Here is a 219,927-nt window from a genome sequence, read left to right as displayed (position 1 = left end):
ATGGTAGTGGCATCCTTTTTTTGCTTCCATATAAGGCAAAAAAAGATATAACGAACAGCCTGTTAAAACGCCCAAATCTTTACAATAAAAAAAGCCTCACTAATTAATTAGCAAGGCTTTGGGTTATCGTAATTTAAAACCTTTTGCTGCCCACCATGGATGAATTTCGACCTGAAGTCTACCTGCTTTAACCATAGGGTCTGAATTAGCTAAACTGTCTGCTAACTGTTGGTTAGGTACATTGTAAATTGTGATGCCTCTAATATCTCCATCATCACCAAATGGGCCAGATATGTCTGCAAAACCCATTTCGTACATTTTTCCTAAATGAGCTAAATGCTGGTCTTGGAGTTGTTTAGCTTCTTCTTCGTTTTGACTTCTTATAGGTCCTGCTTTTAAAAAAGCTATGTAATATTCTTGCATTAAAAAGGTGTCTTTAGTTTTTTCTTCTACATAATAGAAAGTTTTAAATCCTTTGTTTTTTAATAAAGAATCTTGCTCTTTAATAGATAGTTTATTGGACTCTTTAACTACCTGCTTGTCTTGTATATCTACATTCTTGTTTTCTGTTTTACATGCTAAAACTGATAAAGAAGCTAAAATTAAAAGTCGTTTCATTATTTCCATGTTTTAAAAGGTTGATTACTTAACTGAGAGTTATAATATTTAATATCTCCTGTTACTTCTTCTCCTAACCAATTAGGTTTTTCAAATATTTCGTTTTCATTATTAAGCTCTACTTCTGCTAAAACTAAACCCTTATTATCTCCAAAAAATTCATCAATTTCAAAAATATGATTTCCTAGTTTTACTTCGTAACGCATCTTATCAATAATTCCTTTTTTACATAGCTTAAAAAGCTGTTCTGCATCTTCTTTTTTAATTTCTTTTTCCCACTCAAACCTTGATAACCCATCATTTGAAGAAGCTCCTTTTATTGTTAAAAAACCCTTATCTCCTTTAAGTCTAACTCTAACGGTTCTTTCTTTATCTGTACTTAAAAACCCTTGTTTGATATGTGTTTTATTAAAAGCTTCCTCTTTAAAAACCTGAGATTTAACCAAAAATTTTCTTTCTATTTCTATTGTAGATGACATATTATTTATTGATTGGTATATATAATGCGGACAGTGCTATAAAACATATTGCAGCCCAATAAGTAGATAATATAATTAAATCTGAAAAAGAAAACTTAATAACGAACATATTATAAGCTAAAACAGCATCAGAAATTAAAAATAAAATAGCTCCTAAAGCTACTATTCTATAAACTTTATTATCGTTTAAAAAATATAAATTTAATGCTTGCCAAGCCATAATAACAATACAAATTATATACAAAATAACTGGTATTAATAATTGCCCTAAATTATCTTTTAATACAAAAAACATTGCTATTGCAAAGAGTATTAAAAACACTAATGGTTTAAAATTATATAAAAATCCATTTACAGTTGTAAAGGCATAAGTAAACAATATATGGCCTAATAAAAATGAAGCTAAACCGTATATAAATAAATGCTCAAACATTAATAAAACATCGCCTATTAAACAGAAACACAAACCAAGAATTATTATTAAAGCGTATTTACTTAATTTAAGTTTAATGAAAATTATAGGTAAAAGTAAAATCAAAACCGTTGTCAAAGGTTTTAAAATATAAAACCAATTAATAAACTTAAAAAATGAGGTGAAAATAGCGGTTAATGCAACAATAAAAGTTATTAAAAGGTAGGTGGATTTTTTCATAATTATACATTGTAATTTATAAATTTACATCATGTCAAGTAATTTACCAATAAGAAAAATTATTCATGTAGATATGGATGCATTTTACGCATCTGTAGCACAAATGGATAATCCAGATCTAAAAGGTAAACCCATTGCTGTTGGTGGCAGCGGTACGCGCGGTGTTATAAGTGCTGCCAGTTATGAAGCTAGAAAATTTGGTGTTAAAAGTGCTATGTCTGGTCAATTAGCAAAAAAACTATGTCCTGAACTAATTTTTGTAAAGTCAGATTTTGGACGTTATAAAGAAATCTCTAATAAAATTAGAGCTATTTTTTTTGATTATACCGACTTAGTTGAACCTTTATCTCTAGATGAAGCCTACTTAGATGTAACACAAAACAAAAAAGGAAATCCTAGCGCATCTTTAATTGCTGAAGAAATTAGAAATCGAATTTACAATGAGGTTGGCTTAACAGCATCTGCAGGAATTAGTATTAATAAATTTGTTGCTAAAGTTGCTAGCGATTATAATAAGCCAAATGGACAAAAAACAGTTAATCCTGAAGAAGTTTTAAATTTCTTAGAAGCTTTAGATATAAGGAAGTTTTATGGTATCGGTAAAGTTACTGCCGAAAAAATGTACCAAAAAGGTATCTTTACTGGTAAAGATTTAAAGTCAAAAACTTTAGAATATTTAGAGCAAAATTTTGGTAAATCTGGCGCCTATTATTATCATATTGTAAGAGGTGTACATAACAGTCAAGTTAAACCAAATAGAATTAGAAAAAGCCTTGCTGCAGAGCGTACATTTAGTAAAAATTTATCTTCCGAAATATTTATGCTTGAAAAATTAGAGCATATTGCCGAAGAAGTATCTAAAAGGTTAGGAAAAAACAGTGTTGCAGGAAAAACAGTAACATTAAAAATTAAATACAGCGATTTTACTTTGCAAACTAGAAGTAAGACTCTACCCTATTTTTTTGCAGATAAGTCTGTAATTTTAGAAACTGCTAAAGATTTATTATATCAAGAAAAATTAAATAATTCTGTACGTTTATTGGGTATTTCTTTATCAAACTTAAACACAGAAGAAAACACTAAAAAGACAGAAGAAAAGAAAAGCGTTAGCGTACAATTAAAATTTAAATTTTAATAAAAAACCAGCTTCTTAGTAAGAAACTGGTTTTTAATATTTATACTATTGTTAGCTGCTCTTTAATAGCAACTACAAAAAGCGTGATTTGATAGGGTAATGCCCTAAAACTTAAAAATTACAACTTTCTATTTCTGTTACTCTTAATGTATTTACCATTCCTTTATCTTGTATTGGCATGGCAGCAAGACTTATTAACATGTCTCCTTCTTCTAAAAAGCCTTTTTTACAAGCTATTGCATTAACATCTTCAATAGTCTCATCTGTACTTACATATTTATCATAATAAAATGCTGTTACGCCCCAAAGTAAACTTAATTGAGTTAAGATACGACGGTTAGATGTAAATACTAAAATATGTGCGCTTGGTCGCCAAGCTGAAATTTGAAACGCTGTGTAACCACTATTTGTTAATGTTGAAATTGCTTTTGCATCGATCTCATTAGCCATATTTGCAGCATGATAACATATAGATTTTGTTATGTATCGTTTAGTACGGATATGTGGTGGCGATTGTGGTACTTTAATTAAGTCTGAATCTTCAACACTTTTAATAATGTTAGACATTTGACGAATTACTTGTACAGGATATTGTCCTACACTAGTTTCTCCTGATAACATTACTGCATCTGCACCATCCATTACCGAGTTACCTACATCATTAACTTCTGCACGAGTTGGTGTTAAACTATTAATCATAGTTTCCATCATTTGTGTAGCTATGATTACTGGTATTCTAGCTTTTTTAGCACGTAATACTAATTGCTTTTGTACTAATGGTACTTCTTCTGCAGGAATTTCTACACCTAAATCTCCACGTGCTACCATTAAACCATCACAGTAAGCCACAATTTTATCTATGTTTGCTACACCTTCTGGTTTTTCAATTTTAGCAATAATTGGTATTTTATGGTCACTATTTTTCTTAATCAACTCTTCTAGCTCCATTAAATCTTCTGCATGTCTCACAAAAGAAAGTGCAATCCAATCTACACCTAGCTTGCATGCAAAAATTGCGTCTTCTACATCTTTTTCTGTTAAAGCTGGTTGAGATATATTAGTATTAGGTAAGTTAACTCCTTTTTTAGATTTTAATGGTCCGCCTTGTATTACTTTAGCAATAACTTCTTTTTTCTTATCTGTAGAAACAACTTCAAAAATTAATTTTCCATCATCTAATAGAATACGCTCTCCTGGTTTAGCGTCTTGAGGAAAATTATCATAAGTCATGTAGACACGCTCTTTTGTACCTTCAAATCTTTCTCCTGTTGCAAAAATAATTTCGTCACCTGGATTTACAATAACTTCTTCTTTCATTACACCAACGCGTAATTTTGGTCCTTGTAAATCTGCTAAAATAGAAGCATTGTAACCATACTCTTCATTTAGTTCTCTAATCATTTTAACTCGCTCTTCTACATCTTTATAATCTGCATGAGAGAAGTTAATTCTAAATACGTTAGCGCCTTCGTCTAACATTCCTTTTAATACCTCTTTACTACTTGTTGCTGGTCCTAAAGTTGCAACTATTTTGGTTTTTTTTCTTTTTGGCATTAGTCGAATATTAAGTTGTTTTTAGTTTTTAAAGTATCTACATCTATACTATAAGCTGTAACTACTTGTGGTATTTCTAACAGTTTGTTTAGTATCTGTTTTTCTTTGTTAATCGTAAGGTCTGTTTCTATCTTAAGCAGATAATTAACCTTTTTATATTCTGGAAGCAAGTAATGTGTGGTCGAACCAAAATTTTCGTTTCCAAAAAGTGAGTTAAGTGACTGGTTTTGTTCTTGTTTTACTTTACAAATATTAGAGACTAGATGATAGGTTACATGTTGCTGTTTTTCATCAAAATCAAATAGTGCAAATCTTGATTTGTCTTTTGTAAAACAAACGTCATCTTTATTTCTTTTTAGTTGTAAATCTAAAACTTGATTAATTAAATAGGCTAATCTAAAATCTTCTATGGTACAATGTATACCTATCAGGCTAAACTGTTCTTCTTCAAAAAAATCGTCTAACAATAATTTTTTTACAGCCATTTTATTTACTTAACTAAATGTAAATATAATGTTTAAACGCTTATTTTAAGCATGTTTTACGTATTCTTAACATGAAAAAATACGAAAACGTTGTAGTGTTGTGTTCCTTTTTTAAGATGAAATATTTACAGAATAGCAGCTTTTGTTATCTGTTTTTGAAAAGCAAAAAAGGCTCTTTTGGATGCTTTTTCTTCTGCCTTTTTTTTGGAAGTTGCTCTAGCTTTTGATACGATTTTATGATCAATAGATAATTTTACAGCAAAATGTTTTACACTACTATTACCTGTGTCTTCATAAACATTATAATCAAAATGTTTTTTTTCTTTTTGACACCATTCTATCAACAAACTTTTATAGCTAATCACCTTACCTTCAAGTTTTTCTATATCTACGTAAGGTTCGATAATTCTATCTTCTATAAATTTTTCGCAGGCTTTATAACCTTTATCTAAATAAATGGCTCCTACTAATGCTTCAAAAAGATTACCATGAATGTTATCTCCAAATTGTCCTTTAGGTATTTTACTTTCAACAAGATTAATTAAACCTAAGTCTTTTCCTAACTCATTTAAATGCTCTCTACTTACAACTTTAGATCGCATTTTTGTTAGATAGCCTTCATCACCACTAGGTACTTCTGTATATAAGTAGTGAGCTATTACTGCACTTAGCATAGCATCTCCTAAAAACTCTAAACGCTCATAATTTACTATGTGCCCTTTACTATCTCTAATATTCATAGAGCGATGCGTAAAGGCTGTTTTATAGTATTTAAGATTTTTAGGTTTAAAGTTTACAATCTTAGATATAGACATAAAAAATTCCCCTTTGTCCTTAGACTGGGAATTAAATATGTTTTTAATACGTTTCATGTAAATTTTTGAACTAATCTATTTTCTTAAACAATACGCAAGCGTTATGTCCTCCAAAGCCAAAAGTATTGCTCATAGCTACTCTAATATCTCTTTTTTGAGGTTTGTTTAATGTTAAGTTTAGTTCTGGATCAATATTTTCGTCTACAGTTGTATGATTAATTGTAGGAGGAACAGTACCGTTTTCCATAGCCAAAATAGATGCAATCGCTTCTATAGCTCCTGCTGCACCTAACAAATGACCAGTCATAGATTTTGTTGAGTTGATATTAATGTTTTTAGCATGATCACCAAAAACTGCTTTAATAGCTTTTAATTCAGCAACATCACCTAATGGTGTAGATGTTCCATGTGTATTAATATGATCTACTTCTTCAGGTTTTAAACCTGCATTTTCTAGACAGTTTTTCATAACAGCTATTACTCCTATTCCATCTGGATGTGGTGCTGTCATGTGATATGCATCTGAAGATAATCCTCCACCAACAACTTCGGCGTAAATTTTTGCACCTCTAGCTTTAGCGTGTTCATATTCTTCTAATATTAATGCGCCTGCTCCTTCACCTAAAACAAATCCATCTCGTGTAGCATCAAACGGTCTTGATGCAGTTTCTGGACTTTCGTTTCTTGTAGATAAAGCATGCATAGAATTAAATCCGCCCATTCCTGCTATAGTTACTGCAGCTTCGCTACCACCAGTAACGATAACATCACAGTGTCCTAAACGTATATAGTTTAAGGCATCAATTAATGCATTTGCTGAAGATGCACATGCAGATACAGTTGTATAGTTAGGACCCATAAATCCATTTTTAATAGATATATTTCCTGGTGCGATATCTGCAATCATTTTTGGGATAAAGAAAGGATTAAATCTTGGTGTACCGTCTCCTGCTGCGTAGTTTAAAACTTCATTCTGAAACGTTTCTAGTCCACCAATTCCTGCTCCCCAAACAACGCCAACTCTAAGTTTGTTGACCTTGTCTAAATCAAGGTTTGAGTCCGCAATAGCCTCGTCTGACGCGACCATTGCGTACTGTGTAAACCTATCCATTTTTCGGGCTTCTTTTCTATCAAGAAAATCTGTTGCCACGAAGTTTTTTAACTCGCAAGCAAAGTTAGTTTTGAATTTTTCGGTATCAAAATATGTTATAGGCGCTGCACCACTTTTTCCATTAACAAGCCCATTCCAGTACTCGTCTTTAGTGTTTCCTATTGGTGTTAGCGCACCTAAACCTGTAACTACTACTCGCTTAAGTTCCATAAATATTGTGCTTATTTTGCAGCTTCAATATAAGATACAGCTTGACCTACTGTTGCAATATTTTCTGCTTGGTCATCTGGAATTTGAATATCAAATTCTTTTTCGAATTCCATAATTAATTCTACAGTGTCTAAAGAATCTGCTCCTAAATCGTTTGTGAAGCTTGCTTCGTTTACTACTTCGTTCTCATCAACACCTAATTTGTCTACGATAATCGCTTTTACTCTTGATGCAATGTCTGACATAATTTTAATTTTTTAGTTTTAATTAAGTGGCAAAAATAAAAAACTTTAATTTAAAACACACTTTTAGTTGAAAAATGTGCTACTAAATTAAATAATTAAATCGGTTTTGCCCGTAATTGTTAATAATTATTACTTTTTTTGTTTGAAGAATTTAACACTGAAACTATATAAATGAAACGTGTAGTAATTTTTGCGTCCGGTAGCGGAAGTAATGCTGAAAATTTAATAAAGTTTTTTCACAATAGTGACAATGCTTCTGTTGTTCAGGTATTGACTAACAATCCTCATGCCAAAGTCTTAGATAGATGTAAAAGATTAAAAGTTAGCGCTTTATCATTTAACAGAATTGCTTTTACACAAACAGAAGATGTACTTAATATTTTAAAATCTTCTAATCCAGATTTAATTGTATTAGCTGGTTTTTTATGGAAGTTTCCAGAAAATATCTTAAAAAATTTCCCAAATAAAGTGATAAATATTCATCCTGCGTTATTACCAAAATTTGGCGGTAAAGGCATGTACGGAATGAATGTACACAAAGCTGTAGTTGAAAATAAAGAAACAGAAACTGGTATTACAATACATTATGTAAACGAAAATTACGATGAAGGCGCTATCATATTTCAAGCAAAATGTAAGGTTGAAGCTTCAGACAGCGCTGAAGATGTTGCAACAAAAATTCATAAATTAGAAATGGAACATTTTCCTAAAGTGATAGATCGACTTTTAAATGAGTAAAAAGAAAAAAAAATATTATACCGTTTGGAAAGGTCATAAAACTGGAGTTTTTGAAAAGTGGGACGACTGCAAAGCCCAAATCAAAGATTTTAAAGGTGCTCAGTATAAATCTTTCGCCACTTTTGAATCTGCAAAAAAAGCTCTTAAAGATGGGCCAAAAGATTACATTGGTAAATCCAAGAGTTTTAAAAGCGAACTCTCTACCGAACAACTAAAAAAAATAGGTCAACCTAATTACAATTCCATTTCGGTTGATGCTGCATCTTCTGGTAATCCAGGTAAAATGGAATATCGTGGAGTAGACACCAAAACCAAAAAACAATTATTTATTCAAGGTCCTTTTGAAGAAGGCACAAACAATATTGGTGAATTTTTAGCTATTGTCCACGGATTAGCATTTTTAAAACAACATAATAGTAACCGTATTATTTATACCGACTCTAAAACCGCAATAAGTTGGGTTAAAAAGAAAAACTGCAACAGTAAATTAAAACGTAACGATAAAAACAAACCAGTTTTTGATTTGGTAGACCGTGCTGTAAAATGGCTTAAAGAAAATACTTACACTACTACAATCGTTAAATGGGAAACCAAAGCTTGGGGAGAAATTCCTGCAGATTTTGGCAGAAAATAAGTTAAATCTTCTTTCATTTAAATACTCAGTAAAAATCGTATATTTGCGCCTTAATTTAAATCGCCCTTATGAGCAAATTAGTAATAGTAGGTACTGTAGCTTTTGATGCTATTGAAACACCTTTTGGAAAAACAGACAAAATACTTGGCGGAGCAGCAACTTACATAGGTTTATCTGCTTCAAATTTTCAGTTAGATGCAGCTGCAGTTTCTGTAGTTGGTGGAGATTTTCCTCAAGAATATCTAGACCTTTTAAAAGATAGAAATATTAATATTGAAGGCATAGAAATAGTCCAAGAAGGTAAAACCTTTTTCTGGAGCGGTAAATACCATAACGACATGAACTCTCGTGATACTTTAGCAACAGAGCTAAACGTATTAGCAGATTTTAATCCTATCGTACCAGATAATTACAAAGATTCTGATGTTGTAATGCTAGGTAACTTACATCCTATCGTACAAATTGGTGTTTTAGACCAAATGACAAAAAAACCAAAACTAGTAGTTTTAGATACTATGAATTTTTGGATGGATACAGCTTTAGACCAATTACATGAAGTTATTAAACGTGTAGACGTCATTACAATTAATGATGAAGAGGCAAGACAACTAACCGGAGAATACAGCTTGGTTGTTGCAGCAAGAAAAATACATGAAATGGGTCCAAAATACGTAGTGATTAAAAAAGGAGAACATGGTGCGTTACTATTTCATGATGACAATGTATTTTATGCACCAGCATTACCACTAGAAGAAGTCTTTGACCCAACAGGAGCAGGAGATACTTTTGCTGGCGGATTTGCAGGTTACTTAGCAAGCACAAATGATGTTTCTTTTGAAAACATGAAAAACGCAGTCATTTACGGTTCTACTTTAGCCTCATTTTGTGTAGAAAAATTTGGAACCGAGCGTATGCTTACACTAACACAAGACGAAGTAAACAAACGACTGCAACAGTTTAAAAACTTAACACAATTTGAAATCGAATTATAAAACCTATGCGCTCTAATTTTTTTGAGCGCATTTTTTATTAACTTGTTTTAAATTAAGGACATAAAAATTTATCATTCTTAAAAAACAACACACAACACAACTAAGATGAGTGATGCTTTAAAACACGAATGCGGAATAGCGCATATTAGATTATTAAAACCATTAGAATACTACAAAGAAAAATACGGTAGTGCCTTTTATGGTGTTAATAAAATGTATTTAATGATGGAAAAACAGCACAATCGCGGTCAAGATGGTGCTGGATTTGCGAGTATAAAATTAAATACAAATCCAGGAGAACGATACATAAGTCGTGTAAGATCAATACAACAACAACCTATTCAAGATATTTTTGGTCAAATTAATAGTCGTATTAATCAAGTACTAACAGAACATCCAGAATATCAAGATGATGTTGCTCTACAAAAAAAACACGTTCCTTACATTGGCGAAGTACTTTTAGGACATGTACGTTACGGTACATTTGGTAAAAACAGTGTAGAAAGTGTACATCCATTTTTGAGACAAAATAATTGGATGCACCGTAACCTGATTCTTGCAGGAAACTTTAACATGACCAATGTTAAAGAGTTATTTCAAAACCTAGTAGATTTAGGACAACATCCAAAAGAATATACAGACACCATTACTATAATGGAAAAAATAGGTCATTTTTTAGATGATGCAGTAAGTAAAGTCTATAAAGACCTAAAAAAAGAAGGATACAGCAAACATGAGTGCTCACCTTTAATTGCAGAACGATTAAAAGTACACAAAATATTAAAACGCGCTGCTAAAAATTGGGATGGAGGATATGCTATGGCTGGACTTTTAGGTCATGGAGACTCTTTTGTCTTACGCGACCCAGCAGGAATTAGACCTGCTTTTTATTATAAGGATGACGAAGTCGTTGTTGTAGCATCAGAGCGACCTGTAATACAAACCGTTTTTAACGTAGAATTTGATGATGTAAAAGAACTAGAGCCAGGTCATGCTATAATTACAAAAACTTCTGGAGATGTATCTATAAAACAAATTTTACAACCTTTAGAGCGTAAATCTTGTAGTTTTGAACGCATCTATTTTTCTAGAGGAAGTGATGCCGAAATCTACCAAGAACGTAAAACATTAGGTAAACTTTTAATGCCTCAGGTACTAAAAGCAATAGATAACGACACAAAAAACACTGTTTTTTCTTACATACCTAATACAGCAGAAACATCTTTTTACGGATTAATTGATACTGTAGAAGAACATCTAAACGAAAGAAAAACACAAGATATTTTAAAAGGTAATGGTAATTTATCTAAAGAGCAGGTTATATCTATCTTAGAAGAAACACCTCGTATTGAAAAAATAGCCATTAAAGACGTAAAACTAAGAACGTTTATTACCGAAGACAGTAGTCGTGACGATTTAGTAGCACACGTTTACGATGTAACTTACGGCGTTATAAAACCAACCGATAACTTAGTAATCATTGACGATAGTATTGTACGTGGTACAACTTTAAAGAAAAGTATTATTAAAATGATGGATAGATTACATCCTAAAAAAATAATAGTTGTTTCTTCTGCACCACAAATACGCTATCCTGATTGCTATGGTATAGACATGGCTAACTTAGAATCTTTAGTTGCTTTTAATGCTGCTTTAGAGCTATTAAAAGAAAATAACAATTATAATTTAGTTGAAGAGGTTTACAAAAAATGTAAAGCACAAGTAGATCTTGCAGATAAAGACGTACAAAATTTTGTAAAAGAAATTTATGATCAATTTACTCCAGAACAAATTTCTGCTAAAATATCAGAGTTATTAACAGACAGTTCTGTTAATGCTGATGTAGAAATTATTTTTCAATCTGTAGACAATTTACACCAAGCTTGTCCTGAACATTTAGGCGACTGGTATTTTACAGGTAATTATCCAACAGCTGGAGGTAACCGTGTGGTTAACAGAGCTTTTATTAATTTTTATGAAGGCAATAAAGAAAGAGCTTATTAACTAATTTGAAGGGTTTTCTTACCTAAAAGTCCGTTAAGCGATTTTTTTTACGTTTTGACTATTAATTACAATTATTGAAATTAATCTTCGTTATATTTGAGCTTACCATAACATAAGTAGGTTAAGTTCATGGTAGATTTGGGGCAAAAAAGCTGGACTCTCGTCCGGCTTTTTTATTACAGTAAACAAATGATTATCAATGTTTTACAAAATAAAAAGGCAGACTAATTAGTCTGCCTTTTTATTTATATTTCAGTAGATAACTACTTAGCTTCAGCGTATCTTCTTTCTACTTCATTCCAGTTAATTACATTAAAAAATGCTTCAATATAATCTGGACGTCTATTTTGATAGTTTAAATAATAAGCGTGCTCCCAAACATCTAATCCTAAGATTGGAGTACCTTCACAAGAAACACCTGGCATTAAAGGATTATCTTGGTTTGGTGTAGAACAAACTTCTACTTTACCACCTTTATGCACACAAAGCCAAGCCCAACCAGATCCAAACTGTGTTGCTGCTGCTTTACTAAATGCATCTTTAAAATCTTCAAAAGAACCAAATTCTGCTTCGATAGCATCTTTTAATTCTCCAGACAAGCGTCCTTTTCCTTCAGGATTCATTACCGTCCAAAATAAAGAGTGATTATAAAATCCACCTCCATTATTTCTAACAGCGCTATTAGACATATCTAGATTAGTTAAAATGTCTTCAATGGATTTTCCTTCTAAGTCAGTACCTTCAATAGCACCATTTAATTTTGTTGTGTATCCGTTGTGATGTTTACTATGGTGTATTTCCATAGTTCTTGCATCTATATGTGGTTCTAATGCATCATATGCATAACCTAATTCTGGTAATTCAAAAGCCATAATATATTTTTTTGTGGTTATTAATTTTTGTTTGTATCAAACTTAAAAATAATTTAGCTTTTTTCTCCAATAATGCTAATAATTTATAACTATTTTAAGATTGATTGTCCTTATCTTGTAACAAATTAGTTTTTTGATGAATAATATTGCTCCTTTTAAAGTATTTAACGCTTCTGCTGGAAGCGGAAAAACCTTTAACCTTGTAAAATCTTACTTAAAATTACTTTTTAAAACCGAAAATATTTTTGGGTTTAGAAACATTTTGGCAATGACATTTACCAACAAAGCTGTTGGAGAAATGAAAGAGCGTATTCTTAAAAAATTAAAAGATTTTTCTGAAGAAACCGTTTTAGATGGTAACGACGCTATGTTTAATGCTCTTTGTTTAGAACTAAGTTTACAACCAGAATACGTTAACAAAAAAGCCAAAACATTATTAAGTACCATAATGCATAATTATGCTGCTTTTGATATTAGTACGATAGATGGTTTTAATCATAGATTAATCAGAACGTTTGCTTACGATTTAAAATTACCCATCAATTTTGAAGTCGAGTTAGACACCGAAGCCCTATTAAATGAAGCTGTAGATAGCCTTATAGCAAAAGCAGGAACCGACAAAAAACTTACTAAAATTTTAATTGATTTTGCTATTGAAAAAGCTGATGACGATAAAAGCTGGGACATCTCCAACGACTTAAATAAAATTGCAAAAAAACTTACCAACGAAAACGACATACCACATTTAAAAGAAGCTTTAAAGGACAAAACTTTGGACGACTTTGAAAGCTTAAAAACCAGCTTAATCAAACAAATTAAATCTACAGAAAACCAAATTATAGATAATGCTAAAAGCATTTTAACAACATTTGAAAATAACGGATTAACTAAAGCAGACTTTTCTAGAGGAACGCTTTTTAATCATTTTGAAAAAGCTTCATTATTACAAACAAACGGATTATATAATAATCAATTAGAAAGTAATATAGAAGAAAACAAAGTATACACTACAAAGCTAGATGCTAATAAAAAAGATATTATAGATAGTTTACTTCCAGAGATTGGTTTAACCTATAAAACCATAAAAGCAGCTGTCTATAATCTAACTTTTCTCAAAGCCATATATAAAAACGTTACACCACTTTCTGTATTAAATGCTATTAATACCGAGCTTCAACTTATAAAAGACAATGAGAATAAACTATTAATTTCAGAATTTAATACACTAATTTCAAATCAATTAAAAGACCAACCAACACCATTTATTTACGAGCGTATTGGCGAAAAATTTAGACACTATTTTATTGATGAATTCCAAGACACTTCCGAAATGCAATGGAATAACTTAATCCCATTAATAGAAAACTCGCTTACCGCCGAAAATTTAAAAGGCGAAAAAGGAAGTACTATGATTGTTGGTGATGCTAAACAAGCTATTTACCGTTGGCGTGGCGGAAAGGCAGAACAATTTATTGACTTAACCGAAGATAAAAATCCTTTTCCTGTAGATAAAAAGCTCATTGAGCTTGAAGAAAATTACCGTAGTCACAAAAATATTGTCAACTTTAATAATTCGTTTTTTAAATACATTTCAAACACAAGTTTTAGAAATGAGCATTATGCTAATTTGTATAAAAAAGCTAATCAAAATCCTACTATAAAAGAAGAAGGTTATGTAAGCTTTCAATTTTTAGATTTAAAGGAAAGCGAAGACGATAAAGAAACCCTTTATGCTAAAGAAACATACAATACCTTAAAAAAATGCTTAGATAATGGTTATGATTTAAAAGATATCTGTGTTTTAGTACGCAAGAAAAAAGAAGGAATTGCTATAGCAAATTATTTAAGTGAAAACGACATTAAGATCATGTCTTCTGAAACAATGCTGATCGATAATTCCGAATCCGTTCAGCTAATCAATAACATCTTAAGATTATTAGTCAATCCAAATAATTTTGAAGTTAGAATTAATGTACTTCATTATTTAGCAAGTACTTTCAACGTTGAAGATAAACACACATTTTTTAATCAAAATCTAAAATTAAATATTGATACTTTTTTTGGAAGCTTTAAACAATTTGGCATCGATTTTAATACTACAGAAATTGCACAACTTTCGCTATACGATAGTGTAGAAGATATTGCAAGACAGTTTAATTTACTACAAACTTCAGATGCATTTGTACAGTTTTATTTAGACTTAGTTTTAGAGTTTTCTCAAAAACATATAACTGGTATTTCTGGTTTTTTAGATTACTACGACAATAAAAAAGACAGTTTAAGTATTGTGTCTCCTAACAACCAAAATGCAGTACAAATAATGACCATACATAAATCAAAAGGTTTAGAGTTTCCTGTGGTTATTTTTCCTTTTGCCGATTTAGATATTTATCGAGAGATAGACCCTCAAGAATGGTTTCCAATAGATAAAACCCTTTTTAACGGTTTTTCAAAAACACTAATAAACTTTAACAGTGATGTCGAAAATTTTGGGGAAATTGGTCAAGACATTTACACCAAACATAAAGCAGAACAAGAACTAGACAATATAAATTTACTTTATGTTGCTTTAACAAGACCTGTAGAGCAATTACATGTTATTAGTAAAATAGATAATAATTTAAATGAATTAAATAGCTACTCTAAACTATTCCAATCTTATTTACAAACAGAACAACTATGGAGTGACAATCAAACCTTTTACGAATTTGGCAATTCAAAAAGAGAAATTATTCCAGTAGAAAAATCTTTAGACACTTCATCTAACAAAAACATTATAAGTGTTAACAAAAAGGAACACAACATTAAAATAATTACCAAGTCTGGATATTTATGGGACACTAATCAACAGCATGCAATAGAAAAAGGAAACATTATACACGATATAATGTCAAAAATCTATACAAAAGACGATATCGATTTTGCAATAAATTTAGCTTTAGACAATGGATTTATCAATGATGACCAAGTAGAATTCATCACAAAAAACATAAATGATATTGTAAACCAAAAAGACCTTAAAGAGTTTTTTACAGATCAATATACAATTTATAACGAGCGTGATATTTTAACCAGCACAGGACAAATGATTAGACCAGACCGTTTAGTTATAAGGGACAATCAAGCTACAATTATTGATTACAAAACAGGATTACCAAATCCAAAATACGAACAGCAATTAGAAATATATGCTACACATTTAAAAGAAATAGGATATCAAATTTCAAATAAAATTTTGGTTTTTATCAACGATAACATTCAAACAAAAAATTACAATTAGGGCGTTACCCTTTTTCGCATAAACTACAAAGGGTCGTGCTATCCACTATATCTTTTTTGTTTTTAAAACAAAAAAGGATGTCGTTTCTATCACTAACGCAAAAACATTGCTAAATTTGTAAAAAAACAACCCTTAAATTATGTACACAAAAATTAAAGATCATTTAAATAAAGAATTACAAGACATAAAAGACAGTGGACTTTTTAAAGAAGAGCGTATAATAACTTCTGCTCAAGGTGCAGAGATTACATTAAATACAGGAGAAAAGGTTTTAAACTTTTGTGCAAATAATTACCTAGGTTTATCATCTCACCCAGAAGTTATCCAAGCGGCAAAAGACACAATGGATACTCATGGTTTTGGAATGTCTTCTGTTAGATTTATTTGTGGCACACAAGACATACACAAAACCTTAGAACAAAAAATAGCAGATTTTTATGGAACAGAAGACACAATATTATATGCAGCAGCTTTTGATGCAAACGGTGGTGTTTTTGAGCCATTATTAGGTCCAGAAGACGCAATTATATCAGACTCATTAAATCATGCATCAATTATAGATGGTGTTAGATTATGTAAAGCAGCAAGATATAGATACCAAAATAATAACATGGAAGATTTAGAAAAACAACTTATAGCAGCTAACGAAGCTGGAAGTCGTTTTAAAATTATTGTTACAGATGGTGTCTTTTCTATGGATGGTTTAGTAGCTCCATTAGATGAAATATGTGACTTAGCAGATAAATATGACGCTTTAGTTATGATAGATGAGTGTCATGCTACTGGCTTTATTGGCGAAACCGGTCGTGGTACTTTAGAAGAAAAAGGCGTAATGGACAGAATAGATATCATTACAGGAACCTTAGGAAAAGCATTAGGCGGAGCAATGGGTGGATACACCACAGGAAAAAAAGAAATTATAGAAATGCTACGTCAAAGATCAAGACCTTATTTGTTTTCCAACTCTCTAGCACCAGCAATTGTAGGAGCATCAATAAAAGTCTTTGATATGCTAGCTAATGATCACTCTTTAAGAGATCAACTAGAAGAAAACACAAAGTATTTCAAAAAAGAAATGAAGGCAGCAGGATTTGATATAGTAGATGGTGATTCTGCAATAGTTCCGGTTATGCTATATGATGCTAAACTATCACAAATAATGGCAAATAGATTGTTAGAAGAAGGTATATATGTAATAGGATTTTTCTATCCGGTTGTTCCAAAAGAAAAAGCAAGAATAAGAGTTCAGCTTTCAGCTGCGCATACAAAAGAGCATTTAGACAAAGCTATTAACGCCTTTAAAAAGGTTGGCAAAACTTTAGAAATCATTTAATAAACAATTGTTTAAACCTTAATAAAAACCTTAAATAATCAATATTTTTATATATTTGTCTTTGTTAATAATATTTAACAGCTTATTTTTGCTTCTAATTAACACTTAAAAATTAAATTTTTGAATATGAAAAATCTTAGCAGATTAATGTTCACAATGTTACTTGTAACTACTATGGGTAATGTTATGGCACAAGACCAAAACAATCCTTGGGCTATCAACTTCGGTGTTAACGCAGTTGATGTGTTTCCAGTAGGTGAAGACGCTCCACAAGGAGGTTATTTTGACGAATTTTTTAATGTTGGTGACCACTGGAGTATTTTACCATCATTATCTACAATCTCTGTATCTAAATATGTAGGAGATAACTTCTCTGTTCAAGTTGGAGGTTCTGTAAACCAAATCAAAAAATGGGGACAAGATGCTACTTCTCCTAGTTTAGAAGTAGACGATTTAGCATACTATGCAGTAGATGGTAACGTAAGATATCACTTTGCTAATTTAATTAATTCAAAGAAAATTGACCCAGCAATTGGTATTGGTGGTGGTTACACTTGGATTGAAGAAGGTCCATACAACACTTTCTCTACAGCTGCTGGTACTAACAATACAGTAGGTGCTGGTACAGTTAATGCTTCTTTAGGTTTAACTTACTGGTTCTCAGAAAACATTGGTTTATTCGTAGAGTCTAAATACAAGCACTCTTTTGAAGACTATTTAACTAAGCACTTCCAACACTCTGCAGGTGTTGCTGTAAGATTTGGTGGAACTGATACTGACGGTGACGGTGTATATGACAAAGATGATGCTTGTCCAGAAGTATTTGGATTAGAAGCATTCAATGGTTGTCCAGATGCTGATGGTGACGGAATCGAAGATTCTAAAGACGCTTGTCCTAACGAAGCTGGTTTAGCTGAGTTTAACGGATGTCCTGACACTGACGGTGATGGTATTGCTGACAATAAAGATAACTGTCCAGAAGTTGCAGGTTTAAAATCTTTAGGTGGTTGTCCAGATGCTGATGGTGACGGTGTAACAGATGCTGATGATAAATGTCCTAATGAAGCTGGTCCTAAAGCTAACAACGGATGTCCTTGGCCTGATACTGACGGTGACGGTGTAACAGATAACGTAGACAAATGTCCTAACGAAGCTGGTACTGTTGCTAACGATGGTTGTCCAGAAATAGTTGAGCCAACTCAAGAAGTTATGGAGCAATTAAACAGCTACGCTAAAACTATCTTATTTGATACTGGTAAAGCTAGTTTCAAAAAACAATCTTACTCTGTATTACAGTCTATTACTGCAATCTTAAAAGAATATCCAGAGTCTAACTTTACAATTGAAGGTCATACTGATAGTGTTGGTAGCAAAACTTTAAACCAAAAGTTATCTGATGCTAGAGCTAACGCTGTAATGGCTTACTTAATTGAAAACGGAATTGACACTGAAAGATTAAGAGCTTTTGGATTTGGTGAAGATTACCCAATCGACACTAACGCAACTGCTGCTGGTAGAAGAAACAACAGACGTGTTGAAGTAAAACTTAAAAAAGACTAAGTTTTAATCAACAAATAATATAATTTATTAGAAAACGCTTCGGATAACCGAAGCGTTTTTTATTTTTATGTTATGATAAGTTTTATAACCAAAGTACTACTTGATTTACAAAAACAAAACGTAAATTTTAGTGATATAACATTTGTCCTTCCTAGTAGAAGAGCAGGTGTTTTTTTGAGGAAAGAATTAAGTAATATTATTAATAAAACATCTTTCTCTCCAACCATAATTAGTATAGAGTCTTTTGTTGAAGAGCTATCTCAACTTAAAACCTTAACAAATACAGAACTTCTATTTCAGCTTTATAATAGCTATATAGAATTAACACCAAAAGAAGAGCAAGAACCTTTTGATATCTTTTCAAAATGGGGTCAAATCTTACTTCAAGATTTTAATGAAATTGATAGACATCTAATACCTCAAAAAAATATATTTGAGTATTTATCTGCTATAAAAGATTTAGATCATTGGTCTTTAAATCCAAATCCAACTGATGTAGTAAACAATTATATAAAATTTTGGAATAAACTCTATCCGTTTTACAAACACTTTAGTAAAAGCTTAATAAATCTGAAAAAAGGATATCAAGGTTTGATTTATAGAGAAGCAGTAGAAAACCTTGAAACTTATATTCAAAGCTGTTCTAAAAGACATGTTTTTGCTGGTTTTAATGCACTAAATACAGCAGAGGAAACCATTATCCAAGAATTATTACAAAATGATCTAGCTGCTATATATTGGGATATAGATAAAATATTTATAGATAGCTCATATCATGATGCAGGTTTATTTACAAGAAAACATAAAGAAAATTGGAAGTATTTTCAGAAAAACCCATTTAATTGGAAAGAGAGTAATTATTCAACTTTAAAAAATATAAACATATTTGGCGTACCTAAAGCAATAGGACAAGCTAAAACTATAGGAAATATACTAAATAGTTTATCAGAAAAAGACATAAAAAATACAGCTGTTGTTTTAGGTGACGAAAACTTATTATTACCAACGTTAAATTCTATACCAAAACATATTAATGCAATAAATGTAACTATGGGATTTCCTTTAAACTCAATCCCATTAGCAGCATTATTTGAGAAAATTTTTAGCGTACAAATAAATAATACAAATAACTATTACCATAAAGATGTTATTGACATACTAAAAGATCAATACTTAAGCACTGTTTTTAATAACAATTACACTCAAAAGATAGTTGATATTATAAACACAAATAATATAATATATCTAAGCAAAGAAAAACTGCTATCCTTATCACTTAATAGTGAACAGAGTGACATTATTAATATCATTTTTAGTAATTGGAATAATAATCCAACACTAGCTATTCAAAATAGTTTTAAGTTAATCCAGCTAATAAAAAATAAACTTATTGAAGACAGAAAATCTAACCAACTTAGTTTAGAGTATTTATATAGATTTAATGTGCTTTTTAATGAGATTGATAGACTAAATAAAAAGTATAACACATTAACAAACATTAGAAGCCTGTATAATATTTACAAAGAACTTTTAAGTAGCGAGACTTTAGATTTTCAAGGAGAACCATTACAAGGGTTACAAATAATGGGAATGTTAGAATCTAGGGTTTTAGATTTTGAAACCGTAATAATAACAAACGTTAATGAAGGCGTTTTACCATCTGGCAAAACAAATAACTCTTTTATCCCTTTTGATGTAAAAGTTGAAAAAAACCTACCGACATACAAAGAAAAAGACGCAGTATATACCTATCATTTTTACCATTTACTACAACGTGCAAAAAATGTATATATACTTTATAATACAGAAATAGACACACTTTTAGGTGGCGAAAAAAGTAGATTTATTAGTCAATTAGAGCTAGAAGGTATTCATCAAATTAATCATCAAATTATTTCACCAGAAGTACCAAATTATCAACCTCAACTATTAGAAGTTAAAAAATCCGAAGCATTGGTAAATCAGATAAAAAGGTTAGCAAATAGCGGATTTTCACCTTCATCTTTAACCAGCTACATTCGTAATCCGATAGATTTTTATAACCAAAAAATACTAGGCGTAAAAGATGTTGAAGAAGCCGAAGAAAATGTTGCAGCAAACACATTAGGTACAGTTGTTCACAATACATTAGAAGCTTTGTATTTACCATTAATGGGAAGAATATTAACAGTAGATGATATTAAAAATCTTATCCCAAAAATTGAAAAATACATCACTAAATTTTTTAAAGACGAATACAAAGAAGGCGATATAACCAAAGGAAAAAACCTAATTGTTTTTGAAATTGCTAAACGATACGTTTTAAACTTTTTAAACTATGAAATTGATGCTATAAAATCTGGTAACGAGATAAAAATCATAGCTTTAGAAGAAAAAATTGAAGGCATAAAAATCAACATAGAAGGTTTAAATTTTGACATAGACTTAAAAGGTACAGTTGATAGAATTGACACCTGCAATGGTATGACAAGAATCATAGACTATAAGACGGGAAAAGTAGAGCAAACCAACGTAACAGTTGTAAATTGGGAAGATTTGCCAACAGACTACACAAAATACAGCAAGTCATTTCAAGTATTGATGTATGCATATATGCTGTCTAAAAAAACAGCTCTTAAATTTCCTGTGGAAGCTGGAATTATTTCATTTAAAAATTTAAGTGAAGGATTTATAAAATTTGCAAAAAAAGAAAAACCAGGTAACAGTAAAAAGGACACCAATATTACCGAAGACACTTTATCTGATTTTGAGTTAGAGCTAAAAAAATTAATTACAGAAATCTGTAATCCAAACATACCGTTTACCGAAAAAGAAGTCTAAAAATGATCAATAAAAATCTAGTTCTAAAAAGAGAAAATAACAAACCAATTGTTTGGGATGCCTTTTTTAACAATAATAACAACAAAAAACCACTAGTTATTTTTTGTCATGGATACAAGGGTTTTAAAGATTGGGGCGCATGGGATTTAGTTGCAGAAGCCTTTATGAAAGCTAATGTATTTTTTGTAAAATTTAATTTTTCACATAACGGAGGAACGGTTGATCAACCTATAGATTTTCCGGATTTAGAAGCATTTGCAGAAAATAACTACTCTAAAGAACTTGACGATTTGGATGATATAATTACGTTTTTAACTTCTGAAGAAAATGAATTTTTAGATCAAATTGATATTAATAATATTTCTGTTATTGGACATTCTCGTGGTGGCGGAATTTCGATTTTAAAAACAAATGAAGACCAACGTATTAAAAAGTTAATTACTTGGGCTAGTGTAAGTAGCTTTGGCAAACGCACATCTACTACAGGTAATTTAGAACAATGGAAAAAGGATGGAGTTAAATACGTTTTAAACGGAAGAACAAACCAAAAAATGCCTCATAATTTTCAATTTTATCTGGATTTTAAAGCTAATGAGCAACGCTTAAATATTGAAAATGCAGAAAAAAATATTACTGTGCCTCACTTAATTATTCATGCAAAAGATGATCCTTCAGTTTTATACCAAGAAGCAATAAACTTAAACAATTGGAATCCAAAAAGTGAACTGCTTACAATAGATAACAGTAATCATGTTTTTGATGCAAAACATCCTTGGAAAGAAAAGGATATGCCCGATAATTTAGAAAAAGTAGTTAATAAAACAATAGCTTTTATTAAGCGCTAAGCTATCTTAAGTTTTGGCTTTATACTAAAGTGGTTTATTTTATCAAACAGTTCGTTTTTATCAATTGGTTTAGTCATATAATCATCCATCCCAATTTCTAACACACGGTCTTTAGTTTTTGGCATAGCATCTGCAGTTACTGCAATTATTGCAATATCTTTATTTAATATACTTGTTTTTCCTTCTCTAATGGCTTTAGTGGCTTCGTAGCCATCCATAATTGGCATTTGTAAATCCATTAAAACTAAATCATATGTATTATTATTTAATTCGTCTAAAGCTTCTTTACCGTTTTCAACAATAGTATAATTAAATCTTAGGTTAGCGCTTAATAGCTTTTTCATTACCATTTGGTTTAAACGGTTATCTTCTACAACTAAGATTTGTATGCTTTTTTCTTGATTAGGCTGTTGTTCTTTTTGTACTTGTGCTTCTGCTTCAACTACTTGTAACGGTATATCTATATAAACATTTGTACCCTTATTTAACTTACTTTCTATAGAAATAGTACCTTCAAACAAGGTTACTAAATTTTCTACTATATTTAAACCTAAACCAATACCTCCAAATTGACGTTTGTGATTATTGCGCATTTGGTTAAAGCTGTTAAACACATTGTTTTTAACTTCTTCTGTCATACCAATTCCTGTGTCAGAAATCTGTATAGAAAACCGGTTAAAACCATTGGGTTGGCTTGAACATTTTAATTTAAAAACTATGGTGCCTTCTAAAGTAAATTTTACTGCATTACTTAATACATTATTTATGATTTGAATAAATCGCTCTGCATCGCCTTCTACAGTTTCTGGTATTTCAGAATCTATTTCAAATATATAGTTTAGTCCTTTTTTATTTGCTTCTACTTTCCAGTTATCACTTATATCTGTAATTAACTGTTTTGGGTTAAACTTATTGATATTTAACCTAAGTTGGTTAGACTCTATCTTCTCAAAATCTAAAATATCGTTTACATTACTTAAAAGACTCAAGGATGCATTTTTAATAGTTTGATATTGTTCTTTTACTTCTGGATCATTAGTATCCAAATTTGATTGTACAATCCCTAGAATGGCGTTAATTGGTGTCCTAAGCTCATGACTCATGTTAGACATAAAATAGGATTTTAACTCACTTATTTCTTTTGTTCTTATAAGGGCTAATTCTTGAGAAGATTCGTTTTCTAATCTTAATTTTTTAATCAAATTTGTCATAGAAAGCGATAAGAAAATAACCTCTAATCCTGATCCAAACTTTGCACTATTTAAAGTATAAAAATTATTAGGCAGCAAGCTTAAGTTATTCATTACAAAGCCTAAAAGACCTATTACTAAAAAGAATATTCCTACTGAAAAGAAAGGATCAATTTTTACCTTTTTAACTTTTAAAATAAATAATGACGTTAATATTAACAATAAGCTTATTAGACCGTTTAAATTACTTAAAGGGTAAACAGCTTCCATAGTTATAGGCGAAATTACTGTCATTATAAAAAGTATAGCAATAGCAATATAAATACCATTAAAAATCTTTTTTAGAACTTTTAAACGTTTATCAATTTTTAAAAAATGTTCGCAATACTTTAAAAGAAAAAAGTTAGATAGTAAAGCTGAAACTAAAACTGCTTTGCTGTTAAAAAAACCTGCGTTAGTAAAGATAAATTGATAAATAAATCCATCTAAAGCTCCTTGCATAAGTGCAATAGATAATACATAGCAACTATAATATAAAAAGGTTTTGTTAGATAAACTGCTATAAAAAAACAAATAAACAATACCTGCTAAAAACAAAATACCGTAAAACAAACCTAAAAACAATTGCTGTTTGTAATTGGCTATTAAAAATTCGCTTTCAGAATAAAGGTTTAAAGGTACATTTATAGTTTCGCCATCACTACTTAATTCTAAATAAAAATCTTTTACAGTATTTGGCTCTAATTGGAGTTTAAAAACTGTTGATCTATGTGCTACTTGTCGTTTATTAAAAGGTATTTGATCTCCGCTTTGATACTTTGTAACACTACCATTATTTAGTGTGTACAAATTAGCTAAATCTGTTACTGGTCTTGCTGTTTCTAAATAATAGGTGCTTTTACTGGATATTGTGTTTTCTAAACTAAATGAAACCCAATAATTTGAAGACGTAAAACCTAAACTTAGATTGTCTGATGGTATAGGTTTAAAACCAAGATTTTTAGAAGCAACAACATCTTCAATTGACAACGTGTTATCTTCTACATTTACAAAACTAGCGTATTGGTAAAGTTTTCCTTTAGAGGTTTTTGGGTTGAATACAATTTTATCTTGGGCAAAATTTACCGCACAAAACAAAGCTAATAACAGCCAGGTTAGTTTTTTCATATTAGGTTAAGTTTAGGTTACTTACGAAAATGGGGTTTTGTAAGTTTTATAAATAAACCTATAAAACGTTTAACTGCTTAAAAAAATAGTTTAAGACTAAATATATTCGTTAAAAAGCAAAAGTCGAGCAACTTAGCTCGACCTTTTAAATAAAAATTTTATATAAAATTTTAAATTATTTTATTCCGCTTAAAACTAAAACAGGTAATGTTGAAGAGTGAAAATCTTTCTTTAAAATCGAATTTTTCTCCCATAGTTTAGTAAAAAAACCACGCTTACGTCTAACCACACATAACAAATCAGGATCATTATCTTTATAATGCTCTAACACACCTTGAAAAGTTGTGGCGTTTTCAGATTTTGTAGTTTTAGTAATCATACTGCTCAACTCTTCATTAACATCAAAATCGCCTTGATTATAAAATGGTGTTTTTACTAAAAGTAAATTAACAATTGACTTATAATGTTCTTTTATGTCTTGTAATGGTTTTAAAACGCCTTCTTTTTTTATTGTTGCAGATTTTAGAGCCATTAGTATGTAAATAATTGGTTTATACTTATAACCTTCTGGAACAATTAGAGCTGGTATATTGGTTTGTTTAATAATTTTCCCAGATGTTTTACCTAGATAAACCTCGTCTTTAATAGAGTTTGTTCTAGGCTCTAATAGGATTAAATCAACATCTAAAGACTTACAAACTAACTCTAATGTGTCAATTAGTTTTCCTTTAAACGTCTTAATAACAACTTCAACATTTTTAGTATCTACTTTAGCAATATGACCTTTTAAAAAGTCCATGCTTTCTCTTTCTAAAATATGATCTACTTTAATCATTGTACCTGATTTTGTGTAGACATTATAAATTTGTACTACATATAATTTTGCACCAAAAGCTTGTGCAAAATCTACCGCATATTGTAAATGACTTTGTGCATTTTTTGAAGAACCAACAGGTACTAAAATAGATTTCATAAATAAATGGTTTAGGTTACAAAAGTACAGATTTTTTATTCACTTAAATTTAAATAAAGTTTTACGACCTTTGGCATTAACTTTTATCAAAGTGAAAACTAAAATTAGCTTAAAGCATATCAACAAATTAGCAATTCCTGCATTAATTGCTGGCATATCAGAGCCTATATTATCACTTACAGACGCAGCTGTAGTTGGTAATGTAGACCTAAATGCTACCGAATCTTTAGCTGCTATTGGTATTGTTACAACGTTTATCTCTATGCTTATTTGGGTTTTAGGTCAAACACGTAGTGCTATATCTTCAATAATTTCTCAACATCTTGGTGCAAATGCTTTAGATCAAGTAAGACAATTACCTGCACAAGCAATTTTTTTGATTACATCTTTAAGTATATTAATTATTGCCATAACCTATCCTCTAGCTACACCAATTTTTAAATTATATAATGCCGAAAACTTAATTTTAGATTACAGTGTAGAGTATTATAGAATACGCGTATTAGGATTTCCGTTTACACTTTTTGTTATTGCTGTTTTTGGAACATTTAGAGGATTACAAAATACGTATTACCCAATGGTTATAGCTATTTCTGGAGCTGCATTAAACGTAATTTTAGATTTCATTTTAGTATATGGAATAGATGGTGTAATTACTGGTCAACACATTAAAGGTGCTGCTTATGCAAGTTTAATTGCTCAAGTTTTTATGGCTTTATTTTCGGCATATTTACTGCTTACAAAAACAAGTATTCCTTTGCGATTTAGCTTTCCTTTAAATCCGCAGATTAAAAATTTTGCACTTATGATTTTAAATCTGTTTATACGCACATTAGCACTAAACATTACGCTTTACCTTGCTACAAAATATGCTACAGGATATGGCAAAAATTATATTGCCGCTTATACTATAGCAATTAATTTATGGTTTTTAGGTGCTTTTATTATTGACGGTTATGCTAGTGCTGGTAATATTTTATCAGGAAAATTATTTGGTCAAAAAAATTACAATCAACTAATCAAACTAAGTAACAAATTAATTAAGTATGGTATTTATCTTGGAATAACTGTTGCCATAATTGGTAGTATTTTATACTATCCTATTGGAAGAATTTTTACAGACGAAAGTAATGTTTTAAACCAGTTTTACAGCGTATTTTGGATTATTCTAGCAATGCAACCTTTATGTGCTTTAGCCTTTATTTTTGATGGAATATTTAAAGGTTTAGGTAAGATGAAGGCTTTACGTAATGTATTACTTCTGTCAACGTTTTTAGTCTTTATTCCTATACTTTTTATTGTAGATTATTTTGACTTAAAATTGCACGGTATCTTTATTGCGTTTACCTTTTGGATTATTGCTCGTGGTTTACCATTAATAATAATTTTTAGAAAACAATTTTTACCGCTAACACAAAACAACTAACTTTACAACACAATTAGTTTTAGATTATGCTTATAGGTTTATTACAACAAGTTGATATTGAAGAAAAAATTAAAAATGCTCCAGATAACAGTTATGAAATTGGTGTCTTTATTGGTTCTTTCTTACCTCTAATTGTTTTAGTATTATTAGCATACTTTCTTTACAGATACAACAAAAACAGAAACAACAATTAGTTATGAATAGAATATTTTTACTACTAGCTATCGTACTTATAATCGTTTATTTTTACAATAAACGCAGACGCTACTAACGGGTCTTAAGCCAACCTGTAATACTTAAACGTTTTGTATTTACAGGTTTAACCTCGTGCTCTATAATCTGGCTTTCAAAAATAACAACTCGTCCTGGTAAAGGATAAATTATTTTATCATTTTCAGGATTGTTTTCATCTAGATATAACACCAATTCGCCACCATTTTCTGGTTGCCAATCTTCGTGATTAAGGTAACAAACAAAAGATAATTTACGCCTATCATCATTTTTAAATGTATCTAAATGACGCTTATAAAAGGTACCTTTTGGATAAATAGCATAATGAAATTCTTTATGCAAAATACCCATAAAACAAGTCTTATTTAAATAATTAACTAAGTGATTAATCTTATTAAAAAATAAGCTTTCAGAAGGATTAGCTCTTGCTTCATCCATCCATAAAATTACATCACCTCTTATGGATTTAGCAATTACCTCATCAAACTTATTACCAATAGCAGCTTTTTTAAACGCATCTTCTTCATATTTTTCTAGTAAAGATGTTCTTAAAATATTTACTTCAGTGTCATCAAAAAAATTGTCAATTACACAATATTTTTGATGTGCAATATCGTCTATAATCCTTTCATATAAAGGAACTTCGACAAAATCAATAGCTTCAAAAAGCTGACTCATTAGCCTATTATTTTAAAAAAAGTGCGCAAATGTAAACTAAAAACTATTTGGTTTTACAAAATCAATATCTTTGTAGCATAAAATTTATGTATGTCAAACATCAGAATAACAAAACAATTCTCTTTTGAAACTGGTCATGCGCTTTATGGCTACGACGGTAAATGTAAAAATGTTCATGGTCACAGCTACAAACTAGACGTAACCGTGATAGGACAACCTATTACAGATACTAAAAATGTAAAGTTTGGTATGGTCATAGATTTTGGTGACCTTAAAAAAATTGTGAAAGAAGAAATTGTAGACGTTTTTGACCATGCGACTGTATTTAATAAAAATACGCCTCATGTAGAATTAGCAAAAGAACTTCAAGATCGAGGTCATGATGTTTTACTGGTAGATTATCAACCAACAAGCGAAATGATGGTTATAGATTTTGCAAAAAAAATTAAAGACAGACTACCAAATACTATCAAATTACATTCTTTAAAACTTTCTGAAACTGCAACCAGTTACGCACAATGGTATGCAAGTGATAATGAATAAGCCTATTAACATACAAGTACCTAACGGAAAGAAAATATACTTTGCATCAGACAATCATCTTGGTGCGCCAACCAAAGCAGCATCTTTACCTAGAGAGAAAAAATTTGTGGCTTGGTTAGATGAAGTAAAACAAGATGCAGCTGCTATTTTTTTATTAGGCGATTTGTTTGATTTTTGGATGGAATACCGCAATGTTGTCCCAAAAGGATTTACAAGAACATTAGGTAAATTAGCCGAAATTACAGATTCTGGAATACCAATTTACTTCTTTGTTGGTAATCACGATTTATGGATGAATGGTTATTTTGAAGAAGAATTAAATATACCTGTTTATCATAAACCACAAGAATTTACCTTTAATAACACATCTTTTTTTATAGGTCATGGCGACGGATTAGGACCTGGTGATAAAGGGTATAAACGCATGAAGAAGCTGTTTACCAATCCTATTTCTAAATGGATGTTTCAACGATTGTTACATCCGGATTTTGCAATGCGTTTAGGTAATTATTTATCGGTAAAAAACAAGCTTATTTCTGGTGATGATGACGCTAAGTTTTTAGGCGAAGACAATGAATGGCTGGTACAATACTGCAAAAGAAAACTGGAAGACAAACACCGCGATTATTTTGTGTTTGGTCACAGACATTTACCTTTAAATATTGACCTGACCCAAAACTCTAAATACATCAATCTTGGCGATTGGATACAATATTATACTTATGGCGTTTTTGATGGTGAAAAAATGGAGTTAAAAGAATTTAAAAATTAATCCAATAACGCATCTAAGGTCAGCACATCTAAATTACCATCAGGAAAAAGATTATGCTTAGTTTCAAATTCCATTATAGCATTTCTGGTAATTGTATGATAAACACCATCTAACTCTAAATCAAATCCTTTTTTAACTAACAGCTTTTGTATTTCGTAAATAAAAGCACTTTTTTCGCCTAATCTAACTTTAGGATTTGCTGCATACATGCTTTTTATTTTAGATTTAAAAATAGCGTTACTATCAGGTTTTGTACTATTTCCTTCAAGTTTTAACTTAATTACATCGTTGGTTAATCCTTCATCTTTTAACTGTTTAGAGGCTTCTAACTTAGCTTCGTAATACTTAACTTTTGCTAACTTTTTTCGATATTCGTTAACTACAAATGTTGTAGATTCATCGTCATCTTCTGGAGACTTCACATTAATTTCATTTACACTCCATTGCATGTTAGCAAAACCATTTAAAGCTTGTACTGCTTCAAAATAACTATAAACTACATCTTGATTATAATACTCTAAATCAATATTTTCACTTGATTTATAATTAAAGTTATCTGGATGAAAACGTTGATATTCTTTATACTGGTTGTAAGCAAAAATTAATACGATAATGACAATTAAAGCGATGATTAGTTTTTTCATAAATCAAAAAGATTAGCTTGCGAAGTTCAAATATAAAAGAAATTTAAATTGAATTACTCGTTGTGATCTTCAATATCTTCTGTAAGATCTAATTCTCTTAGCGTTTTATTTTTGGCTCCAATAGCAACAACAGTAACTAAAGTCATTATTCCGCCAAAAATAACAGCGACAGAAGGACCTAAAATTTTTGCAGCCAAACCGCTTTCAAAAGCACCAAGCTCGTTAGACGATCCAACAAACATACTATTTACAGACGCAACACGACCACGCATATGATCTGGTGTTTTTAACTGCAAAATGGTTTGTCTAATTACCATAGAAACGCCATCTGTAACTCCAGAAAAGAATAGCGCTAACACGCTTAACCAAAATAGTTTTGAAGCTCCAAATACGATAATACAAATACCAAAACCAAAAATTGAAATTAGTAATTTTTTACCTGCATTTTTATTAACTGGTAAATAGGTAGTAATAAACATAGTTAAAATACTTCCTACAGAAATAGATGCGTTAAGCACGCCAAATCCTTTAGAACCAACTTCTAAAATATCTTGCGCAAACACCGATAAAAGTGCTACTGTACCACCAAATAAAACGGCAATCATGTCTAATGTTAGTGCGCCTAAAATGGCTTTATTACTAAACACAAACTGTAAACCAACCTTTAAACTTTTTCCAACAGACTCGCCAATATTTGGGTTTAAAATAGGTTTCTTTTTAATCTTGAAAGTAATTAGTAATGCAAAGGTAACTAGAGCAAAAACAATACAAAGTGTTTTATCAACACCAATCCAATCTATTGAAAATCCTGCAAATAATGCGCCGGTTACTGTAGCTGCTTTCCATGTACTACTACTCCAAGTTGCTGCATTTGGGTAGATTTTTTTGGGAACAATAAGCGCAATTAATGAAAAGATGGTTGGTCCAAAAAACGAGCGTAGAAATCCGCCAAAAAATACCAAAGCATAAATACAGTATAAAATGTTTTGGGTTTTCCAATCGCCAACCACTTTATCCCAAGTCAATAAAAACAAGCCTAAGCTAATCAATGAAAATGCTGCAATACAAAGTGCTAAAAGATTTCGTTTTTCTTTTTGGTCTACAATATGTCCTGCAAAAAGCGCCATAGTAAAGGCTGGAATAATCTCCATAAGCCCTATTAAACCTAAGTATAACGGGTCTTTTGTTAAAGAATACACTTCCCATTCTATCACAATAAACTGCATAGACCAACCAAAAACTAAGGCAAATCTTAACAATAAAAAGGTGTTGAATTCTTTAATACGAAGTGCCGCGTAAGGATCGTTTTTTTGCATGTTATCCTTTTATATCTCTAATTTTAAGTTGAAGCGATACGTTACCTTGCCAATGGTTTTCGTCTACAGAATATACAGCACTAAATGGTTGCTTGTCTTTGATAAGATTAAGTTTTTCACCTAAATTAAAACCGATGCATACAAATTGTTTACCTGATTGCGTTGCTGTAAACCTTAAGTGCGTTTTATCTTCGCCAACACATTTACCATAACCTGTATCTTTTAGGTTATCGGTCATAAAAATTGGTGTCATATTTCCTGGTCCAAATGGTGCAAACTGCTTGATTATTCGCCAAAATTTGTCATCAATTTCAGCTAAATCAATTTGCATATCTACTTTTATTTCTGGCGTTAGTAGATTTTTATCTATGGTTTTAGAAACCTCATCTTCAAAAGCTTGTTTAAACGCTTCGTAATTTTCTTCTTTAAGGGTTAATCCTGCTGCGTATTTATGTCCGCCAAATTGCTCGATATGTTCGGCGCAACCTTGTAACGCATTATACACATCAAATCCAGAAACCGATCTAGCAGAAGCAGCTAACTTATCGCCACTTTTTGTAAATACTAAAGTTGGTCTGTAATAGGTTTCGATTAACCGAGATGCCACAATACCAATCACACCTTTGTGCCAATGATCTTGATACACTACGGTTGTTAAACGGTTTTCTTCATTTTCAGACTTTATTAACTCTAATGCTTCTTGGGTTATACTTTGGTCGGCTTCTCTCCTATCGGTATTAAATGCTTCTATTTCTTCAGCATATTGTATGGCTGTTTGTAAATTGTTTTCGGTTAAAAGATCTACAGCGTATTGCCCATGTTTCATTCTACCAGCAGCATTAATACGTGGTGCGATGATAAAAACAACGTCGGTAATGGTTAATGAATCCTTTTTTATCTGATTAATTATGGCTTTAAAACCTGCACGAGGTTGCGCATTTATAACCTGTAAACCAAAATAAGCTAACACTCTGTTTTCGCCTGTAATCGGGACAATATCTGCGCCAATTGCTGTGGCAACAAGGTCTAAATATGGGATTAAATCATTTAACGTTTCACTAAACTTTTCAGCTACAGCTTGTATTAATTTAAAACCTACGCCACAACCACAAAGTTCTTTGTATGGATAATTACAATCTTCTTGTTTTGGGTCTAAAACCGCTACAGCATTTGGTACTTGATTACCTGGTCTATGGTGATCGCAAATAATAAAATCGATACCTTTTTCTTTAGCATAGTCTATTTTATCGATTGCTTTTATACCGCAGTCTAATGCAACGATTAAACTGAAATCATTATCGTCTGCAAAATCAATTCCTTTGTAAGAGACGCCATAACCTTCATCATATCTATCCGGAATATAAGTTGCGACATTTGCTGTTTTGGTCTTTAAATAGGAAGACATTAACGCTACTGATGTTGTTCCGTCTACATCATAATCGCCATATACCAATATATTTTCGCCGTCTTTAATTGCTTGCAAAATTCTAGTCACTGCTTTGTCCATATCTTTCATTAAATATGGATTGTGAAGATGCTCTAAACTAGGTCTAAAAAAGTGTTTCGCGTCTTCAAAAGTTTCTATACCACGTTGTACTAAAAGCGTTGCAATTGCTTCATCTACATTTAAAGATTGTTGCAGTTGTTTGACAATTTCTAGGTTTGGATTTGGCTTTAATGTCCAGCGCATATTTCAGTTAAAAAGTTGAAAGTTTTAAAGCGAAAAGTTTATTTGCTGTGAAATTTAATATCTGTTTTTACATCGGCAAATTGTCTAAACATTTCCATAACGCCGCAATATTTTTCGACAGATAGTTGTACTGCTCTGTTAATTCTTTCTTCGTTTAAATCTGTACCTGTAAAGTGGTAAGTAAGCCAAACGGTTTTATAGTATTTTGGATGTTCTTCGGTAAGCTCGCCCTCAACTTCCATTTTAAAATCGTCAACCTCAACTTTCATTTTTTCTAAAATTGAAACAACATCTAAGCCTGAACAACCTGCTAAAGAAGAAAGCATCATTGCTTTTGGTGATAGACCTTGACGCTTCTGTCCTTCTACATCGGTATCCATTAAAACATGATGATTACTTGGGTTATCAGAATCGAATAGCATTCCGCCTTTCCAACTAGTTGTGATTTTATGTGTCATTTTTAAGAATTTTTTCGTTTATTGAATGTATCAAAAATACATCATAAAATTTAGAAAACCCATGCCTTTAGTAAACCCTTTACACGCAGATCACGATTTAGAAACCAAAGCACTTGCAGACTTTTTTAATGAGACACTTGGCTTTTGCCCAAACTCGGTTTTAACCATGCAACACAGACCTGCAATAAGTAAGGCTTTTATAAATTTAAATAAAGCAGTAATGGCTAATGAAGGTAAAGTGACTTCTGCTTTAAAACGAATGATTGCTTGGGTTAGCAGTAACGCAACAGGTTGTAGATATTGTCAAGCTCATGCCATTAGAGCTGCAGAACGTTATGGTGCAGAACAAGAACAATTAGATAATATTTGGGATTATAAAACGCATCCTGCTTTTAGTGATGCCGAACGTGCTGCATTAGATTTTAGTTTAGCCGCAAGTCAAGTACCAAATGCAGTTGATGAAACTATTAAAACTGAACTATATAAATATTGGAATGAAGGTGAAATTGTAGAAATGCTTGGCGTAATTAGCCTATTTGGTTATTTAAACCGTTGGAATGATAGTATGGCAACAACCTTAGAGCATGATGCTATTGATAGCGGAAAACAACATTTAGGTAAACATGGTTTTGAGGTTGGGAAGCATGATGGATCAAAGTACTAATTTTTAAGGATAGTTTTTACTATTTCCTGTAACTCTGGTACAATAGATTTTTCAAACCAAGGGTTTTTACTTCTCCAAAAACGATTGGTTGGTGACGGATGTGGTATTGGAAAATACTTAGGTAAATAGGTTTTGTATTCTCCGACTGTTTCGGTTAATGTTCTTTTACCTTTTTCTTTTAAATAATATTTTTGAGCGTATGCACCTACTAAAATGACTAATTGTATGTTCGGCATTTTAGATAGTAGTGCATTATGCCATTCTGGAGCGCATTCGGATCTTGGTGGTAAATCTCCTGTTTTTCCTTTACCTGGATAACAAAAACCCATTGGTATTATGGCAAATTTTTTTGTGTCGTAAAAGTCACTATCACTAACATTTAACCACTGTCTTAATTTTTTACCACTTTTATCATTCCATGGGATTCCTGATTGGTGAACTTTTGTTCCTGGAGCTTGTCCAATTATAACAATTCTAGATTCTGGATGTGCTGTTACAATTGGTCTTGGTCCTAATGGTAAATAATTTGCACAAACACTACAATTACTTATATTTTTAAGTAATTGTTTCATTTATTTTTACCTCCAACACAAATTACAATTTCTCCTTTTGGTGGTTTATTGGTGTAGTATTCTAAAACTTCTTTGGCTGTACCGCGTATGGTTTCTTCATACAATTTAGTAAGTTCTCTAGAAACTGAAACTGGTCTGTCTTCTCCAAAATACTCGCAAAAATTGGTTAATGTTTTTATTAATTTATGCGGACTTTCATAAAATATGATGGTTCTAGTTTCTTCAGCTAAAAATAAAAGTCGGGTTTGTCTTCCTTTTTTTACTGGTAAAAACCCTTCAAAAACAAACTTGTCGTTTGGCAAACCACTATTAACTAATGCCGGGACAAATGCTGTTGCGCCTGGTAAACATTCTACTTCAATATTATTTTCAATACACGCTCTAGTTAGTAAAAACCCTGGATCTGAAATTGCTGGTGTACCTGCATCACTAATCAATGCAATGGTTGTTCCTGCTTTTAATTTTTGCACCAAACTTTCAACCGTTTTATGCTCGTTATGCATATGGTGACTTTGCATTGGTGTACTAATTTCAAAATGCTTTAATAATTTACCTGATGTACGTGTATCTTCAGCTAAAATTATATCAACTTCTTTTAAAACTTCAATTGCTCTAAAAGTGATGTCTTTTAAATTTCCTATTGGTGTTGGTACAATGTAGAGTTTACCCATTTTATTTTGAAATATTATTCAAATTTACAATCTTTTAATATATAATGAAGCAACCTTTTGCTATTTTAGTCATCTATTAATAAACCAACCTTTAATGAAAAAATCGCTATTTATCTTCTTATTTTCTGTTGTGTCTTACATTTTAAATGCTCAAACAACAGACTTATCTATTGTTGTTGAAGCTCAAGATTTATCAGGAAATCCTATTTCTCAAATAGGAATTAATCAAGAATTTAAATACATAGTTACCATTTTAAATGGAGGAAATGCTGTAAATAATGCTTCGTTTTCTCAAACTTTAAATACTAATTTAATCATTTTAAGCGCTCAAAGTCAAAACCAAACTGGTGGCGCTAGCAGTATAGACCCAATAAATATAACCGGTAGTATTATAACTGGTACTATTGCTAATATGCCATCAAATGCAAGTGTAGCGTTAGAGGTATTAGTAAAAGCGCCTTTAAACCTTGGTGGTATTGCTAGTAGTGCAACTGTATCTGCACCGGATACGGTCACAGATACTAATACATCCAATAATCAATCTGTAATATCAATTGATGTTTTTGATACACCAATAGACTTTACCGTAGATTATACCCAAACAAACCCTAGTTTAGGGACAGGTATAAGTGCTTGGAATGAGATCGTGACTTATCAAGTTACAATAACTAATAATAGTACTATCGAGTTTCCGCTTGAAAGCTTTTCTCAAAAATTTGATCTTGAGTCTGGTATATTAAATGGTAGACCAAGAATTGAGTTAGAATCTATAAATTGTATTGGTGGTACAAACGGTATAAATTGTCCTAGCTCTTTAAATGTACAAGATAATAGTATTCAAACTATATCCTCTATATCTACAATTTTAACCGTTGATCAAACTATTAATTTTCCTGCTGGCGCTTCTTTAACTTTTGAAATTAATATAAGATTTTTGGATCCATTATGTGGTATAGACATACAGCAAATGTCTGTGTCTAGCTTCGCACAAATCCTTATTGAACATACAAATGAATCTTCTGATAACTCTAATAATGTTATTACGCCATTATTACTTGCAGAAGCATGTCCAGAAGCAGATTTATGCGTACAAACCACTCAAATAAATCCTGATGCTTCCCAAGATGTTGCATGGGGAGAACAAGTTACATTTCAAACCACCGTTTGTAATAGTGGTCCTGATGCTACTTTAATGCGTTTCTTTTTACAGAATTTAACAGTAGGTGTAGACTGGGATATTATTTCTATAACTTGCGATTTTACAACAGGTCCAGTAGATTGTAGCGACTTTACACTTACAGATTTAGATCAATATTGGCAAAGTAATAATTTTGTACTACAACCTAATACAACTATCCAAGTAACTACTGTTGTTGTCTTTTTAGAATCTGACGATTGTGCTGCCGAACAAGAAGATAACACGCTTGGACATGTAAGAAGTGGTGTAAACAACTTAGACTCTTTTATTTTAGATCCTAACATTAATAATAATGCAGAAAGTGATTTTGTTTTATTACCACCTTTACCTGTTTGTGAGCCAGAAGACTATGTAGACGTAAGTGTTACAAAAACACAAATTGATCCAGTATTACCAACAGGAAACTCTCCTACTAACACTACAACTTGGGGAGCAGTAACCTATGAAATTGTTATATCTAATAATAGTGATCAAGATGCTACTGTAGCTGTACAAGACTATATGCCTTTAGGAGAAAACACTAATACAGATGCAAGCTTAATATCTGTAAACTGTGTTGGTACAACAGGAACAGCAACGTGCTTTGATGTTACAAATCAAAATGTAGGCATTGTCTACGATGGTTTACCACAAGATGGACAACCAGATGTTTTATGGGAAATTTTACCAGAAGACAACTTAATACTTCCAGCTCAAAGCTCTATAACTTATGAGGTTATTGTAGATTGGTTTCCTGGTTGTGATGCTAATTTTGTTAGAGCTACAAATAATGTCTCTATCGAAAATTTAGATGGTGTTTTAGATAATAACGAAAGTAACAATACAGCATCTTCTATTATTTATTTTGCTCCTTGTGTAGATTTAGTTGTACAAACTTATCCAGAATTTACCTCTGTAGGTGTAAATAATAACTTCAATTGGATTGTAGATATTACCAATAGTAATACTAGCTCAAATGCTATAAATATTGATTTTACAGACACGTTAGGTGCTCAGTTTACAATAAACGGGACACCAACTTGTAATGTTGTTTCAGGAAATGCCACTTGTATTTCAAGTTTCAATGTAAACGGTAATACTATTACAGGAAATATATCAAATATGGATCCTGCTGCAAATATTCAAATTATAATACCCGTTACAGCACCTAGCTATGGCGGTGCATTTACAAATACAGCAGAAGCCATACCTAACGGAGAGGACAATGAAGAGTTAACTCCTGAAACAAATATTTCAATTAGCAACGCTCAAGTTATTGCTCCTTTGGTAGAAAAAGTTTTTTCTCCAGATCAAATTATGCAAGGTCAAACTAGTACGTTACTATTTACACTTCAAAATTTATCAGGAAATCCTGCTCAAAACAACATATCATTTACAGACAATTTACCAACGGGTTTAACAATAGCTGGTCCAATTGTTTGGGAAGATGCTAATAACTGTACAGCCACATTTTCTGGTGAAATAGGAGATACAGCAATTTCGGTTACTGATTTAACCTTTCCTGAAGGTGTAGGTACTTGTAGCTTTTCTGTAATAGTAACTTCAAATACACCAGGCGAATATGTTAACAACAGCTCTAATTTTAGCAATTTAAATAATATAGATAGTTCTCAGGCAAGTGCAACATTATTAGTTACAGAAGACACAACTAATGTCGACATTGAAGTTTTAAAAACAGTAAACCCTGAAGAAACAGCAATTGGTACCGAAGTTGTTTTTACAATAACCGCAACTAATATTGGAACAACTGAAGCAACTAATATCAAAATTATAGAAAATTTACCAGAAGGATATTTATTTATAAATGCCTTAACTAGTTTTGGAACTTATGATGAAAGTTCTTCAACCTGGAATATACCTAACCTTACTCCTAACCAATCAGAGAATCTGTTATTAACTGTTCAGGTAATTTCAGCACAAAACTTATTAAATGTTGCTGCCTTAAGTAACGTAAACGAAGTTGATAGAGATTTGACTAATAACGAAGATTTTGCTGAAGTATTAGTAAATAACTGTTTACAAATACCTGAAGGCTTTTCGCCAAATGAAGACACCTTAAATGATACTTTCGTAATTCCTTGCGTAGAAGATTATCCAATTAACAGTTTAGATATTTATAACCGTTATGGTACCTTAATTTATCATAAAGACAATTACATAAATCAATGGGACGGAAAACCTAACACAGGACCACTTAACCAAAATAAAGTGTTACCTGTTGGCACGTATTTTTACACTTTTAAGATAGAAGGAATATCTAAAATTTTTACTGGTTACGTATATTTAAATTATTAATTAAATCTAGCTTCAATAATTTGCATAAATCTAGTTTCATAGTCTTCTTTCCCTTCCCAATTATTGTAGTCTGGTTTTACAACATTGCGTATTAGATGTGTAGCTTCTGTAAGGTCTGAAGTAGTATTTAATTGAGAAAGCACACGGTTATAATCTTCTGCACTACCATCAAAAAGATGTTTTATAAAAGCAAGCTTGTCGTTTAAACCAATGTTTAAACTAGATTTAAATCTATCGTTAAGGCTTTTCTTTTCTGGGTTAATTTGGTTAGTTACAGGTTCAAAAACGGGCATTTCTTCAAAACCAGCAGTAATATCTTCAAAATCATTTTTATGGTAGTTCTTTTTTGGGATAACCTCTTCTAATAACTCATCAACTTTTTGAGTTTCTTCAGGCATTTGCGCTACCATGTCTTTAATTTTTTCCATTAAAGGCTCTGTGATTTCTTCATTTTCTGTATCATCTAAATTGATATATGTTTTATTATCAACTTCAATATTATCACTTATTCTATTGTTAAATGCGGTATCTAGCATCCCAAAAAAAGAAGAATCATCACCTATAGTAGGTTTATCGTCCTCAAAATTTTCATTAGCAAATTTTAAAACTGTTAACTTCTCATAAAGCGCAGCAACTTCTGCATGCATTTTATTAACATCTTCTTTACCACCTAACTTTAGAATCCTGTGCGCAATGCTTATTAATTCTGACTCTAATTTCTTCTTCATGATTTGTCTTTTTTATAATTTTTAAAATTTAATACAAGATAGCCTTTTGTTTTTTAATAAATTTGGGCCACCTTTATAGAAAACAAGTACCATTCTTATTCTAGTGTTAAAATTACAAAATGTTTCTTGAAAATACAGTAAATCAAAAAGAACAATTTGGATGGATTGAAGTCATCTGTGGATCAATGTTTTCCGGTAAAACCGAAGAGCTAATAAGAAGACTAAAACGCGCCCAATTTGCAAAACAAAAAGTCGAAATTTTTAAACCGGCTATAGATGTAAGATATGACGAAGAAGAAGTTGTATCTCACGACTCAAACTCTATTCGATCAACTCCTGTACCGGCTGCTGCAAATATTCCTATTTTAGCAGATAATTGTGATGTTGTAGGTATTGACGAAGCTCAATTTTTTGATGACGAAATTGTAAAAGTATGTAATGACCTAGCAAATAAAGGTATTAGAGTTATTGTTGCTGGTTTAGATATGGACTTTAAAGGTAATCCTTTTGGACCAATGCCTTTTTTAATGGCAACTGCAGAGTATGTTACTAAAGTACACGCTGTATGTACAAGAACAGGTAACCTAGCACAATACAGCTATCGTAAATCTCAAAACGACAACTTAGTACTTTTAGGAGAAACAGAAGAGTATGAACCTTTAAGTCGCGCAGCATATTACAAGGCAACCATGCGCGAAAAAATTAAAAACATAAAAGTAACCGACGCTAAACCATTAGATACTAATCCAGAAGCAAAAAATGGATAAGGCACAAGAAACTATTCTTGAAATTGATTTAAAAACACTAAAACAAAATTTTACGTTTTTAAAATCAAAAACCACTGCAAACACCAAATTTTTAGCAGTAGTAAAAGCATTTGCATATGGTAGTGATGCTGTAGAAATTGCTAAATATTTACAAGACTTAGACGTAGATTATTTTGCTGTTGCCTATAGCTACGAAGGTGTTGCATTACGCGATGCTGGCGTTACAAAACCCATATTGGTACTGCATCCACAACCGGTAAATTTTGATACTATAATCAAACGTTGTTTAGAACCCAGCATATACTCTAAACGTATTCTAGAAACATTTATCGCTTGCGCGGAAAAACATAAACAAACCAATTATCCTGTTCATATAAAATTTAATACAGGATTAAACCGAATTGGCTTTTCAGAACATGATATCCAAACTGTTTTAAGTAGCTTAAAAACAACTAAAAGTATCAAAGTGCGATCTCTATTTTCACACTTAGCAGCAAGCGAAGATTTAAATGAAAGAGAATTTACTTTAAATCAAATTGAAAGTTTTAAAAACATTGCAAAAACTTTTAATTCTGGTTTAGGTTACAATACTTTCTTACATATGTGTAACACATCAGGAATATTAAATTATCCCGAAGCACATTTTGATATGGTAAGAAGTGGTATAGGATTATATGGCTTTGGTAACGATGCTAAACACAAAAAAGATTTAAAGCCAATAGCTAATTTAAAAAGTATTATCTCTCAAATTCACCATCTTAAAAAAGGAGACAGTTTAGGCTACAACAGAGGTTATATTGCTAAACAAGATACAACAACTGCAACAATACCTATTGGACATGCAGATGGTATAAAAAGACAGTATGGTAAAGGTAAAGGTTATATAGTAATACATAACCAAAAAGCACCTATTTTAGGTAATGTTTGTATGGATATGATTATGGTAGACGTTACTAATATAAACTGTAAAGAAGGAGACGAAGTCATAATTTTTGATGCGCATAACACTGCAGAAGATTTAGCAGAAACTGTGCAATCTATTTCTTACGAATTAATCACAGCTATCTCTCAACGTATAAAACGTGTCTTTAATCGATAAAAACTCTTTTTTTATGCTACTTAAAATCGGTTTGTGTTAAAATTTTAAGTAATTTGAATCTCATATTAAAAATTAACTAACGTAAAATTTTAAGATTATGCTTAAAGAATTTAAGAATTTTATCATGACAGGAAATGTCATAGATTTAGCAGTAGCTGTAATTCTTGCTGGTGCAGTAGGAATGGTTGTAAATGGATTTGTATCTGACATTATGATGCCAATTGTTGGTCATTTTGCTGGTGGAATGAACTTTGAAGACCTTAAAGTAGTATTATCTCCAGCTGTAGTAGATGCAGAAGGAACCGTAACAACACCAGAAAATGCAATTTTATATGGTAAATGGATTAATGCTATCATTAATTTAATTACTGTAGGATTTGTATTGTTTATGATTGTAAAAGCATACAACAAAACTAAAAAGCCAAAAGAAGAAGCTCCAGCAGCTCCTGCAGGACCATCAGAGATTGACTTATTAAAAGAAATTAGAGACGCTTTAAAAAAGTAATCTAGATAACACATTTTATACTAAATCAGGAATTATTAATAGTTCCTGATTTTTTTTGGTCTTTTTTTAAGAAATTATTAGCGTTCTAATACTATAAATACTCTAATTTTACGTGCAAATTTTTTAAATCAAAAAAGATGAAAGTAGCAATTGTTGGTGCCACAGGAATGGTTGGCGAAGTCATGTTAAAAGTATTAGCAGAACGTAATTTTCCAATAACAGAATTAATACCTGTAGCTTCAGAAAGATCTGTTGGAAAAACAATAACCTACAAAAACAAAGATTATAAAGTTGTTGGTTTAGAAACAGCAGTTTCTATGCGTCCTGACATTGCTTTATTTTCTGCTGGAGGATCTACTTCTTTAGAATGGGCTCCAAAATTTGCAGATGCTGGCACAACAGTAGTAGATAACTCTTCTGCTTGGCGTATGGATGAGACTAAAAAGTTAGTAGTGCCAGAAATTAATGCAAGTCAATTGACTAAAGAAGATAAAATTATTGCTAATCCTAACTGCTCTACAATACAATTGGTAATGTGCTTGGCACCACTTCATCAAAAATATAAAATGAAACGTGTTGTTGTTTCAACTTATCAATCTGTTTCTGGTACTGGTGTTAAAGCAGTTAGACAATTAGAAAATGAAATTGCAGGTATTGAAGGCGAAATGGCTTACCCATATCCAATAGGCAAAAACGCATTACCGCATTGTGACGTTTTTGAAGCTAACGGTTACACTAAAGAAGAAATGAAATTAGCACGCGAACCTCAAAAAATTCTTGACGATCGTACATTCTCTGTTTCTGCAACAGCGGTAAGAATACCAACTGCAGGTGGACATAGCGAGTCTGTAAATGTAGAGTTTGAAAACGACTTTAACCTTGACGAGGTTAGGTCTTTATTAAGTCAAACACCTGGTGTTACTGTGCAAGACAATACAAATACAAACACTTATCCAATGCCAATTTATGCGCATGATAAAGACGATGTTTTTGTTGGACGCATAAGACGTGACGAAACTCAACCAAACACATTAAATATGTGGATTGTTGCAGACAATTTACGTAAAGGAGCAGCAACAAATACTGTTCAAATTGCAGAATATCTAATAGAAAACAAACTTATATAAGTTTGTTTTCTATTTAAAAAAATCTTAAAAAAGCGTTTGTAACAAGTTTACAAACGCTTTTTTGCGTATTTTTAAAGCTATTAAATACAAATTCACTTAAAAATGAAAAAATTAGCTATTGGTCTATTTTCCCTAATTACCATAATGTCTTGTAAAGAAGAAATGAAGCAAAAAGAAACAATCAAACTTACCTACCCAGAAACTAAACAAGTAGATACTGTAGATACTTATTTTGGTGAAACAGTAAAAGACCCATACAGATGGTTAGAAGATGATAGAAGTGAAGAAACTGAAGCTTGGGTTAAAGCAGAAAATAAAGTAACTCAAGGTTACTTAGCAAACATACCTTACAGAGAGCAATTAAAAGAACGTCTATCTAAATTATGGAATTACGAAAAAATAGGATCTCCTTTTAAAGAAGGTGACTATACTTATTTCTATAAAAATGATGGTCTACAAAACCAATACGTTATTTATCGTTACAAAACAGGTGAAGATCCAAAAACAGCCGAAGTTTTCTTAGACCCAAATACATTTAAAGAAGACGGAACAATCTCTCTTGGAGGAACTAGTTTTTCTAAAAACGGAAAGATTTTAGCCTATGCCATTTCTGAAGGAGGAAGCGATTGGCGTAAAATTTTAATTATGGATGTAGAAACTAAAGAAATTATAGAAGATACTTTAGTAGATATTAAGTTTAGTGGTATGTCTTGGTACAAAAACGAAGGTTTCTATTACTCAAGCTATGATAAACCTAAAGGAAGCGAGTTATCTGCAAAAACAGACCAACACAAAGTCTATTATCATAAATTAGGAACACCACAAAGCGAAGACCAGTTAATTTATGGTGGTACAGAAGCCGAAAAACACCGTTATATCTATGGAAATGTTACTAGAGACGATAGATTTCTAATTCTTTCTCCTCGTGTATCAACCTCAGGAAACAAATTATTAATTAAAGATTTAACAAAACCAAATAGTGATTTTGTAACCATTTTAGATCACACAGATAGTGACACATACATTATAGAAAACGAAGGCGATCAGCTATTTATAGTAACAAATCTTAATGCGCCTAACCAAAGATTAGTAACTGTTAATGCCTCAAATCCAGCTCCAGAGAACTGGAAGGATATCATTCCTGAAACTAAAAATGTATTAAGCGCATCAAAAGCTGGTGGATACTTTTTTGCAGAATATATGGTAGATGCTGTATCAAAAGTATTACAATATGATTATTCTGGTAAACTAGTGCGCGAAGTAGAATTACCTGGTGTTGGAAGTGCTGGCGGATTTGGTGCTAAAAAAGAAGAAAAAGAGCTTTACTACTCGTTTACAAACTATGTAACACCAGGAAGCATCTATAAGTACGATATCGAAAACGGAACATCAGAATTGTACCGTAAACCAGATATCGATTTTAATCCCGAAAATTACGAAAGTAAACAAGTATTTTATACCTCAAAAGACGGTACAAAAGTACCTATGATAATTACACATAAAAAAGGTATCGAACTTAACGGAAAAAACCCAACAATACTTTACGGATATGGTGGCTTCAATATTAGCTTAACACCAAGTTTTAGTATAGCAAATGCGGTTTGGATGGAGCAAGGAGGTATTTATGCTGTACCAAATTTACGTGGTGGTGGAGAATACGGAAAAGCTTGGCATGATGCCGGAACACAACTAAAAAAACAAAATGTTTTTGACGATTTTATTGCTGCTGCAGAATATCTTATAGAGAACAAATATACCTCGTCAGATTACTTAGCAATTAGAGGTGGATCAAACGGAGGATTACTAGTTGGCGCAACTATGACGCAACGACCAGATTTAATGAAGGTTGCTTTACCTGCTGTTGGTGTTTTAGATATGTTACGCTACCATACATTTACCGCTGGTGCTGGTTGGGCATACGATTACGGTACGGCTGAAGATAACAAGGAAATGTTTGAATACTTAAAAGGATACTCGCCTGTACACAATGTAAAAGAAGGTACACAATATCCTGCAACAATGGTTACCACTGGAGATCATGATGATAGAGTTGTACCTGCACATAGCTTTAAATTTGCGGCAGAACTACAAGCAAAACAAAAAGGAGATAACCCTGTTTTAATTAGAATTGAAACCGATGCAGGTCATGGTGCTGGTACACCGGTAAGTAAAACCATAGAACAATATGCAGATATTTACGGGTTTACACTATTCAATATGGGATTTGATGTACTGCCTGAAAAAATTGAAGATTTTAAAAATTAAGAATAAAGATAAAAATACATCAAACCGCTTAAAAGTTAATTTAAGCGGTTTTTTTTATACTATTTTTGCAACTATGCTAAACGTACAAAACCTAACATTTTCATATAAAAATACACCTATTTTAAAAGATATTTCTTTTAAAGTTCAAACTGGTGAAAACCTCGCTATTATTGGCGAAAGTGGCTCAGGAAAAAGTACGTTATTAAATCTTATTTATGGCGAATTTGATTTAAATCAAGGACACATTTTTTGGAAAGACACCGAAATTTTAGGTCCAAAATATAACTTAGTGGTTGGTTATGAGTTTATGAAATATGTACATCAAGAATTCGATTTAATGCCATACATAACCGTTGCTGAAAATATTGCCAAACATCTGTCAAGATTTTATCCTGAAGAACGAGAAGAGCGTACCGGAGAACTACTAAACGTTGTAGAGTTAGAAGCATTTGCCAATGTAAAAGTAAAAACACTATCTGGCGGACAAAAACAACGTGTGGCACTAGCAAGAGCTTTAGCAAAGCAACCAGAAATTATCTTGTTGGATGAACCTTTTAGTCACATTGATAATTTTAAAAAACAGAGCTTAAGACGTAATGTATATAAGTATTTAAAAGATAAAAACATAGCTTGTATTGTAGCAACACATGACAAAGAAGATGTATTAGGATTTGCCGATAATATGATTGTTTTGGAGGATAAAAAAATCTTAGAACAAGGTAAACCAGAACAATTATATAACAATCCTAAAACACCATTAATTGCTTCTTTTTTTGACGAATTTAATGTGATTGATGACAGAATTGTTTACGCAAATCAATTAAAAGTCGTTGAAAAATCTAATCTAAAAGCAACTATAATTACTAGTTATTTTAAAGGCAATCACTACTTAATTGAAGCTAATTTAAATGGCGACAAAGTGTTTTTTGAGCATCATAATTCAATAGAAAAAGGACAAGAAATTTACTTATCAATTTCGGAATAATTTTTAACCGATTGTTTTAATTTTCCTAAAATTCGGTCTCTTAATTTTTTAGGTTTTAAAACTTCAATACTATCACCAAAACCTAAAATGAGTCGTTCTAACTCAAAATTATGTTGAACGAAAATATTAAAAATAGTACCATCTTCTCTGGTTTTTATTGTACGTTGGGACGGATGAAAAGGTTTAGTAACCACATAAGGTGCATTTTTTTTATCAACCCAAAATTGTATGCGTTGCGCTCTAGAGTTGGATACCGTAACACCAACAACGTCTTTGTAAAAGTTGTCACCTTCAATTTGCAAATCAATATAATCTACGTTGTCTTCAATATTAATGTTTATTATTCTATCTAAAGCCAAAGTGATCATTTTTTGTTTGTGAGACGCTAGCAAAAACCAACGGTTATTAAATTCTTTTAATAACTGCGGATGCACTTGCATAACGCTAGAAGTTCTTGCAGAAAACGATTGATATGACACTTTAATCACTTTTTTAGATTGTATCGCGTTATAAATAACATCAATAAACTCTAAACCTTTTAGTTGTTCGTTTTTATCTAAATGAATAATAGCGCGATTGTCCTTTTGCGACGCATACACCGAATCTTCCAAACGCTGTAAAACGCCATCCATTTCTTTAAATAATGAGAAGTCTTTAAATTGCCTTAGCACTTGTATAGCTTCGTTCATTACCTTAATATCTTTATCGGTTACAGGTATGTTTACAATGCTGTATTCTGGATTGTCGTATTTATAAAATTTACGATTGTAAACCACTATTGGCGCATTATAGCCTAATTTATCACTACGCATCATTTGTATATCTAATTGCACAGTACGTTTACTTACATCTACATCTTTACCTTCATACTCGTAAAGCGCATCAGAACAAGCAGTAATTAAGTCGTCAAGTGTCCATTCTCGATAGTTATTTTGAAGACATTTATCAATGGTTTTATATCTAATTAATGCATTTTTATTTACAGCCATTTAAGTGGAATTTTAACCTAAAATATTCACATTTAATTTAATGCGCAAAAAGATTGCGTATTAAAATGAAACCTTTGCTTCAAATATTAAAAAATGGAAACTTTAAAACGAAAAATATTTGATGTGTTAACTGGAAAAATCACAGTTTCAGAATTTGAAAATTGGTTATACAATTGCGAAGAAATCTTAGAAAATTTGGACTCTAATTCTTTTTATTTTGATGTAATTGAAGTCAATTATAAATCAAATAAGTGGAAACAATTATTAACAAATATTTTCAAAGAATATATAAGCGAAGAACAAATTGAAGTATTTAGGATTGAAAACATTTGTGAAAAGATAATAAGCAGCAAAACTTTTGATGAAACACATCTAATTTTAAAAGAAGAATTTAACGGTTTTAATTTTGATACAAATTTTTCAATACTATGGAAATTGTACTGTTTGTATGACATCTTTGATCTTGTAAAGGAAGAATTTGAACAAGAAGGAGAACTTGAAGCTGAAGCTAAGTTTTACGCCGAAGAAACGCTTAATATTTTTGAAAAATCTGACGATTTTGAGATATTAAAAATAATGTTAGAACAAGAATTACCTTCTTTTAAACCTATCAAAATTGAGTCTAAAAAAGTTATAAAACCAATAATCAAACCTAAAAAAATAACGCTAAAACAAAAAATTCTTGCTTTTTTCAAAAAAAGTTAATACTACGTATTAAGGGTTGTAATTTCCTGAAATACAAAAAATAAATTTTGAAAATTGAAAAATAAATCTAAATCTTTGCATCGCAATTGACTAACAAACAGCAGTCAAAATATTTAAAATTAAAAATTAGAACAATGCGTTTATTTATAACATATCAACCAGAACCAAAAGGACTTTTACCTTTTGTGCTGCTTCGTGATTATTGTAGATAAACTTTTGTAAATTCATACAAAATGAAAAATCCGAAGCAAATTTTTAACTGTTTCGGATTTTTTGTTTTTCAGCCATTAGCAAGTCTGCTAAAACATTTCCCCGAAACATTAAAATAAAAACAGAATGTCATGCTGAGCTTGTCGAAGCATCTCATTTTAATTGATTAAAAAAATAACACTGAATTTAATTCAGAAAAACATAAAACAATGGACACGAATTTGTTAAACAACTACGTGCTTAAGGCTATAGATGCTTATCCATACGAATTAGAAGAAACTGTAGAAAACCTAAACTACGCTTTGTCTTACGAAAGTAACAACGCTTACGCTTTGTATTTAATGGGACAATTACAAGCAGAACAGTTAGGCGACTATGAAACAGCCAAGCACTATTTTGCAGAAGCTTTAGCTAATAAAATGGATTTTCATAAGGTTTATGATAAATACATTTTAGTATTAATCTGGAACGACGATTATCAAGAAGCTCAAAATTTAATAGACTTTGCGCTAACCGTTAAAGGCATAGATAAAGGCTTAATCTGGTATTATCAAGGTATGCTTTTAGAGTATCAAACAGTATACAAAAAAGCCATAAAAGCATTAAAAACAGCAAAAGCATTTGGTTACAATAGAGATTTTATAAGTCATATAGATAATGAAATATCTAGGATTAAAGACAAAATAAAACCTAAAAAGAAAAAAGCCTCTAAGAAGAAAAAGAGCAAAAAAGACAAGAAAAAGAAGAAGAAAAAATAAATTTTAAACTACGCAAAAATATTGCGCAATAGCGTAAAATATTTGCAGAGTAGATAACAAAAAGTCTTTTGGAATCAGACTTTTAAAGCAGCGCTTCACCAGTCGAAGGAACTGGTGAAGCTTAATAAAAGTTCTTAAACATAACTGAGAGGATAACGATGGTTGGTTTACTCGCTTTGGAAGCGAGAGGTTGTAGGTTCGAATCCTATCTCTCAGACAATTAAAATATCAAGTAAGTCTTGTTAAGTGTTTCTGTATAGCACTATTGTATAAATCCTTGCAGTTTCGCATTAGGTATTTATGTTCAACTTGGCTTGAAGGTTTTTAGGTTATTTGACCAAATAAATAATCCCATCTATGTACACAGGTTCGAATCCTGTCTTCTCTAACGGGAAGTAGCTTAGCGGTTAAGCAATAGATTCAAATTGTAGGTTCGAATCCTACCAAGATCTAACGGTCTTGTGGCGAAATTGGTAAACGCGCTGTATTTAGGTTACAGTTTTGAAAATGGACTTTAATCCATCTTTTTTGATCAAGAAGGTCACTTGTAAAAATAGACCACCAGTGTTGCCATCACGTAAAAAATGGCTCTAAAAACAAAAGCAAAGTATAAGTTGGCTAGCTTATGTAATTTTTACAAAAAGCAGTCTAGACAACACCTTGAAATACTAATGTATTTAAAGTCACTTTGGGTAATCTTTTAAAGATTCATTTTTAAATCAAATCATTGAAATTTTTTCGGTGTAAACATTTAAAAATCATCTACTAAACATTATGTAAAGCGCTATAAAACCGTAGTATTTCCGTAGTAAGAAAGATGGTTAACTTTTATTTTGCTTTAACTAAGAATAGATCATTTTCAGCATAAGCTTGAAAATCCTATTATAAATGTATAACCGTTCTGATATTTAAAAAATAATGCAATCAGAACATAATAATTAGAAATCATGAAGAGAGTAAGAATTCATGCAGGAAACGTAGGTTTAGTATTTAAAAACGGTGATTACAAACGCGTAATTACTAGTGGTACACATTGGTTAGGCTTTAACGAAAGCGTTATAACATACAGCTTAACTACAGCTTTTAATGCGCCTAAAGCATTGGAAATCTTACTAGAAGACCAAGCTTTAGCCAACATGTTACACGTTGTAAATGTAGAAGACAATCAAATTGTTTTAGTTTACACGTACAACAACTTTAAGCAAGTGCTAACCGCTGGTCAATACACCTTTTGGAACACGTTGGTAGACTATAAATTTGTTACTGTAGATTTAAGTAAAATCGAAATCACAGAAAACATCAGCAAGTCATTATACACCAATATGCAATTAAGACAATACATACGCGCTTTCGAAGTAGCAGCATACGAAAAAGCCATTATGATTGTAGACGATAAGTTCGATAAAATCTTAGATCACGGTACATACCACTTCTGGAGAAACAATCAAACTATAAAAATCGCAAAAGCAGATTTACGTCAGTTACAATTAGAAGTGTCAGGTCAAGAGTTGTTAACCAAAGACAAAGCAGCGGTACGTATTAACTTTTACGCACAGTACAAAGTAATCGATATCGAAACGGCATTAATGCAAAATAAAGATTACGAAAAACAATTGTACACAAGCTTGCAATTAGCCTTAAGAGCATACGTTGGCGCTTACACCTTAGACGAATTGTTAGAGCAAAAAGACCAAATAGCAAAAGCAGTTCTAGAAGACGTAAAAGCGCAAGCCAGCAAGTTAGGCGTAAACGTATTACATGCCGGTATGCGCGATGTAATTTTACCAGGCGACATGAAAGACATCATGAACCAAGTATTAATTGCACAGAAAAAAGCGCAAGCCAACGTAATTACAAGACGCGAAGAAACCGCATCGACACGTAGCTTGTTAAATACCGCAAAATTAATGGAAGACAACAGCATGTTGTTCAAATTAAAAGAAATGGAATACGTAGAAAAAATAGCCGATAAAATTGGCGAAATCACTGTAGCCGGAAACGGAAACGTGATCGAGCAATTAAAAGATATTTTTTCGGTAAACAAGTAATTTTTTGGGCGTAACCACGCTTTTAGTGGCGTGGTCGCGCTTTACGTTATATCTTTTGCAAGCAAAAGGATGCCACTTCAATCGCTTACGCGGGCTAAACCAATAAGCATTTTGTTAAATAAAAAAATACAAAAACGCAAAAACATTGCGTAATACACTATAATATTTGTAATGTCATTCAGAGCGACAGCGAAGAATCTCGTTAAATTGAAAGATAAAAGAAAAAAACATTATCACCAACGTGGGAAATAAAACAATGGAAACAAACACAAAAATAACCGGAAAAGACTTAATCAATTTAGGTTACAGACAAGGCAAATGGATGCAAGAAGCATTGATTTACATCAACGAAAACCAATTACAAGGCAATGCTTTACAAAGTTATTTAGAGCAATACAAGTTACCAGATCCATTACCACTACATAGTAAACCTTTAGACTTTTCAATTAACATAAAAGCAGAAAACGAGTTAGAAGAAGATAACGTTTCTAAAGTCATTAACTCGATGCAAACCTTAATGAAAACACCAACATTAGTCAATGGTGCTATTATGCCAGATGCTTGCCCAACGGGACCAGACGGAACCATTCCTGTTGGCGGCGTTGCAGTAGCTAAAAATGCTATTCATCCAGGTATGCATAGTGCAGATATTTGTTGTTCGGTCATGCTAACAGACTTTGGAAAAGTCAACCCAAAAGACGTGCTAAACGCAGCACATGCTAATACACATTTTGGTCCTGGCGGACGCGATAGAAATACGCAATTTAGATTTCCGAAAGAACTATTAGAAGCTTTTGAAAACAATTATTTCTTAAAAGACCAACAAATGATCCAAGCCGCAAGAGCTCATTTAGGAACTCAAGGCGATGGTAACCATTTCTTGTTTGTTGGTACCTCTAAAAAAACAGGAAACACTATGTTGGTAACGCATCACGGATCACGTGGTCCTGGTGCTAGATTGTATACAAAAGGTATGAAAATAGCCGAACGTTTTAGAAAAATATTATCACCAGAAACGTTAAAACAAAACGCATGGATTCCTTTTGATACAAAAGAAGGTCAAGGCTATTGGCAAGCTTTACAGACCATAAGACAATGGACAAAAACCAATCATGAGGTGATTCATAATTCGGTTGCAGAAAGTTTAGAAATTGCTATTGAAAACCGTTACTGGAACGAGCATAACTTTGTATTTAAAGATGGCGATTTATTTTACCATGCGAAAGGCGCAACACCTTTAGATGCTAAGTTTATGCCAGATATTACAGGTCCAAGATTAATACCTTTAAATATGTCTGAGCCTGTATTAATTGTTGATGGTGCCACTACCAAAACCAATTTAGGTTTTGCGCCACATGGTGCTGGTAGAAACGTAAGCCGTACACAACATAGAAAGAGCAAAACGGGAAGCATTATGCAAATTTTTAAGGAAGAAACACGCGGATTAGATGTTAGGTTTTTCTCTAAAGAAATTGATATTACCGAATTACCAAGCGCTTATAAAAATGCTCAAACCGTTAGAAACCAAATGGAGGAATTCGGTTTAGGAAATGTCATTGATGAGGTACTACCTTACGGTTGTATTATGGCAGGCGATTGGCAAAAAAATGCACCTTGGCGTGTAAAAAGAGAGAAAAGAAGAAGAAATAAATCTTAGAAAGGAAAAAAGTGGACTAACATATGGTGGTCTGCTTTTTTAATTATAAAATCTCTGTAATTTCAAAAGACATATTTCTGAAAGTTACTTTATCACCAACCGATTTTCCGAGAAGTAATTGACCAATTGGTGTATTTGCCGAAATAGCGTAAAAAACTTCACTTTCAACTTTAATTTCACCAGCACTAATGCTAATAAAGTAATTAGATGTTGTAGTGAAAACAACACTACCTAAACCAATGTTTTTAGAGGTTAATTCGGTGTTAATTTTAGACAGAATTTGTTTCGTTTTTTCAATTTCAGCTAATTGGTGTCCTGCTTTTTCCCGTTCTAATTGCAACATGGCGCGTCCTGTTTCGTGCTTATCTCCTGCACTACTCTTTGTTTCACTTTGCAGACTTTGTTTTATATCTTCAATAACCGCCAAAACACTCTGTAAACGCGTCTCTAAACTTTGATTACAAAGCTGTAATAATTGGGTTTTAATGTTTTGGGTTTTCATCGTTTTTCTTAGGAAATTTTAATGGTCCGTAAAAACCCATTTGTTTGATAATCCATTGTTTTCTTGCCGAAATATAACTGGTTGCAGGTTGTGCTTTATAGCGTCTTGGGTTTGGCAAAATTGCAGCTATTGCAGCCGATTGATTGATATTTAATCTTTTTGCCGAAGTCCCAAACCAATGTTGTGACGCTGCTTGTGCGCCGTAAACGCCATTACCCATTTCTATACTGTTAAGATACACTTCCAAAATACGCTCTTTAGACCATAATTTTTCTATTAAAAACGTAAAATAAGTTTCTAGACCTTTACGTAACCAATTTCTGTTTGGCCATAAAAATACATTTTTTGCGGTTTGTTGGCTTATGGTACTTGCACCTTTTATGCGTTTTGATTTTTTATTATTTTGGTAAGCCTTTTCAATCGCTTCCATATCAAAACCATTATGGTTTACAAATTTTTGATCTTCACTACAAATTACAGCTTTTTGTAGGTGAATTGAAATATCTTCAATATCTACCCAATTATGTTTAAATGTTGAAGATTTCTCTGTATTTTCAAAAGAACGAATAACCATTAACGGTGTATAATATATTGGTATATAACGATAAATCACAACCCATAATACAGTTAAAATTACAAACCAAACACAACATTTTAGTAAAAACCGAAAGACTCTTTTCATTGCTTAATTTAGGGTTAAATCTGCTAATTCTTTACCTATTAAACTTCCAATTGCTATGCCCATTCCACCAAGTCTAACACCACAAAACACATTATTAGAAACCTGTTTTACTATAGTGTTTTTTTGTTTACCAACACCCATAATACCAGACCAACGGTGATCAATTTCAAAGTTAGTTTCGGGTAAAATCGTGGTTTTTAAAAGTGCTTCTAATTTATTTTGAATGAGTTTTGTTTGCGCAAATACGGTAGTTTCTTCTGTTTTAAAATCAAGATTTCTCCCACCTCCAAAAAGGATGCGATTATCAATATTTCTAAAATAATAATAGCCTTGATCTAAATGAAATGTGCCTTTTATGTATAAATCTTTTATCGGTTTTGTAATTAATACTTGCGCTCGTGCTGGTTTTACATTTTGAATGTTTAATTGTGAAGCAAAACCGTTGGTAGCTATCAATAATTTTGAGGTTAAAAACTCGAATTGATTTGTCTTTACTTTAACTGATTCTTGATTTTCTGAAAAGCTTTGAACTGTTATATTATTTAAAATTTTTATGCCTTTAGATTGTACTTTTTGAAGAAGTGCTTCCATCATTTTCCCGGTGTCTATTTGACCTTCAAAAGCATTAAATATGTATTGCTTTTTTATGTTCTTAAAATTGAATATATTGTCTTTTATGCTAAACACTTCTGCATTAAATATTGGCTTTAGCAGCTTATTGATATAATCTTTTTTTGATAGGCAATTTTCAAATAGATTGTCATTTTCTGTAAACAGCTCGTAACCACCAAAAGCTTGATAATTAATGGTTTGATCTCCTAAGGTTTGTCGTAATAATTTTAAGCCTTTTATACGTTTGTTTATTAATTGTAGAACTTCTGCTTCAGTATGTGTATTTAAATCGTCTAAAATTTCGCTTAAGCTACCAAAGCATGCAAATCCTGCATTTTTAGTACTAGCACCATTTGGTAATACTCCTTTTTCAAGGATTAAAATATTTGCTTTAGGATATGTTTTTTTTAATTGTAATGCACAATTTAAACCTACAATACCACTGCCAATAATAGTAAAGTCTATGTTGGTTAACCATGATTTTATTTCCCAATAGCTAAAGTTCACAAAAAAATAAGTAAAAGATTAAGTGATGTAAATGTACTTAATTTTTAGTACTGTTGTTGGCTTTGTGTTAAGGATAGTAGTGGCATCCTTTTTTGAAGTATGAAAAAAAGATATAACGAATAGCCTGACCGTTTGTTGACTTAACAACAAAGGGTAACACCATAAAAAAACTCCGAAATTACTTTCGGAGTTTTATTTTTTTAATCTTCTTTTGGTTTTTCCATTTTGAAATCTTCCATAAATTTAGTGGTATAGTTACCTGATAGGTAATCTGGATGGTCCATTAATTGTCTATGGAATGGAATTGTGGTTTTGATACCTTCTATTACAAACTCGTCTAATGCACGTTTCATTTTATTAATTGCCTCTTCACGTGTTTGTGCAGTGGTAATTAATTTTGCAATCATAGAATCGTAGTTTGGCGGTATACTATAACCTGCATAAACGTGTGTATCTAAACGTACACCATGTCCTCCTGGCGCATGAAGTGTTGTGATTTTTCCTGGTGAAGGTCTAAAATCATTATAAGGGTCTTCTGCGTTTATACGGCACTCTATTGAGTGTAAATTAGGCGTATAGTTTTTACCTGAAATTGGTACTCCTGCAGCAACTAATATTTGCTCTCGGATTAAATCAAAATCTATTACTTGTTCTGTTATTGGATGTTCTACTTGTATACGCGTATTCATCTCCATAAAGTAGAAGTTTCTGTGCTTGTCTACAAGAAACTCTACAGTTCCTGCACCTTCGTAGCTAATGTATTCTGCAGCTTTTACAGCAGCTTTACCCATTTTATCTCTTAACTCGTCGGTCATGAATGGCGAAGGTACTTCTTCTGTTAACTTTTGGTGACGACGTTGTACAGAACAGTCTCTTTCTGATAAGTGACATGCTTTACCTGTACTATCTCCTACTACTTGGATTTCGATATGTCTTGGTTCTTCGATAAGTTTTTCCATATACATATCGTCGTTTCCAAATGCAGCTTTAGATTCTTGTCTAGCCGAATCCCAAGCGTCTTTTAGGTCTTCTTCTTTCCAAACGGCACGCATACCTTTTCCTCCTCCACCTGCAGAAGCTTTAAGCATAACAGGATAACCTGTTTCTTTTGCTATTTTTTTACAGTCTTCAAAAGTTTCGATAACACCATCACTACCTGGTACACAAGGTACTCCTGCTGCTTTCATTGTTGCTTTTGCAGAAGCTTTGTCTCCCATTTTATTAATCATCTCTTCTGAAGCACCGATAAATTTAATATCGTGTTCTTCACAGATTTTAGAAAATTTTGCGTTTTCTGAAAGGAAACCGTATCCTGGATGTATAGCGTCTGCATTTGTTATTTCTGCAGCTGCAATAATGTTTGACATTTTTAGATAAGACTCGCTACTTGGTGCTGGACCAATACAAACAGCCTCATCAGCAAATTTTACATGTAAACTGTCTTCGTCTGCTTTAGAGTATACAGCTACTGTTTTTATGCCCATTTCTTTACAGGTTCTAATAACACGCAGTGCTATTTCACCTCTATTGGCAACTAATATTTTTTTAAACATCTTTATTGAATTAGATAATTAGACAATAGGATTATTGATAGTTCAAATTTTTAAGATGAAACTTGAACAGATCTAATAATCTAAATTAAGATGGGTCTACTAAGAAAAGTGGTTGATCAAACTCTACAGGAGAAGCATCATCTACTAATATTTTAACGATTTTACCTGACACTTCAGATTCTATTTCGTTAAATAACTTCATAGCTTCGATAATACATAATACGTCTCCTTCTGCTATAGATTGACCTACTTCTACAAATAATGGTTTATCCGGAGATGGTTTTCTATAGAATGTACCTATTATTGGAGATTTTATAGTTATATATTTAGAGTCTTCTGCTGGTGCAGCTGGTGCTTCTGTAGCAACTGGTGCAGGTGCTGCAGCTGGTGCTGGTTGCATTGGCTGTACAGGCATTTGTGCTTGCATTGGCACTTGTTGTACAATTGTAGTTTCTGTATCTGATCCAGTTTTGATTGTTATTTTAACATCATCTGTTTCTAATTTAACCTCACTTGCGCCAGATTTTGCTACAAATTTAATTAAGTTTTGAATGTCTTTTAAATCCATAATTATTAAGTTATTAATTTAAGTTTTAGTTAGTTTAAGAGTTATAAGCCCATTTTAAATAAATTGAGCCCCATGTAAATCCGCCTCCAAAAGCGGCAAAAATTAAGTTATCTCCTTTTTTTAACTTTTTTTCAAAGTCGTATAGTAATAATGGTAATGTTGCTGATGTAGTGTTACCGTATCTGTAGATATTTTTTAGCACTTTGCTTTCATCAAGATTCATTCTATTTGCTGTTGCATCAATAATACGTAAGTTAGCTTGATGTGGTACTAACCATGAAACATCTTCATGGGATAGGTTATTACGCTGCATAATTTTTTCGCAAACGTCTGCCATATTTGCTACAGCAAATTTAAATACTGTACGTCCTTCTTGGTGTACAAAATGTTGTTTATTATCTAGTGTTTCTTGAGAGGTAGGTAATATAGATCCTCCTGCTTCAATTTTTAAGAATTCTCTTCCGGTACCATCACTTCTTAGGTATTCATCTTGAAACCCTAGACCTTCTTCGTTTGGTTCTAATAGAACAGCTCCTGCTCCATCTCCAAAAATGATACATGTAGCACGATCTGTATAATCTATTATAGAAGACATTTTATCTGCTCCTATTAATAATACTTTTTTGTATCGTCCTGACTCTATGTAACTTGTTGCTGTAGATAAACCATAAAGAAAACTAGAGCATGCTGCTTGTAAATCGTATGCAAAAGCATTTGTTGCGCCTATCTGTGTGGCAGTATATACTGCTGTAGATGCAACTGGCATATCTGGCGTAGCTGTTGCTACGATAACTAAGTCTATTTCTTTTGGGTCTAGGTTTCTTTTTTCTAGTAAGTCTTGTGCAGCTTTTATTGCAAGGTAAGAGGTACCTTCGCCTTCTTTTTTAAGAATTCTACGTTCTTTAATTCCTGTTCTTGTGGTAATCCATTCGTCGTTTGTATCTACCATAGTCTCTAAGACTTTGTTTGATAATACAAACTCTGGTACATAAGCACCAACAGCAGTTATTGCAGCAGTAATCTTGCTCATATTTTTATATAATTTGGTCATTAAAAGACCCAAAACGGGGCAAAAATGACATAAATTAAGCTAAATTAGTCATTTTTGAACTAATTTGACGCAAAGTAAAACGTTTTTAACGTAAAGAAAAGCGTTTCATAAAAAAAACGCTCACAAGTGAGCGTTTCTTATATGCGTGCATAATAAATTATGCTACGTTTTCTTCTACTGAGTTGTCTATTAATACTTGACCTCTGTAATATAATTTTCCTTCACTCCAGTGAGCTCTGTGATATAAGTGAGCTTCACCTGTTGTTGGGCAAGTTGCAATTTGTGGCGCAGTTGCTTTGTAATGCGTTCTTCTATTATCTCTTCTAGTTTTCGAGATTTTTCTCTTAGGATGTGCCATTTTATATTATTATTTATCCGTTAATAGTTTTTTTAATGTATTCCAACGAGGATCAATCTCGTCTTCTTTTTCTTTTTTATCTTTTAATTTTGGACTTAATTCTTCTAACTTTTTGAGTATTTCTGAGTCTAATGTTCCATCTTCTACTCCTGGATGTACTAGTTTACTTGGTATTGCTAGCACAATAGTTTCATAAATGTATTGTTGTATGTTTACTTCATACTCACCATGTGGCACTATTAATATATCAATGTTTTCATCGTTATATTCTTCTCCAAATTTTACAACTAAATCAAATGTGTTTGATATTTGTTGGTCATAAGGTTCGTTAGTTACATCACAGTTAACGTTTACATCTCCTGAAACTTCAAAATGAAATTCTAATAAAGTAGATTTTTTATTTAAAGTAACATCTACATTTATATTACTAGAGTTAAACTCTTCATAGTCAAAATGATCAAAGAACGTTTGGTCTATTTTATAATCAAAATGATGTTTTCCTTCTTTTAAACCTACAAACTGTATTGTAAATTCTTTTAATTGCTTCATTCTCACATCTATTTTGAGCCTGCAAATATACAAAAATCTTCTTATTTATAAAGACTTATAAACATTTTTTTGTTTATATCTTTTTTTTAGAGAAAGGTAGAGGATTTTTACTTATTTCTGCGTACTCATTTCTGTTATTAAAAATTTTTATTGCCGTAAAAATAGCTTCTTTAAAAGACCCAATATCTGCTTGTCCTTTTCCTGCTATTTCAAAAGCAGTTCCATGATCTGGAGATGTCCTTACCTTGTTTAATCCTGCTGTATAATTAACACCTTGACCAAACGAAAGCGTTTTAAATGGTATCAAACCTTGATCATGATATGATGCTATTATTGCATCAAAATTTTGGTAATTGTTGGAACCAAAAAAACTATCTGCAGCGTATGGTCCAAAGACTAACTTACCTTTTTCTTTAATTTTCTTTAATGCTGGTCGTAAAATTTTATCATCTTCATTACCTATAACTCCATTATCTCCTGTATGTGGATTAATACCTAATACAGCAATTTTTGGTTTATTAATTTTAAAATCCTTAATTAAAGAATCGTGTACTGTATTTATTTTATCTTCAATTAGTTTTGTTGTTATATGTTTAGATACATCTTTAACAGGTACATGATCTGTTAACAATCCTACTCTTAATCCTCCATTGACCATAAACATAAGACTGTTACCTTCTAGCTCTTGATTAAGATAGTCTGTATGTCCAGGAAATTTAAAAGTATCTGATTGTATACTACTTTTATTTATTGGTGCTGTTACAAGCACATCTATTTCGTCACTTTTTAAAGCTTTAGTAGCTTTTTGTAAAGATTTTATAGCATATTCTCCTATGGTTTTATCTTCTTTTCCAAAGGATATGTTAACATTTTCTTTCCAACAATTAAGCACATTAACTTTACCTATCACTGCTTGATTAATATGATTAATGCCATTAAGGTTTATATCAATTTTGTAATGTTTTTTTACAAAACTCATTGTTTTAATTGAAGCAAAAATTATTGGAGTACAAAAATCTAACATTCTTGAATCTTCAAATATCTTAAGAACGATTTCTGAACCAATCCCGTTTAAATCTCCAATTGAAATTCCTACTTTAATATTTTCTTCTTTCTTCATTAATAAAACTAACTATTGTTTGTAATTTTACCTGCAACAAATTTAACCAAATAATAACGATTACGTTTATGTTTACAGGAATTATTGAAACACTTGGTAAAGTAACCAATCTTGTTACTGAAAAAGATAATTTACATATTACTATTGAAAGCGAAATTACTCATGAGCTAAAAATAGATCAAAGTGTTGCCCATAATGGCGTTTGCTTGACTGTTGTTGCTATTGACAATAACCAGTATACTGTAACAGCCATAAAAGAAACACTTGATAAAACAAATATCGGTAATTTAATTGTTGATAGTACCGTAAACCTTGAGCGCGCAATGAAATTAGGTGAAAGACTTGATGGACATATCGTGCAAGGTCATGTAGATCAAACAGCAACTTGTATTGATGTAAAGGAAACTGAAGGCAGTTGGTTATTTACTTTTGAATATGACCCAAAATTAAATAATGTAACTATTGAAAAAGGATCTATAACTGTAAACGGTGTAAGTCTAACAGTTGTAAACTCTCAAAAAAACAGATTTAGTGTAGCAATTATACCTTACACTTTTGCACATACAAATTTTAAAACTTTTAAAGTTGGAACTGTAGTAAACTTAGAATTTGATGTAATAGGAAAATATGTAAAACGCTTAACCGAACTAAGCGCTTAAGCTTTGTTTGTGTTTTATAACCTTATACACACCATAAATAAGAGCAGCAACAATTAAAAACACAATACCATTATCTACTGGTAAACCAGGTGGCGGTGGTAATGGTGGTGGCGGTGGTGGCGGTGTTTGCGCCTGAGCCAAAATTAGGTTAAAAAACATAAATAACATTAGGGCTATTATTTTTTTATTGAACTTGAGAGAAATTCGGTTGTAAATGTATGAAAAAAAGACTGCTAACAAAATTTTTTAAACAGTTTTTACTTAAAATTTATCTTTCAAGTGCAAATTTTATCGTTAAAATACATATTTAACGATATGATAACGTCCTTTTTATTTAAATACTTTTATCAAAAATATTTAAAACGAAAATAAAAAAAGCTTCACAAAACTGTGAAGCTTTTCAATTTCTAGAAGTGGTCCCACCTGGGCTCGAACCAGGGACTTTCTGATTATGAGTCAGATACTCTAACCAACTGAGTTATAGGACCCGAAATTGGAGTGCAATATTACTACTATTTTTAAAATACTGCAAACCTTTTTTAAATTACTTGATATCTTGACAAAGTTCTATTAAAACTCCGTTAGTTGTTTTTGGGTGTAAAAATGCTACTAACTTATTGTCTGCGCCTTTTTTAGGTGTTTCATTTAAAACTGTAAAACCTTCTTCTTTTAAACGCTTAATTTCTTTTTCAATATCATTAACCGCAAAAGCAATATGATGTATTCCTTCACCTTTTTTTTCTATAAACTTTGCAATTGGGCTATCTGGTTTTGTTGCTTCTAAAAGTTCTATTTTGTTTGGTCCAACTTCAAAAAAAGATGTGCTAACGCCTTCACTTTCTACAGCTTCAACTTTATAATGTGGTTTACCAAATAGTTTTGCAAAAAGTTTGCTAGAATCCTCTAAACTCTTAACTGCTATACCAATATGTTCAATTTTTTCCATTTTTTAACGTATTTTAGATCTAATATTTGCTTAAATATGTCTTAAAAGTAATATATTCTTGTAATAACAACTATTTTTGTAGCATGGAAGAAAGTCAAAGACAAAAAAAAATAGCTTCGGTACTTCAACGAGATTTGGTAGATGTACTACAAGGTGCTGCTACTAAAGGCGGATTAAGAGGTGTAATTATATCGGTATCTAAAGTAAAAGTAACTGCAGATTTAACAGATGCTAAAGTATATTTAAGTATTTTTCCTAACGATAAAGGAAAAGAGTTGCTTGAAGGTATTAAAGCAAACACGCCTTTTATAAGACACGAAATTGCGCAACGTACTAAAAATCAATTACGTCGTATGCCACAACTAATGTTTTATATAGACGACTCTTTAGAATATATTGACAAAATTGAAAAGTCTTTAAAAGGAGAGGATAATCCTATTGAAAACCCAGATTTATTAGGCAAACGAAAAAAATCTTAGTTGAATTTTCCGCTGTACATAGTTAAACGTTATTTACGTTCTAAAAGCAGTAATAATGCTATAAACTTTATAACCATTATTGCAATGGTTGGTATCGTATTAGGATCTGCTTCTTTATTTATTGTACTTTCTGGTTTTGCTGGTTTACGTGAGTTTACTTTAGAATTTACCTCTATAATCGATCCTGATTTAAAAGCAGAAACTACCGTAGGAAAATCGTTTACACTGTCTCAACAACAAGCTAAAGATTTAAAGAATATTAAAGGTATTGCTAGTTTTTCAAAAATTATTGAAGAACGTGTTATCGCTACTTTTGATGGCAATAATCATCCTGCTTACATAAAAGGTGTTGATCAAAATTTTAGTGAAGTTACTAAAATAGAATCTGTTATTCCTATTGGTGGTTGGATTTATCCAGAAACACCACAATCTGTTGTTGGCTGGACCATTTCTACACATTTAAATGTTGGCGCTAACGACTACGGAAAAAGTATGACGCTTTCTGTACCAAAACCAGGAAAAGGTCAAATTACATCTCAAAATCAAGCTATAAACCAAGTAAAAGTAGTTAATGTTGGTATTTATGATATTAATGAAGAAATAAATAATAAATACATTTTTACATCTTTAGAAACAGCAAAGCAGTTATTAAACTACAACGATAACCAAATTACATGCATTGAGTTTAAACTGAATGAAAATGCAGATGAAGACACTATAAAAAATAAAATAGCTTCTGTTTTAGGACCTAATATTTTGGTGAAAAACAAAGACCAATTAAATGATGCTATTTATAAGATGTTAAATACTGAAAATCTGGCGGTTTATCTTATTTTCACTTTAGTTTTAATCATTGCGCTTTTCAATATTATTGGCACCATTATAATGGCTATTTTAGATAAGAAAAAGACACTAAACACTTTATATAACTTAGGTGCAAGCGTAAAAGATATTAGAAAAATATTTTTATATCAAGGTATATTAATGACATTAATTGGCGGTATCATTGGACTAATTATTGGTTACACATTAGTGCAATTACAATTATCTTTTAAACTAATTATGATAACGCCAGTTTTACCTTACCCTGTTGCTTTACAATTTAAAAACTTTGTTATTGTAATGCTAACCCTAACAGTTTTAGGCGTCATAGCTTCTAAGATTGCTGCATCTAGAATAAATAGAAATTTAGTAAAAACAGGTTAGATTACTCAGTAAACACATAATCACTAAACTGTTCTTCTACTTCATCAAAAGCTGCAAAAACATCAACAGAATGATCACTAGTTACCATTTTTGTTCTGTATTCTTTAAAGTGAGGAATACCTTTAAAGTAATTGGTGTAATGACGTCTGGTTTCTAAAACACCTAAAGTTTCGCCTTTCCAATCTATAGCCATTTGCAAGTGTCTTCTTGCCGCATCAACACGCTCTTGCATAGTTATTGGTCGGTAATGTTCTCCTGTTTCAAAAAAGTGTTTTACTTGTTTAAAAAACCACGGATTACCAATTGTAGCACGACCAATCATACAACCGTCTAAACCGTATTGGTCACGCATTTCCATTGCGCGTTCTGGTGTATTTACATCTCCGTTTCCAAATACAGGAATATGCATACGTGGATTATTTTTTACCTCAGCAATTGGCTTCCAATCTGCGTTACCTTTATACATTTGCGCACGTGTACGACCATGAATCGCTATTGCTTTACAACCAACGTCTTGTAAGCGTTCTGCAACTTCAACAATTCTAATAGAATCATGATCCCAACCTAGTCTTGTCTTTACGGTAATAGGTATATTGGTACGCTTAACCATTTCGGCAGTTAATTGTTCCATTAAACAAATATCTTTTAAGATACCTGCGCCAGCACCTTTACTAACTACTTTTTTTACTGGACAACCAAAGTTAATATCGATGATATCTGGTTTAGACTCAGAAACAATATCTATGGTTTGTAACATACTATCCATATTAGCTCCAAAAATTTGAATACCAACAGGACGTTCTTTTTCGTAAATATCTAACTTAATAACGCTTTTAGCTGCGTTACGTATTAAACCTTCGCTAGACACAAACTCTGTATACACCACATCTGCACCTTGCTCTTTACATAATTTTCTAAAAGGCGGATCGCTTACGTCTTCCATTGGAGCTAACAACAACGGAAATTCTGGAAGTTCTATATTACCTATTTTTACCACGTTACAATTTTTTGGCAAAATTACATCTTTTTAAATAATTGTAAGACAAAGAAGATTAAACTATATTTATAGAAATTAGTTTCTAAATGAAAAAACTCATCATTATTTTTTGCGTTATCTTTTTTAGCTGTGGTACACAGAATAGCCAGATAAAATTAAAAACTATAAGACACAGTCATTTTAAGATACAATATCCTAATACATGGGTTAGGTTTGGAGGTGTTGGTCACATTAATTTGACTCCAAAAAAATTAAAAGATCTAAACCCCGAAGATGAATTGAATAACATCTCTGTAAATAAAAACCCTTTCTATATTGAAAAATTTAATGGCGTAGAAAATACTTTAAACGAACATGGTAGAACCCTAAGACCAAGAGAAATTAATAAAGAATATGTACTAACTAAATTACCAGAAGGTTCTAAATATATCTATAAAATTGAATCTACTATTGAGCGACAATCTTTTAAAGAAAAATTTAAACGATTAGAGTTTTTTTATGTTAGAGACTCTAAATTAGATTATATAGCGTTTCAAATGGAAGAAAAATTATTTGATAAATATTTTGATGATGCCATGTTAATTATAAACTCTTTTGAGCCTAAATAAAAAAGACCATATAACTATATGTTACACGGTCTTTTTATATTAAAAACGTTTTAATTAGTTAAGATTGTTTTCTTACTCTAATCGGTCTCTTTCTTTCTTATCTTTGGTACGTTCGTTAGTCTGTAAACTTGTATTACCAAATTTATAACTAAAACCTAACTTAACATATCTGTTATCTTGGTTATGGAAGTTATAATTGTCTTGTCTACCATATTTAGTGCGTACAGTAAAATCTTGCTTATTAAATAAATCTGCAAAAGCTAAAGACAATGTTGCTTTATCCTTAAATAACTTTTTACTAATAGACAAATCTGATATTAAACGACCATCTACTGTTTGAAACCCTTGTAAATTTTTACTTGTGTAAATAACTGTAAAATTAGCAGATAGGCTTTTGTCTTTTAAAAATGAAAAATCATTACTAAGCACAGAGTAGTTGCTCCATTGATCTTGTTTAACTATTTGATTGTCTAAAAAAGCTTCTTCTTGTATGTTATAAAAAGATGTTACAAAATAAACAGACCAGCTATTTGAAACATCAAAATATGTTATAAAATCTAAACCAAAATCTGTTGCATTACCAATATTGGTTGGTTGATAGATTAAAATGTTGTTAGTATTGTCTTGAATTGGAATTTCATGTATTTGATCTGATATGTCTTTGTAGTAAAATTCAAAAGTATATCTGCTTTTTATAGATGTTCCTAAAACAAATTTGTTGGTAAATGTTGGTTGTAAAAAAGGGTTACCTGTTGCTATTGTGTTATCGTTTAAAAAGAAATTAAACGGATTTAAATCTTGATAATCTGGTCTGTTAATACTACGTTTATAATTAGTGTATAGATTTATATTTTCTGAAGTTTGCCAACTTAAATTAAGTGTAGGAAACCATTCTAAATAATCTTGGTTGTTTAATCCGTTTGTGCTTATAGATTGACCTTCAATATCTGTTTGCTCTACTCTTAATCCTCCTGAAAAACTCCATTTTTCCCAATCTATTTGATAGTCTAAATATGCAGCAAAAATAGACTCGTCGTAATGATAGGTATCAGAATTTTGATTGTTAAATGTTGTATTTCCTGTATTTGGATCTATATCAAACTGACTAATATCACTGTCTGTATTAATTACAGACGTTTTTATTCCTGTAGACAAAGAAGAGTTATCACTTAATGCCGTATTGTAATCTATTTGTGATGTTATAATATCTGTAGTTTGATTATTATCTGTTGTAAAAGCAGTGTCAAAATTAGAGTTACTATTAACAAAATAATACTGAGATTCTACTTGCTGGTGTCTCTCATAATCATATTTAGTCATATGTACATTAATAGCTAAAGAACTTTCATTTTTAAATTTTTGAACAAAATCTAAATCTACTCCAAGATTATATTTATCATCACTAGAATTATTATTTACATTAAAATTATAATTATTTGTTCCTTGTAAATCATTTACTGTTGTATTTCCTCTTGTCAAATAATCAAAATAAGGTAAATACAAAAAGTTAGATGTTAGACTAAGCGTACTTCTTTCACTTAAAAAATAGTCAAAATTTAAATTTGCATTGTGTGTTTTTGAAGTTGTATTTCTATTTAAAGTAGAATACCAATTTTCTGAAATAGCGTTGTTATTATCTAAATAGTTTATTTCGTTAATATTATCTCTGTTAATCTTACTTTGGTTATAGTTGTAGTTAAGGTTAATGTTAACTTTATTGGTTTTGTAAAACTGATTGATTCCTGCATTATACCTAGGAAAAACACCTTGCGTGTAATTAGAAAACACATTACCTCTGTAACCTGTTATTAAGTTTTTAGTCATTACTATATCTAAAACAACTCCGCTTTCTGCATCATACTTAGCAGAAGGATTGGTAATAACCTCTACTTTTTGAATGCTATTTGCAGAAGAGTTTTCTAACAACTGTGTTACTTCTGATGCAGATAGTTGCACTTTTCTGCCATTAATAAATACTGTAGGAGTACTGTTTTTAACAGAAATATTTCCGCCTAAAACCAAAACACCTGGTGTGCTTCGTAAGACGTCTAACATTGTACCTTCTACTAAAGAAGTATTTGCAACATTAAAAATTAATCTATCTGCTTCCTTTTTAAGGGTTGGTTTATTAGCTGTAACAACAACTTCTTCTAAATTTTCTGTGCTATCTTTTAAAATAATATTTTTAACAGATGTCGTGTTAGCTATAGTTAAATTTTCAGTATAACTTGCAAAACCTAAAAAAGAAGCTTGCAAAATATAAGTTTTAAAGTCTAATCCTGTAATAATAAACTTTCCAGACTCATCTGTACTTGCTCCTTTTACTATAGAATTATCTGATGCATCTGTAACTAAAACGTTAACAAAAGATAGTGGTTGGTTATTTTGATCTACTACTTGACCAGTAATGGTCGCTTCTTGCCCAATAGCATAAAAAGACAGTAAATAGAATAAAATATTGGCTAAGTATTTCATTTAAAAATTAATAGGTCGTGCAAGATAATAATTGTTAATTACTTTTCCTTGTGGGAAAAACCGCAATTTTCAATCATTTACCTTATTAATAAATATATTTAAATCCTTAATAATTACATTATATTTGCAACATCTTTTTTAATGAAGATATTTGGACTATGAAGAACATTAGAAACTTTTGCATTATTGCACATATTGACCACGGTAAAAGTACACTTGCAGATAGGTTACTTGATTACACTGGTTCTGTTACCGAACGCGAAAAACAAGATCAGCTTTTGGATAGTATGGATTTAGAACGTGAACGTGGTATTACAATAAAATCTCACGCCATTCAAATGGATTTTATTCATGAAGGTGAACATTATGTACTTAACCTTATTGATACTCCTGGTCACGTAGATTTTTCTTATGAAGTTTCTCGTTCTATCGCTGCTTGCGAAGGTGCTTTACTAATCGTAGACGCAGCACAAAGTATACAAGCTCAAACTATTTCTAACCTATACTTAGCGTTAGAAAATGACTTAGAAATTATACCTGTTTTAAATAAAGTAGATCTACCAAGTGCTAATCCAGAAGAGGTTACCGATGATATTGTAGATTTATTAGGTTGTGACCCAGAAGAAGTAATTCACGCTAGCGGAAAAACAGGTTTTGGTGTAGACAATATTTTAAAAGCAATTATAGAGCGTATTCCTGCACCAAAAGGTAACGAAGATGAGCCTTTACAAGCCTTAATTTTTGACTCGGTTTACAACCCTTTTAGAGGTGTAGAAACTTACTTTAGAGTTATTAATGGTTCTATTAAAAAGAACCAACAAATTAAGTTTATCGCTACAGGAAAAACTTACGGTGCTGATGAGGTTGGTACATTAAAACTAAAACAGTTACCAAAAAAAGAAATAAAAGCTGGAGATGTTGGTTACGTCATTACCGGTATTAAAGAAGCTAAAGAAGTAAAAGTAGGAGATACCATTACCGATGCTGCTAACCCAACTAAAAATGCAATTGGCGGTTTTGAGGACGTAAAACCAATGGTATTTGCAGGTATTTATCCTGTAGATACTGAAGATTATGAAGAGCTTCGTGCCTCTATGGAAAAACTGCAGCTTAACGATGCATCATTAGTATTTCAACCAGAAAGCTCGGCTGCATTAGGGTTTGGTTTCCGTTGTGGATTTTTAGGAATGTTACACATGGAAATTATCCAAGAACGTCTGGAACGTGAGTTTAACATGACTGTTATTACAACCGTACCAAACGTTAGTTATCATGCGTTTACAAATAAAAATCCAGATGAAATTATTATTGTTAATAACCCATCAGATTTACCAGAACCTTCAACTTTAAATCGTGTTGAAGAACCATACATTAAAGCTACAATTATTACAAAAGCAGACTTTGTTGGTAATGTAATGAGTTTATGTATTGAAAAACGTGGACAAATTACCAATCAAACTTACTTAACTACCGAGCGTGTTGAGCTTAGTTTTGATATGCCATTAGCCGAAATTGTTTTTGACTTCTACGATCGTTTAAAAACCGTTTCTAAAGGTTATGCCTCATTTGATTACCATCCAATTGGTATGCGTGCTTCAAAATTAGTACGTGTAGATATATTACTTAACGCACAAAATGTAGATGCGCTTTCGGCTTTAATACATGCAGATAATGCTTATCATATTGGTAAAAAGATGTGTGAAAAGCTAAAAGAATTAATACCACGTCAACAGTTTGATATTCCAATTCAGGCTGCTATTGGAGCAAAAATTATTGCTAGAGAAACTATTAAAGCGTTACGTAAAGATGTAACAGCGAAATGTTACGGTGGAGATATTTCGCGTAAGCGAAAACTTTTAGAAAAGCAGAAAAAAGGTAAAAAACGTATGCGTCAAGTCGGTAATGTAGAAATACCTCAACAGGCATTTATGGCGGTTTTAAAACTAAATGATTAAAACTTAAACCTTATACATATAAAAAAAACCTTCAATATTAACTGAAGGTTTTTTGTTTTTAAGAGCTTTGTACTGTTTCTACTTTTTCGACATCTAAAGGTTTTCCTAGATAGACTAAATGATAGCCTTTTTCTACATCTGTAATTTCGGTATTGTAAGATGAAATGATATGTAGCTCGCCTTCATTATCTTTAATAAATAAAGGAATAATGTCCTTATCATTATTAGTTGTCTTAATTAAGTCGTCTAAATGTTCTTTATCTATTATTTCAATTTCTTGAATGCTAGGGTATTTTCTGGTCACTTCAGATAAAGAATTAAAATCATCAGTATGAGAAAATAAACCTTCTTTTGGGTTATTATTTTTATCTGCCATTTCAGAAGAAGACACTAATCTAAAAGCGCCGTTTTCTCCAAATTGTTTTCCAAATTTGTTAATAGCGTATTTATTAATGTCACTGTTGCCTGTTAATGCCATTAAATAACCAACGTCATTTAATTCGATATTATCAATTAAAGTTTGAGAATAAATATCGGTATTGATGGCTTCTAAGCCTAACTCTTTAGCTTTATTTATGTTGTTTTGATTACTATCAATAAGTACAACATGTCTTCCGTTAGATTCTAAATAATGTCCGATTAATCTAGATACTTTTGAGGCGCCAACGATTAAAATTCCACCAGATTTTGTTAAAAACACTCCAACCAACTTAGCAAATAAACGCGCTGTTGTGGCATTTAAAAGTACTGTTCCTAATACAATTACAAAGACTAATGGTGTAATATATTCTGCTCCTGCAACACCATTTCGGGCTAATTTTAAACCAAAAAGAGACGCAATACCAGCAGCTACAATACCACGTGGACCAACCCAACTAATAAATAGTTTTTCATTCAGTTTTAATTTAGAACCTTGTGTACTTAAAAATACACCTATAGGTCTTACTGCAAACACAACAATTGCAAATAATATTACGGTTTTCCAGTTATAGATTAAAAGTAAATCACTGTAATTAATATTAGCTGCTAAAAGAATAAATAATATCGAAATCAATAAAACACTTAACGATTCTTTAAAATATAATAAGTCTTTTAAATATGGTGATTTAGAGTTACCTAAAACCATACCCATAACCACAACAGCTAATAATCCAGACTCGTGTGCAAATGCATCTGATAGCACAAAAACACCTAAAACTGCTGCTAAAGCAAATACGTTAAGTAAATAATGTGGCACCCATTTTTTATTAATAATAAAGTTTAAAGCATGTGCAAAAGTAAACCCGAATGTAGCACCAAAAAGCACAATTTTACCAAACTCTATTAAGGCTGTTTTGGTAAACTCGCCTCCAGCATCTACACTAATAAATTCAAACACTAATACGGCAACTAAAGCGCCAATTGGGTCTATTAAAATACCTTCCCATTTTAAGACAGCAGATACGTCTTTTTTTAGAGGAATATTCCTTAAAATAGGTGTAATTACAGTTGGACCAGTAACTATGATTAATCCAGAAAATAGAAAAGAAATTTCCCAACTTAATTCAAAAATATAATGTGCTGCAATACCTGCGCCAAAAAATGTTACAATAGACCCTATAGAAATTAATTTAGTAATTACAGGACCTACATTTTTTATTTCGGCCATCTTTAAGGTTAGTCCACCTTCAAATAAAATAATACTAATAGCTAAGGACACAAAATAGAATAAACTTTCTCCAGGAAATAAGCCTTCTCTTTCGTTCCAAATTGGTTCTATCCACTTAGAACCATCGTCTGTTATAAATTCTGCAGCAATTGGACCAACCAGTAATCCTATTAAAATTAAGGGTAAAATTGCCGGAATTTTAAACTTCCATGCTACCCATTGTGCTAATATTCCTAAAATGATTATTCCTGCTAATTCTAACATTTAAACTTGTTTTGCGTGAAAATAGTAATTCTTAAATTTATGCTATAAATTTTAACCCAAATTTAGTCAATTACATAAAAAATTACGTTATCTAATTCAAAGTCAATTTAACAAATTATTTAATTATTCTATTTTTCTTAATAATTCCCTAATAAGACTTAAGTTTTCTTCTTTAATTAGTAATTTGCAGCGACTTTTTAAATCATCTTTCTTTTATGAAATTATATCCCATTAATGCTGGAAACTTTAAATTAGATGGCGGTGCTATGTTTGGTGTAGTTCCAAAATCTTTATGGACCAGAACCAATCCTGCAGATAGTAATAATATGATAGATATTGCTGCGCGTTGTTTATTAATTGAAGACGGTAATCGATTAATTTTAATCGACACAGGAATGGGTAACAAACAAAGTGAAAAGTTTTATGGCTATTACCATCTTTGGGGCGATGATAGTTTAGAAAAATCTTTAAAAACAGCAGGTTTTTCTACAGATGATGTCACAGATGTATTTATGACACATCTTCATTTTGACCATTGTGGCGGAAGCATAAATTACAATAAAGACCGTACAAAATTAGAACCAGCTTTTAAAAATGCACACTTTTGGAGCAATAAAGACCATTGGAAATGGGCAACACAACCTAACCGTCGTGAAGTTGCTTCATTTTTAAAAGAAAATATTTTACCAATGGAAGAAAGCGGTCACTTAAAATTTACAAGTATTCCGCAAGATGATATTTTAAAAAATTCAGAACTTGGCTTTGACATCTTTTTTGCAGATGGACACACAGACAAGCAAATGATACCAATGATCAATTACAAAGGAAAAACCATTTGCTTTATGGCAGACTTACTTCCTACCGTAGGACATCTACCCTTACCTTTTGTAATGGGTTATGATACAAGACCATTACTGACGTTAGACGAGAAAGAAAAATTCTTAAACCTAGCGGCAGATAATAATTATTACTTATTTTTGGAACACGATGCACACAACGAAATTATAACCGTACAACATACCGAAAAAGGCGTACGATTAAAAGACACTTACACGTGCAACGATATATTTAATTAACAAAACAAACACAAAGAAAAAGCAATGACAATTAATTACAAGCCATTAATGCTGTCTGCATTTGCAGCAGTTGTGCTTTCAAGCTGTGGTGGTAATGCACCAATCCTTTCAACTCCAATTGAAAATATTGACAATACGCCAATTAAAGAAACGCCTTTAACAGAAGCAGAAGCACATAATTGGGGACATTTAGATTTAGTTAAAGACACCATTCCTGGAATGAGTGTTGATAAGGCTTACGCCGAAATTATTAAAGGAAAAAAAGGACAACAAATTATTGTTGCTGTAATCGATTCTGGAATTGACATCGAACACGAAGATTTAGATGACGTAGTTTGGACAAACACAGACGAAATACCAGGAAACGGCATTGACGATGATAAAAACGGCTATGTAGACGATATCCATGGATGGAACTTTTTAGGTGATGCATACAACGAAAGATTAGAAATGACGCGTATTGCAGCTAGTGGTAATGCTAGCATACCAAGATATGCTGAAGCTGTTGAAGAACTAGACAAAAAATATCAAGAAGCACTTTCTGGTAAACAACGCTACGACCAAATTTACGCTCAAGTTTCTGGAGCACACGATGTGTTAACAAAGCATTTTGGTAAAGAAGATTACACTGCAGAAGAAGTTAAAGCAATCAATACAGAAGACCAAGCACTAAAAGATGCTGTTGGTGTTGCTAATTTTATCTACGGAAATGGTTTAACGTCTATGAAAGAAGCTAAAGAGCAAATAAAAGGTGGTGTAGAGTATTTTACAGACCAAGTAAACTACAACTTAAATAAAGACTTTAACGGTCGTACAACAGGAGATAATCCAGATGATTTTGATGACAAACCAGGTTACGGAAACAACAACGTAATGCCTTCTGTTAAGTCTGAAAGTCATGGTACACACGTTGCTGGTATTATCGCTGCAGAACGTAATAATGGGTTAGGTGCTAACGGTGTTGCAAACAATGTAAAAATCATGTCTTTACGTGCAGTACCAAATGGTGACGAGTATGATAAAGATATTGCAAAAGCTATTAGATATGCTGTAGACAACGGTGCAAAAATTATTAACGGTAGCTTTGGTAAAAGCTATTCTACTCATTCTGATTGGGTAAGAGATGCTATTAAATACGCTAGTGATAAAAACGTAATTTTTGTTCATGCAGCAGGTAACGATAGTAAAGATGTAGATGTAGAACCAAACTTCCCTGATGATAATGTAGATTTTGTAGAGATTTCAGATACTTACATTCGCGTTGGTGCTTTAGCGCCTAGTTATGGTACAAAAATGATTGCTAGTTTTTCTAACTACGGTCTTAAAAATGTAGATGTATTTGCTCCTGGAGCAAAAGTATACTCTACAACTCCAGAGAATGAATATGATACTAAAGGAGGAACAAGTATGGCTGCTCCAGCAGTTGCTGGTGTTGCTGCTTTAATCTGGTCTCAATATCCTGACTTAAAAGCTTCTCAAGTAAAACAAATTATCATGAATTCTGGTTTACCAGTAAAATCTCAGGTAATTGTTGGTGGTGATGCTAATAACGTTAAAACGCTATCAGATATTAGTAAATCTGCAAAAATAGTTAACGCTTACAATGCTTTAATTATGGCATCTCAAGTTGCTAATTAATACATAAAAAGATACAAAAAGCCTCAACCCAAAACTGTTGAGGCTTTTTTATTTCAACTAAATTTTTAAAGAATGAAAAAATTACTACTTCTTACCATTGCTTTCGGTTTTTTAACTGCTTGTAGTTCTACAAAACAAGCGGTTTCAACTTCAGAAAGTTCAACTGAAAAAAACTCTACATATTGGCAACAACATGTAGATTATAAAATGGATATTGATATGGATGTTAACAACTATCAATACCAAGGAAAACAAACGTTAGTGTATACAAATAATTCACCTGACGTTTTAGATAAAGTGTTTTATCATTTATACTTTAATGCGTTTCAACCAGGTAGCGAAATGGATGTACGTTCTCGTACTATTGAAGATCCAGATTCTAGAGTTGGCGATCGTATAAGTAAATTAAAACCTAACGAGATTGGTTATATCAACGTAAATAGCCTAAAACAAGACGGTAAAAAAATTAATTATGAAACGGTTGGTACTGTATTAGAAGTAGAGTTAGCTCAACCTATTCAACCAGGACAAAGTGTAACATTTACAATGGATTTTGATGCGCAAGTACCAGTTCAAATTCGTCGTTCTGGTCGTAATAATGCCGAAGGTGTTGCACTTTCTATGACACAATGGTATCCTAAGTTAGCCGAATATGATTTTGAAGGATGGCATGCAGATCCATACATAGGACGCGAGTTTCATGGTGTTTGGGGAGATTTTGAAGTTAACTTAACTATAGATAAAGATTACGTTGTTGGCGGTACTGGTTACTTACAAGGCGAACCTGAAATTAAAGGCGACAAAAAAACTATGCAATTTTTAGCGCCTAATGTTCATGACTTTACTTGGGCTGCAGATCCGGATTATATTCACGATACTATGCAAGTTCCAAACGGTCCAATGCTTCATTTTTATTACAAAAAAGATTTACCGGCAGATAACTTAAAATATTGGAAAGACTTACAACCTAAAACTGTTGAGTTAATGCAGTATTTTTCTGAAAACGTAGGAAAATATCCTTATGATCAATATTCTGTTATTCAAGGTGGTGATGGCGGTATGGAATACGCTATGTGTACTTTAATTACAGGTAAACGTAGCTTTGGTAGTTTGGTTGGTGTAACAGCACATGAGTTAGCACATACTTGGTTTCAATTTTTATTAGCGACAAATGAAGCTAGACACGAGTGGATGGACGAAGGTTTTACAAGTTACATTAGTGATCATGCGATGAATAAAGTAATGAACGAAGGGAAAGAAATTCCTAACGCAAATGCTTATAGAGGTTACATTTATTTAGCAAAATCTGGTAAAGAAAAACCACAAACTACACATGCAGATCGTTACGAAACTAACATGGCTTATGGTATAACAGCTTATAACAAAGGTTCTGTATTTTTATCTCAATTAGGTTACATAATAGGTGAAGACAATCTTAAAAAAACACTTAAAAAGTACTTTGACGATTTTGCTTTTAAACATCCAAGACCTATTGATATTATTAGAACTGCCGAAAAAGTATCAGGTTTAGAATTAGATTGGTACTTAATAGATTGGACACAAACTACTAATACTATTGATTATGCGGTAACTTCTACAGAAGAAAATAATAGCATAACAACAGTAAATTTAGAGCGTAAAGGTTTAATGCCAATGCCTTTAGATATTGAAGTAGAATATACTGACGGAACGTCTGAATGGTATAATATTCCTTTAAGAATAATGAGAGGCGAAAAACCGTTAGCTTCAAACGTAAAAATATTAAACGATTGGGCTTGGGCATATCCAACCTATAGTTTTAGTATAAACAAGCCAAAAAGCGCCATAAAAAGCATTACAATAGATCCAAAACAACTAATGGCAGATATTGATAAAACAAACAATACATTAGAGTAATACTATCTATTAAAATGAAATTAAAAGCTTCAACAATTGTTGAAGCTTTTTTTATTCTTAAAACTCTATGTTTGAAAAGCTATTCAATAAAAATAAAAAATGAAACATTTAGCCTACGTATTAATTCTAGTATTAGCTTTTAGTTGTAAAGACAACCAAAAAGAAAAAGTAGATACTAAAGTAGAAAGCACAACACAAAACACTGAAAAAGATACTGAAACTACCACAGATTTATCTTTTCTAAAAGATATTAAAAGCTTAGAAAAAGATACGTCTGCTAATCCAATTAAAGCCTTTAAAACAAAAGCAACTAACCTTGCAACCGAAGTAGTCAAACTAAACAAAGACAATATTAAAGATGCTTTAACTAAAGCTAAAGACTTTAAAAATGTGGTCATCACTGTTGATAACCATACCATTGTAAAATTAGATGTTAACGACTGTAAACCTTCTGGTGCTTGGAGCGCTTGTATGCCAAAAGCTGAAGGTTATATTAAAAAAGGAGACTTAGCATATCAAAACGATTATGCTAACAATATTATTGGTTTACCAGACAATCAAGAACGTTTGATGTTTTTGTTTGATTAGATAAATTTCAATATCATTACAAATGTTTGAATTTTCATATCTTAGCTTAAAATATAAGTCTTCAAGACCTTTCTTTTAAGAAACATGCAGCAAATAGATCAAAAAATAACCGCTATAATCAATCATTTTCAGCTTAATAATTATGCATTTTCAAAACGTATAGGTGTTACCGGAACAACCATAGATAGCATTGTTAATGGTAGACCTCAACCAGATGGAACTCGTAAAAAAACCAAACCTGGTTATGATGTGTTAAGTGCGATTATAGATCAGTTTAACATCAATCCAGACTATCTTTTTGGTAAAAGTGATGTAATGTTAAAGCAAGATGTGGCTAAAATTCAAACATATTCTGGAATACCAAAAGTAGTTGCTGTTAATCAAAATGATGAAGAAAACGTAGTCTACGTTCCTGTAAAAGCTAGAGCTGGTTATTTAAATGGTTACGAAGATAGCGAGTATATCGAGACTTTACCTACGTTTCATATGCCACAACTTACTAATGGAACCTATAGATGTTTTGAAGTACAAGGCAACTCTATGTTTAGCACATTTGCAGATGGCGATTTAGTTTTTGGTCAATATGTAGAAGATTTAAAAGATATTAAAAATGGTCGTGTTTACGTTATTGTCAGTAAAAATGATGGTATTGTTTTAAAACGAATTATCAATAATATTGAAGAAAAAGGACAACTTATTTTAAAAAGTGATAACACAAACGGAAATTATCCAACATACACCATAAATGCAGAAGACATTATGGAAGTTTGGCACGTCACAATGTTTGCATCAAAACAAATACCAGAACCAATGGATGTTTATGACCGTTTACACGAGCTTGAAAGTAAATTGCTACAACTTCAAGAAGCATTAAAAAACTAAATTAATGCGCTACACTTACAATAAAGACGAAAAACTTAAAAGCCAAAAAGCAATTGAGCAATTATTTGCTGAAGGAAAATCTGTTTCGGCATATCCTTTGCGTATGGTCTATCTAGATAACCAAACCCAATTAAAAGTTGGGGTATCTGTAAGCAAACGAAATTTTAAATTAGCGGTACATCGTAACCGAGTAAAACGCTTGCTACGTGAAGGCTACAGACTTAATAAAAATCTGTTAATAGACAATAAGTTAGACCATTACACGCTAATGATTTTATATATTAGTAAAGAAATGCCGGATTTTAAGATTATTGACAAAAAAATGAAGGCATTACTAACTAAATTTAATGACCAAATTTCTAATATAGAGAAGAATGAAAAAGATACTTAAAAAACGCCTATTAATTCCTGTTTTTGCGTTAACTATTTTTATAACCGGAAGCGCCTTTAAAAGTGATTTTTTCGAAATAGCTAAACAAATCGAAATTTTTACCACACTTTTTAAAGAGCTTAATATGAATTATGTAGACGAGACTAATCCTGCAGATTTAATGGATAATGCCATTAAAAATATGCTTAACGATTTAGATCCGTATACCAAATTTTATAACGAACAAGATGTAGAAGCAGAGCGTATACGTCGTACAGGAGATTATACTGGCGTTGGTGCAAGAATTAAAACTTTAAAAGATAAATTAGTAGTTGTAGAGCCTTATAAAGATTATCCAGCAGATAAAGCAGGTCTTAAAGCAGGTGACGAAATTATAGAAGTAGACGGTATCAAAGTAGATGGTTATGAAGATGATGCCTCTAACTTATTAAAAGGTGCACCAAATTCAACATTAAAAGTAACTTATAAACGTCAAGGAAAAACCAATACAACGACCTTAACACGTTCTGAAATTGAAATTAATGCTGTACCTCATTTTTCTATGATTAATGAAACTACAGGCTACATTGTACTTCAAAAATTTAATGCAAAAGCGTCTATGCAAACCGAGTATGCCTTAAAAGATTTAAAGGCACAAGGCGCAAAAAGCATCATTTTAGATTTACGTAATAATCCTGGTGGATTACTTCGCGAAGCCATAAATATTGTTAACCTTTTTGTACCAAAAGGACAATTGGTAGTAACGACAAAATCTAAGGTTAAAAAATACAATAAAACCTATTATACAAAAAACGAACCTGTAGATACAGAAATACCTGTTGTAGTATTAATTAACGGTCGTAGTGCTTCTGCTTCCGAGATTGTTTCTGGTGCATTACAAGACTTAGATAGAGCTGTAATTGTTGGTGCACGTAGTTTTGGTAAAGGCTTAGTACAGCGACCAAAAAAGCTAACTTATGGTACACAACTTAAAGTTACAATTTCTAGATACTACACGCCTTCAGGACGTTGTATACAGTCTTTAGATTATTGGAATCGTGACGAAAATGGTAACGCAGTACGTATAAAACAAGAAAATTATCATGAGTTTAAAACCAAAAACGGACGTAAAGTCTATGATGGTGGCGGTGTTTTTCCTGATGAAGCTTTAGAAACAACAAAAAATTCTGCAATTACAGATGCTATATTAAACAGTCAAGCCATTTTTGATTTTGCTACACAATATTATTACAATCATCAAATTGAAGATATCAATAGTTTTAAATTATCTGATACAGATTTTAATGCATTTAAAACGCATTTAAAAAACTCTAGTTTTGAGTTTGAAACCGAAACAGAAAAAGCACTTAAAAAAGCTTTTGAAGTCTCTAAAACAGAAAATTTAAATGATGATATTCAAAAAGAATACAATGCTTTATTACAACATTTAGACAAAACTAAAACACAAACTGTAGACCAAAATAAAACACAATTAGTTAATCTACTAACTGACGAGATTGTAAAACGTTATGTATATAGAGAAGGACTGTACGACTACTATAAAGTAAATAATCAAGAGATTAAAACAGCAACACAAATATTAGCTAACCCAAGTAAATACAATAGATATTTAAATTAAAATCTAGTAAAAATTTATTATATTTAGTGGTTAAGCAATTTAAAATGAAGTACTTTTTAATCATCTTTTTGTTAATAAACACGTCTATTTTTTCGCAAAGCGAATTAAAACATGATGTGTATTTTAATACTGACGAATATGATGTTCCTTTAACAGAAGAAAACAGGCTTCTGCTTTTTATTTCTACACTAGACACCATTACAATTGATAAAATTTCAATTTATGGATTTTGTGACGATCGTGGTACCAATGATTATAACTTAGAGCTTTCTCAAAACCGAGCAGATGCTATAAAAATGATGTTTGCTGATTATGGTATTGATCAAAATTTAATAACCAATGTTAATGGTAAAGGCGAAATTTTATTAAAAGTTTTAAAAGAAGACGAAGTAAACAAAGTTAGAGGTTTAAACCGTAAAGTAGAAATTATAGTTAAACCTAAAAAGTTAGCTACAAAAGAGCAAAAGATAGAAGAAACAGTTGTTGATAAAACTTCTAATAAAGACAAAAAAATAACACCTGAAGATATAGCTAATGGCAACATTAAAACAGGTGATAAAATACGATTAGATAAAATTTATTTTAAAACTAATTACAGTTATGTTACTTCAGATTCTAAAAAAACTTTAGAAAAATTAGCTAAAATTTTAGTTGCAAAGAAAAACGTCTATTTTACTATACAAGGTCATGTATGTTGTACACAAAATAGTCGTGATGCTGTAGATAAAAGAACACAAAAACGTAATTTATCTGTAGCTAGAGCAAAATATATTTATGATTATTTAGCACGTAAAGGTGTAGATAAAAAACGCATGAAATATGTCGGTTTACGTCGTAAATTTCCTCTTGGTGGTGATCCTAAATACGATAGACGTGTAGAAATCTTGATTACCTATATTGCAGATAAAAAATAATTATTATTTATCTTCATAAATCATAGCAATATGTGGTATACCATCTTCTAAATATTGCTCTCCTACTTCAAAAAACTGCAAATTATTATAAAAACGTTTTAAATAACACTGTGCAGAAATTTTAATATCTGTCGTGTTAAATACATCTTTAATAGTTTTTATAGATGCATCCATTATATCATAACCATACTTGTGCTTACGTTCATTTTCTTTAACTACAACTCTACCAATACTAGCTAATTCAAAATAATCTCCAGGTTTAAAAATTCTTGTATAACCAACTAAAACTTCATCTTTAAAACCTAAAACATGTAGTGCTTTTTGATCTTTTCCATCTATATCTTGATATACACAATCTTGCTCTACTACAAAGACTTCACTACGTAATTGTAGTAAATCATACAGTTCTTTTGTAGTTAATTGACTAAATGTTTTTACTTTAATGTTTAGCATAAATTTAATCTTGTACAATTATATCTTTAGGATCTTCTTTTTTGTATTCTGGTTGGATATTAACGTGATTAATATCAAATTCGTCATGTAATAACTGCTCTATTTGCTGTAAAATAGTATCAAATTGCGTGATTGTAATATCTTTATCTAAATCTAAATGTGCTTCTAGATGAAGCTCGTCATCATTTAAATTCCATATATGTACATGATGTAGTTTTTTAATATGATCTAAGCTATTAACACGTTTTACAACATCTTCTACATTTATATGCGAAGGTGTAAATAACATTAGCATTTTTGTTGAGGTTTTTAACAAAGCGTAACCAACCCAAATTAGGTATAAACCTATTAAAAATGTTAATACGCTATCTATCCAAAATATTTGGTAGTACTTCATTAATAAACCACCAATTAACACGGCAACACTTGCTAACATATCTGTTAATAAGTGTAAGTATGCAGATTTTATATTGATATTGGTTTGAGAATCTTTTCTTAATAATAAAACACTTAATCCATTAAAAATGATAGCTAAAAGAGATAACCAAATAACAAGATTAGACTCTATAGTTTCAGGATTCTGAAAGCGTTTTACAGCTTCAATAATTAATAATATAGCAATTACTATTAATGTTGAAGCGTTTATAAATGCCGCTAAAATTTCGGCACGTTTATAACCAAAAGTTTTATTATTAGACGCTTTTTTCTTTGATAATTTTGCAGCAAAATAGCTTACAATTAAAGAAATAACATCTGTAAAATTGTGTAAAGCATCACTAAGTAATGATAAACTACCAGAAACAAAACCACCAATAATCTGTGCTACGGTAATACCAATATTTAAAAGGATAGATATTAATAGTTTTTTTCCTCTTAAATCATGTGCGTGATTATGATTATGTGTGTGATGGTGACCCATCTTATTAACACATAGGTATTTTTTCTACTCTATTTTGGTGTCTTCCACCTTCAAATTTAGTTTCTAAAAATGTATCTACCATAGCTATAGCTTGTTGTAAAGCGGTGTAACGTGCAGGTATACAAATAATATTTGCATTATTATGCAAACGGGTAAGTTCTGTAATTTCTTTAGTCCAACATACGCCAGCTCTTACTTTTTGGTGTTTATTAGCTGTCATAGCTACACCGTTAGCACTTCCACAAATTAGAATACCAAAATCTGCAGCTTCATCTGTAACATCTTTAGCTACAGGATGTACAAAATCTGGATAATCTACACTATCTGATGCATCTGTACCATAATTAATAACTGTAATACCTTTGTCCTCTAAATGCTTTTTTATAGCAAATTTATATTCTGTACCAGCGTGATCGTTACCTATTGAAATTTTCATAATAATTGATGTTGTGTTGTTTATAGTGCCTCAAAGTTACTAATTGCTTAGCATTATTAATAATCTTTATATGGTTACTTATCTTTAAATAACTAAAAAAGTTAATAACTTTATTAATTGTTAATTTCTTTACTTTAAGTATTGATTAGTTGTTAATATCTTCTTATTCTTTTTTAAAACTTTTATTTGGATTATTAAGTAAAATTTACAATCCATAACGTTTAGTTAACAACCAAAATAGTTAACCTTAATTTTTTGTAAACTTATTAGCACTAAAATGTCAATTTTCAACGTCAATTTTAAAAGTATTTATTAAAAGTTAATTGTCAATTTACGTTATAAACAGTTGTTAATAACATATTAATTAGACTTTAAAATCAGATAGTTAATACTCTAATAAGTTGTTAATAGAACAAGTTTAACTTAATTTCAAATAAAAACTTCAAAAAGTTATACCGCTATTAACAAGCAATAATCATTACAATTATTTTTTAAAAATTTTAAAAGAAAAGAAATGATATATAATATAAATGTGAATAACGTTTGAAGTCTTTAATTTAACGCTTCCTTAATTCTATTTTAAATTTAAAAATGTAGCTTTGTAAAAACTTAATGACTTTCTCTTCCCACTAATTAAGTTAATTATAAACCGAATTTCACTTAACTTTAGAAATTCAATACATTAAAAAATATAAATGTCAAAGAAGAAAAAGAAAAGGAAACCTAGTCATAATAAGATTTCCAATCTAACAGAGACTATTCTAAACATACTTAGAAAAGAACGTAATAAAACCTTTAACTACAAGCAAATTGCTGCCAAATTAGGCGTTAATGATGCTAGTAGTCGTAACCAAATTATAAAAAAACTTGCGCAGCTTAAAGCTAAGCAAGAGATTGAAGAAGTAGAACGTGGTAAGTTTAAAGCAGTTGTAAATACCGAGTATCATACTGGTATTTTTGATGCGTCTTCACGTGGATCTGGCTATGTAATTTGTGATGCTTTTGAAGAAGATATCTTTATTGCCTCTAACAATGTTAACAAAGCGTTAGATGGTGACGAAGTAGAACTTTATGTCTTTAAACGTCGTAAACGCGGTAAATTAGAAGGCGAAATCACACAAATTATTAAGCGTGCAAAAACGCAATACGTTGGTGTTATACAAATACACGAAAAGAACAATTTTGCATTTGTAGTCCCAGATTCTAACAAAATGACTACAGATATTTTTGTGCCTATTAACAAAATTAATAAAGCTGAAGATGGTGATAAAGTTTTAGTTGAGTTAGTAGATTGGCCAGAAAAAGCAGATTCACCAAACGGACGTGTTAAAGAAGTCCTTGGTAAACCAGGAGAACACAATACTGAAATCCATGCTATTTTAGCCGAATATGGGTTACCGTACGAATTTCCAAAAGAAGTCGAAGATTTTGCAAATCAAATAGATACCTCTATTAAACCAGAAGAAATTAAAAAACGTCGCGATATGCGTAAAGATTTAACCTTTACCATAGATCCTAAAGACGCTAAAGATTTTGATGATGCATTATCCTTTAAAGTTTTAGAAAATGGCTTATTCGAGATAGGAATACACATTGCAGACGTTTCTCACTATTTAGAAGAAGGTACCATTTTAGATGATGAAGCTTACGAGCGTGCAACATCTGTTTATTTAGTAGATAGAGTAGTGCCAATGCTTCCTGAAATATTAAGTAATGGCGCATGTTCTTTACGTCCACATGAAGAAAAATATACCTTTTCAGCAGTTTTTAAACTAAATGAAAAAGCCGAAATTAAAGACCAATGGTTTGGTAGAACAGTAACGTATAGTGATGCAAGATTTGCTTACGAAGAAGCGCAAGCTGTTATAGAAAATAACACAGATTTTGTTATTTCTAATAATACAGAAATCTCATCCATAAAAACAGAAATTCCAGAAGACGTTTCACTTACCGGTAAAACATACAATACACAACCAGAAATAGCCCAAGCAATTTTAGTTTTAGACCGATTAGCAAAAAAAATGCGTAGCAAACGTATGCGTTCTGGAGCAATTAGTTTTGATAAAGTTGAAGTAAGATTTACTTTAGATGAACAAGCAAATCCAACTGGTGTTCATTTTAAAACCAGTAAAGATGCTAACAAGTTAATAGAAGAATTTATGCTATTAGCCAATCGTAAAGTATCAGAGTTTGTTTCTAAAATGAAACCATCAAAAACCTTTGTATATCGTGTTCATGACGAGCCAGACGAAAGTAAACTAGCTGCTTTACAAGGTGTTGTGGCTAGATTTGGTCATAAATTAAACTTTAAAAGTCGCGATAGTATTTCATCTTCATTAAATAAATTATTAGAAGATGTTCAAGGTCAAAAAGAGCAAAATTTAGTAGATACTTTAGCAATTCGTACTATGGCTAAAGCCGAATATACCACGCATAATATAGGTCATTACGGATTAGCTTTTGATTATTATAGCCATTTTACATCGCCAATTAGACGTTATCCAGACGTTATGGCGCATCGTTTATTACAACGTTATTTAGATGGAGAAAAAAGTGCAAACGAAGAGATTTATGAAGAAAAATGTATGCACTCAAGTAACATGGAATATTTAGCCACAAAAGCCGAACGTGATAGCATAAAATACATGCAAATTAAGTTTATGCAAGATCATCAAGATGAAGAATTTGTAGGCGTAATTTCTGGTGTAACCGATTGGGGAATTTATGTAGAGATTATTGCTAATAAATGCGAAGGAATGGTCCGTATTAGAGATATAAAAGATGATTATTACGAGTTTGATCAAGACCAATTTGCACTTATTGGACGCGACTCAAAAAACATGTACCAATTAGGAGACGAAGTTGTTGTAAAAGTAAAACAAGCAGATTTGGTAAAACGTCATTTAGATTTTGATTTAATTGGTAAACACGAAGAGTAAATAGTTATAATTGTCAAACTGAGTTTATCGAAGTGAATTTTATTGTCATTCAGAGCGTAGCGAAGAATCTATTTTATTTGTAACATTTTATAAATTTAAAGGACTAATTAATAAAATATAAACCATGATTTTAACCACAACAAATACTATAGAAGGCTTTAAAATAATAGAATATAAAGGCATTGTAACTGGTACTTCTTTTGAAATGAAAACAAAGTTTTCTTTTAAAGTAGAAAAAAGTAAAGACATCACAAAAGCGGTAATTAACGAAGCTAAGGAACATGCGTTTCAAGAGTTACAAGACAATGCTAAAAATTTAAATGCTAATGCTGTAGTAGGTATTAGTTTTGATATAGAAACTGTAAATGGCTCTTATTTTTTTGTTTCAGTAGTTGGTACAGCAGTAAATGTTGCATAATTAATCATCGGTTCGAGTGATTTATTAAATATTTAAAAATCATATCAAGAACAAAAAATTTGTAAAAACTGTAACATTCAACAAAAAATAGACTCTTAATACAAACAAAACCTTCAATATTATGAAACATTTACTGTCTATTTTAGCGCTAGTTTTTAGCTTAAATACCTTTGCACAAAACCCAAAAAGTCAGCATTTAGGTGACTTTACAACGGTTAAAGTTTTCGATTTAATAAAAGTAAGTCTAGTAAAATCTGATGAAAATAAAGTGATTATTACTGGTGAAGATGTAGACGATGTAGAAGTAGTAATTAAAAACGATATGTTAAAAATACGCATGGATATAGACCGTATTTTTGATGGTACAAAAACCTTTGTTGCAGTACATTATAAAGACATAAAAGTTATTGATGCTAATGAAGGATCTAAAATTATAGGTAACGAGCTTATCACACAAGACACAATCGAATTACGTGCCCAAGAAGGTGCTATAATTATTGCTGGATTAGATGTAAACACTGTAAATGTAAGAGCTGTAACTGGCGGAATTATTGAAACTAGAGGTAAAGCTAACACTCAAAATATTACATTAAATACAGGTGGAATTTACGAAGGAAGAGATTTTCAAACTAAAAATACAAACATAAAAGTACGTGCTGCAGGAGAAGCAGAAGTGACTGCAAGTGATAGTGTAGATGCAAGAATAACTGCTGGTGGAGATATTGATATCTATGGTAATCCTAGAACCGTTACTAAAAAGAATACCTTTGGCGGATCAATTACAGTTAAAGAATAAATAACTTAATTATAGAACAGTTAGGTTTAGCGTAGTCGAAACCTAAATTAAAAAACAAAAGCTTCAGTTTTAAATTGAAGCTTTTTTTATTTCTGTTAATAAGCATTCTATAATCAATAAATAATTTCTTTACTTTGTAAGACAATCCAGCTATACAACATGTTTGACGATATTCTTACTGCAATTCCTTTTGGTATCATTCTATCTTTTACTATTGGACCAGTATTTTTTGTTTTGTTAGAAACTGCTGCAACCAAAGGGTTTAAAAGTGCTTTAATATTTGATGCAGGAGTAATTCTAGCAGATATTTTATTTATTATAGTTGCATTTTTTAGTACCGAAAAATTGGTAGGTAAAATAGAAAAAGATCCTAATTTTTTAATTTTTGGTGGTGTTTTATTAGCAATTTATGGCTTTATTTCATTTATAAAAACCTCTAAATCTTTTAGAGAAATAGTAAGAGAATATCATAAAGTAGAAATTAAAAAAGGCTACGGTAAATTATTCTTAAAAGGCTTTTTGCTTAACTTTATTAACATTGGTGTACTGTTAGGTTGGGTAGCATTTATTGTAATTGCTAATTCTATAACCACGTCTAAAAATGGTGTAATTGTCTTTATTAGTACCATGTTAATAACTTATTTTTTAGCAGATTTAGTAAAAATTACAGCTGCAAAAGCTTTAAAAAATAAGCTTACACCAAGACTTATTTATAAGACTAAAAAGATTGTAGCTTTAGTAATATTGGGCTTTGGCGTGCTATTACTAGTCCAAGGTTTCTTTCCAAAAGAAAAAGAATTACTTAAAGAAAAAATAGAACAGATTAATCCTTTGGATTAGAATTTTAAAAAAAAAGCAACGTCACCTCGAGTGATTTGAGAGGTACGAACAAATTGTATAGAGAAGAAGTTGCATTTAAAGTTATCAATACAACAATCCTTTGTCGTGTCACTCGAACTGACGTAATTAATTGTAAACAAAAAAAGCTTCCAGATTTTCTGAAAGCTTTTAGAGGCGTCTAGCGGATTCGAACCGCTGTACAAGGTTTTGCAGACCTCTGCCTAGCCACTCGGCCAAGACGCCAATTATAATTGGACAGCAAATGTAAAAAAAATAAACTTTTTACACTATTTCTTGAAGTTTTTTCTTTTGTCACTCATAACAATTGTTACTTGTTGTACATCGCCACCAATTGGCGGATTTATTTTACTAACACTTACCGTTGCTTTTTTAATCATTTGATCTTCAGTAAAAATTCGGTTTAAAATACGTCGTGCAACATGTTCTAAAAGTGCGCTTGGTACCTTCATTTCTTCAAAAATAATTCTATTTAAAAACACGTAATCTACCGTATCTTTCAGTTGATCTGTCTTTGCACTATGCTGTAAATTGGCTGTAATTTCTAAATCTACACGATAATCACTACCAATAGCAGTTTCTTCTTTTAAACAACCGTGATGCGCAAATACTCTAATATTTTCAACTTTAATTTTTCCCATTTCAATAAAATTTCAGCAAAAATACCTAAAAATTTTACGTGCTTCATTTTTAAAGTAAAGAACAATTCATTTCAACTAAAAAATAACTAATTTTACACTTTATTATTAAAGTAGATTAATAGCAGTAATCACTTAAAAATAAACCTAATTACATGTCTGAAGAAACAAAATCACTCAATTTTATTGAGCATATTATAGAAGAAGATTTAGCTAATGGATTAGCTAAGGATAAATTACGTTTTCGTTTTCCGCCAGAACCTAATGGCTATTTGCACATTGGTCATACCAAAGCTATTGGTATTAGTTTTGGTTTAGGATTAAAGTACAATGCGCCTGTTAATCTTAGATTTGACGATACTAACCCAGCAAAAGAAGAGCAAGAATATGTAGATGCGATTAAAAAAGATGTGGCTTGGTTAGGTTACCAATGGGAAAATGAGCTGTATTCTTCAGATTATTTTCAACAGTTATACGATTGGGCTGTACAATTGATTAAAGACGGAAAGGCTTATGTAGATAGCCAATCTTCTGAAGCGATGGCAGAACAAAAAGGAACACCAACACAACCTGGTGTAGATGGTCCTTATCGCAACCGATCTGTAGAAGAAAATTTAGACCTTTTTGAACGCATGAAAAATGGCGAATTCAACGAAGGTGAACATATTTTACGTGCAAAAATAGACATGCAACATCCTAATATGTTAATGCGTGATCCTATTATGTATCGTATTTTAAAGAAACATCATCATCGTACTGGTAACGATTGGTGCATCTACCCAATGTACGATTGGACGCATGGCGAAAGTGATTATATCGAACAAATTTCACACAGTTTATGTTCTTTAGAATTTAAACCGCATAGAGAGCTTTACGATTGGTTTAAAGAGCAAGTTTATGACTATGCTAAAGAAACCTATCCAATGCAGCCAAAACAGCGTGAATTTGCACGTTTGAATCTGTCTTACACTATTATGAGTAAACGTAAGTTGCTTAAATTGGTAGAAGAGAAGGTAGTTTCGGGTTGGGACGATCCGCGTATGCCAACAATTTCAGGTTTACGACGTAGAGGTTATACACCAAATTCAATTAGACAATTTATTGAAAAAGTTGGTGTTGCAAAGCGTGAAAACGTGATTGATGTTGCGCTTTTAGAATTTTGCGTACGTGAGGATTTAAATAAAACTGCACCACGCGTTATGGCGGTTTTAGATCCTTTAAAAGTGGTCATTACTAATTATCCAGACGATAAAGAAGAATGGTTAGAAGCAGAAAATAATCCAGAAGACGATAGTGCAGGCTCTAGAAAAGTACCTTTTTCAAAAGAAATTTATATTGAAAAAGAAGACTTTAAAGAAGAAGCTGGAAGTAAGTTTTTTAGATTGAAATTAGGCGGCGAAGTGCGTTTAAAAAATGCGTATATCATCAAAGCTGAAAGCGTTGTAAAAGATGCTGAAGGTAATATTACGGAAGTACATTGTACTTACGATACAGATACCTCTAAAAAAGTAAAAGGAACACTACATTGGGTTTCTATAAAACATGCTGTAAAAGCTGAAGTTAGAGAATATGATAGACTTTTTATGGACGAAGCGCCAGACAGTCATGATGGTAAAGATTTTATGGAATTTTTAAATCCAAATTCTTTAAATATCATTGAAGCTTTTGTTGAGCCAAGTTTAACAGAAGCTAAAGTAGGAGAGCAGTTTCAGTTTCAACGTTTAGGGTATTTTAATGTAGATGACGATTCTAAATCTGACGCTTTAGTATTTAATAAAACGGTTGGTTTACGAGATAGTTGGGCAAAACAAGCACCAAAACAAAACCAGAATCAGCCTCAAAAGCAAACCAATAATCGTCCTGCAATAGAGCAAATAAAGTCTTTTGGTAAAAAGTATGATAGACTACCAGATGATGCTAGAGCAAAAGCAAAAGCAGAAATCTTAGAATTAGCCAAAGACGTATCTTATGAAGATGTTGAGCCACTTTTTAATACTTCTAAAAAGAAAAGTGGTACGCGTATTATTACAATGATCACACTTGGTGTTTTACTTAAAAATGGCTTAGAAAAAAACGAAGCTATTAATGAGTTTATAAATACAGCGTTAGAAGACAAAAACAAGTTGTTGGTAGAAGAAGCACAACAGTTAGCTTAATATAAAACACAAACTAAAACCCGCTAAGAAAAACTTAGCGGGTTTTTATATATATATAAATTTTAACAACCATTTAGTATATAATCTTTTGATTTATAAGTGATTTGAATTATTTTGAATGGATAACTTAAATCAAAAATAAAATGGACGCAATACAAGAATTATTAAGTAAAATTACAGCTAAGACAAGAGAAATAGAAGAAGATTATCCAGAGCTACAAAAGTACTTAGACGAGCAACGTATTACATTACCAAAGGATAATAACGAAACACATATTGATAAACAATCTTTAGAAGATTATCTAAATTCTTTACAGAGTTTGATAGATAATTATGAAAAAGAAAATAAATAAAAAAAGCCTCTATTAAGAGGCTTTTTTTGTGTTTACTATTTTAGATTTTACTCTTCTTCTTTTTTGCGTTTAGCTTCTTTCATAGCTTCACCAATTTGGTTACTTGCGGTAAAACTTGCAACCATTTCGTTTAGCATATTACTTCCAGCTTGTGGCGCATTTGGTAATAAGATTAAGTTACTATTAGTTTCTTCACCTAAAGATTGAAGCGTATCGTAATGCTGCGTTACAACTATTAATGCAGATGCTTCTTGACTATTAATACCAACACGGTTTAAAACTTCTACAGACTCTTCTAATCCACGTGCAATCTCGCGTCTTTGATCTGCAATACCTTGACCTTGTAAACGTTTACTTTCAGCTTCAGCTTTAGCTTTTTCAACAATTAAAATACGTTGTGCGTCACCTTCATATTGTGCAGCAGTTTTTTCACGTTCTGCAGCATTAATACGGTTCATTGCAGCTTTTACTTGTGCATCAGGATCTATATCTGTTACAAGCGTTTTAATAATGTCAAATCCATAGTCTAACATCGCGTCGTTAAGCTCAGCTTTCACCGCTAATGCAATATCATCTTTTTTAACAAAAACGTCATCTAATTTCATCTTAGGTACTTCTGCACGTACCACATCAAATACATAACTTGTAATTTGCTCATGCGGATAATCTAACTTATAAAATGCATCGTATACTTTTTGACTTAACACACGGTATTGTACAGAAACTTTAAGTCTAACAAATACATCGTCTAATGTTTTAGTTTCTACAATGACATCTAATTGCTGAATTTTTAAGCTTAATCGACCAGCAATTTTATCTATTAAAGGAATTTTTAAGTGAAGACCAGATTGTCTTATACTATGAAATTTACCAAAGCGTTCTATAATTACTGCAGTTTGTTGTTTAACAACAAAAAATGCTGAAATTAAAATGATTAGTCCTAAGACTACAATAGGAATTAAAAAAGGCATAATTAATGGTTTTTGGTTTTACTTTATTGATTACTAATTTAAGTTATATTTGTTCACTAATCTATATTATTAGTAATGAAAAAATTTAAACTTTATCTATTAGTAGTAATTTGTAGTCTATTTGTTACATTTTCTTTTGCACAAAGAAGTTCTTACAATATAAAAAACGGATTTGCTCTTGGTGGTGGATTGACTCAGTTTGATATTATTACTGATAATTTTGAAACTAAAAGTAATACAGGTTGGTTAGCACATATGTCTGCAACGGTAGATATTCCACATAAATGGTACAACGTAAGTTACGGTATGCAATTATCTGAAAATAGGATGAGTGTAAACGGATTTGCATCTACTTTAAGCAGTAATTTTGAGCCTATAGATTACAAGATTTTAACCGCTCAAGTTGCTTTTTTAATGCATGTAAAATTAGCTGGACCATATTTAACTTTAGATTTTGGACCAGTTTTACAGTACAATAGTGATTTAGAATTTGATGACGAAGGTCAAGAAGAATGGTTTGTTGCAGAGTTTGATAGCTTACTAGCTAAAGATTTTGTAGACATTACTAATTTTAATGTGAATGGTGCTGTTGGATTAACCGCAGGTTTTGAAAACTTTAAAATAAGAGGACAATATATCTATGGTTTTACTAATATACTTGGTGATTTAAATGATTCTAATGCTGCTAATTTTACTAATAAAAAATTTAAAGGAAATCAAAGCATGTTAACCATAGCTTTATTGATAACGTTTTAAAATTTATACCAAATAAATTAATAAAAAAAGCCTCTAAATATTAGAGGCTTTTTTGTTTATAGTTGATTAATATTTTAACCTATTTTTTCAATTAAATTATCTATACGTTTAACAGTTTCGTTTTTACCAATCATGTACATGATGTCAAAAACATCTGGTCCTTGTAACGCACCAACTAAGGCTAAACGTAGTGGCATCATCACTTTACCAAAACCAATGTCGTTAGACGTAATCCAACCTTTTACATCGTTTTGAAGTGTTTCTACTTCAAAATTTTCAATGTTATTTATGATAGATTTTACGTCTGTCATTATAGATTTTGTATCGTCTTTAATAGCTTTTTTAAAAGCTTTTTCGTCATATTCTGTTGGAGCTACAAAGAAGAAATTACTTAAATCCCAAAAGTCGTTTACAAATGTTGCACGTTCTTTAATTAATCCAACAACCATTGATATGTAATTAACATCTATGTCCTTTAATGCTTCATGGTTTTGTTTAAACGCTTCAGCTAAATCATCATTATTTTGTTCTTGCATGTAATGGTGATTAAACCATTTAATTTTATCTGGATCAAAACGTGCTCCGGCTTTATTCACCTTAGATAAATCAAACGCTTCTATAAGTTCTTCTAAACTAAATATTTCTTGTTCTGTTCCAGGATTCCATCCTAAAAAGGCTAAAAAGTTAACAACAGCTTCAGCAAAATATCCATCTTCTTTATAACCTTTTGAAACATCACCTTCTGGAGATATATATTCTAAAGGAAATACAGGAAATCCTAATTTATCGCCATCACGTTTACTTAATTTTCCTTTTCCTGTTGGTTTTAGGATTAACGGTAAATGAGCAAATTCTGGTGCTTCCCAACCAAAAGCATCGTATAATTGGTAATGTAAAGCAAGACTTGGTAGCCATTCTTCACCTCTAATTACGTGCGTAATTTCCATTAAATGGTCATCAACAATATTAGCTAGGTGATAAGTTGGCATTCCGTCTGCTTTAAACAAAACTTTATCATCTAAAATGTTGGTATCAATTTTTATATCACCACGAATAATATCTTTAAGATGAAGCGTTTGATCCTGCGGACTTTTAAATCTAATTACATAATCTTCACCAGCATCTAATTTAGCTTGCACGTCTTCAGCGCTAAGCGATAAAGAGTTGCTTAACTTTTCTCTGTTATGCCAATTGTAGATAAAGGTTTTTCCTTTAGCTTCATGGTCTTTTCTATGTGCATCAAGTGCTTCTGCAGTATCAAATGCGTAATAGGCATGACCACTTTTTATTAATTGATCGGCATACTGTTTGTATAAGTCTTTACGTTCACTTTGTCTGTATGGACCAAATTTTTCATTTTTATTTGGACCTTCGTCAAAAGGAATATTACACCAATTTAAACTATCTATAATGTACTGTTCTGCGCCTTCTACATAACGGTTTTGGTCTGTATCTTCTATACGTAATACAAAAGTACCGTTGTGTTTTTTTGCAAATAAATAATTAAATAATGCGGTACGTACGCCGCCAATATGTAGAGGTCCTGTAGGACTTGGTGCAAAACGCACTCTAACTTGTTTTGACATTTCTTTTGGTTTGAAAGTGCAAAGATAGAATAGAGTAGAAGAAACACAAAGAACTATTTAAAAACAAGTTTTAAGCGCCTTTAACAGACATAAAAAAATAAAAACTGTATTTTAGTAAGTTAAATAAAAAAATGGCTTTGAATAACTTCAATATCATACAAACCAAATTAGAACAATTTATTAGAAAATATTACACTAATGAGTTGATAAAAGGCGCTATCCTGTTTTTTAGTATTGGCTTGTTATATCTTATTATCACACTACTTATTGAATATTTTCTGTGGTTAAATTCTGGTTTACGTACAGTTTTATTTTGGTTGTTTATTGCTGTTGAGGTTGGCTTGTTTATCAAATTTATTGCATTGCCTTTAGCTAAGTTATTTAAACTTCAAAAAGGTATTAACCATAAACAAGCATCTGCGATTATTGGTAATCATTTTCCTGAAGTTAATGATAAGTTGTTGAATGTACTTCAACTAAAAGAGACTAACGATAATAGTGAATTACTTCTAGCCAGCATCGATCAAAAAGCTGAAGAATTAAGCCCAATTCCTTTCAATTTTGCGATTAATTTTAAACAAAACACTAAATATTTAAAATACGCCGTTATTCCTATTGCTATTTTATTAATAAGCTTTGTTTTAGGGAAAACAAACTGGTTTACAGATAGTTATAAAAGAGTAGTTAACTATCAAACTGCTTATGAGCCGCCAGCGCCTTTCAGTTTTTTTGTTATAAATGAAAGCCTGCAAACCGAAGAAAATAAAACCTTCAGGTTATTTGTACAAACCGAAGGAGATGTTGTTCCGGAAGATGCACAAATCAATTTTAACGATCAGTCTTATTTTTTACAGCAACGTCAACCAGGTACTTTTGAGTATGTTTTTGAGCAACCAAAACAAGACATTACTTTTAATTTATCTGCTAATGGTGTTAACTCAAAACCATATACATTACATGTTGTAGAAGTACCAACATTGTTAAATTTTCAGATGGTTTTAAATTATCCAAACTATACCAACAAACGTAACGAAGTTTTAAAAGGTATTGGTAATGCAGTTGTACCACAAGGCACACAAATTACTTGGCAACTTAACACCAAAGCAACCGATCAAGTAGATTTAATTAGTAAAGACACTTTAGCGTTTACTACAGAAGAAAATGGTGTTTTTAAAGCCTCTAAAGGCGTTTATAATAATTTAGATTACAACATTAGCACAAGTAATAAAAACCTTAAAAATTACGAGAATTTAGCGTATAGTATTTCGGTTATTAAAGATCAATATCCAGAACTTAAAATTGAATCTAAAACAGATAGCTTAGACCAACAAACCTTGTATTTTAAAGGTCAAGTTAGTGACGATTATGGTTTATCTAAATTACAATTAGTCTATTACCCTACAGAAAATGAAACTAATAAAACTGTAAAAAATATACCAATTTCATCTTCTAATTTTGATGAATTTTTAACTGTTTTCCCAAATAATTTAGATATAGAAGCCGGTATACCTTACGAGTTGTATTTTGAAGTTTTTGATAACGATGCGGTAAATAAAAACAAAAGCACAAAAAGTTCAGTGTTTACATACAGAAAGCGTACTAAAGACGAAGAAGAACAAAAGCAGCTTAACGAACAAAACGAAACTATAAAAGATCTTAATAAATCTCTTGAAAATTTTGAAAAACAAGAACAACAACTTAAAGAGATTTCAAAAACGCAAAAAGAGAAAGCTCAACTTAATTATAACGATAAGAAGAAACTTCAAAATTTCTTGAAGCGTCAGAAGCAACAAGAAGACATGATGAAGCAATTCAACAAAAAGCTTCAAAATAATTTAGAAGAATTTCAGAAAGATAATCCAAAAGAAGATCCATTTAAAGAAAAGTTACAAGAGCGTTTAAAAGAGAATGAAGAGCAATTAAAAAAAGATGAAAAGCTACTTGAAGAATTAGAGAAACTTAAAGAAAAGTTTCAAAAAGAAGAGTTTACTGAGAAATTAGATAATCTTGCTAAACAAGCTAAAAACCAAAAGCGTAGTATGGAGCAATTATTAGAATTGACCAAACGCTACTACGTGTCCAAAAAAATGGAAAAAATTAGTGACGAGCTTGATAAATTAGCCAAAGAACAAGATAAATTAGCTAACCAAGATCCAGAAAAAAACACCAAAGAGAAGCAAGACGAACTAAATAAAAAGTTTGAAGACATCCAGAAACAACTTGAAGATTTAGAAAAAGACAATGAGGATTTAAAATCCCCAATGGATATACCTCGTAATAAAAATACAGAGGAAAACATTAAAGAAGATCAACAAAAAGCAAGTGAAGATTTAGAAAAAAAAGAACAATCTACAGACCAAAAACAAAAGCAGGATAAACAAAATTCTGCAAAACAGAATCAAAAAAATGCAGCTCAAAAAATGAAACAAATGAGTATGAGTATGCAAATGCAAATGTCCTCAGGTAGTAAAAAACAGTTGCAAGAAGATATAGAAATGCTTAGACAAATCATTGATAATTTAGTCGTATTTTCTTTTGGTGAAGAAGACTTAATGAACAAGTTTAAAAGTATAGAAGTCAACCATAATGAATATGCTAAGTACTTAAAAAAGCAATACGATTTACGTACACATTTTGAGCACGTAGACGATAGTTTATTTGCAATCTCTTTAAGACAACCACAATTCTCAGAACAAATTAATAAAGAAATTAATGATGTGTATTTTAATATTGATAAAGCATTAGATCAATTATCAGAAAATCAATTATATCAAGGTGTATCATCACAACAATATGCATTAACGTCTGCTAATAATCTAGCAAATTTTTTAAGTGCTGCTTTAGATAATATGCAAAACCAAATGGGTATGCCATCTCCAGGCCAAGGAGAAGGCGATATGCCACTTCCAGATATTATAATAAGTCAAGAAGAATTGGCAAAAAAAATGGAAGAAGCAATGAAAAAAGGCGAAAAAGGGAAAGACGGACAACAAGGTCAGCAAGGCGAACAAAAGTCTGGCAAAGATGGAAAAAATGAAGGTGATCAGAAAGGCGATAATGAAGGTAAACAAGGTAAAGAAGGAGATAAAGGAAACAAAGGAGAAAAAGGTAAAAACGTTAAAGAAGGCGGTAAAGATGGTGATGGACAAGGACAAGGTGGAAGTCAACAAGGAGAAGGCGACTTTAATGAACAGATGAATGCCGAACTATTTAAAATCTATCAAGAACAACAATTATTACGTCAACAACTAGAACAGCGTCTAGAAAAAGATGGTTTAAAAGGAAATGGTGATGCTAAAAAACTTTTAAACGATATGGAAGATGTAGAATTAAAATTAATCAACGAAGGTTTTACTAATGAAACTTTAACTAAAATGATGGAACTTAAACATCAATTACTAAAGTTAGAAAACGCCACTTTTCAACAAGGACAAGATTCAAAACGCGAATCTCAAACCAATACCAAAACATTTTCTAATACAACTAACAATCAGATAGACAAAGCAAAACAATATTTTAATACTACCGAAATATTGAATAAACAAAGCTTACCTTTGCATCAAATTTTTAAGCAAAAAGTACAAGAATATTTCAAACAAAAAAATGATTAGTTTTAATTACGAAACCGATTTTCAGCTTTCAAATGAAGCTAAAATTTCAAGTTGGATATCAAAAATTATAGAGCATCATAATTGCAAACAAGAAGAGATTAGTTATGTATTCTGTGATGATGAATATCTACACCGATTAAATGTTCAGTATTTAAATCACGATACCCTAACAGATATTATTAGTTTTGATTATTCAATAGGAAAAACTATATCTGGAGATATTTTTATTTCTGTTGAAAGGGTAGAAGATAACGCTAAAGATTTTGATGTAGATTTTAATACAGAATTACATCGTGTAATCATACACGGTATTTTACACTATTGTGGTTTCAAAGATAAGACCGAAGATGATGCCAAACTGATGCGAGCTAAAGAAGACGAAGCTCTTTTGTTATTAAAAGAAATGTAATAGTTTGTTGTATATTTGCACGCCAAATTTAAGTCGAATTTTAAAAACGTTCCACGTGGAACAATCAAAATAATATGTTTAACGAAGTTTACGATGTAATAGTTGTTGGAGCAGGACATGCTGGTAGCGAAGCTGCAGCTGCAGCTGCTAATATGGGTAGTAAAACCTTATTAGTAACTATGAATTTACAAAACATTGCTCAAATGTCTTGTAATCCAGCTATGGGAGGAATTGCAAAAGGACAAATTGTAAGAGAGATAGATGCGCTTGGTGGCTATTCTGGTATTGTTAGTGATACGTCTGCAATTCAATTTAAAATGTTGAACAAATCTAAAGGACCTGCAATGTGGAGCCCAAGGGTACAAAGCGATCGTATGCGCTTTGCAGAAGACTGGAGATTGATGTTAGAAAATACACCTAACTTAGATTTTTATCAAGAAATGGTTAGAGGTCTTTTAGTAAATAATGGAAAGGTTGAAGGTGTAGTTACGTCTCTTGGAATTGAAATAAAAGCAAAGTCTGTTGTGCTAACTAACGGAACATTTTTAAATGGCTTAATTCATATTGGGGATAAGAATTTTGGTGGAGGAAGAGCAGGAGAAAAAGCAGCAACGGGTATTACAGAACAACTAGTTGATTTAGGTTTTGAATCCGGTAGAATGAAAACCGGAACGCCTCCAAGAGTTGATGGAAGATCTTTAGATTTTTCTAAAATGATTGAACAACCTGGTGATGAAAATCCTGATAAATTTTCATATTTAGATATCACAAAACCACTAACGCAACAACGTAGTTGTCATCTTGCTTATACAAGTGAAAAAGTGCATGATTTATTAAGAGATGGTTTTGATCGCTCACCAATGTTTAATGGTCGAATAAAAAGCTTAGGTCCTAGATATTGTCCTTCAATAGAAGATAAAATTAACCGTTTTGCAGATAAAGATAGACATCAATTATTTGTAGAACCTGAAGGTTGGAATACAGTTGAGTATTATATAAACGGGTTTTCAACTTCATTACCAGAAGACGTACAATTTAAAGCTCTACGCTCTGTAGAAGGGTTTGAAAATGTCAAATTTTTTAGACCTGGTTATGCTATAGAGTATGATTATTTTCCACCTACACAATTAAAACATACTTTAGAAACTAAGTTTGTAAGCGGACTGTTTTTTGCTGGTCAAATTAACGGAACAACTGGTTATGAAGAAGCAGCATCTCAAGGATTAATGGCAGGTATCAATGCAGCGTTAAAAGTTCAAGAAAGAGATGAATTTATCTTAAAAAGAGACGAAGCTTACATAGGAGTTTTAATTGACGATTTAATTACTAAAGGAACAAAAGAACCGTATCGTATGTTTACATCTCGCGCAGAATACAGGACGTTATTACGTCAAGACAATGCCGATTTAAGATTAACACCAAAAGGATATGAGCTTGGTTTAGCATCTGAAAAACGTTTGAAACGTATGGAAGAAAAACACGAACAAGCACAAAAGTTTGTAGAGTTTTTTCAAAATACTAGTGTTACTACAGGAGAAATAAATCCGATTTTAGAGTCTAAAAATTCATCATTAATGAAACAGCAAGATAAGATGTTTAAGATTTTTGCTAGACCAAATATTGATATTGAAGACATGAAAAAAATCGAGTCTGTTTCAAATTACATCGAAGAACATAATCTAGATAATGAGATTATAGAACAGACCGAAATACAAGTAAAATATTCAGGATATATAGCTAAAGAAAAAAATAACGCAGATAAACTAACGCGTCTAGAAAATATCAGAATACCTGATAATTTTGATTACTCAAAACTTAAGTCGATGAGTATGGAGGCAAGGGAAAAATTAAATAAAATTCAACCTGTAACCATATCACAAGCATCAAGAGTAAGTGGTGTTTCTCCAGCAGATATTTCTGTTTTATTGGTGTATTTAGGGCGATAAATTTTAAACGTTCCACGTGGAACGTTTTTTTTTAGTTTCAATTCTTCCCTTTTTTTTGATTAGATTTTAATTTATGAGTAAAGAAAAAACACAATTATATATAAAAGACCATTCCGTTTCTGGTGAAAAGTTTCAATTAAAAAAGAATGAAAAATATGGTTTTTTAGAGACTTTTCCTCAACCAAAAACTAATCAACTTTCAGAATATTATAAAACGGAAGATTACATTTCTCACACAGATGCAAAACGAAATTGGTTTGAAAAAGCATATCATTTAGTTAGACGTTTTTCTTTAAAGCAAAAACTAAAACTAATCAATGGTTTTAAAACTGATAAAAAACATCTTTTGGATGTAGGTTGTGGTACAGGCGATTTTTTAAAAACAGCTAAAGAAAATAATTGGATAGTTTCTGGAATCGAACCAAATGCAGAAGCAAGAACAATAGCAAATCAAAAAACAGAAAACGCAGTTTTTGATATCGAACAGTTAAATAATTTTGAATCTAATAGTTTTGATGTAATTACACTTTGGCATGTTTTAGAACATCTTCCAGATTTAGAATATCAAATTTCAATATTAAAAAAACTTTTAAAACCTAAAGGTAGGTTAGTGGTAGCTGTACCAAATTATAAAAGTTTTGATGCAAACTATTATAATCAGTTTTGGGCAGCTTATGATGTGCCAAGACATTTATGGCATTTTGATCAAAATTCAATATCAAAATTATTCGCTTCTATTGATATGGAAATAGAACAACTTAAACCAATGCTTTTTGATGCATTTTATGTTAGCTTACTTTCTGAACAATATAAATCTGGAAGTAAAAATATTTTTAAAGGTTTTTATAACGGATTACGATCTAATTTAAATGCAAGTCGTACTAGAGAGTATTCTTCGCTAATTTATGTGCTTAAAAACAGTTAAAACTTATTTTAAAAAAGCATAAGGTTAATTTTTAGTCTTAAACAACAGATAACCTTACCTTTTTTAGAAAGTGTCTTAAATCGCTTTATTTGAAGTTGTTTTTCATAGCTAATAATTATTTTAAAATTAAATTAAAATAGATTTTGCTTATTAGTACAATATTTACATAAAATGTGTTTATCACTTTTTAATTTTTATACATTTGCGAAAATTCATTAAAACAAAAATTAAGATGAAAAAAATATTAGCGGTTTTATCTATTGCAATTTTTATTACTTCTTGTCAAAAACAGAAAATAGGATATGTTGACAACGGAAAAGTAATTAACGAAATGCAAGAGAAAGTTGATTTAGAAAAAAAATACGAAACAAAGCTTAATGCTTTTAATGCTAAAAAGGATAGTATCGGGAGAGCTTTTCAAATGGAAGCTCAAAAATTTCAGATGGAAGCTCAAAAAATGAGTCAATCTAAAGCTCAAGCTAAATATGAAGAGCTTGGTCAAAAACAGCAAATGTTGCAACAACAATTTCAAATGGAGCAACAACAAATATCTAAACCCTATCAAGAAGAAATGGATTCTTTAATTACTAAGGTTAAGGATTATGTTAAAGAATACGGTAAAACAAATGGTTTTGATGTTATTTTAGGTACTGTAGAGTCTTCTCCAAGCGTTATGTATGCAAAAGATGAATATGACCTTACAGAAACAATTATAAAAGACTTAGATAATAATTACAAAAAGTAATTAGATATTTACTTATAAAAAAAGCGTTAGACTTCGGTTTAACGCTTTTTTTTATTTATAAACTGTTATTTATCAGTTGTTTTCATAGTTTTAATTATATTTATCGTGCTATTAATCATTTATAAAAGACTATGAGAAAATTGCTAACGCATTTAATCATTTTCTTTACTTTTTTTTATCAACTTAACGCTCAAGTTACAACTTCATTTAAAACGGAAAAATCGTTTTATGTATATGGAGATGCAATGGTTATTGGTAATAATAGTTTAAGTAAAGAAAAAAACACACCATTTAATGAATCATCAATTGCTAACGATGATATACCAATGACATTTGTAGATGTTGATAATGATGATTCTACATTTAATTCTAGTTCTTCTTATATCCAACTACCTGAAAATCAAAACAATATAGTTTATGCGGCACTTTATTGGACAGCAACGTATAGTTATATTAAAGGAGAAAGACGCTCTCAAAACGGGCAACATTTCTTCTCAGGAAAAAGACAGAAAAACCGTTCTTTAATAAGAAATATTAAATTAAAACTGCCAAACCAATCTTATCAAACCATAACAGGAACAGTTATATTTGATGGCTATAAAAAAAGCGGTTTTCATCTTAATTCTCCTTACGCTTGTTATGCAGATGTAACTAGTTTATTACAAAATGCTGAAGAAAAAAACGGTGAAATTACAGTTGCAAACATTCACGCTACTGAGGGTTTTGTCGCTGGTGGAAGCTCAGCAGGTTGGATGCTTTATATTGTTTATGAAGCACCAACCGAACAACCAAAATACATCACAACATTTAATGGTTTTGCTCATGTTGGTACAGAGCCTGTTGTTATAAATTTGAAAGATTTTAAATCGCCAGAACAAGGAGAAATAAAAACAAATCTAACTTTAGCAACGTTAGAAGGTGATGCAGATATTACTGAAGACGAGTGTATAATAGCAAATCCTAATCTTAAAACAGCAATACGATTAAGTACAATAAACAGACAAGAAAAAAACTTTTTTAATAGCAGTATAGATAGTAATATTAAGCGTTTTCCGGATAGTAAAAACACCTTAGGCTTTGATATTGCACGTATAGAAGTGCCAAAAAATAAAGAAATAGTAATAGATAATAATACGGATAAAGTAGAATTACTTTTTAACACAAAAGAAGACCGGTTTTACTTGTTTTTTACTGCATTTGAAACTGAAATCAGCAAATCTTTTTTTAATGAAATTGAAGCAAATTTACCCGAAAAAGCTACGGTTATAAAATCTACTACAAAAGAAGAAGTAAAGCCAAAAGTTGTTGAGGAAAAAATAGAAATTAAAGCAGAAACAAAGATTAAATCAACAGTCGTAAATAATGAAATTAAAGCAGAAAATGTTGTGCTTAAAAAACCAGAAGTTATTCAAGGACAAGAAGATAAAAATTCTTTAAGCCCAAAAGTAGCTACATCTGGTTACCAGCAACAACAAATAAAGCAAGGGAATGTTATTATTAGCTCTTCTACTTATGTTGAAGCTTTAAAGATTAAAGAAAAACCTTTAGAAACTCAACAATTTAAACTTGTCTTAGAAAAAAATGCTGCCGAGATTGAAGGTGCTAAAAAAGGATATTACGTTATTACAAAGTTTTTTTCTTCACCTCAAAATGCTTTTAATTGGCAAAAAGACTTAAAAGAAAAAGGGTATAATAGCGATTTTTTAATAGATGAAAAAAATAAACTTTACTATGTTTATATCTTTCATACAGAAAACTTTTATGATGCTTATATGCAACATAAATCGTATTTAGAACAAAATCTTTTTAAAGACAACTGGGTATTTAAAGTAAATATGACAGATTTTTAATCTATTGCATTAAGTATAAAGCAAAAAGAGTAGGAATTAAATAGATAACAATAGTTCTTGCACCATCATAATCTTTAGCTACACGTTGCCCAAACAATAATAAAAGTAATGTAATAGCGCTTAAAATAGCAGCATAAAACCCTAAAGTAGAGTTATCATTAACTACAAGTTGGTATATACCTAAAACAGCCAAAATCCCTGCAATAACCTCTATTATTAGGATAATAGCAACATTTATTTCTACTATCTTCCCCATAAAAGTTTTAGAAAAATGTTCTTTTAACCAACCAATATTTCCTTTCCAATCTAAAATTTTATCTAATCCAGATTGTAAAAAAGTGATGGCTAAAAAAAGTAATAAAATTATTTCGGTAATGTGGTCTAAAATAGAAATCATAGTTAATTAGTTTATAGTCAAAGATATTAAAATTATAAAGGAAATTTTAGCTTAAAACTACTCTTGCTTAGCGTGTAAAAGTCTAGTTAGTTTTATAGATAAATCGGTTAGTATGATTTTAGAATTTCCGTTACGTTCTATATGATAAATTGCATCTTGTAACTCATTAGAAATATCTAAAATATTGTTATTATGTACAAAAGGAGCAAATTTTGACAAGTCAAATTTTTCAGCTTTAGCTTCAAAAAACACCAAATCCTCAGCACCGTAATTAAGCAGTAAGGCTTGTCTAAAAAAGTCTAAACAGAAGTTTAAAAATTGCTTTTGTGTCTCTCTACCTGTTTTTGCAATTTCTTCGCTCCAACCAATTAAATCGTGTATTGCAGCTTTGTTTCCTTTAGCTTTAAAAGCAGATCTAATCCAAAATATAAACCATTTTTCAAACTGAGTGTCTTCGCTATCATGATAGACTAAATCACATGCTTTATTATAATTACCTTCGGCTTGGTGTGCAATTTTAGTAGCATCAGCTTCATTAATATCAAACTGTTTTATCAATCCGTTTTTTATATCTTCTTCTGCTAATGGCGGAAAATGTATAATTTGGCAACGTGATCTAATGGTATTTATAATTTGCTCTTCGTCTTCGGCAATTAATAAAAAAATAGTCTTATTTGGCGGTTCTTCAATTAACTTAAGAAGCTTATTAGCGGCTTGCGTGTTAAGCTTTTCTGCCATCCAAATTAGCATAATTTTATAGCCACCTTCATAAGCTTTAAGACTAAGAGATTTAACTATATCTTGGGCTTCATCTACACCAATTTGTCCTTGTTTATTATCTACACCTAAAAGTCTGTACCAGTCAAATAAATTTCCGTAAGGTTGTTGGGTTAGTAATTGCCTCCATTCTTCTAAAAAAGCACTGCTAACAGGATGTTTTTTTACCTTATCTGTTGTGGTTACTGGGAAGGCAAAATGTAAATCTGGATGCGAATAATTATTAAACTTTAAGTTGCAAGCTTGGTTATTACCATCGTTTTCTGCATTGGTGTTACCACACAAAATGTATTGTGCATAGGCAATAGCCATAGGTAATGTACCAGACCCTTCTGGTCCTACAAATAACTGTGCATGTGGTATACGACCATGGTCTGCACTAGTTGTAAGGTGTTTTTTTATATGTTGAAGTCCTAAAATATCACTAAAAAGCATAAAGCAAATATAGTTTTCTTCTAAAATAAAAGCGAATATCTTACCGCTTGATTTTAATAATTACACTGTTTTGTATCACTCTAAATGTCTATATTTGAAAATTACTTAATCATTAAAATTAAATGAAATATCTATCTGTATTTTTTATTGCTTTTTTAAGTATAAATATATCAGTAGCTCAAGAATTAAAAGTAGCTATAGATAGTACGCTTTCTGATGGTGTTTCTTTTAAGCCGGTTAACGAGTTTTATATCTTTGGAGATGCTGCTGTTATTGGTAATAATCTTTTAAGTGAAGACAGTAAAAAACCATACAACAATAGACAAGAAGACAATGACAATATTAAAATGAAATATGTTGATATTGATGATAATCCAGAAACGTTTTCTTCTAGTCAAGCAAAATTAACATTACCTGATGATTTTAAAAAAATTGTTTATGCAGGTTTATATTGGACAGCAACTTACGCGTACGAAAAAGGCACAAGAAAAGCTAAAAAGGATAATTATATCTTTAGGGGTAATGGAGAGCGATCACCAGTAATAAATCAAATAAAAATTAAGCTTCCAAATCAAGATTATCAAGACATTACAGGAGATATTATTTATGACGGATCAACTAATGTAACGCATGCAATAAACTCGCCATATGTTTGTTATGCAGATGTTACAAAATTACTTCAAAACACAGAAGATAAAGCAGGTAACTACACTGTTGCAAATGTTAAAGCAACGGAAGGTTATTTGTCTGGTGGTAGTGCAGCAGGTTGGATGTTGTATGTTATTTATCAATCACCAACAGATAATCCAAAGTACATTTCAACTTACAATGGTTTTGCATTAGTAAATAGTAGACCGGTAGATATAAACTTTAAAAATTTTAAATCTATTAATCAAGGTAAAGTAAACACTTCTTTAGTTGTATCTGCTTTAGAAGGCGATAATAATTTAGATTTAGACGAGTGTGCCATTTTAAAAGCAAATAGCAATCAATTTCAATCCTTAAGTAATGGTGCAAGATACCAGCAAAACTTTTTTAATAGTACAATAACCAATAACTCTATGGTCAATAGAGATCGTTACCCTAATAGCGAAAATACTTTAGGTTTTGACATTGCTCAATTAAAAATCCCTAATTATAATAACACAATAATTAGTAATGATATAAGTGAAACAACGATGAGATTAAAAACAAAATCAGATCGTTTTTACTTATATTTTACCGCATTTCAAACCGAGATTGCGCAAACATTTTTTGAAGATGTTGTACAAGAAACAACACCAGTAAGCAAAAAAGCCGAAGTAGAACCAGAAATAGTAAGATCTAACGCTTCTACTATTGCAAGTAAAGATCCTAAAGACACAAAAAGAGCACCTTACGTATATTACAAAAAAGGGTTAAACTCTAATGCTTTTAGATATTTAAAACGAAAAAAATCTACATCTGTTATAGGTATAGAAGGAGGTTATTATGTAATTACTAATGTGTTTTCAGAAGCACAAAGAGCAGGAAAATGGACAGCATCATTAATAAAAAAAGGATTTGATGCAGACGTATTTGTAAACCCAAAAAATAATTGGAACTACGTTTACGTACTTAGAAGCGATACTGCAGAAGAAGCTTTTAAGCTTATGGAAGAATTAAGAACAAATTATAGATATAGAGATGCTTGGATTTTTAAAGCCAATCTCGATTAACAACAAAATTAAAAACTAATGAAAACGCTTAACGATTTCAATTTTAAAAACAAAAAAGCTTTAATCAGAGTAGATTTTAATGTGCCTTTAGATGCTAATTTTAAGGTTACAGATGCAACTCGTATACAAGCAGCTAAACCAACAATAATCAAAATACTTGAAGATGGTGGTAGTTGTGTTTTAATGTCTCATTTAGGTCGTCCTAAAGGTGTGCAAGAAGAATTTTCTCTTAAGCATATTGTATCTAAAGTAGAAGATATTATTGGTGTAGAAACTCAGTTTGTAAACAATTGTGTTGGAGAAGACGTAGAGCAAGCAGTAGCAAATCTAGAACCGGGAAAAATCTTAATTTTAGAAAATTTACGTTTTCATGAAGAAGAAACTAAAGGTGACAAATATTTTGCAGAACAATTATCAAAATTAGGTGACATTTATGTAAATGATGCTTTTGGTACTGCGCATCGTGCACACGCATCTACAACTGTAGTTGCACAATTTTTTACAGAAAACAAATGCTTCGGATACCTTTTAGAACAAGAAATTAAAAGTATAGAAAGAGTCATGAAAACTGGCGAAAAACCAGTTTTAGCAGTACTTGGAGGCGCAAAAGTCTCTTCTAAAATTACAATTATAGAAAACATTTTAGATAAAGTAGATCATTTAATTATTGGTGGCGGTATGTCTTTTACATTCGCCAAAGCTAATGGTGGTAAAGTAGGAGATTCTATTTGCGAAGATGACAAAATACCATTAGCATTAGATATATTAAAACAAGCAAAAGAGAAAAATGTACAAATACATTTACCTGTAGATGTTAAAGCAGCAGATAAGTTTGATAATAATGCAAATACTCAAATCTGTGATATAAATAATATACCAGATGGCTGGCAAGGTTTGGACGCTGGACCAAAATCTTTAGAGCAATTTAAGGATGTTGTTTTAGAATCTAAAACCATTTTATGGAACGGTCCTTTAGGTGTTTTTGAAATGGAAAACTTTGCTAATGGTACTGTAGAATTAGGTAATTTTATTGCAGAAGCAACTAAAAACGGTGCATTTTCACTTGTTGGTGGTGGCGATTCTGTTGCTGCAGTAAAACAGTTTGGTTTTGAAGATAAAGTAAGTTATGTAAGTACCGGCGGAGGCGCAATGTTAGAAAGTTTAGAAGGAAAAACTTTACCAGGTATCGCTGCTATCTTAGAATAAAATATAAATAATTAACGTTAAGCAATAAAACGCTTTATATGTCTTTAAAAAAATCATTTTTAATAGTTTTAATTTTATCACTTTGTTGTAGCTGGTTATTGGCGCAAGATTCCTTGCAAACCAATTCAACTAGGCTAAAACAAGACCAATTAATTTCTGGAGAAAGTTATGAGATAGATACAATTATTGATGGTCAGACGTATTATAAAAAGTCAATTAAAGCAATTTCTGCAGAAATTCCGGAAGCACTTTTAGATGATGAATACGCTGCAGAAATTGATAAAAAATGGTTAGAAGAGTTATATAGTACAACACTTTTTGATACCATTTACAGAGATGTTAAAGGGCTTAACTATAAAGCAGTTTACTATCCAGAATTAACCACAGACACACTAAAAGCAAGGCTTAAAAGATTAAATGCAAAAACACCTTTTAATGTAGAATATAATCCTGCGTTAGAAAGTGTGATAAAAATGTTCTTAAAGAACAGACATCAATCTTTTGAGCGTTTAATGGGATTAAGTAATTACTACTTCCCAATGTTTGAACGCGAATTTGACAACTACGATATTCCTTTAGAGATGAAATATCTAGCAATTGTAGAGTCTGCTTTAAAACCACGAGCTAGATCTCGTGTTGGTGCCACAGGGTTATGGCAGTTTATGTTTGCAACAGGTAAACAATACGGTTTGGACGTAAGCAGTTATGTAGATGAGCGTAGTGACCCAATAAAATCTACAGAATCTGCTGCAAAATACTTAGCAAAACTTTATGAGCTTTTTGGAGATTGGGACTTAGCACTAGCAGCGTATAATTCTGGACCAGGTAATGTAAGTAAAGCCATTAGACGTTCTGGCGGTTATCAAAACTATTGGAATATCCGTCCACATCTTCCACGTGAAACAGCAGGATATGTACCTGCATTTCTAGCCACTATGTATATTTTTGAATATGCAGAAGAGCATGGTTTCATTCAACATAAACCAGAATTTAATTACATAGATACTGACACGATTCGCGTTAAGCAAATGATTACTTTGGATCAAGTATCAGAGTTTACAGGTGTTAAGATAGAAACGCTTCAGTTTTTAAATCCATCGTACAAACTAGATATTATTCCTCACATCGAAGGAAAAAATTATACTTTAAGATTACCAAGAAATATTATTGGCGCTTTTGTAAATAACGAAGACCAAATGTATGCTTATGCTAAAGCAGAATTTGATAAACGCGAAAAACCGTTACCTCAATTTTTTAATACAGATACAAAAACTAGATATCGTGTTAAGCAAGGTGATTATTTAGGTAAAATTGCACGAAAATTTGGAGTAAGAGTTAGTCAAATAAAACGTTGGAATGGTTTAAGAAGTAATAATTTAAGAATTGGTCAACGCTTAACTATTTACCCACGTAATGGTGCAGCAATAAGGCAAGCAACAGCTTCAAATTCAAATAGTTCAAATCTAAAAAACTATAAAGGAAAAACCTATACCGTTCAAAAAGGAGATAGCTTGTGGAGTATTTCTCAAAAATTTTCAGGAATTTCTGTTGAAAATATTAAAGAATGGAATGGTATTAGTGGTACTAATTTAAAGCCTGGTATGACATTAAAACTGTCTAAAGGCTAAACTTCAAATTAAAACATCGTTATAAAATGAAAAAAATAATTTTATTGGTCTTAGCAGCTACACTTACTATTGCGTGTAATGATAAGAATAAAAAAGAACAAAGATACGTACAAGACTCATCAGGAGTTTTAAATAACCTTTCTGTCGTTATTGATAGTGATTTATGGAAAGGTAGTGTAGGAGATGCTGTAAGAGATGTAGTAACTACAAATGTACCTGGATTACCACAAAACGAGCCTATGTTTGATGTAAATCAAATTCCACCTCAAGTTTTTAAAGATTTTGCTACAAAAAACAGAACAGTTTTAAGGGTTAGCAAAGGAAAAGAAGCGGGTTTAAAAATAGCAAATAATGTCTATGCTAAACCACAGAAAGTAGTATTTGTAACAGGACAAAACAACGATCAAATTATCGAAATTTTAAAAGTTAATAAGGATAAAATAATTAGTGCTTTTAAAGCGCAAGAAGTAAAATGGCGCCAAGATCAAATAAAAAAATCTGTATTAAATACAGATGATGTTGAGAAAGAACTAGGCGTTACAATTAGTTTTCCTTCTATTTATAGATTTGCTAAAAAGGACGATAACTTTTTCTGGATAAGAAAAAACCTAAGCACAGGAACAAACAACGTTATGCTATATACCATTCCTTATGATTCTATCAATAAAGAAGGAGACATCATAGAGCAAGTTATAAAACACAGAGATAGTTTGGGTAAAAAATATATACCAGGACCTTTAGACGGTAGTTATATGAAGACAGAAGAAGCTTACTCGCCATTCTTATTCAATACAACAATTGACAATAAACCAACTTACGAGGTAAGAAGTACTTGGGATATAGAAGGGACTTTTAATGCTGGTCCTTTTGTAAATTATATGATAGAGGATAAACCAAATAATAGATACATAGTTGCAGAAGGGTTTACTTTTGCACCATCCGTAAATAAAAGAGACTTTGTTTTAGAGCTTGAAGCAATTATAAAGTCGCTTAAAGTTAAATAACAGTTAGGCATAAAGCATAAAAAAACCCAACGCATTTGCATTGGGTTTTTTTTATAAGAATGAGAAAAATTATTTGTTTTCCTCTTTATTATCTTCTTTACTTGCGTCTTTAAACTCTTTAATTCCACTTCCTAGACCACGCATTAATTCTGGTATTTTTTTACCTCCAAATAAAAGTAAAACCAAAATAACAATTACGGCAATTTGCCAAGGTCCTACTACACCTAAAAATATACTATTAGAAATCATAACTTTTTAATTTAGGCTACAAAGTTAATAATTAAACTTAAATAATAACGTTTAAACACTAACTTTAGCATTTGCTTAAAGTGCTTAACATAATATTTTAATTACTTTTGTTTTTTACTATGGCAAAAAGCGAAAAGAAATCAAAAAAAATAAAGAAGAAACTACTACACAAGTACCGTTTAGTTATTTTAAATGAAGATACTTTTGAAGAGCGTTTATCTTTAAACTTAAACCGATTAAATGTATTTGTAATAGGTACATTATCGGCTATATTTTTAATTGCATTTACAACACTATTAATTGCATTTACGCCTTTAAAAGAATACATACCTGGTTATTCGTCAACATCTTTAAAAAAGAAAGCTATAGCGCTAAGTTTTAAAACAGATTCCTTACAACGCGTTATAGATTTTAACGAAAAATATTTTGCGTCAATAAAGCAAGTTTTACAAGGAGAAGTTAGTGTAGCCGACTTTGATAGAGATTCAATAATCCAAGCAGTAAAGCAAGAGGTTAGTGAGGTAGATTTATCACCAATAAAAGAAGACTCTTTGTTAAGAGAAAAAGTAGATAAAGAAGATAAATATAGCTTATTCGAAACTGCTACAGCAAAAACAAACTTTGTACTTTTCCCACCGGTAAATGGTACCATTAGTGAGCCTTATGATGTAAAAAGTAAACATTATGCTGTAGATATTGTTGTAGAAGAAAACACGCCCATAAAAGCAACCGCAGACGGAACGGTTATTTTTGCAGAATGGACAGCGCAAACAGGTTATGTAATTTTAATAGAACATAGCTCAGGATTAATTTCTGTATACAAACACAATGCGTCATTGACCAAATCTCAAGGAGATTTAGTTAAAGCAGGAGAAGTAATTGCAACAGCTGGTAATACAGGAGAATTAACCACTGGACCACATCTTCATTTTGAACTTTGGAGCGACGGTTACCCTGTAAACCCAACTAATTTTATAGATTTTAAGTAATGCCTTCATTTAAATCCATATTAGCAAAACCATTTGCAAAACGCATCTACAAGAAAGTTCAAAAATGGGCAAATAATCCCATTGAAACTCAAGAAAAAGTTTTTAAAAACCTTATTTCAGAAGCTACAGAAACAGCATTTGGTAAAGACCACGATTTTATAAGTGTCAATACTTACGAAGACTTTGTAAAACGTGTACCAATAAGAGACTACGAAGATTTAAAACCATATGTAGACCGTGTTGTTGATGGTGAAGAAAATGTACTTTGGAAAGGTAAGCCTCTATACTTTGCAAAAACTTCTGGTACAACATCTGGCGCAAAATACATTCCGCTTACCAAAGATAGTATGCCAACACATGTAAATGCAGCTAGAAACGCTATTTTAATGTACATACACGAAACTGGTAATGCAGATTTTGTTAACGGAAAAATGATTTTCTTACAAGGTAGTCCAGTACTTCAAGAAAAAAACGGAGTACAATTAGGTAGATTATCGGGTATTGTAGCACATTATGTTCCAAAATACCTTCAAAAAAACCGTATGCCATCTTGGGAAACTAACTGTATTGAAGACTGGGAAACCAAAGTAGACGCTATTGTAGAAGAAACATTGCCAGAAAACATGACAGTAATATCAGGTATTCCGTCATGGGTACAAATGTATTTTGAAAAACTGCAGCAAAAAACAGGAAAAAAGGTAGGAGATATCTTTAAAAACTTCAACTTATTCATTTTTGGTGGTGTTAATTACGAACCGTATCGCGCTAAATTTGAAAACCTAATAGGAAGAAAAGTAGATAGTATAGAATTGTATCCTGCAAGCGAAGGTTTTTTTGCTTTTCAAGACAAGCAAGATGAAAAAGGAATGCTTTTACAACTAGACTCAGGTATGTTTTATGAGTTTGTAAAAGCAGAAGATTTTTTCAACGAAAACCCTAAACGAATCACTTTAAAAGATGTTGAGGTTGGCGTAAATTATGTTATGATTATATCAACAACAGCAGGACTTTGGGCTTATAACATTGGTGATACCATTCAGTTTACAAATACAAAGCCTTACAGAGTTATTGTTTCTGGAAGGATTAAACATTTTATATCTGCATTTGGAGAACATGTAATTGGCAAAGAAGTAGAGCAAGCAATGAAAGATGCAACAACAAATACTTCAATTAGAATAAATGAATTTACTGTAGCTCCGCAAATAAATCCAGATTCAGGATTACCGTATCACGAATGGTTTATAGAATTTGAAAATGAACCAGACAATCTTTCCGCTTTAGCGCAAAAATTAGATACTTCCTTGCAAAAACAAAACAGTTATTATTTTGATTTAATTGAAGGAAAAGTACTTCAACCATTAAAAATTACAAAAATTGAAAAAAATGGATTTCAAAACTACATGAAATCTATAGGTAAATTAGGTGGACAAAATAAAATGCCAAGACTGTCTAATGATAGAAAGATAGCTGAAGCCTTAAAAGCATTCTTATTGGTTAAATAATATTATATTTGCCTCAACAAAACTAGATAATGAGTATAAAAAAACCACATGAAAGAACTAGAGCTCAAGAAAGCTCAAATGCAATTGAACGCATGTATATTACCATGCGACACTTGTTTAATCGTGGGTTTTATAAGCCAATGGGTGTTTCTGGAGAAACATTAAGAGAAGCATTATTGGTTTTACGACCAGAAATTTATGGTTCTATATCAGAAGAAAAAGCAGAATTAGAAGGACTGCTTTATGTTATAGATCGTTTACCATACGGGATAGAACAATGCCGATTTATCAATTTAACAAGTGACGAAGGTTATAAAGATTCACATTTTGAGGTTATAATACCTCCTAAAAGACGTCGTAACTGTTATCGTATTGATGATGAGCAGATGAATATTGAAATAACAAGAGGTAGATCAGAAATATACGATATCTTAACCCATCTAACTTTTTTGTTTGTAGAGTCTCATAAAATAAGTAAACGTGTTCTTATTGATGAAAACGGAGCAACAACAAGAGATTGGCAAAAGTTAGAACAAGCAGTCTTAAAGACAAAAAAGCTTACTCAAAAAGAACGAGAAATAGCAATAACACACACTGCTAATATACTAGGAAGAACGTTTAAAGAACTTACTAAGGTTTACAACGCTTTTGCTTTACCAAATAAGCCAGAACGTCTATTAGAAATAGTCTATTGGCTAGGTAATCTTGCAATAGACGAAGTTGTTCATAACAATAAAAGAACAGTTACTTTTAGTCCTGTATTAAGAGAACGATTAGGGCACCATTTACATGGAGAAATTTGGGCAAATAGAATTAAAGAAACACTTCAAAAGCATAAGCTTTTAGAAAGACCAATCCATATAATTAGTGCAAATTTACACAGTGTTATGAATACACTTTTTGCACCAATCGCATTAAAATCAGAAACTTCTAAAAACGATATATTTAAAGTTTACGAAAGTTTAAGTCAAAGTAACAATACATCGCTTCGCAATAAAGTAAAGCAAAAGGCGTTACAGCAAGGAATGATTTTTATAGAAGATGAATCGGGAACAAACATAGACGTTCAGATTTTTGATACATCTAAAATAGATCTTTCTAAAACAGATTTAAATTTGCCTAAACCTTCTAAAGACAAAGAAGCACCAGTTTTATTTGTAATGGATTATGCGTTTGGTGAACAAGCATATGAAACCATTGACGAGTTTTTAAAACCATATACTAACGAAGGAGATAAAGTATTTTTAAATATTGAATCTGTATCAATAATGGGTAAAGCAGGAATATTAGAAGGAGGAAAAGGAGATATTATGATACCTTCTGCTCATATTTTTGAGGGTACAGCAGATAACTATCCTTTTACAAATGAATTATCTAAAGCAGATTTAGAAGGACAAGGTGTAGATGTTTATGAAGGCTCTATGATAACTGTTTTAGGGACGTCACTTCAAAATAAAGACATACTTAAATTCTTTTTTAATTCAACATGGAATGTTATTGGATTAGAAATGGAAGGTGCGCATTATCAAAAAGCTATACAAGCAGCATCTAAAGTAAGACGAAGTATTAATCCAGATGTAAAAGTAAGATACGCTTATTACGCAAGTGATAATCCGTTAGAAACAGGAAGTACATTAGCTTCAGGAGGTTTAGGTACTTCTGGAGTAAAACCAACATATTTAATAACACGTAAAATATTACAACAAATATTTGCTTAAAAAGCTATGAGTAAAGAATTACCAAACAATCAAAAACAAAACGAAGAAGTAGACTTAATTGTTTTTTTTAATCTAATTGGAAATGCAATAAACAAAGTTATAGATTTCTTTAAAGGCATTCTTAAAACTATTTTCTCTTCAATTATTTATGCCTTAAAAACACTTTTTAAAAGCTGGAAAATAGTTTTAGGAGTTTTGCTTATAGCAGCTATAGTAGGTTATGCTTTAGAAAAATCAAGACCAACAATTTATACTACAGAAATGTTGGTAGAGCCATATTTTAATTCAAAATATCAACTAGTTACAAATATCAACTATTTTAATGCGTTAATTTCTAATAACGAGAAAGAAACTTTAAAAGAAATATTTAAAGTTGGAGATGATGTTATCAATGAAGTTAGAAGTTTTGAAATAGAACCAGGACCAGAAACTGAAAATGATAAATTATTGCAGTATGAGGAGTTTATTAGTAAACTAGATTCTGTTAGAGCTCAAGATTATTCTTATGAAGAGTTTTTAGAAAACAGGAGTGTGTATGCTGGTAGATATTTTTTAATTAAGGCTAATGCTTATAAGTCTGATATCTTTAAAGATTTAGAAGGAGGTATTTTAAACTCTTTTACCAACGACTATACTAATAAGGAGATGAAAAGAAGGGATACTTTAATTGAAATACAGAAACAAAATCTTTACGATCAATTAAAGCAAGTAGATTCTTTAAAACAATTTTATATAGATGTTGTTAGAGCCGAAGCAGATAACAAAAAACAGAATGTTAGACTAGGCGAGTTTTCAATTACTTCAAATGAAAGCTCTAAAACTAGAGAATTTGACTTATTAAAAGAAGAACAAAAGATAAGAAACGAAATAAAAAAATTAGAAGAAGAAAAAATAGAGCAAGATGTTATCTTTGAAGTTATATCTAGTTTTCAAAGAGTAGGAAATGCTTCTTCTAGTTGGTTAGAAAAATACTCTATTATATTCCCGGTTTTAGCATTTATACTGCTAATCATTTTCTTTATAGCTAAAAAAGTTATAATATTTACTTTAAATTATGAAGATTAAAACAATACTTGTTACAGGAGGCGCAGGATTTATAGGGTCTAATTTTATTCTACATTATCTTAGCAACAATCCAGGTACAAATGTTGTTAATTTAGATAAGCTCACCTATGCAGGAGAGCTTTCTAATTTAAAGGAAGTAGAGAGTAATCCAAATTATACTTTTATTAAAGGAGATATTTGTGACCGAAACTTAATAGAATCTTTATTTGATAAATATCAATTTGATGGTGTTATTCATTTTGCAGCAGAGTCTCATGTAGACAATTCTATTAACAGTCCTAGCGCTTTTATAGACACAAATATTACTGGGACATTCAATTTAATAGATGTAGCAAAATCCAATTGGATGGAAGCACCATTTAAACACAAAGACGGTTGCGAAAACAACAGGTTTCATCATATATCTACAGATGAGGTTTATGGTACCTTAGGAGAAACAGGATTGTTTACAGAAAATACGCCTTATGCACCAAATAGTCCGTATAGTGCATCAAAAGCATCTTCAGATTTTATAATTAGAAGCTATTTTCATACGTATGGAATGAATGTTGTTACCACAAATTGTTCTAATAATTATGGGCCAAAACAGCATGATGAGAAGCTTATACCAACAATTATCAGAAAAGCTATTTCAGGAGAAAACATTCCTATTTATGGCGATGGAACAAACGTTAGAGATTGGTTATATGTATTAGATCACTGTAAAGGTATAGACCTAGTTTTTAAAACAGGAAAAGCAGGAGAAACTTACAATATTGGAGGTAGAAATGAAAGAAATAATCTGTACATTGTAAACACTATCTGTTCAATTTTAGATGAAATTAAGCCTGCAGACAAATCATATAAAGATCAAATTACTTTTGTAACAGATAGACCAGGACATGATTTTAGATACGCAATAGATGCTTCTAAAGTTGAAAATGAATTAGGCTGGAATGCAGACGAAAATTTTGAAACAGGTATTAAAAAAACTATTGATTGGTACCTAAAAAAATATACTGATTAATGAAAGGAATAATTTTAGCAGGCGGATCAGGAACCAGACTTCACCCATTGACAAAAGTATTAAGTAAGCAGTTAATGCCTATTTATGATAAGCCAATGATATATTATCCGCTTTCTACTTTAATGCAAGCTGGTATCAATGAAATTCTAATAATTTCTACACCAGAACATATCCCTTTTTTTAAACAACTCTTAGGAGATGGATCAAACTTAGGCTGTACTTTTCAATATGCTGTACAAGACTCACCAAACGGTCTGGCAGAAGCATTTATTATAGGAGAAGAATTTATAGGAGAAGATAAAGTAGCACTAATTTTAGGAGATAATATTTTTTACGGAACTGGACTTGCAGACCTGTTAAAAGCAAATAATAATCCAGATGGAGGTATTGTTTACGCTTATCACGTTACAGATCCAGAACGTTATGGCGTAGTTAATTTTGATAAAGAAGGCAAAGCACTTTCTATCGAAGAAAAGCCAGAAAAACCTAAATCAAATTATGCAGTTCCTGGTATATACTTCTATGATAATGAGGTAGTAAAAATTGCAAAAAATATTAAACCAAGTCAAAGAGGCGAATTAGAAATCACAGACGTTAATAAAGCTTATCTAGAACAAGGAAAGCTACAAGTAAGTATTTTAGATAAAGGTACTGCATGGTTAGATACAGGCACATTTAAATCTTTAATGCAAGCCTCTCAATTTGTTCAAGTTATAGAAGAACGTCAGGGATTAAAAATAGGCGCAATAGAAGAAGCGGCATACACAAGCGGATTTATAACTAAACAACAGTTAATAGACCTTGCTACGCCACTTCTAAAAAGTGGTTATGGAAAACATTTAATAAGCTTAGTAAAAGAAGACTAATGATTGCTAAAGAAACAAAGCTTAAAGGTTGTTACATTCTAGAACCAACAGTTTTTGATGATTCAAGAGGTTATTTTCTTGAAAGCTATAACAAGCAAACGTTTGATAAACTGATAGGTCAAAATATAAATTTTGTACAAGACAATGAGTCCTTTTCCTCTCGTGGAGTTTTAAGAGGATTACATGGTCAAAAAGATGAGTTTGCTCAAGCTAAATTAGTTAGAGTAACACAAGGCGAAGTACTAGACGTAGCTGTAGATTTTAGAAAAGATTCACCAACATATATGCAACACGTATCAGTAAAATTATCTTCAGAAAATAAGAAGCAGTTATTTGTTCCTAGAGGATTTTTACACGGTTTTGTAGTGTTGAGTCAAACAGCAGTATTTAATTACAAATGTGATAATTGGTATAACAAAGATGCAGAAATTGGAATTATGTATAATGATTCCGATTTAAGCATAGATTGGTTGCTAAATGAAGATGAGTTGTTAATATCTGAAAAAGATAAAAACTTACCAACCTTAAAGCAGTTTTCTAAATGATAAGAGTATTAATAACAGGAGGAAAAGGGCAATTAGGACAATGTTTGCAATCTATATCTAACGACTTTAAAACGTTAGATTTTGTGTTTTTAGGAAGTAGTGATTTAGACATTTCTAAAAAAAAAGAAGTTGAAAATTATTTTAGTAAAAACCATTTTGATTATTGTATTAACTGTGCTGCTTACACAGCTGTAGATAAAGCTGAAGAAGAACTAGAATTAGCAAAAAAAGTTAATGTTACAGGTGCTAAAAACTTAGCAATAGCCTGTAAAAAGAACAACAGTATACTAATACATATTTCTACAGATTTTATTTTTGATGGAACAGCAAAATTACCTTATACCGAAGAAGATACTACAAATCCAATATCTGTATACGGAAAAACAAAACGAGATGGAGAATTAGCAATAATATCTAACCTACCACAACACTTTATTATTCGTACATCTTGGTTATATTCAGAATTTGGGAGTAATTTTGTGAAAACTATGTTGAGGTTATCTGAAGAAAAAAAAGAATTAAGTGTTGTAGATGATCAAACAGGTTGCCCTACCTATGCAAAAGATTTAGCTGAAGTCATTTTAAAAATCATAAACAGTCAATCTAAAAAGTTTGGAATATATCATTATTCAAACCAAGGAGAAATCACTTGGTATGATTTAGCAAAAGAAATCTTTAAGCAATCAAATGCAGATATTAATCTTTACAAAACTGACTCAAATACATTTAAAACACTTGCAACACGACCAAAGTATAGTGTATTAAATACTAGTAAAATACATTCTCTTCTAAAATTAGAACCAATACAATGGAAGAAAAGTTTAGAGAAGTGTTTGAAAGAAATAAAATAATGAAGACTATGTATAACACTAATTTTCATAATAAAGAATTAAACAACCTAACCGTTTTAGTCACAGGTGGCGCAGGTTTTATTGGATCGAATTTAGTAGAATATCTACTTAAAAATAATGCTAAAAAAGTCGTTATTTTAGATAATCTTGCAACAGGAAAACTTTCCAACATTAGCGATTTTATCAAACAACCTAATTGCGATTTTATAGAAGGCGATATTAGAGATTTAGACACTTGTAAAAAGGCAATGCAAAATGTAGATTACGTCTTACATCAAGCAGCTTTAGGTTCTGTACCACGATCAATTAATGATCCAATAACTTCTAACGAAGTCAACATTTCTGGTTTTTTAAACATGTTAGTTGCTGCTAAAGACTCTTCAACAGTAAAACGAATGGTGTATGCCGCTTCGTCTAGCACTTACGGCGATAGTAAGCAACTTCCAAAGGTAGAAGACAACATAGGTAAACCATTATCACCATATGCAGTCACTAAATATGTTAATGAACTGTATGCAGATGTTTTCTACAAAACTTATGGTTTAGAAACAATTGGCTTAAGATATTTTAATGTTTTTGGTCAAAGACAAGACCCTAATGGCGCTTACGCAGCAGTAATACCAAAATTTATCGGTCGTTTTTTAAATAATGAAGAGGTTATTATCAACGGGGACGGAAAACACTCAAGAGATTTTACATACATAGAAAATGTAGTTCAAGCCAATATAAAAGCAGCTTTAACAGATAACCCAAACGCAGTTAATCAAGTATATAACGTTGCTTTTGGAGATAACACTAATTTAAATGAATTAGTTGAAGCCATTAAAAACGGACTTTCAGCCTTAAATATTTCAACATCCTCCAAAGTAACTAACGGACCAGAAAGACAAGGCGATGTAAAGCACTCTTTAGCAGACATATCAAAAGCTAAAACAAATTTTGATTACAATCCGGAGTTCTCCTTTTCAGAAGGTATAAAACACACGATAAAATATTATATAGATAATAATGAAAGCATTTAGCATTTCAAAAAACTTAGAAACAGCAATAAAAGCTTCATTACATGCCGGAAAGGAAATAATGAAGGTTTATAATTCTGAAATTGAAGTAGAATACAAAGACGATAAATCGCCTTTAACGGAAGCAGATAAAAGAGCGAATGACATTATCAATTCGTTTTTAATTCCCACAGAAATTCCAATTATTTCAGAAGAAAATAAACAAACAGATTATAACGATAGAAAACACTGGAATCAATGCTGGATTGTAGATCCTGTAGATGGTACCAAAGAGTTTATAAAACGTAATGGAGAGTTTACTGTAAACATAGCATTAACCGAAGATGGTATTCCAAAATTAGGAGTCATTTATGTACCTGCAATTAAAATCATTTATTTTGCAGATGTAGAAAGCAAACAAGCTTTTAAAGCAGAATTAAATACTCATGATGTTTCAATAGATGAAGTTTTAAGTTCAGCAACTCAACTGACACCAAAACAAGAAGATTCAATATTAGTGGAAGTTGTTGGAAGTCGTTCTCATATGAGTCAAGAAACACTTGATTATGTAGAAGATTTAAAACAACAAGGTAAAGAGGTACACATAGTATCAAAAGGAAGTTCTTTAAAATTCTGTTTAGTCGCAGAAGGTAAAGCAGACGTATATCCACGATTTGCACCAACTATGGAATGGGATACCGCAGCAGGACAAGCTATCTGCAATGCTGTTGGTATTTCTGTAATTTCTAAAGAAACCAATAAACCACTACTTTATAACAAAGAAAATTTGTTAAATCCTTGGTTTTTAGTGTCTAAATAAAATGAAAGATAGCTCATATAAAAGGCACCTGGCCAAAACCATTACTTGGCGTATTGTTGGTACAATAGATACAATTGTACTATCATGTATCATATCTGGTAATCCTTTTACTGGGTTAAAGATTGGTTTTTCAGAAGTGATTACAAAAATGATTTTGTATTATCTTCATGAAAGAACATGGTTTAAAATTAACCTATCAAAAGATGGTAAAGTTTTAGAAAGTAAAAAAAGACACATAGCAAAAACATTAACATGGCGCTTTATAGGTACATTAGACACAATAATTTTAGCTTGGATTATATCAGGTGACCCATTAACAGGACTTAAAATAGGTTTTGCAGAAGTAATTACAAAAATGCTATTATACTATTTACATGAAAGAACGTGGTATAAAATAAATTATGGATTAGATGAAAGAAGGAAATAAATTAGATATAAGTAAAAACATTATACAACACGATTATCAAGTAAGTCGTGAAGACAGAAAGTTTAAAAATAATCACAATTCATTTTTAATTTGGTTTACGGGTCTATCAGGATCTGGTAAATCGACAATAGCAAACCTTGTAGAACAGCAACTTTTTGAAAAAGGAATAAAAACCTACACACTTGATGGTGATAATATTAGAAAAGGAATCAATAATGATTTAACATTTTCACCTGAAGATAGAACTGAAAACATAAGAAGAATAGCCGAGATCTCTAACTTAATGATTGATGCAGGTTTAGTTGTCTTAGCTGCATTTGTTTCACCTTACAAAAAAGATAGAGAAAACGTCAAGAATATCGTTAAAAACAGTAATTTTGTCGAGGTTTTTATCAATACTAGTGTTGAAGAATGTGAACGTAGAGACGTTAAAGGACTTTATAAAAAAGCACGTGCAGGAGAGATAAAAAACATGACAGGTATATCGGCGCCTTACGAAGCACCTGAACAACCTGATATAGAAATAAAAACAGAAGAAGTGTCTGTAAAAGAAGCGGTTAATAAAATTATTAACCACATAACACCAAAATTAAAACTGGACAATGAGTAAGTATTACTTAAACTATTTAGATGAATTAGAAAGTGAAGCAATATTTGTATTGCGAGAAGTTTGGGCACAGTTTGAAAATCCAGTCATTCTTTTCTCTGGTGGTAAAGACTCGATAGTCGTTACACATTTAGCTAGAAAAGCGTTTTACCCAAGCAAAATACCATTTTCTTTAATGCATGTAGATACAGGACATAATTTCCCTGAAACTATTCAATTTAGAGATAATTTAATTAAAGAATTAGGCGCTAATTTAATTGTTGGATCTGTTCAAGAGTCTATTGACCAAGGTAGAGTTGCTGAAGAAAAAGGAAAAAATGCCACACGTAATGCACTTCAAATTACAACACTTTTAGATGCTATTGAAGCTAATAAAATAGATTGTGCGATTGGTGGAGGAAGACGAGATGAAGAAAAAGCAAGAGCAAAAGAACGTTTTTTCTCACATCGAGACGATTTTGGACAATGGGATCCAAAAAATCAACGACCAGAATTATGGAACATCTTTAACGGAAAGCATTTTGAGGGCGAGCACTTTAGAGCATTCCCAATAAGTAACTGGACAGAAATGGATGTGTGGAATTATATTAAAAGAGAAAACATCTCAATTCCATCATTATACTTTGCTCACGAAAGAGAAGTGGTTTGGAGAAGTAACTCTTGGATACCAAAATCTGAATTTTTAATTTTAGATGAAGGTGAAGAAGTAGTAACTAAAAAAATACGATTTAGAACCTTAGGAGACATAACCATAACAGGAGGAATAGAATCTGACGCAGATACTGTAGAGAAGATAGCTACAGAAGTAGCAGCTATGAGACAAACCGAAAGAGGAAACAGAAGTGACGATAAGCGTTCAGAATCTGCAATGGAAGATAGAAAAAGAGAAGGTTACTTTTAAAAAGAAAGCAAAGCATGTTAGACAATAATCAATTATTAAGATTTACAACAGCAGGAAGTGTAGATGACGGAAAAAGCACACTAATTGGTCGATTACTATACGATTCTAAATCTATTTTTGAAGATCAATTAGAAGCTATAGAAAGCACAAGTAAGAAAAAAGGACATGAAGGTGTTGACTTAGCTTTGTTTACAGATGGATTAAGAGACGAAAGAGAGCAAGGGATTACCATAGATGTTGCTTACAGGTATTTTACAACCCCAAAACGAAAGTTTATTATAGCAGATACACCAGGACATATTCAATATACACGTAATATGGTTACAGGCGCATCAACAGCAAATGTCGCTATAATTTTAGTAGACGCAAGACATGGTGTAATTGAACAGACTAAAAGACACGCTTTTATTGCTTCGTTACTACAAATTCCACATATTATTGTATGTATTAATAAGATGGATTTAGTAGATTTTTCAGAAGAAGCTTATAATAACATAGTTTCTCAGTTTGAGAGTATTTCATCTAAAATGCTAGTTAAGGATGTAAGATTTATACCAATTTCAGCATTATTAGGAGATAATGTGGTTAACCGTTCAGAACATATGTCTTGGTATCAAGGTGCACCATTATTACATACTTTAGAGACGATGCATATTAGTAGCGATGTAAATAAAGTAGATGCACGTTTTCCTGTGCAAACCGTTTTAAGACCACAAAGTGAAGATTTTAGAGATTATCGTGGTTATGCAGGTCGTGTTGCTAGTGGTATTTTTAGAAAAGGTGATGAGGTAACTGTAATGCCTTCTGGCTTTACTTCAAAAATAAAAAGTATAGACACCTTTGAAGGAGAAGTTAACGAAGCCTACGCGCCAATGTCTGTATCCATCACTTTAGAAGATGATATTGATATTAGCCGAGGTGATATGATTGTACGTTCTAACAACAAACCAGAAGCCTCTCAGGATATCGAGGTGATGCTATGTTGGTTAAATAATAATCCAGCAAAGCCTAGAGCAAAATATACTATAAAACATACTTCTAATGATCAAAAAGCAATGATAAAAGAAGTGGTTTATAAAATAGATATTAATACTTTAGAGCGTAACAGCGAGGATAAAGACTTAAAGATGAACGATATCTCTAAAGTAAAAATACGAACAACAAAACCATTAATGATAGACTCATACAGAGAAAACAGGACAACAGGAAGTATTATCTTGGTAGATGATACTACTAATGAGACTGTAGCTGCTGGTATGGTTGTATAATTTAAAACGAATAAAATGATTAAAAACAAAAACTATTCAATTGCAATAATAGGTTTAGGCTATGTTGGTTTACCTCTAGCAGTAGAGTTTGCAAAAAAATATAAAGTAACAGGCTTTGATATTAACACTTCTCGTGTAGCTAAGTTAAACAGCGGTCATGATGATACTTTAGAAGTTAGTGACGAAAATTTAAAAGCTGTTTTAAATCAAAATGAAAATAAAGGTTTAAAACTAACAGATAAAGCTCAAGATATTTCTTTATGTAACGTTTACATAGTTACAGTTCCAACACCGGTAGATAAAAATAATAGACCTATTTTAACACCGCTTATTAAAGCTTCAGAAACTATAGGTAAAGTACTTAAACAAGGAGATATTGTTATTTACGAATCAACAGTTTACCCTGGAGTAACAGAAGACGAATGTGTTCCTGTTTTAGAGAAAACAAGTGGTTTAACTTTTAATCAAGATTTTTATTGTGGTTATTCTCCAGAACGTATTAATCCTGGTGATAAACAACATACAGTAGCTAATATTTTAAAAGTTACTTCAGGATCTACACCAGAAATAGGAGAAGAGATAAATAATTTATACGCATCTATTATTACAGCAGGAACACATTTAGCACCAACTATTAAAGTTGCAGAAGCTGCCAAAGTAATAGAAAATGCCCAACGTGATATAAATATTGCTTTTGTAAATGAATTAGCTAAAATCTTCAATAAATTAGACATTGATACACATGCGGTTTTAGAGGCTGCTGCAACAAAATGGAATTTTTTACCATTTAAACCAGGTTTAGTAGGCGGACATTGTATAGGCGTAGATCCGTTTTATTTGGCACAAAAAGCACAAGAAGTAGGCTATCATCCCGAAATAATTTTAGCAGGAAGACGTTTAAATGATTCTATGGGAGAATATGTAGCAACTGAAGTCTTAAAATTAATGGTAAAAAACGACATTACTATTAAGGATGCTAAAGTGTTAATGTTAGGTATTACCTTTAAAGAAAACTGTCCAGATATTAGAAATACAAAAGCTATAGATGTTTATGAAGCATTAAAAGGCTTTAATATGGATGTGGATGTTTATGATCCTTGGGCAGATCAAGAAGAGGTTAAGGATGAGTATAACATATCTACAATTCAAAAACTGGGAACAAACTATGATGCAATTGTACACGTTGTATCTCATAAAGAATTTTTAGATTTAGATTTAAATAATTTAAAATCTAATAAAGGAATTGTTTATGATGTTAAAGGAACTTTAGAATTTAAAACCGTAAATAAACGTCTTTAATAAAATTTAAAACAAAAAATCATGAATAAAATAGTATTTATTTTTATTATCCTTCTTTCGATTTCTTGTAAAGATTCAAATGAGAAAGATAATTTTAAGAAAAAGCCAGAAAAAAAAATTGAAACAATAGAAGACTATATTCAATTAGACAATAAAGAAAATGTAGTAGAAGTAAATGATGTCCTTGGAGAGTCTGTTAAAATTGAGAATATCTCCGTATTCAAAGATAAAATTCAAAAGAAAACTTTTCTTGTTTTCAAATTAAGCGAACGAATAGAAAATGATATCAAAGAAAACTATAGAATTATTGTAAGAACGTTTCCGACTTATTTAGACGATTTAAGAGAAGATACTGAAAAGCGCAATTTAAAGTATGATTCATGGTATTCGAAAATTAATGAAATAGAAAATAATGGTGATATTTTTTTTGTAGTTAACTTGTCAGAAAGCGGAGGTGAATTCGATAAAATAATTTTGCAATTAATAAATGATAATACAAACGAAATAAGTAAAAAGAGAATATATGTTCGAAACGTTACATATAAAATCACTAAATAATAAATAATATGTTTAAAGATAAAGTATTATTGATAACAGGCGGAACAGGTTCTTTTGGTAACGCAGTTTTAGAAAAATTTTTAGGATCTGATCTTAGAGAAATTAGAATTTTTAGTAGAGATGAGAAAAAGCAAGAAGATATGCGAATTAACTACAAGAATGATAAATTAAACTTTATTGTTGGGGATATTCGTGATTTTAATAGTATAAACAAGGCCATGAAAGGAGTCGATTACCTATTTCATGCAGCTGCTTTAAAACAAGTTCCATCTTGTGAATTTTATCCAATGCAGGCTATTCAAACAAATATCTTAGGCGCAGAAAATGTTTTAGAAGCAGCAGCTCAAAATAATGTAAAAAAAGCAGTAGTATTAAGTACAGATAAAGCGGTTTATCCAATAAATACAATGGGTATGACCAAGGCATTAATGGAAAAATTAGCAATATCAAAAGCTAGAGATACTAGAGTTCAAGAAAATAATGGAATTATCTGTTCTACTAGATATGGCAATGTGATGGCTTCTAGAGGATCTATAATTCCTTTATTTATAAAACAGATAAAAGAAGGAAAAAACTTAACAATTACTAATCCAAATATGACACGATTTATGATGTCATTAACAGATTCTGTAGATCTTGTAATGTTTGCTTTCAAAAATGCAAACCCTGGAGATATTTTTGTCCAAAAATCCCCAGCTGCTACTGTTTTAACATTAGCTAAAGCATTGAAAGAATTATTTCATGCTAACAACGAAATTAGCATTATTGGAGCAAGACATGGTGAGAAAATGTTTGAAACATTATGCAGTAAGGAAGAAATTTCGAAATCAGAGAATATGGAAAAATATTATCGTGTTCCTGCAGATATGAGAGATTTAAATTATACTAAATATGTACAATCAGATGGCACTAAATTACAAGGTGATGAGTATAATTCTGACAACACAAAACAGTTAAATGTTAAAGAACTGAAAGAGTTGTTGTTAACAATTGATTATGTGAAAAGAGAATTAGAAGAGTATGAAGCATAAAAAAAAAGTTTTACTTTTAGGCATGGCTGGTATGGCTGGGCATGTTATATATAAAACCCTTACTGAATTAAATAAATTTGAAGTTATAGGCACATCTCATAGAGAATTAAAAAATCAAAAGGAGCATATTCTTTTGAACGTTACTAATTTTAATGAGGTTGAGAAAACAATAAAAGAACTAAAACCAGATTATGTTATTAATGCTGTTGGAGTTTTAATAAAAGGATCACAATCAGCATCAGATAATGCGATTCTTATTAATAGTTACCTACCTCATTTTCTCGAAAGAATTTGTTTTAATCAAGGTTCTAAATTTATTCATATAAGTACGGATTGTGTATTTTCTGGTAATGGTCATGGAGGGTATAAGGAAGATAGCTTTAGAGATGCCGATGATGTTTATGGAAGGTCAAAAGCACTTGGTGAAATAAATACCAAAAATAGTGTTACAATAAGAACGTCAATAATTGGACCAGAATTAAAAGATAATGGAGAAGGTTTATTTCATTGGTTTATGTCTCAAGATGGTGAAATTAATGGTTTTACAAAGGTCTATTGGAGTGGTGTTACTACATTAGAATTAGCTCATGGTATAGTAACAGTTTTAAAAAATAATATAACAGGGATATATCATTTAACGAATAATAATAAAATTTCCAAATACGATCTTCTATGCCTATTTAAAGATATTTGGAAAAAAGAAAAAATTCAAGTAACTAAAAAAGATAACTTCTTTAAAGATAAAAGTTTCATTAATACCTTACATCCTGATTTTATTGTTTCAAAATCATATAAACAAATGTTAATTGAACAATATGAGTTTATGAACAAGTATAAATTAGATTTTAATTATAACGTAAGGTATAAGATTTAAAATGAGTTTAGTTAATAAGAACATTTTAGCAAACATTCTGGGAAGAATCTGGAGTGTTTTGTCTGTTTTTATTTTTATTCCTTTATACATTACAATTCTTGGAGTTAAGATATATGGTGTAGTAAGTTTCTATGCTATTTTACAAGGTATTTTGATTTTTGCAGACGCAGGTTTAACAGCAACCTTAAAAAGAGAACTAGCCAAAGGAAATAATTCTGAAGAAAGTAGAGAATATAAATTTAAGATTCTTAGGTCTATAGAATTAATATACCTATTAATAGTATTTGTTATTACAAGCTTAATATTTTTTGGATCTAACTACATAGTAGATAGTTGGTTAAATATTGAAGATTTAGATAAAGAAGTAACAGTTAATGGTATTAAAATAATGGGTTTCGCTTTAGGTCTCAATTTTTTATCAAAACCATATCAAGGCGCTTTGATAGGAATGGAAAAACAAGTGCTTTCAAATTTACTTCAATTCTTATGGGGGTTATTAAAAAATGGAGGTGTAGTATTTGCTATTTATTATCTAAACAATACGCTTGAGATATTTTTTGGGTGGCAACTAGTTGTTAATTTAGCATATGTTTTAGCTTTAAGATTCTTATTATTGAAACTATTATACAAAAAAAATAAGTTTCACTGGAAATTTAAAAGAGACTTTAAAGTTTTAAATAAAGTTTGGAAATATGCTTTAGGCATGCTAATAATATCTATTATCGCTGCATTAAATTCTCAATTTGATAAAATATTAATAAGCAAATATTTTTCTGTTTCTGAATTAGGAATCTATACATTAGCTTATTCATTAGCAATGATTCCTGTAATATTGTCTGGTCCTATAGCTACTGCAATTTTCCCTAAACTAGTAAATTATCATGATAATGATGATGTGCCAAATTTAGAAAAGCTATTTAAAAATTCATTTAAAATGGTTTTACTTTTGACTGGTTCAGCAGGATTTGTATTAGCTTTTTATTCTAGTTTTTTTCTCGCCTTATGGACTCAGAATGAAACATTAGCACTTCAAGCAAGTATACCTGCGTTTTATTTACTATTGGGTCAAATGATGTTATCTTTTCAAGTAATACCATTTAATTTACTTTTGGCAAAAGGAAACACGAAAGTCAATATTAAAATGGGTGTTTTTGGTTTATTCTTACTCTTTCCATTGGTTATTTTGTTATCAAAATATTATGGACTTAAAGGAGCTGCAATGGGATGGTTTTTATACAGTTGTTTTATAACTCCAATTTTTATTATAATCGTATTAAAAAAATATATTAGTATGAAAACTAAGGATTGGATAATAATAAATTTTTTAAAACCTCTTTTACTAATATTTTTAGGAAACTTCTTTTTTTATTTAATTCAACAGAAATTAATCAATAATCAATTGTTAATTCTTATATATATTATTATTTCATCTGTTTTAATATTTATAGTCTCAACCTGTTTTTCTTTTAAAATAAAACCAAAAAATATATTAAAATTTATAAAATATGAACTATTTGCTTAGTATAATAATTCCAACCAAGAATAGATATTCTACACTTTTACCATTGTTGGATTTTTTGGTAACAATAGACTCTCAAGAAGTAGAATTTGTCGTTCATGATAATAGTGATAAGAATGAAAAAATACTAAAACATCTAAAAGAAGTTAACGATAAGCGAATTTCATATTATCATACACTCGAAAAGCTATCACAAACAGGAAACTCAGACCAAGCAGTATTAAAGTCAACGGGCGAATATGTTTGTTTTATTGGTGATGACGATGGTGTAATGCCTTACATAATTGATGTTGTTAAATGGATGAAGAATAATACAGTAGATGTTATTAAATCATACAAGCCAATGTATACTTGGCCAGGCTTACAGTCTAATATTTTAGAAAACAATAAGAGTGGTGTTTTAAAGTTTAAAGAAAGGAATTTTAAAATTATAGATGTAAACTTACCTAAAGTTCTAAATAATGCCTTGAAAAAAGGTGGTACCAATATTAATGAATTACCGTGCTTATACCATGGAATTGCTGAAAGATCTGTTTTAAATAAAATATACAAAAAAACTGGTTCTTTTTTTCCTGGACCTAGTCCAGATATGGCTAACGCTATAGCATTATGTTTTTATACAAACAATTTTAAATACTTAGATTTTCCTGTTGTAATAAGTGGAAAATCATCTAGTAGTATTGGAGGTAGAGGTGTTTTACATCAACATGTTGCTAGGATAGAAGATGTAGGTCATTTGCCAAATAAAACTAAAGAAAATTGGGATACAAGAATCCCTAGATATTGGACAGGACCAACTATTTGGGCTCAATCTGTATTAGATGCATTGAGAGCATGCAATCAGGAAAATAAAATAGAGGATTTTAATTTTAAATACTTGTACGCTAAATTATTTGTTTTTGATTATAATAAGCGAAATCAAATTTTTAAAGATTTTCGTTTTAGTCTATTTAATTTTAAATTTATTTTTAGTTGTGTTAAAATATTTATAAATAGAGTCTATATTTTTTTATATAACAGAAGTAGTTTCAATAGAATTATTCAAGAAAGCAATATAAAGACTATAGGTGATGCTATTAAGATTTTAAACTCTAAGTTTGATAAAGAAAAATTACCTTTTTAATTGTTATTAAAAATAATTTTTTAATAACTAAATTTTGCTTTCATTTATAACAATCACTAATAACGTAAAAATATAATGCCCACAATACTTCATATTTGTTCTGCATTTTTTAATACCAATTTATATGTTAATTTAGTTAGATCTCTAGATAAATTAGGTGTAAATCAAATCATATATGTTCCACTTAAATTTGGAGAAAATTATGATAAATTACAAGAGATTGAAAAACAATTTAAAGCATTTGAAAATACTACTTTAGTATATTCTGTAATTTTAAAAAAGTCCATGAGAGTATTATATCATTTAAAAATAAAAACGATTTTAAATGATATAGAATCTAAAATAGATTTATCCATGATAGACATAGTTCATTCTCATTTTTTGTATTCAAATGGAGGTGTCGCTTTTGAAATAAAAAAGAAGTATAATATCCCATATATTTCGGCAATTAGAAATACCGATGTAAATATTTTCTATAAATATTTCATTAATCTTAGATTATATGCAAAAGAAATATTAAAAGCTTCAGAAAGCATTATTTTCATATCTCCTTCTTATCAAAATTTTTTAAAAAAAAATACGTTTCGTGGCTATGAAAATGAATTTACAAAAAAAACTAAAGTAATCCCCAACGGTATAGATACTTTCTGGCTTAACACAACTGTAAAACCTAGAGATTTAAATAAAGAAGAAATTAGATTTTTATTTATTGGAGTTTTAGATAGTAATAAAAATATAGAAGGCGCTATTAGCTTTTTAAAGAATATAGAGAAAACATATAAATTAAAGGTAAAGTTTACTATAATTGGTCCAGAAACAAAAAAGTCTTCAAATATTTTAAAATTAATTAAGACCAATAATTGGATTGATTATTTAGGTCCTGTTTATGAAAAGGAAACTCTTAAAAAAGAGTTCAATAAATCAGATTTTTTTATAATGTTATCTAAAAAAGAAACTTTTGGTTTAGTATATATAGAAGCAATGTCTCAAGGTTTACCAATTATATATACTAAAAACCAAGGCGTAGATGGTTATTTTAAAGAAGGTCATGTTGGAGTACCAATAAACATATTAGACTTAAAATTAGAGACAAGTAAAATAAGGGCATTACTTAATAATTATTCTAAAATATCTAATACAGCTATTGTTGAAAGCAAAACTTTTAATTGGGAAGCAATTGCTAATAAATATTGTAAAATATATAAAGGTATTTTAAATATTCTATAAACTATCTTTGTTTTTCTCGCTTTTTATAAAAAAGCAAACGTAAGATGTTTTTTTCAATCATACAATATAGCTTAAATTTGCTGTAAAGTATTGTATTTATTTTTAACATAGAAAAGGGATAGAAAAAGCATAAAAAATAGCACGCCTCTCTGTAAAAAAATAAAATCTTCTATTAATCCTCCTAAAATTAATAATAAAACTATATTTAGATATAAATAATCATTACTTTTTAATGACTGTTTTATTAAATAAAAGGAAATAGCCACAAGAATCAAAAAGCCTAAAATACCATTTTCAGCGAAAGATCTTAAATATATATTGTGAGGTATTAGTATGTCGTTATCACATAGTAATGAAGAAGCCTTTGATAAATTTCCTGCTCCAACTCCCGAAATAAAATTATTCTTTATAATAATAATACAGCATTTATAATACTCAATTCTTGAATAAAAACTACTATTTAATCCTACTCCTAGAATCCACATTTTAATTAAATATAAACCAGATAAAGAAGAGGCTATAAATATAAAATTTACTATCCATTTTTTAAGTGTCAGTAAATAACTGAATATGAAAAAAATTAGCATAATGATTGAAAACTTACTTCCAATGAAAAACAGACTAACAAATAAAATAAGTAATAATAAAGACTTTATAATAATTCTTTTTTTTAAAGTAATAATGTCATGTAATATCAGAGAAATTGAAAAAACAATATATATTCCTATATAAGTATGATGAATGGCACCTGGAAGATAATTGTAAAGCATATAACGAATATAACCATCGGTTAAAGAAAAAAGTCTATATCCGCGATTAGTAATGTAGTAAAAATCATAAACAAAACACCATGAGTATATTACATAAACTAAAACACCAAAAACAAAAGAATAGCAAATTGGTTTAAAATTTTCAATAATAGTTTTAGAGTATGCTATGAAAATTATAGGAAAGATTAAGAAAGATAATTTTATTTCTCTAAAAAAATGAGAATTGAAATCTAACCTTAATAGATTACTTAGAGTGTCAGATAAAAAAAACAGTAAAAACAAAACTAAAAAACTATCTTTGACTTTTCTTTTTACAGAAGGTTTTTCGTTTATAATTGCACCTAAACAAAACAAACCTAAAGCTATAGAAGATATGTTTAGTGGTATTAGTGGTAATGAAAGTGTAAAAGGGAAAATTAAAAGAAGTAATTTTCTAAATATTGTTTTCATAAATTTTAATTGTAAAAGTAAGTAAAAAGAACTTTTTAAAACACTAAATAAGTGCAGAAATTATATTACAGTTTTCAAAATATATTGTGGTCATTAATAATCCTTTCAGGAGTATTAAATAATTTTATAAATGTATATTTATATGAGTTTAGTTTTTCCTTTGTAGTTGTTTTTGTAGTTACAATAGATATCATTTATAATTTATTATCTTTAAAAAAAATTAAAATACCTAAAAATTATTTTAAATTTTTTTTAATAGTGTTAGGTTTTTATGCTGTAATATTATTATCGTTAATTTACTCTCCTTCTCCAAAGTATAAATATATTAAATCAGCAAATTTTATAGTTAGTATAATTTACCTAATTTATCCTTTTTTTATAAGAAAAATAGATATAAAAAAGGCCTTATTCTTGATAAAGTTTGTAGGTCTTTTTTTAAGCTTATTTTATATTTACCAGCGATATAACTACTTTTTACCATCAAATGTTGGTCGTGATACTTTTTATGCAAAGCATCGTCAGTTAAGTGTTGCATATTTAGGATTAGGTGTCTTAATTTCAATAACTTTACTACACGAAAGTTTTAAAAAAAATTGGATTCAAGTTTTATTACTATTATTTCTAATAATAGCTTTGGGTAGTAGAGGGTCGTTTGTTTTTTCAATCATTGTCTTATTATTATTTCATTTTAAAAAAAAATATTCAATAAAAAAATGGTTTTCAAATGGTTTAAGTTTTATAATAATCGGTTTAGTGATACCTATATTTCTTTTTTATTTTGATATTAAAAAATATAATATAGCATCTGCTGGTATATCTAGGTTTAATTCTTTTTTAAATATTTTAAATGATGCTTCAGTTCTTGGTCGAATAGATTATTATACTTATACGATAAAAATGATTTTTTCTTCTTTAAATTCAATCCTTTTTGGATATGGTATAGGTAGTTATGGTGTTTTATATGTTAATATCGATGCACGAAAGTATCCTCATAACATATTTTTAGAATCATGGTTTGAGTTAGGTATTATTGGTTTTGTTTTAATGATATTAATTATTCTGATACCTTTCTTTATAAATAGTAAATCACTTTTATTAAAAGCTATCTATTTTTTTTTAGTTTTGAGTGCAATGAAAACAGGAAATATTACAGATTTATGGACATTATTTTTAACAATTGGGTTGATGTACATGAACCAAGAAAATACAGATTATTTTAATTTTAAAAATATTTTGTTTGTCAAGAATAAATAGATTATTTAAGTTATTTAAAACAACAAATTAATATTAATTATCTTAAAGCAATATCTTACTTTTTAATTTTTTGTCTCATAAAATTCAATATAAATAACTAGATATAAAAAATATAAAAGAATAGTAATAGTATATATATATGCTAATTATGATTAAGTAAATGGAAAACTTTTATAATAACTTTCAAAACAGGCTACTTTCTTTTATTATAGTATCAGGAGTTTTAAATAACTTATTAAACGCTTACATTATTGAATTTAGTTTAACCTTCCTTGTATTAATTATAGTGATTATAGATATTATATTTAATTTATCAAGACGGAAAATTAAAATACCATCTAATTATGCTATAATTATTGGTTTAATGTTTTGTTTTTATCTATTAATTATTACAACTCTGTTTTACTCTCCATCACCTAAATATAAATATATAAAGAGCATGAATTTTATTGTGAATTGTGTTACTTTATGTTATCCTCTTTTTATCAATAAAATAAACATAAAAAAAGTAATGCCTATAGTAAAATATACCGCAATCGTATTAAGTGTTTTTTTTATATATCAAAGATATAGTTATTGGTTACCCTCAAATGCTGAATATAGGGGTCCTGATAGTAGTTACATTAAATTAAGCGTTGTATATTTAGCACTAGGTGTTTTAGTTTCAATTAGCTTAATTTATGAAAGTTTTAAAAAAAATTGGTTACAAGTTTTTATACTACTTTTCATGATTTTGGCATTAGGAAGCAGAGGGTCTTTACTTTTTTCGATTATAACTTTGATTTGTTTTCATTATCAAGAAATATTTAAAATAAAAATAAGGAAGTTAAAAGGTAGCCAAAAAGTATCATTATTATTGCTCATGATAATTTTTATAGGTGTATTTATTAACTTTAGAAATAAGATTTTAAATATTATATCAACTGGAATAGCTAGATTTAAATCTTTAATAAATTTTACTGAAGATCAATCAAGTTTAGGAAGGCTTCATCATTATGATTATTCTTTTGAAACTATTCTGTCTTCACCTATTAATTTTATTTTTGGAAATGGTATAGGTAGTTATGGTATTTTATCTCAAGGTATAGATGCTCGAAAATATCCTCATAACATATTTTTAGAATCATGGTTTGAATTGGGTATATTAGGGGCAATTCTACTTATCTTTATTACTACATCTGTTCTGTTTATTAAAAACACTTCAAATACATTAAAGGGTATTTATTTTTTTCTTTTCCTAAGCGCAATGAAAACAGGAAATATTACAGATTTGTGGCTGTTATTTTTATTTTTAGGCTTAATTTTAAAAACCCATAAGGGTAATACATTTAACAAATTTTATATAAAGAAGAATGCAAAATAAAAATCTTTGGTTTTTTAATCACTACGCTCAAGGGTCTAACCTTCCTGGAGGTACTAGACATTTTGATTTAGGTTTAGAATTAGTGGAAAAAGGCTATAATGTAACCATTTTTTGTTCTGGATATCATCATACTTTACTTAAACATGTAGTAGAATATAATGACAAAGGTTTTTATGAAGAAATAAATAATGGAGTTAAGTTTATTTGGGTTAAAACTTTTCCCTATAAGGCTAATAACTGGAAGCGTATGTTAAATACAGTTTCTTACGCACTTAAATTAAATAAAATTATACCCAAGCTTGGTTTAGAAAAACCTGATTATATTATTGGATCAACAGTTCATCCTTTTGCTCCATTAATAGCATCCAAAATGGCTAGGAGGTTTAAAGCCAAATATATTATGGAAATAAGAGATTTGTGGCCTCAAACTTTTATTGACATGAATTTATGGAAAGAATCAAGTATAACGGCTAAATTTTTTAGATATATTGAAAAAATTAGTGTTATAAAAAGTTCTAAAATTATTGTATTATCACCATTAACAATAGGATATTTAAAAGATAATTATAATTACAATAAAGATAATATATTATTATTACCAAATGGTGTAAATAAAAATTACATTAATAAAGATGTATTAAATAACGAGGTGTCAAGAAAAATAAATATAACTTATTTAGGAGGTATCGAAAAAGTTCATGGATTAGAGTTCATGGTTGACTTAGCTTCAAAAATCAACGACGTTAATGTTACCTTTAATATTTATGGAGATGGTAAGGAAAAACAGTATTTAAGGAACAAGTCTATTCAATCAGGTAATAACAATATTGTTTGGCACGATCCTGTTTCTAAAAGTATAGTTCCTAACATTTTGGCTCAAGCGACTTTGTTATTTGTTTCAACATCAAATGTTCTTTATGGTAGTGAAAACAAATTATATGATTACATGGCTAGTGGTAAACCAATTGTTTTAGCAATAAGAGGTAGTCATAATGATCCAATTAAGGAAATTGGATGTGGTGTATCTTTAAGTAGAGATAACTTGGCTGAGTCTGCTACTAAATTAATGACATTTATTGATGAAGAATTTAAAAATTTTAATGATTTAGGACTTAAAGGACAATCGTATGTTATTAAAAACAGAACAATAGATTTATTAAGTGATAAATTAATCGAATTCCTAAAATAATGTATAAATCCTTTTTTAAAAGAATATTAGACTTTACAGTATCATTTATAGCCATTATTGTTTTTAGTCCAATATTTATGTTGGTCGCATTATTACTACTATTAAATAATAAAGGCTCGGTGTTTTTCTTTCAAAAAAGACCAGGTAAAAACGAACAAATCTTTAAAGTAGTCAAGTTTAAAACAATGACTGATAAAAAAGATAAAAATGGTAATTTGCTTCCAGATGCAGATAGATTAACAAATCTTGGTAAATTTGTTAGAAAAACCTCTTTAGATGAGTTGCCTCAACTTATAAATGTATTAAAAGGCGATATGAGTTTAATTGGTCCAAGACCATTATTGCCAGAATATTTACCTTTGTATAATAATACTCAAAAAAGGAGGCATTCAGTAAAACCAGGTATTACCGGTTGGGCGCAAGTAAATGGTCGTAATGCGATAAGTTGGAGTAAAAAGTTTGAATATGATGTCTGGTATGTAGACAATATGAGTTTTTTTTTAGATTTAAAAATTATAGCATTAACAATTTCAAAGGTTATAAAATCTGAAGATATAAATGCAAAAAATATGGCAACAACAGAAAAATTTAACGGTTTAAATTGAATATGGAAAAAATAGCAATTATAGGAGCAGGAGGTTTTGGTAGAGAAGTTAAATGTTTAATAGATGACCTTAACAAAGCCGATAACACCTACGAAATTATAGGTTTCTTTGATGATAATATCGAAAAAGGAAAACTAATTAATGATTATAAAGTTGTTGGAAATATTGAAGATTTAAATAAGATAGATTATAAACTTAATGTTGTTTTTGGTTTAGGTGAACCAAATCTTAAAAAAAAGATTTATAATAAACTAGGTAATAATAACTTGAAGTTTCCTAGCCTTATACATCCTTCTGTTATTAAATCAGATGATAGTGTAGAAATAGGAAATGGATGTGTAATATGTGCAAATGTTATAATAACATGCAATATTAAAATTAAAGATTTTGTAACATTAAATTTGTGTTGTACCGTTGGTCATGATACAATAGTAGAAAGCTATAGTTCATTTATGCCATCTGTAAATATATCTGGTGAGGTTGTTATAGAAGAGTCTGTCTATGTTGGTACAGGAGCAAAAATAATTAATCAATTAACTATAGGAAACAATACAATAGTAGGAGCAGGAGCAGTAGTATCAAAGTCTTTACCTGAAAAGTGTACAGCAGTAGGTATACCAGCTAAACCTATAAAATTTCATTAAGTATGAAACCAAAAATATGGCTATCCTCACCGCATATGGGAGGAACAGAACAAAACTATGTACAAGAAGCATTTGATACCAATTGGATAGCTCCATTAGGACCTAATGTAACTGGCTTTGAAAATGATTTAGAAAATTACTTGAATAATGATAAGTATGTAGCTTGTCTATCATCTGGTACAGCAGCTATACATTTAGCTTTATTGCAATTAGGAGTTAAAAGAGATGATGAAGTAATTTGTCAAACATTTACCTTTTGTGGATCAGCAAACCCGATAACTTACTTGGGAGCAAAACCAATTTTTGTAGATAGTGAAGAACAGACCTGGAATATGAGTCCAGACTATTTAGAAGAAGCCATAAAAGATAGAATAGCTAAAGGAAAAACACCAAAAGCAATTATAATAGTTCACCTTTACGGTATGCCATCACAAATAGATCAATTATTAGAAGTTGCAAATAAATATAAAATCCCAATAATTGAAGATGCTGCAGAAGCTTTAGGTTCAACTTATAAAGGAAAAAAATGCGGTACATTTGGAGCATATTCAATATTATCTTTTAACGGAAATAAAATTATTACTACTTCTGGTGGTGGCGCATTAGTTTGTAATACAGAACAAGAAAAGAAGCAAACTATCTTTTTTGCAACACAAGCTAGAGACAATGCACCTCATTACGAGCACACAAAAATAGGTTACAACTACAGAATGAGTAATATAAGTGCAGGAATAGGAAGAGGTCAAATGGAAGTCTTAGATAAACACATTAACTTAAGAAGAGCTAATAATCAGTTTTATAATGACTTATTCAAAGACGTTAAGGGTATAGAGGTGCAACAGCAACCAACCCAAGACTACTATTCTAATTTTTGGTTAAGTTGTATATTAATTCATGATGATGCGCCATTTACAAAAGCTCAATTTCAAGCAGCTATGGATGCAGAAAATATTGAAACAAGACCACTTTGGAAGCCAATGCACCTTCAACCTATATTTAACGGTTTACCATTTTATGGAAAAAATATAAGTGAAAAATTATTTAAAAAAGGAGTTTGTTTACCAAGTGGTTCAAACTTAACAGAGAATGAGCTTAACTGTATAAAAAATGTGGTAAATAGTTTATTAGCATAAGGTTAATATCTTATCATAAAAGCGTTTTAAACTCAATAATTTCTATATTGTAGATATATTTAAGATATTTGTAAACTGTTTTTAAACAACCCAGATGCTTAATCAATTAAAACAAGCCTTCCGTCAAGTTATCGAATCTAGTCGTAAGAAGATAGATTTTAAAAATATTGGTTACCTACCAAGATGGGCTATACTTTGTTTTGATACAATAACACTACTTATCTCTTTGTTTATAACAAGGTTAGTTGTGAGCAAAATACAAAAGACGATAATTGTAGATTTTGGTTTTTCTTCGCAAGAGGTTGTCTTATTGTTAATTAATATACTGTTCTTTATCCTATTTAGGACGTATGCAGGATTAATTAGACACTCTACATTTATAGATGCTGCTAAATTTTTAATAGCAACAGCAGCTACTTTACTTTCAGTATTGTTAATCCATTATGGATATTATTTGTTTACATCAGAAGAGGTTTTCTTTATTCCGCAATTATTTATTTATGCAGTTATTTCGTTTTGTGGTTTATTTTTGTTTAGAGTTTTAGTAAAACAAATTTTTGAAATTTATCAAAGCTACAGTGATATTGATACAAAATTAAATGTATTAGTATATGGTACAGACGAAAATGCAATAGCAATTGCAAGTGCTTTAAAATCTGAAAAACCAGCAAGATATAATGTGTTAGGATTTATAGATAAAGAAGGTAAAAATAAAAGCAAAGAGATATTAGGCTTACCAATTATACATATAAATCGCAAGACAGCTGTAATTTTAAGAATTTATAATGCACAAGCTTTAATACTTGCAGATAACAGCCTTACAAAAGAAGAAAGTATTAAAATTGTTGATAGCTGTTTAGAGCATAATTATAAAGTGTTTAGAGCACCATTAATTTCTGATATAGAAAACAAAACAAACTTATCCTCTCAAATACAAAAAATACAAATTGAAGATATTTTAGAGCGTGATCCGATTAAGCTAGACAACAAACTAGTTGCTAAAGAAATTTTTAATAAAACAATTTTAGTCACAGGTGGAGCAGGTTCAATTGGTAGTGAAATAGTAAGGCAAGTAGCTAATTATAAGCCCAAAAAACTATTAATTTTAGATCAAGCAGAATCGCCTTTATATAATATTCAATTAGAAATTAAAAATAATTTTCCTGAACTACAATACGAGGCTGTTATTGCAGATGTAAGAAAAGCAGATGTATTAGAAACAGTTTTTGAAAAATATAAACCTGATGTTGTATATCATGCAGCAGCCTATAAGCATGTCCCATTAATGGAATGTCATCCTTCAGAAGCTGTATTTGCTAATATCATTGGATCAAAAAATGTTGCTGATTTAGCCTGTAAGTATAAAGCAGAAAAGTTTGTAATGGTCTCAACAGATAAAGCGGTAAACCCAAGTAACGTTATGGGTGCATCTAAAAGAATTGCCGAGATCTATGTTCAAGCTCTTCAACAAAAGGTTAATAAAAAAAACAAAGCAACAACAAATTTTGTGACAACACGTTTTGGTAATGTTTTAGGTAGTAATGGGTCTGTAGTTCCTTTATTTAAAAGACAAATTGAAGAAGGTGGACCACTAACAATAACGCATCCAGACATCATAAGATACTTTATGACTATTCCAGAAGCTTGTCAGTTAGTTTTGGAAGCAGGAGCAATGGGAAATGGAGGCGAAATTTTTATATTTGATATGGGTAAGGCTGTAAAGATTATAGACCTAGCTAAAAAAATAATTAGACTAGCAGGATTTACACCTTATAAAGACATAGATATTAAGGTAGTAGGTTTAAGACCAGGAGAAAAACTATATGAAGAGTTGTTAAGCGACAAGTCTACAACACTGCCTACATATAATGAAAAAATAATGATTGCTAAAGTAGAGACATATTCTCATTTAGAAATCAACGATCACATCCAAGAACTAATAACGATTGCAAAAGAGGAAGATAAAAATGCAATCGTTAAAAAAATGAAAGATATAGTTCCAGAGTTTATTAGTATGAATTCTGACTATGAAATTTTTGATAAAAAAATAGTGTAATTCCCAATGAAAATAGCCGTAATTGGTACAGGTTATGTAGGTTTAGTTACCGGAACATGCCTAGCAGAGACAGGAAATGAAGTTTTATGTATTGATATTGACCAAGAAAAGGTTAATAAAATGCAAAATGGAGAAGTTCCAATTTACGAACCACATTTAGATGTACTTTTCGAAAGAAACATTAAAGCAAATAGACTAAGGTTTTCAACTAGTCTAGAAGAAGGATTAGAGCATGGAGATATTATTTTTCTTGCTTTACCAACACCAGAAGATGAAGATGGATCTGCAGATCTAAAATATATTTTAGGCGTCGCAGACAATATTGGTAAACTAATCAAAGATTATAAAGTAATCGTAGATAAAAGTACAGTACCTGTTGGTACTTCAGATAAAGTAAAAGCTGCTGTAGCAAAACATGCAAAAGTAGAATTTGATGTAGTCTCAAACCCAGAGTTTTTAAGAGAAGGATTTGCTGTAGACGATTTTTTAAAACCAGAACGTATAGTCGTTGGATCTAGTAGTGAGCGTGCAACAAAACTTATGGAAAAACTATACAAACCATACGTTAGATCTGGTAATCCAATTATTATAATGGACGAAAAATCTGCCGAGCTAACTAAATATGCTTCAAATTCCTTTTTAGCAGCAAAAATCACGTTTATGAACGAGATTGCTAACTTCTGTGAAAAAGTTGGAGCAGATGTAGATAAGGTGCGTATTGGTATGGGTACAGACTCTCGTATTGGTAAACGTTTCTTATTTCCGGGTATAGGTTATGGTGGATCTTGTTTTCCAAAAGATGTAAAAGCATTACATAAATCAGGACAAGAAAATAACTATAATTTTAAAATATTAGATGCAGTAATTAACGTCAATGCTAGACAAAAATTAGTGTTAATTCCTAAAATAGAAAATCATTTTAATAACGATTTAAAAGGTAAAAACATTGCTGTTTGGGGATTAGCTTTTAAACCAGAAACAGATGATATTCGTGAGGCGCCTTCATTATATATGATTGAAGAATTATTGTCTCAAGGCGCTAACATTACAGCGTTTGATCCAGAAGCTATGTCTAATGTAAAACGTAAGCTAGGCACTAAAATTAATTTTGCTAATTCTATGTATGAAGCGTTAAAAGACGCAGATGCTTTAGTAATCTCTACAGAATGGAGTATATTTAGAACTCCAGATTTTTCTAAAATGAAAGATCTAATGGTAGGTCATACCATTTTTGATGGACGTAATTTGTACGAAGTTAAAGATGTTGTAAACGAAGGTTTTAAATACATATCAATAGGCAGATAAATGAGTCAAAAAAGAGTTTTAATTACAGGTGCTGCAGGCTTTTTGGGTTCACATTTATGTGATAAGTTTGTAAGTGAAGGTTATTTTGTTATCGGCATGGATAACTTTATTACTGGAGACTCTAAAAATATTGCACACCTTACAGGAAACTCTAATTTTAGATTTATAGAACATGATGTAACCAATTACATTAATATAGAAGGAGATTTAGATTATATACTTCATTTTGCATCACCAGCAAGTCCAATAGATTACTTAAAAATTCCTATTCAAACCTTAAAAGTTGGTAGTTTAGGCACGCATAACTGTTTAGGATTAGCACGTTCAAAAGGAGCTAGAATGCTTATTGCATCTACATCAGAAGTATACGGAGATCCTTTAGTTCATCCTCAAACAGAAGATTACTATGGTAATGTAAATACCATTGGACCAAGAGGTGTTTATGACGAAGCTAAACGCTTTCAAGAAGCCATTACTATGGCATATCATAGATTTCATGGCTTAGAGACAAGAATAGTTCGTATTTTTAATACTTATGGACCACGTATGCGACTTAACGATGGTCGTGTTATACCTGCATTTATGGGACAAGCCTTACGTGGTGAAGATTTAACCGTTTTTGGTGACGGCTCTCAAACGCGTTCATTCTGTTACGTATCAGATCAAGTAGATGGTATTTATAAGTTACTATTAAGTGATTACACAAATCCTGTAAACATTGGTAATCCGCATGAAATTTCAATTAAAGATTTTGCAGAAGAAATCATCCAATTAACAGGTACAGATCAAAAAGTGATTTATCAAGACTTACCAATTGACGACCCTATGCAACGTCAACCAGATATTACAAGAGCTAAAGATATTTTAGGTTGGGAACCAAAAGTTGGCAGAGCAGAAGGCATGAAAAAAACTTTCGAATATTTTAAAAGTTTAACTGAAGAAGAGCTTTACAAAAGCGAACACAAAGACTTTACTAATTACCATAAATAAATAGTTTATGGAGTTTAAACGCGGTAGATATTCTTGGTTGTTAAGACCATTTTTGGTGCTTTTTGACATTTTTGTCATCAATCTTTTTGCGTTTTATATTTTCAATTTTAATGAAGAAAATTTATACTTTTTCTCTTCAGCGTTATTAAATAATAAACATTTATTATACATCTTTTACTCAACTATCGCTTGGTTAATGTCTACATCATTAATCAACTTTTATAGAGTATATAGATATACCTCTGTTCTTAATATAATTTCACTTTTAATCAAGCAATTTTTTGTATTTGCTATCATTGTATTTGCTTTCATAGGGATATTTAGAAGTATAGATATCCAAGCTTTTACAACATTAAAATACCTTATTTACAGTTTTGCTTGCATAGCTTTTGTTAAACTAATTAGTTTTTATGTTTTAAAGAGTTTTAGAAGCTATTTAAACGGAAACGTAAGACGTGTAATTATAATCGGTAAAAGCGAAGGCGCATTAGAACTTAAACAACTTTTTGAAATAAAAAAAGAGTTAGGATACCAGCTAAAAGGAATGTTTGCTAACACTAAAAATGAAAACGAATTTACAGGTAACATAGAAGATAGTTTTCAGTTTTTAAATGAAAATTCTGGTATTGACGAGATTTATTGTTCGATTGACGAGCTTACAGAAAATCAAGTTAATAAATACGTTAAATACGCCAATTTGCACCATTGCAATATCAAGTTTATTCCCAAAACCAATAAATTAATAACAAAGCGATTAAAAACCGATTATTACAATTACCTACCTGTCTTATCTATGCAGGAAGTCGCTTTAAATAATAGTTTTAATAAATTGGTTAAGCGTACTTTTGATGTTTTGTTTTCGTTATTTGTAATTGTTTTTATTTTATCATGGTTAACGCCGCTATTATTCATTTTAATAAAACTAGAATCTAAAGGACCTTTATTTTATAAGCACAAACGTAACGGGATTAATTATAAAGAGTTTGATTGCTATAAGTTTAGATCCTTAAGAGAAACTAAAGAAGTTAAAGGAACTTACGTCACTCAAGATGATAACAGATTAACCACAATTGGTAAGTTTTTAAGGAAAACAAGCATAGACGAGATACCTCAATTTTATAACGTTTTAAAAGGCGATATGAGCGTTGTGGGACCAAGACCACATATGCTGTCTTACACAGAAGATTACTCGAAAAAAATAGATAAATATAACTTCATTTTTAGACATAATGTAAAACCAGGAGTAACCGGTTTAGCGCAAATAAAAGGGTATAGAGGAGAAGTTAAAAATGATGAAGACATTATAAACCGTGTTAAATACGATAACTTTTATATCGAAAATTGGTCACTAGTTTTAGATTTAAAAATCATTTTTCAGACTACAATTAATATCTTTAAGGGACAAAAACAAGCTTATTAATGCAACCTTTAGTGTCCATTATTACTCCAATGTATAATTCAGAAAAATTTATTCTGAAAACTATTAATAGCGTTGTAAATCAAACCTATTCTAATTGGGAATTGTTGCTTATAGACGATGGTTCAACCGATAATACCATTCAAATCGTTGAAGGTTTTAAGCAGAAATATTCTAACATTAAACGACTTCAAAACTCAACCAATTTAGGTGCGGCTCAATCCAGAAACAAAGGAATACTAGAAGCAAAAGGTGATTACATAGCGTTTTTAGACGCAGATGATTTATGGAAACCCAATAAACTAGACCTACAAATTCAATTCATGCAAACTCATAATTGCGACGTTAGTTTTTCTAGTTACGAGCAAATAGATGAAAACGGTAAACCACTATACAAATTAGTACAAGCCTTACCAAAGCTTACGTATAATAAATACCTAAAAACAAACTACATTGGCAACTTAACTGGAATGTACAATGCCAAAACTTTAGGCAAAATAACAAGTCCAGACTTAAGAAAAAGACAAGATTGGTTATTATGGTTAGCTGCAATTAAAAAGTCTAGCAAACCAGCTTTAGGTATTCAAGAATCTTTAGCGTATTATCGTGTTAGGCAAAATTCAATTTCATCTAATAAAATAGAATTACTTAAATACAATTACCTAGTCTATAAAAAAGGCTTAGGATTTAGTACTATAAAATCGCTTTACAGAATGTTTATTTTTCTTTGGGAACATTTTATGGTGAAATCTAAGCTGATTGTTCCTACAGAGAAGAAATAAACTGCTTCAACTTACCACTGTTTTGACGTTGTAACACTTCTTTTTGCTCAAAAACTAGCTTAAGTTTTGGTTCTAAGTATTTATCAACTGCGTTTTGTACTGCTTGTTTTTGCTCATTTGTTAGAGAGTTTTTAGCAACGTAACTAATTAAAAAAGAGTCCAATTTGGTTTGTTCGATAACAAATTCTTTAACGTTGGCTTTTGTATCCATCACGGTTTTAGTGACGTAATAAAAAGTTAATCCTGCTGAAGTTTTTCCGCTAGGCAATTTAATAATATCACTAGTTCTACCCGTTAATTGTTCTAAAAAGGGTTGTTTTAATGTGCTAGCTGTAGACAAACTTCCAATGTCACCAAGTTCGTAACGTATAAATGGATGCGCACGATTAAACAAATCGGTAATCACTACTTTTCCTGTCTCTCCGTAGGGTAACGGTTGGTTGTTTTCGTCTAAAATTTCAACATATAAGTGGTTGCTATTAACCAACCATTGGTTGTCTTTATTTTGGAAAGCTATTAAACCCAATTCCGCAGCGCCATATTCGTTAACAATTGGAATATTAAATTGTCTTTCAAGTAATTGTTTGTCTGCTTCAAAAAGCATTTCAGAGGTTACAATACACACGTTTAACGTTGGACAAACTTCTTTTAAAATGATGTTTTTTCGCTCTAAAAACTTAGCAAACTGTACAATACTACTGGTATAACCGTTAATGTAATCAAATTTTGTATGCTTAAACTTTTTCAAAACAGTTTCTAAAGCAGCATCACTCAAATTAAACACTGAAAACCGAAAACGATTACCTAGCCAATCTTTTAAACGCTCTTTGTAATACCCTTTTTTATCTAGCGGAATGCCATAAAAACGCGCCTGTTTAGACGTATTTAAATCAATATCATACCAAGCATAACGTTGCATAAACGTAGCCCAAGTCATAGCATGCGCAAAATTGTCTTTAGCAAAGCTAAAAGGCGTACCCGAAGAGCCAGAAGTTTTATGTTGATGTACCGTTTTTTCGGTGTATTTGTTAGACAAACGATCTTTTAAAGGTTGCTGTAAATTAGCTTTGGTTAACACAGGTAATTCGTTCCAATTATTGGAGTTAATACCGTTGCATAACTCTTGATAAAATGGCGTGTTTTCTAAATGAAATTGCACAATACTGCGTAATTGTCTACTTAGAAAATTAGCATACGCTTTCTCGTCATAACTTTCAATTAAGCGCAAGGTTTTTTTAGCTTCCTTTATCGGGAAACCTTTAAGACGTAAAGACCATTCAAATCGTTTCAAAAGGTTGAATTTTATATTGTAAATATATTACACTTTATAATGAAATTCGTCAGTTTGAGTGAATTTTCACGATTAGAAAGAGTGAAAATTTGTATCGAAAACAAGAATTTTAACTAAAATAGACCTCGATACAATTTCTCATATTTCAAAATTACTCAAACAGACAATATTTGATAAATTTCAATTACAAATTGAAAGCGAATTTAAATATTAAAACTATCTGATTAAATCCTAACAGAATTCTTTTAAATAATTATTTTTGTGCCAAACAACACAACAAACAACTCATGAATATTTTAGTATTAGGTTCTGGCGGAAGAGAACATACAATAACTTGGAAATTAGCGCAAAGCGAAAAATGTGGTAACCTTTTTGTAGCACCAGGAAACTCTGGAACAGCAAAAATTGCTAAAAATGTACCAGTTTCGGTAACCGATTTTCCTGCAATAAAGGACGTAGTACTAAACAACAATATAGAAATGGTTATTGTTGGACCAGAAGATCCTTTAGTGCAAGGTGTTCATGACTACTTTTTAGCTGATGAAGAGCTTAAAAATGTAGCTGTAATCGGACCGCAAAAAGCAGCAGCAACATTGGAAGGTAGTAAAGAGTTTGCTAAAGAATTTTTATTTAGACACAACATTCCTACTGCAGCTTACCAAAGTTTTAATGCGCAAAATGTAGAAGAAGGTTATGCCTTTTTAGAGACTTTAAATCCGCCTTACGTATTAAAAGCAGATGGATTAGCAGCTGGTAAAGGTGTTGTGATTTTAAATGATTTAGATGAAGCTAAAGCCGAATTAAAAAGTATGCTTGTAGACGCTAAATTCGGCGATGCGAGTACCAAAGTAGTTATCGAAGAGTTTTTAGACGGAATAGAATTAAGTTGTTTTGTGTTAACCGATGGTAAAAACTATAAAATACTTCCAACAGCAAAAGATTACAAGCGTATTGGCGAAGGCGATACAGGTTTAAACACTGGCGGAATGGGAGCAGTATCTCCAGTACCTTTTGCAGATCAAGCGTTTTTAGATAAAATAGAAAACCAAATTGTAAAACCAACTATTGAAGGTTTACAAAAAGACAATTTGCCATACAAAGGGTTTGTGTTTATTGGCTTAATTAAAGTTGGTGACGATCCAAAAGTAATAGAGTATAACGTGCGTATGGGCGATCCAGAAACCGAAGTAGTTCTACCAAGACTTAAAAACGACTTTGTAGTTTTAATGGATGCTATAGCAAATCAAACATTAGATAAAGTTACTTTAGAAGTAGATCAAAGAGCAGCAACAACAATAATGTTAGTGTCTGGCGGATATCCTGAAGCTTACGAAAAAGGAAAAGAAATTTTTGGAGTAGAAAAGCCTACGGATTCTATTTTATTCCATGCTGGTGCACAAGAAAAAGACGGTAAAATAGTAACGTCTGGCGGACGTGTTATGGCGGTAACTAGTTATGGAAAAACTTACCAAGAAGCCATAAAAAAATCTTACCAAACTATAGAAAATAATCTAAAGTTTGATAAGATGTATTATAGAAAAGATATTGGTTTCGACTTATAAATAAGAATGAGACGAAATACTTTTATCTTCTTCGTTGTTGTTATTAAACTTTTTTAATTGTCCCATCCAATAAACAAATGCAACAAAACCAATGATCATAAATAACCAGTTCATTATGTTTGCTGCCCACCAGTTTTCTAACTCTAATTCTCTTAAAGCGTCTAATGGAGCAAATAAAACGTTAACAAATAAATCTTGTATTGCGTAAAAAAAATCTTTCATGATTGTATATTTATACAGCAAAAATACAAAAAGAGTTAATGATTACAACAATTTTTAGTAAATCCAAACCAATTAATTTTTTAATAGTGTTTTGTGTGCTACTTGCTTCACTTTTAATATTAGAGTTTAAGTATGCTCACAGCCTATCGGTAAATTATGGTTTAGTCACTAAAATAGGCATGTTTTTAATAGTGTTTTTTTCAGTATTATTGCTTCATTTTATTGTTGTAAAAAATGGTCTATCACAGCAAAGTAATATAGAACTTTTAGTGTTTGTTTTATTTGTTTTAGCTGTACCACAAACATTTATATCTTATAAAATTATAGTTTCTAATATGTTTATTTTGATGGCTTTACGCCGAATGATAAGCATTAGATCTAAAAAAGAAATTATTAAAAAATTATTCGATTCTGGATTTTTAATAGGACTAGCAAGTGTATTTTATTTTTGGTCTATATTATTCTTTCCGTTAATCATAATTTCACTATTGTTTTTTTCTGAATCTAAAGCGAAATATTATTTTATTCCGGTGTTAGGTTTAGCAACTTTAGTTGTCATTTTGACTGCAGTTTCAGTAATATTTTATGGTGATATTTTTTCAATTTTTCCTAAGAAAATAGCCTTCAGCTTTAATTATACAGCATACAATTCGTTTCAACTCATTGGCGCAATAACAATTTTATTGTCCTTTGGGTTATGGTCTTCTGTATTTTATTTAACAACTATTAAAAAGAAAATGAGAAGTTACAGACCATCCTATAAAATTATGTTTGTTGCTTGTATGTTTGCGACTGCAATTGCTGTAATTACTCCAAATAAAAACGGTAGTGAGATGTTATTTTTATTTGCGCCATTATCTGTAATTATCATGAATTACATTGAAACGATTACAGATAATTGGTTTAAAAACTCATTTTTAGCACTATTAATAATAGCACCAATTGTACTGTTAGTTTTGTAGTTTTTCACCAAAAGCTAAGTCGCCAGCATCTCCTAAACCAGGTACAATATAGCCTTTATCATTTAATTTATCATCTACAGTAGCAATCCATAAATGAGCATCTTTAGGTAGATGTTTTTCTAAATACTCAACGCCTTCTTTAGCGCCAATAACAGCAAAAATATGTAAGTTTTTAGCAGTCCCAAAAGGTTGTAAAGCTTTGTAGGTAGCCACTAAAGATTGTCCAGTTGCTAGCATCGGATCTGCCAAGATTAATGTTTTGTTATTTAAGTCAGGACAGGCTAAGTATTCAACAACAATTTCAAAAGTTTCAGGGTTTTCTTTGTGATGTCTGTAAGCAGAAATAAAAGCATTTTCTGCTGCATCAAAATAATTAAGTAATCCGTTATGTAAAGGTACGCCAGCACGTAAAACAGAGCATAAAACAATATTGTTGTCATGAGTTTTAACTTCCATTTCGGCTAAAGGTGTTGTTATTTTTTTTGAAGAAAACTCTAAGGTTTTGCTCATTTCATAACTTAAAATTTCACCTATACGTTCAATATTTCTTCTAAAACGCATACTGTCTTTTTGAACAGAAACGTCTCTAAGTTCAGCTATAAATTGATTTAGGATAGAGTTTTTTTCAGATAAATTATGAACAATCATGACTTAATTATTAATGTGAATTACAAATTTATTATTATTTGTAAAGCCTTTTAAGGTATGACTCATTTTTATTTTTAAAATGTGTAATTTTACAGTCTTAAATTATAAAATATGTTTACAGACAAAGCCAATAAAATTTTTCAAGACGTTATAGAAAAATACCACGTTATCAATACCGTAGACCAACCGTTTACAAATCCTTACGACAAAAAATCTAACCTTTTAGAACACTTGTTATACCGTAAATGTTGGATTGATACCGTACAATGGCATTATGAAGATATTATTAGAGATCCACAAATAGACCCAGTAGCAGCTTTAAAATTAAAAAGACAAATCGATGCCTCTAACCAAGATAGAACGGATATGGTAGAGTATATTGATAGTTATTTTTTAGAAAAATATAAAGACGTTACACCTAAAGCAGATGCAACTATTAATACAGAAAGTCCAGCTTGGGGAATAGATAGATTATCAATCTTAGCATTAAAAATCTATCACATGCACGAAGAAGCAACTCGTGAAGATGCTACGGATGCACACAAAGAAGCTTGCCAGAAAAAACTAGACGTATTATTAGAGCAACGTGTAGATTTAAGTACTGCAATAGATACACTTTTAGACGATATTTCTAAAGGTGATAAATACATGAAAGTGTATAAGCAGATGAAAATGTATAATGATGATGAGCTTAATCCTGTATTAAGAAATCAGAAATAATTTCAATTTAATTATAAGTTGAAATGCAAACAACGCAACACATTTTAGTTATACGTCTATCTGCAATGGGTGACGTTGCTATGACAGTTCCTGTGTTGAGAGCATTTACACAACAACATCCAAAGGTCAAGTTAACGGTGTTAACTAGACCTTTTTTTGCGCCTTTTTTTAAAGATCTACCAAATACTTCGGTTTTTATTTTTGACGAAAAGCAAAAGCATAAAGGTGTTTTTGGGTTGTATAAATTATACAAAGAACTAAAAGCACTAAATATTGATAAAGTTGCCGATTTACACAACGTTTTACGTACCAAAATTTTAAAGTTATTCTTTTTCGGAAAGACGTTTGTACAAATCGATAAAGGTAGAGCAGAGAAGAAGGCATTGATAAATGGTGACAGTTTTAAACCCTTAAAAACAACCCATGAAAGATACGCCGACGTGTTTAAAAAATTAGGCTATTCTTTAGACTTATCAAACCCAAGGTTTCCTGAAAGAAAAACGCTTCCTAAGTTAATTATAGAGCAAGTACAACCATCAAAAAAACAATGGATAGGTATTGCACCATTTGCTCAATATCCTTCAAAAATGTACCCTTTGTCACAAATGAAAAACGTTGTAAATGCTTTAGAAGAGCAATACAATATATTTTTATTTGGAGCTAAAGCAGAACAGCAGCAATTAAGTGAATTGTCAAGTTCAAAAAATGTTGTAAATGTTGCAGGTTTACTAAATTTTGAAGACGAATTAGATTTAATTTCTAATTTAGATTTAATGGTTGCTATGGATTCTGGTAATGCCCATTTAGCAGCTATGTTTGGCGTAAAAGTATTGACAATTTGGGGCGTAACTCATCCTTATGCTGGTTTTTCAGCGTTTAATCAACCATCAGATTATCATTTATTACCAAATAGAAATACATTTACTAAAATACCTACCTCAATTTACGGTAATAAATATCCAGAAGACTATAAGGATGTTGCAGGAAGTATTACTTCAGAAGAAGTTATAGAAAAAATTCAATCTATTTTAAAAGCATAAAAAAAAGCCTCAATTTCTTGAGGCTTTTTAGATTTTACTACTAATTCATATTAATATTATCCCTTAAACTAACACATTTGTAGCATTCTAATCTTTAGCTAATTTATAATGATTAGTTTAAGAACTTTAAAATGATATCCAACGATTTGAATTGTTCGACAAAATGCAATAAAAAACGACAAATTGCTTAAATATCATCATAATCAACTATAATCTTTGCAGATACAGGATGTGCTTGGCATGTTAAGATTAATCCTTCGGCTACTTCATTATCGGTTAAAATATTGTTTTGTCTCATTGTTGCTTTACCTTCTTTGACTCTTGCTAAACAACTGCTACAAATACCACCTTGGCAAGAATAAGGCGCGTCTAAATCCTGCTCTAAAGCAGCTTCTAAAACAGACTGTTGTTGTGACATTGTAAATGTTTTTTCTTCATCATCAACAATTACAGTTATAGATGTTGTACCGTCAGTGACTTCTTCTAAATCTTCTACAGAGACTGAAGATGTTGTTGTAAACAACTCAAAAAAGATTTTACTATCTTCTATATTATTTTCTGCTAACACATCTTTTACGGTATTAATCATACCTTCTGGTCCGCAAAGGTAAAATGCGTCAATATTTACATCTTTGTATTTATTCTTAACAATAAAGTTGACTGTGCTTTTTTCAATACGACCAAATAGCGCATCTTTTTCTTGAGATTGACTATATAAAAACTGGATAGTTAATCGGTCACTATATTTATTTTGAATATCTAAAAGGTCATTTAAAAAGATAGTATCCTTTAATGTCTTGTTACCATAAACTAATACAAATTTACTGTTTGGCTCTTCTTCTAAAACTGTTTTTAAAATACTTAAAACCGGTGTAATACCACTACCTGCAGCAAACGCAGCTATGGTTCTAGTTTTTGAAGTGTCAGGTGTAAAGGTAAAACGACCTTGTGGTTGCGCAACGTCTAAAGTATCGCCAACTTTTAAAACTTGATTAGCGTATTTAGAAAATGTTCCGTTTTCTACTTCTTTAACCGCAACGGTTAGATTTCCGCTTGACGGAGAAGTACACAAAGAGTAATCGCGTCTTACTTCTTTACCTTCAATATCTGTTTTTAAAGTAATGTATTGTCCTGCTTTAAATTTGTAATCTTCCTTTAAATGATCTGGTACGGCAAAAGTTATAGATACACATTGATCTGTTTGACGTGTAATATCTTTAATATTTAGTGTATGAAATTGAGACATAGTTTTAAATTTTAATGCAAAAATAATGAAGCCTAAACGGAAAGTCGTCTGTTTTATAAAAAATTAATACCTAAGTTTATTATGCATAAGAAAATTATGTATATTTGAATCATGGCAAATTCTAAATTATATAAAGGTAGTTTAACTACAATTATTTTAAAGCTTTTAAATGAAAGTGATAAAATGTATGGATATGAAATTACCCAAAAAGTAAAAGAAATTACTAAAGGAGAGCTTAAAATTACAGAAGGCGCATTATACCCTGCGCTTCATAAATTAGAAGCAGATGGCTTGTTGGAAGTTGAGATGAAAAAAGTTGATAATCGTTTACGTAAATATTATAAACTTACAGAAAAAGGAAACAAAGAAACGGTTAATAAACTAAACGAATTACAAGAGTATATAAAAACCATGCAGATTTTAGTTAATCCAAAATTTGGTTTAGAGTAATGAAGAAGTTAACTAAAGAAGACATACAGTTTATAGACACTTATTTAGATAACTCAGATGTGGTTTATGCAGATGTTAGGTTAGAAATGGTAGACCATATAGCCTCAGATATAGAAAACTCTATGAAAAATGGAGATGAAAGAGATTTTTATTACATATTTAAAGATTACATGGTTAATAATAAAGTCTCATTATTAAACAATTATAAATCATTTAAAAGTAAAACTCTCAACAAATTAATATTAAAGCTTTTAAGATCATTTTTAACTTTAAAATCTATTTTTTTAACCTGTGTTTTAGTGGGCTTATGTTTACTCTTTAAAGAACACATTGTTACATCTTTAAATGAAGATGTTTTTATTATGCTTTGGTTTTTTACAACGCTTTTAGTTTTTGTTTTATGGTTATATAGTAATACAAAAACTAAAACAAGATTTATAGCAATAGAGCAGTTATTTCTTGCAATGTTACTTTTAACCTATTTCGCAAAAAGTGCTTTTATTGATATTTGTATGAGGTTTGTAACAAATGATAATAAAGACTACCTGTATTTAGGATTATTAGTGTTTTTTATTGTAACGTGGTTTAATTTTATTAGTATAACTATTAAAAACTTTCAATATTACAGTAATAGACTAAATCTTATTTAATAAATGAAGCTTACAAAAGAAGAAATACAATATATAGACAATTACTTAATCAAATCTAAGGTTAAGTATTGGGATGTACGTGTTGAACTATTAGATCATATTGCATCTGCAGTAGAAGAAAAAATAGAAAAAGAAGGAATTTCATTTAACGAAGCTTTATTAGAAGTGCATCAAAGTTTTGGAAATAGTACAGAGGTTTACGGTAGGTATCATGGTAAACTATTAAAAGAAGGATTGTATGCAGATAATAATGGCTTTAAAAAATTTGAAAGACAAAAACAGAAAAGTATAGGCCGAAAACTAAGAAAAGCACATTGGCAAGAATTGAAAAATTTAATGTTTACGTCTAAGTTTTTATTAGAGTTTACAGCTTTTAGCATTATTAGTTACTATGGTTTTAATTTTTATCCTAAAGTGTCAAGTACTTTGGTTTTAGGACTACTAATGTTACCATTATTTTTTAGCGCTTTACACTCAATAAAGGATAAGGTTTCAAAACGGTCTTTAAATATTACAATGTCTTCTGGAATTATAATGTTGGCATGGAGTTTATACAATATGGTTTTTCAGTTGTTTGTAATGCTTAATAAAGACCAAGATAATAAACCATATTATATACTATTTATAACAGCAATATTACTTTACCCTATCATGAGGTCTAGTACAAACACTTACTTTAAATATTATAATAAATACAAAAATATTTTTTCTAAATTAACAAATTAGATTTTGAAAGTTACACCATCACAATTACAAGATTTATATGCGTTTACAAGAAATCATTATGTATATCATTACGATTTACAAACAGAGCTTGTAGACCATTTAGCTAATGATATAGAATCTATTTGGCAAGAAAACCCTAAGCTGTCTTTTGAAGAAGCAAGAGATCAATCTTTTAAAAAGTTTGGTGTTTTTGGTTTTATGGATGTGGTAGAGCAACGTCAAAAAGCAATGAATAAACGTTATTACAAATATTTATTATCAGAACTTAAACAATGGTTTTCTATCCCAAAAATAATAATGACCGCAACTTTATTTGTTACTTTTTTTACACTACTTCAAACAAGTTATGCTAAATATTTTTTCTTTATAATATTTGGTGTATTGGCAATTTGGACATTATTTAGAAGTATACAGCTTAATAGAGAGTTTAGAAAAAGAAAAGAGATATCTAGTAAAAAATGGTTGTTAGAAGAGCTTATTTTTAAACAAGCAGGAAGTATTGGTATAATTTTTTTATCTCAATTTTATAATATCTCAATGTGGAGTGATGTTTTTATATCTAACACCAAATTAGTTTTATTAACTGCAGCAATTTTTACACTCTTATATTTAGTTAATTATATAAGCTTTAGAGTTATACCAGATAAAGCAGAAGAGTTGTTAAAAACAACTTATCCTGAATTCAGTTTGTAACAAATCTATAAACTTAGCTACCAATACATAAACCAAACCAAAATATTAATCTATGATAAGCAAGTTTATAAGTTTAGAGTGGAAACAATTTTTTCGTTCTGCTAGTTTCGGAAAAAGCTTAGCGCTAAAAATTTTAATGGGCTTTTTTGCGCTTTATTTTATTGTTACATTTTTAGCGTTAGGTGTTGGACTATATCCTGGTTTAAAAAAAGCATTTCCAGATCAAGATCCTTTTATTATTGTAAATCAAGTTATTTTTTACTGGGTTTTAATGGAGCTTCTTATTCGTTTTTTCTTTCAGAAATTACCAGTAATGAGTGTAAAACCTTTGCTAACGCTTCCTGTTAAAAGAAACACAGTGGTTAACTATGTTTTGGGTAAATCAACTTTAGCGTTTATTAACTTTTTACCGCTTTTTGCAACAATCCCTTTTAGCATAGTCTTAATGTCAAAAGGATATTCAAAATCTATGGTGTTAACATGGTTAGTAGCAATGGTTTTGATATCGTTAATCAGTAATTTTTTAAATTTTATTATTGAAAGTATCTCGTCAGAAACCGAATTATCTTACCTACCAATTATTGTAGTTGCTGGAGGATTATTTGCTTTAAACTATTTTGAGATCTTAGATATTTCAGGATTACTATCTGCATCCATTTTAGCTATAGCTAATAACCCAATATATCTATTAATATTAGTTGCTATCTTAGGTGTTTGTTATTGGTTTAATTTTAAGATTTTAAGACAAAAACTGTATTTAGATCATTCTTTAAAAACTAAAATAAAAGAAGTTAATGCTTCTAACCTTGGTTGGACAAAAAACTTTGGGGACATTGCACCATTTATGCAATTAGATTTGCGTTTAATATGGCGTAATAAAAGACCAAAATCTTCGGTATTTATTTTAGTTATTGGCTTACTATATGGATTATTCTTTTACCCTAATCCTCAATTTCAAGATTCACCAATGATATTTGGTTTTGTAGGTATTTTCGTAACAGGTATTTTCTTAATCAATTTTGGGCAGTTTATTCCTGCTTGGGATAGCGGTTACTACAAAATGTTAATGAGCCAAAACATTAAATACGAGCAATACCTAAAATCTAAATACACGCTAATGATTTTAAGCGTAATTATCATGTTTGTACTTAGTATTCCGTATGTGTATTTTGGTTGGAAAATTTTAGCAGCACATTTTGCAGCAGCCATTTATAACATTGGTGTTAATAGTTATGTAATTATGCTTGGCGGAAGCTTTAATCGCAAAAAAATAGACTTAAACCAACGTGCAGCATTTAACTATCAAGGTACTGGTGCAGTACAATGGATTATTGGTATTCCTTTAATGATTTTACCTGCAGCAATATTTGGCTTAACTTCATTTTTTATCAGTTTTCAAGTCGGTCTATTTGCATTAGCCTTTTTGGGTTTATTAGGTATTGTGTTTCATCAAAAATTAATGAAACTAATTACACAAAAATACCTGGACTCTAAATATAAAATGATAGACGCATTTAGTCAAGACAGCTAACCTTAATTCACTTTTAATCATGATAAAGACAACAAACCTTTCAAAAAAATATAATAGTAAAGAAGTATTAAATATTTCAACTTTAGAAATCCCAAAAGGACAAAGTTTTGGATTAGTAGGAAACAACGGAGCAGGTAAAACAACCTATTTTAGTTTACTTCTTGATTTAATAAAACCAACTACAGGACAGATAGAAAACAACCATGTTGTTGTTAGCGAAAGTGAAGATTGGAAACCATTTACCTCTGCATTTATAGACGAAAGCTTCTTAATTGGTTACTTGACACCAGAAGAATATTTTTATTTTATTGGTGATTTACGTGGGCAAAACAAACAAGACGTAGACAACTTATTGGCACAGTTTGAAGATTTTTTTCATGGTGAAATCTTAAACCAGAAAAAATATTTACGCGATTTAAGCAAAGGAAACCAGAAAAAAGCCGGAATTGTTGCTGCATTAATAGGTAATCCAGAAGTCATTATTCTTGATGAACCTTTTGCAAACTTAGACCCAACAACACAAATTAGATTAAAACAAATCATTAAAGATTTAGCCGAAAAACAAGGTGTAACCGTGTTAGTATCAAGTCATGATTTATTACATGTTACCGATGTTTGCGAGCGTATTGTGGTTTTAGATAAAGGTCAAGTTGTAAAAGATATTAAAACTAGCGAGGCAACTTTAAAAGAATTAGAAGCGCATTTTTCGGGCATATCAGAAGTGTAATATTTTATAGTTTTTTCTCTGTAAATTGATATGCGTTAAGTTATTTAAAAAAAGATGCTTATTTTTACGCTCTTACATGCAAAAAATATAATAAAATTGCATGTAAACAGTTATGTATTACACAAAATACAACCGCATTGAAATTAGCATTTAAAATAAGTTTAGCCTTTACGGTTATAGTACTAACAATTACAAGTTGCTCTCGAAAAAACGATAGTTTTATAAGTCGTAATTTTCACGCAGTAACTGCAGAATATAACACATTATTTAATGGTTACAATGCGTTAGAGCAAGGACGCAACAGTCTAAACGCAACTTATTTTGATAATTATTGGGCCATACTTCCTGTAGAGCGTATGCAAATCACAGAAGAAGTTATTTTACCAGGACAATCCAAAAATTCTGATTTTACAAAAGCTGAAGAAAAAGCTGTCAAAGCCGTTCAAAAACACGGTATGAATATTCAAGGTAAAGAGCATAATCCACAAATAGACGAAGCTTATTTACTATTAGGTCAAGCACGTTATTTTGACCAACGTTTTGTTCCTGCATTAAACGCTTTTAATAAGATTTTATCAAGTTATGGCGATTCTGATAAAATCAACACAGCAAAAGTATGGCGAGAAAAAACCAATATGCGATTAGAAAATAACGAAATTGCTATTGAAAACCTTAAACGCCTATTAGAACAAGAAGATTTAGAAGACCAACAACTTGCAGATGCCACATCTACTTTGGCACAAGCTTATATTAATTTAGAGCAGTTAGATAGTGCAATTGTGCATATAAAAACAGCATCTAAAGCCACAAAAAAGAATGAAGAAAAAGGTCGTTTCAACTTTATAAAAGGTCAGCTATACAATGCTTTAGAAGATAAAGACAGCGCAAACATAGCTTTTGATGAGGTTATAGATTTAAACCGAAAAATACCACGTCAATATCTAATTGCTGCAGAAGTAGAAAAAGCTAAGAATTTCGATTATGAAAACGGTAATAAAATCGAATTTTTAGAACACTTAACCAAACTTGAAGAAAATAGAGAAAACCGTCCGTTTTTAGATAAAATTTATCACCAAATAGCCGAGTTTCACTTAGAAAATAAATTCGATTCTTTAGCAATAGCTTACTACAATAAATCACTTCGCACCAACTCTAAAGACAAAATTTTAGTTGCCAAAAACTACGAAACTTTAGGTAATTACTATTTTGATAATACAGAGTATAAACTAGCAGGCGCCTACTATGACAGTACATTAATCAATATGGTAGAAAACAGTAAACCATACCGTGTGATTAAAAAGAAAAACGAAAATTTAGAAGATGTTATCTTCTACGAAGGTGTTGCAGAAGCTAACGACAGTATCTTAAAGTTAGTAGCTATGCCAATAGCAGAAAGAGAACAGTATTTTAAAGATTATACAGATAAATTAAAAGCTAAAGCTGAAGAAGAGCAAGAGCGTTTAGAAACTCAAAAACGTATAAAAGATTTTCAGCAAAACACTACTAACAAAAAAAGTGGTTTTGGTCCACCACGTGGTGCTTCACCAGTAGGTAATGCAACAAGTTTCTATTTTTATAATCAAGAAACTGTAGCTTATGGTAAAAACCAATTTGAACAACTTTGGGGAGAAAGAAGTAATGAAGATAATTGGCGTTGGTCAAGTAATGGTCGCAGTGGATTTTCTTCTACAGACGCAATTGCTTCTGCAATCGAAAACAATTCTGAAAACGAAAAATTCTCTCCAGATTATTACTTAAAACAATTACCAAGCACAGATAAAGATATTGATAGCCTAATGAAAGACAGAAATTATGCATACTATCAATTAGGGTTAATTTATAAAGAGAAATTTAAAGAATACGAGCTTTCAAAAACAAAATTCACAACCTTATTAAAAAGTGCACCGGAGGAACGTTTAATATTACCTTCAAAATATAATTTATACAAAATATACGAGATTTTAGGACAAACAAATGAAGCTGAAATTACTAAGCAAGATATAATAAGTAATTATCCAGATTCTAGATATGCCTTTATTTTACAGAATCCAAATCAAGCAGTTGCAGATAATGAAGGAAGCCCAGAAAATCTTTACGAGCAAACCTATAAAAAACTTGAAGAGCAACAATATCAATCTGTTATAGAAGACAGTGACCAATATATAAACTACTTTGACGGCGATCCAATTGTGCCAAAATTTGAATTGCTAAAAGCAACAGCAAACGGTAGATTAAATGGTTACACAGCTTACATGGAAGCCTTAAACCAAATAGCATTAGATTATGCTAACACAGAAGAAGGTATAAAAGCACAAAATCTAATTAATAGTTTACAGTCTTTAAGTAAACAAATATTTGTGCCAAATGATGTATCTAAAAACTTTAAAGTAGTCTATCAATTTGATAAAAATCAAGAAGTTGAATTAAAAGAGTTTAAAGAAACACTAGATAAAGTTATAGAAAAAATATCTTACTACGATTTATCAACGTCTGTAGATGTTTATAATAAAGACAAAACATTTTTAGTAGTACATGGTATAAAAAGTATAGATGGTGCAAAAGGGTTTGCTAATATTGTAGAAGAAGAGGATAAAAAGAAAATAGATAGACCATTTTTTGGAATTTCGCAAGAAAATTACCAGATTATCCAAATACATAAAAACTTAGACACTTATATAGCAAATCAATAATCTCCCTTAATTATGAAGAAAAACAAAAATCAAGAACATATTTCTATCCAAAATATAATAGCAAAAGGAACTAAAATTGTAGGTGATTTTTTTAGTGAAGGCGACTTACGTGTAGATGGAATTATTGAAGGAAATATACAAACACCAGGTAAGGTTGTAGTAGGTAAAGATGGTCAAATTTCAGGAAAGTTGTCATGTAGCAATGCTTATTTTGAAGGAAAACTAAACGGTACAATAGAATTAACGGGTACATTAACATTAAAATCTACAGCACATATAGAAGGAGATGTTGTTACCGAAAAATTAGCAGTAGAGCCAGGAGCAACATTTAATGTAACTTGTGAGATGAAATCTTCTGTAAAAGATATAAATGGCAAATCAAAACAACAAAAAACAGCCTAATAAATACATAAAGTTTACTTCTATTGCTTTACAAATGGGATTAACCATTTATTTAGGAAGCAAGTTTGGCGAGTGGCTTGACCAAAAATACAACACAACCAATCAAATCTATTATAAGGTAGTAACGTTAATTGCAGTTGCTGTTGCAATGTTTTCGGTTATCTATCAAGTTATAAAAATTACAAACAAAAAATAATGCTAAAACGTATTATAATATCTGGAGCTATAATCATAGCTGCTTTTTTTATTAGTTACGGACTAAATAAATCACTAGTAGATATTCAGCTTCAGTACTCATTATTTAGTGTTTATCTTTTTCATGCACTAGCTGCAATAATAGTCTATTTAATAATAGAATTTCTTTTTACCAAACTACCAAATCAAGTAGGTTACGCCTATTTAATGCTAATGTGTTTTAAGATAGGAGCATTTGTATTAATTTTTCAAAAATCAGTCTTTGCGGTAGAATTAGAAGCGCTACAAGAAAGAATAAGTTTGGTGGTTCCTTTATTTATTTTTTTAATTATTGAAGCATTATTAGTAGGTAAACTACTAACTAATAAATAAGGCTTATATAATCAGCTATTTAGCTTAAAAAAAAAAGCTGTTTTTTAAAATAAAAAAAAGCTTTAAATTTTTAAATAAATGCTTACATTTGCACGAAATTTAAAGGCAAAACTTTAATTAGGCGAAAAAATGATGATTGCAAAAAGATCTATCAAATTAATTATAGCATTATTCTGTGTATTAATAACTTCTGTTTCATTAGCAGAAACAAACCAGTCTCATCAAGAAGACCACAACGGTAATACAATTGATACACCTTCAGAAATTAAAGAGTATATTCAACATCACTTAAAAGATTCTCACGATTTTCATTTGTTTACTAATAATAAAACAGGAAAACATTGGAGTATGCCATTACCTGTAATTGTTTGGACAAGTAATGGGTTAAAGACGTTTATGTCTTCAGAGTTTCATCATGACGATAACGGTGAAGTAATCGTAGAAAAAGGAGATACTAGATTAGTAAAATTACACAGTAAAATATACGAGTTAGACAATGGTGCGACAACTGTTGCTTTTGATGATGCACATCACCCAACAAATGCACACAAAGTTTTAGATTTTTCTATAACTAAAAGTGTGTTTGGTATGTTGCTAGCTGGATTGTTAATGATTTTAGGTTTTGGTAGTTTAGCAAAAGGCTACAAAAAAGGAAAAAACATCCCAACTGGTATAGGTCGTGTATTAGAACCATTAGTAATCTATGTAAGAGATGACATAGCTAAGCCAAACATTGGAGAGAAAAAGTACCGTAAATTTATGGGCTTCTTATTAACAGTATTTTTCTTTATTTGGATATTAAACTTATTAGGATTAACGCCATTAGGATTTAACGTAACAGGACAAATTGCTGTAACAGTATGTTTAGCAATATTTACAGCTGTAATCTATTTATTTAGTGGTAGCAAAGATTTCTGGATGCATACATTATGGATGCCAGGAGTACCAGTAATATTAAGACCAGTATTAGCAGTGATAGAATTAGTAGGATTTGTGTTAATTAAACCATTCTCTTTATTAGTTCGTTTATTTGCAAACATGACAGCAGGACACTTTGTGGTAATGAGTCTTATAGCATTAATGATAACAATGAAGGAAGCATTTGGACCAGTAGCATCTACAGGTATGTCTTTAGTGTTAGCATTATTTATATCGGTTATCGAAATATTGGTAGCCTTTTTACAAGCATTTATTTTTACGATGTTATCATCGTTATTTATAGGTATGGCGGTTGAAGAGCATGACCATCATTAATAAGAATTTGTTTAATTAATATTTAAAATCAATTAGTATGTACAATTTAATTGGAGCAGGATTAATCGTAATCGGTGGAGGAATCGGTTTAGGTCAAATCGGTGGAAAAGCAATGGAAGGTATTGCTCGTCAACCAGAAGCAGCTGGAAAAATCCAAACTGCGATGATCATCATCGGTGCCTTATTAGAAGGTTTAGCATTCGGAGCATTAATCTTAGGAAAATAATCCTAAAACAAAACAAAACAACTTCTGTAACGGTTGGTTGCAGAAGCTGTTTTAAATTAAACAAACACAAAGAAGTAATCAATATCAAATGGAAACTTTATTAAACGATTTTTCAGTAGGTTTATTTATAATGCAAGCTGTAATCTTAGTAATACTTATAGTATTAATGAGAAAATTTGCTTGGAAACCAATCTTAGATGCATTACAATCTCGTGAAGATGGTATCCAAAACGCATTAGAAGCAGCAGAGAATGCCAAAGTTGAAATGCAAAATCTTCAAGCAGATAACGATAAGTTATTAAAAGAAGCTCGTGCAGAACGTGAAGCAATGTTAAAAGAAGCACGCGAGTTAAAAACAAAAATGATTGAAGACGCTAAAACTGAAGCACAAGAGCAGGCTAATACAATTATAGAGCAAGCTCAAGCAGCAATAGAAAGCGAAAAGAAATCTGCTATGGCTGAGTTAAAAGGTCAAGTAGCAGGATTATCTTTAGAGATAGCAGAAAAAGTTGTACGTCAAGAATTATCTAACAAAGACAAACAAATAGAATTAGTTGAGTCTATGTTAGGAGACGCAAAATTAAACTAGTCAAAAAATGGCAGGAGAAAGAGCAGCAATACGTTACGCAAAAGCAGTACTAAGTTTAGCTACAGAAAGTAACACAGCAGATGCTGTAAATACAGATATGGAGCTAATAAAAAATACTGTTGCTGAGAGTAAAGATTTAAAAGATATGCTTTACAGTCCTGTAATACGTTCATCTGTAAAAAAATCAGCATTGTTAGAAATTTTTAAAAATACTAACAAAGCAACAGTTAATTTAATAGATGTACTTATTGCTAACAAGCGTATATCTCTATTACCAGAAGTGGCTTCAAGTTTTATAACCCTTTTTGAGCAACAAAAAGGCAGCCAAGTAGCACAAGTAACTACAGCAGTACCTTTAACAAAAGAGTTAGAAAATAAAGTACAAGCAAAAGTAAAAGAGCTTACAGGTAAAGAAGCAGCAATAACAAATATAGTAGATGAAAACATTTTAGGAGGTTTCATCTTAAGAGTTGGAGATACACAATACAACGCAAGTATTGCTAACCAACTAAACAAATTAAAAAGAGAATTTACAATAAATTAAATATAGTTAGATTTAAATCTAACATCTAATATCTAAATAAGATGGCAGAAGTAAAACCAGCTGAAGTATCAGCAATCTTAAAACAACAACTATCTGGTTTTGAAGCAAGTGCTTCATTAGACGAAGTTGGAACAGTATTAACAGTAGGAGATGGTATTGTACGTGCTTACGGATTATCAAATGCTCAATACGGAGAGTTAGTAGAATTTGAAGGAGGATTAGAAGGTATTGTACTAAACCTTGAAGAAGACAACGTAGGTATTGTATTATTAGGAGGATCAACTGGAGTAAAAGAAGGTTCTACAGTAAAACGTACTAACCGTATTGCTTCTGTTAAAGTAGGTGAAGGTATTGTTGGTCGTGTAGTAGATACATTAGGAAATCCAATTGATGGTAAAGGACCTATCGCTGGTGATACTTACGAAATGCCATTAGAGCGTAAAGCGCCTGGTGTTATTTACCGTCAACCAGTAAACGAGCCATTACAAACAGGTATTAAATCTGTAGATGCCATGATTCCTGTAGGACGTGGACAACGTGAGCTTGTAATTGGTGACCGTCAAACTGGTAAAACAACAGTTTGTATTGATACCATCTTAAATCAAAAAGAATTTTACGATGCAGGAGAGCCTGTATATTGTATATATGTAGCAGTAGGACAAAAAGCGTCTACAGTTGCAAACATTGCTAAGACTTTAGAAGAAAAAGGAGCTTTAGCTTATACTACTATTGTAGCTGCAAATGCATCAGACCCTGCTGCAATGCAAGTTTACGCGCCATTTACCGGTGCTGCAATAGGTGAGTATTTTAGAGATACTGGTAGACCAGCTTTAATTGTATTTGATGATTTATCAAAACAAGCAGTTGCTTACCGTGAGGTATCTTTATTATTACGTCGTCCACCAGGACGTGAGGCGTATCCAGGAGACGTTTTCTACCTTCACTCAAGGTTATTAGAGCGTGCTGCAAAAGTAATTGCAGATGATGATATTGCTAAAAACATGAACGATTTACCAGAATCGTTAAAGCCAGTAGTAAAAGGTGGTGGATCTTTAACAGCTTTACCAATTATCGAAACACAAGCTGGAGACGTTTCTGCATATATTCCAACTAACGTAATTTCTATTACCGACGGTCAGATTTTCTTAGAGTCAGATTTATTTAATTCTGGTGTACGTCCAGCAATTAACGTAGGTATCTCGGTATCTCGTGTAGGTGGATCTGCTCAAATTAAGTCAATGAAGAAAGTAGCTGGTACATTAAAGTTAGACCAAGCTCAGTTCCGTGAGCTTGAAGCATTTGCTAAGTTTGGTTCAGACCTTGATGCTGCAACGTTAAATGTAATTGAAAAAGGTAAGCGTAACGTAGAAATCTTAAAGCAAGCACAAAACGATCCTTATACAGTAGAAGACCAAGTAGCAATTATCTACGCTGGTTCTAAAAACTTATTAAGAGATGTACCTGTTGAAAAAGTAAAAGAATTTGAAAGAGATTACATAGAGTTCTTAAATGCTAAACACAGAGATGTTTTAGATACTTTAAAAGCAGGAAAATTAACTGACGAGGTTACAGATACATTATCTGCAGTTGCAAAAGACCTTTCAGCTAAATATAAAGCATAATAATAGATTTTAGTATTAGAGTAGTGAGATAGAAAGTTTTCTCACTACTGAATACTCAATACTAATTACTAAAAAATGGCAAATCTTAAAGAAATACGTAATAGGATATCTTCGGTATCTTCAACAATGCAAATAACCAGTGCTATGAAAATGGTATCTGCTGCAAAGTTAAAGAAAGCCCAAGACGCTATTACAGCAATGCGTCCTTATGCAGACAAGTTAACAGAGCTTTTACAAAGCTTAAGTGCAACTTTAGAAGCAGATGCAGGAAGTAAATTTGCAGACCAACGTGAAGTAAACAGAGTATTAATAGTTTCAATATCTTCAAATAGAGGATTATGTGGTGCTTTTAACTCTAACATTATCAAACAAACAAACAATTTGATAGATAATGTTTACGCAGGTAAAGAAGTATCTGTTTTAGCAATAGGAAAAAAGATTAATGACGCTTTTGGAAAAAAAGGAATTGTTATTGCTAACAAAAGTGATATTTATGATGATCTAACTTTTGATAACGTTGCAGAAATAGCACAAATGCTAATGGATAAGTTTGTTACAGGCGAGTTTGATAAAATTGAAATCGTTTACAACAAATTTAAGAATGCAGCAACGCAAATAGTAATGACAGAACAGTTTTTACCTATTGTTCCAATACAACAGGATGAAAACGTTAATTTAGATTACATTTTTGAGCCTTCTAAAGCCGAAATAGTAGAAGAGTTAATCCCTAAATCTTTAAAAACTCAGCTTTATAAAGGTGTAAGAGATAGCTTTGCGAGTGAGCATGGAGCACGTATGACAGCAATGCATAAAGCAACAGATAATGCTACAGAGTTAAGAGATCAATTAAAATTAACTTACAACAAAGCACGTCAAGCAGCAATTACTAATGAAATATTAGAAATTGTTGGTGGTGCAGAAGCATTAAATAATTAATTGTGCTAAACTCAAAGCAATTATAAAAAATAAAAAGCCTTATCAATTTTGATAAGGCTTTTTTTATGGAATGCAATTTGATTATTATATTTATAAAAAACTAAGCTCATGATTAACTTTTTTAAATACATCACGTTTACATTTATAGTATTTGCATTTTTTTTACAATGTTCTAGTGTCCAAAAACTTCAAGATAGTGTAAGTTTTAAAATAGAACAACCTTATTATCAAAACTGGGTTGCAGGAGTTAAAAATGGCGGATCAGGTATTAATATATTTATTCCTGTAACTAACTTAAAGACTAATATATCATTAGACAGTTTATATTTTAGAGGGCATAAAGTTTTATTAGAAACTAAACCAAATAATCCAAATCTGTTTATAGGACGTATTTTAACTGAAGCTAATCAAAATGAAGATTTCTCTCCTAATACAGAAGCAGAAATTTCTTTCGATTTAAAAGAAAATGAAGCCGTTATCATTTATACCGAAAACGATAAAAAGAAGTATTATAAAATTGATAATATAAAAGAAAAACAAACCGAGTATTTTCCGAGTGCGCCACCAAAACAAAATTAATTATTAACCTACTTACATTATGAAAGCCCTTAAATCAATAACACTAATTGTGTTATTTATTTGTATTTGTAATTGTTCACCTTCTAAATATGCATTACAAAAACAAGCACCAATTCAATTAACGCAAACGTATTTACAGCATTGGACAACCGGTGTAGCTATTGGTAGCTCTGGTGTCAACCTTTATTTTTATAACCTTTATCCAAACCATTCAAGTATTAAAATGGATAGTGTGTACTTTAGAAAAATGAAAGGAAAACTAATACCTTTAAAAGGTCAATATTTTTCTCGATTAACAAAAAGATTAACTAATGAAGAAGGAAATGCACTAACAACTAAAGGTTTTTTTCCTTTTCAATTAGAAAATAGAGAATGTGTAATTAGTTATATAGAAAATGGTACAACTAAGTATTACAAGGTTTCAAATATAGAAGAAAAAGAAGGTGTTTACTATCCAGAAGGACCACCAATTAATTAATGTTTTTATTACTGTAACAAATTCAATACATTTAGGTCAAAATAAACAACCTTTTGAGCGGATTTAAATCTCTTTTTAAGCAAACATTTATTTATGGTTTAGCAACAGTTTTACCCAGAATGTTAAGCTTTATACTTGTGCCATTATACACAGATCCTTCAGTATTATCAAGAGCTGAATATGGTGAAGTATCTTTTATTTTTGCTTATTTCGTTTTATTTAATGTGGTTTTAGCCTACGGAATGGAAACCGCGTTTTTTAGATTTTTTAATAAAGAAGAAAATCAAAAAAATGTTTTAAATACATCAGCAACATCGTTAACAGTTAGTAGTTTAGCTGTTTTAGGTATTGCTTTTCTTTTTAGAAATCAAATTTCATCTTTAATTGAAATTGACTTACAATACTTAAACTTAGTCTTTTTAATATTGCTTTTAGACGCATTAGTAATTATACCATTTGCTTGGTTAAGAGCTACAAGTCAACCTACAAAATATGCTATAATTAAGATTTTAAACGTAGCTGTAAACTTAGGATTAAATGTATTTTTATTAGTTTACTTAAAAGATTTAGCCGAAACTAACTCCATTTTCAATTCTATTTATAAACCAAAATTTGAAATCAATTATATTTTCATTTCTAACGTCATTGCTAGCGCATTAACGTTGGTTTGGTTATTACCTTTTTATAGAAAAGTGAAGTTTAAAATAGACATTAAACTTTGGAAAAAGATGATGAACTACGCTTTACCTGTACTTATTGCAGGCGTTGCGTATTCTATAAACGAAACCTTTGACCGAATTCTTTTAAAAGAATTATTGCCAGAAAATATAGCAGATGACCAAATAGGTATGTATTCTGCATGCTATAAAATAGCGTTATTTATGACGCTTTTTGCAACAGCTTTTAGATTAGGGATAGAGCCCTACTTTTTTAGCCATTCAAAAACTAAAGATCCACAAAAAAATTACGCCAAAATATTAGAGTTTTTTATTGCATTTGGAGCAATAATCTTAGTGACAGTTGTTGTTTTTGCAGATATAATAAAACCTATAATTATTAGAAGTGAAGCTTATTATGACGCAATGTGGATAGTGCCTTTTATCCTATTAGCAAACTTTTGTCTTGGTATTTATCATAACCTATCCGTTTGGTACAAAATTACAGACAGGACTAAATATGGCGCCTATATTTCGGTTTTTGGTGCAGTAATAACATTGTTAATCAATTACATCTTAATACCTAAAATAGGATTTAAAGGATCTGCAATTGCAACGCTTTGTGCTTATAGCTTAATGATGTTTTTATCTTATTTCTTCGGAAGAAAATACTATCCAATTCCTTACAATTTAAAGAAAATAGTCATTTATTTATTGGTGTCGATTAGTTTCTCTTTCATCTATTTTTATAATTTTAGAGGTAATTATTTTATTGGTTTTACTGCAATAATTGTACTTTTAGGCATAGTTTTTCAACTTGAAAAAAATGAAATTAAAAAATTACTCAAATAACATTTCATGCAAATAAAAATCATTAATAAATCCAATCACGCTTTACCACACTATGAGACCATAGCATCTGCAGGAATGGATTTAAGAGCAAATATAGATGAGGCAATAACCTTAAAACCTTTAGATCGTACTATAGTTAAAACAGGCTTGTTTATAGAGTTACCAATAGGTTTTGAAGCGCAAGTTAGACCTAGAAGTGGTTTGGCAGCAAAAAAAGGAATAACCGTCCTAAACGCGCCAGGAACAATAGATGCAGATTATAGAGGAGAAATAGGCGTTATCCTTGTTAACCTGTCTAACCAAGATTTTACGATAGAAAACGGCGAGCGTATTGCACAATTAGTAATTGCAAAACACGAACGTACCGAATGGATTGAAGTAGAAACACTTTCTGAAACGTCTCGTGGAGAAGGCGGTTTTGGAAGTACAGGGACAAAGTAAGGACAAGACTCACTATTTCTAGAAAATCAAATAAACAACTAGACAAAAAACAAATCAACTTTAAAAATGAAAATAATAGTACCTATGGCGGGAAGAGGATCTCGTCTAAGACCACATAGTTTAACAGTTCCAAAACCATTAATTCCTGTTGCAGGACAACCAATTGTACATAGATTAGTAAAAGATATCGCAAAGGTTTTAAAACAACCAATAACCGAAGTTGCATTTGTTTTAGGTGATCCAGCTTGGTTTGGAGACGATGTAGTAGATAGTTTAACAGACTTAGCGACAAGTTTAGGTGCAAAAGCCTCAATCTATCGTCAAGATCAACCTTTAGGTACAGGTCACGCTATTATGTGTGCTAAAGAAAGCTTATCAGGACCAGCAGTAATCGCTTATGCAGACACTTTAATACGTGCAGATTTTAATTTAGATCCAGAAGCAGACTCAGTAATTTGGGTAAAGCAAGTAGATCAACCAGAAGCTTACGGTGTTGTTAAATTAAACGACAAAAAGGAAATTATAGAGCTTGTAGAAAAGCCACAACAATTTGTTAGCGATTTGGCAGTTATAGGTATTTACTATTTTAAAGAAGTAAGTCAGTTAAAAGATCAGCTACAAAAGGTATTAGATAATAATATTATTAATGGTGGCGAATATCAAATTAACGACGGAATTAAAGGCATGATGGCAGACGGAAAAGTCTTTAAAACAGGCGAAGTTAGCGAATGGATGGACTGCGGAAACAAAACCATAACATTAGACACAAACCAACGTATGTTAGGCTTTTTACAAGCAGATGGAGAAGAGCAATTAGTTTCAGGTACTGTAAAAAATGAAAACTCAACAATTATAGAACCTTGTTATATTGGAGAAAACGTAGTGCTTAAAAACGCAACTGTTGGACCATATGTTTCAATTGGTAATAATTGTGTTATCGAAAATGCAACCGTTAAAAATAGTTTAATACAAAACCAAACTAGTATAAAAAATGCTAATTTAGACGAAGCTATGATTGGTAACCACGTTAAGTACGACGGTAAGTTTACCAAAATTAGCATTGGCGATTATTCTGTTTTGGAATAATTATTGACCTAATTAAAATAAAAAGTCACTTAAACCTTAGTCAAAAGGTTATTTAGATGAAAAAAACGCTTTACATCTTATATTTCCTTTTCGGAATGTTATGCATTCCGCAGACTAACTATGCCCAAGTAGATTTTAATAAAACACCAAATGACGACTTAGGAAATTTTGAAGACGAATTTCAAAATAATTTCTACGAAGCCATGAAACAACACGGTATAGAAAATTATGATCGTGCTGTAGATAACTTAAAACGATGCTTAGAATTAGACGATTCTCATGTGGTTATTTATTATCAATTAGGAAAAAACTACAACAAGCTTAAAAATTTTGGAGAAGCTGAAGATGCATTAAAAGATGCATTAAGAATAGAGCCTGATAACGAATGGGTTTTAGACGAGCTGTATCATGTTTACATTCAGCAAAAAGAATATAACAAAGCCATAAAAACCGTAAGACAATTGGTAAAATACCATCCAGATTATAAAGAGGATTTAGCCAATATTTACGTACAAACAGGTAATTTTAAAGATGCACTTAAAATCTTAGACGAGTTAGATGAAGAGTACGGTATTACAGACGATAGAGACTTACTACGTAACCGCATTTACAACGCAACAGGTAGAAAAAAAGATCAAATTGAAAATCTTGAAGAACGCGTAGATAAAAATCCAGAATCTGAAGAAACTTATTTAAGATTAATCTATCGCTACAGCGAAAATAACGATAAGAAAAAAGCATTTGAAACAGCAAAAAAGCTATTAGAAATTAATCCAAAAAACCAACTTGTTCATCTAGCATTATATAAATTTTATTTAGATGAAGGTAGCCACGATAAAGCAATTAATTCTATGAAAATTGCTTTACAAAGCTCAAAAATTAATCCCGAATCTAAAATAAAAGTACTAGCAGATTTTGTAAAATTTGTCAGTAAAAATCAACAATACGAGCAAGACTTAGTAGATGTAACTTCAATGCTAACAAAAATTGAATCTAGTGGTAAAACGTTGGTAGAGTTAGCTCAATATTATTTACTTAAAGGCGAAAAACAAAAAGCAATAAGTTTTTACGAACAAGCACTTCAAAAAGAAGAAGAAAACTTTGGGATATTAAGAAATATAATACTTCTTCACATAGATTTAAAACAATTTAAACAAGCAGCAGATCGTAGCCAAGAAGGTATAGAAATTTTCCCATCGCAACCAGTTTTATATCTTACTCATGGCGTGTCATTAAACTATTTAAACAGACCTAAAGAAGCTATAGAAAGCTTAGAAATGGGCTTAGATTACATTATTGATGACAAACCAATGGAAGCAGATTTTTATAATCAATTAGCCAAAGCTTATACTGCAACAAACAATTTAAATAAAGCCAAAACGTTTAGTGATAAAGCAAAAAAATTACAATTATCTAATTAATGACTATTAAAACTCAATTTTCTCTATATACAATACTATTCTTATTTGTATTTGTTGGTTGTAAATCAGCCAAAACTATTGTTGCCAATGGCGAACTAAACAATAGATTAACAGCAAAACAATTAATTAAACAAACCGAAAAAGTAGAGTCAGATTTTAAGACTTTAGTCGGTAAAATGAAAATTGAATACATAGAAAAAAATAAATCTGAAGGAACAACCGTTAGTCTTCGTATAGAAAAAGATAAAACCATTTGGATGAGTAAATTAGGGTTAGTAAAAGCACTAATAACACCAACAAGAGTCGCGTTTTATAACAAACTAGATAACACTTATTTTGATGGCGATTTTACGTATTTAAGTAATCTTTTAGGGACAGAATTAGATTTTCAAAAAGTACAAAATATGCTATTAGGTCAGTCTATGTTTTCACTAAATGATAAAGATTATGAGATTGATATTTTTGACAAATCTTACCAATTAAAACCAAAAAAACAACGCGATTTATTCGAGCTTTTTTTAATGTTCAACCCAAGTCATTTTAAAATGGATTCTCAGCAAATTGCACAACCTAAAGAACGTAGAATTTTACAAATAGACTATTTATCTTATCAAAAAGTAGACAACCTAACTTTACCTTCAGAAACAAAGATTTTTGCTATAGAAAATGAAGATCAACTAGTGATTAATTTAGAATTAAAATCTGTAGATTTGAATGAAGATGTACGTTTTCCGTTTAGCATTCCTTCAGGATATAAAAAAATAGAATTATAACCATGAAATTCAATCAGTTTCTAACCCTTTCATTAATGTTTTTGTTGCTTGGCATCACTTCCGCGCAAGCGCAAAACAATAAAAAAGATCAGCTTGAAGCAAGACGAATAGAGCTTAGAAACGAAATTAAGAAAATAAACAATCTTCTTTTTTCTAACCAAAATAAAAAGAAGGATCAAACCGCTTTAATAGAAGACTTAAACTATAAGTTAAGCGTGACTAATAACTTAATAAAAGTCACCAATCAACAAGCTAATTTATTAACTAGATCTATAAATAATAATCAAAAAGAAATTTCGCAATTGCGTGACGAGCTTACCATTTTAAAAGAAAACTACGCAAAAACGATTCAAAAAAGTTATAAAAATAAAAGCGAACAAAGCCGTGTAATGTTTTTATTGTCTTCAGATAATTTTAGACAAGCTTATAAGCGTTTACAGTACATGAACCAATATGCAAAGGTGCAGAAACAACAAGCCGAAGACATAAAAGTAAAAGCAAAAAAGCTTCAAGATTTAAACTTAGATTTAGTTAAGCAAAAAGAAGAAAAGGATAAGTTAATTGCAGAAAATAAGGTCATTCAAAATCAATTAGAAGCCGATAGAAAGCAACATCAATCTATAATGGCAGAGATTAAAAAAGACTTAAATAAGTATGCTGCTCAAATAAAAGAAAAGCAGCGTGAAGCTGCTAAAATAGATGAAGAAATAGACCGAATTATTAAAGCCGAAATAGCAAAATCTAATAAAAAAGCAGGCAAAACGTCTACCTACAAATCTGGTTTTGCATTAACAGCCGAAGCAAAATTAATAGCAGCAGACTTTATAAGTAACAAAGGAAAATTACCTTGGCCAGTAGAAAAGGGAATTGTAAAACTACGTTACGGAAAACAAAGATCTCCTATAAATCCTAGTGTCGAAATACAAAGTAGCGGTGTAAGAATAGCTACCGAAAAAGATGCTAAAGTTAGAGCTGTTTTTAAAGGTAAAGTCTTAGCTGTAATGGTGCAAAAAAAGAGTAATCCTGTGGTTTTAATCCAACATGGTAATTACATTACAGCTTATGGTAATTTAAAAACAGTTTATGTTAAAAAAGGTGAACAGATTTCTACAAAACAAGAGATTGGCGAAGTCTTTACAGACAGCGATGGTCAAACCTTATTAAAGTTTAGCGTTTATAAAAATAATGCATCACAAAACCCAGCAGAATGGGTTTATAAAATGTAATTACTCAAATAAAGCTTTAAGTTCTGTAGCGTCTTGAGGTTTCATTTTTCCTGCTAAAACTAAACTTAATTGCTTACGTCTTAAAGCAGCAGCATAACGTTCTTTTTCAAGATCGGTTTCTGGTACAAGTTCTGGTACTTTTACAGGTCTTCCTGTTTCGTCAACAGCAACAAAGGTATAAATAGCTTCATTAGCTTTTGTGCGTTCTCCAGACTCACGATCTTCAATCCAAACATCAATAAATATTTCCATAGAGCTTTTAAAGGCTCTAGATACTTTAGCTTCTACAGTTACAACACTACCTAAAGGCACAGCTCTGTTAAATGCAACATGATTAACAGAAGCAGTTACTACAATACGTCTACTATGGCGTCTTGCACTAATACTTGCTGCACGATCCATACGTGCTAGTAACTCGCCACCAAAAAGGTTGTTTAACGGATTAGTTTCGCTTGGTAATACTAAATCGGTTAATGTTGTTTTAGAACTTTCGGCAGTTTTAGGTGTCATGGAATTTATTTTTTTTGCAAAGGTAAGACGATTTACATTTTTAGTTTAGCTTTTTACAAATAATTATGAAAACAAAAAGCCTCACAATTATAATTGTGAGGCTTTTAATATTTGTTTTAAATATTACTTAGTCTAACTTTTTTATAAGCAACCAAGCGTCTTTATTACTTTCTTTTCTTATTGAATTTAAAGCGTTAAAAGCGTCTTCTCTAGACGTATAACTACCATAAGCAACTTGGTGTAATCCGTATTTATTTGTACCAATTTTTCTTGCTTTAAAACCTAAAGCTTTTAACTGTTCAACTTTTTTATCAGAGTTTTCTTCTAATCTAAAAGCACCAGCAATCACATGATAATTACCTATTTGTTTATTTACATTTAATGTTACAGCAGGTAAAGGATTGCTTATTACAAATGTAGCTTCTTGTATTTGACTTTCTAATTGTGCATCTGCTTCTTCTTGAGCTATTTGGTTATGGTTTTCTATATTTTTGTAATAATTAGTTACTCCAAAACCGCTTAAACCTAATACAATAATAGCAACTGCAGCGTATTTAAGATAAGACTTACTTTTACGTTTTTCTTGTGTAATTGCAATGGTTGGCACTTCTTTTTCAATTGTGTCAACCTCTTTTTTGTATTCTTCCCTTGTTACAGAAGGACTTACAAATTGAGATAAACCAAACGCATCTGTTAAATAATTAAGGTGATAAGAAGGTGTAAACTGTATTTTACCTTCATTATTTAACTTTAAATCGCCAATATTTTCAAAGGTTAAAGTTTCTCCTTCGGTTAAATAAGATTTTAACGATTTAACACGCATTGCTATATTTTGCGTAGCAACTTCAAAAGGAATCTTTTCTACATCTGCAATATAACGTGCTAAAAGACCATCGTTATTTTGTATTTGTTCATTAAAAGATAATACTTTTTTTGGCGGATAAAACGCGTTGGTAGAATCGTGTACTGTAGCCGATTTACGTTGCGTTAAAAAAGCACCAAACTCTGGCACAGTCACACAATCGTAACGGTATAACAAATCGCTTATGTAGGTTTCTAATTGCATAAAAACAAAGTTATAAATTTTTAAAAGCGAATAAAATTTAGACCCTATTATTTATTAACAGCAATAAATTTCTTTTCTTGTAGCTTAAAAATCAGATTAATATAAAATGAAAGATAGCCAATTACTGCATATTTTAGCCTTACAACACGTATCAAAAATTGGAGATACTACTGCAAAAAAGCTAATTAATCACTGCGGAAGTGCAGAAGCTGTCTTTAAAGAAAAAAGAAGTAATCTTTTAAAAATTGACGGTATTGGTGAAGTTTTATTGAGTGAATTACATAAATCAAATCATCTTGAAGCTGCAGAAAATGAACTAAAATACATAAGAGATGAAGGTATAAATTGTCATTATTTTTTAGATGATACGTATCCAGAAAAATTAAAACATTGTTTAGATGGTCCTATTTTATTGTTCTCGTCAGGAAATATCAACTTAAATAATCAACACATTATTAGCATAGTTGGTACTAGAAAAATTACAACATCTGGTATAGCTTTTTGCGAAAAATTAATTGAAGATTTAGCAGTATACAAGCCTATAATTATTTCTGGGTTTGCTTATGGTACAGATATAACCGCACATAAAGCAGCAATAAAAAACAAATTGCAAACTATTGGTTGTTTAGCGCATGGATTAAACCAAATTTATCCTAAAGTGCATAAAAAATATGTGGCTGAAGTAGAAAATAATGGCGGTTTTTATACTGATTTTTGGAGTAGTGATACCTTTGATCGTAACAACTTCTTAAAAAGAAATCGTGTTATTGCAGGTTTAAGTCAAGCAACCATTGTTATAGAATCTGCAGAAAAAGGCGGAAGCCTTGTAACTGCAGATATTGCTAATTCTTATAACCGAGATGTTTTTGCGGTACCAGGTCGCATAACAGATAGCCAAAGTGTTGGTTGTAATAACCTAATTAAGCAGCAAAAAGCACATTTGCTATCTACACCATACGATATTCCTTATATGCTTAATTGGGAATTAGAAGCGTTAAAAAAGCCACCAATACAAAAACAGCTATTTGTAGAGTTAGATGCAGATGAAAAAATAGTTTACAATTACCTAAAAGATAACGATAAAGAGCTTTTAGATGTTATTGCTATAAACTGCAAATTACCAACTTACAAAATGGCAAGTATTTTACTTAATATGGAGTTAAAAGGTGTTGTTAGACCTTTACCAGGAAAATTGTTTGAGCTTATTTAATTAATATCCAACCTTTTCTCTAACTCTAGCTAATACTTTATCTGCTACTTTTTTAGCTTTTTCTGCACCAATAGCTAACGCTTCGTCTATTTTATCTAAGTTTTGCATGTAATAGTTGTAGCGTTCTCTTTGAGCTTCAAAAGTGGTTAAGATTAACTCGTAAAGCGCTTGCTTAGCATGACCATAACCGTAATTACCATTTTCGTAATTGGCTTTCATTGTTGCAATTTGTTCTTCGTTAGCTAATAAGCTGTAAATAGCAAAACAGTTACACGTACTCCAGTCTTTAGGCTCTTCTAATGGAGTGCTATCTGTTTCAATACTCATTATTTTTTTACGAAGTTGTTTTTCTGGTAAAAAGATGTTGATGTAGTTATCTCTACTTTTGCTCATTTTTTCGCCATCTGTACCTGGGATAAGCATTGTGTTTTCTTGAAGTTTTTCTTCAGGTAAAACAAAAGCTTCACCCATTTTTGCATGAAAACGAGAGGCTACATCTCTTGTAAATTCGATATGTTGAAGTTGGTCTTTACCCACAGGAATAATCTCTGCATCATACAATAAAATATCTGCAGCCATAAGCATTGGGTACATAAATAATCCAGAGTTAACATCTTCTAAACGGTCTGCTTTATCTTTAAAACCATGGGCTAATTGCAATCTTTTAAACGGAAAAAAACAGTTTAAATACCAAGCAAGTTCTGTTACTTGAGGGATATCACTTTGTCTATAAAACACTGTTTTTTCTATGTCTAACCCAAAAGCTAACCAGGTTGCAGCAACAGAGTAGGTGTTGTGTCTTAACTCTTCTGCATTTTTAATTTGTGTTAAGGTGTGCAAATTTGCTATAAACAAATAAGACTCATTATCACTGTTCTCGGATAATTTTATAGCAGGTAAAATTGCACCTAATATATTACCTAAATGTGGTGTTCCTGTACTTTGAATTCCTGTAAGTATTCTTGCCATGATTAAATTTAATTCTGAATGGCAAAGGTAATTTTTTTAGTAGAATAGCTCAATTAATTTAATTAGTTTTGAATCCAAATGAAGATATTTAAGTACATTTTTTGGACATTTTACCGTATTTGGTTTTACGTTTTGGTAGCCTTACCAATAATTGTGTTATTTCCGTTGCTTTTAATTTCTATTTCTAAAGAATCTTGGTATCCATACTTTTTTAAATTAGCCCGCTTTTGGGCGCGTTTTATTTTAGTTGGAATGGGTATGCCAACAAAAATTAATTATCTGCAAAAAACCGAGCGCAAAAAAAGCTATATGTTTATTGCTAATCATACGTCTATGATTGACATTATGCTAATGTTGGTAACAGTAAAAAATCCTTTTGTTTTTGTTGGTAAAGCCGAGTTGGCAAAAATCCCATTATTTGGTTTTTTCTATAAGCGTACTTGTATTTTAGTTGATCGTGGTGATGCAGAAAGCAGAAAACGTGTTTTCATGAGGGCACAAAAGCGATTAAAACAAGGTTTAAGTATTTGTATTTTCCCAGAAGGCATGGTGCCTGAAGAACATATAGATTTAGCCGAGTTTAAAGATGGTGCTTTTAGACTAGCTATAAACCATAAAATACCTATTGTGCCATTAACGTTTGCAGATAATAAAAGACGATTTTCTTATACTTTTTTTAGTGGTGGACCAGGTATTTTAAGAGCAACTATGCATCAGTTTATATCTACATCAGATTTGAGCGTTAATGATACTAAGTCCTTAAATGAAAAGGCTAGATTAGTTATCTTAAAACAATTAGAAAATTTTAAATGAAAAAAACCACTCTTGGCACAGAGTGGCTTTTTTAATAGTTATTTTTCTTCTAAAAAAGAAAAATAACTAAAACTTAGAATTTATAACTTAACCCAGAATATAACCCTATGATATAAGGGTTAAACTCTCCAGATGTATTATTGTAAGCATTAATTTGATATTTAAAAGTTGGTTCTAAATTTAACTGAAGATGTCTAGAAAAATTGTAATATAATCCAACACCGAAGTTTGTAGAAAAGCTCACAGAATTTAAATTATTAGCTTCTCCTATTTTAGTTTGATCTCCTTCAAATTCAGATATTAACTCGTTATCGTCTAAAAAGAAAGAACTAACACCACCAATAATATTTAAACTAATTTTTTTATTTATTAAATTATATTCTACTTCTAAAGGAACTTCGAAATAAGATATACGTTGACTTAAAGAAACATTTCTAACAAAACCTATATTTGGTACTTGTAAAAAAGATTCGTTTCCGCTAATAACGTTTATGTCCAAGTTGTTAATTTTATTTAATCTAACGTTTCTCATAACTTTAGGGTTGTTACTTACGTTTTGATAAACAATTACATCATTGGTATCATAACTTAAATTTAGTTTATTAATACCTGTTCTAATTTTAACTTTATCGTTAATAGCGTAACCAAACTTAAGTCCGTAAGCAGCATTTATTTCGCCGGTTTTATTATTACCCATAAATTGCTCATCTATAGAAGACCCATTACCAAAACTATTGTAATAAACAGGTGCAGCATTAGCATAGATACTCCACCTGTTAAAATCTTCTTCTTTTTCATTATTTGATTCTTCGTTTTCTGCAATTGCAGTTTCAATTGCATTTTCTTTTTGGTCTTCTTTTTCTTCTTTATCTAAATTATTTTTTTCTAAGCTGTTTTCTGCTAAAGCCTTACTGCTATCAAGTTTTAAATTATTGTTTTGTATGCCTTTAAGATTATTTGATGGCACTTTGCTATTATTAGTATTGTTAGAAGATTTTGCAATACCAGTTTGATCTAATTTATCTTCTAAAACAGCCTTTTTATTATTAGAAGTACTTTGTTTTTTTGTAGACGTTGTCTTAGAGTTATTTATTGCTGTTACAGCAGATTTTACACTAGAAGTAGTTAAGTTATTTGTGTTTTGATTATTTAATGGTTCTTTTTTATTAAAAGATTCTGTTTTATGTAAGTTAGATTCTGTAACAGAGTTCTTATTTTTTACTGTAGTAGTAATATTAGTTTCTTTATTGTTTAGCTCTGATTTAGGCTTTTTAGTTGTTGTGTTACTCTCTGTTTTTTGTGGAGAATCTACAATTATAGGCTGATTTTCTATATTAGTATTAAATAAAGAGTTGCCTAAAAACAACATTAATAATATAGAAACAGCAACACCAGAAAGTTTTAACCATAGTGGAATGATTAACACTGGTTTGTCGTTTTTTTCTTCTTCAAGTTGTTTTTTAATGTTTTGCCAAACATGTTTATCTGGCTTAGCATCAAAATCTTTAAACTTTTCTTGAAATAGTCTATCTAAATTCTTTTTACTCATCTATAAACTTTGCGAATTATTACCGCTAGTATATGTTGTTATTTTTTCTTTTAATATTAGCCTAGCTCTTGCTAGGTTAGATTTGCTAGTACCTGTATTTATGTCTAGCATTTGTGATATTTCTTTATGAGAATAACCATCTAAAACGTATAAGTTAAAAACTAGCCTGTATCTATCTGGTAACTCTTGTATACAGTTTAATAAAAACTCAAGGCTTACGTTATTTTCATCTATATCTACTTCTTCTTCCTCTTCAATTGCATCCTCGTTAACAATGTCAAATACTTTTTGTTGCCTGTAACGTTGTAATGCAGTGTTGATTGTTATTCTTTTAAGCCAACCTTCAAAACTTCCTTTATTTTTATACTGTTTTATTTTATTAAATATGGTAATAAAACTGTCTTGTAAATTATCTTCTGCTTCTGCGTAATTACGAGAATACTTTAAGCAGATTGAGAATAATTTACTTGAAAAAAGTTCATATAATTCACTTTGCGCTTTTGTGTCATTTTTTTGACAATTATATATGAGCCGGTCTAAACTCAATGCATATTTTATTAATTAAAAAAAAATTATTGCTCAACAGGTACTTCAACGGTTAAGTAAATATCTTCTCCGCTATCATCAACACCTTGCCAAAACTTAAAAATATAGTTTTCTAATTGAGTTGCTTTAACTGTAAATGTTTTTTCTTCTATGCTTTGTAAGTCTACACAATTTACTACGTTATCCCATACTGTGGTCATTACTGCAACATTTCTTACATTATTATTTTTTAAGAAATATATGTCATTAAATTCGTAACAAGTGCTAGGTCTAATATAGCTAACCGTAATTTCATGATCTTCTCCATAGGTAAAAGATTCTGGCACAGTAGCAGACTCAACAGGTAGTATTTCTATATGATAATTTTCTGTTGGTGTATCATCCTCTACACTACAAGAAGTAATCATAAAGCTAAAGCTTATCAGTAATAATATTAATTTTTTCATCTATGTTTATTGCTATTAAGTACTTAATAGATGCATTAGTTGTAAAAAGGTTGCGTATAAAAATAAAAAATCCCGAATTAATCGGGATTTTATTTTATTGTTCTTCTTTTATTGCGGTTTTTATTTTGCCTTCTAGTTCTTCAAACAATTCTGGATTATCTTTTATAACTAGTTTTACGGCATCTCTACCTTGTCCTAATTTAGTGTCTTCGTAGCTAAACCAAGATCCGCTTTTCTTTACAATGCCTTTATCTACAGCTACATCTAAAATTTCTCCAACTTTACTAACACCTTCACCATACATAATATCAAATTCTGCTGTTTTAAATGGCGGTGCTACTTTGTTTTTAACCACTTTAACTCGTGTTTTGTTACCCATAACATCTCCGTTAGAGTCTTTAATTTGTGTAGACCTTCTAATATCTAATCTAACAGAAGCATAAAATTTAAGAGCGTTACCACCAGTAGTAGTTTCTGGGTTACCAAACATAACTCCAATTTTTTCACGTAATTGGTTAATAAATATTACGGTACAATTGGTTTTACTAATAGATGCGGTTAATTTTCTTAATGCTTGAGACATTAAACGTGCGTGTAATCCCATTTTAGAGTCACCCATTTCTCCTTCAATTTCACTTTTTGGAGTTAATGCAGCAACCGAATCGACTACAACAATATCTATAGCTCCAGATCGGATTAAATTATCTGCAATTTCTAAAGCTTGCTCACCATTATCTGGTTGAGAAATAATTAAATTATCGATATCTACATTTAGTTTTTCAGCATAAAAACGGTCAAAAGCATGTTCTGCATCAATAAAAGCTGCAATACCACCTGCTTTTTGTGCTTCAGCAATTGCATGTAATGTTAAAGTTGTTTTACCAGAACTTTCTGGTCCATATATTTCTATAACTCTTCCTCTTGGGTAACCACCAACACCTAAAGCGATATCTAAACCTAAAGATCCAGAAGGTATAGCATCTACATCTACAACAGCAGCATCACTCATTTTCATTACTGTTCCTTTTCCGTAGGCTTTATCTAGCTTGTCTAGTGTTAGTTGTAAAGCTTTTAATTTTGCTTCGTTTTCTTTGCTCATTTTCAGTTCTTTTTATAAAATTTCAATGCTAAAATACTACTTTTTTAACCATTTTTATTTTTCTCACGCAACCTTTTTAAACTTTTTGCATCTACTTAACAAAAGAGGGAAAAAATAGCTATGAAAAAGAAAAAATTTTTATTCCTCTTTATAGATATTAATTCTAAACTGCTAAGGAATGAAATATTTAAAAAAAATAATCTTGATTAATGCATTAGGCGTTTCAATCTCTATTTTCTTAAATAGCAGTTGTAAAGCCGATGGAGGTTAACTCGTAACATTTTTTAATAAAAAAATTAAAAAATTATTAACGAGTTAGTCTGTTAAAAGTCCTTTGTAAAACACAAAGGACTTTTTTCTTTTTAAAGTTTAAGTATTTGGTTTTCAAAAAATTAACACCGAAATACAATCTTTAATCTTGCAATACCCATTTTAAATTCTACCTTTGCACCTCATTTATTAACTCTTAAAACGAAAGTATAGCATGCAACTGTACAACAAATTAAGTGCTAATGAACGTGCCGAACTTATTGAAAAAGCAGGTAAAGAACGTCTTACTCTGTCTTTTTACAAATATGCGCGCATTAGCAATCCACAAGAATTTAGAGACCAACTATTCATAAAATGGGATAGTTTAGATGTTTTAGGTCGAATTTACGTCGCTACCGAAGGTATCAACGCACAATTATCACTTCCAGCAGATAATTTTGAAAACTTCAAAACTCATTTAGACAGTATTGACTTTTTAGAAAATGTAAGACTTAACATTGCTGTAGAGCAAGACAACATGTCTTTTTTAAAGCTGAAAGTTAAGGTACGTGATAAGATTGTTGCAGATGGATTAAACGACGAAACTTTTGATGTTACTAACAAAGGAATACACGTTAATGCCGAAATGTTTAACGATTTAATAGAAGACGAAAACACGGTATTAGTAGATATGCGTAACCACTACGAAAGCGAAATTGGTCACTTTAAAAACGCCGTAACACCAGATGTAGATACCTTTAGAGAGTCTTTAGATATTATTGAAGATGATTTAAAAGCACATAAAGAAGACAAAAAATTAGTGATGTATTGTACTGGTGGTATCCGTTGTGAAAAAGCTAGCGCCTATTTTAAACACAAAGGGTTTAAAAATGTTTATCAACTTGATGGTGGAATTATAGAATACACAAGACAAGTCAACGAAAAAGCTTTAGAAAATAAGTTTATAGGAAAGAATTTTGTGTTTGACGAAAGAAGAGCAGAAAAAATTAGTGACGATGTAATTGCACAATGCCACCAATGTGGTAAGCCTTGTGATACGCACGTAAACTGTGCAAATGATGCTTGTCATTTATTATTTATCCAGTGTGAAGATTGTAAAGCTGAAATGGACAATTGCTGTTCTTCAACGTGTAAAGATATAAACGCATTGCCTTATGAAGAGCAAAAAGCACTACGTAAAGGACAAGGTAACAGTAATGACATCTTCAAAAAAGGTAGAGCAGACCATTTACCATATAAAAAAGATTTACGCAATATTTTTGAAACTTTAAAAAAGTAAACAAGACTAGTGCGATGCAAAAGATAGAATTAATGGCACCTGCAGGAAATTTTGAATCCTTGCAAGCTGCTTTAGATAATGGCGCAGACTCGGTTTATTTTGGTGTAGAGCAACTAAATATGCGTGCTCGTGCGTCTGTTAATTTCACTTTAGACGATTTAGAAGAAATCTCTAAACGTTGTCAAGCTAAAAATGTAAGAACTTACCTAACTCTTAATACTATTATTTACGATCACGATTTATCCATCGTAAAAACCTTAGTAAAAAGAGCTAAAGAAGCTAATATTACAGCAGTAATTGCAATGGATCAAGCGGTAATTGCTGTAGCTAGAGAGTTGGGTATGGAAGTTCATATTTCAACACAAATTAATATCACAAACATAGAAACAGTTAAGTTTTACGCCATGTTTGCAGATACAATGGTGTTAAGTAGAGAGCTTAGTTTACGTCAAGTAAAACACATTACAGAGCAAATTGAAAAAGAACAAATTAAAGGACCATCAGGTCGTTTAGTAGAGATCGAAATTTTTGGTCATGGTGCATTGTGTATGGCGGTTTCAGGTAAGTGTTATATGAGTTTGCACTCACATAACTCGTCTGCAAATCGTGGTGCTTGCAAACAAAATTGTCGAAAAAAATATACCGTTATCGACCAAGAAACTGGTTTTGAAATGGAATTGGATAACGAGTATATCATGTCTCCAAAAGATCTTTGTACTATCGATTTTTTAGACCAAGTAGCAGATGCAGGTATCAAGGTTTTAAAAATTGAAGGTCGTGGTCGTGCACCAGAATATGTTGCAAGAGTGATTAAGTGTTACCGAGATGCAATTGATAGCGTAGAAAACGGCACTTACGATAAAGACAAAGTTATTGGTTGGATGCAAGAGCTAGAAAAAGTCTATAATCGTGGATTTTGGAGTGGTTATTATTTAGGTCAAAAATTAGGCGAATGGAGTAAAGGTTCAGGATCTCATGCAACGCAAAAGAAAGTGTATATTGGTAAAGGCGTTCATTTTTATCCAAAAGCTAAAATTGGCGAATTTAAAATTGAGGCTTACGATTTATCATTAGGTGATACTTTGCTAATTACCGGTCCAACAACAGGTGCTAAAGAGTTTGAGCTTAAAGAAATGTTGGTTAATGATCAAGCGTTAGAAAAAGGAACAAAAGGAGACTCAATCACTATTCCATTAGACTTTAGAGTAAGACCATCAGACAAACTTTATAAAATTGTAGAAAATAAAGTAGAGGCCTAATGGTTGTTGTTACCTTACAAAGAAACAAGTGTATTGGTTGTAATTACTGTGTAGAGTTGGCACCAAACCAGTTTAGGATGTCAAAAAAAGACGGCAAAACAGTCCTACTACATTCAACAGATAGAAAAGGGTTTTTTACTCTAAAATCTAACGATTACGAGATTTTAGAACCATGTACAGAAGCTTCAAAAGCATGTCCAGTAAATATAATTTCGGTTAAAGACGTGTAAAAACACCTAAATTTTATTATTTTAAAGTCATAAGAATAATCTTATCTTTACAAATTGAAGTGGCTCATTTTCCGCGAAAGCGAAAAGTCACAAATTATTAATCGTCATCTAAAGCTAACTCCTTTAGATTCAATATATACATAAAATAGTATGGCTTGTCAAAGTTGCGCTACAGGAAAGGATGGACAGCCTAAAGGTTGTAAAAATAACGGAACGTGTGGTACAGATAGTTGCAATAAATTAACGGTTTTTGATTGGTTAGCAAACATGTCTTTGCCTAACGGAGAAGAACCTTTTGATTGGGTAGAAGTACGTTTTAAAAACGGACGTAAACACTACTATAAAAATACCGAAAAATTAACACTTAGTATTGGAGATATTGTAGCTACTCAAGCTCAATCTGGTCACGATATTGGTATGGTTACCCTTACGGGCGAATTAGTGCGTGTACAAATAAAACGCAAGAAAGTAGATACCAAAAACGATGTCTTAAAAATATACCGTAAAGCATCACAAAAAGATATAGATATTTGGAGCGAAGCAAGAGACCGTGAAGAACCAATGAAGGTTAAAGCACGTCAATTTGCTATAGATTTAAATCTTAAGATGAAAATCTCTGATATCGAGTTTCAAGGTGATGCAAGCAAAGCAACCTTTTATTACACTGCTGAAGAACGTGTAGATTTTAGAGAGCTAATTAAAGTATACGCTAAAGAGTTTAGAATAAGAATTGAGATGAAACAAGTTGGCTTTCGTCAAGAAGCGTCAAGACTTGGTGGTATTGGTTCTTGTGGTCGTGAGCTATGCTGCTCTACCTGGTTAACAGATTTTAGATCGGTAAGCACAAGTGCAGCACGTTACCAACAATTATCACTTAATCCACTTAAATTAGCTGGTCAATGTGGTAAATTAAAATGTTGTTTAAATTACGAGCTTGATGCGTATTTAGATGCTTTAAAATCGTTTCCTAAAACAGACACTAAATTATATACCGAAAAAGGTACTGCAGTATGCCAAAAAACAGACATTTTTAAAGGACATATGTGGTACGCTTATGAAGGCGAATGGATGAATTGGCACTTAATTACCACAGAACAAGCCAACGAAATTATAGAAATTAATAAACAAAAAAAGAAAGTTGCTAGTTTAGAAGAATACGCAGCAGACTTAACTGTAGATACTAAAACCGAGTTTGAAAACGTTGTTGGTCAAGATAGTTTAACACGCTTTGATAAACCAAAACACAATAAGAAACGTAAAACTAATAAAAACCGAAAGCGTAATAGACCAAATAAAGTAGAAGCTAAAAGTAATACAAACACTAATAGCAACTCAAACAATCAAAAAAGAAGACCTAAAAAACGTCGACCAAATAAAAACAAACCAAACAACAACAATGAAAACAAATAATATAATTGTTTTATTACTATTTGTTTTAGCAATGTCTTGTGACTCTAAAGCTGTTTATGACGAATATAAAAGTGTGTCTTCAGCTTGGAATAAAGAAGATGTAGTAAGTTTTAAAATAAATCCACCAGATTCTATAAAACCTTACAACCTGTTTGTTAATTTAAGAAACACCAATGCTTATAAATTCAGTAATTTATATTTAATTGTTGAAATGAAATTTCCTCACGGAAAAGCAATAACAGACACTTTACAATACGCAATGACAAAACCAAATGGCGAGTGGCTAGGCGAAGGGTTATCTTCTGTAAAAGAAAATAAGTTGTGGTATAAAGAAGGTGTGATTTTTAAAGAAAAAGGAGAATATAAAGTAAACATACAGCACGCAATGCGCCAAAACGGAAATGTAAATGGCGTAGTAAATTTAGAAGGTATTACAGACGTAGGTTTTAGGATAGAAAAAACAGAATAAATTGGCATAGATGGCAAAAACTAAAAAACAAGAAACTACAGGTTTCGAAAAATACATCAGATGGTTTTGGATGCTTTTTTTAGGAGGCATTCTTTTAATCGTTTTAATATTCTTTTTAGCATCTGTTGGTGCTTTTGGTGAAATGCCAGACCATACACAATTAGAAAACCCAGAAACCAATTTAGCTACCGAAATTATTTCTTCAGACGGTAAAACATTAGCTAAATTTTATTTAAACGATAACCGTACACCAGTACGATATGAAGATTTACCTCAAAATTTAATAGATGCTTTAGTGGCTACAGAAGATGCTAGATATTATGATCATTCTGGTATTGATGCAAGAGGTTTATTACGTGCAGTCTTAAAACCAGGAAGTGGAGGAGCAAGTACCATTTCTCAACAGTTAGCTAAACAGTTATTTCATGGTGAAGGATCAAAAAATATCGCAGAGCGTTTAATACAAAAAATTAAAGAGTGGATTATTGCAGTTCGTTTAGAACGTCAGTATACAAAAGAAGAAATCATTGCTCAGTATTTCAACATCTACGATTTTGGTAACAATGCAGACGGTATTAGGTCTGCAGCAAGAATTTACTTTGGTAAAGAGCCAAAAGAGCTAACAGTAAAAGAATCTGCAATGCTGGTAGGTATGTTTAAAAATTCGTCGTTATACAATCCAAGACCAGATAAAAACCCAGTAGGTGTTAAAAATAGACGTAATGTTGTCCTTGCACAAATGACCAAATATGGTGTTTTAGATGAAAAAATTAAAGATTCACTTCAAAAAACAGAGTTGGATTTAAATTTTAATCCAGAATCTCATAACGATGGTACAGCTACCTATTTTAGAGAATACCTTAGAGCATTTTTAAAAGACTGGGCAAACGATAAGAAAAATTATAAAGCAGACGGTTCTAAATACAATATATATCAAGATGGATTAAAAGTGTATACAACTATAGATTCGCGTATGCAAAAATATGCAGAAGACGCAGTTGTAAAACACATGAAAAAATTGCAAGCAGAATTTTTTCATCAAAATACTCCAGACCGCAATCCAACAGCACCATTTTTAGATCTAGATAAAGATGAAATAGAAAGTCTTATGCAACGTTCTATGCGTCAATCAGAACGTTGGAGACACATGAAGTACGATTTAAAAAAATCTGAAAAAGAAATTATAGCGTCTTTTAATAAACCAACAGAAATGACCATTTTCTCTTGGGAAAGAGGAGAAATAGATACCATTATGAAACCAATGGATTCTATGCGTTACTACAAACACTTTTTACAACCAGGTTTAATGAGTATGGATCCACAAACCGGACATGTTAAAGCTTGGGTTGGTGGTATGAATTATAAGCACTTTAAATATGATCACGTAAAACAAGGTAAGCGCCAAGTAGGATCTACATTTAAGCCATTTGTTTATGCAACAGCTATTAATCAATTGCACATGTCGCCATGTGATAAATTACCTAAAGCACCATACACTATTGAGGCTGGTAAATTTGGAAATCAAAAGGCATGGGCACCAAAAAACTCAAATGGAGATTATAGTGGAGAAATGACCTTAAAGGCAGCATTAGCAAACTCGGTTAACACTATTACAGCAAGGTTAATGGATAAAGTAGGTCCAGAACCAGTATCTAAACTGGCAAGAGATTTAGGAGTAGAATCAGAAATACCAGCAGTACCATCTATAGCATTAGGAACACCAGATATAAGCTTATATGAAATGGTAGGCGCATATTCTGCATTTGCAAATCAAGGTGTTTATACAAAACCAGTAATGGTTACTACTATTGTAGATAAAAATGATACTGTTTTATACCAATTTGTACCAGAAACTAGAGATGTTTTAAGTGAAGAAGCTGCCTATGTTACAGTTAAACTTATGGAAGGAGTAACCACAGAAGGATCTGGAGCTAGACTACGTCGTACTTGGATGCCAAATAGTGGTGTTTATAAAGAAATTATCACAGGTTATCCATATGGATTTACAAACCCAATAGCAGGAAAAACAGGGACTACACAAAACCAATCAGATGGTTGGTTTATGGGTATGGTACCAAATCTAGTAACTGGCGTTTGGGTTGGTGCAGAAGATAGAGCAGCTCACTTTAAATCGATTACATACGGTCAAGGTGCATCTATGGCATTACCAATTTGGGGTATGTACATGAAAAGTTGTTATGAAGATAAAGAATTAGATGTATCAAAAGATCAATTTGAAAAACCTAAAGACCTTTCTATTATTGTAGATTGTGATAAGTATGAGGAAGGAAATAATTCAAATTCAGGCGATTTAGATATGCCAGAAGAAGATGTTCCTGATGAATTAGAATTCTAAAATATTTCAACGATAAATTTTAAAAGCCATTCTTTTCAGAATGGTTTTTTTTATTCTTAAATTTAAACCACTAAAAAACTAAATGATGATAAAAAAAACCGTTAATACAGTTCAGGAAGCTTTAGATGGTGTCGAAGATAACATGACTTTTATGTTAGGTGGTTTTGGGTTAAGCGGAATTCCTGAAAATGCAATAGCAGAATTAGTAAAACGAAACGTAAAAAACGTAACATGTATTTCTAATAATGCAGGAGTAGACGATTTTGGCTTAGGGCTATTACTTCAAAAAAAGCAAATTAAAAAAATGGTATCTTCTTACGTAGGAGAAAACGACGAATTTGAAAGACAAATGCTGTCTGGAGAATTAGACGTAGAACTTATTCCACAAGGGACATTAGCCGAAAGATGCCGAGCAGCTCAAGCTGGTTTTCCTGCTATTTATACACCAGCAGGTTATGGTACCGAAGTTGCAGAAGGTAAAGAAACCAGAGAATTTGATGGTAAAATGTATGTCTTAGAACATGCCTTTAAAGCAGACTTTGCTTTTGTAAAAGCTTGGAAAGGTGACGAAGCAGGAAACCTAATATTTAAAGGGACAGCACGTAATTTTAATCCAGTAATGTGTGGCGCAGCAAAAATTACCGTAGCTGAGGTAGAAGAATTAGTACCGGCAGGAGAATTAGATCCTAATCAAATACATATACCAGGTATTTTTGTGCAACGTATCTTTAAAGGAGAAACTTTTGAAAAGCGTATAGAGCAACGTACAGTAAGACCAAAAAATTAAATTTTTATAAGGCTTATAGTTTTATAAACCACAACCTTAAACTAAATAAAATGTTAGATAAAAACGGAATAGCAAAACGCATTGCAAAAGAAGTTAAAGATGGTTTTTACGTTAACCTTGGTATTGGTATACCAACTTTAGTGGCTAATTTTGTAAGAGACGATATAGAGGTAGAATTTCAAAGTGAAAACGGAGTGCTTGGTATGGGACCATTTCCTTTTGAAGGTGAAGAAGATGCAGACATAATCAATGCAGGAAAACAAACCATAACAACCTTACCAGGAGCTAGTTTTTTTGATAGCGCCATGAGTTTTTCTATGATTCGTGGTCAACACGTACACTTAACCATTTTAGGCGCAATGGAAGTGGCGGAAAATGGAGATATTGCAAACTGGAAAATACCAGGAAAAATGGTAAAAGGTATGGGAGGAGCAATGGATCTTGTAGCTAGTGCAGAAAATATTATTGTTGCTATGATGCATACCAATAGAGCAGGAGAGTCTAAACTTCTTAAAAAATGCTCTTTGCCATTAACAGGTGTTGGTTGCGTTAAAAAAATAGTAACTAATATGGCTGTTTTAGAAGTAACAGACCAAGGGTTTAAACTATTAGAACGTGCTCCAGGAGTTTCAGTTGAAGATATTAAAAATGCTACAGAAGGCACATTAATTATTAATGGAGATATACCAGAAATGGATATTTAGATAATATTTTTTGTAAGAAAAATAATACGAATATTTATAAAATTTCGATGAAATGTTAAAAAATAACGCATTTCATCGAAATTTTATGTTTTTAAACCGATTTAATTAAAATAAATCTCATATTAGTAATCCCAAATTATACCAAATAGATATCCCAAATCTACCATAAACTTTTGCTTATGTATTACGCTTCAAACCTACCTGAACAACCTACAAATTATATAAGCAAAGTTTATGTTGGTTTAAAAAATACATTTAGATTAACTAAAAATCTTTTAGTACTTACCAAAAAACTATTTATGCTATAATCCTTTAGGGATAGCTTCTATTAATTTTTTTGTGTAATCTTTCTTAGGAGATTCATAAATGGCATCTGCATCATCTAGTTCTTCAATTTTACCCTTATTCATAACTAATAATTGATCACTCATGTATTTAACAACTGCTAAATCATGAGAAATAAAAATATAGGTAAAGCCAAAGTTTTCTTTTAGTTCATTAAGAAGATTTAAAACTTGTGCTTGTACAGAAATATCTAATGCAGAAACAGACTCGTCACAAACAATTAGTTTTGGTTGAAGCGCAACTGTACGTGCTATACCAATACGCTGGCGTTGTCCGCCAGAAAACTCATGTGGATAACGGTTAAAAGCACTTTCATCTAAGCCTACACGGTTTAAAATGTCTATTGCTTTTTCGGTTCTTTCAGATTTTGAGTTGTAAAGCTTATGTACTTGCATAGGTTCCATAATTGCTTGCCCAACGGTTAAACGCGGATTTAAAGAAGCAAATGGATCTTGAAAAATAATTTGAATGTCTTTACGTAATACTTTTTCTTCAGCTTTATTAAGAATTGTAATATCCTTTCCTTTATAAAAAATGTGACCTGATGTTGGTCTGTTAAGCAATAAAATAGCGTTTCCTAAGGTAGATTTACCGCAACCAGATTCGCCTACCAAACCTAAAGTTTCACCTTCATATAATTTAAAACTAACGTTATTGACAGCTTTAAAACTTTCTGGTTTAGAGAAAAGACCTGATTTAGAAATGTACTCTTTTTCTAAATTAACAACTTCAAGAATCGGTGTTTTACTATAGATTTCCTTGTGTGTTTTGGCTCTCAATTCGGCAGTAATAGTTTCTTTAGAAACCGTCTTTTGCATGACATCTTTTATGGTTGGTAGACGTTTAAGCCTTTCTTTTAAAGAAGGTCTAGCTTTAATCAGTGCTTTGGTGTATTCGTTTTCTGGATGTTTAAAAATAAGATTGGTTTTGTTTTGTTCTACAATTTCACCTTGATACATCACTAACACACGTTGCGCAATTTCAGAAATTAAAGACAAATCATGAGTAATAAATAAAATGCTCATTTTTGTGTCCTGCTGAAGTTCTTTCAATAATAAAATAATATCTTTTTGTACGGTAACATCTAGTGCTGTTGTTGGCTCGTCTGCAATTAATAATTTAGGTTTACAGGCAATAGCCATAGCTATCATAACGCGTTGTTTTTGTCCGCCAGAAATTTCATGCGGATAGGCTGTGTAGGCACGATTTGGGTTTGGTAGTTTTACCTTTTCAAAAAGTGAAATCACTTCTGCTTTAACTTCCTTTTTGTTTAATGATGTGTGTTTAAATAAAATTTCCTCGACTTGTTTACCGCAACGCATAGATGGATTTAAAGAACTCATAGGTTCTTGAAAAATCATGGCAATCTCGTTACCTCTTATATTTTGAAATTGTTTGTCATTAAGAGATGTTAATTCTGTTTTATTAAAAACAATTTCTCCTGAAGTTATTTGACTTATTTTTTTAGGTAATAGTCCCATTATTGCTAAAGAAGAAACAGATTTTCCAGAACCTGATTCGCCAACAACACCAACAATTTCATTTTCAAAGATGTCGTATGAAATGTTTTTAATAATTGGTTTTAATTCTTTATCAGATTTAAAGCCAATAGAGAGGTTTTTTATTTGAAGTAAATTTTTGCTCATTTAAGGTAAAAGTAATCAAATTCTTTCAATGCAATACGGTTAAAACCGTAAGTAAAGTCTTATATAATCTTTTGGTAAGTTATTTGACTATAATTTTAGTTTATTGTTGTGTATTTAATATAATTGTTAATATATTCATAAAATATTAACTATTTTTTTAAACATTAAATATGAAAAACAAAATTACATTAACTATTTTAGGTTTGTTTTTTGTGGCTTTCTCCTTTGCACAAAAACGTCATTGTGCAACAATGGAAAATTTAGAGTACAGAAAACAACAAAACCCAAAACTTGAGCAAAGAATGGCTCAAATAGAGGCATTTACTAAAACAAAAGTACAGCAAATGCAAAACAATACCAATAGGGTAGATGGTAGTGTAATAACCATACCTGTTGTAGTACATGTTTTGTATCGAAACTCTACAGAAAACATTAGTGTAGCTCAAATACAATCTCAGTTAGATGTATTAAACGAAGATTTTAGAAGGACAAATCCAGATGCAGATAACACTTGGTCGCAAGCTGCAGATACCGAGATACAATTCTGTCTAGTAACTGTAGATCCTAACGGAAATGCTACAACTGGTATTACTAGAAAGCAAGTAACTAGACAGGATTGGGGAACAAGTGATGATATGAAACGTTCTTCTACTGGCGGAGTAGATCCTTGGGACACAAGTCAATATCTTAATATGTGGATTGTTCCAAGAATGACAAGTGGAGGAAGTACTATATTAGGATACGCACAATTTCCAGGTGGTAATGCTGCAACAGATGGTGTTGTAATGGCATATAACTATTTTGGTCGTGTAGGTAGCGTTTCTGCACCTTTTGATGGTGGTAGAACAACAACACATGAGGTTGGGCATTACTTAAACTTAAGACACATTTGGGGAGATGCTAATTGTGGTAACGATTTTGTAAGTGACACACCAACGCACCAAACCGCTAATTATGGTTGTCCAACTGGACAAACGTCTTGTGGATCTACAGATATGCCACAAAACTACATGGATTACTCAGACGATTCTTGTATGAACTTATTCACGCAAGGTCAAAAAAACCGCATGCGTGCTGTTCTAGAAGCTGGCGGAGTAAGAAGAAGTCTTGCCTTATCAGATAAATGTGGTGCTGCACCACAACCAACATGTAGTGATGGTGTACAAAATGGCGACGAAACTGGTGTAGACTGTGGCGGATCTTGCGCGCCTTGTCAAACAGGTCCACAATATTGTGCGTCGCAAGGAAATAATGTTAATGACGAATATATTTCTAGAGTACAATTAGCAAGTATTGATAATGCTTCTGGAGCTCAAACGTATTCAGATTTTACAAGTATCTCTACAGACTTATCTAAAGGTTCTGGTTATACGGTAACAGTAACTCCAACTTGGACAGGAACTACTTATGCTGAAGGTTATTCTGTTTGGATTGATTACAACCAAGATGGTGATTTTACAGATTCTGGTGAGCAAGTTTGGACCAATGCAGCAACACAAACTTCACCGGTTAGTGGAAGCTTTACAGTGCCAGCATCTGCAACTAACGGAGCAACAAGAATGAGAGTTTCTATGAAATATAACGGTATACCAACATCTTGTGAGGCATTCTCTTATGGTGAAGTTGAAGATTATACGGTTAACATTATAACAGGAACACCAGATACAACGCCACCGGTAATTACATTAACTGGAGCATCTACAATTAATTTAGAAGTTGGAGATACTTATACTGAATTAGGTGCAACTGCTACAGATAATGAAGATGGAGACATTTCTTCAAACATTGTCATAACAGGAACTGTTAATACAAACACAGCAGGAACTTACACAAGATTTTACAATGTTAGTGACTCAGCAGGAAACGCTGCTTCACAAGTGACAAGAACAGTAATTGTTACACAACCAACAACAGGATCTTGTTCTGGTGGTATTAGTGCTTTCCCTTATTCTGAAAGTTTTGAAAATACTTTAGGTGCTTGGACGCAATCAACATCAGATGATTTTAACTGGACTGTTGATGCCAACGGAACGCCTTCAAGCAACACAGGACCATCTAGCGCAAGTGCTGGAACATATTATGTGTATATGGAGTCTTCTTCACCAAATTACTCGACAAAAAGAGCAATTTTAAACTCACCTTGTTTTGATTTAAGTGCAGAGTCACAAGCAACTTTTAGTTTTGATTATCATATGTACGGCGCAACTTCTATGGGAAGTTTAGCTTTACAAGCAAGTGATAATAACGGAGCAAGTTGGACTAATGTTTGGAGCCAATCTGGTAACCAAGGTAACTCTTGGCAAACAGCTACTGTTGATTTAAGTGCTTATGTTGGTGGTACTGTTCAATTACGTTTTAATGGTGTAACTGGTACAACTTGGCAAGGTGATATGGCGGTAGATGCTGTTAACCTATCTACTTCTGGTGGCGGTAATGCAGGTTGTTCTAATGTAACATTATCAATTACTTTTGATAACTATCCAGAAGAAACCGCTTGGACATTAACTAATAACTCAGGTCAAACAGTTGCATCTGGTGGTACTTATGGATCACAAGCAGATGGTTCTACTTTAAATATTCCTATTGGATGTTTAGATGATGGTTGTTATAACTTTACAATTACAGATGCTTACGGAGATGGTATTTGCTGCTCATACGGAAATGGTTCGTATACCTTAACAAATACAGATACTGGTGCTACATTAGCTTCAGGTGGATCATTTACTAGTAGTGAAACTACAAACTTCTGTTTAACAAATAATGCTAAGTCATTTACTAGTACTGTAACATCTTCAAGCCAATCTAACAACCAATTTTTGGTATATCCAAATCCAGTTAAACAATCTTTAAATATCGAACTAATTGGTTTTGAAGCTCAGACTTACGAAATTAAAAATATGTTAGGTCAAACGGTATTAAAAGGTAAGTTTACGTCTAATATTGATGTGTCTAAGTTTGATGCTGGTGTTTATATTTTACAAGTAAATATTGGTGAGAAATCTAAAATCAAACGATTTATAAAAGAATAATCCCTTAACTAATCAACCAACCATTAAACTATAAAATCCAGAGTGAAAGCTCTGGATTTTTTTATTTTCAGTTACCTCAAATCTTGTCTAGGGTTAAATAGAATAAGGTCTCGACTGCGCTCGACCTGACAATGCGCTCGATCTGACAACTTTAATTTTGAATAAAGATTTTAAACATGAAGTATTTCATCTTCTTCTAATAAATTATCACCTCTTAAACGCAATAATATTTGTGCTACAGCAATAGTGTCTTTTTCGCAATAGGTAATGATTCTGTCTATATTATTTTCTTCATAATACACTCTAAATACTTCGCTACCATCAATATCATCTTTTGGTGAAGGTATGCCTAAAACATTAGTTAATAATTTAAGTGAAGTATAGGTTTTATAGTCGCCAAATTTCCATAATTCTAAAGTATCAAGATGCGGTACTTCCCAAGGTTTTTTACCAAAAAGGTTAAGTTTATATGGCAATTCCATATTGTTTATAATCATGCGCCTTGCAATATACGGGAAGTCAAATTCCTTACCATTGTGCGCACAAAGTAGATGTTTTGCGTGACTAAAATGCGTAGTAAGCAGGTTTTTAAAATCTTGTAAAAGTTGTTGTTCTTCACCATAAAATGAGGTTGTTCTAAACACTCTTGTATCACCATGAATTTTAAAATAACCAACCGAAATACATATAATTTTACCAAACTCTGCCCAAATACCTGCACGTTCATAAAATTCTTCTGCGGTAAAATCGTCTTTACGTTGGTATTGCGATTTGTGTTCCCAAAGCGCTTGTTTAGTAGCATCTAAATCAGAAAAATGTTGCGTTTCTGGAACGGTTTCAATATCTAAAAATAATATGTGTTCTAGATTGAGTTTGTTAATCATTCTCCAACATTTTATAAGCTTCTTCAATGTAAATTGAAATATCTGGTGTAAAAGTAGCTACAGCGTCACCAGGTCCTTTGCTATGTCCGAGTCTTACAATAATTACGTTGTCTTCTGGCTCTACAATAACGTATTGACCTAAATGACCGCGCATCATAAAAAAGGATTTGTCTCCTACCTTTTTTAACCACCAACCGTAACCGTATTCTGGACTTTCTTTAAATCTAGGTGTTACCGATTTTGCTATAAATGCCGAATCTAAAACTTGTTGTCCGTTCCATTTACCATGATCTTTATATAGTTTTCCTAAACGTGCAAAATCTTTAGCATTGCTAGCAATACAACAGTAGGCTTTTACTAAATCATGTGCTTCGCTGTCTAATTGCCAAAGGGTTTGGTTTTCGCTACCTAAAGGTTTCCAAAAGCTTTCTTCTAAATAGTCGTATAGTTTTTTACCTGTTGCTTTTTCTATAACCATAGCTAGCATTTGTGTATCACCACTTGCGTATTTAAAGGCTTGTCCTGGTTGATTAACAACCTTTAAACCATTAATTACTTTTGCTAGATCGTCATCAAAATAAGCACGCGTAGTGATGGATAAAGGCGAGTAGTAAGCTTCGTCCCAATTGGTTCCAGAACTCATTGAAGATAAATCTCCAACCGTCATTTGCGCTGCTTTACCATCGCAAAAAGCTGGTAAAAAATCACAAACTGGTTGATCTAGACTTTTTATATGACCTTCCATAATAGCTTTACCTAACATAGCAGATACATAGCTTTTTGCCATAGAGAATGAGTTTGATTTTGAGTTTTCATCATAGCCATCATAGTATTTCTCAAACCAAATGCTGTCATTTTTTATAATAACGTAAGCTATAGTTTTATTTTGTTTGTTTATTTTCTCAAGCTTTTTGGTAGGTTTAACAGTATTATAGTCTTTATGATTAGTCCATGGTTGAGGTTGGCTAATATCTATTGTTGCATTGTCAAAACGCTTATAATCATCTAAAAATGCAGTAGTATAACCACGTAGATAGATAGTACGTACAGCTTTTATTAAATAGTCTGTATCGGTAATGTAAAGGGTTGCAATTATTAGTGCAAAAAGTATGATTATTACTTTTAAAGTTTTTTTTAAGATTCTCATTTTAGAAAGTTAGTTTAGAAAAATTAAATATAAATAAATTCTAGTTAGTTTTTTTCTTTGCGTTTCTTGACGCAATTTTTTCTTTGTAAAACGTCTTTGTAGCGATGTATAAAGTTTTATCAAATTCGGCAATTGTTTCTCCTTTATTGTTCACTAATTGCATGGTCTTTATCATATCTACTTGAGGCGTTTGTTCTAGTTGAGATTTTAAATCAAGGATTTCATTTTTATCAAAAATAAATTCGCCATAAATTGTCCCTTTTGCTGGTCGTTTATATCGTGCAGTAACAGCTTTATCCCAAATAACGTAATCGTTACCAAGTATTTGAATTAGTTGTATCATATAAATTGGATCTGTTGCTGCAAGCATGCTTCCTCCAAATATAGAACCAGCATAGTTTCGGTTTTTCCAATTTAAAGACATTTTAATTTTTACGTAATGTAAATTATCACTTACAGAAATTATTTTTGCTGTAGTACGTCTATACATTGGCGACCAATTAAAACCATATTTGTAAATAGTTGAAGGTTTTAAAAAACGAGTTAAAATCTGTGTCGCTGTTTTATACATTAAAATAAAGTTTGTTGTTTGTACGGACTTTCATGCTCTAACAACCATTGCTTACGGTGCAATCCGCCAGCATAACCTGTTAAACTTCCATCACTGCCAATTACGCGATGACAAGGAATAACAATCCATAGCGGATTTTTACCATTGGCGTTTGCAACAGCTCTAATAGCTTTTACATCGCCTAATTGTTGTGATAATTTAAGGTAAGTTGTTGTTGTACCGTAAGGAATAGTTTGCAAAGCTTTCCAAACTTTTTGTTGAAAATCTGTGCCTTGCGGATTCAATTTTAAACTGAAGGTTTGTCGTTTACCCTCAAAATACTCGTTAAGTTGATAAACGCAGTCTTGTAAGACTTCTGGAATGATATCGGTTAGTTTTTCATTATTATTTAATACCGAAATTGACATTAAACCATCTACATCACCTTCGATTTTAGTGACTCCTAAAGGTGAATTGATGTAGCAGGTTTCCATTAATTTTCGTTTTCTATAATTCCTAGTTTTTTAGCACGTGCTTCCCAACTTTTTCTTGCTAAATGTTGAAGATCTGAAACGTTATCACTTTCGTCCATAATTTCAAGTCCTAAAAGCGTTTCTATAACGTCTTCCATAGTTACTAAACCACTAACACTTCCGTATTCGTCAACAACTAAAGCCATGTGGTTTCTGGTTTCTACTAATTTTTCAAAAAGTGTTGGTATTGGTAAATTTCTTTCTACAATAATAATATCTCTTCTTAAATCTGCTAGCTTTTTTGTACCATTACCTAAAGCCATTTCCTTGAAGATTTCGTCTTTTAAAACTAATCCTTTAATGTTGTCTTCTGCATCGGTATAAATAGGAATTCTTGAAAAACGAAGGTTTAGGTTTTTATTAAAAAAGTCTTCTACAGATGTGGCATCGCTTTCGGTTTTCATAACGGTTCTTGGCGTCATGACATCTTTAGCCATTACATCTTTAAAGGTTAAAAGATTTTTTATAATTTTACTTTCGTTTTCTTGAAATACACCTTCTTCGTGAGCCATATCTGTCATTGCATGAAAATCTTCACGACTTAGTACGCTTCCATGATGACCTTTACCGCCAATTAACTTTGTGGTAAGTTGTAAGATCCATAATATTCCTGTCCATTTAAGCGGAAATATTAATATATGAAGTGCTTTTGTAGTAAAGTTAGCTAGCTTTTTCCAATACGTTGCGCCTATGGTTTTTGGAATAATCTCTGAAGCTACTAATATTAAAACTGTCATAATTGATGATACTACACCAACCATAACATCTTCTGTAAATTTAATGCCTAAAAACGATTTTATTTCAGAACCATAAAGTTCTGCATAGGCTGCTTTTGCTTGAACACCAACTAATATTGCTCCAACTGTATGTGCAATAGTGTTAAGTGTTAAAATGGCTATTAATGGACGATCTACGTCTTTTTTTAATGATTCTAAATCTTCAGCATAATGTTTACCTTCTTGTTTTTTTACATTAATAAAAGTAGGAGTTATACTTAGTAAAACAGCCTCTAGAATAGAACATAAAAATGAAAAGAAGATTGATATAAAAGCGTAAAAAAGGAGTAATCCCATGGGTTTTTTAGTTTAAGTTTATGCTAAGTTACGATAATAATTTTACAACATCCTTAGCAAAATAAGAGGCAATGATGTCTGCGCCAGCACGTTTTATTGCTGTAACTTGTTCTAGCATAACAGCATCGTGATCTAGCCAACCTTTTTCGGCAGCAGCTTTAAGCATTGCATACTCACCAGAGACTTGATATACAGCTACAGGAACATCAACTTCGTTTTTAATCTCACGTACAATATCTAAGTAGCATAATCCTGGTTTTACCATAACAATATCTGCACCTTCGTCTATATCCATTTCGGTTTCTCTTATGGCTTCAAAACGGTTAGCATAATCCATTTGGTAGGTTTTTTTGTCTTTTGGTACATCAACCATGTCTACTGGAGCAGAGTCTAACGCATCACGAAATGGTCCATAAAATGCAGATGCATATTTAGCAGAATAACTCATAATACCTGTGTTGATAAAACCTTCGTCTTCCAAAGCTTCACGAATGGTTAAAATACGACCATCCATCATATCGCTTGGCGCAACAAAATCTGCTCCAGCTTCTGCATGAGAGACACTCATTTCTGCTAAAACTTCAGCAGTATCATCATTAATAATTTGTCCGTTGTCTACAATACCATCATGACCGTAAGATGAAAATGGATCTAAAGCTACATCCGTCATCACCAACATATCAGGACACACGTTTTTTACCGTTTTGATAGCGCGTTGCATTAATCCATCTGGATTTAAAGCTTCGGTTCCTTTATTATCTTTTAAGTTATCAGGTACTTTTACAAATAGTAATACCGACTTTAAGCCTAAATTCCATAATTCTTTGACTTCATTTTCTAATAAATCTAAGCTGTAACGATAGTAGTTTGGCATAGATGCAATTTCTTCTTTTACGCCTTTACCTTCTACCACAAAAAGTGGTACTAAAAAATCGTTTGGAGATATAATAGTTTCTCTAACTAAGCTTCTTATTGCCTCGTTAGTTCTTAGTCTTCTGTTTCTTCTTAAAGGATACATGTAATTGTTTTTTTTAAGTATTTACTTAAATGATTTATTTTGCAAAACCCAGATAATACCAATGGTTATTTTCTTTTACAAATTTAGAATTTTCATGGATAACATCTGGTTTTCCGTTTTCAAAAAAGAACGCATTAAATTTTACTGTATCTACAGTACTTTCTAATACTTCTAATTTTATCCATTGAACAGATTTTGCCCATTTTTCGATATTTTTCTTGTCTTTTGTAGGTCTTGTACTTTTATGATGTGTTTGCATTAAATAATCGCCATTTGCTAATACAAAAGCAGAATATCTTGAACGCATTAATTGTTCTGCAGTTTCTGTTTTACCTCCATTTTTATGAAAGATTTCGCAGCACTCTTTATAGGATTTTTGAGATCCGCAATAGCAATCCATAACTTATACCCAGTTTTTAGGGTTTTTTAATACGTCTAACAATTTAGCTTCGTCACTACCGTCTTCTGGATTATGGTCGTAAACCCATTGTACATGTGGCGGAAGACTCATTAAAATACTTTCTATACGTCCGTTAGTTTTTAAACCAAACAAAGTGCCTTTATCATGTACTAAATTGAATTCCACATAACGACCACGACGTATTTCTTGCCAATCGCGTTGTGCTTTTGTGTATGGTAATTCTTTACGCTTTTCTACTATAGGAAGATAAGCTTCAAGGAAACTATTACCAACTTCGGTTACAAAATTGTACCAGTTTTCCATGCTCATTTTTTCTGTTGCTTTACAGTAGTCAAAAAATAATCCACCAATTCCTCGTGCTTCGTTACGATGTGTATTATAAAAATACTCGTCGCAACGGGCTTTGTATTTTGGATAAAACTCTGGATTGTGTTTATCGCAAGCTGTTTTACACACTTGATGAAAATGTTTCGCATCTTCTTCAAAAAGGTAATAAGGCGTTAAATCTTGTCCGCCGCCAAACCATTGGTCTACAATATTTCCGTCTTGGTCATACATTTCAAAATAGCGCCAATTAGCGTGTACCGTTGGCACCATTGGACTTTTTGGGTGAATAACAAGACTTAAACCACATGCAAAAAAATCGGCATCTTCTACACCAAAATACTTTTGCATACTATCTGGTAATTTACCGTGTACACCAGAAATATTGACACCGCCTTTTTCAAACACATTTCCGTTTTGGATCACGCGTGTACGTCCGCCGCCACCTTCTGGTCTAACCCAAATGTCTTCTTCAAATTTGGCTTTTCCATCTATAGCCTCTAAGCCAGCAGTAATTGTGTTTTGTAAGTCTTGTATGTATTGATAAAATTTATGTTTCATTATGTAATTCGTATAATTCCATGTCTAATGGCTTTTCGCCATTTGGAGTAAATTCGTTTTTTAAAGTTTTAATCCATTTAAAATTAGTATTCTCGGCGACTTTTACGCTTCCAATATTATCTTTATGAACTATAATTTGTAAGGTGTTTAAATGCAATTGGGTAAATGCAAATTCGCTTAAACATTTAACCGCTTTAGAGGTAATGTTTTTTCCTTCAAAAGGATAACCAATGCAGTAGGCAAATTCCCCTTGTTTTATGTTCCAATTTAGCTCTTTTATATAGACTACACCTGCTAATTCTCTTGACTCAGATTGTTTTATTGTAAATAGAAATTCTTCTTTATTATTAAACTGTTTTACTTTTTTATCGACAAATAATTGAGATAACGTTGGAGTTAAATTTTGAGCTAATGTTTTAGGAAAAAAGCGTTTTAACCTATCTTGATTTGCAACCATAAAATCGCATAATTCCCAAGCGTCACCGTTATGGATTGGATTGATTTCAAAGTTGTCAAATCTTAAATTCATTTTAATGGCTTAATTTTTCGGCATTAATCACTTGTACAGTTTTTAAAGACGCAGCAGTAACAGACAAAGGTAATACTAATATGATACCAAAAATAGGGATTAAAAGTAGTAACATAAAAACAATACCATTACCTATTGCAATACCACGATAACGTCTAACAAAACTTATACTTTCTTTATACTTAAAATGTCTTTCTAAGGTGTAATCCATATTACCAAAACCAGCGTAATAGGCTTGTGTTAAAAATAGTAATATACCTGATATTATGCCAATTACAGGAATAAAACTAATTAATAATATTGGTATGGTTAGTAGTAATTCTCTAGTTAAATTTCTAAGGTTTATTTTGATACCTCTAGATAATTGCTCTGAAAACGATGTGTTACGATGTTGGTGTTGTTGAATGCCTGTTAAATGTGCTTCAATTTTTTCTGAAACTGGACTCATAAATGGTGCAGAAAGTGCCATAATGATATGTCTGTAAAGAATTAAGCCTAAAGCAACGACTACAAAACCACCAATAAAAGAAGAAATGGTTGTAAAGGTTTCTTTTCCCCAATCCCAAAACCATATTTTTGCAATAAAATTTCCAATGTTATCTGATAATCCGTAAGCTAAAACACTAATAATTATAGCTGTTACAAAGCTAATGATGATGGGAATGAAAAAATATTTCCAGAGTTTTAATTTTGAAATTAAGCCAAAAGCTCCTGCATAACCTTGTAACCCTTGTAGTATGTGTTTTATCATAACTTTAGTTTAAAAAGTTGTGCTTTGACTACGCTCTCCTTGACACGTTAGCGATTGAACGGTTTGTTTGAGCTCCTCGCAGAGAGCGAGTAGTGAAAGCGCGACCTACTTTTTTACTTCTATTAGTTGAAATTTATGACTAATTGTTACTAAAAAAGTAGGTAACACCTTAAAAATTTTAAGCTTTATAGTTTTTTACAGCATCTATAAATGCTTTTGCGTTTTCTAAAGGTATATCTGGTAAAATACCATGACCTAAATTAACGATGTATTTATCTTTACCAAATTGATTAATCATATCTGTCACCATAGTTTTAATTTTTTCTGGTGAAGAATATAATCGTGTTGGATCAAAATTACCTTGTAAAGTAATGTTATTACCAGTTAAATAACGCGCGTTTCTTGGTGAGCACGTCCAATCTACACCTAAAGCAGATGCGCCAGATTTTGCCATAACGTCTAATGCAAACCAGCAACCTTTACCAAATGCAATTACTGGAGCATCGTCTTTTAAGGCATCTATGATTTGTTGAATGTATTTCCATGAAAATTCTTGATAATCTTCAGGAGAAAGCATTCCGCCCCAAGAATCAAACACTTGTACAGCGTTACAGCCTGCTTTTACTTTTTCTTTTAAGTAAGCAATGGTTGTATCTGTTATCTTTTGAAGCATTTGATGTGCTGCAACTGGATTTGTAAAACAGAATTTTTTGGCTTTGTCAAAGTTTTTGCTGCCTTGTCCTTGTACACAGTAACATAAAATTGTCCATGGTGAACCTGCAAAACCTATTAACGGAATTTCGTCATTAAGTTTTTCTTTGGTTGCTTTTATAGCTTGGTATACGTAGTCTAATGCTTCTGTAACGTCTGGTACAATTACATTGTCTACATCTTGTTGTGTGCGTATTGGATTTGGTAAATAGGGACCAAAATTAGGTTTCATTTGTACCTCAATATTCATGGCTTGAGGAATTACTAAAATATCACTAAATAAAATAGCTGCATCCATACCGTAACGACGTATAGGTTGTACGGTAATTTCGCTTGCTAATTCTGGTGTTTGACAACGTGTAAAGAAATCGTATTTGGCTTTAATTTCCATAAATTCTGGAAGGTAACGACCTGCTTGACGCATCATCCAAACTGGTGGACGTTCTACGGTTTCTCCTTTTAATGCTCTTAAAAATAAATCGTTCTTAATCATATTTTTATGTTCCGTTAAAACGGTTTTTTTTACTTGTTGGTGTAAAAGTCATTTACTAATTCTATAACGCTTTCTACAGTTGGTACTTTGGCAACACGTACATCTTTAAAATGTTTGCTTGCTTCTTTTGCTGTAGTTTCGCCAATGCAAAATGCAATACCATTAGCAATGTTTTCTTTTTTATAACTCTGTACTGTTGAAGGACTATAAAACATAACACCTTCTACAGACTCAGGTACTTTTAAACTATCGTATTTTGTTTGATAGGCTTCAATTTCGTTTACCTTAATATTGTTGTTTTCTAAAATGCTAGGTAAGTCGTCTAAGCGTAAGTTGCTACAGAAATAAGTTACTTCTGTACCTTCCATATATTCAACTAAATAATTGGCTAGTTTTTTTGCGTTTTTTTCGCTGTGTTTAACCTTGCCAATTCTTTTTTCTATCAGTTTTTTGGTACGTCTTCCAACGCAATAGATGTTTTTAAATTGAAGCTCTATAGGAGAGAAGCTTGTTAATAAAGCTTCGACAGCATTTTTACTAGTAATAACTACGTTTTCAATTTCGTTTTTTACAAATCTTGGATGAATGCGGTTAAGGCTTATTTTGATAAAGTCACTACTTTCTGGCGTTACTTTTTCATTGAATAAGAAGCGTTGATCTTCTGTAAATGATTTTGTAGAGTAGATATTAACCTGTTTATCTTCATCTTTTAACTGGTCCATTAAACGTTTTCCGCCACGTTCAATGATGTATTCTGCAGCCCATTCGGCTAAATCATAATGCTCGCCAACAGGTTTTGTGCGCTTAACTTCAATTTTTTTAGTGCCATCTTTACTTAGTAATACACCATGGAAGTGAATTTCGTCATTTTTTATAAAAGCAGATCCACCTATTGGCGCAGTACAACCACCTTCTAATTTATTTAAAAATGTACGTTCTATAGTTGTACAGATTTCTGTTTCTTCGTGATTAATTTCAGAGATGATGTTTTTAGTTTCTTCGTCTTCATCTAAAACTGCAACCATAATGGCGCCTTGTGCTGGTGCCGGTACCATCCATTCTAAATTTACAGAGTTTTCTGGTCTTAAATTTAGACGACCAATACCTGCTGCTGCAAAAATGGCGCCGTCCCAATCGTTATCTTCAAGCTTTTGTAAACGTGTGTTTACATTTCCTCTTAAATCTACAACGTTATGAGTTGGATAACGGTTTAACCATTGTGCACGTCTGCGTAAGCTACCAGTTGCAATGGTTCCGTTTTTTGAAGCTAAAAACTCTTCATTTTTTTTAAATACCAATGTATCACGGATGTTGCCACGTTTTAAAACAGCTCCTTGCACAATGCCTTTTGGTAATATTGTAGGAACATCTTTTAAAGAATGTACAGCAATATCTATATCGTGATTAAGCATTGCAATATCTAATGTTCTGGTAAAAATTCCGGTAATACCAAGCTCGTAAAGTGGTTTGTCTAAAACAATATCTCCTGTAGATTTTACAGGTACTAATATGGTTTTATGACCTTTTTCTTCTAATAATTTTTGTACTACTTTGGCTTGATAAAGAGCTAGCTCGCTATCGCGAGTTCCTATTCTAATGGTTTTAGACATTGGTTGTGGTGTTTTCTAATTGAAACACTTTTTTTATAAGTTCTAGACTATCGTCTGTTGAGGTTAAATCGTCTTTTAAATGGTGCGCAAAATGGTTAGTAATTTTTTGAATGATATTATTACTAATTAATTCGGCTTGTTCTTCGTTAAAGTTAGCCATTTTTTTGCGTTGAGTATCTAATTCAGCAGCTTTAAAGTCTAATAGTTTATCTTTTAATGCTTTAATTGTAGGTGCAAATTTGCGTGTAGTTAACCAAGCATCAAAATCTGTTTTAATATCTTCTATAATAGACTCTGCAACAGGAATATGTTTTTTTCTACGTTCTAGAGTCTCATCGGTAATTTGTGATAAATCATCTAAATGTACCAGCTTTACATTTTTTAAGTCGGTTACATTTTCGTTGACATTTTTAGGTATAGATAAGTCTAAAATTAATAAGCCTTTTTTGGATTGGATAAGATGCTTGTCTACTGTTGGGTTTTGTGCACCAGTAGCAACAATTAAAATATCTGCTTTATTAATCTCTTCTTGCAGGTTTGCATAATCTTTTACAATAAGGTTAAATTTTCCTGCAATAGCCTCGGCTTTATCTTTTGTACGGTTTATTAATGTGATGTGCGAATTTTTAGAGTGTTTTACTAAATTCTCACATGTGTTACGACCAATTTTTCCTGTTCCGAATAGTAAAATATTTTTTTCTGAAACATTATCTACATTATTTAAAATGTAGTGTACCGATGCAAATGACACGCTTGTTGCGCCCGTAGAAATATCTGTTTCTGTTTTTATACGTTTACTGGCTTGTATAACCGAGTTAAGTAAACGTTCTAAAAAAGGGTTTAATAAATTATATTTTTTTGATTCTGAAGCACTCTTTTTAAGTTGCCCAATAATTTCAAAATCACCTAAAATTTGACTATCTAAACCAGATCCTACCTTAAATAAATGTGAGACTGCATCATTACCTTTGTAGATATAAGCGTATTTTTGAAACTCTTCTACATTGCCTTTAGAATTATCACAAAGTAATTGAATTAGTTGATATGGATGTTGTGCAAAACCATAAATTTCGGTTCTGTTACATGTTGAAGTGACTACTAAGCTCTCTATTCCGTTGGATTTAGCTTGTTGCAATAACGCAGTTTTAGAATTTTCATCTAAACTAAAATGACCTCTAATTTCTGCGTCTGCTTTTTTATAACTTAAACCTAAGGCATAGAAATAAGTGCCTAAAGACTTTTGATAATGCTCCATGTTTACCTGACTGGGACTTTATTACGATACAAATTTATGTAGTAAGCTAAATAAAAAATAACGCTAAAGGAACTTTTAATATCGATTAGCGTTTTTTATGCATGTTTTTTTCAAAACAATGACAATTATCATATTTTTGTAGTAATCACAATGGTTTTAAGCGCTTTTGTTTAGAATCATTCTAAATAAAAGATAAATATGTCACTTTCAGTAGCTAAAAAAAATAACGCTAAAGGTTCTTTTAATGAAACCCAAGTTGATGATGAGGTTTTTGTTTTAACTTATCAAAATGAAACCTCTGAAAATCAAGTTATTGAACGTTTTATAGATAGTAGTTTTATACAGTTTCATTTTTGCTTAAAAGGTGAAAGTACTTTTGTTTTTAATAATGGAACTTATCGTTTGGACATTAAGGAAGAATCTTCTTTATTGCTTTACAATCCAGAAAGAGATTTACCGATACATTTAGAAGTAAACCCAAATTGTTGGTTGGTTACGTTATTGATTTCAATAGAAAAATTTCACGGTTTATTTTCTCAAGAAGCAAATTATATCACCTTTTTAAGTGAAGATAATCGTGATAAAAAATATTATAAGGATGGAAAAATTTCGCCATCTATGGCTATTACATTAAATCAAATTGTGAATTATAATTTGAATTCGTCTATCAAAAATCTATATTTTAAGGGAAAAGCTTATGAGCTTTTAAGTCTTTATTTTAATAAAGGCGAAGATGCAGATATAGAGCAATGTCCTTTTTTAGTAGACGAAAGCAATGTTGCAAAAATAAAAAAAGCTAAAGATGTTATAATTACAAGGATGTCAGAACCACCAACTTTACAAGAGCTTTCTGACGAAATAGGTTTGCCTTTAAAAAAATTAAAAGAAGGTTTTAAACAAATTTACGGAGATTCTGTATTTAGTTTTTTATTTGATTATAAAATGGAAGTTGCTAGAAAACTATTAGAGTCTGGAGCGCATAATGTGAATGAAGTTGGGTTAAGGGTTGGTTATAGTACAGCAAGTCATTTTATAGCTGCTTTTAAGAAAAAGTATGGCATAACACCAAAAAAATATATTTTATCAAAATAAAAGAGGCGCTTTTTAGCGCCTCTTTTATTATTAATCATTAAGTCGTTTTCTGTCTTTGTATTTGACTTGATCTAGGACTTCTTCAATAAGTTTATTGTCTTCTTTATTGTCGTCAATATAATTACCACTATAACCAGATTTATAGAATACTTTTGTTTGTAGTTTTTTAGGGTCTTCTGGCTTCAAAAATGCAGCGTAGTAGAAGCGTTTATCTTCATCTTTTTCACGTTTTTTGATAAACATGTAAAAGTAAATTTCACCTTCTTTATTGTTATCTGTTGTAAATTCTCTTTTGCCTATAAATTGAATAGAATCACGTTCTTCTTGAATTGTTTTATTTTCAAAAAGGGTAGATTTTGCATACATCTCTTGAGTTATTTTTTCTTTTAAGTATGGCTTAAATAGCTTATGGCGATACATTTTATCTACTAATATAGCTTGATTTTTAAATTCTTCTATGGTTTTTTTCTTAAGCTTTTCTGGGATATCTTCTTTAGCTTTTTCTAACAGTACGTAATAGGTTGTTAGTGCTTGGTTGTTGTCGCTGTCTAAGAGTTTTTCGAAAAAGATTTTTACGTTTTGTTCGTTTCTATAAGGAAATAGTAGTTTTACATATTGCGGTAAGATACTATTATAGGATTTGTAACCATAATTGTTACCGTTGCTTAAGCTACGTTTTATCTCAATTTTACCGTCTGTTAAGATTTGTTTCTTATATTTTTTGTAAATCTTATTTTTTACTACATTACTATCTTTTAGCCTAGTTAAAAGTTTGTATACAGGTTCTTTGTATTCTTTAATTGTAGTGTATTGCATGATGTTAGGAAACAGCATCTTTTTTAATTCTAAAGAATCTTGATAGCTGTAAAACATGTAATTGATAGATTTATCTAGAGGTAAATCTTTACTTAGTAATTCTAAAAACTGACTATAAGACTTTTTTGTCTTTTTATTAATTAAAGATTTTAAAATGGTTGTTTGTATGTCTGGCTCTGAGTAGGAATCTAAGTATAATTGTCTTAGAAAAGCATCGGTACGAGGATCTTCTAAGTCATTTAATTCTGAAATTAAAAAGGTTTTTAAATCTTCTTTATTCTGTGGGAACTCGAAGTTTTTAATCAAATCTATCATTGTGCTAGCATTTGCTTTGCTAAACTTAATTTTAGATTCTGCATTTAAGACAATGCTGTCATTATTTTTTAATGCTTCAAAGAATAGAATGGTTTTATCGTTAAATACCGATTTACCTAAAAGTGTATCTAACGGTTCAAAGGTATCGTAAAATTTAGTGATAAATTCTGAAGGTTCAGAAATAGAATCTGTTAAAGTTTTAAGTTCAAAAAGTGCACCTTTTTTAAGGATATTTTTCACCAAGATTTCTTTAGCGCTTAACGAGTCTTTTATAGTGAAATCATAGTAATATTTATCATCTCTTTGATACTTTTTCTTATCTGTTATTATATATTTTTTATAACCACTATCGTAGTCTTTATAATCCTTAAAAGGATTTAATTTATTGTCAATCTCGTTCCATAAACTATCAATGTTTTTGTACATCTGCAAGTCATGAAATTTGGTTTTAGTGATGTTTATTTGCTCGTTAGCTTTAGAGAAGTAAGTAGTGCTTTTTGTTTTTTCTTCATAGTCTTTTTTCTTGCTGCTGTAACCGTAGTAATTATCAAAAGATGGTGCTTTTGTGTTTGTGATTACCGAAAAATATAGTGTTGTATCTATAGTTTTTTTAAATCCGTGATGTTTGGTGACTTTAAATTTAAACGAATCGAAAAATGCTTTTGCTTTTTGGGTATCTTCACCAACGTAACCTAACAGATAATAACTACCATCTTTTATAATGCTTTTAAGATGTATGTTTTCTGCGTTGGTCGAATCTTTTTTTGCAATACCGGTATAACTGTAATATGGTTTTTTATCGAAGCTACCAGTATGGTCGTCAATATCTAAATCTTTAAAAAAGTTAGTAACAATAAATTTAGCTTCAAACTTATCTTCTTCTATGTAAAAAGTATCATTAAAAGCGCCTTCTTTTAAGAAATAGTAGTTATTATCAACTTTACCCTGTATAAGTTTTTGTCCTGCATTTTCAAGATTTTCTGTGATCATATATTCAGGAAAGTCAACTTCATATTTATTATAGTTTGAAGTGAAATTTTTAAATTCTGAAGTTTGTGTTTTAAAAGTAATAGAGTCAAAAATATCTGCCTCTTGATTTAAAACATAATTTTTTGGACCAGCTAATTTTATAATAATTATCTCTAAAGGTGTTTTGTAGATATGGTATTTTTGATAATCGCCTTTTTTGGTTTTATTCAAAATACTTATGCCAAGATAAGGTGATGTTATTTTTTCCTTTTTAATGATGTCTCCAGGAATGTCTTCAAATAAAAAGTCATTTAAACGTTCTAAAGTAATGTCTTTTTCATGAGGTAAATAGTTAAAAGTATTAAAGCGATTAATGGTTAAATATGCACCATTAGTCATATCTGGAGAGATGTAATATTTTTGACTTCCGTAAGCAAACTCATATAGTTTGGTAAAAGTATTCAGGCTTATAAAATGATCTGGAGTACTATTTAAAGTTGTTTTTTCTGGTAAGATATAATCCTCAATTGCATCTTTTTTAGCTTTACCAATTTCGGTTTGTTTAGATAATAATGGTTTTACCGTGTATCCTTTTTTTCTAAACATTTCTAGCATGCCTTTAGAGCCAGGTAAATGTGCAGCGCCAACACCTGCAAATACGGTTTTAGATTGCATTAAACTATCCATAACATGCGCCATATTTGCATTACGCTTGTATAGCATATGTTCTCTAAAAAACTCTGTATTTGTAGCTTCTCCAATAGAGTCTAAAAGCTTTAGGTTTCTGTCTCTGTACGTGTTTTCTTGAAGCAAATACGGACTTTCTTTTTCGTAGATTTTTTGTAACCAAGGATCTATTTTTGGTTTTGTGGCATTGTGTTGAGCTTTACCAACTAAAAATCGAGACTCTTCTAAATCTTCTAAACTATAGACATCTTTTCCTTTTTTCTTACCAGCTTGGTAAATAAACATATCTAGGTAAGTTTCTTCTTCAAAGTTGTCAGAATATCCATCTTTACGATACAAATAACCGTTAATCATACGATTATCTGCTCTTATACTTCCTCTAATTTCTACTTCTTCAGGATGTTCAATTCCCATTAAATTAGAGTAAAAGTTTTTGTCATAATTTCTGTAACTATAATTTTGAGGAGAAAGTGTAAGGGTTTGGTAATTAAAAGGTAACCAAGAAGAAGGATCAGACTCTAAAGCTACAATTTCACTTTTATCTAAAGCTTCAAAAAAAACATCGTCTAGTCTAAAAGCTACTTTTTTACTAACGTGCATTGTCCCATAAATATAGGATGGTTTGGTTAGACCATTACCTGATATTTCCCATAATAAACTTTGATTTTTTTCTTGAGCAATTGATGTAAGCGAAATTGCGCAGAAAAGCGCAATGATATATTTTTTCATATGTTAATGTAATAGCAGTAAGGTAAATATATTAAACTAAATTTGATAATAAAGGTTTTATTTATGTAATCATAGACTTTAAGTATGTATAACTAAAAGAAATAAAATGGTATTATAAAATTAGAGTTGTATTTTTACACTCTTAAATTTTTGCAAATGAAAAAAGGAGTACTTCTAGTTAATTTGGGCTCTCCTGATAGCCCTAACCCGAAAGATGTAAAAAAATATTTAGGAGAATTTTTGATGGATCCGCGTGTTATTGATGTGCCAAAATGGGCAAGAACCCTTTTAGTTAAAGGGATTATTCTTAACACAAGACCAAAACAAAGCGCTAAAGCGTATCAAAAAATTTGGTGGGAAAATGGATCGCCTTTAATTGTGATTAGTGAAGAATTACAACAAAAAGTACAAGAGCAAGTAGAGTATCCTGTAGCGTTAGCAATGCGTTATGGAAGTATGACCATAAAAAAAGGATTGCAAGAGTTAGTTGATAAAGGTGTAGAAGACGTATATTTAATACCGCTTTATCCTCAATTTGCTATGGCAACTACCGAGACTATTTTGGTTTTAGCTGAAGAAATTAGGCAGCAACATTTCCCTAATTTAAAGATTGAAAGCCTGCCAGCGTTTTATAACAAACCAGAGTATATAAAGACGCTTTCAGAATCAATAAAATCTCATTTACAAGGTAAAAATTACGACCATTTATTGTTTTCTTATCATGGTGTTCCAGAACGCCATATTAGAAAAAGTGACATCACCAACGGACATTGTAAACCAAGTGATATTATAGATTGTGCATGTTGTAAAACCGAAAGTAAAGCACATGAGTTTTGTTACAAACATCAATGTAAAGAAGTAACACGATTAGTTGCAGAATATTTAAATTTAGAAGAAGGAACTTACTCAACATCCTTTCAGTCTAGGTTAGGGTTTGATCCATGGTTACAACCTTATACAGACCGTACTATAGAGCGTTTAGGTCAAAGTGGTATAGAAAATATGGCAATAGTAACGCCTGCTTTTGTTAGTGATTGTTTAGAGACTTTAGAAGAAATTGCTATGGAAGGTGAAGAGATTTTTCATGAAGTTGGCGGTAAAGATTTTACCACAGTACCATGCTTAAATACCGATCAAAATTGGGTAAATAATTTAGTGAAATGGATTGAAGAATGGGCAAAAACACCTGCAACAATCTAAATGAAAAATAGCAACTCATCTAATTTAGGGACTGAAACCATTAGTAAATTATTGGTTAAACAAGCAGTTCCGGCGTCCATAGGTATACTAGTAATGTCTTTAAACATTTTAGTAGATACTATTTTTGTGGGTAATTGGATTGGATCTGTTGCTATTGCGGCAATTAATGTAGTACTTCCTGTGTCTTTTTTTATTGCTGCTTTAGGGATGAGTATTGGTGTTGGAGGATCTTCTATTATATCTCGTGCTTTAGGTGAAAATAATTACAAAAAAGCATTACGTGTTTTTGGTAATCAAATTACGTTAACCTTATTATTCACAATAATATTTGTGGTTTTTGGGTTGTTTTTTGTAGATAATATCATTCCCGCTTTTGGCGGAAAAGGTGATATTTTTGAGCCAGCAAAAGTTTACTATACTATAGTGCTTTATGGCGTTCCGTTTTTGGCACTTTGCATGATGGGTAATACGGTAATAAGAGCTGAAGGCAACCCAAAATTTGCAATGTACGCAATGTTAATACCGTCTATTGGTAATCTTATACTTGATGTTGTTTTTATCAAGTTTTTAGATTTAGGAATGGCAGGCGCTGCTTGGGCAACAACAGGATCTTATTTATGTTGTTTTATGTATATTTTATGGTATTTTTACTCAAAATATTCAACCTTAAAAATTCAAACTAATCAATTTAGGTTAGATACTCCAATTGTAAAAGAAATAGCTAGTCTTGGATTTGTCACTTTATCTAGACAAGCTGTGGTTAGTATTACGTATTTATTTTTAAATAATATTTTATACAAATTAGGAGGAGAAACATCGGTTACAGCTTACGCTATTGTTGGTCGTATGTTAATGTTTGCTCTATTTCCTGTGTATGGTATTACACAAGGGTTTTTACCAATAGCTGGTTTTAATTACGGCGCAAAAAACTATAAACGGGTCAAAGAAACCATTTTCACAGCCATTAAATACGCTGTTATTTTAGGAACATTAGTGTTTATTTTGTTAATGGTTTTTCCAGAGTTTATCACAAAACTATTTACTTCAGATACAGAAGTTTTAAAAGAAACACCAAGCGCCATGCGTTGGGTTTTTGCAGTAACACCAATTATAGCCATACAACTTATTGGAGCAGCTTATTTCCAAGCAATTGGTAAAGCTACACCTGCATTATTACTTACTTTAACAAGACAAGGTTTTATTTTTATACCGTTGTTGTTGGTATTGCCAAATATGTTTGGAGAACTTGGTGTTTGGATTAGCTTTCCAATTGCAGATGTCCTTTCTACTTTAATTACCGCTTATTTTTTATATCGTGAAGTTAAAACTAACTTAGTACCAAAAGACTAATGGAATATTATAATTACATAAAAGCGTTACACCTTATTTTTGTTGTGACTTGGTTTGCGGGTTTATTCTACATTCCGCGACTATTTGTATACCAAATAGAAGCGTATCATAAACCATCTCCAGATAAAGAAATTTTAGGGAAACAATTAAAACTAATGGCAAAACGCTTATGGTTTATCATTACTTGGCCAAGCGCAATTTTAGCAACTATTTTTGCAATTTGGTTGCTTATTTTGCAGCCTGTTTGGTTAAAACAACCATGGATGCATGTTAAATTGACCTTTGTAGTTTTATTATATATTTATCATTATATGACCCATGTTTACTACAAACAATTACAAAAAGATGAAGTTAAAAAGACTTCAAATTTTATGCGACTTTGGAATGAGGGAGCAACATTTATACTCTTTGCAGTTGTATTTTTAGTAATTTTAAAAAGCGCCATAAACTGGGTATTTGGTGTTATAGGTATTGTAGTTTTAGGAGTGTTGTTAATGCTTGGATTTAAGATCTATAAACGCATTCGCGAAAAAAATCCTAACGCTTAAATCTTAATCTAATATTTTGGTTTGATTATTGCTATATTTAAGAAATGAAATTCGGAAAACTTTCTTTACGATTACGCATATTTATAGCAATGATTTCTTTAGTGCTATTAGCTTCTATATTAATAGCATTAGTAGCTGCGTATCAATATAGAGAAGAAACACAAGACTACCACAAACAACGTTTAGAACGTAAAGAAACTAGTATAAAACGTCACATAAATTTTGTGATAAGAGAAACGTCTTTTGAGGTTGTTCCCGATAAAATTCCTTTCATTTTTAAAGAAGAAATCTATAAAATAGCAGACGTACATGGGCTTCAAGTTAATCTGTATGATTTAGAAGGTGCTTTATTAATTTCGTCTAAAGCAGCATTACCACAAGATGTCAAAGAAAAATGCTTAAATGCAGAGGTACTTAATATTTTAAATTCGACTGTTGATCATAGATATGTGCAAAAACGTGATGTAAAAGGACAAAGTTTTAGGTCGTCTTATACCTACATTACAGATCAAAAATTTAAGCCTTTAGCAATTTTAAATTTACCATATTTAGAAAATGACGATTTTCTATCACGCGAGTTGAATGAGTTTTTTGAGCGTTTAGGATATGCTTATTTACTGATGTTAATCATAGCAGTGTTTTTAGCATTTTTAATTTCAAAATATATTACAAAATCCCTTAAAACAATTAGTGAAAAGATTAAGCAGATTAGACTTGAAAAACGTAATGAAAAAATTGTTATAAAATCGTCTTCTTCTGAAATTGATACACTTGTAAAATCTTACAATAGTATGATTGACGAGTTAGAAGAAAGTGCTGTGAAATTAGCAAAAAGTGAGCGTGAGCAAGCTTGGCGCGAAATGGCAAAACAAGTAGCGCACGAGATTAAAAATCCTTTAACGCCAATGCGTTTGACGGTACAAAGTTTTCAAAGAAAATTTGATCCACAAGATCCTGATATTATCAAAAAGTTAGACGAATACAGTAAAACACTTATCCAACAAATAGACACAATGAGCTCTATAGCAAGCGCATTTTCTAACTTTGCAAAAATGCCTGCACAGCAAAACGAAATGCTTAACGTAGTTAAAATTATAGATTTAGCATTAGATATTTTTAACGAAGATTATATAGAGTTTTTACCAGAAAAAGATGAAATTATTGCCAAGTTTGATCGTACTCAGTTAATACGTGTAGTTACTAACTTGGTTAAAAACGGAATACAAGCCATACCAGACACTAAACAACCAAAGATTGTAGTGCAGGTATTAGATTTAGATACAGAAGTAAAAATTAATATTTCTGATAACGGTGTAGGTATTTCAGAAGAAAATCTCGACAAAGTTTTTGAACCTAAATTTACTACCAAGTCAAGCGGAATGGGACTTGGGTTAGCTATGGTAAAAAATATTGTAGAAACTTATAAAGGAACCATTACCTTTGTAACTCAAGAAAACATAGGAACTACTTTTACGGTTTCATTTCCTAAATAACTAAAACATTTCTATTATGAATTTTGAAAATATTTTAAGTACATCCAATCAAGGTGTAGCAACAATTACAATTAACAGACCATCAAAGTTAAATGCTTTAAATAAAGCTACAATTGAAGAACTTCATCAAGCTTTTAAAGCGGCAGATCAAGATAAAGATATAAAAGTGATTGTTGTTACAGGTAGCGGCGAAAAAGCTTTTGTTGCTGGTGCAGACATTAGTGAGTTTGCTAATTTTGATGTAGAAAACGGTGGTAAATTAGCAGCAAAAGGACAAGAGATTTTATTTGACTTTGTACAAAATTTAAGTACACCAGTAATTGCTGCTGTCAATGGGTTTGCGCTTGGTGGCGGATTAGAATTAGCAATGTCGGCTCATTTTAGAATTGCAAGTGATAATGCAAAAATGGGCTTGCCAGAAGTTAGTTTAGGTGTAATACCTGGTTATGGTGGTACACAACGTTTACCACAACTAATTGGTAAAGGTCGTGCTATGGAAATGATTATGACTGCAGGAATGATAGATGCACAAACTGCGCTAAGTTATGGCTTAGTAAATCATGTGGTGGCGCAAGAAGAATTATTGCCATTAGCCGAAAAAATTGCTGGAAAAATCATGAAAAACTCTAGCGTAGCTATTGGTAAAGCAATAGAAGCAGTTAACTCAAATTACAAAGATGGCGTTAATGGATTTGAAGTAGAAATTGAGCAATTTGGAGCTTGTTTTGGTACCGAAGATTTTAAAGAAGGTACAACTGCGTTTTTAGAAAAAAGAAAAGCAAATTTTCCTGGTAAATAATCTATTAATACATAATTTTATATAGGTGAGCTAAATATGGCTCACCTTTTTTATATAATATGTTTTGATGAGTGCTATTATTTATTAAAAATTAAAACATAAACATGATATTGTTTTGTAATTTTACAAAAATTATAAAATATGTTAAATAGTTCGATAAAAAAAGGACGTGGCGCGCAGCAAAACATAAACAATCGTTTTTTTGAATTATCTCACGAAGTAAGAGACGATTTTTTAGAATATTGTGAAAAAGAAGGTGAGGTAGCAGACAATGACAAAACGCAATATTTAGAAGTCTATCCAAAAACTATTGTAAATAAAGTAAATTCTCCAGATGTTGGTATGTCATATTCTATGAATATGTATCAAGGTTGCGAACATGGATGCATTTATTGCTATGCAAGAAATAGTCACGAATATTGGGGCTATAGTGCAGGTTTAGATTTTGAAAGACGTATTCTGGTAAAAAAAAATGCGCCACAACTTTTAGAAGATTTTTTAAAGAAGAAATCATGGAAAGCACATCCAATTGTTATGTCTGGCAATACAGATTGCTACCAACCGGCTGAAAAGCAATTTGAAATAACCAGAAAATGTTTAGAGCTATTTTTAAAATATAAACATCCAGTCTCAATAATTACTAAAAATGCTTTGGTTTTAAGAGATTTAGATCTTTTAAAAGCATTGCAAAAAGACCAGTTAATTAGTGTAAATATTTCAATTACATCTTTATCAGAACAGACAAGGCGTATACTAGAGCCAAGAACAGCTACCATAAAAAAACGACTTGAAACCGTAAAAATTTTAAGCAAAAATAATATACCTGTTAATGTCATGTTAGCGCCAATAATACCATCCATAAACAGTCATGAAATTTTACCATTAGCAAAAGCAGTAAGTGAAGCTGGAGCATTAAGTATTGCGCATACCATAGTAAGGCTTAACGGTGCAATTGGGCAAGTATTTACAGATTGGATACAGAAAAAAATGCCAGATAGAGCAGAAAAAGTACTTAATCAAATTAAAGACTGTCACAACGGAAATTTAAACGATTCTAGATTTGCAACACGCATGAAAGGTGAAGGTAATATTGCAAAACAAGTTTCAGATTTAATGCAACTGGCTAAACTTAAATATTTTAAAGATAAAGCAATGCCAACATTAAACACAAACCAACACGAAAGTTATAAAGACGGACAATTAAAGTTATTTTAAACTACTTCTCACCATGCCATTCAGCATAAAACTGCTTTAAAAAATCAACCATGTAGTTGTGTCTTTCTTCAGCAATTTTACGACCAGTTTTAGTATTCATTTTGTCTTTTAACAATAATAATTTTTCGTAAAAATGATTTATAGTTGGTGCAGTAGATTTTTTGTATTCGTCTTTTGTAAGGTTTAAATTAGGTTTAATATCTGGATTGTAAAGTGCTCTATTTTTAAATCCACCATAATTAAATGTACGTGCAATACCAATAGCACCAAGCGCATCTAACCGATCT

205 protein-coding genes and 3 tRNA genes (1 of these 208 cut by a window edge) are annotated in these 219,927 nt (G+C 31.1%); 135 read left to right on the top strand and 73 right to left on the bottom strand.

Annotated features, from left to right (window positions below):
* Positions 1-123 precede the first annotated feature (123 nt).
* From ACEQT4_RS08470 to ACEQT4_RS08460, 3 genes are read right to left on the bottom strand one after another with little or no spacing between them, the layout of a single operon-like run.
* Positions 124-618: a YciI family protein gene (locus ACEQT4_RS08470; RefSeq protein ID WP_370226978.1), complete on the bottom strand. Its 495-nt coding sequence runs from the start codon at positions 616-618 to the stop codon at positions 124-126.
* A complete protein-coding gene (locus tag ACEQT4_RS08465; RefSeq protein WP_036227066.1) occupies positions 618-1,097 on the bottom strand; it encodes a CYTH domain-containing protein in 480 nt (159 codons plus the stop codon). The genes ACEQT4_RS08470 and ACEQT4_RS08465 overlap by 1 nt, the downstream gene beginning before the upstream one ends.
* A 1-nt stretch (position 1,098) precedes the next feature.
* Positions 1,099-1,749 (bottom strand): lysoplasmalogenase, encoded by a 651-nt coding sequence (locus ACEQT4_RS08460; RefSeq protein ID WP_370226977.1) that lies wholly within the window; start codon positions 1,747-1,749, stop codon positions 1,099-1,101.
* Positions 1,750-1,780: 31 nt separating this feature from the next.
* Between ACEQT4_RS08460 and dinB the strand changes: the two genes are divergently transcribed.
* Positions 1,781-2,884 (top strand): DNA polymerase IV, encoded by a 1,104-nt coding sequence (gene dinB, locus ACEQT4_RS08455; protein ID WP_370226975.1) that lies wholly within the window; start codon positions 1,781-1,783, stop codon positions 2,882-2,884.
* A gap of 111 nt (positions 2,885-2,995) precedes the next feature.
* On the opposite strand, the gene pyk is transcribed toward dinB, so the two are convergent.
* The 5 genes from pyk to ACEQT4_RS08430 form a co-directional block, all read right to left on the bottom strand.
* Positions 2,996-4,438, bottom strand: a complete 1,443-nt coding sequence (gene pyk / locus ACEQT4_RS08450) for a pyruvate kinase (protein WP_370226974.1) — start codon at positions 4,436-4,438, stop codon at positions 2,996-2,998.
* On the bottom strand, positions 4,438-4,923 hold the full coding sequence (locus ACEQT4_RS08445) for an IPExxxVDY family protein (RefSeq protein ID WP_027879417.1): 486 nt from the start codon (positions 4,921-4,923) through the stop codon (positions 4,438-4,440). Before ACEQT4_RS08445 ends, pyk begins: the two co-directional genes overlap by 1 nt.
* A gap of 125 nt (positions 4,924-5,048) precedes the next feature.
* Positions 5,049-5,795: a ribonuclease III gene (rnc, locus tag ACEQT4_RS08440; RefSeq protein ID WP_027879416.1), complete on the bottom strand. Its 747-nt coding sequence runs from the start codon at positions 5,793-5,795 to the stop codon at positions 5,049-5,051.
* A 13-nt stretch (positions 5,796-5,808) separates the two neighbouring features.
* Positions 5,809-7,059 (bottom strand): beta-ketoacyl-ACP synthase II, encoded by a 1,251-nt coding sequence (gene fabF, locus ACEQT4_RS08435; RefSeq protein ID WP_370226972.1) that lies wholly within the window; start codon positions 7,057-7,059, stop codon positions 5,809-5,811.
* Positions 7,060-7,070: 11 nt separating this feature from the next.
* Positions 7,071-7,304: an acyl carrier protein gene (locus tag ACEQT4_RS08430; RefSeq protein WP_027879414.1), complete on the bottom strand. Its 234-nt coding sequence runs from the start codon at positions 7,302-7,304 to the stop codon at positions 7,071-7,073.
* Between the two features lie 171 nt (positions 7,305-7,475).
* Between ACEQT4_RS08430 and ACEQT4_RS08425 the strand changes: the two genes are divergently transcribed.
* The 4 genes from ACEQT4_RS08425 (at position 7,476) to ACEQT4_RS08410 (ending at position 11,672) form a co-directional block, all read left to right on the top strand.
* A complete protein-coding gene (locus ACEQT4_RS08425) occupies positions 7,476-8,042 on the top strand; it encodes a phosphoribosylglycinamide formyltransferase (RefSeq protein ID WP_370226971.1) in 567 nt (188 codons plus the stop codon).
* Positions 8,035-8,676, top strand: a complete 642-nt coding sequence (locus tag ACEQT4_RS08420) for a viroplasmin family protein (RefSeq protein WP_223077866.1) — start codon at positions 8,035-8,037, stop codon at positions 8,674-8,676. Before ACEQT4_RS08425 ends, ACEQT4_RS08420 begins: the two co-directional genes overlap by 8 nt.
* A gap of 68 nt (positions 8,677-8,744) precedes the next feature.
* The gene (locus tag ACEQT4_RS08415) at positions 8,745-9,668 is read left to right on the top strand and encodes a PfkB family carbohydrate kinase (RefSeq protein ID WP_370226969.1); all 924 of its coding nucleotides are present in this window, start codon (positions 8,745-8,747) and stop codon (positions 9,666-9,668) included.
* A 105-nt stretch (positions 9,669-9,773) separates the two neighbouring features.
* Complete coding sequence (locus tag ACEQT4_RS08410; RefSeq protein ID WP_027879410.1) at positions 9,774-11,672, top strand: amidophosphoribosyltransferase; 1,899 nt, start codon at positions 9,774-9,776, stop codon at positions 11,670-11,672.
* 263 nt (positions 11,673-11,935) lie between these two features.
* On the opposite strand, the gene ACEQT4_RS08405 is transcribed toward ACEQT4_RS08410, so the two are convergent.
* Positions 11,936-12,544, bottom strand: coding sequence for a superoxide dismutase (locus ACEQT4_RS08405; protein ID WP_027879409.1), 609 nt, complete (start codon positions 12,542-12,544; stop codon positions 11,936-11,938).
* Positions 12,545-12,680: 136 nt separating this feature from the next.
* Here ACEQT4_RS08405 and ACEQT4_RS08400 point away from each other — a divergent pair, with 136 nt between their 5' ends.
* From ACEQT4_RS08400 to ACEQT4_RS08380, 5 genes are all read left to right on the top strand, one after another.
* On the top strand, positions 12,681-15,824 hold the full coding sequence (locus ACEQT4_RS08400) for a UvrD-helicase domain-containing protein (RefSeq protein WP_370226967.1): 3,144 nt from the start codon (positions 12,681-12,683) through the stop codon (positions 15,822-15,824).
* Between the two features lie 139 nt (positions 15,825-15,963).
* On the top strand, positions 15,964-17,157 hold the full coding sequence (gene kbl, locus ACEQT4_RS08395) for a glycine C-acetyltransferase (RefSeq protein WP_027879407.1): 1,194 nt from the start codon (positions 15,964-15,966) through the stop codon (positions 17,155-17,157).
* Between the two features lie 126 nt (positions 17,158-17,283).
* Positions 17,284-18,717, top strand: a complete 1,434-nt coding sequence (locus ACEQT4_RS08390) for an OmpA family protein (RefSeq protein WP_027879406.1) — start codon at positions 17,284-17,286, stop codon at positions 18,715-18,717.
* A gap of 72 nt (positions 18,718-18,789) precedes the next feature.
* The gene (locus ACEQT4_RS08385; protein WP_370226966.1) at positions 18,790-21,537 is read left to right on the top strand and encodes a PD-(D/E)XK nuclease family protein; all 2,748 of its coding nucleotides are present in this window, start codon (positions 18,790-18,792) and stop codon (positions 21,535-21,537) included.
* Between the two features lie 2 nt (positions 21,538-21,539).
* Entirely contained in the window at positions 21,540-22,382 is an 843-nt protein-coding gene (locus ACEQT4_RS08380; RefSeq protein WP_370226965.1) for an alpha/beta hydrolase family protein, read from the top strand.
* On the opposite strand, the gene ACEQT4_RS08375 is transcribed toward ACEQT4_RS08380, so the two are convergent.
* Both ACEQT4_RS08375 and ACEQT4_RS08370 read right to left on the bottom strand, forming a co-directional pair.
* Entirely contained in the window at positions 22,379-24,739 is a 2,361-nt protein-coding gene (locus ACEQT4_RS08375; protein WP_370226963.1) for a 7TM diverse intracellular signaling domain-containing protein, read from the bottom strand. The two genes, ACEQT4_RS08380 and ACEQT4_RS08375, sit on opposite strands and share 4 nt — an antisense overlap.
* A 175-nt stretch (positions 24,740-24,914) precedes the next feature.
* Complete coding sequence (locus ACEQT4_RS08370; protein WP_370226962.1) at positions 24,915-25,712, bottom strand: universal stress protein; 798 nt, start codon at positions 25,710-25,712, stop codon at positions 24,915-24,917.
* Between the two features lie 91 nt (positions 25,713-25,803).
* Here ACEQT4_RS08370 and ACEQT4_RS08365 point away from each other — a divergent pair, with 91 nt between their 5' ends.
* Entirely contained in the window at positions 25,804-27,138 is a 1,335-nt protein-coding gene (locus ACEQT4_RS08365; RefSeq protein WP_370226961.1) for an MATE family efflux transporter, read from the top strand.
* 26 nt (positions 27,139-27,164) lie between these two features.
* A complete protein-coding gene (locus ACEQT4_RS08360; RefSeq protein ID WP_169558269.1) occupies positions 27,165-27,332 on the top strand; it encodes a hypothetical protein in 168 nt (55 codons plus the stop codon).
* 73 nt (positions 27,333-27,405) lie between these two features.
* Here ACEQT4_RS08360 and ACEQT4_RS08355 read toward each other — a convergent pair whose 3' ends face one another.
* Positions 27,406-28,047 (bottom strand): 2OG-Fe(II) oxygenase, encoded by a 642-nt coding sequence (locus ACEQT4_RS08355; protein WP_370226959.1) that lies wholly within the window; start codon positions 28,045-28,047, stop codon positions 27,406-27,408.
* Between the two features lie 90 nt (positions 28,048-28,137).
* Between ACEQT4_RS08355 and ACEQT4_RS08350 the strand changes: the two genes are divergently transcribed.
* Together ACEQT4_RS08350 and ACEQT4_RS08345 are read left to right on the top strand one after the other, a co-directional pair.
* Complete coding sequence (locus tag ACEQT4_RS08350) at positions 28,138-28,590, top strand: 6-carboxytetrahydropterin synthase (RefSeq protein WP_106680905.1); 453 nt, start codon at positions 28,138-28,140, stop codon at positions 28,588-28,590.
* 10 nt (positions 28,591-28,600) lie between these two features.
* Positions 28,601-29,362, top strand: coding sequence for a UDP-2,3-diacylglucosamine diphosphatase (locus ACEQT4_RS08345; protein ID WP_370226987.1), 762 nt, complete (start codon positions 28,601-28,603; stop codon positions 29,360-29,362).
* On the opposite strand, the gene ACEQT4_RS08340 is transcribed toward ACEQT4_RS08345, so the two are convergent.
* The 4 genes from ACEQT4_RS08340 to ACEQT4_RS08325 are packed head-to-tail and all read right to left on the bottom strand — an operon-like array spanning position 29,359 to position 33,470.
* Positions 29,359-30,006, bottom strand: coding sequence for a peptidoglycan-binding protein (locus tag ACEQT4_RS08340; protein ID WP_370226958.1), 648 nt, complete (start codon positions 30,004-30,006; stop codon positions 29,359-29,361). The two genes, ACEQT4_RS08345 and ACEQT4_RS08340, sit on opposite strands and share 4 nt — an antisense overlap.
* Positions 30,007-30,059: 53 nt before the next feature.
* Positions 30,060-31,322: an MFS transporter gene (locus ACEQT4_RS08335; RefSeq protein WP_370226956.1), complete on the bottom strand. Its 1,263-nt coding sequence runs from the start codon at positions 31,320-31,322 to the stop codon at positions 30,060-30,062.
* Between the two features lies 1 nt (position 31,323).
* Positions 31,324-33,012 carry a single-stranded-DNA-specific exonuclease RecJ gene (recJ, locus tag ACEQT4_RS08330; protein WP_370226955.1) on the bottom strand — a complete coding sequence of 563 codons (1,689 nt, stop codon included), beginning with the start codon at positions 33,010-33,012 and terminating at the stop codon, positions 31,324-31,326.
* Between the two features lie 38 nt (positions 33,013-33,050).
* On the bottom strand, positions 33,051-33,470 hold the full coding sequence (locus ACEQT4_RS08325; protein ID WP_370226954.1) for an OsmC family protein: 420 nt from the start codon (positions 33,468-33,470) through the stop codon (positions 33,051-33,053).
* Positions 33,471-33,531: 61 nt separating this feature from the next.
* Between ACEQT4_RS08325 and ACEQT4_RS08320 the strand changes: the two genes are divergently transcribed.
* Positions 33,532-34,134: a carboxymuconolactone decarboxylase family protein gene (locus ACEQT4_RS08320; protein ID WP_370226952.1), complete on the top strand. Its 603-nt coding sequence runs from the start codon at positions 33,532-33,534 to the stop codon at positions 34,132-34,134.
* On the opposite strand, the gene ACEQT4_RS08315 is transcribed toward ACEQT4_RS08320, so the two are convergent.
* Positions 34,131-34,706 carry a uracil-DNA glycosylase family protein gene (locus tag ACEQT4_RS08315; RefSeq protein WP_370226951.1) on the bottom strand — a complete coding sequence of 192 codons (576 nt, stop codon included), beginning with the start codon at positions 34,704-34,706 and terminating at the stop codon, positions 34,131-34,133. The genes ACEQT4_RS08320 and ACEQT4_RS08315 overlap by 4 nt on opposite strands.
* Positions 34,703-35,377 carry a 16S rRNA (cytidine(1402)-2'-O)-methyltransferase gene (rsmI, locus tag ACEQT4_RS08310; protein ID WP_370226949.1) on the bottom strand — a complete coding sequence of 225 codons (675 nt, stop codon included), beginning with the start codon at positions 35,375-35,377 and terminating at the stop codon, positions 34,703-34,705. The genes ACEQT4_RS08315 and rsmI overlap by 4 nt, the downstream gene beginning before the upstream one ends.
* 94 nt (positions 35,378-35,471) lie before the next feature.
* Here rsmI and ACEQT4_RS08305 point away from each other — a divergent pair, with 94 nt between their 5' ends.
* Positions 35,472-38,870 (top strand): gliding motility-associated C-terminal domain-containing protein, encoded by a 3,399-nt coding sequence (locus ACEQT4_RS08305; RefSeq protein ID WP_370226948.1) that lies wholly within the window; start codon positions 35,472-35,474, stop codon positions 38,868-38,870.
* Here ACEQT4_RS08305 and ACEQT4_RS08300 read toward each other — a convergent pair.
* Positions 38,867-39,598 (bottom strand): hypothetical protein, encoded by a 732-nt coding sequence (locus ACEQT4_RS08300; RefSeq protein ID WP_336127454.1) that lies wholly within the window; start codon positions 39,596-39,598, stop codon positions 38,867-38,869. The genes ACEQT4_RS08305 and ACEQT4_RS08300 overlap by 4 nt on opposite strands.
* 119 nt (positions 39,599-39,717) lie before the next feature.
* Here ACEQT4_RS08300 and ACEQT4_RS08295 point away from each other — a divergent pair, with 119 nt between their 5' ends.
* The 6 genes from ACEQT4_RS08295 to ACEQT4_RS08270 all read left to right on the top strand — a co-directional run bounded on the left by ACEQT4_RS08295 (position 39,718) and on the right by ACEQT4_RS08270 (position 46,346).
* Positions 39,718-40,365: a thymidine kinase gene (locus tag ACEQT4_RS08295; RefSeq protein WP_027879390.1), complete on the top strand. Its 648-nt coding sequence runs from the start codon at positions 39,718-39,720 to the stop codon at positions 40,363-40,365.
* Positions 40,358-41,464, top strand: coding sequence for an alanine racemase (gene alr / locus ACEQT4_RS08290; RefSeq protein WP_370226946.1), 1,107 nt, complete (start codon positions 40,358-40,360; stop codon positions 41,462-41,464). The genes ACEQT4_RS08295 and alr overlap by 8 nt, the downstream gene beginning before the upstream one ends.
* 97 nt (positions 41,465-41,561) lie before the next feature.
* A complete protein-coding gene (mscL, locus tag ACEQT4_RS08285) occupies positions 41,562-41,969 on the top strand; it encodes a large conductance mechanosensitive channel protein MscL (RefSeq protein ID WP_027879388.1) in 408 nt (135 codons plus the stop codon).
* A 137-nt stretch (positions 41,970-42,106) separates the two neighbouring features.
* Positions 42,107-43,096: an aspartate-semialdehyde dehydrogenase gene (locus ACEQT4_RS08280; RefSeq protein WP_370226945.1), complete on the top strand. Its 990-nt coding sequence runs from the start codon at positions 42,107-42,109 to the stop codon at positions 43,094-43,096.
* Positions 43,097-43,198: 102 nt separating this feature from the next.
* Positions 43,199-45,361, top strand: a complete 2,163-nt coding sequence (locus ACEQT4_RS08275; RefSeq protein WP_370226944.1) for a prolyl oligopeptidase family protein — start codon at positions 43,199-43,201, stop codon at positions 45,359-45,361.
* 73 nt (positions 45,362-45,434) lie between these two features.
* A complete protein-coding gene (locus ACEQT4_RS08270) occupies positions 45,435-46,346 on the top strand; it encodes an ABC transporter ATP-binding protein (protein ID WP_370226985.1) in 912 nt (303 codons plus the stop codon).
* On the opposite strand, the gene ACEQT4_RS08265 is transcribed toward ACEQT4_RS08270, so the two are convergent.
* A complete protein-coding gene (locus ACEQT4_RS08265) occupies positions 46,325-47,335 on the bottom strand; it encodes a helix-turn-helix transcriptional regulator (RefSeq protein ID WP_370226942.1) in 1,011 nt (336 codons plus the stop codon). The genes ACEQT4_RS08270 and ACEQT4_RS08265 overlap by 22 nt on opposite strands.
* Positions 47,336-47,428: 93 nt before the next feature.
* On the opposite strand from ACEQT4_RS08265, the gene ACEQT4_RS08260 reads away from it, so the two are divergent.
* The 5 genes from ACEQT4_RS08260 (at position 47,429) to ACEQT4_RS08240 (ending at position 52,713) form a co-directional block, all read left to right on the top strand.
* A complete protein-coding gene (locus ACEQT4_RS08260) occupies positions 47,429-48,040 on the top strand; it encodes a hypothetical protein (RefSeq protein WP_370226941.1) in 612 nt (203 codons plus the stop codon).
* 419 nt (positions 48,041-48,459) lie between these two features.
* Positions 48,460-49,008: a hypothetical protein gene (locus ACEQT4_RS08255; RefSeq protein ID WP_370226940.1), complete on the top strand. Its 549-nt coding sequence runs from the start codon at positions 48,460-48,462 to the stop codon at positions 49,006-49,008.
* A 144-nt stretch (positions 49,009-49,152) separates the two neighbouring features.
* Positions 49,153-49,225, top strand: a tRNA-Pro gene (locus tag ACEQT4_RS08250).
* Between the two features lie 730 nt (positions 49,226-49,955).
* The gene (locus tag ACEQT4_RS08245) at positions 49,956-51,056 is read left to right on the top strand and encodes a slipin family protein (protein ID WP_370226938.1); all 1,101 of its coding nucleotides are present in this window, start codon (positions 49,956-49,958) and stop codon (positions 51,054-51,056) included.
* 256 nt (positions 51,057-51,312) lie between these two features.
* Positions 51,313-52,713, top strand: coding sequence for an RtcB family protein (locus ACEQT4_RS08240; RefSeq protein WP_370226937.1), 1,401 nt, complete (start codon positions 51,313-51,315; stop codon positions 52,711-52,713).
* Positions 52,714-52,756: 43 nt separating this feature from the next.
* On the opposite strand, the gene ACEQT4_RS08235 is transcribed toward ACEQT4_RS08240, so the two are convergent.
* The 9 genes from ACEQT4_RS08235 to pdxA form a co-directional block, all read right to left on the bottom strand.
* Positions 52,757-53,215 carry a GreA/GreB family elongation factor gene (locus tag ACEQT4_RS08235; RefSeq protein ID WP_370226936.1) on the bottom strand — a complete coding sequence of 153 codons (459 nt, stop codon included), beginning with the start codon at positions 53,213-53,215 and terminating at the stop codon, positions 52,757-52,759.
* Complete coding sequence (gene mtgA, locus ACEQT4_RS08230) at positions 53,196-53,897, bottom strand: monofunctional biosynthetic peptidoglycan transglycosylase (protein WP_370226935.1); 702 nt, start codon at positions 53,895-53,897, stop codon at positions 53,196-53,198. Before mtgA ends, ACEQT4_RS08235 begins: the two co-directional genes overlap by 20 nt.
* Before the next feature lie 3 nt (positions 53,898-53,900).
* Positions 53,901-55,016 (bottom strand): NAD(P)/FAD-dependent oxidoreductase, encoded by a 1,116-nt coding sequence (locus ACEQT4_RS08225; protein ID WP_370226933.1) that lies wholly within the window; start codon positions 55,014-55,016, stop codon positions 53,901-53,903.
* A gap of 200 nt (positions 55,017-55,216) precedes the next feature.
* The gene (accC, locus tag ACEQT4_RS08220; protein WP_106680863.1) at positions 55,217-56,569 is read right to left on the bottom strand and encodes an acetyl-CoA carboxylase biotin carboxylase subunit; all 1,353 of its coding nucleotides are present in this window, start codon (positions 56,567-56,569) and stop codon (positions 55,217-55,219) included.
* 85 nt (positions 56,570-56,654) lie between these two features.
* A complete protein-coding gene (gene accB / locus ACEQT4_RS08215; protein WP_027879376.1) occupies positions 56,655-57,137 on the bottom strand; it encodes an acetyl-CoA carboxylase biotin carboxyl carrier protein in 483 nt (160 codons plus the stop codon).
* A gap of 34 nt (positions 57,138-57,171) precedes the next feature.
* Complete coding sequence (locus tag ACEQT4_RS08210; protein ID WP_370226931.1) at positions 57,172-58,167, bottom strand: beta-ketoacyl-ACP synthase III; 996 nt, start codon at positions 58,165-58,167, stop codon at positions 57,172-57,174.
* 178 nt (positions 58,168-58,345) lie between these two features.
* Entirely contained in the window at positions 58,346-58,546 is a 201-nt protein-coding gene (rpmF, locus tag ACEQT4_RS08205; RefSeq protein WP_370226930.1) for a 50S ribosomal protein L32, read from the bottom strand.
* A gap of 9 nt (positions 58,547-58,555) precedes the next feature.
* A complete protein-coding gene (locus tag ACEQT4_RS08200) occupies positions 58,556-59,095 on the bottom strand; it encodes a DUF177 domain-containing protein (RefSeq protein ID WP_027879373.1) in 540 nt (179 codons plus the stop codon).
* Positions 59,096-59,168: 73 nt separating this feature from the next.
* On the bottom strand, positions 59,169-60,215 hold the full coding sequence (gene pdxA / locus ACEQT4_RS08195; RefSeq protein WP_370226928.1) for a 4-hydroxythreonine-4-phosphate dehydrogenase PdxA: 1,047 nt from the start codon (positions 60,213-60,215) through the stop codon (positions 59,169-59,171).
* A gap of 68 nt (positions 60,216-60,283) precedes the next feature.
* On the opposite strand from pdxA, the gene ACEQT4_RS08190 reads away from it, so the two are divergent.
* Complete coding sequence (locus tag ACEQT4_RS08190; protein WP_370226927.1) at positions 60,284-60,874, top strand: riboflavin synthase; 591 nt, start codon at positions 60,284-60,286, stop codon at positions 60,872-60,874.
* On the opposite strand, the gene ACEQT4_RS08185 is transcribed toward ACEQT4_RS08190, so the two are convergent.
* The 3 genes from ACEQT4_RS08185 to mce form a co-directional block, all read right to left on the bottom strand.
* Positions 60,863-61,033, bottom strand: a complete 171-nt coding sequence (locus ACEQT4_RS08185) for a PID-CTERM protein-sorting domain-containing protein (RefSeq protein ID WP_370226926.1) — start codon at positions 61,031-61,033, stop codon at positions 60,863-60,865. The two genes, ACEQT4_RS08190 and ACEQT4_RS08185, sit on opposite strands and share 12 nt — an antisense overlap.
* Positions 61,034-61,288: 255 nt before the next feature.
* A tRNA-Ile gene (locus ACEQT4_RS08180) sits at positions 61,289-61,362 on the bottom strand.
* Between the two features lie 56 nt (positions 61,363-61,418).
* Complete coding sequence (gene mce, locus ACEQT4_RS08175) at positions 61,419-61,820, bottom strand: methylmalonyl-CoA epimerase (protein WP_370226924.1); 402 nt, start codon at positions 61,818-61,820, stop codon at positions 61,419-61,421.
* Between the two features lie 83 nt (positions 61,821-61,903).
* Between mce and rbfA the strand changes: the two genes are divergently transcribed.
* Both rbfA and ACEQT4_RS08165 read left to right on the top strand, forming a co-directional pair.
* Positions 61,904-62,299 (top strand): 30S ribosome-binding factor RbfA, encoded by a 396-nt coding sequence (gene rbfA, locus ACEQT4_RS08170; protein WP_106680851.1) that lies wholly within the window; start codon positions 61,904-61,906, stop codon positions 62,297-62,299.
* Positions 62,300-63,505 carry an ABC transporter permease gene (locus ACEQT4_RS08165; RefSeq protein WP_370226923.1) on the top strand — a complete coding sequence of 402 codons (1,206 nt, stop codon included), beginning with the start codon at positions 62,300-62,302 and terminating at the stop codon, positions 63,503-63,505.
* A gap of 1 nt (position 63,506) precedes the next feature.
* On the opposite strand, the gene dusB is transcribed toward ACEQT4_RS08165, so the two are convergent.
* Entirely contained in the window at positions 63,507-64,502 is a 996-nt protein-coding gene (gene dusB, locus ACEQT4_RS08160) for a tRNA dihydrouridine synthase DusB (RefSeq protein WP_106680957.1), read from the bottom strand.
* An 86-nt stretch (positions 64,503-64,588) separates the two neighbouring features.
* Here dusB and ACEQT4_RS08155 point away from each other — a divergent pair, with 86 nt between their 5' ends.
* Entirely contained in the window at positions 64,589-65,110 is a 522-nt protein-coding gene (locus tag ACEQT4_RS08155; protein ID WP_370226921.1) for a hypothetical protein, read from the top strand.
* Between the two features lie 72 nt (positions 65,111-65,182).
* Here ACEQT4_RS08155 and ACEQT4_RS08150 read toward each other — a convergent pair whose 3' ends face one another.
* On the bottom strand, positions 65,183-67,585 hold the full coding sequence (locus ACEQT4_RS08150; protein ID WP_370226920.1) for a TonB-dependent receptor domain-containing protein: 2,403 nt from the start codon (positions 67,583-67,585) through the stop codon (positions 65,183-65,185).
* A 158-nt stretch (positions 67,586-67,743) separates the two neighbouring features.
* On the opposite strand from ACEQT4_RS08150, the gene lepA reads away from it, so the two are divergent.
* Entirely contained in the window at positions 67,744-69,540 is a 1,797-nt protein-coding gene (lepA, locus tag ACEQT4_RS08145; protein ID WP_027879363.1) for a translation elongation factor 4, read from the top strand.
* Between the two features lie 58 nt (positions 69,541-69,598).
* Here lepA and ACEQT4_RS08140 read toward each other — a convergent pair whose 3' ends face one another.
* Positions 69,599-71,452: a sodium:proton antiporter gene (locus ACEQT4_RS08140; protein WP_027879362.1), complete on the bottom strand. Its 1,854-nt coding sequence runs from the start codon at positions 71,450-71,452 to the stop codon at positions 69,599-69,601.
* A gap of 215 nt (positions 71,453-71,667) precedes the next feature.
* Here ACEQT4_RS08140 and ACEQT4_RS08135 point away from each other — a divergent pair, with 215 nt between their 5' ends.
* The 8 genes from ACEQT4_RS08135 (at position 71,668) to ACEQT4_RS08100 (ending at position 80,455) form a co-directional block, all read left to right on the top strand.
* A complete protein-coding gene (locus ACEQT4_RS08135; RefSeq protein ID WP_370226918.1) occupies positions 71,668-72,528 on the top strand; it encodes an MBL fold metallo-hydrolase in 861 nt (286 codons plus the stop codon).
* Between the two features lie 24 nt (positions 72,529-72,552).
* The gene (locus ACEQT4_RS08130) at positions 72,553-74,166 is read left to right on the top strand and encodes a S8 family peptidase (protein ID WP_370226917.1); all 1,614 of its coding nucleotides are present in this window, start codon (positions 72,553-72,555) and stop codon (positions 74,164-74,166) included.
* Between the two features lie 72 nt (positions 74,167-74,238).
* The gene (locus tag ACEQT4_RS08125; protein WP_370226915.1) at positions 74,239-76,062 is read left to right on the top strand and encodes a M1 family metallopeptidase; all 1,824 of its coding nucleotides are present in this window, start codon (positions 74,239-74,241) and stop codon (positions 76,060-76,062) included.
* Between the two features lie 99 nt (positions 76,063-76,161).
* Positions 76,162-76,650 (top strand): hypothetical protein, encoded by a 489-nt coding sequence (locus ACEQT4_RS08120; RefSeq protein ID WP_370226914.1) that lies wholly within the window; start codon positions 76,162-76,164, stop codon positions 76,648-76,650.
* Positions 76,651-76,734: 84 nt separating this feature from the next.
* On the top strand, positions 76,735-77,532 hold the full coding sequence (locus ACEQT4_RS08115) for a S24 family peptidase (RefSeq protein ID WP_370226913.1): 798 nt from the start codon (positions 76,735-76,737) through the stop codon (positions 77,530-77,532).
* 4 nt (positions 77,533-77,536) lie between these two features.
* Entirely contained in the window at positions 77,537-77,923 is a 387-nt protein-coding gene (gene rnpA / locus ACEQT4_RS08110; RefSeq protein WP_370226911.1) for a ribonuclease P protein component, read from the top strand.
* The gene (locus ACEQT4_RS08105) at positions 77,907-79,541 is read left to right on the top strand and encodes a S41 family peptidase (protein ID WP_370226910.1); all 1,635 of its coding nucleotides are present in this window, start codon (positions 77,907-77,909) and stop codon (positions 79,539-79,541) included. The genes rnpA and ACEQT4_RS08105 overlap by 17 nt, the downstream gene beginning before the upstream one ends.
* Positions 79,542-79,585: 44 nt before the next feature.
* Positions 79,586-80,455, top strand: a complete 870-nt coding sequence (locus tag ACEQT4_RS08100) for an OmpA family protein (protein ID WP_370226909.1) — start codon at positions 79,586-79,588, stop codon at positions 80,453-80,455.
* 3 nt (positions 80,456-80,458) lie between these two features.
* Here ACEQT4_RS08100 and ACEQT4_RS08095 read toward each other — a convergent pair whose 3' ends face one another.
* From ACEQT4_RS08095 to rpiB, 3 genes are read right to left on the bottom strand one after another with little or no spacing between them, the layout of a single operon-like run.
* Complete coding sequence (locus ACEQT4_RS08095) at positions 80,459-80,908, bottom strand: GNAT family N-acetyltransferase (protein ID WP_027879353.1); 450 nt, start codon at positions 80,906-80,908, stop codon at positions 80,459-80,461.
* Positions 80,909-80,912: 4 nt separating this feature from the next.
* Complete coding sequence (locus ACEQT4_RS08090) at positions 80,913-81,827, bottom strand: cation diffusion facilitator family transporter (RefSeq protein ID WP_370226908.1); 915 nt, start codon at positions 81,825-81,827, stop codon at positions 80,913-80,915.
* A gap of 4 nt (positions 81,828-81,831) precedes the next feature.
* Positions 81,832-82,263 carry a ribose 5-phosphate isomerase B gene (gene rpiB / locus ACEQT4_RS08085; protein WP_027879351.1) on the bottom strand — a complete coding sequence of 144 codons (432 nt, stop codon included), beginning with the start codon at positions 82,261-82,263 and terminating at the stop codon, positions 81,832-81,834.
* A gap of 695 nt (positions 82,264-82,958) precedes the next feature.
* On the opposite strand from rpiB, the gene ACEQT4_RS08080 reads away from it, so the two are divergent.
* From ACEQT4_RS08080 to ACEQT4_RS08065, 4 genes are all read left to right on the top strand, one after another.
* A complete protein-coding gene (locus tag ACEQT4_RS08080) occupies positions 82,959-85,202 on the top strand; it encodes a ribonuclease R family protein (RefSeq protein ID WP_370226906.1) in 2,244 nt (747 codons plus the stop codon).
* A gap of 124 nt (positions 85,203-85,326) precedes the next feature.
* Positions 85,327-85,620, top strand: coding sequence for a heavy metal-binding domain-containing protein (locus tag ACEQT4_RS08075; RefSeq protein WP_106680813.1), 294 nt, complete (start codon positions 85,327-85,329; stop codon positions 85,618-85,620).
* Positions 85,621-85,741: 121 nt separating this feature from the next.
* Complete coding sequence (locus ACEQT4_RS08070) at positions 85,742-86,416, top strand: head GIN domain-containing protein (protein ID WP_370226905.1); 675 nt, start codon at positions 85,742-85,744, stop codon at positions 86,414-86,416.
* Positions 86,417-86,575: 159 nt separating this feature from the next.
* On the top strand, positions 86,576-87,256 hold the full coding sequence (locus ACEQT4_RS08065) for a LysE family translocator (protein ID WP_370226903.1): 681 nt from the start codon (positions 86,576-86,578) through the stop codon (positions 87,254-87,256).
* Between the two features lie 172 nt (positions 87,257-87,428).
* Here the strand turns inward: ACEQT4_RS08065 and ACEQT4_RS08060 are convergent.
* Positions 87,429-87,499: transfer RNA gene (locus ACEQT4_RS08060), tRNA-Cys, on the bottom strand.
* A 44-nt stretch (positions 87,500-87,543) separates the two neighbouring features.
* Positions 87,544-87,915: a dihydroneopterin aldolase gene (gene folB, locus ACEQT4_RS08055; protein ID WP_027879346.1), complete on the bottom strand. Its 372-nt coding sequence runs from the start codon at positions 87,913-87,915 to the stop codon at positions 87,544-87,546.
* A 152-nt stretch (positions 87,916-88,067) separates the two neighbouring features.
* Between folB and ACEQT4_RS08050 the strand changes: the two genes are divergently transcribed.
* Positions 88,068-90,068: a glutamine--tRNA ligase/YqeY domain fusion protein gene (locus ACEQT4_RS08050; RefSeq protein WP_370226902.1), complete on the top strand. Its 2,001-nt coding sequence runs from the start codon at positions 88,068-88,070 to the stop codon at positions 90,066-90,068.
* Positions 90,069-90,211: 143 nt separating this feature from the next.
* Complete coding sequence (locus tag ACEQT4_RS08045) at positions 90,212-90,421, top strand: hypothetical protein (RefSeq protein WP_027879344.1); 210 nt, start codon at positions 90,212-90,214, stop codon at positions 90,419-90,421.
* Positions 90,422-90,468: 47 nt separating this feature from the next.
* On the opposite strand, the gene ACEQT4_RS08040 is transcribed toward ACEQT4_RS08045, so the two are convergent.
* Positions 90,469-91,392 (bottom strand): SPFH domain-containing protein, encoded by a 924-nt coding sequence (locus tag ACEQT4_RS08040; RefSeq protein WP_027879343.1) that lies wholly within the window; start codon positions 91,390-91,392, stop codon positions 90,469-90,471.
* A 75-nt stretch (positions 91,393-91,467) separates the two neighbouring features.
* Here ACEQT4_RS08040 and ACEQT4_RS08035 point away from each other — a divergent pair, with 75 nt between their 5' ends.
* A complete protein-coding gene (locus ACEQT4_RS08035) occupies positions 91,468-92,148 on the top strand; it encodes a hypothetical protein (RefSeq protein ID WP_370226900.1) in 681 nt (226 codons plus the stop codon).
* A gap of 74 nt (positions 92,149-92,222) precedes the next feature.
* Here ACEQT4_RS08035 and gltX read toward each other — a convergent pair whose 3' ends face one another.
* Complete coding sequence (gltX, locus tag ACEQT4_RS08030) at positions 92,223-93,734, bottom strand: glutamate--tRNA ligase (protein ID WP_027879341.1); 1,512 nt, start codon at positions 93,732-93,734, stop codon at positions 92,223-92,225.
* Positions 93,735-93,865: 131 nt separating this feature from the next.
* Between gltX and ACEQT4_RS08025 the strand changes: the two genes are divergently transcribed.
* From ACEQT4_RS08025 to ACEQT4_RS08000, 6 genes are all read left to right on the top strand, one after another.
* Positions 93,866-97,345, top strand: coding sequence for a DUF4175 family protein (locus ACEQT4_RS08025; protein WP_370226899.1), 3,480 nt, complete (start codon positions 93,866-93,868; stop codon positions 97,343-97,345).
* On the top strand, positions 97,338-97,754 hold the full coding sequence (ybeY, locus tag ACEQT4_RS08020) for an rRNA maturation RNase YbeY (RefSeq protein WP_370226898.1): 417 nt from the start codon (positions 97,338-97,340) through the stop codon (positions 97,752-97,754). The genes ACEQT4_RS08025 and ybeY overlap by 8 nt, the downstream gene beginning before the upstream one ends.
* 74 nt (positions 97,755-97,828) lie before the next feature.
* Positions 97,829-99,700 carry a tRNA uridine-5-carboxymethylaminomethyl(34) synthesis enzyme MnmG gene (gene mnmG / locus ACEQT4_RS08015; RefSeq protein WP_370226896.1) on the top strand — a complete coding sequence of 624 codons (1,872 nt, stop codon included), beginning with the start codon at positions 97,829-97,831 and terminating at the stop codon, positions 99,698-99,700.
* Positions 99,701-99,773: 73 nt separating this feature from the next.
* A complete protein-coding gene (locus ACEQT4_RS08010) occupies positions 99,774-100,625 on the top strand; it encodes a class I SAM-dependent methyltransferase (RefSeq protein WP_370226895.1) in 852 nt (283 codons plus the stop codon).
* Positions 100,626-100,857: 232 nt separating this feature from the next.
* Positions 100,858-101,370: an OmpH family outer membrane protein gene (locus ACEQT4_RS08005; RefSeq protein WP_223077806.1), complete on the top strand. Its 513-nt coding sequence runs from the start codon at positions 100,858-100,860 to the stop codon at positions 101,368-101,370.
* A 131-nt stretch (positions 101,371-101,501) separates the two neighbouring features.
* Positions 101,502-103,220, top strand: a complete 1,719-nt coding sequence (locus tag ACEQT4_RS08000) for a hypothetical protein (protein ID WP_370226894.1) — start codon at positions 101,502-101,504, stop codon at positions 103,218-103,220.
* Between the two features lies 1 nt (position 103,221).
* On the opposite strand, the gene ACEQT4_RS07995 is transcribed toward ACEQT4_RS08000, so the two are convergent.
* Together ACEQT4_RS07995 and ACEQT4_RS07990 are read right to left on the bottom strand one after the other, a co-directional pair.
* Positions 103,222-103,617, bottom strand: a complete 396-nt coding sequence (locus ACEQT4_RS07995) for a DoxX family membrane protein (protein WP_223077804.1) — start codon at positions 103,615-103,617, stop codon at positions 103,222-103,224.
* A 57-nt stretch (positions 103,618-103,674) separates the two neighbouring features.
* Entirely contained in the window at positions 103,675-104,829 is a 1,155-nt protein-coding gene (locus ACEQT4_RS07990) for an ATP-binding protein (protein WP_370226892.1), read from the bottom strand.
* Between the two features lie 122 nt (positions 104,830-104,951).
* Here ACEQT4_RS07990 and ACEQT4_RS07985 point away from each other — a divergent pair, with 122 nt between their 5' ends.
* Genes ACEQT4_RS07985 through ACEQT4_RS07970 form a run of 4 tightly spaced genes read left to right on the top strand, consistent with a single transcriptional unit; the run spans position 104,952 to position 110,364 of the window.
* Complete coding sequence (locus tag ACEQT4_RS07985; protein ID WP_370226891.1) at positions 104,952-106,526, top strand: SPOR domain-containing protein; 1,575 nt, start codon at positions 104,952-104,954, stop codon at positions 106,524-106,526.
* A gap of 18 nt (positions 106,527-106,544) precedes the next feature.
* Entirely contained in the window at positions 106,545-107,732 is a 1,188-nt protein-coding gene (gene pgk / locus ACEQT4_RS07980) for a phosphoglycerate kinase (RefSeq protein ID WP_370226890.1), read from the top strand.
* A gap of 38 nt (positions 107,733-107,770) precedes the next feature.
* Positions 107,771-109,360 (top strand): LysM peptidoglycan-binding domain-containing protein, encoded by a 1,590-nt coding sequence (locus ACEQT4_RS07975; protein ID WP_370226888.1) that lies wholly within the window; start codon positions 107,771-107,773, stop codon positions 109,358-109,360.
* A 26-nt stretch (positions 109,361-109,386) separates the two neighbouring features.
* A complete protein-coding gene (locus tag ACEQT4_RS07970) occupies positions 109,387-110,364 on the top strand; it encodes a DUF4837 family protein (protein WP_027879330.1) in 978 nt (325 codons plus the stop codon).
* 69 nt (positions 110,365-110,433) lie between these two features.
* Here ACEQT4_RS07970 and ACEQT4_RS07965 read toward each other — a convergent pair whose 3' ends face one another.
* The gene (locus tag ACEQT4_RS07965; protein ID WP_223077798.1) at positions 110,434-110,613 is read right to left on the bottom strand and encodes a twin-arginine translocase TatA/TatE family subunit; all 180 of its coding nucleotides are present in this window, start codon (positions 110,611-110,613) and stop codon (positions 110,434-110,436) included.
* Between the two features lie 119 nt (positions 110,614-110,732).
* Between ACEQT4_RS07965 and ACEQT4_RS07960 the strand changes: the two genes are divergently transcribed.
* The 21 genes from ACEQT4_RS07960 (at position 110,733) to ACEQT4_RS07860 (ending at position 131,807) form a co-directional block, all read left to right on the top strand.
* A complete protein-coding gene (locus ACEQT4_RS07960; protein ID WP_027879328.1) occupies positions 110,733-111,602 on the top strand; it encodes a M23 family metallopeptidase in 870 nt (289 codons plus the stop codon).
* On the top strand, positions 111,602-113,104 hold the full coding sequence (locus ACEQT4_RS07955) for a GH3 auxin-responsive promoter family protein (RefSeq protein WP_370226886.1): 1,503 nt from the start codon (positions 111,602-111,604) through the stop codon (positions 113,102-113,104). The genes ACEQT4_RS07960 and ACEQT4_RS07955 overlap by 1 nt, the downstream gene beginning before the upstream one ends.
* A 29-nt stretch (positions 113,105-113,133) precedes the next feature.
* Entirely contained in the window at positions 113,134-114,822 is a 1,689-nt protein-coding gene (locus ACEQT4_RS07950) for a hypothetical protein (RefSeq protein WP_370226885.1), read from the top strand.
* A 6-nt stretch (positions 114,823-114,828) separates the two neighbouring features.
* Positions 114,829-115,887, top strand: coding sequence for a hypothetical protein (locus ACEQT4_RS07945; protein WP_370226883.1), 1,059 nt, complete (start codon positions 114,829-114,831; stop codon positions 115,885-115,887).
* The gene (rfbB, locus tag ACEQT4_RS07940; protein WP_370226984.1) at positions 115,883-116,893 is read left to right on the top strand and encodes a dTDP-glucose 4,6-dehydratase; all 1,011 of its coding nucleotides are present in this window, start codon (positions 115,883-115,885) and stop codon (positions 116,891-116,893) included. Before ACEQT4_RS07945 ends, rfbB begins: the two co-directional genes overlap by 5 nt.
* Complete coding sequence (gene rfbA / locus ACEQT4_RS07935) at positions 116,893-117,759, top strand: glucose-1-phosphate thymidylyltransferase RfbA (RefSeq protein ID WP_027879323.1); 867 nt, start codon at positions 116,893-116,895, stop codon at positions 117,757-117,759. The genes rfbB and rfbA overlap by 1 nt, the downstream gene beginning before the upstream one ends.
* The gene (gene rfbC, locus ACEQT4_RS07930; RefSeq protein WP_027879322.1) at positions 117,759-118,304 is read left to right on the top strand and encodes a dTDP-4-dehydrorhamnose 3,5-epimerase; all 546 of its coding nucleotides are present in this window, start codon (positions 117,759-117,761) and stop codon (positions 118,302-118,304) included. The genes rfbA and rfbC overlap by 1 nt, the downstream gene beginning before the upstream one ends.
* Complete coding sequence (rfbD, locus tag ACEQT4_RS07925; RefSeq protein WP_370226882.1) at positions 118,301-119,155, top strand: dTDP-4-dehydrorhamnose reductase; 855 nt, start codon at positions 118,301-118,303, stop codon at positions 119,153-119,155. The genes rfbC and rfbD overlap by 4 nt, the downstream gene beginning before the upstream one ends.
* Positions 119,156-119,163: 8 nt before the next feature.
* Positions 119,164-120,177, top strand: coding sequence for an SDR family oxidoreductase (locus ACEQT4_RS07920; protein ID WP_370226982.1), 1,014 nt, complete (start codon positions 119,164-119,166; stop codon positions 120,175-120,177).
* Positions 120,164-120,973 (top strand): 3'(2'),5'-bisphosphate nucleotidase CysQ, encoded by an 810-nt coding sequence (cysQ, locus tag ACEQT4_RS07915; protein ID WP_370226880.1) that lies wholly within the window; start codon positions 120,164-120,166, stop codon positions 120,971-120,973. Before ACEQT4_RS07920 ends, cysQ begins: the two co-directional genes overlap by 14 nt.
* A gap of 1 nt (position 120,974) precedes the next feature.
* On the top strand, positions 120,975-121,400 hold the full coding sequence (locus ACEQT4_RS07910) for a DUF2061 domain-containing protein (RefSeq protein ID WP_027879318.1): 426 nt from the start codon (positions 120,975-120,977) through the stop codon (positions 121,398-121,400).
* 7 nt (positions 121,401-121,407) lie between these two features.
* Complete coding sequence (cysC, locus tag ACEQT4_RS07905) at positions 121,408-122,010, top strand: adenylyl-sulfate kinase (protein ID WP_370226981.1); 603 nt, start codon at positions 121,408-121,410, stop codon at positions 122,008-122,010.
* Complete coding sequence (gene cysD, locus ACEQT4_RS07900) at positions 122,003-122,908, top strand: sulfate adenylyltransferase subunit CysD (protein WP_027879316.1); 906 nt, start codon at positions 122,003-122,005, stop codon at positions 122,906-122,908. The genes cysC and cysD overlap by 8 nt, the downstream gene beginning before the upstream one ends.
* Positions 122,909-122,922: 14 nt before the next feature.
* Positions 122,923-124,176 carry a sulfate adenylyltransferase subunit CysN gene (gene cysN / locus ACEQT4_RS07895; RefSeq protein ID WP_370226879.1) on the top strand — a complete coding sequence of 418 codons (1,254 nt, stop codon included), beginning with the start codon at positions 122,923-122,925 and terminating at the stop codon, positions 124,174-124,176.
* Positions 124,177-124,191: 15 nt separating this feature from the next.
* The gene (locus ACEQT4_RS07890) at positions 124,192-125,475 is read left to right on the top strand and encodes a nucleotide sugar dehydrogenase (protein WP_370226877.1); all 1,284 of its coding nucleotides are present in this window, start codon (positions 124,192-124,194) and stop codon (positions 125,473-125,475) included.
* A 21-nt stretch (positions 125,476-125,496) separates the two neighbouring features.
* Positions 125,497-126,033, top strand: a complete 537-nt coding sequence (locus ACEQT4_RS07885; RefSeq protein ID WP_027879313.1) for a hypothetical protein — start codon at positions 125,497-125,499, stop codon at positions 126,031-126,033.
* A gap of 8 nt (positions 126,034-126,041) precedes the next feature.
* Positions 126,042-127,064 (top strand): polysaccharide biosynthesis protein, encoded by a 1,023-nt coding sequence (locus ACEQT4_RS07880; RefSeq protein WP_027879312.1) that lies wholly within the window; start codon positions 126,042-126,044, stop codon positions 127,062-127,064.
* Positions 127,054-127,938 carry a dTDP-4-dehydrorhamnose reductase family protein gene (locus ACEQT4_RS07875; RefSeq protein ID WP_370226876.1) on the top strand — a complete coding sequence of 295 codons (885 nt, stop codon included), beginning with the start codon at positions 127,054-127,056 and terminating at the stop codon, positions 127,936-127,938. Before ACEQT4_RS07880 ends, ACEQT4_RS07875 begins: the two co-directional genes overlap by 11 nt.
* Position 127,939: 1 nt before the next feature.
* Positions 127,940-129,460, top strand: a complete 1,521-nt coding sequence (locus ACEQT4_RS07870; RefSeq protein ID WP_027879310.1) for a lipopolysaccharide biosynthesis protein — start codon at positions 127,940-127,942, stop codon at positions 129,458-129,460.
* Positions 129,444-130,580, top strand: coding sequence for a glycosyltransferase (locus ACEQT4_RS07865; RefSeq protein WP_370226874.1), 1,137 nt, complete (start codon positions 129,444-129,446; stop codon positions 130,578-130,580). The genes ACEQT4_RS07870 and ACEQT4_RS07865 overlap by 17 nt, the downstream gene beginning before the upstream one ends.
* 75 nt (positions 130,581-130,655) lie before the next feature.
* Positions 130,656-131,807 carry a glycosyltransferase family 4 protein gene (locus tag ACEQT4_RS07860; protein WP_370226873.1) on the top strand — a complete coding sequence of 384 codons (1,152 nt, stop codon included), beginning with the start codon at positions 130,656-130,658 and terminating at the stop codon, positions 131,805-131,807.
* Positions 131,808-131,878: 71 nt separating this feature from the next.
* Here ACEQT4_RS07860 and ACEQT4_RS07855 read toward each other — a convergent pair whose 3' ends face one another.
* On the bottom strand, positions 131,879-133,027 hold the full coding sequence (locus ACEQT4_RS07855; RefSeq protein ID WP_081653170.1) for an O-antigen ligase: 1,149 nt from the start codon (positions 133,025-133,027) through the stop codon (positions 131,879-131,881).
* Between the two features lie 258 nt (positions 133,028-133,285).
* Between ACEQT4_RS07855 and ACEQT4_RS07850 the strand changes: the two genes are divergently transcribed.
* From ACEQT4_RS07850 to ACEQT4_RS07800, 11 genes are all read left to right on the top strand, one after another.
* The gene (locus ACEQT4_RS07850) at positions 133,286-134,281 is read left to right on the top strand and encodes an O-antigen ligase family protein (protein WP_370226872.1); all 996 of its coding nucleotides are present in this window, start codon (positions 133,286-133,288) and stop codon (positions 134,279-134,281) included.
* Between the two features lie 160 nt (positions 134,282-134,441).
* Complete coding sequence (locus tag ACEQT4_RS07845) at positions 134,442-135,644, top strand: O-antigen ligase family protein (protein WP_370226870.1); 1,203 nt, start codon at positions 134,442-134,444, stop codon at positions 135,642-135,644.
* The gene (locus ACEQT4_RS07840) at positions 135,634-136,833 is read left to right on the top strand and encodes a glycosyltransferase family 4 protein (protein WP_370226869.1); all 1,200 of its coding nucleotides are present in this window, start codon (positions 135,634-135,636) and stop codon (positions 136,831-136,833) included. Before ACEQT4_RS07845 ends, ACEQT4_RS07840 begins: the two co-directional genes overlap by 11 nt.
* Positions 136,833-137,438 (top strand): sugar transferase, encoded by a 606-nt coding sequence (locus tag ACEQT4_RS07835; RefSeq protein ID WP_027879303.1) that lies wholly within the window; start codon positions 136,833-136,835, stop codon positions 137,436-137,438. Before ACEQT4_RS07840 ends, ACEQT4_RS07835 begins: the two co-directional genes overlap by 1 nt.
* A gap of 2 nt (positions 137,439-137,440) precedes the next feature.
* Positions 137,441-138,082 (top strand): acetyltransferase, encoded by a 642-nt coding sequence (locus tag ACEQT4_RS07830; RefSeq protein WP_370226868.1) that lies wholly within the window; start codon positions 137,441-137,443, stop codon positions 138,080-138,082.
* Positions 138,083-138,084: 2 nt separating this feature from the next.
* Positions 138,085-139,215 (top strand): DegT/DnrJ/EryC1/StrS family aminotransferase, encoded by a 1,131-nt coding sequence (locus ACEQT4_RS07825; protein ID WP_370226866.1) that lies wholly within the window; start codon positions 138,085-138,087, stop codon positions 139,213-139,215.
* Positions 139,216-139,309: 94 nt separating this feature from the next.
* Positions 139,310-141,271, top strand: a complete 1,962-nt coding sequence (locus ACEQT4_RS07820) for an SDR family NAD(P)-dependent oxidoreductase (protein WP_370226865.1) — start codon at positions 139,310-139,312, stop codon at positions 141,269-141,271.
* A 6-nt stretch (positions 141,272-141,277) separates the two neighbouring features.
* Positions 141,278-142,576, top strand: a complete 1,299-nt coding sequence (locus ACEQT4_RS07815; RefSeq protein WP_370226864.1) for a UDP-glucose/GDP-mannose dehydrogenase family protein — start codon at positions 141,278-141,280, stop codon at positions 142,574-142,576.
* Complete coding sequence (locus ACEQT4_RS07810) at positions 142,577-143,566, top strand: UDP-glucuronic acid decarboxylase family protein (protein WP_370226863.1); 990 nt, start codon at positions 142,577-142,579, stop codon at positions 143,564-143,566.
* Positions 143,567-143,573: 7 nt separating this feature from the next.
* On the top strand, positions 143,574-144,986 hold the full coding sequence (locus ACEQT4_RS07805; RefSeq protein ID WP_370226862.1) for an exopolysaccharide biosynthesis polyprenyl glycosylphosphotransferase: 1,413 nt from the start codon (positions 143,574-143,576) through the stop codon (positions 144,984-144,986).
* Positions 144,986-145,765 (top strand): glycosyltransferase family 2 protein, encoded by a 780-nt coding sequence (locus ACEQT4_RS07800; protein WP_370226860.1) that lies wholly within the window; start codon positions 144,986-144,988, stop codon positions 145,763-145,765. Before ACEQT4_RS07805 ends, ACEQT4_RS07800 begins: the two co-directional genes overlap by 1 nt.
* Here ACEQT4_RS07800 and ACEQT4_RS07795 read toward each other — a convergent pair.
* Positions 145,749-147,056, bottom strand: coding sequence for a phenylacetate--CoA ligase family protein (locus ACEQT4_RS07795; RefSeq protein ID WP_370226859.1), 1,308 nt, complete (start codon positions 147,054-147,056; stop codon positions 145,749-145,751). The genes ACEQT4_RS07800 and ACEQT4_RS07795 overlap by 17 nt on opposite strands.
* Positions 147,057-147,343: 287 nt before the next feature.
* Between ACEQT4_RS07795 and purD the strand changes: the two genes are divergently transcribed.
* Positions 147,344-148,618, top strand: coding sequence for a phosphoribosylamine--glycine ligase (gene purD, locus ACEQT4_RS07790; RefSeq protein WP_370226858.1), 1,275 nt, complete (start codon positions 147,344-147,346; stop codon positions 148,616-148,618).
* Here the strand turns inward: purD and ACEQT4_RS07785 are convergent.
* Positions 148,613-148,840, bottom strand: a complete 228-nt coding sequence (locus ACEQT4_RS07785) for a hypothetical protein (protein ID WP_027879293.1) — start codon at positions 148,838-148,840, stop codon at positions 148,613-148,615. The genes purD and ACEQT4_RS07785 overlap by 6 nt on opposite strands.
* A gap of 38 nt (positions 148,841-148,878) precedes the next feature.
* Here ACEQT4_RS07785 and ACEQT4_RS07780 point away from each other — a divergent pair, with 38 nt between their 5' ends.
* Positions 148,879-149,802: a DUF6427 family protein gene (locus ACEQT4_RS07780; protein ID WP_370226856.1), complete on the top strand. Its 924-nt coding sequence runs from the start codon at positions 148,879-148,881 to the stop codon at positions 149,800-149,802.
* On the opposite strand, the gene upp is transcribed toward ACEQT4_RS07780, so the two are convergent.
* Positions 149,791-150,450: a uracil phosphoribosyltransferase gene (upp, locus tag ACEQT4_RS07775; protein ID WP_370226855.1), complete on the bottom strand. Its 660-nt coding sequence runs from the start codon at positions 150,448-150,450 to the stop codon at positions 149,791-149,793. The genes ACEQT4_RS07780 and upp overlap by 12 nt on opposite strands.
* A gap of 111 nt (positions 150,451-150,561) precedes the next feature.
* Here upp and ACEQT4_RS07770 point away from each other — a divergent pair, with 111 nt between their 5' ends.
* Entirely contained in the window at positions 150,562-151,170 is a 609-nt protein-coding gene (locus ACEQT4_RS07770; protein ID WP_027879290.1) for a DUF4254 domain-containing protein, read from the top strand.
* A 23-nt stretch (positions 151,171-151,193) separates the two neighbouring features.
* The gene (locus ACEQT4_RS07765; RefSeq protein WP_370226854.1) at positions 151,194-152,210 is read left to right on the top strand and encodes a glycosyltransferase family 9 protein; all 1,017 of its coding nucleotides are present in this window, start codon (positions 151,194-151,196) and stop codon (positions 152,208-152,210) included.
* A gap of 187 nt (positions 152,211-152,397) precedes the next feature.
* Here the strand turns inward: ACEQT4_RS07765 and ACEQT4_RS07760 are convergent, their stop codons facing one another.
* Positions 152,398-153,456, bottom strand: coding sequence for a 2Fe-2S iron-sulfur cluster-binding protein (locus tag ACEQT4_RS07760; protein WP_370226852.1), 1,059 nt, complete (start codon positions 153,454-153,456; stop codon positions 152,398-152,400).
* 111 nt (positions 153,457-153,567) lie between these two features.
* Between ACEQT4_RS07760 and ACEQT4_RS07755 the strand changes: the two genes are divergently transcribed.
* The 24 genes from ACEQT4_RS07755 to ACEQT4_RS07640 all read left to right on the top strand — a co-directional run bounded on the left by ACEQT4_RS07755 (position 153,568) and on the right by ACEQT4_RS07640 (position 174,575).
* Complete coding sequence (locus ACEQT4_RS07755) at positions 153,568-153,906, top strand: PadR family transcriptional regulator (protein ID WP_027879287.1); 339 nt, start codon at positions 153,568-153,570, stop codon at positions 153,904-153,906.
* Positions 153,906-154,556: a hypothetical protein gene (locus ACEQT4_RS07750; RefSeq protein WP_370226851.1), complete on the top strand. Its 651-nt coding sequence runs from the start codon at positions 153,906-153,908 to the stop codon at positions 154,554-154,556. Before ACEQT4_RS07755 ends, ACEQT4_RS07750 begins: the two co-directional genes overlap by 1 nt.
* Positions 154,557-154,559: 3 nt before the next feature.
* Positions 154,560-155,282, top strand: a complete 723-nt coding sequence (locus tag ACEQT4_RS07745) for a hypothetical protein (RefSeq protein ID WP_370226850.1) — start codon at positions 154,560-154,562, stop codon at positions 155,280-155,282.
* A gap of 3 nt (positions 155,283-155,285) precedes the next feature.
* Complete coding sequence (locus ACEQT4_RS07740; protein ID WP_027879285.1) at positions 155,286-155,975, top strand: hypothetical protein; 690 nt, start codon at positions 155,286-155,288, stop codon at positions 155,973-155,975.
* A 52-nt stretch (positions 155,976-156,027) separates the two neighbouring features.
* A complete protein-coding gene (locus ACEQT4_RS07735) occupies positions 156,028-157,506 on the top strand; it encodes a DUF5687 family protein (RefSeq protein WP_027879284.1) in 1,479 nt (492 codons plus the stop codon).
* 19 nt (positions 157,507-157,525) lie between these two features.
* A complete protein-coding gene (locus ACEQT4_RS07730) occupies positions 157,526-158,233 on the top strand; it encodes an ABC transporter ATP-binding protein (RefSeq protein WP_370226848.1) in 708 nt (235 codons plus the stop codon).
* Between the two features lie 137 nt (positions 158,234-158,370).
* Positions 158,371-160,923 (top strand): hypothetical protein, encoded by a 2,553-nt coding sequence (locus tag ACEQT4_RS07725; RefSeq protein WP_370226847.1) that lies wholly within the window; start codon positions 158,371-158,373, stop codon positions 160,921-160,923.
* Between the two features lie 12 nt (positions 160,924-160,935).
* Positions 160,936-161,325 (top strand): polymer-forming cytoskeletal protein, encoded by a 390-nt coding sequence (locus ACEQT4_RS07720; protein ID WP_106680684.1) that lies wholly within the window; start codon positions 160,936-160,938, stop codon positions 161,323-161,325.
* Complete coding sequence (locus tag ACEQT4_RS07715) at positions 161,294-161,521, top strand: AtpZ/AtpI family protein (protein WP_370226845.1); 228 nt, start codon at positions 161,294-161,296, stop codon at positions 161,519-161,521. The genes ACEQT4_RS07720 and ACEQT4_RS07715 overlap by 32 nt, the downstream gene beginning before the upstream one ends.
* Positions 161,521-161,892 carry a DUF6168 family protein gene (locus tag ACEQT4_RS07710; RefSeq protein WP_370226844.1) on the top strand — a complete coding sequence of 124 codons (372 nt, stop codon included), beginning with the start codon at positions 161,521-161,523 and terminating at the stop codon, positions 161,890-161,892. Before ACEQT4_RS07715 ends, ACEQT4_RS07710 begins: the two co-directional genes overlap by 1 nt.
* Before the next feature lie 129 nt (positions 161,893-162,021).
* On the top strand, positions 162,022-163,146 hold the full coding sequence (gene atpB, locus ACEQT4_RS07705) for a F0F1 ATP synthase subunit A (RefSeq protein ID WP_027879278.1): 1,125 nt from the start codon (positions 162,022-162,024) through the stop codon (positions 163,144-163,146).
* A gap of 37 nt (positions 163,147-163,183) precedes the next feature.
* Positions 163,184-163,372: an ATP synthase F0 subunit C gene (gene atpE / locus ACEQT4_RS07700; RefSeq protein ID WP_004569351.1), complete on the top strand. Its 189-nt coding sequence runs from the start codon at positions 163,184-163,186 to the stop codon at positions 163,370-163,372.
* Positions 163,373-163,460: 88 nt separating this feature from the next.
* Positions 163,461-163,961: a F0F1 ATP synthase subunit B gene (locus ACEQT4_RS07695; RefSeq protein WP_027879277.1), complete on the top strand. Its 501-nt coding sequence runs from the start codon at positions 163,461-163,463 to the stop codon at positions 163,959-163,961.
* 7 nt (positions 163,962-163,968) lie between these two features.
* Positions 163,969-164,505, top strand: coding sequence for an ATP synthase F1 subunit delta (gene atpH, locus ACEQT4_RS07690; protein WP_027879276.1), 537 nt, complete (start codon positions 163,969-163,971; stop codon positions 164,503-164,505).
* A gap of 41 nt (positions 164,506-164,546) precedes the next feature.
* The gene (gene atpA / locus ACEQT4_RS07685) at positions 164,547-166,127 is read left to right on the top strand and encodes a F0F1 ATP synthase subunit alpha (RefSeq protein ID WP_027879275.1); all 1,581 of its coding nucleotides are present in this window, start codon (positions 164,547-164,549) and stop codon (positions 166,125-166,127) included.
* Positions 166,128-166,202: 75 nt separating this feature from the next.
* Positions 166,203-167,063: an ATP synthase F1 subunit gamma gene (gene atpG, locus ACEQT4_RS07680; protein WP_027879274.1), complete on the top strand. Its 861-nt coding sequence runs from the start codon at positions 166,203-166,205 to the stop codon at positions 167,061-167,063.
* A gap of 108 nt (positions 167,064-167,171) precedes the next feature.
* Positions 167,172-167,642, top strand: coding sequence for a hypothetical protein (locus tag ACEQT4_RS07675; protein WP_370226842.1), 471 nt, complete (start codon positions 167,172-167,174; stop codon positions 167,640-167,642).
* Positions 167,643-167,661: 19 nt separating this feature from the next.
* Positions 167,662-168,120, top strand: a complete 459-nt coding sequence (locus tag ACEQT4_RS07670; RefSeq protein ID WP_370226841.1) for a hypothetical protein — start codon at positions 167,662-167,664, stop codon at positions 168,118-168,120.
* Between the two features lie 53 nt (positions 168,121-168,173).
* On the top strand, positions 168,174-169,628 hold the full coding sequence (locus ACEQT4_RS07665) for an oligosaccharide flippase family protein (protein ID WP_370226839.1): 1,455 nt from the start codon (positions 168,174-168,176) through the stop codon (positions 169,626-169,628).
* A gap of 6 nt (positions 169,629-169,634) precedes the next feature.
* Positions 169,635-170,069 (top strand): dUTP diphosphatase, encoded by a 435-nt coding sequence (gene dut / locus ACEQT4_RS07660; RefSeq protein ID WP_370226838.1) that lies wholly within the window; start codon positions 169,635-169,637, stop codon positions 170,067-170,069.
* 66 nt (positions 170,070-170,135) lie between these two features.
* Positions 170,136-171,155 carry a sugar phosphate nucleotidyltransferase gene (locus ACEQT4_RS07655; RefSeq protein ID WP_370226837.1) on the top strand — a complete coding sequence of 340 codons (1,020 nt, stop codon included), beginning with the start codon at positions 170,136-170,138 and terminating at the stop codon, positions 171,153-171,155.
* A 56-nt stretch (positions 171,156-171,211) separates the two neighbouring features.
* Positions 171,212-172,576, top strand: coding sequence for a lipopolysaccharide assembly protein LapB (locus tag ACEQT4_RS07650; protein ID WP_027879268.1), 1,365 nt, complete (start codon positions 171,212-171,214; stop codon positions 172,574-172,576).
* Positions 172,576-173,349 carry a DUF4292 domain-containing protein gene (locus ACEQT4_RS07645; protein ID WP_106680659.1) on the top strand — a complete coding sequence of 258 codons (774 nt, stop codon included), beginning with the start codon at positions 172,576-172,578 and terminating at the stop codon, positions 173,347-173,349. The genes ACEQT4_RS07650 and ACEQT4_RS07645 overlap by 1 nt, the downstream gene beginning before the upstream one ends.
* Positions 173,350-173,351: 2 nt before the next feature.
* Entirely contained in the window at positions 173,352-174,575 is a 1,224-nt protein-coding gene (locus ACEQT4_RS07640; RefSeq protein ID WP_370226835.1) for a murein hydrolase activator EnvC, read from the top strand.
* Here ACEQT4_RS07640 and ACEQT4_RS07635 read toward each other — a convergent pair whose 3' ends face one another.
* Complete coding sequence (locus ACEQT4_RS07635; RefSeq protein ID WP_223077739.1) at positions 174,576-175,085, bottom strand: acyl-CoA thioesterase; 510 nt, start codon at positions 175,083-175,085, stop codon at positions 174,576-174,578.
* A gap of 127 nt (positions 175,086-175,212) precedes the next feature.
* On the bottom strand, positions 175,213-176,151 hold the full coding sequence (locus ACEQT4_RS07630; protein ID WP_370226834.1) for an SPOR domain-containing protein: 939 nt from the start codon (positions 176,149-176,151) through the stop codon (positions 175,213-175,215).
* A gap of 106 nt (positions 176,152-176,257) precedes the next feature.
* On the opposite strand from ACEQT4_RS07630, the gene dprA reads away from it, so the two are divergent.
* Positions 176,258-177,361: a DNA-processing protein DprA gene (dprA, locus tag ACEQT4_RS07625; RefSeq protein ID WP_370226833.1), complete on the top strand. Its 1,104-nt coding sequence runs from the start codon at positions 176,258-176,260 to the stop codon at positions 177,359-177,361.
* Here the strand turns inward: dprA and trpS are convergent, their stop codons facing one another.
* Positions 177,362-178,330, bottom strand: coding sequence for a tryptophan--tRNA ligase (gene trpS, locus ACEQT4_RS07620; protein WP_027879231.1), 969 nt, complete (start codon positions 178,328-178,330; stop codon positions 177,362-177,364).
* Positions 178,331-178,408: 78 nt separating this feature from the next.
* Between trpS and ACEQT4_RS07615 the strand changes: the two genes are divergently transcribed.
* A complete protein-coding gene (locus ACEQT4_RS07615; RefSeq protein ID WP_370226831.1) occupies positions 178,409-179,143 on the top strand; it encodes a lysophospholipid acyltransferase family protein in 735 nt (244 codons plus the stop codon).
* Between the two features lie 73 nt (positions 179,144-179,216).
* Here ACEQT4_RS07615 and ACEQT4_RS07610 read toward each other — a convergent pair whose 3' ends face one another.
* The 4 genes from ACEQT4_RS07610 to recA form a co-directional block, all read right to left on the bottom strand.
* The gene (locus tag ACEQT4_RS07610; RefSeq protein ID WP_370226830.1) at positions 179,217-180,692 is read right to left on the bottom strand and encodes a hypothetical protein; all 1,476 of its coding nucleotides are present in this window, start codon (positions 180,690-180,692) and stop codon (positions 179,217-179,219) included.
* Entirely contained in the window at positions 180,693-181,238 is a 546-nt protein-coding gene (locus ACEQT4_RS07605) for an RNA polymerase sigma factor (RefSeq protein ID WP_027879228.1), read from the bottom strand. It lies immediately after the preceding gene.
* Between the two features lie 26 nt (positions 181,239-181,264).
* Positions 181,265-181,684, bottom strand: a complete 420-nt coding sequence (locus tag ACEQT4_RS07600; protein ID WP_106680632.1) for a hypothetical protein — start codon at positions 181,682-181,684, stop codon at positions 181,265-181,267.
* 94 nt (positions 181,685-181,778) lie between these two features.
* Positions 181,779-182,783 (bottom strand): recombinase RecA, encoded by a 1,005-nt coding sequence (gene recA, locus ACEQT4_RS07595; RefSeq protein ID WP_027879226.1) that lies wholly within the window; start codon positions 182,781-182,783, stop codon positions 181,779-181,781.
* 484 nt (positions 182,784-183,267) lie between these two features.
* Between recA and ACEQT4_RS07590 the strand changes: the two genes are divergently transcribed.
* The 8 genes from ACEQT4_RS07590 to ACEQT4_RS07555 all read left to right on the top strand — a co-directional run bounded on the left by ACEQT4_RS07590 (position 183,268) and on the right by ACEQT4_RS07555 (position 191,547).
* A complete protein-coding gene (locus tag ACEQT4_RS07590) occupies positions 183,268-184,332 on the top strand; it encodes a rhodanese-related sulfurtransferase (RefSeq protein ID WP_027879225.1) in 1,065 nt (354 codons plus the stop codon).
* A gap of 14 nt (positions 184,333-184,346) precedes the next feature.
* The gene (locus tag ACEQT4_RS07585; protein ID WP_370226828.1) at positions 184,347-185,591 is read left to right on the top strand and encodes a peptidase U32 family protein; all 1,245 of its coding nucleotides are present in this window, start codon (positions 184,347-184,349) and stop codon (positions 185,589-185,591) included.
* Complete coding sequence (locus tag ACEQT4_RS07580) at positions 185,591-185,821, top strand: ferredoxin (RefSeq protein ID WP_106680623.1); 231 nt, start codon at positions 185,591-185,593, stop codon at positions 185,819-185,821. Before ACEQT4_RS07585 ends, ACEQT4_RS07580 begins: the two co-directional genes overlap by 1 nt.
* A 150-nt stretch (positions 185,822-185,971) precedes the next feature.
* Entirely contained in the window at positions 185,972-187,231 is a 1,260-nt protein-coding gene (locus ACEQT4_RS07575) for a stage 0 sporulation family protein (RefSeq protein WP_370226827.1), read from the top strand.
* Positions 187,218-187,700: a gliding motility lipoprotein GldH gene (locus ACEQT4_RS07570; protein ID WP_370226825.1), complete on the top strand. Its 483-nt coding sequence runs from the start codon at positions 187,218-187,220 to the stop codon at positions 187,698-187,700. Before ACEQT4_RS07575 ends, ACEQT4_RS07570 begins: the two co-directional genes overlap by 14 nt.
* Positions 187,701-187,710: 10 nt before the next feature.
* Positions 187,711-190,056 carry a penicillin-binding protein 1A gene (locus tag ACEQT4_RS07565; RefSeq protein ID WP_370226824.1) on the top strand — a complete coding sequence of 782 codons (2,346 nt, stop codon included), beginning with the start codon at positions 187,711-187,713 and terminating at the stop codon, positions 190,054-190,056.
* A gap of 85 nt (positions 190,057-190,141) precedes the next feature.
* Positions 190,142-190,843 (top strand): CoA transferase subunit A, encoded by a 702-nt coding sequence (locus ACEQT4_RS07560; protein ID WP_370226823.1) that lies wholly within the window; start codon positions 190,142-190,144, stop codon positions 190,841-190,843.
* Positions 190,844-190,893: 50 nt separating this feature from the next.
* Complete coding sequence (locus ACEQT4_RS07555) at positions 190,894-191,547, top strand: 3-oxoacid CoA-transferase subunit B (RefSeq protein WP_027879219.1); 654 nt, start codon at positions 190,894-190,896, stop codon at positions 191,545-191,547.
* A 302-nt stretch (positions 191,548-191,849) separates the two neighbouring features.
* Here ACEQT4_RS07555 and ACEQT4_RS07550 read toward each other — a convergent pair whose 3' ends face one another.
* Positions 191,850-193,538, bottom strand: a complete 1,689-nt coding sequence (locus ACEQT4_RS07550) for an ABC transporter ATP-binding protein (protein ID WP_370226822.1) — start codon at positions 193,536-193,538, stop codon at positions 191,850-191,852.
* Positions 193,539-193,708: 170 nt separating this feature from the next.
* Here ACEQT4_RS07550 and ACEQT4_RS07545 point away from each other — a divergent pair, with 170 nt between their 5' ends.
* On the top strand, positions 193,709-196,567 hold the full coding sequence (locus ACEQT4_RS07545; protein WP_370226820.1) for a GEVED domain-containing protein: 2,859 nt from the start codon (positions 193,709-193,711) through the stop codon (positions 196,565-196,567).
* A 170-nt stretch (positions 196,568-196,737) separates the two neighbouring features.
* Here ACEQT4_RS07545 and ACEQT4_RS07540 read toward each other — a convergent pair whose 3' ends face one another.
* The 13 genes from ACEQT4_RS07540 to hemA form a co-directional block, all read right to left on the bottom strand.
* Positions 196,738-197,451 carry a 3'-5' exonuclease gene (locus tag ACEQT4_RS07540; RefSeq protein ID WP_370226819.1) on the bottom strand — a complete coding sequence of 238 codons (714 nt, stop codon included), beginning with the start codon at positions 197,449-197,451 and terminating at the stop codon, positions 196,738-196,740.
* Positions 197,444-198,598 carry a serine hydrolase domain-containing protein gene (locus ACEQT4_RS07535; RefSeq protein WP_370226817.1) on the bottom strand — a complete coding sequence of 385 codons (1,155 nt, stop codon included), beginning with the start codon at positions 198,596-198,598 and terminating at the stop codon, positions 197,444-197,446. Before ACEQT4_RS07535 ends, ACEQT4_RS07540 begins: the two co-directional genes overlap by 8 nt.
* Before the next feature lie 40 nt (positions 198,599-198,638).
* Entirely contained in the window at positions 198,639-199,169 is a 531-nt protein-coding gene (locus ACEQT4_RS07530) for a DUF4442 domain-containing protein (protein ID WP_370226816.1), read from the bottom strand.
* Complete coding sequence (locus tag ACEQT4_RS07525) at positions 199,169-199,642, bottom strand: methylated-DNA--[protein]-cysteine S-methyltransferase (protein WP_370226814.1); 474 nt, start codon at positions 199,640-199,642, stop codon at positions 199,169-199,171. Before ACEQT4_RS07525 ends, ACEQT4_RS07530 begins: the two co-directional genes overlap by 1 nt.
* Positions 199,642-200,754: a CNNM domain-containing protein gene (locus tag ACEQT4_RS07520; RefSeq protein ID WP_370226813.1), complete on the bottom strand. Its 1,113-nt coding sequence runs from the start codon at positions 200,752-200,754 to the stop codon at positions 199,642-199,644. The genes ACEQT4_RS07525 and ACEQT4_RS07520 overlap by 1 nt, the downstream gene beginning before the upstream one ends.
* A 28-nt stretch (positions 200,755-200,782) precedes the next feature.
* Entirely contained in the window at positions 200,783-201,772 is a 990-nt protein-coding gene (gene hemB, locus ACEQT4_RS07515) for a porphobilinogen synthase (protein WP_370226812.1), read from the bottom strand.
* Between the two features lie 34 nt (positions 201,773-201,806).
* Positions 201,807-202,172 carry a YchJ family protein gene (locus tag ACEQT4_RS07510; protein WP_106687986.1) on the bottom strand — a complete coding sequence of 122 codons (366 nt, stop codon included), beginning with the start codon at positions 202,170-202,172 and terminating at the stop codon, positions 201,807-201,809.
* Positions 202,173-202,175: 3 nt separating this feature from the next.
* Positions 202,176-203,078 carry an oxygen-dependent coproporphyrinogen oxidase gene (gene hemF / locus ACEQT4_RS07505; protein WP_370226810.1) on the bottom strand — a complete coding sequence of 301 codons (903 nt, stop codon included), beginning with the start codon at positions 203,076-203,078 and terminating at the stop codon, positions 202,176-202,178.
* Complete coding sequence (locus tag ACEQT4_RS07500; RefSeq protein WP_370226809.1) at positions 203,068-203,607, bottom strand: GNAT family N-acetyltransferase; 540 nt, start codon at positions 203,605-203,607, stop codon at positions 203,068-203,070. Before ACEQT4_RS07500 ends, hemF begins: the two co-directional genes overlap by 11 nt.
* Position 203,608: 1 nt before the next feature.
* Positions 203,609-204,358 (bottom strand): EI24 domain-containing protein, encoded by a 750-nt coding sequence (locus ACEQT4_RS07495; RefSeq protein ID WP_370226808.1) that lies wholly within the window; start codon positions 204,356-204,358, stop codon positions 203,609-203,611.
* 178 nt (positions 204,359-204,536) lie between these two features.
* Entirely contained in the window at positions 204,537-205,562 is a 1,026-nt protein-coding gene (gene hemE, locus ACEQT4_RS07490) for a uroporphyrinogen decarboxylase (protein WP_027879207.1), read from the bottom strand.
* A gap of 29 nt (positions 205,563-205,591) precedes the next feature.
* Positions 205,592-207,172: a hydroxymethylbilane synthase gene (hemC, locus tag ACEQT4_RS07485; protein WP_370226806.1), complete on the bottom strand. Its 1,581-nt coding sequence runs from the start codon at positions 207,170-207,172 to the stop codon at positions 205,592-205,594.
* Entirely contained in the window at positions 207,165-208,427 is a 1,263-nt protein-coding gene (gene hemA / locus ACEQT4_RS07480; protein ID WP_370226805.1) for a glutamyl-tRNA reductase, read from the bottom strand. Before hemA ends, hemC begins: the two co-directional genes overlap by 8 nt.
* A gap of 198 nt (positions 208,428-208,625) precedes the next feature.
* Here hemA and ACEQT4_RS07475 point away from each other — a divergent pair, with 198 nt between their 5' ends.
* The gene (locus ACEQT4_RS07475; protein ID WP_370226804.1) at positions 208,626-209,519 is read left to right on the top strand and encodes a helix-turn-helix transcriptional regulator; all 894 of its coding nucleotides are present in this window, start codon (positions 208,626-208,628) and stop codon (positions 209,517-209,519) included.
* A 30-nt stretch (positions 209,520-209,549) separates the two neighbouring features.
* Here the strand turns inward: ACEQT4_RS07475 and ACEQT4_RS07470 are convergent, their stop codons facing one another.
* Positions 209,550-213,035, bottom strand: coding sequence for a TraB/GumN family protein (locus ACEQT4_RS07470; protein WP_370226802.1), 3,486 nt, complete (start codon positions 213,033-213,035; stop codon positions 209,550-209,552).
* Positions 213,036-213,191: 156 nt separating this feature from the next.
* Between ACEQT4_RS07470 and hemH the strand changes: the two genes are divergently transcribed.
* From hemH to ACEQT4_RS07440, 6 genes are all read left to right on the top strand, one after another.
* Positions 213,192-214,235 (top strand): ferrochelatase, encoded by a 1,044-nt coding sequence (gene hemH, locus ACEQT4_RS07465; protein ID WP_027879202.1) that lies wholly within the window; start codon positions 213,192-213,194, stop codon positions 214,233-214,235.
* Positions 214,236-215,585: an MATE family efflux transporter gene (locus tag ACEQT4_RS07460; protein ID WP_370226801.1), complete on the top strand. Its 1,350-nt coding sequence runs from the start codon at positions 214,236-214,238 to the stop codon at positions 215,583-215,585.
* Positions 215,585-216,133 carry a CopD family protein gene (locus tag ACEQT4_RS07455; protein ID WP_027879200.1) on the top strand — a complete coding sequence of 183 codons (549 nt, stop codon included), beginning with the start codon at positions 215,585-215,587 and terminating at the stop codon, positions 216,131-216,133. Before ACEQT4_RS07460 ends, ACEQT4_RS07455 begins: the two co-directional genes overlap by 1 nt.
* A gap of 44 nt (positions 216,134-216,177) precedes the next feature.
* Positions 216,178-217,626 carry an ATP-binding protein gene (locus ACEQT4_RS07450; protein WP_370226799.1) on the top strand — a complete coding sequence of 483 codons (1,449 nt, stop codon included), beginning with the start codon at positions 216,178-216,180 and terminating at the stop codon, positions 217,624-217,626.
* 16 nt (positions 217,627-217,642) lie between these two features.
* Positions 217,643-218,425, top strand: a complete 783-nt coding sequence (locus ACEQT4_RS07445; protein WP_370226797.1) for an enoyl-CoA hydratase/isomerase family protein — start codon at positions 217,643-217,645, stop codon at positions 218,423-218,425.
* Between the two features lie 141 nt (positions 218,426-218,566).
* A complete protein-coding gene (locus tag ACEQT4_RS07440; RefSeq protein WP_370226795.1) occupies positions 218,567-219,640 on the top strand; it encodes a PA0069 family radical SAM protein in 1,074 nt (357 codons plus the stop codon).
* 1 nt (position 219,641) lies between these two features.
* On the opposite strand, the gene ACEQT4_RS07435 is transcribed toward ACEQT4_RS07440, so the two are convergent.
* Positions 219,642-219,927: the end of an HD domain-containing protein gene (locus ACEQT4_RS07435; RefSeq protein ID WP_370226793.1), read on the bottom strand. The gene runs 371 nt beyond the window's last position; the window shows 286 of its 657 coding nt (coding positions 372-657); its start codon lies off the right edge, out of view; it ends in the stop codon at positions 219,642-219,644.

It is taken from the genome of Mesoflavibacter sp. (assembly GCF_964226795.1).
Taxonomy (GTDB): domain Bacteria; phylum Bacteroidota; class Bacteroidia; order Flavobacteriales; family Flavobacteriaceae; genus Mesoflavibacter; species Mesoflavibacter zeaxanthinifaciens.
Note: the sequence above shows the minus strand (reverse complement) of the source record. Positions and strands in the feature narration are given on the sequence as shown.

What these genes read in the sequence shown, in the direction of transcription:
- ACEQT4_RS08470 (WP_370226978.1), bottom strand. Translation starts at nt 618, where the DNA reads ATGAAACGACTTTTAATTTTAGCTTCTTTATCAGTTTTAGCATGTAAA.
- ACEQT4_RS08465 (WP_036227066.1), bottom strand. Translation starts at nt 1,097, where the DNA reads ATGTCATCTACAATAGAAATAGAAAGAAAATTTTTGGTTAAATCTCAG.
- ACEQT4_RS08460 (WP_370226977.1), bottom strand. Translation starts at nt 1,749, where the DNA reads ATGAAAAAATCCACCTACCTTTTAATAACTTTTATTGTTGCATTAACC.
- dinB (WP_370226975.1), top strand. Translation starts at nt 1,781, where the DNA reads ATGTCAAGTAATTTACCAATAAGAAAAATTATTCATGTAGATATGGAT.
- pyk (WP_370226974.1), bottom strand. Translation starts at nt 4,438, where the DNA reads ATGCCAAAAAGAAAAAAAACCAAAATAGTTGCAACTTTAGGACCAGCA.
- ACEQT4_RS08445 (WP_027879417.1), bottom strand. Translation starts at nt 4,923, where the DNA reads ATGGCTGTAAAAAAATTATTGTTAGACGATTTTTTTGAAGAAGAACAG.
- rnc (WP_027879416.1), bottom strand. Translation starts at nt 5,795, where the DNA reads ATGAAACGTATTAAAAACATATTTAATTCCCAGTCTAAGGACAAAGGG.
- fabF (WP_370226972.1), bottom strand. Translation starts at nt 7,059, where the DNA reads ATGGAACTTAAGCGAGTAGTAGTTACAGGTTTAGGTGCGCTAACACCA.
- ACEQT4_RS08430 (WP_027879414.1), bottom strand. Translation starts at nt 7,304, where the DNA reads ATGTCAGACATTGCATCAAGAGTAAAAGCGATTATCGTAGACAAATTA.
- ACEQT4_RS08425 (WP_370226971.1), top strand. Translation starts at nt 7,476, where the DNA reads ATGAAACGTGTAGTAATTTTTGCGTCCGGTAGCGGAAGTAATGCTGAA.
- ACEQT4_RS08420 (WP_223077866.1), top strand. Translation starts at nt 8,035, where the DNA reads ATGAGTAAAAAGAAAAAAAAATATTATACCGTTTGGAAAGGTCATAAA.
- ACEQT4_RS08415 (WP_370226969.1), top strand. Translation starts at nt 8,745, where the DNA reads ATGAGCAAATTAGTAATAGTAGGTACTGTAGCTTTTGATGCTATTGAA.
- ACEQT4_RS08410 (WP_027879410.1), top strand. Translation starts at nt 9,774, where the DNA reads ATGAGTGATGCTTTAAAACACGAATGCGGAATAGCGCATATTAGATTA.
- ACEQT4_RS08405 (WP_027879409.1), bottom strand. Translation starts at nt 12,544, where the DNA reads ATGGCTTTTGAATTACCAGAATTAGGTTATGCATATGATGCATTAGAA.
- ACEQT4_RS08400 (WP_370226967.1), top strand. Translation starts at nt 12,681, where the DNA reads ATGAATAATATTGCTCCTTTTAAAGTATTTAACGCTTCTGCTGGAAGC.
- kbl (WP_027879407.1), top strand. Translation starts at nt 15,964, where the DNA reads ATGTACACAAAAATTAAAGATCATTTAAATAAAGAATTACAAGACATA.
- ACEQT4_RS08390 (WP_027879406.1), top strand. Translation starts at nt 17,284, where the DNA reads ATGAAAAATCTTAGCAGATTAATGTTCACAATGTTACTTGTAACTACT.
- ACEQT4_RS08385 (WP_370226966.1), top strand. Translation starts at nt 18,790, where the DNA reads ATGATAAGTTTTATAACCAAAGTACTACTTGATTTACAAAAACAAAAC.
- ACEQT4_RS08380 (WP_370226965.1), top strand. Translation starts at nt 21,540, where the DNA reads ATGATCAATAAAAATCTAGTTCTAAAAAGAGAAAATAACAAACCAATT.
- ACEQT4_RS08375 (WP_370226963.1), bottom strand. Translation starts at nt 24,739, where the DNA reads ATGAAAAAACTAACCTGGCTGTTATTAGCTTTGTTTTGTGCGGTAAAT.
- ACEQT4_RS08370 (WP_370226962.1), bottom strand. Translation starts at nt 25,712, where the DNA reads ATGAAATCTATTTTAGTACCTGTTGGTTCTTCAAAAAATGCACAAAGT.
- ACEQT4_RS08360 (WP_169558269.1), top strand. Translation starts at nt 27,165, where the DNA reads ATGCTTATAGGTTTATTACAACAAGTTGATATTGAAGAAAAAATTAAA.
- ACEQT4_RS08355 (WP_370226959.1), bottom strand. Translation starts at nt 28,047, where the DNA reads ATGAGTCAGCTTTTTGAAGCTATTGATTTTGTCGAAGTTCCTTTATAT.
- ACEQT4_RS08350 (WP_106680905.1), top strand. Translation starts at nt 28,138, where the DNA reads ATGTCAAACATCAGAATAACAAAACAATTCTCTTTTGAAACTGGTCAT.
- ACEQT4_RS08340 (WP_370226958.1), bottom strand. Translation starts at nt 30,006, where the DNA reads ATGAAAAAACTAATCATCGCTTTAATTGTCATTATCGTATTAATTTTT.
- ACEQT4_RS08335 (WP_370226956.1), bottom strand. Translation starts at nt 31,322, where the DNA reads ATGCAAAAAAACGATCCTTACGCGGCACTTCGTATTAAAGAATTCAAC.
- recJ (WP_370226955.1), bottom strand. Translation starts at nt 33,012, where the DNA reads ATGCGCTGGACATTAAAGCCAAATCCAAACCTAGAAATTGTCAAACAA.
- ACEQT4_RS08325 (WP_370226954.1), bottom strand. Translation starts at nt 33,470, where the DNA reads ATGACACATAAAATCACAACTAGTTGGAAAGGCGGAATGCTATTCGAT.
- ACEQT4_RS08320 (WP_370226952.1), top strand. Translation starts at nt 33,532, where the DNA reads ATGCCTTTAGTAAACCCTTTACACGCAGATCACGATTTAGAAACCAAA.
- ACEQT4_RS08315 (WP_370226951.1), bottom strand. Translation starts at nt 34,706, where the DNA reads ATGAAACAATTACTTAAAAATATAAGTAATTGTAGTGTTTGTGCAAAT.
- rsmI (WP_370226949.1), bottom strand. Translation starts at nt 35,377, where the DNA reads ATGGGTAAACTCTACATTGTACCAACACCAATAGGAAATTTAAAAGAC.
- ACEQT4_RS08305 (WP_370226948.1), top strand. Translation starts at nt 35,472, where the DNA reads ATGAAAAAATCGCTATTTATCTTCTTATTTTCTGTTGTGTCTTACATT.
- ACEQT4_RS08300 (WP_336127454.1), bottom strand. Translation starts at nt 39,598, where the DNA reads ATGAAGAAGAAATTAGAGTCAGAATTAATAAGCATTGCGCACAGGATT.
- ACEQT4_RS08295 (WP_027879390.1), top strand. Translation starts at nt 39,718, where the DNA reads ATGTTTCTTGAAAATACAGTAAATCAAAAAGAACAATTTGGATGGATT.
- alr (WP_370226946.1), top strand. Translation starts at nt 40,358, where the DNA reads ATGGATAAGGCACAAGAAACTATTCTTGAAATTGATTTAAAAACACTA.
- mscL (WP_027879388.1), top strand. Translation starts at nt 41,562, where the DNA reads ATGCTTAAAGAATTTAAGAATTTTATCATGACAGGAAATGTCATAGAT.
- ACEQT4_RS08280 (WP_370226945.1), top strand. Translation starts at nt 42,107, where the DNA reads ATGAAAGTAGCAATTGTTGGTGCCACAGGAATGGTTGGCGAAGTCATG.
- ACEQT4_RS08275 (WP_370226944.1), top strand. Translation starts at nt 43,199, where the DNA reads ATGAAAAAATTAGCTATTGGTCTATTTTCCCTAATTACCATAATGTCT.
- ACEQT4_RS08270 (WP_370226985.1), top strand. Translation starts at nt 45,435, where the DNA reads ATGCTAAACGTACAAAACCTAACATTTTCATATAAAAATACACCTATT.
- ACEQT4_RS08265 (WP_370226942.1), bottom strand. Translation starts at nt 47,335, where the DNA reads ATGGCTGTAAATAAAAATGCATTAATTAGATATAAAACCATTGATAAA.
- ACEQT4_RS08260 (WP_370226941.1), top strand. Translation starts at nt 47,429, where the DNA reads ATGGAAACTTTAAAACGAAAAATATTTGATGTGTTAACTGGAAAAATC.
- ACEQT4_RS08255 (WP_370226940.1), top strand. Translation starts at nt 48,460, where the DNA reads ATGGACACGAATTTGTTAAACAACTACGTGCTTAAGGCTATAGATGCT.
- ACEQT4_RS08245 (WP_370226938.1), top strand. Translation starts at nt 49,956, where the DNA reads ATGAAGAGAGTAAGAATTCATGCAGGAAACGTAGGTTTAGTATTTAAA.
- ACEQT4_RS08240 (WP_370226937.1), top strand. Translation starts at nt 51,313, where the DNA reads ATGGAAACAAACACAAAAATAACCGGAAAAGACTTAATCAATTTAGGT.
- ACEQT4_RS08235 (WP_370226936.1), bottom strand. Translation starts at nt 53,215, where the DNA reads ATGAAAACCCAAAACATTAAAACCCAATTATTACAGCTTTGTAATCAA.
- mtgA (WP_370226935.1), bottom strand. Translation starts at nt 53,897, where the DNA reads ATGAAAAGAGTCTTTCGGTTTTTACTAAAATGTTGTGTTTGGTTTGTA.
- accC (WP_106680863.1), bottom strand. Translation starts at nt 56,569, where the DNA reads ATGTTTAAAAAAATATTAGTTGCCAATAGAGGTGAAATAGCACTGCGT.
- accB (WP_027879376.1), bottom strand. Translation starts at nt 57,137, where the DNA reads ATGGATTTAAAAGACATTCAAAACTTAATTAAATTTGTAGCAAAATCT.
- ACEQT4_RS08210 (WP_370226931.1), bottom strand. Translation starts at nt 58,167, where the DNA reads ATGAGCAAGATTACTGCTGCAATAACTGCTGTTGGTGCTTATGTACCA.
- rpmF (WP_370226930.1), bottom strand. Translation starts at nt 58,546, where the DNA reads ATGGCACATCCTAAGAGAAAAATCTCGAAAACTAGAAGAGATAATAGA.
- ACEQT4_RS08200 (WP_027879373.1), bottom strand. Translation starts at nt 59,095, where the DNA reads ATGAAGCAATTAAAAGAATTTACAATACAGTTTGTAGGTTTAAAAGAA.
- pdxA (WP_370226928.1), bottom strand. Translation starts at nt 60,215, where the DNA reads ATGAAGAAAGAAGAAAATATTAAAGTAGGAATTTCAATTGGAGATTTA.
- ACEQT4_RS08190 (WP_370226927.1), top strand. Translation starts at nt 60,284, where the DNA reads ATGTTTACAGGAATTATTGAAACACTTGGTAAAGTAACCAATCTTGTT.
- ACEQT4_RS08185 (WP_370226926.1), bottom strand. Translation starts at nt 61,033, where the DNA reads ATGTTTTTTAACCTAATTTTGGCTCAGGCGCAAACACCGCCACCACCG.
- mce (WP_370226924.1), bottom strand. Translation starts at nt 61,820, where the DNA reads ATGGAAAAAATTGAACATATTGGTATAGCAGTTAAGAGTTTAGAGGAT.
- rbfA (WP_106680851.1), top strand. Translation starts at nt 61,904, where the DNA reads ATGGAAGAAAGTCAAAGACAAAAAAAAATAGCTTCGGTACTTCAACGA.
- ACEQT4_RS08155 (WP_370226921.1), top strand. Translation starts at nt 64,589, where the DNA reads ATGAAAAAACTCATCATTATTTTTTGCGTTATCTTTTTTAGCTGTGGT.
- ACEQT4_RS08150 (WP_370226920.1), bottom strand. Translation starts at nt 67,585, where the DNA reads ATGAAATACTTAGCCAATATTTTATTCTATTTACTGTCTTTTTATGCT.
- lepA (WP_027879363.1), top strand. Translation starts at nt 67,744, where the DNA reads ATGAAGAACATTAGAAACTTTTGCATTATTGCACATATTGACCACGGT.
- ACEQT4_RS08140 (WP_027879362.1), bottom strand. Translation starts at nt 71,452, where the DNA reads ATGTTAGAATTAGCAGGAATAATCATTTTAGGAATATTAGCACAATGG.
- ACEQT4_RS08135 (WP_370226918.1), top strand. Translation starts at nt 71,668, where the DNA reads ATGAAATTATATCCCATTAATGCTGGAAACTTTAAATTAGATGGCGGT.
- ACEQT4_RS08130 (WP_370226917.1), top strand. Translation starts at nt 72,553, where the DNA reads ATGACAATTAATTACAAGCCATTAATGCTGTCTGCATTTGCAGCAGTT.
- ACEQT4_RS08125 (WP_370226915.1), top strand. Translation starts at nt 74,239, where the DNA reads ATGAAAAAATTACTACTTCTTACCATTGCTTTCGGTTTTTTAACTGCT.
- ACEQT4_RS08120 (WP_370226914.1), top strand. Translation starts at nt 76,162, where the DNA reads ATGAAACATTTAGCCTACGTATTAATTCTAGTATTAGCTTTTAGTTGT.
- ACEQT4_RS08115 (WP_370226913.1), top strand. Translation starts at nt 76,735, where the DNA reads ATGCAGCAAATAGATCAAAAAATAACCGCTATAATCAATCATTTTCAG.
- rnpA (WP_370226911.1), top strand. Translation starts at nt 77,537, where the DNA reads ATGCGCTACACTTACAATAAAGACGAAAAACTTAAAAGCCAAAAAGCA.
- ACEQT4_RS08105 (WP_370226910.1), top strand. Translation starts at nt 77,907, where the DNA reads ATGAAAAAGATACTTAAAAAACGCCTATTAATTCCTGTTTTTGCGTTA.
- ACEQT4_RS08100 (WP_370226909.1), top strand. Translation starts at nt 79,586, where the DNA reads ATGAAGTACTTTTTAATCATCTTTTTGTTAATAAACACGTCTATTTTT.
- ACEQT4_RS08095 (WP_027879353.1), bottom strand. Translation starts at nt 80,908, where the DNA reads ATGCTAAACATTAAAGTAAAAACATTTAGTCAATTAACTACAAAAGAA.
- ACEQT4_RS08090 (WP_370226908.1), bottom strand. Translation starts at nt 81,827, where the DNA reads ATGGGTCACCATCACACACATAATCATAATCACGCACATGATTTAAGA.
- rpiB (WP_027879351.1), bottom strand. Translation starts at nt 82,263, where the DNA reads ATGAAAATTTCAATAGGTAACGATCACGCTGGTACAGAATATAAATTT.
- ACEQT4_RS08080 (WP_370226906.1), top strand. Translation starts at nt 82,959, where the DNA reads ATGTCAAAGAAGAAAAAGAAAAGGAAACCTAGTCATAATAAGATTTCC.
- ACEQT4_RS08075 (WP_106680813.1), top strand. Translation starts at nt 85,327, where the DNA reads ATGATTTTAACCACAACAAATACTATAGAAGGCTTTAAAATAATAGAA.
- ACEQT4_RS08070 (WP_370226905.1), top strand. Translation starts at nt 85,742, where the DNA reads ATGAAACATTTACTGTCTATTTTAGCGCTAGTTTTTAGCTTAAATACC.
- ACEQT4_RS08065 (WP_370226903.1), top strand. Translation starts at nt 86,576, where the DNA reads ATGTTTGACGATATTCTTACTGCAATTCCTTTTGGTATCATTCTATCT.
- folB (WP_027879346.1), bottom strand. Translation starts at nt 87,915, where the DNA reads ATGGGAAAAATTAAAGTTGAAAATATTAGAGTATTTGCGCATCACGGT.
- ACEQT4_RS08050 (WP_370226902.1), top strand. Translation starts at nt 88,068, where the DNA reads ATGTCTGAAGAAACAAAATCACTCAATTTTATTGAGCATATTATAGAA.
- ACEQT4_RS08045 (WP_027879344.1), top strand. Translation starts at nt 90,212, where the DNA reads ATGGACGCAATACAAGAATTATTAAGTAAAATTACAGCTAAGACAAGA.
- ACEQT4_RS08040 (WP_027879343.1), bottom strand. Translation starts at nt 91,392, where the DNA reads ATGCCTTTTTTAATTCCTATTGTAGTCTTAGGACTAATCATTTTAATT.
- ACEQT4_RS08035 (WP_370226900.1), top strand. Translation starts at nt 91,468, where the DNA reads ATGAAAAAATTTAAACTTTATCTATTAGTAGTAATTTGTAGTCTATTT.
- gltX (WP_027879341.1), bottom strand. Translation starts at nt 93,734, where the DNA reads ATGTCAAAACAAGTTAGAGTGCGTTTTGCACCAAGTCCTACAGGACCT.
- ACEQT4_RS08025 (WP_370226899.1), top strand. Translation starts at nt 93,866, where the DNA reads ATGGCTTTGAATAACTTCAATATCATACAAACCAAATTAGAACAATTT.
- ybeY (WP_370226898.1), top strand. Translation starts at nt 97,338, where the DNA reads ATGATTAGTTTTAATTACGAAACCGATTTTCAGCTTTCAAATGAAGCT.
- mnmG (WP_370226896.1), top strand. Translation starts at nt 97,829, where the DNA reads ATGTTTAACGAAGTTTACGATGTAATAGTTGTTGGAGCAGGACATGCT.
- ACEQT4_RS08010 (WP_370226895.1), top strand. Translation starts at nt 99,774, where the DNA reads ATGAGTAAAGAAAAAACACAATTATATATAAAAGACCATTCCGTTTCT.
- ACEQT4_RS08005 (WP_223077806.1), top strand. Translation starts at nt 100,858, where the DNA reads ATGAAAAAAATATTAGCGGTTTTATCTATTGCAATTTTTATTACTTCT.
- ACEQT4_RS08000 (WP_370226894.1), top strand. Translation starts at nt 101,502, where the DNA reads ATGAGAAAATTGCTAACGCATTTAATCATTTTCTTTACTTTTTTTTAT.
- ACEQT4_RS07995 (WP_223077804.1), bottom strand. Translation starts at nt 103,617, where the DNA reads ATGATTTCTATTTTAGACCACATTACCGAAATAATTTTATTACTTTTT.
- ACEQT4_RS07990 (WP_370226892.1), bottom strand. Translation starts at nt 104,829, where the DNA reads ATGCTTTTTAGTGATATTTTAGGACTTCAACATATAAAAAAACACCTT.
- ACEQT4_RS07985 (WP_370226891.1), top strand. Translation starts at nt 104,952, where the DNA reads ATGAAATATCTATCTGTATTTTTTATTGCTTTTTTAAGTATAAATATA.
- pgk (WP_370226890.1), top strand. Translation starts at nt 106,545, where the DNA reads ATGAAAACGCTTAACGATTTCAATTTTAAAAACAAAAAAGCTTTAATC.
- ACEQT4_RS07975 (WP_370226888.1), top strand. Translation starts at nt 107,771, where the DNA reads ATGTCTTTAAAAAAATCATTTTTAATAGTTTTAATTTTATCACTTTGT.
- ACEQT4_RS07970 (WP_027879330.1), top strand. Translation starts at nt 109,387, where the DNA reads ATGAAAAAAATAATTTTATTGGTCTTAGCAGCTACACTTACTATTGCG.
- ACEQT4_RS07965 (WP_223077798.1), bottom strand. Translation starts at nt 110,613, where the DNA reads ATGATTTCTAATAGTATATTTTTAGGTGTAGTAGGACCTTGGCAAATT.
- ACEQT4_RS07960 (WP_027879328.1), top strand. Translation starts at nt 110,733, where the DNA reads ATGGCAAAAAGCGAAAAGAAATCAAAAAAAATAAAGAAGAAACTACTA.
- ACEQT4_RS07955 (WP_370226886.1), top strand. Translation starts at nt 111,602, where the DNA reads ATGCCTTCATTTAAATCCATATTAGCAAAACCATTTGCAAAACGCATC.
- ACEQT4_RS07950 (WP_370226885.1), top strand. Translation starts at nt 113,134, where the DNA reads ATGAGTATAAAAAAACCACATGAAAGAACTAGAGCTCAAGAAAGCTCA.
- ACEQT4_RS07945 (WP_370226883.1), top strand. Translation starts at nt 114,829, where the DNA reads ATGAGTAAAGAATTACCAAACAATCAAAAACAAAACGAAGAAGTAGAC.
- rfbA (WP_027879323.1), top strand. Translation starts at nt 116,893, where the DNA reads ATGAAAGGAATAATTTTAGCAGGCGGATCAGGAACCAGACTTCACCCA.
- rfbC (WP_027879322.1), top strand. Translation starts at nt 117,759, where the DNA reads ATGATTGCTAAAGAAACAAAGCTTAAAGGTTGTTACATTCTAGAACCA.
- rfbD (WP_370226882.1), top strand. Translation starts at nt 118,301, where the DNA reads ATGATAAGAGTATTAATAACAGGAGGAAAAGGGCAATTAGGACAATGT.
- ACEQT4_RS07920 (WP_370226982.1), top strand. Translation starts at nt 119,164, where the DNA reads ATGTATAACACTAATTTTCATAATAAAGAATTAAACAACCTAACCGTT.
- cysQ (WP_370226880.1), top strand. Translation starts at nt 120,164, where the DNA reads ATGAAAGCATTTAGCATTTCAAAAAACTTAGAAACAGCAATAAAAGCT.
- ACEQT4_RS07910 (WP_027879318.1), top strand. Translation starts at nt 120,975, where the DNA reads ATGAAAGATAGCTCATATAAAAGGCACCTGGCCAAAACCATTACTTGG.
- cysD (WP_027879316.1), top strand. Translation starts at nt 122,003, where the DNA reads ATGAGTAAGTATTACTTAAACTATTTAGATGAATTAGAAAGTGAAGCA.
- cysN (WP_370226879.1), top strand. Translation starts at nt 122,923, where the DNA reads ATGTTAGACAATAATCAATTATTAAGATTTACAACAGCAGGAAGTGTA.
- ACEQT4_RS07890 (WP_370226877.1), top strand. Translation starts at nt 124,192, where the DNA reads ATGATTAAAAACAAAAACTATTCAATTGCAATAATAGGTTTAGGCTAT.
- ACEQT4_RS07885 (WP_027879313.1), top strand. Translation starts at nt 125,497, where the DNA reads ATGAATAAAATAGTATTTATTTTTATTATCCTTCTTTCGATTTCTTGT.
- ACEQT4_RS07880 (WP_027879312.1), top strand. Translation starts at nt 126,042, where the DNA reads ATGTTTAAAGATAAAGTATTATTGATAACAGGCGGAACAGGTTCTTTT.
- ACEQT4_RS07875 (WP_370226876.1), top strand. Translation starts at nt 127,054, where the DNA reads ATGAAGCATAAAAAAAAAGTTTTACTTTTAGGCATGGCTGGTATGGCT.
- ACEQT4_RS07870 (WP_027879310.1), top strand. Translation starts at nt 127,940, where the DNA reads ATGAGTTTAGTTAATAAGAACATTTTAGCAAACATTCTGGGAAGAATC.
- ACEQT4_RS07865 (WP_370226874.1), top strand. Translation starts at nt 129,444, where the DNA reads ATGAACTATTTGCTTAGTATAATAATTCCAACCAAGAATAGATATTCT.
- ACEQT4_RS07860 (WP_370226873.1), top strand. Translation starts at nt 130,656, where the DNA reads ATGCCCACAATACTTCATATTTGTTCTGCATTTTTTAATACCAATTTA.
- ACEQT4_RS07855 (WP_081653170.1), bottom strand. Translation starts at nt 133,027, where the DNA reads ATGAAAACAATATTTAGAAAATTACTTCTTTTAATTTTCCCTTTTACA.
- ACEQT4_RS07845 (WP_370226870.1), top strand. Translation starts at nt 134,442, where the DNA reads ATGGAAAACTTTTATAATAACTTTCAAAACAGGCTACTTTCTTTTATT.
- ACEQT4_RS07840 (WP_370226869.1), top strand. Translation starts at nt 135,634, where the DNA reads ATGCAAAATAAAAATCTTTGGTTTTTTAATCACTACGCTCAAGGGTCT.
- ACEQT4_RS07835 (WP_027879303.1), top strand. Translation starts at nt 136,833, where the DNA reads ATGTATAAATCCTTTTTTAAAAGAATATTAGACTTTACAGTATCATTT.
- ACEQT4_RS07830 (WP_370226868.1), top strand. Translation starts at nt 137,441, where the DNA reads ATGGAAAAAATAGCAATTATAGGAGCAGGAGGTTTTGGTAGAGAAGTT.
- ACEQT4_RS07825 (WP_370226866.1), top strand. Translation starts at nt 138,085, where the DNA reads ATGAAACCAAAAATATGGCTATCCTCACCGCATATGGGAGGAACAGAA.
- ACEQT4_RS07820 (WP_370226865.1), top strand. Translation starts at nt 139,310, where the DNA reads ATGCTTAATCAATTAAAACAAGCCTTCCGTCAAGTTATCGAATCTAGT.
- ACEQT4_RS07815 (WP_370226864.1), top strand. Translation starts at nt 141,278, where the DNA reads ATGAAAATAGCCGTAATTGGTACAGGTTATGTAGGTTTAGTTACCGGA.
- ACEQT4_RS07810 (WP_370226863.1), top strand. Translation starts at nt 142,577, where the DNA reads ATGAGTCAAAAAAGAGTTTTAATTACAGGTGCTGCAGGCTTTTTGGGT.
- ACEQT4_RS07805 (WP_370226862.1), top strand. Translation starts at nt 143,574, where the DNA reads ATGGAGTTTAAACGCGGTAGATATTCTTGGTTGTTAAGACCATTTTTG.
- ACEQT4_RS07800 (WP_370226860.1), top strand. Translation starts at nt 144,986, where the DNA reads ATGCAACCTTTAGTGTCCATTATTACTCCAATGTATAATTCAGAAAAA.
- purD (WP_370226858.1), top strand. Translation starts at nt 147,344, where the DNA reads ATGAATATTTTAGTATTAGGTTCTGGCGGAAGAGAACATACAATAACT.
- ACEQT4_RS07785 (WP_027879293.1), bottom strand. Translation starts at nt 148,840, where the DNA reads ATGAAAGATTTTTTTTACGCAATACAAGATTTATTTGTTAACGTTTTA.
- ACEQT4_RS07780 (WP_370226856.1), top strand. Translation starts at nt 148,879, where the DNA reads ATGATTACAACAATTTTTAGTAAATCCAAACCAATTAATTTTTTAATA.
- upp (WP_370226855.1), bottom strand. Translation starts at nt 150,450, where the DNA reads ATGATTGTTCATAATTTATCTGAAAAAAACTCTATCCTAAATCAATTT.
- ACEQT4_RS07770 (WP_027879290.1), top strand. Translation starts at nt 150,562, where the DNA reads ATGTTTACAGACAAAGCCAATAAAATTTTTCAAGACGTTATAGAAAAA.
- ACEQT4_RS07765 (WP_370226854.1), top strand. Translation starts at nt 151,194, where the DNA reads ATGCAAACAACGCAACACATTTTAGTTATACGTCTATCTGCAATGGGT.
- ACEQT4_RS07760 (WP_370226852.1), bottom strand. Translation starts at nt 153,456, where the DNA reads ATGTCTCAATTTCATACACTAAATATTAAAGATATTACACGTCAAACA.
- ACEQT4_RS07755 (WP_027879287.1), top strand. Translation starts at nt 153,568, where the DNA reads ATGGCAAATTCTAAATTATATAAAGGTAGTTTAACTACAATTATTTTA.
- ACEQT4_RS07750 (WP_370226851.1), top strand. Translation starts at nt 153,906, where the DNA reads ATGAAGAAGTTAACTAAAGAAGACATACAGTTTATAGACACTTATTTA.
- ACEQT4_RS07745 (WP_370226850.1), top strand. Translation starts at nt 154,560, where the DNA reads ATGAAGCTTACAAAAGAAGAAATACAATATATAGACAATTACTTAATC.
- ACEQT4_RS07735 (WP_027879284.1), top strand. Translation starts at nt 156,028, where the DNA reads ATGATAAGCAAGTTTATAAGTTTAGAGTGGAAACAATTTTTTCGTTCT.
- ACEQT4_RS07730 (WP_370226848.1), top strand. Translation starts at nt 157,526, where the DNA reads ATGATAAAGACAACAAACCTTTCAAAAAAATATAATAGTAAAGAAGTA.
- ACEQT4_RS07720 (WP_106680684.1), top strand. Translation starts at nt 160,936, where the DNA reads ATGAAGAAAAACAAAAATCAAGAACATATTTCTATCCAAAATATAATA.
- ACEQT4_RS07715 (WP_370226845.1), top strand. Translation starts at nt 161,294, where the DNA reads ATGGCAAATCAAAACAACAAAAAACAGCCTAATAAATACATAAAGTTT.
- ACEQT4_RS07710 (WP_370226844.1), top strand. Translation starts at nt 161,521, where the DNA reads ATGCTAAAACGTATTATAATATCTGGAGCTATAATCATAGCTGCTTTT.
- atpB (WP_027879278.1), top strand. Translation starts at nt 162,022, where the DNA reads ATGATGATTGCAAAAAGATCTATCAAATTAATTATAGCATTATTCTGT.
- atpE (WP_004569351.1), top strand. Translation starts at nt 163,184, where the DNA reads ATGTACAATTTAATTGGAGCAGGATTAATCGTAATCGGTGGAGGAATC.
- ACEQT4_RS07695 (WP_027879277.1), top strand. Translation starts at nt 163,461, where the DNA reads ATGGAAACTTTATTAAACGATTTTTCAGTAGGTTTATTTATAATGCAA.
- atpH (WP_027879276.1), top strand. Translation starts at nt 163,969, where the DNA reads ATGGCAGGAGAAAGAGCAGCAATACGTTACGCAAAAGCAGTACTAAGT.
- atpA (WP_027879275.1), top strand. Translation starts at nt 164,547, where the DNA reads ATGGCAGAAGTAAAACCAGCTGAAGTATCAGCAATCTTAAAACAACAA.
- atpG (WP_027879274.1), top strand. Translation starts at nt 166,203, where the DNA reads ATGGCAAATCTTAAAGAAATACGTAATAGGATATCTTCGGTATCTTCA.
- ACEQT4_RS07675 (WP_370226842.1), top strand. Translation starts at nt 167,172, where the DNA reads ATGATTAACTTTTTTAAATACATCACGTTTACATTTATAGTATTTGCA.
- ACEQT4_RS07670 (WP_370226841.1), top strand. Translation starts at nt 167,662, where the DNA reads ATGAAAGCCCTTAAATCAATAACACTAATTGTGTTATTTATTTGTATT.
- dut (WP_370226838.1), top strand. Translation starts at nt 169,635, where the DNA reads ATGCAAATAAAAATCATTAATAAATCCAATCACGCTTTACCACACTAT.
- ACEQT4_RS07655 (WP_370226837.1), top strand. Translation starts at nt 170,136, where the DNA reads ATGAAAATAATAGTACCTATGGCGGGAAGAGGATCTCGTCTAAGACCA.
- ACEQT4_RS07650 (WP_027879268.1), top strand. Translation starts at nt 171,212, where the DNA reads ATGAAAAAAACGCTTTACATCTTATATTTCCTTTTCGGAATGTTATGC.
- ACEQT4_RS07645 (WP_106680659.1), top strand. Translation starts at nt 172,576, where the DNA reads ATGACTATTAAAACTCAATTTTCTCTATATACAATACTATTCTTATTT.
- ACEQT4_RS07640 (WP_370226835.1), top strand. Translation starts at nt 173,352, where the DNA reads ATGAAATTCAATCAGTTTCTAACCCTTTCATTAATGTTTTTGTTGCTT.
- ACEQT4_RS07635 (WP_223077739.1), bottom strand. Translation starts at nt 175,085, where the DNA reads ATGACACCTAAAACTGCCGAAAGTTCTAAAACAACATTAACCGATTTA.
- ACEQT4_RS07630 (WP_370226834.1), bottom strand. Translation starts at nt 176,151, where the DNA reads ATGCAATTAGAAACCTACATAAGCGATTTGTTATACCGTTACGATTGT.
- dprA (WP_370226833.1), top strand. Translation starts at nt 176,258, where the DNA reads ATGAAAGATAGCCAATTACTGCATATTTTAGCCTTACAACACGTATCA.
- trpS (WP_027879231.1), bottom strand. Translation starts at nt 178,330, where the DNA reads ATGGCAAGAATACTTACAGGAATTCAAAGTACAGGAACACCACATTTA.
- ACEQT4_RS07615 (WP_370226831.1), top strand. Translation starts at nt 178,409, where the DNA reads ATGAAGATATTTAAGTACATTTTTTGGACATTTTACCGTATTTGGTTT.
- ACEQT4_RS07610 (WP_370226830.1), bottom strand. Translation starts at nt 180,692, where the DNA reads ATGAGTAAAAAGAATTTAGATAGACTATTTCAAGAAAAGTTTAAAGAT.
- ACEQT4_RS07600 (WP_106680632.1), bottom strand. Translation starts at nt 181,684, where the DNA reads ATGAAAAAATTAATATTATTACTGATAAGCTTTAGCTTTATGATTACT.
- recA (WP_027879226.1), bottom strand. Translation starts at nt 182,783, where the DNA reads ATGAGCAAAGAAAACGAAGCAAAATTAAAAGCTTTACAACTAACACTA.
- ACEQT4_RS07590 (WP_027879225.1), top strand. Translation starts at nt 183,268, where the DNA reads ATGCAACTGTACAACAAATTAAGTGCTAATGAACGTGCCGAACTTATT.
- ACEQT4_RS07585 (WP_370226828.1), top strand. Translation starts at nt 184,347, where the DNA reads ATGCAAAAGATAGAATTAATGGCACCTGCAGGAAATTTTGAATCCTTG.
- ACEQT4_RS07580 (WP_106680623.1), top strand. Translation starts at nt 185,591, where the DNA reads ATGGTTGTTGTTACCTTACAAAGAAACAAGTGTATTGGTTGTAATTAC.
- ACEQT4_RS07575 (WP_370226827.1), top strand. Translation starts at nt 185,972, where the DNA reads ATGGCTTGTCAAAGTTGCGCTACAGGAAAGGATGGACAGCCTAAAGGT.
- ACEQT4_RS07570 (WP_370226825.1), top strand. Translation starts at nt 187,218, where the DNA reads ATGAAAACAAATAATATAATTGTTTTATTACTATTTGTTTTAGCAATG.
- ACEQT4_RS07565 (WP_370226824.1), top strand. Translation starts at nt 187,711, where the DNA reads ATGGCAAAAACTAAAAAACAAGAAACTACAGGTTTCGAAAAATACATC.
- ACEQT4_RS07560 (WP_370226823.1), top strand. Translation starts at nt 190,142, where the DNA reads ATGATAAAAAAAACCGTTAATACAGTTCAGGAAGCTTTAGATGGTGTC.
- ACEQT4_RS07555 (WP_027879219.1), top strand. Translation starts at nt 190,894, where the DNA reads ATGTTAGATAAAAACGGAATAGCAAAACGCATTGCAAAAGAAGTTAAA.
- ACEQT4_RS07550 (WP_370226822.1), bottom strand. Translation starts at nt 193,538, where the DNA reads ATGAGCAAAAATTTACTTCAAATAAAAAACCTCTCTATTGGCTTTAAA.
- ACEQT4_RS07545 (WP_370226820.1), top strand. Translation starts at nt 193,709, where the DNA reads ATGAAAAACAAAATTACATTAACTATTTTAGGTTTGTTTTTTGTGGCT.
- ACEQT4_RS07540 (WP_370226819.1), bottom strand. Translation starts at nt 197,451, where the DNA reads ATGATTAACAAACTCAATCTAGAACACATATTATTTTTAGATATTGAA.
- ACEQT4_RS07535 (WP_370226817.1), bottom strand. Translation starts at nt 198,598, where the DNA reads ATGAGAATCTTAAAAAAAACTTTAAAAGTAATAATCATACTTTTTGCA.
- ACEQT4_RS07530 (WP_370226816.1), bottom strand. Translation starts at nt 199,169, where the DNA reads ATGTATAAAACAGCGACACAGATTTTAACTCGTTTTTTAAAACCTTCA.
- ACEQT4_RS07525 (WP_370226814.1), bottom strand. Translation starts at nt 199,642, where the DNA reads ATGGAAACCTGCTACATCAATTCACCTTTAGGAGTCACTAAAATCGAA.
- ACEQT4_RS07520 (WP_370226813.1), bottom strand. Translation starts at nt 200,754, where the DNA reads ATGGGATTACTCCTTTTTTACGCTTTTATATCAATCTTCTTTTCATTT.
- hemB (WP_370226812.1), bottom strand. Translation starts at nt 201,772, where the DNA reads ATGTATCCTTTAAGAAGAAACAGAAGACTAAGAACTAACGAGGCAATA.
- ACEQT4_RS07510 (WP_106687986.1), bottom strand. Translation starts at nt 202,172, where the DNA reads ATGGATTGCTATTGCGGATCTCAAAAATCCTATAAAGAGTGCTGCGAA.
- hemF (WP_370226810.1), bottom strand. Translation starts at nt 203,078, where the DNA reads ATGAAACATAAATTTTATCAATACATACAAGACTTACAAAACACAATT.
- ACEQT4_RS07500 (WP_370226809.1), bottom strand. Translation starts at nt 203,607, where the DNA reads ATGAATTTAAGATTTGACAACTTTGAAATCAATCCAATCCATAACGGT.
- ACEQT4_RS07495 (WP_370226808.1), bottom strand. Translation starts at nt 204,358, where the DNA reads ATGATAAAACACATACTACAAGGGTTACAAGGTTATGCAGGAGCTTTT.
- hemE (WP_027879207.1), bottom strand. Translation starts at nt 205,562, where the DNA reads ATGATTAAGAACGATTTATTTTTAAGAGCATTAAAAGGAGAAACCGTA.
- hemC (WP_370226806.1), bottom strand. Translation starts at nt 207,172, where the DNA reads ATGTCTAAAACCATTAGAATAGGAACTCGCGATAGCGAGCTAGCTCTT.
- hemA (WP_370226805.1), bottom strand. Translation starts at nt 208,427, where the DNA reads ATGGAGCATTATCAAAAGTCTTTAGGCACTTATTTCTATGCCTTAGGT.
- ACEQT4_RS07475 (WP_370226804.1), top strand. Translation starts at nt 208,626, where the DNA reads ATGTCACTTTCAGTAGCTAAAAAAAATAACGCTAAAGGTTCTTTTAAT.
- ACEQT4_RS07470 (WP_370226802.1), bottom strand. Translation starts at nt 213,035, where the DNA reads ATGAAAAAATATATCATTGCGCTTTTCTGCGCAATTTCGCTTACATCA.
- hemH (WP_027879202.1), top strand. Translation starts at nt 213,192, where the DNA reads ATGAAAAAAGGAGTACTTCTAGTTAATTTGGGCTCTCCTGATAGCCCT.
- ACEQT4_RS07460 (WP_370226801.1), top strand. Translation starts at nt 214,236, where the DNA reads ATGAAAAATAGCAACTCATCTAATTTAGGGACTGAAACCATTAGTAAA.
- ACEQT4_RS07455 (WP_027879200.1), top strand. Translation starts at nt 215,585, where the DNA reads ATGGAATATTATAATTACATAAAAGCGTTACACCTTATTTTTGTTGTG.
- ACEQT4_RS07450 (WP_370226799.1), top strand. Translation starts at nt 216,178, where the DNA reads ATGAAATTCGGAAAACTTTCTTTACGATTACGCATATTTATAGCAATG.
- ACEQT4_RS07445 (WP_370226797.1), top strand. Translation starts at nt 217,643, where the DNA reads ATGAATTTTGAAAATATTTTAAGTACATCCAATCAAGGTGTAGCAACA.
- ACEQT4_RS07440 (WP_370226795.1), top strand. Translation starts at nt 218,567, where the DNA reads ATGTTAAATAGTTCGATAAAAAAAGGACGTGGCGCGCAGCAAAACATA.